Origin of the sequence: Streptomyces sp. NBC_00663 (assembly GCF_036226885.1) — a bacterium.
Lineage (GTDB): Bacteria > Actinomycetota > Actinomycetes > Streptomycetales > Streptomycetaceae > Streptomyces.
On sequence record NZ_CP109027.1, the window covers coordinates 7,704,254 to 7,934,939 of the forward strand.

Genomic DNA, 230,686 nt, shown 5'->3' on the forward strand with positions numbered 1-230,686 from the left:
AGCGAGAGCACTCCCTGTGGCGCCACTGACCCGGACGGTGTCTCTCCCTGTGGCGCCACCGGCTCGCTCGGAGTCGCGGTCACATCGGGCGCTACGACGGTGAAGGCGCCCTCCGCCCGCACCTCGACGCCGCCGAACTGAACGGCCACGTCGACCTTCCTCGGCAGTCCGCCCGGGTCGAGCGTCGGCACCACCACGTCCAGCACCACCCGGTCACCCGCCTCAGAGCCGAGCACCGGCGGCCCGTCCGGCAGCCGCCCGTCGATCAGTACCCGCCCGTTCCGCGGCAGTTCGGCGGGGTCGAAGTAGACGCCGGTCAGCTCGACGGCGACGGTCTCGCCGGACCGCGCCTCGCCGTCACCGCCCGGGTCGACACCGGCCAGTCGATAGGCGCAGGCGGGTGTGGCGCCGGAGGAGGCCCCGAGCCGCACGGTCGCGGCGGGGTGCCGCCGGTGGAAGTCCAGCAGCCCGCCGAGGACGGCGTACGCGGCACGCCCCTTGCAGGTGTCCGCCCGCCCGGCGAGGGCGGTGTACTCCTCGGCCGCCGTCTCCCAGCCGCCGCCGCTCTTGCCCTGCACGGAAAGACAGGCGGAGGCCAGCCCGCGCAGCAGCCGCCACTCGGGATCCGTCGACGCGGCCGGGATGCCGTCGAGGACGGTCCCGCACTCGGCGGGGGCGCGGAGCCGGTCGTAGGCGCTGGACGGGTCCGAAGTGCCGTCGGTGTCGGGCGAGTTGGGGCCGGGTGGTAGCCACGGAGGGCTCTGGAGAAGCCGGTCGCCCGGCGAAGGCGAAGGCGAAGGAGTGGGGGAGGGGCTGGTACTTCCGACCCCGCGTGGGCTGTCGGTGACGTGCGGGGTGTCCGCGTGGCCGTCGGGTGACGGGCGGGCCGGCGGGGGAGAGGGCGGGGGTGCGACCCCGCGTCCCGCGGGGGCGTCGCTCGACGGACCGGCGGTGACGACCCTGCCGCCTCCGTTTCCCTTGTCCGGCGTGTCCCTCCCGTCCCCGGTGAAGGCCGCGGCGGCCACCGCCACCGCTCCCGCGACGAGCAGCCCCGAGACACGCACCCCCAGGGAAACCGCCATGACGCCCCCCGACGACGGTAGGCCCCTGGGGTCAGAACCCAGGGGCCTCCCATCATCGGGCCACCGGCGGCCGCTACGGAAGCCGGTGACGGGGACCTCGTACCGCTAGATGATCAGCGAGAGCAGCAGGACCAGACCGCCCGCGACCACCGAGATGATCGTCTCCATGACGGACCAGGTCTTGAGGGTCTGCCCGACGCTCAGGCCGAAGTACTCCTTCACCAGCCAGAAGCCGGCGTCGTTGACATGGCTGAAGAAGAGCGAGCCGGCACCGATGGCGAGGACGAGCAGGGCCGTGTGGGTCGTCGACATGTCGGCGGCCAGCGGGGCGACCAGACCGGCCGCGGAGACCGTGGCCACCGTCGCCGAACCGGTCGCGAGACGGATCGCGACGGCGATGAGCCAGGCCAGCAGCAGGGCCGGGATCGACCAGTCCTTGGAGATGTCGAGGATCATCGCGCCCACGCCGGTGTCGATCAGCGTCTGCTTGAAGCCGCCGCCCGCGCCGACGATGAGGAGGATGCCCGCGATGGGCGCGAGCCCCTTCTCCACCAGCGGCGTAAGGCGGTCCCGGCCGAACCCGGCGGGGCGCAGCAGCGTGAAGATGCCGAGGATGACCGAGGCGAGCAAGGCGATCAGCGGGGAACCGATGACGTCGAAGACCCGCTGCGTGGTGTTCTCGGGGTCGTCGATGACGATGTCGACGAGCGCCTTGGAGAGCATCAGCACGACCGGCAGAAGGATCGTCGTCAGCGTGGCGCCGAAGCCGGGACGCTTCTCCAGGTCCTCCGAGGGGCGCTGCGGAATCATCTTGTCCGGGGCCGGGACGTCCACCCAGCGGGCCGCGTACCGGGAGAACAGCGGTCCGGCGATGATCACCGTGGGGATCGCGACGAGGACGCCGAGCGCCAGCGTGACACCCAGGTTCGCCTGGACCGCGTCGATCGCGACCAGCGGGCCGGGGTGCGGCGGGACCAGGCCGTGCATCACGGACAGACCGGCGAGGGCCGGGATGCCGATGCGCATGAGCGAGTAGTTGCCGCGCTTGGCGACCATCAGCACGACCGGGATCAGCAGGACGACGCCGACCTCGAAGAACAGCGGCAGACCGATCACCGAGGCGATGAGCACCATGGCCCAGGGCATCGACCGGCCGCCCGCCTTGGCGAGGATCGTGTCGACGATCTGGTCGGCGCCCCCGGAGTCGGCGAGCATCTTGCCGAGGATCGCGCCCAGCGCGATCAGCACGCCCACGCCGGCCACGGTGGTGCCGAGACCGGTGGTGAAACTGGCGATGGCCTTGTCGAGGGGCGCTCCGGCGAACGCGCCGAGCGCCAGCGACCCGATGGTCAGCGACAGGAACGCGTGGAGCTTGAACTGGGTGATGAGCAGGACGATGACGGCGATGCCCGCCAGGACGGCGATGCCCAGCTGAGCGTGACCGGCCGAGGTGATGGGCTCGACGGGGTCCGCTGCCAGCAACTCGACGCTGAGTCTGGTCACGGGGGTTTCCCTTGCAGGTACGGAGACGGGGGAGAGGGCTGCGGGGGGTTACGGGAGTTCGGTCAGGGCCTTCGCGGCCCGTGCGGTGATCTCCTCGGGGCTGCCGGTGACGTCCACCGCGACACCCGTCTCGTCGCCCTCCAGCGGCTGGAGGGTGGCGAACTGGGAGTCGAGCAGCGCGGTCGGCATGAAGTGCCCCTGCCGATGCGACATCCGGTCCTCGATGAGGGCGCGGTCGCCCGCGAGGTGCACGAAGACGAGCCCGGGAGCGGCGACGCGGAGCCGGTCGCGGTACGACCGCTTCAGCGCCGAGCAGCTGACCACCCCGCCGAGCCCCGCCCGCCCGTGCGCCCAGTTGCCGATGGCGTCCAGCCATGGCCACCGGTCGTCGTCGGTGAGCGGGGTGCCGGCCGTCATCTTGGCGATGTTGGCCGGCGGGTGGAAGTCGTCGCCCTCGGCGTACGGGACGCCGAGCCGGGCGGCGAGCAGGGGACCGATGGTGGTCTTGCCGGTGCCCGCGACGCCCATGACCACGACGACATGGGGGGTGTTCATCGCTGCCTACCTGTCTTCGTTGACGTGATGTCGACGCAACTGAAACTCATTAGGTACGACGAATCAAGAGTCTGTGACGAATAAGTCTGACTTTTTGAGTCCGTGATCCGCCGCGTACGCTGAGTGCATGAGCACACCGGGCCGGGGTCTGCACGGCCAAGTACTGGACACCCTCGGCCCCGCGATCACCGCGGGTGAGTACCCGCCGGGCAGCGTTCTGCGCACGGACGAACTGGCCAAGGAGTTCGAGGTCTCCCGCTCGGTGATGCGGGAAGCGGTCCGCGTCCTGGAGTCCATGCACCTGGTCGAGTCCCGCCGCCGGGTGGGCGTGACGGTCCGCGCCAAGTGCGAGTGGAACGTGTACGACCCGCAGGTCATCCGCTGGCGCCTGGCCGGCACCGACCGCCCCCAGCAGCTGCGCTCGCTGACGGTCCTGCGCTCGGCGATCGAACCGGTCGCGGCGGGCCTGGCGGCGAAACACGCCACGGCGGAACAGTGCGCGGAACTCACCGAGTCCGCCCTGGGCATGGTCGCCCACTCACGCGGCCACCAGCTGGAGGGCTATCTGCTCCACGACATGGTCTTCCACCGGGTGATCCTCGCGGCCTCGGGCAACGAGATGTTCGCCCGCCTCGGCGATGTCGTCGCGGAGGTCCTGGCCGGCCGCACCCACCACGAGGTCATGTTCGAGGACCCCGACCCGGCCGCGGTCACCCTGCACGTCCAGGTCGCGGAGGCGGTCCGGGAGGGCGACGCGGTCCGCGCGGAGACCCTGACCCGCGAGATCACGGTGGGCGCGCTCCAGGAACTGGACATCCTGGCGCCGTAGCAGGCGTTACGCGGGGAACTCCCCGTCGACGTACACCCAGGCCCCGTCCACCCGCTCGAACCGACTGCGCTCGTGCAGCGAGCCCCCGGCGTACGAGGCCCGGAACTCCACGGTCCCGGTGCGGTGGAACGCGGACCCGTCGCCCGTGCCCAGAATCTCCAGCCCCGTCCACCGCGTCCCGGGATCGAGATCGAGCCGCGCGGGCCGCGTCCGCGGATGCCAGGTCCGCAGCAGATACCCCGCGTCCAGCCGCACGAAGGCGCAGTACCGGGACCGCATGAGCGCCTCGGCGGTCGGCGCGGCGGCGGCACCGGAGTGATAGCGCCCGCAGCACTCGTCGTAGGACCGGGGCAGGCCACAGGGGCAGGTGCGCGCGTTCATGGCACCCATTCTCTAGCCGGCCGCCCGGGTCTCCGGCATCGGCAGCGGAGGCAGCTCCGCCCCGAACACCCACGCGTCGAACACGTCGTCCAGCGGCTCGGGCGCGAACCGGGCCGCATGCGCGGTGAACGCCGTGGTCGTCACCGCACCACCCCGGTGCAGCCCCGCCCAGCCCCGCAGCATCCGGAAGAAGGGCTCGTCGCCCATCGCGCAGCGCACCGCGTGCAGGGTCAGCCCGCCGCGCTCGTAGAGCCGGTCGTCGAACATCGACTTACGGCCCGGGTCGGCCAGCCGCAGATCCTGCGGCAGCCCCGACAGCAACCGGTGCGCGGCGGCGGCGAGTTGCTGGGCGGAACGGCCGCCCGAGCGCTCCGACCACAGCCACTCCGCGTACTTCGCGAACCCCTCGTTGAGCCAGATGTGCCGCCAGTCGGCGATCGAGACACTGTTCCCGAACCACTGGTGCGCCAGCTCATGGGCGACCAGCCGCTCCGAACCCCGCGCCCCGTCCACATGGTTGGCGCCGAAGAGCGACAACCCCTGTGCCTCCACGGGCACATCGAGCTCCTCCTCCGTCACCACCACCGCGTACTCGTCGAACGGGTACGGGCCGAACAGCTCCTGGAAGAGGTCCATCATCTGCGGCTGGCGCGCGAAGTCCCGGGAGAACTCGGGAAGCAGCTGCGCCGGGATGTGCCCGTGCTGCGGCACCCCGCCGGGCCCCGGATCACCCAGCAGCACCGTCTGGTACTTGCCGATCGCCAGCCCTACCAGATAACTCGACGTCGGCGCCGACTGCTCGTACACCCAGGTCGTCGTGGAGGCACGGGTCGTCCGGGTCAGCAGTCTGCCGCCCGCGACCACCGCGTACGCCGACGGCGACGTGATCGAGATCTGGTACGACGCCTTGTCCGCCGGGCGGTCGTTGCACGGATACCAGGACGGCGCCCCGATCGGCTGGCTCGCCACCAGCGCCCCGTCCTCCAGCTCCTCCCAACCCAGGCCGCCCCACGGGCTGTTGACCGGCTTGGGATTGCCCGACCAGTGCACCTCGACGGTGAAGGCGGCCCCCGGGCGGACAGGCTTCGCGGGGCGGACCCGCAGCTTGCCGCCGCGGTGCGAGTAGTGCGGCTGCCGCCCGTCCACCCGCACCCGCCCGATCCTGAAGTCGGCAAGATTGAGCACGAACTCGGTGAGCGGCGAGCGGCCCGCTATGGCGTTGATCCGGGCCGTGCCGGACAGCCGGTTCGGGCCCGGACGGTAGTCCAGCGCGAGCTCGTACCGGTGCACCCGGTAGCGCGCGTCACCGTTGTCCGGGAAGTACGGGTCGGACCCCGCCGCCTGCTGAACCGCCACTGCCTCTTCTGCTCCCTGCGCCGTACTGCCACTCAGAGTGTCGCCCACGGGCTCTGAGCGGCCCGCGCTCAGGGACGCCATGCCTCGATCGGATTGCCGAGCCAACGGGTGTCGTCCGGCACGGACTCCGCGGCCATGACGAGCGACGCGGGACCCAGGGTCGTACGGGCCCCGATCGTGCTGCCGGGCAGCACGATCCCGCCAGGACCCAGCGTCGCGCCCTCACGGAGGACCACAGTATCCGTCCGCAAGATCCGGTCGTGGAAGAGGTGCGTCTGGAGCACACAGCCCCGGTTCACCGTCACCGCGTCCTCCAGCGTCACCAGATCCGTCTCCGGCAGCCAGTAGCTCTCCAACCAGACACCTTTGCCGACCCGCGCCCCGAGCCCCCGCAGCCACGCCGTCATCAACGGCGTACCCGGCACCGAACCCGCCAGCCACGGCACCGCCACGACCTCGACGAACGTGTCCGCCAGCTCGTTGCGCCACACGAAGGAACTCCACAGCGGATGCTCCCCGCTGCGATGCCGCCCCACGAGCAGCCACTTCGCCGCCATCGACACCAGCCCCGCCGCCGCACCGGCGGCGAGCAGGACGACTCCGGCGAGCAGCCAGGCCCACGGTCCCAGCACGCTCAGCGCGGCGATCGTCAGCACGGCCAGCCCGGCCGAGCAGAACACGGGCACGATCCGGCACAGCTCCACCAGCCCGCGCGCCCACAACAGCCGGGCCGAGGGCTCGTAGGTCCGGCTCTGGTCGCTGTCGGCCGCGCTGCGCGGCAGCTTCACCGGCGGCAGCCCCAGATACGACGTGCCCTTCTTCGCCTTCTTCGGCGTCGCCGACAGCACCCCGACCAGCCCGCCGTCCGGCACGGTCCGCCCCGGCCCGGTCATCCCGGAGTTCCCGAGGAACGCCCGCCGCCCGATCTCCGCCCGCCCGATCCTGACCCAGCCGCCACCCAGCTCGTACGGCGCGGTCAGCGTGTCGTCGGCCAGGAACGCGCCCTCACCGACCGTCGTCAGACTCGGCAGCGCCAGCACGGTCGACACCTCGGCACCCCGCCCGATCCGCATCCCGAGCAGCCGCAGCCACACCGGCGTGACCAGCCCGGCGTACAGCGGGAACAGCATCTCGCGCGAGCGGTCCATCAGCTGCGTGACCGTCCACGCCTGCCATCCGACCCGGCTGTGCGTCGGATACGTCCCCTCCCGCAACCCCAGGCTCAGCAGTCGTACGGCGACCAGGAGCACCAGCGCGTACGCGAGCCCGAAGGCGAGAGTGGCCGGGACGAGGGCGAGGAACGCACCCGACAAAGGAGCGTCCCCGGCGATGAAGGGCCGGGCCGCCAGGAACGCGGCGCCGCCCGCCAGCGCGGGAAGCAGGCTGAGCGCGAGACCGGTGACGCCGTACATCACCCGCCAGTACGTGCCCCGCACCGGCCGTTCCTTCGGCCAGTTGCGCTTGGCCTTGCCGAGCTTGACCGCGGGCGCGCCCGCCCAGCGCTGACCGGTCGGGATCTGCCCGCTGACCGCGGACCCCGGCGCCACCTCGGCCCGCTTACCGACCCGGGAGCCCGGGAACAGGATGCTGCGCGTGCCGATGACGGCGTGCCCGCCCACCCTGACCGGGCCGATCTCCAGCCGGTCGCCGTCCAGCCACCAGCCGGACAGGTCCACCTCGGACTCCACCGCGGCGCCGCGGCCCAGCTTGAGCATGCCGGTGACCGGCGGCAGCGAGTGCAGGTCCACGTCCGGGCCGATCCTGGCGCCCAGCGCCCGCGCGTACCGCTCCAGCCACGAGCCGGTCAGCGAGGTCGCCCCGGTGTACTCGGCGAGCCGCTCGGCGGTCCACAGCCGCAGGTGGACGCTTCCTCCGCGCTTGTAGCGGCCGGGCCGGACGCCTCGCAGCAGCAGCCGGGCCCCGCCCGCGGCGATCGCGAGCCGTCCGGGCGGGCTGTACAGCAGCAGGGCACCGGCCCCGACCAGCCACCAGGAGGCGGACGGCAGCCAGCCGTAGGCAGGCAGGAGGTTCCCGAGGGCAGCCAGCGGCACCATCCAGCGCAGACCCAGCAGGGTGAACAGGGGGAGCAGAACGAGGAGTTGGATCACCTGGGCGCCGAGCGGCACCGGCGCGATCACCCGCGCGGCCCCGTCGTCCTGCGCGGACTCCTCCAGGTGGCGGGCCAGCTTCCGCAGGGTGGGCTGCTGGTAGATGTCGAGGACGGCCGCGCTCGGGTAGCGGGTGCGCAGCCGGGTGGTCAGCTGGGCGGCGGCCAGGCTGGAGCCGCCTATGGCGAAGAAGTCGTCGCGGGCAGTGGCGACCGGCATCCCGAGGACCTCGGCCCACTGCTCGGCGAGCCAGGCCTCGGTGCCGTACAACTGCTCCTTGGGACCGCCTGTTTCGAGCCCTTCCAGGGGCCAGGGCAGCGCGTCGCGGTCCACCTTGCCGGAGGTCCGCGTCGGCAGCTCGTCGACCGGCGCGAGCAACGGCACCAGCGCGGCGGGCAGTTCGGCACGCAGCTTCTTCACGGCCGCCGCCTGGTCCCAGCCGTCCTGCGTGACGACATAGCCGACCAGCAGCTGATTGCCGCCGCGTGCGGTCCGTACGGCGGCCGCGGCTCCGGCGACACCCGGCAACGCCTGGAGCGCGGCGTCGACTTCACCGAGCTCGATCCGTCGCCCGCCGAGCTTGATCTGCTCGTCGGCCCGCCCGAGGAAGACGAGCCCCTCGGGCTCCGCCTGCACCAGGTCCCCGCTGCGGTACGCGCGTTCCCAGCCCAGCGACTCCAGCGGAGCGTACTTCTCCGCGTCCTTCTCGGCGTCCAGATAGCGCGCCAGCCCGACCCCGCCGATCACCAACTGCCCACTGGCGCCCATGGGTACGGGCTCGCCGGCCTCGTCGACGACCGCCAACTCCCAGCCGCGCAACGGCAGTCCGATCCGGATCGGCTCCTCGCCGGTCATCAGCGCGGCGCAGGCCACGACGGTCGCCTCGGTCGGCCCGTAGGTGTTCCACACCTCGCGCCCCTCGGTCACCAGCCGCTGCGCCAGCTCGGGCGGGCAGGCCTCACCGCCGAAGATCAGCAGCCGTACGTCGTTGAGCGTCTCCGGCTCCCAGAGCGCGGCGAGCGTCGGCACCGTCGACACGACGCTGATCTCCTGCTCGACCAGCCAGGGCCCGAGATCGGCCCCGCTCCTGACCTGCGCCCGCGGCACCGGCACCAGACAGGCCCCGTACCGCCACGCCAGCCACATCTCCTCGCAGGACGCGTCGAAGGCGACCGACAGGCCCGCCATGACCCTGTCACCCGGAGCGATGGGCTCGTCGGTGAGGAACAGTGCCGCCTCGGCGTCCACGAACGCGGCGGCGCTGCGATGACTGACGGCGACGCCCTTCGGCTTCCCGGTGGACCCGGAGGTGAAGATGATCCACGCGTCGTGCTCGACCCCGGGCCGCGCGGCGGGTGTCTCACCGCGCCCGGTGACGGTCAGCTCGTGCCGGGCCCCGATGACGGCCCGTACCTGCGCCTCCCCGAACACCAGCTCGGCCCGCTCGTCCGGATCCTCGGCGTCCACCGGCACATAGGCGGCACCGGCGGCCAGTACGGCGAGAACGGCGACGTAGAGATCATTGGTCCCGGACGGAACCCGCACCCCCACCCGGTCCCCGAGCCCGACCCCGGCCGCCGCGAGGCTGCGCCGCAGCCGCTCCACCTCGACGGCCAGCGCGCGGTAGGTGAGGCAGGTCGTGCCGTCGTCCAGGGCGGGCTCGTCGGGGTAGGCGCGCACCGACGCGTCGAAGATGTCGACGAGCGTGCGCGGAGAGGCCGCAGGCCCCCCGGAGAGACGTGCCGTGTCCCCGAACCGCTCGCGGATCTCCTCGTCGAGCAGGCCGAGAGCACTGCTCTCGTGAATGGCTGCCATCGGTCCTCGCGTCTCGATCCGGAGAGCCCCCGGGCGCTGGCGGGCCCGCAGGTCTGCCTGGGGTTGTCCGGGTCCAGCTCGTAACAAGCCGGAAATTTTAGTACGACGCTAGGTCCGGACCCCTTGGGCAGCCACTGGAGAGGCCCGTCCGGGTGGGTACCCGAACGGGCCGCACACCGTCTGACCTGCGGAACCCGGCGGTGGACGAGACATGCCCCACATCACCCAAGAGCTCCGAGAACAGGCGGAGTTGGTGCTTTTGTTTACTTGGCGTACGTCTCGAATTCAGCGACCTGTGGGGTGCCGTTCGCGCTGCTGATCACGAAGGTGAGCTTCTTCAGCGAGGTCGAGGCGAAGGAGATCGTGCCCGCGCCGGTGCCGGAGGTCACAACCGTGCCGGTGTCGCCGTTGAGGACCTGCCAGGAGCCGATGCGGCCCGCGGCGGCGGAGGTCTCCTTGATGACGGCCTTCGAGACGGTGGTGGCCGAGCCCCACTTGATGGAGACGCTGCCGGTCGAGCCGCTCGGGGACCAGTAGGTGCTCGTATCACCGTCACGGACGTTGCCGTAGCTGGTGCCGTCGGCCTTGCTGGAGCCGTCGGAACCCGCGCCGATGCTGAGGTTGGTGCCGGTGGGCGTGGTGGCGGTCGCGGTGGGCGTCGCCGTGGGCGTGGCCGTGGCGGTCGGCGTCGCGGTGGCCGTGGGGGTCGTCGCCGTGCAGCTGCCGTCCGACACCGCGAGGCCCTTGCCCGCGCCCGCCGTCTTGGCCACGATCGCCGGGACGCAGGACGCCTGGTCCAGGGTGTAGGCGTACGGGATGCTCACCGAGGTGTTGGACACCGGGTTCGGGCCCGCCGGGTTGTTCTCGTCCCCGGGGGAGGACCAGGTCACGTTGTCGAAGACGTTGCCGCTGACCTGCCAGTACCCGGCGAGGTCGGTGTAGAAGGTGCCGAGGACGTCCTTGGAGTCCTCGAAGTAGTTGTTGTCCACCTTCGCCTTCGCGCCGGCCCGCGAGTTGATGCCGGACTCGTTCAGGCTCACGTAGTGGTTGTTGTACATGTGCGCCGTGCCGCCGCGCAGCAGGGGCGCACGGGAGTCGATGTTCTCGTACAGGTTGTGGTGGAACGTGACATAGCTGCTGGAGAGGTCGCTGTCGCTGGAGTTGATGAGCCCGCCGCGGCCCGAGTTGCGCAGCGTGCTGTACGACAGCGTGACGTACTGGGTGTTGGCCTTCAGGTCGAACAGGCCGTCGTAGCCCTCCGATTCGCCGCCGGAGGCGAGGAGCGAGACGTGGTCGACCCAGACGTTGTGGACATCGCTCTCCATGCCGATGGCATCACCGCCGTTGGAGGTGGGCGAGCCCGACTTCTTGACGTTCTGGACGGTCACGTTCTGGATGATGATGTTGCTGGACTCCCGGACGTGGATGCCCAGTTGGTCGAAGACGGCACCGCTGCCCACGCCGACGAGCGTGACGTTGCTGATCTGCTTCAGCTCGATCACGCCGTCCGCCGTGTTGCAGCTGCCGCCGGAGACCTTGCTGGTGTTGGCGTGGTTGATGGTGCCCTCGACCTGGATGGTGATCGGGGTGCTGCTGCTGGCCCGGCCGCACAGGGCCTGGTGGATCTGGGTGCCGGTGGTGGCCTTGACGGTCGTCCCGCCCGCCCCGCCGGTGGTCCCGCCGTTCTGTGTCGCGTAGCCGGTGGCGCCCGGGGTGGCCGCGGAGGCCTCCGGCATCACCAGGGCCGTGCCGGCCGCGGCCACCAGGCCAAGCCCGGCCATCGCCGCGTACAGCTTCGGGGAACGTGCACGTGCTCGTCTCATCCGCTTCATCCCTGTTCGTCCCTGAAGGGGGGTGCTGGATGGTGCTGTGTGTCAGGGAGTGGTCACCGCGGACGGCGCGGAGGTTGCCGACCTGGCGGCGGAGATTTCACGAATGTTGGGGAAAAGCAAAAAACCCCTGATCAACAGGGGTTTCAGCTGGTGTCCGAGGGGGGACTTGAACCCCCACGCCCGATAAAGGGCACTAGCACCTCAAGCTAGCGCGTCTGCCATTCCGCCACCCGGACAAGGTGTCTGTCGCGCGGGTTTCCCTCGCGGCGACAGAGAAAACATTACCAGGCTTTCGAGGTGCTCCGATCACCCCCTCGCTCCCGCGTGAACGGCGTGTGACGGACCGGGTCCGGTCTTGGGCACAGCCGGTCGGAGAGAGAGGATGAGGGGAACCACCAGCAGGTACAGCGGGAGGAACCAGCGTGAGCGGGACGGACACGACCAGGCACGTCACCGGCGAGGACGAGGTCGTGGACCTCTGCCGCGAGCTGATCCAGATCGACACCAGCAACTACGGCGACCACTCGGGGCCGGGCGAGCGCAAGGCGGCCGAGTACGTCGCCGAGAAGCTCGCCGAGGTGGGCCTCGACCCGCAGATCTTCGAATCGCACCAGGGGCGTGCCTCCACGGTCGCCCGCATCGAGGGTGAGGACCCCTCCAAGCCCGCGCTGCTCATCCACGGCCACACCGACGTCGTACCGGCCAACGCGGCGGACTGGACCCACCACCCGTTCTCCGGTGAGGTCGCGGACGGGTGCGTATGGGGCCGGGGCGCCGTCGACATGAAGGACATGGACGCGATGACCCTCGCGGTCGTCCGCGACCGGCTGCGCAGCGGGCGCAAGCCCCCGCGCGACATCGTCCTCGCCTTCCTCGCCGACGAGGAGGCCGGCGGCACGTACGGCGCCCGGTACCTCGTCGACAAGCACCCCGACCTTTTCGAGGGCGTCACCGAGGCGATCGGCGAGGTCGGCGGGTTCTCCTTCACCGTCAACGAGAACCTGCGGCTCTATCTGGTCGAGACCGCCCAGAAGGGCATGCACTGGATGCGGCTCACCGTGGACGGCACCGCCGGCCACGGCTCGATGACCAACACCGACAACGCCATCACCGAGCTGTGCGAGGCCGTCGGCCGGCTCGGGCGGCACAAGTGGCCGGTGCGGGTCACCAAGACCGTGCGCTCCTTCCTCGACGAGCTCTCCGACGCCCTCGGCACCGAGCTGGACCCCGAGAACATGGACGAGACCCTCGCCAAGCTCGGCGGCATCGCCAAGATGGTCGGCGCGACGCTCCAGAACTCGGCGGCGCCGACCATGCTCGGCGCCGGCTACAAGGTCAACGTCATCCCCGGCCAGGCCACCGCCCACGTCGACGGCCGCTTCCTGCCCGGCTACGAGGAGGAGTTCCTCGCCGACCTCGACCGCATCCTCGGCCCGCGCGTGCGCCGCGAGGACGTGCACGGCGACAAGGCGCTGGAGACCGACTTCGACGGCCGGCTCGTCGACGCCATGCAGACCGCGCTGAGCGCCGAGGACCCGATCGCGAAGGCCGTGCCCTACATGCTCTCGGGCGGCACCGACGCCAAGTCCTTCGACGACCTCGGCATCCGCTGCTTCGGCTTCGCGCCGCTCCAGCTGCCGCCCGAGCTCGACTTCGCGGGCATGTTCCACGGCATCGACGAGCGGGTGCCCGTGGAGGGGCTGAAGTTCGGCGTGCGGGTGCTGGACCGTTTCATCGACGCGTCCTGACGTTGACGTTGCTTATCGGGCGCGCGTACGACTGCGACTGAGAAGGGTGAATGCGCTCATAAGCTCGTAGCTCCATTACTCCCTCCTCGTTACAGGTGATGCGATCGGCAACACCAGATCGCTTTTGCCAACAAGGAGGAATAATGATCAAGAAGGTCGTCGCCGCTGCGGCTGCCACTGGTGGCCTCGTTCTCGCCGGCGCGGGCCTCGCTGTCGCCGACGCGGGTGCTCAGGGTGCCGCCGTGCACTCCCCGGGTGTCCTGTCCGGCAACGTCGTCCAGGTGCCCGTCCACGTCCCGGTGAACGTGTGCGGCAACACGATCTCCGTGATCGGCGTGCTGAACCCCGCCTTCGGCAACACCTGCATCAACAAGTGACGCCGATCCACTGAGGGTCAATTCCACGTCCGTCGGCCTCGGAGCGCGCGCCATGCGCTCCGGGGCCGACCGGTCTTTTCACGAGGATCGCAGGTCGGAAACGAAGGCAGGGGGAATTCAGGAAATGCGACAGGTCACCCGCAAAGGCCTGATGACGGTGGCGGCGGCCACGGGCGTGATCGCCGCGGCCGGGGGCGCCGCCCACGCCGACTCGGGGGCGAGCGGCTCCGCGTCCCACTCACCCGGCGTGCTGTCGGGCAACACGGTGCAGGCACCGGTGCACGCGCCGGTGAACGTGTGCGGCAACACGGTCGACGTCGTCGGGGTGCTCAACCCGGCGGCCGGCAACAAGTGCGCCAACCAGAGCGGCTCGTCCGGCTCCGGTGGGCACGGTTCCGGCGGACATGGGGGACACGCAGGTTCCGGGGGCGGTTCGTCGTCCGGCGGGCACGCCTCGGACTCGCCGGGCGTCGGCTCCGGCAACCATGTCGAGGCGCCGATCGACGCGCCGGTCAACGTCTGCGGCAACAGCGTCGACGTCATCGGCATCGGCAACTCCACCACGGGCAACGAGTGCGGCAACGGTGGCGGCTACGGCGGTGATCACGGGGGTGGCCACCCGGGCACGCCGCCCGGTGGCGGCGGCGACCACCAGACGCCGCCTCCCGGCAACCCCGGGAACCCCGGTACGCCCGGTAACCCCGGTACGCCCGGGAACCCTGGCACCCCTGGTAACCCAGGCACTCCCGGTAATCCCGGAAACCCGGTGGAGCCAAGCCGGCCCGGCACTCCGGGCGCGCCGCCCTCCTCGGGCGTCGAGACACCCGGTGGCGGGACCTCGGGCGGCAGCCACCCGGGGACCCAGACCGTCACCCAGCCCCGCGGGACCGCCCAGCTCGCCCACACGGGCAGCGACCTCCCGCTGGGTCTCACCCTGCCGGTCGGCGCGGGCGCGCTGCTGGCGGGCGCGGTGCTCTACCGCAAGGCACGCGCCTCGGCGTGATGGATCACACACAGAACGGAGCGGGCCCCGCAGCTGCGGGGCCCGCTCCGTTTCCCTGGCTTCACCTCACCAAGTGGCCCGCACCTGGCGGATGATCCTGCGGCGCAGCCGCACCCTGCGGCTTCCGTCACGCAGCAGGCTCAGGCGGTCCAACTCCCAGTGTCCGTACTCGGCATGGTCCGTCAGCAGACGTGTGGCGTCCTTGCGGGAGACCCCGCGCGGCACGTACACGTCGACAAATTCGTATTCCGGCATCGCATCTATTGTGCGGGCTGGGGCTCGGTACGGATAGCGTCTGCACTATGTCTGATGCTGTGCAGCCCACCGCTGCCGAGGTACGTGCCGCCGCCGAGGCGGTCAAGACCGCGCTCGACCGCCACCTGGCCGCGGTCGAACGCCGGTCGGGGGAGGACGACCAGGCCGTCTACGAGGCGTTCAACGAACTCGCCGCGGCCGCCGAGGCGTACGACGAGCTGCTCTACGACCGCTATGACGAGGTGACGCCTTTCGAGATCCCCGGCGGGGAGGAAGAACTGCCCCCGTACGCGGGCCCCGAGGAACCCAACGCGCTGAGCGTGCTGATCCGCCGTGACTACGCGGTCGCGGAGCCGCAGCGGCTCCTGGCGCAGGCCCAGCGCATCGAGGCGGCGGACTCCGACGCGGAGGCCTCCGGCACGGTGCACGGGGCGCTGGGGCTGCTGTTCGGTGAGTACGAGCCGGACGAGATCGCGTCGCGGCACAAGGAGTTCGGCCTTGAGGAGGGCGACTCCACGCTCTGGGTCACGGCGGCGGACGAACCGGCCGATCCCGGGGAGTGGCTGGAGGAGCCCTTCGAGGGCGTGGATGCGCAGCAGGTGGTGTGCCGGTTCGATGTGAGCGCGGTCTTCGACGAGGAGATCGACGACGAGCTGGACGAGCTCGATACGGATCTGGACGAGGACGGGGATCTGGAGCGGCGCGCTTAGCCGAGTGCCGGGCTTGAGCGGCGGCGGTCACGGAGGTTCGGTTTCCGTGACCGCCGCGGGTTTTTGCACGGGTGCGCCGTGGGGGCTCCCCGCGCCCCTTAGGCGGGCTGGCCTGACTGTGGGCTCAGAAGTACCGGAAGACGGGTTGTGCGGGGCTTCGGCTGGATTTCGGCCACTGCCTTCGGGAGGGCCTGTTCCGCGCCGTGGACGACCGAGAGGTGGCGGGCGGCCCTGCCGAAAGCCGTGTAGACCCAGGGGCGGGTGAGGGACTGGGTGGCGTCGCCCGGGAGGACCACGACCACGGCAGGCCAGCGGCCGGAGGCCGCCTGGTGTGCGGTCAGGGCCCAGCCGTGGCGGACGGTGTGTTCCACCCGGTCTTTCGGGACGACGACGCTCTCGCCCGAGCAGCTCAGGTGCAGGCCCTCGGCGTCCGCCTTCACCACATGGCCCGGCAGGGTGCGGCCCGGTGCGGGGGAGTAGACGACGCGGTCGCCGGGGTCGAAGCCGCCGAAGCGGCCCGGGCCCGGGTTGAGGCGTTCCTTGAGGGCCGTGTTGAGGGCGCGGGTGCCCGCCGCTCCGCCGTGGCCCGGCGTGATCACCTGGGTGTCCTCGGCGGGGACGCCGATCGCCCGGGGCACGGAGTCGGCGACCAGCTGCACGGTCCGGTGCACGGCCTCGCCCGCGTCCCGCACCGGCACGATCACGATCTCCTTGCCGGGGGCCTCGACCTGGTTCAGCTCGCCGATGCCGATGCCGGAGACCAGCTCGCCGAGCGGCCCGGGGTCGGGGAGCCGGGAGGCGACCTGGGGGCAGACCCGCGCGGCCAGCAGATCGGCGAAGACCCGGCCGGGCCCCGCCGACCACAGCACCGCCGGATCCCCGGCCAGCAGCAGCCGCGCCCCGTCCGGCAACGACTCCGTGAGCAGCGCCGCCGTCTCCACGTCCAGCTGGGGTGCGTCCAGGACGACGAGGAGGTCCAGGTCCAAGGCGCCGTCGGTGTCCCGGCCGGGGCCCTCGGTGCCGGAGAGGAGGCCGCCGACCGTGACGACGGTGGCCGCCTCGGCCGGGGTCGCCAGGGCCGCGAAACGGTCCCGCCCCAGGGGGCCGTGGGCCGCCGCCCAGGCGCGCAGGCCGAGGCGCTCCGCGGCTCGCAGCAGTGCCGCCGGTTCCGCCAGGGACGCCTCGCCGCCGGTGTGCAGGACCAGGCCGTGGCCCGCGACCGCGCGGATCAGCTCACCGGCCGAGCCCGGCGCGGAGGCGGCGGCATGCTCCCAGTCCTCGGCCGAACCGTCCTGTTTGGGCGCCGAGTTGATCAGCCGGCCCAGGCCGTCGGCGAGGCTCTCCTCCGCCATCGCGTACCGCTCCAGACCGACCAGGATCCGCACCGGACGCTCCTCGTCCTCCCCTTCGGGCTCCGGGGCCCGGGGGTCGAGGGCGTCCTGGAAGACCAGGGCCTCGCCCTCCGCGAGGGTGTTCTGCACGGCGGCGTCGGCGTCCGGCACGCCCTGCTTGCCCAGCGCGGCGACGAGCGTGGGCAGTTCGAGCGCCGTGTGCCCGGCCAGCGCGGCCTGCTCCAGGAGCCAGACGGTCACGGCACGGCCCCGGCGCTCGTCGTCCGGGCCGCACTCTTCGCCGAGCAGCGCCCGCGCGAACCCGTCGGCCTGCTCCGGCCGTACACCGGTGACGCGCAGCAACAGCCAGGGATCGGCGCGCAACTGCTCGGCCGCACCCTCTCCCAGCCCCGCGGCGACCTGCGGGACGAGTGCTTCAGGGGCGCCGCCCTCGGCCAGTACGCTCCGCACGGACTCGACGGTCTGCGCGGCGGGGGCCGTAGGTGCGTCCGCCGCGACGGGCTGGGGGCGTCGCACGGGTTCCGGGGCGGGCCTGCGTGGTGCCGGGGGCTCGCTGAAGACCGCCGCGACCGGCTTGGCGCCGCTCTCCACCGCCCGCACGGCGGCGAGCAGATCGGCGGCCTTCCCGCTGAGCTTCGCCCCCGCCTCGACGGGCCCCTGCTTCTCGGCCTTGCGCCGCTCGATCCGCTCCCGTTCGAGCTTCTGCGCCGCGAGCTCGGCCTCGGCCTCGGACAACTGCGCGGCGGCAGCGCCCTCCCCGCCTGCCGTGCCCTCACCCTGCTCGCCGTCAGCCGTGGAAGCCTCGTCGGTTGCCTCGTCGGTGGCTTCGTCGGTGGCCTTGTCAGCGTCCGCGTCCGCGTCGGTCTCGGCGGCGGCGCCCGTCGGCTCCGCCCCGTCCGCGTCGGTCACCGCGTCCGTGCCGGCGTCGTCGGCCGCTTCGGCCGCGGTGCCCTCAGCGGGCTCCGGCGTGTTCGGCTCGGTCTCCTCCGTGGGCCCCGGCTCCGTGCTCACAGCGTGCTCCAGTCGTGATCGGGATAGCGGTGCACGGGCGCCGACACGTCGTCGAGCGCCCGGCAGATCTCGTCAGGAAGACTAAGGGCCTCCACTGACAATGCCGCCGTGAGCTGCTGCGCGTTGCGCGCGCCGACGATCGGCGCGGTCACCCCGGGCCGGTCGCGGACCCAGGCGAGGGCCACCTGGAGCGGGGTCACGGCGAGCCCGTCGGCCGCGGTCTGTACGGCGTCCACGATGCGGCTCGCCGTTTCGTCGAGGTACGGCGCGACGAACGGCGCCAGATGGTCGGAGGCGCCCCGCGAGTCGACGGGCGTGGCCTCCCCCCGGTACTTGCCCGTCAACACCCCCCGCCCCAGCGGGGAGGAGGGCAGCAGACCGATGCCCAGGTCCAGCGCGGCGGGCAGCACCTCGCGCTCCACGCCCCGTTGGAGCAGCGAGTACTCCAGCTGCGTGGCGGCCAGCCGGGTCCGGGTGCCCGGTGCCGCCAGTTGCCAGGTCGCGGCCTTGGCGAGCTGCCAGCCGCAGAAGTTGGAGACGGCGGCATAGCGCGCGCGCCCGCTGCCGACCGCCAGGTCGAGCGCCTGGAGGGTCTCCTCCAGCGGGGTGTCGGGGTCGTAGGCGTGGACGTGCCACACGTCGACGTAGTCGGTGCCGAGCCGGGCCAGCGAGGCGTCGAGCGCGGAGAGCAGATGGCCGCGCGAGCCGTCGACGCGGCGGTCCGGGTCCGGGACGCTGCCCGCCTTGGTGGAGATGACCAGGTCCCGGCGCGGGACCAGCCCTTCTATGAGGCGTCCGAGCAGATACTCCGCCTCCCCGTCGCCGTACACGTCCGCCGTGTCGACGAGGCTCCCGCCCGCTTCCCAGAACGTCTTCAAGAGGTCCGCGGCGTCGTGCTCGTCGGTGTCCCTGCCCCACGTGAGGGTGCCGAGTCCGATACGGGACACGCGCAGGCCGGTGCGGCCGAGATGCCTCTGCTCCATGAGCGCCGACATTACTGGCCTGAACCAGAGGTGTGGGGGCCTGTGGACAACCAGTTTCCCTGATCGTTCCGGGGGTTCCTGTGGGCGGAAGAACACGACCGCGAACTGCCCCGATCCATGACCCCGCGCTAAGGTCAGCCCACAAGGGACGTTACTGATCGGTAAGGGGAATCGGCCATGCAGCTCGGCATCAACCTCGGTTACTGGGGCGCCGGAATGGACGCGGACAATCTCGCCGTCGCCCAGGAGGCCGACCGCCTCGGGTACGCCGTGTGCTGGGCCGCCGAGGCCTACGGCTCCGACGCGGCCACCGTGCTCAGCTGGGTCGCGGCGCAGACCGAGCGCATCGATGTCGGCTCGGCCATCTTCCAGATCCCGGCCCGCCAGCCGGCGATGACCGCGATGACCGCCGCCACCCTCGACTCGCTCTCCGGCGGCCGCTTCCGCCTCGGCCTCGGTGTCTCGGGCCCCCAGGTCTCCGAGGGCTGGTACGGCGTCAAGTTCGACAAGCCGCTGGCCCGCACGCGTGAGTACGTGGAGATCGTGCGCAAGGCGATGACCCGCGAGCGGCTGTCGTACGAGGGCACGCACTGGACGCTGCCGCTGCCCGGCGGCCCGGGGAAGCCGCTCAAGCTGACCGTGCACCCGGAGCGCGAGCACATCCCGCTCTACATCGCCGCGATCGGCCCCAAGAACCTGGAGCAGACCGGCGAGATCGCCGACGGCGCCCTGCTGATCTTCCCCTCCGCCGCGCACCTGGAGGAGACCACGATCAAATACCTGCGGGCCGGGCGCGAGAAGGCGGGGAAGAGTCTCGAAGGCTTCGACGTCCACCCGACGGTGCCGCTCGCCCTGGGCGAGGACAAGGACGTGGCGACGCTCGCCGACACCTTCCGCCCCTACACCGCGCTCTACGTCGGCGGCATGGGCAGCGCCAAGCAGAACTTCTACAACCAGCTCGCCCAGCGCATGGGCTTCGAGGCGGCCGCCGCCGAGGTCCAGGAGAAGTACCTCGCGGGCGACAAGCAGGGCGCCGCGGCCGCCATCCCGCACGACCTGATCGACCAGACGACGCTGCTGGGCTCCGTGGACCGCATCGCGGACCGGATGAAGGAGTACGCCGCGGCCGGTGTCACCTCGCTGAGCCTCGCTCCCGCCGGGTTCACGCTCGACGAGCGGATCACCGCGCTGCGCGCCGGGGCCGAGGCCCTGGAGCGGGCCGGGCTCGCGTAACACCGGCTTCAGGAGGTCGGAAGTTTCTGCGGCCGTGGTGGGGGCTCGGGGGTCTTCCCCGCCACGGCCGTCACGCAGAACAACGCGCGCGTGCCCGCCGGGTTACGCCCCCGACGTGACCCCGTGGGTCCTCCTTTTGGCGGAGTTGTCCGACACAGCTGTTGCAGCACCTCTCTCGCCGCATTTGACTCGTTCTTTGCGGAGTGCCGCGGAGCCCCGCAGAGAGGTGCCCACGATGCTTTCGGCCAAGAGTCTGTTCACCGAGATCCTCGACAACGACGATTCCTTCCGGCTGTTCTGTTCCGTCGCCGCCAGCGGCGAGTCGCAGGGCGGCTGGGAGAACGCCCGCATCGCCGCGCTCGTCCCGGAGAGCGAGCGCGAACTCGCCCCCAAGATCACCCGGCACGGCGCCGACGAGGACAAACACGGCCGGATCTTCAACGCCCTGATGAAGAAGCGCGGCCTCGACCCCGCCCCGGTGCCCCCCGAGACCGACTACACGATGCTCCTGGAGCAGCACGGCATCGGTCTCGCCCACGACAAGCTCAAGGCCGACCAGCCGCTGACCGTGCGGGACATCGTCACCTACCTCGCCCACAGCCGCGTCACCGAGCAGCGCGCCTCCGAGCAGATGGAGCTGCTGCGCAAGCACTTCGCCGACCACCCCGAACTCGGCCGCGCGGTGAAGATGATCTCGAGTGACGAGGACAACCACCTCGCCTACTGCCACGAGGAGTTGCTGCGCTTCGCGCGCGCGGGCCACGGCCGGGACATCCAGCGCATCCTCAGGGAGTGCGCCCTCGCCGAGATCCGCGTCTACCGGGACGTCAGCCTCGCCGTCATGGCCCACATGGGCCGCATCCTGGGCTGGCCGAGGGCCAAGGCGGCGGTCCTGGCCGCGGGCATCCACGCCGTGTACGCCTACGAACGGGCCGCCGGCTGGCGCCGGATGGTGTCCCTGAACATGCCCGAACGACGCGACGCGCTCGGCGGCCCGGCCACCGCGGCCCCCGAGTTCGCCTGAACCGACGGTCTAGAGCCAGCCCCGGCGCTTGAACGTCCGGTACAGCAGCACCTCCAGGGCGGCCATCAGCGCGACCACCGCCGGATACGACCACACCCAGTGCAGCTCCGGCATGTGGTCGAAGTTCATGCCGTAGATCCCCGCGATCATCGTGGGGATCGCGGCCATGGCCGCCCACGCGGAGATCTTCCGCATGTCGTCGTTCTGCCGGACGCTCATCTGCGCCAGATGCGCCGACAGGATGTCCGACACCAGCCGGTCCAGGCCCTCCACGGACTCGTTCACGCGCGTGAGGTGGTCGTTGACGTCACGGAAGAAGGGCCGCGCCTTCTCGCTGACGAACGGCACCGAGCCGCCGAACTGGCCGATCCCCGCCAGCCGGGTCAGCGGCAGCGCCAGGGGGCCGGTCGCCCGGCGGAACTCCAGGATCTGCCGCTTGAAGGTGTAGATCCGCGACGCGGTGTGCCGCGAGCCGCCGCCCCCGTCCGGCGAGAAGACCTCCGCCTCCAGCTCCTCCAGGTCCGTCTGGAGCTCGGTCGCGACCTCCACGTAGTGGTCGACGACGGCGTCCGAGACCGCGTAGAGGACCGCTGTGGGGCCCTTGTGGAGCAGGTCCGGCTCCTGCTCCAGACGGCGCCGTACGGCCTTCAGCGGGGCGCCCTCGCCGTGCCGGACGGTCACCACGAAGGAGTCGCCGAGGAACAGCATGACCTCGCCGCTGGACACCCGGTCGCTCTTGGGCTCGTAGACCACCGGCTTCAGGACGAGGAACAGCGAGTCGTCGTAGACCTCCAGTTTGGGCCGCTGATGGGCCTTCAGGGCGTCCTCGACGGCCAGTGGGTGCAGCCCGAACTCCTGGGTGACGAGAGCGAACTCCCGCTCCGACGGCTCGTGCAGCCCGATCCAGACGAACCCGCCCGCGGCCCGGGCCTCGGCGAGGGCGTCGGACAGGTCGTCGGGTCCCTCGGTGCGGTGCCCGTCGCGGTAGACGGCACAGTCCACGATCACGGTGCGTATTCTCCCGTCACTCGCCCGTCGGCGCACACGCGCGTGCGCCTACCCTGGGCCGCATGCCCACGCTGATCCTCGTCCGGCACGGACGATCCACCGCCAACACCGAGGGACTGCTCGCCGGGTGGACACCCGGTGTCGCCCTGGACGAGCGCGGCCGGACGCAGGCCGCCGCGCTGCCCCAGCGGCTCGCCGCCCTGCCCCTCGCCGAGATCGTCAGCAGCCCCCTCCAGCGCTGCCAGGAGACCCTCCAGCCCCTCCTGGACGCCCGGCCCGGACTCACCGCGCACACCGACGAGCGGATCGGGGAGTGCCATTACGGCGACTGGTCCGGCCGCAAGCTCGCCGAACTCGGGGACGAGCCCCTGATGGAGGTCGTCCAGGCCCACCCCTCCGCGGCCGCGTTCCCCGGCGGCGAGTCGATGCGCGCGATGCAGACCCGCGCCGCCGAGGCCGTACGGGAGTGGAACGCGCGCGTGGAGCGCGACCACGGCGCCGACGCCGTCTACCTCATGTGCTCGCACGGCGACATCATCAAGTCGCTCGTCGCGGACGCGCTCGGACTCCATCTCGACCTCTTCCAGAGGATCTCCGTCGAACCGTGTTCCATCACCGCGATCCGTTACACCCGTCTGCGCCCATTTCTCGTACGCCTCGGCGACACCGGTGATTTCGCGTCCCTGGCGCCGCGCGAGGTGCCCCCGGCGGACGACGCCCCGGTCGGGGGTGGTGCGGGCGCACCGTGATCGTCGGGCGCAGTAGGGTGAAGCGGTCGCAAGCGCGGCGCACCCATCCACGATTCCAGGAGACAGGACGTGTCCCGTCAGGTGTTCCTCTACGACCCCCCGGACCGCTTCGTGGCCGGTACGGTCGGGCTGCCCGGACGCCGTACGTTCTTCCTCCAGGCCACCGCCGGCTCCCGGGTGACCAGTGTGGCCCTGGAGAAGACCCAGGTCGCCGCCCTCGCCGAACGCATGGACGAACTGCTCGACGAGGTCGTGCGGCGCAGCGGCGGCAACGCCTCCGTGCCGGCCATGGCGCCCACCGAGATCTCCGACACCGCCCCGCTGGACGCCCCCGTCGAGGAGGAGTTCCGCGTCGGCACCATGGCGCTGGCCTGGGACGGTGAGGAACAGCGCATGATCGTCGAGGCCCAGGCCCTCGTGGAGCTCGACGCCGACTCCGACGAGGACCTCGCCGAGGCCGAGGAACGCCTCCTCCAGGACGAGGAGAACGGCCCCCCGATGCTGCGGGTCCGGCTCACCGGCGTACAGGCCAGGGCCTTCGCCAAGCGGGCCCTGGACGTCGTCAACGCCGGACGGCCGCCCTGCCCGCTGTGCAGTCTCCCGCTCGACCCGGAAGGACACGTATGTCCGCGCCAGAACGGATACCGCCGCGGAGCGTGACCACGGCAGAACTGCTCACCCTCGGTGAGCTGACGGTGCGCGGACAGATCCGGGACGCCTCCAACGCGGTGCTGTACTGCTCCGTCACCCACGACGGCCAGGAGGCCCTCTGCGTCTACAAGCCCGTCCGCGGCGAGCGCCCCCTGTGGGACTTCCCGGACGGCACCCTCGCCCAGCGCGAGGTCGCCGCCTACGAGGTGTCCGAGGCGACCGGCTGGGACCTCGTACCGCCCACCGTGCTGCGCGACGGACCCTACGGCGAGGGCATGGTCCAGCTGTGGATCGAGGGCGCGCCCGGCGCCGAGCTGCTCGCCCTGGTCGACGGCGAGGAACCCGAGCCCGGCTGGAAGGCCATCGCCTTCGCCGAGGTCGGCGAAGGCAGGACCGCGCTCCTGGTGCACGCCGACGACGAACGGCTGCGCCGGCTCGCCGTCCTCGACGCCGTCATCAACAACGCGGACCGCAAGGGCGGCCATCTGCTGCCCGCCGGGGACCGCCTCTACGGCATCGACCACGGCGTCACCTTCAACGTCGACAACAAGCTGCGCACCCTTCTGTGGGGCTGGGCGGGCGAGCCCCTGACGGGGGAGGCGGTCGACGTCCTCAAGGCCCTCAGGGAGGCGCTGGGCGCCGAGGGAGCCCTGGCCGCGCGTCTCGCCGTACTCATCACACCCGCCGAACTCGACGCCACGCGCGCGCGGGTCGACGAACTCCTCGCCACCGGAAAGCATCCTGAGCCGAGCGGTGAGTGGCCGGCCATTCCCTGGCCGCCGGTGTAGCAGCACACCGGACGGCGGTCCACAAGAACGCCTTACCGGCCATCCGGCCCGGTCCGGTTCGTATCCGGAACATCCGTCCGGTTAGGCTCATGGCATGCATGCCTGGCCCGCTTCCGAGGTCCCCGCCCTGCCTGGTCAGGGCCGCGACCTGAGGATCCACGACACCGCGACCGGCGGTCTGGTCCCCCTCGACCCCGGTCCCGTCGCCCGTATCTACGTCTGCGGCATCACGCCGTACGACGCCACCCACATGGGGCACGCGGCGACGTACAACGCGTTCGACCTCGTGCAGCGCGTGTGGCTCGACACCAAGCGGCAGGTTCACTACGTCCAGAACGTCACCGACGTCGACGACCCGCTCCTGGAGCGCGCCGAGCGGGACGCCGTCGACTGGGTCGCCCTCGCCGAGAAGGAGACGGCCCTCTTCCGCGAGGACATGACCGCTCTGAGGATGCTCCCGCCGAAGCACTACATCGGTGCCGTCGAGGCGATACCCGGGATCGTTCCGCTGGTGGAGCGACTGCGGGACGCGGGCGCCGCCTACGAGCTCGAAGGGGACATCTACTTCTCCGTCGAGTCCGACCCGAACTTCGGCAAGGTGTCCAACCTCGACGCTGCGGCCATGCGGCTGCTGTCCGCCGAGCGCGGCGGCGACCCGGACCGGGTGGGCAAGAAGAACCCGCTCGACCCGATGCTGTGGATGGCCGCCCGACCGGGCGAGCCGAGCTGGGACGGCGGCTCGCTCGGCCGTGGACGCCCCGGCTGGCACATCGAGTGCGTCGCCATCGCCCTGGACCACCTCGGCATGACCTTCGACGTCCAGGGCGGCGGCTCCGACCTCGCCTTCCCGCACCACGAGATGGGCGCCTCCCACGCCCAGGTGCTGACCGGCGAGTTCCCCATGGCCAAGGCGTACGTCCACGCCGGCATGGTCGCCCTGCACGGCGAGAAGATGTCCAAGTCCAAGGGCAACCTGGTCTTCGTCTCCGCGCTGCGCCGCGACGGCGTGGACCCCGCCGCCATCCGGCTCGCCCTCCTCGCCCACCACTACCGGGCCGACTGGGAGTGGACCGACCAGGTGCTGGCGGACGCCGTCGCCCGTCTCGGACGCTGGCGTGCCGCCGTCTCCCGGCCCGACGGCCCGTCCGCCGAGGCCCTCGTCGAGGAGATCCGCGAGGCCCTCGCGAACGACCTCGACGCCCCGGCAGCGCTCGCCGCGGTCGACCGCTGGGCCGCCCTCCAGGAGGAGTCGGGCGGCACGGACGAGAGCGCCCCCGGTGTCGTCTCCCGCGCGGTGGACGCGCTGCTGGGCGTCGCGCTGTAGGCAGCCGCAGGCATCGGAAAGGGCGCTTCCTCCGGCAAGGAGGAAGCGCCCTTCGTGTCGTCCGGTGTTCGCCAACCCGGTTCGAAGACAGGCTGGTTGGGCAACCCGCGCAATCCCTTCTGAAAAAGATGTCACGCCACAATCCGGCCGAAGGCTGCGGAGGTGACGGTCATGTGATGGGGTGAGAGCGTCTGTTGACCGTTCGGCCGGCCAACGCCGGCCCCCTGGCAGAAGGACGCACAGTGGCACCCACAGCACGTTCCTTCGCACGTAGAAGACTTCTCACCGGAGCCGCGGCGCTGACCGGAGCAGCGTTCCTCGGCGGCACCGCGGGCGGCACGGCGCACGCGGCCGGAACAGCGAAACCCGCCTGGCCCGACCAGTTCCCGCTGCCCGACGGCTTCCAGCCCGAGGGCATCACCATCGGCGACAAGCCCTTCGCCTACTTCGGCTCCCTGGTGGGCGGCGACATCTACCGCGCGAGCCTCGCCACCGGCCGCGGCTCCGTCGTCAGCAAGGGCCTCGGCGCCGGACACCCCACCGTCGGCCTGAAGATCGGCCACGGCAGGCTGTTCCTCGCCGGCGGCGACAGCGCGGAGATCCGCACGGTGGACCTCCGCTCGGGCGCCATCGAGAAGGTGTACGCCACCGGCGGCACCTTCGTGAACGACGTGATCCTCACCCCGGGCGCGGCCTGGTTCACCGACTCCTTCAAGGCCCAGCTCTACCGCGTGGCCCTCAGCAAGCACGGCGAGCCCGGGGCCCTGACGACCCTGCCCCTGTCCGGCGACTGGGTCCAGGGCGACGACTTCACCGCCAACGGCATCGAGCGCACCCCCGACGGCCGCGCCCTGCTCGTGGTGAACTGCTTCGCCGACGGCGGCACCCTCATGCGGGTCGACCCGCGCACCGGAGCCGCCCGCGCCGTCGACCTCGGCGGCGTCAAACTCCCCAACGGGGACGGCATGTTGCTGCTCGGCCGGACCTTCTACGTCGTCCAGCAGGCGCAGAACGCCATCGACGTCTTCCGGCTCAACGCGGCGGGCACCAAGGGCACGGCGATCACCCGGATCACCGACCCCCGCTTCCGCATCCCGACGACCGCGGCGGCCTGGGGCGACCGGATCTATCTGCCCAACGCCCGCTTCGACGTGGAGCAGCCGACACCGGACACCGACTACGACGCGGTGGCCGTACCGCAGGTGTGACGCCGGCCTTCGGGACATGAAAAAGGGCGGTGCGCGCGAGGCGCACCGCCCTTCGCCGTCCCGCTGCTCACTCCTGCGACGAGTCCCCTGAATCCTCGCCGTCGGTTCCCGTCTCCGTACCCGGCTCAGGGTCCGTGTCCGCGCTCGGCTTCGGCGGTCTCGGCGGTCTGGTACGGCCGCTGGGGTTGTCCCGCAGATACGACGTACCGTCGCCGCTCTCCGTCGCGTGCCCGCCCGGCGCGCCGCCGTCCCGGCGCCGCAGATACCGCTCGAACTCGCGGGCGATCGCCTCGCCCGACGCCTCCGGCAGCTCGGCGGTGTCCCGGGCCTCCTCCAGCGTCTGGACGTACTCGGCGACCTCGCTGTCCTCGGCGGCCAGCTGGTCCACGCCCACCTGCCAGGCGCGCGCGTCCTCGGCCAGCTCGCCCAGCGGGATACGGACGTCGATCAGGTCCTCGAGCCGGTTCAGCAGGGCCAGCGTGGCCTTCGGGTTGGGCGGCTGCGACACGTAGTGCGGTACGGCCGCCCACAGCGACACCGCGGGCACGCCCGCGTGCGTGCACGCCTCCTGGAGGACGCCGACGATGCCCGTGGGGCCCTCGTACTTGGTCTCCTCCAGGTCCATGCGCTGGGCCAGGTCCGCGTCGGACGTGGTCCCGCTGATCGGGACCGGACGCGTGTGCGGGGTGTCACCGAGCAGCGCGCCCAGGATCACCACCAGCTCCACGCCCAACTCGTGGGCGAAGCCGAGGAGCTCGTTGCAGAACGAGCGCCAGCGCATGGACGGTTCGATACCTCGGACCAGGACGAGATCACGCGGCTTGTCACCGCCGACCCGGACCACGGAGAGCCGGGTCGTGGGCCAGGTGATCTTGCGTACTCCGGCATCCATCCACACCGTGGGCCGGTTCACCTGGAAGTCGTAGTAGTCCTCGGCGTCCAGCGCCGCGAACACCTCGCCCTTCCACTCCCTGTCCAGATGCGCGACCGCGGTGGAGGCGGCGTCGCCGGCATCGTTCCAGCCCTCGAACGCGGCCACCATGACCGGGTCGATCAGCTCGGGAACCCCCTCGAGCTCGATCACCCAGTGCCTCCTTCCGACGTGCCCTCACGTACGCCCCAACCTTACGGCGTCCGGCGGGGGCGACCGCAGCCCCCTTGCGCGGGGGATGAACGCATCACTGCCCCGTCAGCCACCCCGGAACACCCCCCGGTGATCCGAGCCCTGCCGAATCACCCGTTTCACAGTGACGCGCGTAGCCACTGCTCCACGCTCGCGATGTGCACCGTCGCCCACGACCGCGCCGCCTCCGCGTCCCGGTCCCGCAGGGCGGCGAGGATCATGCGGTGCTCGTGCAGGGTGCGGCTGACGGCGTCCTCCTGGGTGAGGCCGCGCCAGACGCGGGCCCGCGTCGTCGGCCCCGACAGGCCGTCGAGCAGCGAGCAGAGCACCGAGTTGCCCGAGCTCTGCACGATCCCCCGGTGGAAGTCCAGATCGCAGGCGACCAGCTCCTCCACCGACGGGTCGTCGCCGAGCCTGTCCAACTGGGCCGAGAGCGCCTTCAGTTGCTGCTCACTGATCCGGGAAGCGGCCATCGCGGTCGCGGCTGGCTCCAGGATGCGGCGCACCGCGAGGAACTCCAGGACCGTGTCGTCGCGGTGGAAGTCGACGACGAAACTCAGGGCCTCCAGGAGCAGTTGGGGGTCGAGGCTGGTCACATAGGTGCCGTCGCCCTGTCGCACGTCCAGGATCCGGATCAGCGACAGGGCGCGCACGGCCTCGCGCAGGGAGTTGCGGGACAGTCCGAGGTCGGCGGCGAGCTCGGACTCCTTCGGCAGCCGGTCGCCCGGGCGCAGGGCACCGGAGACGATCATGCCCTTGATCTTCTCGATCGCCTCGTCGGTCACTGCCATAACCGGCCTCCCTGTGGTTCACGCGCATGTCCGTCGAGACATCCGATGTCTCAGGCCATTATGGGGCCCGGCAGGTCGATCAGGAGAGGGAATTCCCCGGTCAGAACGGTCGGCACGGGCGAAGCGGTCAGAACGGTCAGGCCAGTGCTTCCAGGTCGGCGATCACGGCCGCCTCGTCCAGTGTGGTCAGCACCCGGTCCCGCATCAGCACCCGCCCGTCGACCACGGTGTCCCGTACGTCCGCCGAGTGCGCTGCGTAGGCGAGCGTCGACCACGGGTCATGCAGCGGCCGCAGATGCGGGGCGTTCAGGTCGAGGACGACGAGGTCGGCCCGCTTGCCCGCCTCCAGTGAGCCCAGGTGCTCCCCGAGCCCCAGTGCCCGCGCACCCTCGATCGTCGCCATGCGTACGGCCTGTTCGGCGCCGACCGCCGTGGGGTCGCCGCCCGCCTTGTGCACGAGCGCCGCCTGCCGCACCGCCCCCAGCACGTCCAGCGTGTTGGAGCTGACGGCCCCGTCCGTGCCGAGCCCGACGGTCACCCCGGCGCTCAGCAGCCGTGGCACCGGCGCGATCCCGCAGCCCAACTTCAGGTTGGAGACCGGACAGTGGGCGACCGAGGTGCCGGTGCGGGCCAGCGCGGCGATCTCCGGGCCGGTCAGGTCCACGGCGTGCGCGAGCAGCACGTCCTCGCCGAGCAGCCCGAGCGAGTCCAGCAACTCCACAGGCCGCTTGCCGTACTTGACCTCCACGGTGGCGACCTCGGTGGCGTTCTCGGCCGCGTGGATGTGGACGAGGGCGCCGAACTCCCGTGCCAGGGCGAAGATCTCGACCAGCTGGTCGGGGGAGAGGGTGTACGTCGAGTGCGCGAACACCACGGGCCGGTAACCCGGGCGGGCCGGGCCACGCGCCTTGAGGTCCCGCCGCGCCCAGGCCGGCCGGTCCTCGTACGCGATGCCGTCCGGCGGTCCGGGTACGTCCATGAAGGTCGGCCCGGTGTGCAGCCGCCAGCCCGTCTCGCGGGCCGCCCGCTCGGCCGCCTCGTGGAACCAGTACATGTCGAGCGCGGAGGTCACCCCGGCCCGGACGCTCTCGGCGACCGCCAGCCGTACCGCCGCCGCCACGTTCTTCGGCGCCAGCAGCTCGGCCTCGGCGGGCAGCACCCGCTCCAGGAAGCCCTGGAGAGTGACGTCGTCCGCGAGACCGCGCATCAAGGTCATCGCGAGATGGGTGTGGGTGTTAACCAGGCCGGGCAGGACGAGACAGCCGGTGGCGTCAATGGACTGGTCGGCCGTGAACCGCGTACACAGCTCTTCCGCCGGGCCCACCGCGACGATCTCACCCTCGTGGACGGCGACCGCCCCGTCCCGTACGACGGTTCCGGCCTCGTCGACGGTCAGGACGCCACCGCCGTGCACCAGCAGGTCGACGCTCACAGCCCGTACTCCTCGGCAAGCACCCGCAGCGCCTCCAGCGACACCACGGCACCCCGCTCCACACCCGCCGCGACGACCTCGCGGTGCGGGTCGTAGGAGCTCTCGCCGCCCTCGTCCACCAGCTCGTCCGCGTTCGCCCCGTCGATCACCAGCACACCGCCCGCGACCAGCCCGCGCAGCGACGCCGTGACCAGCAGGGCGGAGAGCTCCATCTCGATGGCGGCGAGGCCGGCACCGTCGTAGGAGAAGAGCGGCAGCAGGCCGGGCTGGAAGGCCGCGCGGGTCCAGACGACGCCTCGGTGGTGCGGGGCGTCGGCCGCGCGGGCCGCGCGCTGGAGCGCGAAGACGGCCTCGGGGGAGGAGACCGCCGGGTACTCCGGCGGCAGCAGTTGCTGGGTGACACCGTCGTCACGGACGGCCGCCTCCGCGATCACGAGGTCGCCGTCGCCGATCCCCGGCCTCATCCCACCCGCCGTGCCGAACCGCAGGAGCACCCGCACCCCGGCGTCCGCGAGTTCCTGGAACAGCAGGATCGCGCCCGGACCGCCCACCCCGTGGGAGGCGACAACGACCGGCAGACCCTTCCAACTGCCGCTGAACACACGGTATTCGCGGTGGTACGACACCTCCTCGGCGTCGTCGAGCAGGGCGGCGACGGCCGCGGCGCGCGCCGGGTCGCCGACGACGACCGCGTGGGCCGGCAGGCCGGTGCGGGGTATACGGGTGATGGGCAGCGGGTCCTGCGTCATGAGGCGGCTCCGGTGGACGACGGACGGATACGGCGACGACGGCGTGCCGTGGTGAGGAAGAGGGCGCCGAGCGTGACGACGTACGGCGCCGCGTCGGTGGCCTGTTGGGGCAGGCCGAGACCCTGGAGGCGGAAGCCGGCCGCCTCGGCGAGGCCGAAGAGCAGCGCGGCGAGCAGTACGCCGAGCGGCAGGGCACGGCCGAGCATGACGGCGACGACGGCGATCCAGCCGCGGCCCGCGGTCATGTTCTCGGTGAACAACGTGACGTTGCCGAGCGCGAGTTGGGCCCCGGCCAGTCCGCACAGGACGCCGGAGACCAGCACGGCCGCGTACTTGTACTTGGCCGGGCTCACCCCGAGCGTGGCCGCCGCGTCCGGCGCCTCGCCGACCCCGCGCAGCCGCAGCCCCCACACATGCCGGGACAGCATCACCGCGGCCACCGCGACCGCCGCCCACGACAGATAGGCGAGCGGGCTCAGCCCGCCGATCAGCGGCAGCCCGGCGAGTGACGGATCGTCGAAAGTGCCCTGCACACCGAAGACCGTACGCAGCAGGAAGCTGGTGAGGCCCACGGCGAGGAGGTTCATGGCGACGCCGAGAACGACCGCGTCCCCGCGCAGAGTCACCGTCCCCACCGCCAGGATCAGTGAGTACGCCGCCGCGGCGAGCGCCGCCGCGAGCACGCCCAGCCAGGGGCTGCCGGTGAACCAGCTCGTGGCCACCGCCGTGAAGCAGCCCATCAGCATCATGCCTTCGAGGCCGATGTTGAAGACGCCCGCCCGCTCGCAGATCGCGCCGCCCAGCGCGGCCAGCAGGATCGGGGTCAGCGCGCGCAGCGCCGACAGCAGGAGATCGGAGTCGAAGAACATCACACCGCCTCCTTACGACGGTTGAACCACCGGCTGGGGAAACGGAGTCGGGCCGCGAGGAACACGATCACGATCGCCTGGAGCACCTGTGTCAGCTCGCGCGGCACCTCCGTCGTCCGCTCCATCGCCAGGCCGCCGACCTGGAGGACGGCGAAGAAGAACGAGGCGACGAGAGTGCCGAGGGGTGCTGCCGTCGCCAGCAGCGCGGCGGTAAGTCCCGTCCAGGTGTAGCCCGGTGCGGTCAGCGAGCCGTCCACGAAGCGGTACGGGAAGCTCAACACGCCGATGGCGCCCACGAGCCCGGCGGTCGCGCCCGAGACGGACATCAACTTCAGGGTCAGGCCCCGGCGTTCGACGCCCGCGTAGGCGGCGAAGCGCGCGTTGAGACCGGTCATCCGGATCTCGTACCCGAACGCGGTCCGCTTGTCGGTGAACCAGTAGGCGGCCGCCGCGAGGACGACCAGAACCAGCCCCCAGGTGACCGTGGAGTCACCGAACGCGGGCAGCGCCACCCCGTCGGGCAGGGACCGGGTCTGCGGCAGGCTGGAGCCGGGCTCCTTCAGCGGGTAGCGCGCCAGATAGGAGGCGAGCGACACCGCCGGATAGCTCAGCAGCAGGCTGCTGACCAGCAGCGGGACACCGAAGTGGTTCTCGCACAGGGCGGCCAGGGCGGCGTAGAGGGCACCGGCCGCCATGCCCGCGAGCAGTGCGAGTACGACGGTGAGGGGCGCCGGCAGCGGCGAATACAGGCCGGTCACGGCCGCCGTGATGCCGCCGAGGACCATCTGCCCGTCGCCGCCGAGGTTGATGAGTCCGGCCCGCAGCGGGATCGCCAGCGCGAGCGCCATGCCGAGCACACTGGTGCCGGTGGTCAGCGTGGAGCCGATGCCGTCGGCGCCCAGGGAGCCAGTGAGGACCGCCTCGTAGGCCGCGATCGGGTCCGCGCCGGTGCCGACGAGGAACAGCGCGCCGATGAGGACGCCCGCGAGGACGGAGAAGGTGATGGGGGAGCGCAGGGCTCCGAAGATCCGGGTCGTGGTCAGGTTGTTCATGTCAGTCGACGGCCTCCACCGTGACCTGGCCGCCCGCCATCGCGAGACCCAGCGCCCGTTCGTCCGCCTCGTTCTTGTCGTACGACGCCGTGATCCGGCCCTCGTACATGACCAGCACCCGGTCCGCCAGCCCCCGGATCTCGCTCAGCTCGGCCGAGACGAGGAGGACGGCGTGACCGGCGTCGCGGTAGGCGATCAGCTGGTCGTGGATGTTCTGGATGGCGCCGATGTCGACCCCGCGGGTCGGCTGCTCGACGAGCAACAGCGGTGCCTCGTGGGCGAGTTCACGGCCGATGAGCAGCTTCTGGAGATTGCCGCCGGACAGCGCGGACGCCGGTACCTCGGGGGACGGGGCCTTGATGCCGAACCGCTCGGTCAACTGCCGTGCGTGGGACCGGACTCCGGTCGGGGGCAGCAGGCCGCGGGACGACAGGGTCGTACGGTGGTGTCCCATCGCGAGGTTCTCGGCGACGGACGCGGCAGGGGCCGTACCGACCGCGTGACGGTCCTCGGGGACGTACGCCAGCCCCTTGAGGCGGCGTTCGGTGGCCGAAGCGTGGGTGATGTCCTGAGCGAGGAGCGTCACCCTCCCCGCAGTGGTCGGCCGCAGTCCGGCCAGCGCCTCGATCAGCTCGCTCTGGCCGTTGCCCGCGACGCCCGCGATGCCGACGATCTCGCCCGCCCGCACCGTGAGCGAGGCCTCGCGCACCCCGTCGGTGGTGAGGCCGGACACGGCCAGGACCACGTCGGCCGGGGTGCCCGGGGCGTGGACGCGGTCGAGTTCGACCGCGCGGCCGGTCATCGCGGCGGCGATCTCGTCGGCGGAGGTCTCCGCGGTGACCAGCCGGGCGACCACCCGGCCGTCCCGCAGGACGGTCACACGGTCGCTGCCCTCTAGGACCTCGCGCAGCTTGTGCGTGACGAGGATCACCGTACGGCCCTGCGCGGCCAGCGACTTGAGGACCGCGAACAGCGCGTCCGCCTCGGATGGTGTGAGGACCGCCGTCGGCTCGTCGAGGATCAGCGTGCGGGCGCCGCGGTGCAGCAGCTTGAGGATCTCGACGCGCTGGCGCAGGCCGACCGGCAGGTCGCCGACGCGCGCGTCCGGGTCCACGGCCAGGCCGTGCTCCTCGGCGAGTTCACGCACCCGGCGGCGGGCCGCGGCCCGGTCCACCAGGCCGAAGCGGCGCGGCTCGGCGGCGTAGACGACGTTCTCGGCCACGCTCAGCGAGTCGAACAGCTTGAAGCTCTGGTGGACCATGCCGAGTCCGGCGGCCATCGCGTCACCCGGGCTGGCGAAGTCCGCCTCGCGTCCGTCGACGAGGACCGAACCGGCATCCGCGCGTGTCATGCCGTACAGGATCGACATGAGCGTGGACTTGCCCGCGCCGTTCTCGCCCATGAGGGCGTGGATCTCGCCGTGGCGGACGGTCAGGTCGACGGCGTCGTTGGCGAGCGTGCCGGGGAACCGCTTGGTGATTCCCCGGAGCTCGACGGCGACGTCCTGGGCGTCAGCTCGCGGCGGGGTCATCGACCGTCAGCTTCCCGGACACGATCTGGTCGCGCAGTTCCTTGACCTTCGCGAGGACGTCCGTGTGGTCGGCGATCACGCACTTCGACGTCGCGACGCCGTCCTCCAGGCCGGTCAGGCTGATGCCGCCCTCCTTGAGGCCGTAGGAGACGGTCGTGCCCGTCTTGCCGCCGAGCACCGACTCGATGCCCTTCTCGACAGCGATGTCCGTGCGCTTGATCACGTTGTCGACGACCGTGCCGGGCGCCGCGGTGCACTGGTTGACGTCGACGCCGTACGCGTAGGCGCCCTTGGCCTTCGCGGCCTCGAAGACGCCGTAGTTGCCGGCCGCCGCGGCCGCCATGAGCTGGTCGTAGCCCTTGGCGAGCAGGGTGCCCGCCTGCTCCTTGGCGCGGGCCGAGTCGTCGAAGGGGGACTGTCCGCCGACGAAGCGGGTGTCCGTGGTGGTCTTCGGCGCGACCTTCTTGGCGCCGGCCGCGAACGGGTCGCTGTAGCGGCGGAACTGGGGCGTGTCGAGGACGTCGACCGCGCCGACCTTGCCGGACTTGCTGAGCAGGCCCGCCTCGGCACCGGCGAGGTAGACGCCCTCGTGCTCACGGAAGACCGCGCAACTGACGTTCTTGAAGGTCTTGGTGGTGCAGGCGTCGATGATCAGGAACTGCTGCTTCGGATTCTTCTCGGCCTGCTGGGCGACGATGTCCGCGAACTCGAAGCCCACCAGCACGATGACGTCCGGCTTGGCGTCAACCGCCGCCTGCACGTTCTGCTGCTGGGAGGCGGTGTCGGTGGACTCGTAGACCTTCTGCGTGCCGTCGTGCTTCTTCGCCGCGGACTTGATGCCGCTGACGGCGAGCTTCAGGAACTCGTTCTGGCCGACGGCGTCCGGGGTGACGAGCGTGAACGACGTGTCGCTGCCCGCGCTCGCGCCGCCGGAGTCCTTCTTCGCGGCGGCGTTGCAGGCGGTGGCCGCGGTGACCATCAGCGCGGTGGCGGCGGCGACCTGGAGGGTACGGCGGGATCTACGGAGCATCGGGGGAGACCTTCCGGATACGGCGATGCGCGCTCCGTCGGGAGCGCGTGAGGGTGGACGGGGACGCTACGGGGACGGGTCAGCGTCGACAGCCGTCGCCGGCACACCGGCCGAAGTCGAGGAAACGGCGCTTGGTCAGCAGCACGGTCTTTCCTCCTTCGTCTCGATCTGCGGACTGATTGGCGGACAGTAGCATCCGTTTCCGGACACCCGCCCGACTGTCTCGAACTATGGTTCGTGCAGGTCATGTACGGTGGCGGAGACCACCGGAACATCAGGAGTGTCCCGATATGCCCCAGGAATTGCGCGCGGTCGAGTGGACCGGGGAGAGCCTCGCCCTCATCGACCAGACGTTGCTGCCGCAGCGCACCGAGACAAGGGATGTCCGCGATGTGGACACCTTGGTCGATGCGATCCAGCGTCTCGTGGTCCGTGGCGCGCCCGCCATCGGGGCGGCCGGCGCGTACGGCGTCGCGCTCGCGCTCATCGAGGGGCGGCGCGAGGGCTGGTCGGTGGACGAGGTGCGCGCGGCCGTCGCCCGGGTCCGTGCGGCCCGCCCCACGGCCGTCAACCTCATGGTGTGCGTGGACCGCGTCATGGCCCGCTTCGAGGAGGGCCTCGACGCGGTACTGGCGGAGGCCGCCGCCGTCCAGCGCGAGGACGTCGAGGCGAACCGCGCGATGGGCGCGCACGGCGCCGACTGGCTGCTCGAACTGGTCGGCGAGGACCGGCCGTTGCGCATCCTGACCCACTGCAACACCGGCGCCCTCGCGACCGCGGGCTGGGGCACGGCACTCGGCGTCATCCGCGAACTCCACGCCCGCGGACGCCTGGAGGTCGTGTACGCCGACGAGACGCGCCCGCTGCTCCAGGGATCCCGGCTCACCGCCTGGGAGTTGGTCCAGGAAGGCATACCGCACTACGTCCAGGCCGACGGGGCCGCCGCCGGGACCATTCTGCGCGGCGAGGTCGACGCGGCCATAGTCGGCGCGGACCGCATAGCGGCCAATGGCGACACCGCCAACAAGGTCGGCACGGTCGGCGTCGCGCTCGCCTGCGCCGACGCCGGCATCCCGTTCCTGGTGGCCGCGCCGACGACGACGGTCGACCTCGCCACCAAGACCGGCGACGACATCCACATCGAACTCCGTGGTGAGGCCGAGGTGTTGGAGTGGGGCGGGGTGCGGACGGCACCCGCCGAGTCACGCGGCCACAACCCCGCCTTCGACGTGACGCCGGGGCGGTTGGTGACGGGGCTGGTGACCGAGCGGGGTGTCCTGGAGGTCTCCGCCGGTCAACTGCCCGGCGATCACCTGAAGTAGAGCCTGCGGCAACACGAAAGGGGACCCCCGGGATCGGGGGTCCCCTTTCGTGTCGGTCCGCGCCGCGACAGCCGGTTCAGCGCTGCGACAGCTCCAACTCCAGCAGCCACTCCACCACTTCGGTGTGGTGGCGGGCCTGACGGGGGTCGGCACCCCAGACGTACAGCCCGTGCCCCGCGACCACGACGGCCGGCATCCGCGGGTTCCGCGCCTTTTCCAGCCGGTCCCCGAGCACCTTCATGTCCTGGCTGTTGGCGATGACCGGCAGCGTCACCTCGACGTCGTGCGCGGGCTGGCCGACGCCCTTGAGCATCTCCACGTCCCGGAAGACGATCCCGCCGGGATCACGCCGCCCCATGGCCACGGACGCCACCGTGTGGACGTGCACGACCGCCCCGGCGCCCGTCAGCGCGGCGACCCGCGCGTGCAGCTCGGCCTCGGCGGACGGCTTCCCGCCCCGCACGGCCGCGCCCTGCCCGTCCACCAACACCACGTCGGCGGGCGTCAGTTCGCCCTTGTCGTGGCCGCTGGCGGTGACCGCGAGCCGCAGCGGGTCGCGGGTGAGCACCACGGAGAGGTTGCCGGAGGTGCCCCGCATCCAGCCGAAGGAGGCGAAGCGGGCGGACTCGGCGGCGAGGACCGCCCCCGCCTCCTCCAGGTCGAGTGCGCTGATCTCGGCGGTCATGCGGTGCTCCTAGAAACGGTGATCTCGTCGAACGTCCCCGCCTGCGCGTGGTCGCCGACGCCTTGCTCGTAGTACGGCTCCCCGGGCCGCCGGATGCCGACCGCGTGCCAGCCGGCCGCGCGGGCCGCGTCCAGCTCGCCGGGGCGGTCGGAGAGGAAGAGAAGCCGCGACGGCTCGACGCCGCTCGCCCGCGCGATACGGCGGTACGACTCCGGCTCCTGCTTGGGCCCCGCGTTCTCGGTGTCGTACAGCCCCGAGACCAGGGAGGTCAGGTCGCCCTCCGGGCTGTTGGTGAACCACGCCCGCTGCGCGGCCACCGACCCGGACGAATACACGTACAACGTGAGGCCCGCCGCGTGCCACGCGCGCAGCCGCGGCACGACGTCGTCGTAGAAGTGCGAGACGAGGTCGCCGCGGGCGAAGCCCTCGGACCAGATGATGCCCTGGAGGGTCTTCAGCGGGGTGGCCTTGCGGTCCTCGTCGAGCCAGGAGTTCAGGGCCTTCTCGACGGCCGCCGCGTCCGCGTCCGGGTCGCCGAGTTCCTCGCGGACCTGGGCGACGGCCCGCTGGATGTCCGGATCACCGCTCCGCTCCGAGAGCAGTGCTCCGAAACGAGAGCGGGAGTACGGGTAGAGGACGTCGACGACGAAGCCCGTGGCGCTCGTGGTGCCCTCGATGTCGAGCACCACGGCGTCCACGTCGTACGACACACTCATGCGGAGGCCTTGTCCGCCTCGTAGCCCGCCGCGATCGTGTCGTAGTCCGGGAAGCGGGACGCGATCGTCGAGCCGGTGAAGTTGCCGATCCAGCCGTCCTCCTCGTGGAAGAAGCGGATCGCGGTGAACGACGGGTGGGTGCCCATGTCGAACCAGTGGGTGGTGCCGCGCGGGACGCCCAGCAGGTCGCCCTTCTCGCAGAAGACCGCGTGCACCTCGCCGTTCACGTGGAGGTAGAAGATCCCGGAGCCCGAGACGAAGAAGCGGACCTCGTCATCGTCGTCGTGCGTGTGCTCCTGGAGGAACTTCTCGCGGGCGGCCCTGGCCTTCGCCGGGAACTCCGGGTCGTCACTGGGGTGCAGACCGAGGACGTCGACGGTGGTGAAGCCCTCCTCGGCGTTCAGCTTCTCGATCTCGGGGCCGTACGCGGCGAAGACGGTGTCGCTGTCGGCGTCGAAGGGCACGTCCTCGCGGATCGGCCACTGCTCGTAACGCACACCGAGCGGCTTGAGCGCCTCGGCGATCTCGGCGGGGTCCGAGGTGCGGCGGACCTGCGTCTCGGGGCCGGACTCGGACCAGGTGGTCAGCAGCGTCATGGGAACAACTCCAGGAGTCTGGAAGGAAAGTCCGGATACCGAGACAAGCACCGGACGGGCGGGGGAGGAAGAGGGAGGCGGCGAAACGCGGCGGGACAGTCGGTCAGCCGAGACACAGCACGCGGCAACAGCGGCGCATGCAGGGCATACGCAGCGCTTTTGCGGCTGGTGTCGTCATCGGGGCCTCACTGTGCCGGGTCGGGTGCCGGTCCCGCGATGGTAACCCGCCATGTCAGGTCAATCAGGTGTGACGTAGTCGTTGTCTCACGTGCTGAGAAACCGCTTCCGCTCCTTTGACGTATGGCTGAAATCGTTCTCATGATCTGCATATGAAGACGCTGCTGCTTGTACGGCGGCTGTACGTGGACCTGCTCCGGACGACCACCGCCAGCTGTCGCTGACCCCTCCCGGAGCCCCGCCCCGCCCTTCTCGCGGTGGCGCATTCCTTCCTGCTCGTGCTCCGGGCCCGGCACCCCCTTCATCCGCTCTGCACCACCCCGCACCTGGAGCCCCTCATGTCCCGCACCCGTCTGCCCCTCGCCGCGCTCTCCCTCGCCTCCGTGTCCGCGCTCGTGCTCTCCGGCTGCTCGCAGTCCACCGACGCCTCCAAGGACACCGGCGACACCGCCGCCTCCGCGTCAGCCGCCACCGGGAAGAAGCCCGCCCCCTTCAGCGCGGGCGCGGTCAAGGTCGCCCTGGTCAGGCAGAGCGGCGCCGGCGACTACTTCGAGCAGTGGGGCAACGGAGCCAAGGCGCAGGCCAAGGCCCTCGGCATCGACCTGACCGTGTACGACGCCCAGGCCGACAACGCCAAGCAGGCCACCGACCTCTCCTCGGCCATCAACTCCGGCGCCAAGGCGATCATCATCGACCACGGCTTCCCGGCCACCATCCAGCCGGAGATCGACAAGGCCGTGAAGAAGGGCATCAAGGTCGTCGTCTACGACGTCGAGACGGCCACCAAGGGGGTCGTCTCCACCAAGCAGGACGACGCGAGCATGGCCCAGGCCGTCCTCGACGTGATGGCCAAGGAGGTCGGCAAGGACGCCAAGGTCGGCTACGTCAACGTCGCCGGGTACGCCGCCCTCGACAAGCGGAACACGGTGTGGGCGAAGGAGGCCGCCGCACAGGGCTGGAAGCAGCAGTTCAAGGTCGGCAAGGTCACCGACTCCACGGCCACCGACAACGTTCCCCTCGTCTCCGCCGCGCTCACCCAGCACGGCGATGTCGCCGGTGTCTTCGCCCCCTACGACGAGCTCGCCAAGGGCACCGTCCTCGCCGTGCAGAACAAGAAGCTCCAGGACAAGGTGAAGGTCTTCGGCGCGGACGTCTCCAACGCCGACATCCAGCAGATGACCGCCGCCGACAGCCCCTGGGTCGCCACGGCCGGCACCGACCCGTCCGCGGTCGGCGCCGCCGTCGTCCGCACCACCGCCCTTGAGCTGGCCGGCCAACTGAACAAGACCTCCGTCGAGTTCCCGGCCGTCGCCATCACGCAGGACTTCCTGCGCGAGAAGAAGATCGAGAACATGGACCAGCTGCGCGAGGCGCTGCCCGCGCTGAACCTGGCCCAGGTCTCGACCGCGGACTGGATCTCCAATGTCGCCCACTGAACCGGCCGTCGAACCGGCGGTTGAACCGGCCGTCGCGCTGACCGACGTCAGCATGGCCTTCGGCGGCAGGACGGTCCTGGAGTCCGTCTCGCTGGACATCGCACCGGGCAGCGTCGTCGCGCTGCTCGGCGCGAACGGCGCCGGCAAGTCCACGCTGATCAAGATCCTGTCGGGCGTGCACACGGACCACGGCGGCGAGGTGCGGGTCGCCGGGGAGCCCGCGGCTCTCCAGTCGCCGCTTGCCGCCCGGCAGTTGGGCATCCAGACCGTGCACCAGCGCATCGGCGAGGGCATCGTGCCCGGCCTCACGGTCGCCGAGAACCTCGTCTTCGAGGAGCTGGCCCAGCGCCGCGGCAACCCCTTCCTCAACGGCGCCAAGCTGCTGGCCCGCGCCCGCGAGATCCAGGCCGGCCTCGACCTGGACTGGAGCGACGCCCTGCTCAAGCGGGACGTGACCGAACTCGGCATCTCCGACCGCCAGTTGCTCATCCTCGCCCGCGCCCTGGCCACCCGCCCCCGCCTGCTCGTCCTCGACGAGCCGACCTCCGCGCTGTCGGCGGCCGAGGCGGAACGCCTCTTCACCCTCGTCGAGAGGATGCGCGACGACGGCATCGCCGTGCTCTACGTCTCCCACCGCCTCGGCGAGATCGACGCCCTGGCCGACCGGCTGGTCGTCCTGCGGGACGGCCGTCTCACCGAGGACCAGGCCAGGCCCTTCGACTGGGACGCGGCCCTGCGCGCCATGCTCGCCCAGGCCCAGGAGGCGACCACGGCCCGGCCGGTGCGGGAGGGCGCGGCCGGTGACGTCGTCCTGTCCCTGCGCGGGGTACGGCTCTTCGACGGCCGCACGCCCCTCGACCTCGACCTCCGCACAGGCGAAGTCACCGGCGTCGTCGGCCTGTTGGGCGCGGGCAAGACCGAGCTGGCCCGCGGCCTGTTCGGCGCCGAACCCTTCACCACCGGCGCGGTCGAGCTGGACGGCGAGCCGTACACGCCCCGCCGACCCGCCGACGCCATCCGCGGCGGCATCCACCTGGTCCCCGAGGACCGGCACGCCGACGCCCTCGTGCCCGGCTGGTCGCTCGCCCAGAACATCTCGCTGCCGTTCCTGAAGTCGCTGTCCCGGCTCGGCCTCGTCCACACGGCGAAGGAGGACGCCCTCGGCCGCGACACCATCGACGCCCTCGGTGTCGTCACCCGCGACGAGCACAGCACCGTCGAGGAGCTGTCCGGCGGCAACCAGCAGAAGGTCGTCGTCGGCCGCTGGCTCGCCGAGACACCCCGCGTCCTCATCCTGGACGAGCCGTTCCGAGGTGTGGACATCGGTGCCCGCCGGGACATCGGCCGCCGTGCCCGCACCCTGGCCGCCGAGGGCGCCGCCGTGCTCGTCCTGTCCGCCGACGTCGACGAGGTGCTGGAGGTCGCCGACCGGGTCGTCGTGCTGGCCGCCGGCGAGATCCACCTCGACGCCTACGGCGAGGACGCGGAACGCGACCGCGTGATCCAGACCATCTCGGCGTCGGTGTGACGCCCGCCGCCGCTGAAGGAAGCACTCCATGACCACAGCCCAGAGCACCCCGGTGAAGACGGCGACCCCGTCCACCACGGCCACCCCCGCCGCGCGCCTCCAGAACGCCGTCATCAAGTACGGCTTCATCTTCGTGACGGTCGCGCTGTTCCTCTACTTCGCGCTCAGCGAGGGCTCGTTCCGCGAGTCGGCGACCCTCCTCGACACCCTGCGCTATGTCTCCGTGGCCGCCATCCTCGGCCTCGGCGTCACCCTCACCATGGCCGTCGGCGGAATGGACATGTCCGTCGGCGCGGTCGCGGGCCTCGGAGTCTCCGTCGCCGCCCAGACGATGGTGGTCCACAACCAGATCGGCACCGTCGCCATCATCGCGGTGCTCGCGGCCGGCGCCGTGGTGGGCCTGCTCAACGCCCTGCTGATCGTCGTACTGAAGATCCCCGACATGCTGGCGACCCTGGGCACCCTGTTCATTGTCCAGGGCCTCAAACTCGTCCTGGTCGACGGCCAGTCCATCACCCCCGGCATGACCCTGGACGACGGCACCACCGCCCCCGGCAGGTTCACCGAGGGCTTCCTCAAGATCGACCGCGGCACGGTCCTGGGCATCCCCATCTCGGTCCTCGTCTTCGGCGGACTGACCGTCGCCGCCTGGGTCTTCCTCGCCCGCACCCGCTGGGGCCGGGTGCTGTACGCCATCGGCGCCAACCCCGAGGCGTCCCGGCTGGCCGGCATCCGCGTCGGCGCGTACCGGTCCCTCGCCTACGTCCTCTCCGGCGTCCTCGCCTCCGTCGGCGGCCTGATCCTGGCCTCCCGCATCGGCCAGGGCGATGTGTCCGCCGGCACCTCGCAGCTCCTGGAGGCCGTGGCGGTCGCGCTGGTCGGCACCTCCGTCCTGGGCCGGGGCCGCCCGAACGTCTGGGGCACGGCCCTCGGCGCCGTCCTGATCGGCATCATCACCACCGGCCTGACCATCAAGGGCCTGCCGTACTACACCCAGGACGTCGTCGAGGGCGCGGTCCTCATCCTCGCCCTGGTCTTCAGCTTCACCTTGTCCAAGCGCCGCACGGCTTAAGGAGAGTCATGGGTTACCGCATCCTGGAGACCGAGGACATCCCGGCGTACCTGCGCGAGCGCTGCCACTGGGACGAGACCGCCGACCCGGAGGTCCGCGAGGTCTCCGACGGCAACATGAACCGCGTCTTCCTGGCGACCGCGCCCGACGGCATCCGCAGCCTCGCCGTGAAGCAGGCCCTGCCGTGGGTCCGCGTGGCGGGACCGTCCTGGCCGATGAACCCGGACCGCGCCGACGCCGAGGCCCGCGCCTACGACCAGGTCGCCAAGGTCGCCCCCGACAAGATCCCGGCGATCCACGGCTACGACCCCGAGAACTACGCGCTCGTCATGGAGGACATGTCGGACCTCGAAGTCCTGCGCACGCTCCTGAACGAGGGCGCGGCGTACGGGCCGGGCACCTCGGCCCGCGTGGGTGAGTTCGTGGCGCAACTGGCCTTCGCCACGAGCGACTTCGGCATGGAGTCGGCCGAGCGCAAGGCCCTGATCGCCGCCTCGGTCAGCCCCGAGCTGTGCAAGATCACGGAAGACGTGGTCCTCTCCGAGCCGTACATCGAGCACGAGCACAACCACTGGCACGAGGGCGTGGCCGACCTGGCGGCGGAGTTCCGCGCGGATGCCGGGCTCCGCACGGAGGTGGCCGATCTGCGGCACACCTTCATGACCAGCGCCCAGGCCCTCCTCCACGGCGACCTGCACACCGGCAGCATCATGGTCGGCGACCGCGAAGGCGCCCCGGTCGTCCGGGTCTTCGACCCCGAGTTCTCCTTCGTCGGCCCGATCGGCTACGACCTCGGCCTGTACTGGGCCAACGTGCTGGTGTCGGAGGAACGGGCGCGGGCACTGGGCACGTTGTCCGACCACGCGGACCAACTCCGGCTCTCCTGGGAGGCGTTCGAGACGGAGTTCCGTCGCCTCTGGCCGACCCGCGTCGACACGTTCTTCGACGACGCCTACCTGGACCGCTTCCTACGTCGCCTCTGGACCGAGTCGGTCGGCTACGCCGGCACGGAGATCGTCCGCCGCATCATCGGCTTCGCCCATCTGACCGACCTGACGACCCTCCCGGACCCGGCACCGGCGTCCCGCAGGGCGCTGCTGCTGGGCCGTGAACTGATCGTGCGGCGCGAGGAGTTGCGGGACGTGGACGCCGTACGCGAGGCCGTCGCCTCACTCGCCTCACTCGGCTGACTCGGCTGGCTCGGCGTCGAACCACTCCTTGCCGGCGGCCCAGTGCCGCACCCAGCCGGTGAAGCCGGGCGCGGAGGTCGTGTGACCGAACTCCGCGCCGAACGGCAGGGCACCCACATCGGTGACGAGCCATATGTGCCCGCGCTGCGGACCGGTGACGACCAGATGCCAGTCCATGCCGCAGCCGTCCGTGCCGAGGTTCAGCGAACCCTGGTGGACGACCTGCTCGACGACGGCGTCGGGGTCCTCATGACCCCCGTCGTCGTCCTCCCATACCCAGGGCCCGGTCAGCGGGAAGAGCCGGCCCGGATCCTGCCCCTTGGCGCTCTCGGCCAGCCCCACCAGCCCGTACTCCGGCGGCCCTTGGAACGATCCGTCCGACACCTCCGCCACGAAGCTCCGGTACGGCTCCGGCAACACCACGCCGTGCTCCGCCTCGAACGCCCGCACCGCGTCCCACCCCAGCGCCGAGGCGCCCCCGTCGTCCACTCCGAACGCCTCCCGCAGCGCGGCGAGTTCCGCAGGGGTGGCCCGTTCCATGTCCATGCGCCCCATGAAAACACCCGCCACTGACAACGCGGCATGCGAAAGGGGCGGCTCCATCGGCGTGGAGTCGCCCCTCTCGCGTACCGGCCCCATAGGGGAGGAGGGCCGGGTCTCGGTCAGGTCGGCCCCCGTCAGGAGGAGCCGCGCCCTTCGAGTCGTAGCGCCTACTTCTTGTCGAGCAGGTCCTGCACCTTCGCCCGCACCTCGTCCGTGGCCAGACCCCGGATCGTCAGCGTCGTCCGGCGGCGCAGCACGTCGTCCGGCGTCTCGGCCCACTCGGTGTCACGGGCGTACACGACCTGCGCCCAGATCTCCGGGGCGTCGGGGTGGACGCGCTCGCCCAGCTCCGGGTTCTCGTTCGCCAGCCGGGCGATGTCGAAGGCCAGGGAGCCGTAGTGGGTCGCCAGGTGCCTGGCCGTGTCGGCGGCCATGCGCGGGCCGGGCGCCGGGTTGTCGACCAGCAGCCGGTGCGCGACCGCGCGCGGGTTGGCGACACCCGGCAGCGGCAGCTTCTTCGGGAGCGACGAGATGGGCTCGAAGTCGTCGCCCAGCGGGTGACCCGGCAGCGACTCCAGCTTCTGCATGACCGTACGGCCGATGTGTCGGAACGTCGTCCACTTGCCGCCCGCGACGGACAGCATGCCGCCCCTGCCCTCGGTGACGACGGTCTCGCGCTTGGCCTTGGCGGTGTCGCCGGGTCCGCCCGGCAGCACCCGCAGACCCGCGAAGGAGTACGTGATCAGGTCACGGTCGAGCTGCTGGTCCCGGATGGAGAACGCGGCCTCGTCCAGGATCTGCGCGGTGTCCTGCTCGGTGACCTTGACGTCCGCCGGGTCGCCCTCGAACTCCTCGTCGGTCGTGCCGAGAAGCAGCATGTCCTCCCAGGGGAGGGCGAAGGTGATCCGGTACTTGTCGATCGGCGTGGCCAGCGCGGCCTTCCACGGCGAGGTCCGCTTCAGGACCAGGTGCGCGCCCTTGGAGAGACGGATGGAGGGAGCCGCGTTCGGGTCCTCCATCTTGCGCAGGTGGTCGACCCACGGGCCGGTCGCGTTCAGCACGAGTCGGGCGCTGACGCCGAACTCGTCGCCGGAGGTGCGGTCGCGCAGCTCGGCACCGGTGACCCGGCCCCGGGTGAAGCGCAGGCCGGTCACCTCGGCGTGGTTGAGGACGACCGCGCCCGCCTCGACGGCCGCACGGACCGTCATCAGCGCCATGCGGGCGTCGTTCATCTGGTCGTCGCCGTAGACGGCGACGGCCTTCAGGTTGTCGGTGCGCAGCTCGGGCACGTCCTGCGCCGCCTTGGCGGGGGACAGGAGGTGACCGACACCGTCACCGAACGCGGAGAGCGCGGAGTAGGCGAAGACGCCCGCCCCGAGCTTCGCCGCGCCGTGCGGACCGCCCTTGTACACGGGGAGGTAGAACGTGAGCGGGTTCGCCAGGTGGGGAGCCACCTGGCGGGAGACCGCACGGCGTTCGAAGTGGTTCTCCGCCACCAGCTTCACCGCGCCGGTCTGCAAGTAGCGCAGACCGCCGTGGAGAAGCTTGGAGGAGGCGGAGGAGGTGGCGCCGGCGAAGTCGCCGGCGTCGACCAGAGCCACCCTCAGGCCGGACTGCGCGGCGTGCCAGGCGGTGGAGATGCCCAGGATGCCGCCGCCGATCACGAGAAGGTCGTACGACGCCTTGGCGAGCTGCTCCCGGGTCTCGGCTCGGCTCGGGTTCGAGCCGGAGGCCGGGCGCGTACCGAGGGCAGGCACGGACTGGAGGGTGGTCTGACTGGTCATTTCGGGTTCTTACTCCTCATCAGAGCGTGCTGAGCCTACGAGTGGCTCTCGTCAGCTCTCTTCGTCCTCGAGCCAGCCCATCGTCCGCTCGACGGCCTTGAGCCAGCTCTTGTACTCACGGTCGCGGGCGTCCGCGTCCATGCGGGGGGTCCACTCGGCGGCCCTGCGCCAGTTGGCACGCAGGTCGTCGGTGCTGGTCCAGAAGCCGACGGCGAGACCGGCGGCGTAGGCGGCACCGAGGCAGGTCGTCTCGGCGACCATCGGACGGACCACGGGGGCGTCCAGGAAGTCCGAGAGGGTCTGCATCAGCAGGTTGTTGGAGGTCATGCCGCCGTCGACCTTGAGGGCCGCGAGCTCGACGCCCGAGTCCTTGGTCATGGCGTCCGTGATCTCACGGGTCTGCCAGGCGGTGGCCTCCAGGACGGCGCGGGCCAGGTGCGCCTTGGTGACATAGCGGGTCAGACCGGCGATCACACCGCGGGCGTCGGAGCGCCAGTACGGGGCGAACAGACCGGAGAAGGCCGGCACGAAGTAGGCGCCGCCGTTGTCCTCGACCGAGAGCGCGAGCGTCTCGATCTCTGCGGCGGTGGAGATCAGCCCCATCTGGTCGCGCATCCACTGCACCAGCGAACCGGTGACGGCGATGGACCCTTCGAGGGCGTAGACCGGCTTGTCGTCACCGATTCGGTAGCCGACGGTGGTGAGCAGACCGGAGTACGAGTTGATGATCTTCTCGCCGGTGTTCATGAGCATGAACGTGCCGGTGCCGTACGTCGACTTGGCCTCGCCCTCGGCGAAACAGGTCTGGCCGAACAGGGCCGCCTGCTGGTCACCGAGCGCCGAGGCGACCGGGATGCCGCCGAGCAGCTCGCCCAGCTTGCCGCCGGTGACCTCGCCGTAGACCTCGGCGGAGGAGCGGATCTCCGGGAGCATGTTCATCGGGACGCCGATGGACTCGGCGATCTTCTCGTCCCACTCCAGCGTGTGGAGGTTCATCAGCATGGTGCGGGAGGCGTTGGTGACGTCGGTGTAGTGCTTGCCGCCGTTGACACCACCGGTCAGGTTCCAGATGACCCAGCTGTCCATGGTGCCGAAGAGGATGTCGCCGCGCTCGGCGCGCTCCCGCAGGCCCTCGACGTTGTCGAGCAGCCAGCGGGCCTTCGGGCCGGCGAAGTACGAGGCGAGGGGGAGACCCGTCTCGCGGCGGAAGCGGTCCTGGCCGACGTTGCGCCCGAGCTCCTTGCACAGGGCGTCGGTGCGGGTGTCCTGCCACACGATGGCGTTGTGGACGGGCTCACCGGTGTTCTTGTCCCACAGCAGCGTGGTCTCACGCTGGTTGGTGATACCGATGGCCTTGATGTCGTCCCGGGTGATGCCGGCCTTCTGGATGGCTCCGGCGACGACTTCCTGGACGTTGGTCCAGATCTCGTTGGCGTTGTGCTCGACCCAGCCCGGCTTCGGGAAGATCTGCTCGTGCTCCTTCTGGTCGACGGAGACGATACGGCCGTCGCGGTCGAAGACGATGCAGCGGGAAGAGGTCGTGCCCTGGTCGATCGCGGCGATGAAGGGGCCGGCGGTGTGCGCGTCGGTCACTGTGTGCTCCTGAGTTCCGTGGATAAGCGGTCTGTCTACGGCTGCTTGCTACGAGTGCTTGCTACGCGTGCTTGCCGCTTCTAAGCGAAAGCGACGTTGTAGATGCCCGCAGCGATCGCGCCGCCGATGAGCGGACCGACGACCGGGACCCAGGCGTAGCTCCAGTCGGAGCCGCCCTTGTTGGGCAGGGGCAGGAGGGCGTGCACGATACGCGGACCGAGGTCACGGGCCGGGTTGATCGCGTAACCGGTCGGGCCACCGAGGGACAGACCGATGGAGACGACGACCAGGGCGGTGATCAGGGCGCCCAGGGTGCCCAGGCCGTTGCCGCCGTCGTTGAGGCCCTGCGTGAGGACGGCGAGCACCAGCACGATGGTGCCGATGACCTCGGTGGCGACGTTCTGCCAGGCGACCCGGATCTCCGGACCGGTGGAGAAGATGCCCAGCACCGGGCCTGCGCCCTGCTCCTGGGCCTCGACGGCCTTGGCCTTGGTGGCCTGCGCACCCGGACCGCCGACGATCTCCTTGTCGGTGAGGTGCGCGTGGAACTGGCCGTAGTAGGCGACCCAGACCAGGGCGGCGCCGATCATGGCGCCGAGGAGCTGTCCACCCCAGTAGGTCGGGACCTGGCTCCACTCGATGCCGTTCTTCTTCAGCGCGAGCGCGAGCGTGACGGCCGGGTTCAGGTGCGCGCCGGACAGCGGCGCGGAGGTGTAGACGGCCGTGAGTACGGCGAAACCCCACCCGAAGGTGATGGCGAGCCAACCGGCGTTACGGGCCTTGGAGGCCTTCAGCGTGACGGCCGCACAGACGCCGCCGCCGAGCAGGATGAGTATGGCGGTACCGATGGTCTCGCCGATGAAGATGTCGGAGCTGGACACCCGCGACTCCTTTGTCCTTCGTCCAGGGGAAGCAGAACCCCGGGTCCCACCGGTGGTTCGCGTGCCCTCGGGGATGAGAGCGTTGCCGGCCCTTGGCGTTGTCACACTCTAGCGCGTATTGCCGGTAGGTGTTCGACAATGCCGACCGATGGACGGGAGTCTTGCTCCGGCGTTACGTGTGCGTCAAGGGTTCTGTTATCGAAAGCACGATCGTTATTGATTGCTGTGAGCTATCGATCTTCGGACGGGGTGCCAGCGGCCTCTCGTCCGATATGTCCATCTCAGGGTATGGCGAAGGCCGGGACGCCGTCGCGGCGTACCGGCCCGCTCTTACCAGTTGCAGAAGTGCCCGTGGCGTCCTAGAAGCGCCCGGCACCCAGATCCCGCGACACCGCGCGGGCACAGTCCCGTACCGCCGCGATCAGCTCGGGCCGCAGCTCACCGTCCCGGCACAGCCGCTCCACCGCGCCCGTGATGCCGACCGCGCCCACCGGCATCCGCCGCCGGTCATGAATGGGCGCGGCCACGCCGGCCACGCCCTCCCAGGTCTCCTCCACGTCCGCCGCATAACCACGCGCGCGGGAGATGTCGAGGATGTTCTCGAACGCCTCCAGCTCGCACACCGTGCGATCCGTGAACGGCTTGCGGTCCGCCTCGATGGCCTCGCTGTGCGCCACCGGGTCGTACGCCGACAGCACCTTGCCCAGCGCCGTGGAGTGCAGGGGCTGCATGGCCCCGATCTCCAGTACCTGACGGCTGTCGTCCGGCCGGAAGACGTGGTGCACGATCAGCACGCCCTGCTGGTGCAGGACCCCGAGATAGACGCTCTCGCCGCTGGAACGCGCCAGGTCGTCGGTCCACACCAGGGCCCGCGCCCGCAGCTCGTGCACATCGAGATAGGTCGTGCCCAGGCGCAGCAGCTCGGCGCCCAGCTGATACCGCCCCGAGGCGTCGTCCTGCTCGACGAAGCCCTCCTGCTGCAAGGTGCGCAGAATCCCGTGCGCGGTGCCCTTGGCGAGGCCCAGGGCCGAGGCGATGTCCGACAGGCCGAGCCGCCGCTCGCCGCCCCCGAGCAGCCGCAGCATCGCGGCCGCCCGTTCGAGCGACTGGATGTTCCGTGCCATCGCCGTCCTGCCTCCGTCCCCTTCGCCGTCGACCCGCGACGTCGCTGCCGCCGTTCGGCAATGTCGAACACTACTAGTCCATGCCGACCGACCGCCAATGGTTGGACGACACGTTCGCGCCACTCGACGCGCAGTCTTGCGTCACTCGTATCCCGCTGGTGACCTGCCCGTCATCCTCGTCCGCCCCGTGGACGCCCTGACCATCCGGGTCCGGTCCCGGCTACCCTGACGGCGTGCGCCCGCTGTGGGAAGTCCCGCGGCAGGACGCAAAGCCGACAGCCGTCGCACCCAAAGGGAGCCCTTTCATGGCCTCGTTGCCACCGTCCCCTTCCGCCGACAGCCGGGCCCGTGTGTCCGCGCTCCGCGAGGCGCTCGCCACCCGTGTGGTGGTCGCCGACGGAGCGATGGGCACCATGCTCCAGGCGCAGGACCCGACCCTTGAGGACTTCGAGAACCTCGAAGGCTGTAACGAGATCCTCAACGTCACCCGCCCGGACATCGTCCGCTCCGTCCACGACGCGTACTTCGCGGTGGGCGTCGACTGCGTGGAGACCAACACCTTCGGGTCCAACCACACAGCCGCCTCCGAGTACGACATCGGGGACCGGGTCCACGAGCTGTCCGAGGCGGGCGCCCGCATCGCCCGCGAGGCGGCCGACGAGTACACCGCCCGGGACGGCCGTCAGCGCTGGGTCCTCGGCTCCGTCGGCCCCGGCACCAAGCTGCCCACCCTCGGCCACATCGACTACGCCACCATCCGCGACGGCTACCAGGCCAACGTAGAGGGCCTGCTCGCCGGCGGCGCCGACGCCCTGATCGTCGAGACCACCCAGGACCTCCTCCAGACCAAGGCCTCCGTCCTGGGCGCCCGCCGCGCCATGGAGGCCACCGGCGCCGACGTCCCGCTCGTGGTCTCCATGGCCTTCGAGACGACCGGCACCATGCTCCTCGGCTCCGAGATCGGCGCCGCGCTCACCGCGCTGGAACCGCTCGGCATCGACATGATCGGCCTGAACTGCTCCACCGGCCCCGCCGAGATGAGCGAGCACCTGCGCTACCTCACCCGGCACTCCCGCATCCCGCTGCTGTGCATGCCGAACGCGGGCCTGCCCATCCTCACCAAGGACGGCGCCCACTTCCCCCTCGGCCCCGAGGGCCTGGCGGACGCCCAGGAGAACTTCGTACGCGACTACGGCCTGTCCCTGATCGGCGGCTGCTGCGGCACCACCCCCGAGCACCTGCGCCAGGTCGTCGAACGCGTCCGCGACCTCACCCCCGCCGAACGCCACCCCCGTCCCGAGCCGGGTGCGGCCTCGCTCTATCAGACGGTGGCGTTCCGTCAGGACACGTCGTATCTGGCGATCGGTGAGCGGACGAATGCCAACGGGTCGAAGAAGTTCCGTGAGGCGATGCTGGAGGGCCGCTGGGACGACTGTGTGGAGATGGCCCGGGACCAGATCCGTGAGGGCGCGCACATGCTGGACCTGTGCGTGGACTACGTGGGCCGTGACGGTGTGGCGGACATGGAGGAGCTGGCCGGACGGTTCGCGACCGCGTCGACGCTGCCGATCGTGCTGGACTCGACCGAGGTCGATGTCCTCCAGGCCGGGTTGGAGAAGCTGGGTGGGCGTGCGGTCATCAACTCGGTCAATTACGAGGACGGTGACGGTCCCCAGTCGCGGTTCGCGAAGGTGACGAAGCTGGCGCAGGAGCATGGGGCGGCGCTGATCGCGCTGACCATCGATGAGGAGGGCCAGGCCCGCACCCCCGAGACGAAGGTCGCGATCGCGGAGCGGCTGATCGATGACCTGACCGGGAACTGGGGTATCCACGAGTCGGACATCCTGATCGACACCCTGACCTTCACGATCTGCACGGGTCAGGAGGAGTCCCGCAAGGACGGTATCGCCACGATCGAGGCGATCCGTGACCTCAAGCGGCGCCACCCGGACGTGCAGACGACACTGGGTCTGTCGAACATTTCCTTCGGTCTGAACCCGGCGGCCCGCATCCTGCTGAACTCGGTGTTCCTGGACGAGTGTGTGAAGGCGGGTCTGGACTCGGCGATCGTGCATGCGTCGAAGATCCTGCCGATCGCCCGGTTCAGCGAGGAGGAGGTGCAGACGGCTCTCGATCTGATCTACGACCGTCGTGCCGAGGGTTATGACCCGCTCCAGAAGCTGATGGCCTTGTTCGAGGGCGCGACCGCGAAGTCGTTGAAGGCGGGCAAGGCTGAGGAGCTGGCCGCGCTGCCGCTGGAGGAGCGTCTCAAGCGCCGCATCATCGACGGCGAGAAGAACGGCCTCGAACAGGACCTGGCCGACGCCCTCCAGACCCGCCCGGCCCTGGACATCGTCAACGAGACCCTGCTGGACGGCATGAAGGTCGTCGGCGAGCTGTTCGGCTCGGGTCAGATGCAGCTGCCGTTCGTGTTGCAGTCGGCCGAGGTGATGAAGTCGGCGGTCGCCTATCTCGAACCGCACATGGAGAAGTCGGACGCGGAGGGCAAGGGCACGATCGTGCTGGCCACGGTCCGCGGTGACGTCCACGACATCGGCAAGAACCTCGTCGACATCATCCTGTCCAACAACGGCTACAACGTGGTCAACCTGGGGATCAAGCAGCCGGTCTCGGCGATTCTGGAGGCCGCCGAGGAGCACCGGGCCGACGTGATCGGCATGTCCGGGCTGCTGGTGAAGTCCACGGTGATCATGAAGGAGAACCTGGAGGAGCTCAACTCCCGTGGCATGGCCGCTGATTACCCGGTCATCCTGGGGGGTGCCGCGCTGACGCGGGCGTATGTCGAGCAGGATCTGCACGAGATCTACGAGGGTGAAGTCCGTTACGCCCGCGACGCGTTCGAGGGTCTGCGCCTGATGGACGCGCTGATCGGCGTGAAGCGCGGCGTTCCGGGCGCGGTCCTGCCGGAGCTCAAGCAGCGCCGGGTGCGCGCCAGTTCCGTACAGGTCGAGGAGGAGCGCCCCGAGGAGGGGCACGTCCGCTCCGACGTCTCCGTCGACAACCCGATTCCCGAGCCGCCCTTCTGGGACACCCGTGTCATCAAGGGCATCCAGCTCAAGGAGTACGCCTCCTGGCTGGACGAGGGCGCCCTGTTCAAGGGGCAGTGGGGCCTGAAGCAGGCGCGCACGGGCGACGGGCCGACCTACGAGGAGCTCGTGGAGACCGAGGGCCGGCCGCGACTGCGCGGGCTGCTCGACCAGCTCCAGACGGAGAACCTGCTGGAAGCGGCCGTGGTCTACGGCTACTTCCCGTGCGTCTCCAAGGACGACGACCTGATCATCCTCGACGACCAGGGCAACGAGCGCACCCGCTTCACCTTCCCGCGTCAGCGCCGTGGCCGCCGGCTGTGTCTGGCCGACTTCTTCCGGCCGGAGGAGTCGGGGGAGACGGACGTCGTCGGCCTCCAGGTCGTCACCGTCGGCTCCCGCATCGGTGAGCAGACGGCGAAGCTCTTCGAGGCGAACGCCTACCGCGACTACCTCGAACTGCACGGCCTGTCCGTCCAGTTGGCCGAGGCCCTCGCCGAGTACTGGCACGCACGCGTGCGTTCGGAACTCGGCTTCGCCGGTGAGGACCCCAGCGACATCGAGGACATGTTCGCCCTGAAGTACCGGGGCGCCCGCTTCTCGCTCGGCTACGGCGCCTGCCCCAACCTGGAGGACCGCGCCAAGATCGCCGACCTGCTCCAGCCCGAGCGCATCGGCGTCCATCTGTCCGAGGAGTTCCAGCTGCACCCCGAGCAGTCCACGGACGCGATCGTGATCCACCACCCGGAGGCGAAGTACTTCAACGCCCGCTAGAAAGGTGACCCAGAGGCACATAAGCGCAGCTCAAGAAGGCCCCCCACGGTACTTGAGATGTGCCCCGGAGCGCCTCGATTAAACGAGGCGCATCCTCTGGGACAGACGTACACTGGACGGTCCATCGCAGGCCGGTTCCCTCCATGGGAACCGGCCTGATCGTCCCTCAAGGAGGTGCGCCTAGATGACCAGTACGGTCCCCGCGCTCGGTACCCGTACGGCCGAAGGGTCGGCCCTACAGGCCGTGCTCCTCGACATGGACGGCACTCTGGTGGACACCGAGGGCTTCTGGTGGGACGTCGAGGTCGAGGTCTTCGCCGGACTCGGCCACACCCTCGACGACTCCTGGCGCCATGTCGTGGTCGGCGGGCCCATGACCCGCAGCGCGGGGTTCCTGATCGAGGCCACCGGCGCCGACATCACCCTCCCCGAACTCACGGTGCTGCTCAACGACGGCTTCGAGCACCGCATCGGCCGCACCCTGCCGCTGATGCCGGGCGCCCTGCGGCTGCTGGCCGAACTCGCCCAGTACGAGATCCCCACCGCCCTGGTCTCCGCCTCGCACCGGCGCATCATCGACCGGGTCCTGACCTATCTGGGCCCCCAGCACTTCAGCCTCACCGTCGCCGGCGACGAGGTGGCCCGCACCAAGCCGCACCCCGACCCCTATCTCTTCGCCGCCGCCCGGCTCGGCGTGGATCCGGCCAGATGCGCCGTCGTGGAGGACACCGCCACCGGCGTGGCCGCCGCCGAGGCCGCGGGCTGCCAGGTCGTGGTGGTGCCGTCCGTCGCCCCCATCGCCCCCGCCGCCCGCCGCACCGTCGTCAGCTCGCTCGAAGAGGTCGACCTGACATTTCTGCGCGGTCTGATGACGGAAATGCGCTGAGCGTCACCCAGCGTGCAGCGTCGATAACGAGGAAATTCCCGGGCCCGCACGCAAAGGAATTCGAATCATGGCGGAGGTCTTGACGGTTGGCCGAATTCCGGTACGGCTACACCTTGTTGAGCATGTGACGTTCCCCACTTCACAGGAGGTCGACAGGTAGGGCCGCCTGTGCTTGCGGCCCGCAATGAGGGGATTGTGCTGTGCCCTTGTGTCCCGATTGATGGAAAGCTGCACTAATCCTTCCCCTGTCGGGTTTTCGGTGTGTCCGCACCCGGTTTCGCTCCGTGATGGCACCCCAACTCCGGTGCCTGCGAACCGTCCTTCGGGTGCGGACTAATCTCGTCGCGAGAACATCACCGCACCCCCCGTGGATCCGCCGCACCACCCATGCATGCCGGATACACGGACTCGACAGCTCTGGAGAAACTCGAGCATGAACCGCAAGACTTTGGTGCTGCCGGCCGTGATCGGTCTGCTCGCCCCGGTTCTCGCCGCCTGCGGCGGGTCTGACGGCGGCAGTGGCGGCGGAGACGCGATAGTCGTCGGCACCACGGACGCGGTCACTGCCTCGAAGGACGCCCCCGCCCCGCTCGACCCCGCCTACGCCTACGACGCCGGCATCTGGAACATCCTGCGCCAGACCGTGCAGACCCTGATGATCCAGCCGCGCGGCGAGGGCGAGCCCGTGCCCGAGGCCGCCGAGAGCTGCGGCTTCACCGACACCGGCAACGAGCGCTACGCCTGCAAGCTGCGCGAGGGCCTCGCGTTCGCGAACGGCGACGCCGTCACCGCCGAGGACGTCAAGTACTCCATCGACCGCGCGCGGGACATCAACGCCGAGGGCGGCCCGGTCGGACTGCTGTCCACCATCGACACCGTCGAGACCAAGGGCGACCGCGAGGTGATCTTCCACCTCAAGACGGCCGACGCCACCTTCCCGTACAAGCTGTCGACCCCCGTCGCCGGCATCGTCAACCCCGACGACTACCAGCCCAAGAGCCTGCGCGACGGCTTCGACGTCGACGGCTCCGGCCCGTACACCATGTCGGCCGAGGTCAAGAACGACGAGCTGGTCAGCGCCGTGTTCACCAAGAACCCCAACTACAAGGGGACGCTGAAGGTGAACAACGACAAGGTCGAGCTGCGCTCCTTCGCGGACGCCGACGCCATGGGCACCGCCCTCGACGACGGTGACATCGACGTCATGACCCGCACCATGTCGCCGGAGCAGATCGAGAAGCTCTCCGCGTCCTCCGACGACGATGTCGACCTCGTCGAGATGCCCGGCCTGGAGATCCGCTACCTCGCCTTCAACACCGACGCCGCCACGGTGAAGACCAGGGCCGTGCGACAGGCGATGGCCCAGATCATCAACCGCAGCGAACTCGTCGCCAAGGTCTACGGCTCCGAGGCCGAACCGCTGTTCTCGCTGGTCCCGGCGAGCATCGTCGGCCACTCCAACTCGTTCTTCAACAAGTACGGCGACCCCAGCAAGGCCAAGGCCGCCGCCCTGCTGAACAAGGCGAACATCACCACCCCGGTCAAGCTGACCCTGCACTACACGACCGACCACTACGGCTCGGCCACCAAGCTGGAGTTCCAGCAGCTCCAGAAGCAGCTCAACGCCACCGGCCTGTTCGATGTCAGCATCAAGGGCGAACTCTGGAAGACCTTCCGCCCCGCCGAGCAGAAGGGCGCGTACGACGTCTACGGCATGGGCTGGTTCCCGGACTTCCCCGACGCCGACAACTACCTCGCGCCGTTCCTCGACAAGGGCAACTTCCTCGGCTCGCCCTACGCCAACAGCGAGATCCGCAACACCCTGATTCCGGAGTCCCGCCGCCAGGCCGACCGGCTGTCCGCCTCCACCAGCCTCACCGACATCCAGGACATCGTCGCCGCCGACGTCCCGGTGCTCCCGCTGTGGCAGGGCAAGCAGTACGTCGCCGCCCGCGACGACATCACCGGCACCGCCTACGCCCTCAACTCCTCCTCCACCCTCCAGCTGTGGGAGCTCGGCCGTGGCGTGAGCGGCTGATCCGTCCCTGCCCGGGGCCCGGGACGGCCGGCCCGGGATTCGACCACCGACGACAAGGCACTCGTACGTGAACATGCGCAACCAGTGGCCAGTCCTGCCGATCATGGCCGGGCTGGCCTCCGGCCTGTTGACCGGATGCGGCACGGAGAACGGGGACTCCGGAAGCGGCGGCTCCTCCGTGGTCATGGGGATGTCCGACGACGTCCTGGCCACCGACCCGGCGTCCGGCTACGACCCCGGCTCATGGCTGCTGTTCAACAACGTCTTCCAGTCGCTGCTGAGCTTCCCCAACGGCGGCACCGAGCCGGTGCCCGAACTCGCCGAGAGCTGCGCGTTCAGCGACAGTCAGACCAAGGTCTACAAGTGCAAGCTGAAGGACGGCCTGAAGTTCAGCAACGGTGACTCGCTCACCTCGGAGGACGTCAAGTTCTCCTTCGACCGCATGCTGAAGATCAACGACGACGCCGGCCCCGCGATCATGTTCCCCATGCTCGACAAGGTCGAGACGCCGGACGAGAACACGGTCGTCTTCCAGCTGAACACCCCCGACGCCACCTTCCCGAGCAAGATCGCCTCCGGTGCCGGCTCCATCGTCGACCACCGGCAGTACGACGCCGGCAAGCTGCGCGAGGACGGCGAGGCCGTCGGCTCCGGCCCCTACAAGCTGGACTCCTTCGGCGACAGCGAGGCCGTCTTCTCCGTCAACGAGAACTACGAGGGCAACGCCGAGGTCAAGAACTCCGGCGTCACCCTCAAGTTCTTCCACGGCGACCAGGACGAGCTGAAGCAGGCCCTGACCGACGACAAGATCGACATCGCCTACCGAGGCCTCACCGCGAGCGACATCTCCGACATCGAGAACGCCGGAACCGACGCCGAGGTCGAGGTCGTCGACGGCACCAGCGCCGAGGTCCAGCACCTGGTCTTCAACATGGACGACCCGGTCACCGGCAAGCTCGGCGTCCGCAAGGCCATCGCCTACCTGCTCGACCGCGACGCCCTGATGGCGCAGGTCTACCAGGGCACCGCCACCTCGCTGTACTCGATCATCCCGGCCGGTATCGCGGGCCACAACACGGCCTTCTTCGACACATACGGCGCCCGCCCCTCCAAGGCCAAGGCCGCCGCCGCCCTCAACGCCGAAGGCATCACCGGCAAGGTCAAGCTCACCCTCTGGTCCACCCCGACCCGCTACGGCCCCTCCACCGACCAGGAACTCAAGGCGATCGCCGAACAGCTCAACAAGAGCGGCCTGTTCGACGCCGACGTCGAGTCCGTGGCCTACGACCAGTACGAGAAGGACATAGCCAAGGGCAAGTACGGCGTCTACGTGAAGGGCTGGGTCCCCGACTACCCGGACGCCGACAACTTCACCGCGCCCTTCTTCGGCAAGGGCAACGTGCTGAGCAACAACTACACCAACAGCATGATCACCGGCACCCTCATCCCACGCACCGCCGCCCAGAGCGACCGCTCCGCCACCGACGACGACTACGCCCGCCTCCAGGACACCGTCGCCGCCGAACTCCCCGTCCTGCCCCTGTGGCAGGCCAAGCAGTACGCCGTCGTCCGCGACAACGTCTACGGCCTGGAGTACTGCCTCGACGCCTCGACCGTCTTCCGCTTCTGGGAGATCAGCAAGGGCTGATCCGGCACCGCAGCACGAAGGCCGCCCCCTCCAGAGGGGGCGGCCTTCGTGCTGTCGTACTACTACTGCGCGCCGGGGCGCACCAGCCCGCTCTCGTACGCGTACACCGCCGCCTGCACCCGGTCCCGCAGCCCCAGCTTGGTCAGGACATGGCCCACATGGGTCTTCACGGTGGTCTCGCTGACGAACAGATCGGCGGCGATCTCCGCGTTCGACAGCCCACGCGCCACCAGCTTCAGCACCTCGACCTCACGGTCCGTGAGCGTGTGCAGCGTGTCGGGGACCGGCTCGTCACCCGACGGCAGATGCGTGGCGTACTTGTCGAGCAGCCGGCGCGTGATGCTCGGCGCGAGCATCGCCTCACCCGCGGCCACCACCCGGATCGCCTGCACCAGCTCATTGGCCGGGGCGTCCTTGAGCAGGAAGCCGCTGGCCCCCGCCCGCAGCGCCTCCACCACATACTCGTCGAGATCGAACGTCGTCAGCACCAGTACCTTCGCCGGGCCGTCCCGCCCCGGCCCGGTGATCTGCCGTGTCGCCTCGACGCCGTCCATCCGCGGCATGCGGATGTCCATCAGCACCACGTCGGGCTGCAACGCCCGCACCTGGTCGAGCGCCTGGAGGCCGTCCCCGGCCTCACCGACGACAGCGATGTCCTGCTCCGCTTCCAGAATCATCCGGAAGCCGGTACGCAGCAGCGGCTGGTCGTCGACCAGTAGGACGCGGATGGCCACGTGACACTCCTTCGCTAGCCCGGCCCCATTCTGCCCTGCGATGCCTGGCCCGACTCGGCCGCCCTCACCGGCAGCGGATACGGCGGGGGAGTACCGCCGAACTCCGGGCAGTGAGCCTGGTGGTCGCACCAGCCGCACAGCTTCGTCGGCCTCGGCCGCCACTCGCCCGTCTCCGTCGCCAGCCGGATCGCCTCCCACAGCGCCAGCAGCTTGCGCTCTACCCGCTCCAGATCGGCCGGCACGGGGTCGTACGTCAGAACGTCACCGCTGCCGAGATACACCAGCTGCAACCGCCGCGGCACGACCTGCTTCAGTCGCCACACCACCAGCGCGTAGAACTTCATCTGGAACAGGGCACCCTCGGCGTACTCCGGCCGCGGCGCCTTGCCCGTCTTGTAGTCGACGATGCGCACATCCCCCGTGGGCGCCACATCCACCCGGTCGATGATCCCGCGCAGCTTCAGCCCGGAGTCCAGCTCGGCCTCGACGAACAACTCCCGCTCGGCCGGCTCCAGCCGCGTCGGATCCTCGAGACTGAACCACCGCTCCACGAGCTGCTCGGCCTCCCCGAGCCAGCGCGCCAGCCGCTCGCCCTCCGGATCGTCGGCGAACAGCTCCACGACCTCGGGCCTCGACTCCCGCAACCGGTCCCACTGACCGGGGATGAGCGACTTCGCCCGCGGCGGCGTCCGCTCGCCCGCGGGAGCGTCGAACAGCCGCTCAAGCACCGCATGCACCAAGGTGCCCCGCGTCGCCGCCTCACTGGGCTTCTCCGGCAGCCGGTCGATCACCCGGAACCGGTACAGCAACGGGCACTGCATGAAGTCGCTCGCACGCGACGGCGACAACGACGCGGGCGCTATGGCGACCCGCGCCTCGGCCGTGACCGTCACGTCCTGTGCCGTCGCCGCCTGCTCGCCCACGACCGGTGGGGCCACATCCGCGACCCCGCCGCCGGCGGCCTCGGCCGCGCCCTCGGTGCTCGTCTCCATGACCACAGACCATACGGCCCACCACTGACAGTGACCCACTCGCGGCCGTGCCCGCGCACGACAGCCGGGGAAACACAGGGGGTGCCGGGGCGGAACGCGCCACGACCGCCGCATACCATCGACCACGAGACCCTTCCGCCGGCAGGCGCGGAAGACGCTTCGAACGAGGGGACACCGTGGACGAGAGCGGCGGGAGCGGGCAGCCGCGGTCCGGCAACGACGAGCCGACCCAGCACGCAGGCCCTACGGCCCCGGCCGCCGACCCCGCAACCCCTCCACCGCCCGCACCCGAACAACACCCGGCGGACGCGGCGGACACCGACGCCGACACCGACGCCGGGGCAGCGGACGAGGCCGCGACCGAGGCGCCCTCGGAGACCGAGACGCCGCAGACAGACGGCACGTCCACCGCCCCGAACACCACCGCCTCCCCGGCCCCTCCGACACCGACAGAGGCGCCGCCGGCCGAGGGCACGAAGGCCTCGCCGACCGGTGACACGGACACCTCGCCGACCGGTAACACGGACACCTCGCCGTCCAGCGACACGGACGTCTCGCCGACCAGCGACACGGACGCCTCGCCGACCGGGGGCACGGCAGCCCCGGCTTCCCCGGCCGACACCCCCGCTTCCCCGCCCCGTGCCCCGGCTGAGCACACCTCGGACCGCGCCGCCGCTGAGAGCACCTCCGACGCGGAGGCGCGTCGGCAGGACAAGGCGACGGAAGACGACGCGGCGGCCGACGGCGCGACCGACACCCGCCCGCCCGTGAGCCCCACCGCGTCCGCGCCCTCCTCCACCACCGACGCCCACCCGGCCCCGAACAACTCCACCCCCCAGGACCACCGGACCCTCGCCCACTCCGGCACCACCAAGGGACGCCCCCCGCGGCGCCCGCGTGATCCCGGGGGCGGGCTGCTCATGGGACGCCCCTTCGGCGTACCCGTGTACGTCGCGCCCAGCTGGTTCCTCGTGGCCGCGCTCATCACCTGGGTGTTCGGCGGACAACTCGACCGCGTCCTGCCCGAACTCGGCGCCGCCCGCTACCTCGTCTCCCTCTTCTTCGCCGTCGCCTTCTACGCCTCGGTCCTCATCCACGAACTGGCCCACACGGTCGCCGCCCTCCGCTTCAAGCTGCCCGTGCGCCGCATCCAGCTCCAGTTCTTCGGTGGCGTCTCCGAGATCGAGAAGGAGGCCGAGACCCCTGGCCGGGAGTTCGTGCTGGCCTTCGTCGGCCCCCTGCTCTCCCTCGTCCTCGCCGGCGTCTTCTACGTCGCCCTCCAGCCCGTCGAACCCGGCACGGTCCCCGGCGTCCTGCTCGCCGGCCTGATGATCTCCAACCTCATCGTGGCCGCCTTCAACCTCCTGCCGGGCCTGCCCCTGGACGGCGGCCGCATGCTCCGGGCCGTCGTCTGGAAGATCACCGGCAAGCCCATGAGCGGCACCATCGCCGCCGCCTGGGTCGGCCGCGCCCTCGCCGTCTCCGTCCTCATCGGCCTCCCCCTGCTCACCCAGTCCGGAGCCCTCGGCTCCAACGCCGAGGACAACGTCGGCATGGACACCGTCATGGACGCCCTGCTCGCCGCCATCCTCGCCGCGATCATCTGGACCGGCGCAGGCAACAGCCTCCGCATGGCCCGCCTGCGCGAACACCTCCCCGAACTCCGCGCCCGCAACCTCACCCGCCGCGCCGTCCCCGTCGAGACCGACACCCCCCTCTCCGAGGCCCTGCGCCGCGCCAACGAAGCCGGCGCCCGCGCCCTCGTCGTCGTCGACGCCGACGGCGAACCCCTCTCCCTCGTCCGCGAGGCCGCCATCGTCGGCGTACCCGAACACCGCCGCCCCTGGGTCGCCGTCAGCGGCCTCGCCCAGGACCTCACCGACGGCATGCGGGTCTCCGCGGAACTCGCCGGCGAAGACCTCCTCGACACCCTGCGCGCCACCCCCGCCACCGAGTACCTCGTCATCGAGGACACCGGCGAGATCTACGGCGTCCTGTCCGCGGCCGACGTCGAGCGCGCCTTCGTCAAGGCCATGGCCCGCCCCTCCTAGGACAGGCACCAGTGGTCGGCGGCCCTCGGAAACGCCGGTAGGCTGTTCACATGTCCGAACCGACCGGTGCCGCCCGCAGGCGCGGGCCCTTCAAGGTCGGGGACCAGGTTCAGCTGACCGACCCCAAGGGCCGCCACTACACGTTCACGCTCGAGGCCGGGAAGAACTTCCACACCCACAAGGGTTCCTTCCCGCACGACGAACTGATCGGTGCTCCCGAGGGCAGCGTTGTCCGCACCACCGGGAACGTCGCCTACCTCGCGCTGCGCCCCCTGCTCCCCGACTACGTCCTGTCCATGCCCCGCGGGGCAGCCGTCGTCTACCCGAAGGACGCGGGACAGATCCTCGCCTTCGCCGACATCTTCCCCGGCGCACGCGTCGTCGAAGCCGGCGTGGGCTCAGGCTCGCTCAGCAGCTTCCTGCTGCGCGCCATCGGCGACCAGGGCATGCTGCACTCCTACGAGCGCCGCGAGGACTTCGCCGAGATCGCCCAGCAGAACGTCGAGCGCTACTTCGGCGGCCCGCACCCCGCCTGGCAGCTCACCGTCGGCGACCTCCAGGACAACCTGTCCGACACGGACGTCGACCGCGTCATCCTCGACATGCTCGCCCCCTGGGAATGCCTGGAGGCCGTCTCCAAGGCGCTCGTCCCCGGCGGCATCCTGTGCTGCTACGTCGCCACCACCACCCAGCTCGCCCGGACCGTCGAGTCCATCCGCGAGATCGGCAGCTTCAACGAGCCGACCTCCTGGGAGACGATGATCCGCAACTGGCACGTCGAGGGCCTCGCCGTCCGCCCGGACCACCGGATGATCGGCCACACCGGCTTCCTGCTCACCGCACGCCGCCTCGCGGACGGCGTCGAGCCCCCCATGCGCCGCCGCCGTCCCGCCAAGGGCGCCTACGGCGAGGACTACACCGGCCCCAACGCCGACGGAGGCTCCGGCCGCTGAGGCGGCCCCGTGCCGCGTACAACGCAACCGCGCCGCGGCCGAGTTCCCGACACCGCTCCGGAACTCGGCCCCGGCGCCTTTTCGTTGCCGACGCCGCGGACCTTGGGGCCCCGATCCGACAGGCACCGACCCCGCCGTTCCACTCCCCTGTGACGTGTGGCACCATGCGGTCACCCCCACCGCCACAGCCCTCTCGGGAGTCACCCCTAGTGCAGCAATCCGCGGTTCCGGAACTCGCTCACACGCACACCCGCCCCATCCACTGGGTCGCCACCGCCACGGCCGTCGCAGGCGTAGTGGCCCTCTCCTCGGCCCTCCAGCCGAACCCGGCCACCGCCGCGCAGGCCGCAGGCCCGCAGACGCAGAAAGCCCCCGCGACCGCCCTTGCGCCGAGCCCCGCCCGCGTCGACTTCCCGATCGACTGCGGCCCGGTCAAAGCCCTCGTGGTGAAGAAGGCCACCGGCGACCTCGACGGCGACGGCCGACCGGAGACCGTGGCGGTCGTCCACTGCGACGCCCCCATGGGCACCCCGCCCGACGGCGTCTACGTCCTCACCCAGGCCGCCGACGCCAAGACCCCCCGCGTCGTGGCGACCCTGATCGACCCCAAGGACCGCACCACCGTCAAGACCCTCACCGTCTCCGACGCGATCGTCCTCGCCGACACACTCGGCTACTCCTCGGACTCCGTACCCAGTTGCTGCCCGGACGTGAAGACCAGCGTGAAGTGGCAGTGGAAGAACGGCGCGTTCGTCCGCTCCACACCCGCCGGCGCCCAGAGCGTCTGACGCCCACGCGCGCCGACTCAGGTCACCCCGCGTCGGGTCCGTACACCTCGACCCGGTCCGAGACCCGGCGCACATGGATGCACTCGCCCGGACACTCCTTGGCCGAGTCCACCACATCCGTCAGAAGCGGCAGCGGGACCGGCGTCGTCGCGCCCTCGGCCTGAAGCAGCTCGTCGTCCGAGCCCTTCACATACGCCAGGCCGTCGATGTCCAGCTCGAACACCTCGGGCGCGTACTGGACACAGATGCCGTCGCCGGTACAGAGATCCTGGTCGATCCAGACCTCCAGAGCCTCACCGTCCACCGCGGCCTCCTGCTGCACGCTCACGTCTCCCGCCACCTCCAGTGCTCAACACCCCCGACCCTACCTCCGGCGGCAGATCGGCCGACTTCGAGGAGCGCGGGCGGCCCAGACCGCCTGGAAGACACGTCGAGCACACGTCGCAGGCCCCTCGAACCCCACTCGCAGACCGGTCGGACGAGCCCCCGACCCACACCCGTGCGCCCCCCGTGCCACCGCCCCGACGGCCCACCCCGGCCGCCCGCGGGCCCGCTCCGCGGTGACGCACCCCACCCGCCCGCACACGCTCCGTCAACACCACCCCGCCACCACCCGACCCACCGCACGCCCCCACGGGGCAGCCGCCGAAGGCCCGATCCGCCGGGGCCGCAGCCCCCCGACCGGCGGCGCTGCGAGCAACTCGCGCCCGCCATGGAACATTTCGAGCACTCCCGCCTTGGAACAGTCCGCTTCTGAATGGCGTTGACTGGGTATTCAGACGGCGTGAGGGAGAGCGCAGGGTGACCGACGACACACCTTGACACTGTTTGTGATCTAGGGGTTTCAATCGACACCCACCCAGGTAGGGTCTGGAAGCGTCCAGCTCCCCTTGGAGGAGGTGAGGACCGTGGCAGCCCACGACGACGACATGAACCGCGGCATCCGCCCGGGACGAGGGTCCGACGACCCGGCCGGGCAGATTGCCTACCTTGAGCAGGAGATCGCCGTCCTGCGACGCAAGCTCGCCGACTCTCCGCGGCACACGAGGATTCTCGAAGAGCGGATCGTCGAGTTGCAGACCAATCTGGCCGGCGTGTCCGCCCAGAACGAGCGACTGGCGAACACGCTCCGCGAGGCCCGCGACCAGATCGTGGCCCTCAAGGAAGAAGTCGACCGGCTCGCACAGCCCCCGGCCGGCTTCGGAGTGTTCCTTCAGGCCAACGAGGACGGCACCGCCGACATCTTCACCGGAGGACGCAAACTCCGGGTGAACGTCAGCCCCAGCGTCGACCTCGAAGAGCTCCGGCGCGGCCAGGAACTGATGCTCAACGAAGCGCTCAACGTGGTCGAGGCCATGGAGTTCGAGAGCGTCGGCGACATCGTCACCCTCAAGGAGATCCTCGAGGACGGCGAACGCGCCCTCGTGCAGGGGCACACCGACGAGGAGCGGGTGGTGCGGCTCGCCGAGCCACTGCTGGACATCACCATCCGCCCCGGCGACGCCCTTCTGCTCGAACCCCGTTCCGGCTACGTCTACGAAGTCGTTCCGAAGAGCGAGGTCGAAGAACTCGTCCTCGAAGAAGTCCCCGACATCGGCTACGAACAGATCGGCGGCCTCGGCGGCCAGATCGAAGCCATCCGCGACGCGGTCGAACTGCCGTACCTCTACCCGGACCTGTTCAAGGAGCACGAACTCCGCCCGCCCAAGGGCGTCCTGCTCTACGGACCCCCCGGATGCGGCAAGACGCTCATCGCCAAGGCCGTCGCCAACTCGCTGGCCAAGAAGGTCGCCGAGGTCACCGGCCAGGCCCAGGGCAAGAGCTTCTTCCTCAACATCAAGGGCCCCGAACTCCTCAACAAGTACGTCGGCGAGACCGAGCGACAGATCCGCCTCGTCTTCCAGCGTGCACGCGAGAAGGCCTCCGAGGGCACCCCCGTCATCGTCTTCTTCGACGAGATGGAATCCCTCTTCCGCACCCGCGGATCCGGTGTCAGCTCGGACGTGGAGAACACCATCGTCCCCCAGCTCCTCGCCGAGATCGACGGTGTCGAAGGCCTGCAAAACGTGGTCGTCATCGGCGCCTCCAACCGCGAGGACATGATCGACCCCGCCATCCTGCGCCCCGGCCGCCTGGACGTGAAGATCAAGATCGAGCGTCCCGACGCCGAGGCCGCGAAGGACATCTTCGGCAAGTACCTCACCGAGCGCCTCCCGCTGCACGCCGACGACGTCGGCGAGCACGGCGGCAGCAAGACGACCACCGTCGAAAGCATGATCCAGACGGCCGTCGAGCACATGTACGCGGAATCCGAGGAGAACCGCTTCCTGGAGGTCACCTACGCCAACGGTGACAAGGAAGTCCTCTACTTCAAGGACTTCAACTCCGGCGCCATGATCGAGAACATCGTGGGCCGTGCCAAGAAGATGGCGATCAAGGACTTCCTCGACCACAACGCCAAGGGTCTCCGCGTCTCCCACCTCCTCCAGGCATGCGTGGACGAGTTCAAGGAGAACGAGGACCTGCCCAACACCACCAACCCCGACGACTGGGCCCGGATCTCCGGAAAGAAGGGCGAACGGATCGTCTACATCCGTACCCTCATCACCGGAAAGCAGGGCGCCGACACCGGACGCTCCATCGACACGGTGGCGAACACCGGTCAGTACCTGTAAGAAACAGGGCGGCTGCGGGTGCCCTCACCGGGTACCCGCAGCCGACTGTTTTTCAGGACACCGTCCCACCAAGAGCATGCAAGGCAATGACGCAAATGATCTCCCCACCAGCGCAAAGCCGTTCTAGGCTCTTCGGTACCGCCGAGTCGCGCAGTGCGGGGACGGGCACCGCACACGCACCGGAGCGCCAGCGGTACTTGAGCGCCGCCCCCGACCGAGGGCGCCGCCGGGCAAGGAGGGCCGCATGACCGTACGGCGAGTAATGGGCATCGAGACGGAGTACGGGATCTCCGTCCCCGGCCACCCCAACGCCAATGCCATGCTCACCTCGTCCCAGATCGTCAACGCCTACGCGGCGGCGATGCACCGGGCCCGCCGGGCCCGCTGGGACTTCGAGGAGGAGAACCCGCTCCGGGACGCGCGAGGCTTCGACCTCGCCCGCGAGGCCGCCGACAACAGCCAGCTCACCGACGAGGACATCGGCCTCGCCAACGTCATCCTCACCAACGGCGCGCGCCTCTACGTCGACCACGCACACCCCGAATACAGCGCCCCCGAAGTCACCAACCCCCGCGACGCCGTCCTGTGGGACAAGGCCGGCGAACGCATCATGGCCGAGGCCGCCGAACGCGCCGCCCAGCTCCCCGGCGCCCAGCCGATCCACCTCTACAAGAACAACACCGACAACAAGGGCGCCAGCTACGGCACGCACGAGAACTACTTGATGAAGCGGGAAACCCCCTTCTCCGACATCGTGCGCCACCTCACCCCCTTCTTCGTCTCCCGCCAGGTCGTCACCGGCGCGGGCCGCGTCGGCATCGGCCAGGACGGCCACGAACACGGCTTCCAGATCAGCCAGCGCGCCGACTACTTCGAGGTCGAGGTAGGCCTGGAGACCACCCTCAAGCGCCCGATCATCAACACCCGCGACGAGCCGCACGCCGACGCCGAGAAGTACCGCCGCCTCCACGTGATCATCGGCGACGCGAACCTCTCGGAAATCTCGACGTACCTCAAGCTCGGCACCACCGCCCTGGTGCTGTCGATGATCGAAGACGGCTTCATCGCCGTCGACCTGGCCGTGGACCAGCCCGTCCGCACCCTCCACCAGGTCTCCCACGACCCGACCCTGCAACATCTGGTCACCCTCCGCAGCGGCCGGACACTCACCGCGGTCCAACTCCAGATGGAGTACTTCGAGCTCTCCCGCAAATACGTGGAGGAGCGCTTCGGCGCCGACGCCGACGAACAGACCAAGGACGTCCTCGCCCGCTGGGAAGACACTCTCAACCGGCTCGAGAACGACCCCATGAGCCTCGCAGGCGAACTCGACTGGGTCGCCAAGCGCGAACTCATGGAGGGCTACCGGCGCCGCGACGGCCTCGACTGGGACGCCGCGAAGCTCCACCTCCTCGACCTCCAGTACGCCGACGTACGCGCCGAGAAGGGCCTCTACAACCGCCTCGCGGCCCGCGGCCGTATGAAGCGCCTGCTGGACGAGGCGGACGTCGAGCGGGCCCGCACCAAGCCCCCGGAGGACACCCGCGCCTACTTCCGCGGCCGCTGCCTCGAGCAGTACGCCGACGACGTCGCCGCGGCCTCCTGGGACTCGGTCATCTTCGACCTCCCGGGACGGGACTCCCTCCAGCGGGTCCCAACCCTCGAACCACTACGCGGAACGCGAAATCACGTCAAGGAGCTCCTGGACCGCTGTCGCACGGCGGAAGACCTGGTCAGGGTCCTCTCGGGCGGCTGAGCGGGTACACGGGCAGTGTCGGCCGGACAGGGTGGAAATCCCCCCGTCCGGGAATCATCGAGGTGGCCCCCGCACGTTGTGGAAACTGCGGGGCCGATGTCAGACCCGGCTTGTAGGGTCTGATCATCACCGATCGGCGGATAGCCGACCTGGCGACCATGTCGGGCGAAACGAGCGGGGTGAGGGTTATGGCAACCAAGGACACCGGCGGCGGCCAGCAGAAGGCGACGCGCTCCACGGAAGAGGCCGAGGAGCAGACTGCGGAAGCGCAGGGTTCGGAGGACCTCAAGGAGCGCCACGAGAAGCTGAGCGATGACGTGGACTCGGTTCTGGACGAGATCGATGATGTCCTCGAGGAGAACGCCGAGGATTTCGTTCGATCATTCGTTCAGAAGGGTGGAGAGTGATTTCCCCTTCGAATCGAAGGTTGCGGGGGAGCCTGGATTGGAAGCCGAGGAAGGTGTGAGGCGCTGCTCGCGGTGTAAGCAGTACAAGCCGCGAGCGGCGTTCGCTCGAAACAAGTCGATGCGTGATGGGCTGCAGGGCTATTGCCGTGAGTGCGCGGCTGCCTATCACCAGCAGCGGCAGGTGGCTAAGGGGCGCAACGTCCGACCGAGGGTGGATGTCCCGGCCGGACACAAGCTTTGCCGGTCTTGCGGCGAGATCAAGCCTCACAGCGAATGGCATCGCAACGCGACTGCTTCAGACGGTCTGGTGACGCGCTGCAAAGCGTGCCGTGCCGAGCGTGGGCCGGAAGAGCACTTAAGGCGTAAGTACGGCCTCACCGAAGCCGAGCGTGACGAGTTGATCGCCTCTCAAGGGGGCGTCTGCTGCATATGTTTGGCGGCTGCGCCCGAACATGTGGATCACTGCCACAAGACGGGTAGGGTCCGAGGCGTACTGTGCTTCAGCTGCAACGCTGCACTGGGGCAGTTCAAAGATCGGCCCGATGCCATAAGGCGGGCTGCAGCATACGTGGAAGGAATCGCGTGGAAGCCAACACTCGTATCACCGGGCGTCTACCAGCTGCCTTCCTGACGCCCGGGTCCTCGTCCTTCATGGACTTTCTCTCCGACCATCAGCCGGAGCTGCTGCCCGGTAAGCGTCAACTCCCGCCTGTGCAGGGTGTGATCGAGGCGCCGCACGGGACGACCATCGTGGCGGTCACGTTCCCCGGGGGCGTCGTGCTCGCGGGTGACCGTCGGGCGACGATGGGCAATGTCATCGCGCAGCGGGACATCGAGAAGGTGTTCCCGGCGGATGAGTACTCGGCCGTCGGTATCGCCGGTACCGCCGGCCTTGCTGTCGAGATGGTCAAGCTCTTCCAGCTGGAGTTGGAGCACTTCGAGAAGGTGGAAGGCGCTCAGCTCTCGCTCGAGGGCAAGGCCAATCGGTTGTCGACGATGATCCGGTCCAACCTCGGCATGGCCATGCAGGGCCTGGCCGTCGTGCCGCTGTTCGCTGGTTACGACGTCGACCGTGAGCGCGGGCGGATCTTCTCCTACGACGTCACGGGTGGTCGTTCCGAGGAGCACAACTACGCTGCCACCGGTTCGGGCTCGATCTTCGCGCGCGGTGCGATGAAGAAGTTGTTCCGTGACGATCTGCGCGAGGAAGAAGCGACCACGCTCGTGGTGCAGGCTCTGTACGACGCGGCTGACGACGACTCGGCGACCGGTGGTCCCGATGTCGCCCGCCGGATCTATCCGATCGTCACCGTGATCACCGAGGACGGTTTCCGTCGGCTCACCGACGAGGAGTCGTCCGACATCGCCCGTTCGATCCTGGAGCGGCGTCTGGAGCAGCCGGACGGTCCGCGGGCCGCGCTGCTGTAGGCGCGGGGCGTCCTGTTCTTGTCCGGGTGATCGCAGTGACTTCTACAGAAAGGGACGGATAACCGGTGTCGACGCCGTTCTATGTCTCCCCCCAGCAGGCGATGGCCGACCGGGCGGAGTACGCCCGCAAGGGCATCGCGCGTGGTCGCAGCCTGGTTGTGCTGCAATATGCCGACGGCATTGTGTTCGTCGGTGAGAACCCGTCCCGTGCGCTGCACAAGTTCAGCGAGATCTACGACCGGATCGGTTTCGCGGCCGCCGGTAAGTACAACGAGTACGAGAACCTGCGGATCGGCGGCGTGCGGTATGCCGATCTTCGTGGGTACACCTATGACCGTGATGACGTGACCGCGCGTGGTCTCGCCAACGTGTACGCGCAGACGCTGGGCACGATCTTCTCTTCGGCGGCCGAGAAGCCGTACGAGGTGGAGTTGGTCGTGGCGGAGGTCGGTGACACGCCTGAGGGTGACCAGATCTATCGGCTGCCGCATGACGGTTCGATCGTGGACGAGCATGGTTCGGTCGCGGTCGGTGGCAATGCGGAGCAGATCAGCAGCTATCTGGATCAGCGTCATCAGGACGGCATGAGTCTGGCCGAGGCGTTGAAGCTCGCGGTGCAGGCGCTGTCGCGGGACACGAACGGCACGGAGCGGGAGATTCCGGCGGAGCGGCTGGAGGTCGCGGTCCTGGACCGTACGCGTCCGCAGCAGCGGAAGTTCAAGCGGATCGTGGGTCGTCAGTTGGCGCGGTTGCTGGAGACCGACGGCGCGGAGACCGAGGCGGAGAGCTCCGAGGAGGAGTAGTCCGGCCGGAGGAGACCGACTTCGAGCGCTCCTGATGTTCATCCTTATGTGCCCCGGCCCGGGTCTCCCGGCCGGGGCACAGGGCGTTCAGGGGGTGCTGGGTGGGGCTGTGGAGGCTCGGACGACCAGTTCGACCGGGATGTCCCCGGCGTCCGGTGTGCGGCCGTCCAGGACGGCCAGGAGGGCTTGCATGCCGCGTTCCCCGAAGAGTTCGGCGTCCAGTCGTACGGTCGTCAGTTCGGGGTCGAGGGCGGCGGCGAGGGCGATGTCGTCGACGCCGGTGACGGAGACGTCCTCGGGGATGCGCAGGCCGTGGCGGCGCAGGGCTTTGTAGGCGCCGGCGGCGAGTTTGTCGTCGTCGCAGACGAGGGCGGTGGGGCGGGGGCCGGATGTGGTGAGGGCTGCTTCCGTGGCCGCCAGGGCGCCCTCGATGGACATCGGGGTGTGGGCCGTCCGCAGGGATGTCCCGGGTACCGCGTCCAGTCGTTCGGCGAGGGCACGCGCGCGTACCTCGAAGGTCCAGGACGGGATGTCCGCGGCGAGGTGCAGGAAGTGGCGGTGGCCGAGGCCGAGGAGGTGGTCGGCGACCTGGCGGGTGCCGTCGGTGATGTCGAGGTTCACGGTGGCGGCGCCGAGGCTGCCTTCGGGGTCGCTGTCGAGCATCACGAGGGGGAGTTGGTCGCCGCGGATGGCGGTGAGGGCGTCGGCGGCCATGGAGGAGGCGAGGACGCCGTCGAGGGCGGCCTGGGCGGAGGCGAAGGGGTTCTTGGCGGGGCCGACGCCTTCGGGGGAGGGGTAGAGGACGACGCCGAAGCCGTGGGTGGCGGCGACGCGGGCGGCGCCGGTGTAGACGCCGGCGAAGAACTCGGTGGTGAGGGCGGGGACGACCAGGAGGACGGTGCGGGTGCGGCCGAGGCGGAGGTTGCGGGCGGCGAGGTTGGGGCGGTAGCCGAGGTCGCGGGCGGCTTCGCGGACGCGTTCCGCGGTGGTCTCCGAGACCCGGCCGCGCCATTTGTCGCCGAGGACGAGGGAGACCGCGGCCTGGGAGACTCCGGCGGCCTGGGCCACGTCACGGCTGGTGGGGCGGGTGCTGCCTCCTCGTGCCACCGTGTGCCTGCTCTTTCGTCTGGACTGGGGAACAGCGCACATGGTACGTATGACGACGGACGTTATACGTAACACTTCGGTGCTGTCGCCGACGGGAAGGGTGGATCATGGCCGCGGGCTACGTGGAGATCCTCAGGGCGAGGCATGCGACGCGGCTGCTCGTCGGCACGCTCGTGGGGCGGCTGCCCAACGCCATCGCGGCGATCGCGATCGTGCTGTTCATCCGCGCGGAGGGGGGCACCTACAGCCTCGCGGGCGCGCTGGCGGCGGTGTACGGCGTCGCGAACGCCGTGGGCCAGCCGCTGCTGGGGCGGCTGGTCGACCTGTACGGCCAGCCGCGGGTGCAACTGCCGGCCGCCGTCCTGTCGGCACTGGCGATGACCGCGTTCGCGTTCACCGGGACCGAGACACTCGTGCTCTCCTACGTCGCCGTGGCCGCCGCCGGTCTGTTCACCCCTCCACTGGAGGGCGGTCTGCGGGCGCTGTGGTCGTCGGTCCTCCCCAAGGAGGAGCAGGTGCACACCGCTTACGCCATGGACGCGGTGGCCCAGGAAGTCATGTTCACCGTGGGGCCGTTGCTGCTGACGGTGTGCGCGTCGCTGTGGTCGGCGCAGGCGGCGTTGTTGCTGCTGAACGTCCTCGGAGTGCTGGGCGCGCTCTCCGTGGTCGTCTCGCCGCCCTCGCGCGCGTGGCGGTCGGCGCCGCGGGAGGCGCACTGGCTCGGCGCGTTGCGCTCGCCTGGCCTGCTGGCGCTGCTGGCGGCGTTCCTGTTCGTCGGCGCCGCGCTCGGTTCGGTCGCGGTCACCTCCGTGTCGTACGCGGACGGGCACGGCGGTGACGCGGTGTACGGCTGGATGATGGCGGGCCTGGGCTTGGGCGCCCTCGTCGGCGGCACGGTGTACGGCGCGCGGCAGTGGACCGGCGAGCCGGCGCGTCGACTCCGGGTGCTGGTCGCTCTTCTGGCGGCGTGTCAGTTGCCGTTGATGCTGCTGCCCGGCCCGGTTCCCATGGTGTTGCTGACGGTGCTCGCCGGGCTGTTCCTGGCACCTGCCATCGCGTGTGCGTTCGTGCTCGTCGACCGGCACGCTCCGCGCGGTACGGTCACCGAGGCGTTCTCCTGGCTCGTGACGACGTTCACGGTGGGTTCGTCGGTCGGAACGGGCCTTGCCGGGGCGGTCGTGGAGCGGGGCGGGGCCTTGTGGGGTTTCGCCGTACCGGGGGTCGCCGGGGGTGTGTCGCTGCTGGTTCTGCTGGCCACCGGACGGGTCCTCGCAGCTCCCGGCAGGGGGGCGGTGGTTGCGGCTTCATCGGAAAATGATCCAAACCGTGCTGCCGAACCCCGTTTCAGCACAGGGGATCGGGCGTAATGTTCACTCATGGACCGCCGCATTTTCGGGCTGGAGAACGAGTACGGCGTCACATGTACGTTCAGGGGACAGCGCCGCCTGTCTCCCGACGAGGTGGCGCGGTACCTCTTCCGCCGTGTCGTGTCATGGGGCCGCAGCAGCAACGTCTTTCTGCGAAACGGCGCCCGCCTCTATCTCGATGTCGGGTCACATCCGGAATACGCGACTCCCGAATGTGACAACGTGACGGAACTGGTCACGCACGACAAAGCAGGCGAGCGCATTCTCGAAGGACTCCTGGTGGACGCCGAACGACGCCTGCATGAGGAAGGAATCGCGGGCGACGTCTACCTCTTCAAGAACAACACCGACTCGGCTGGTAACTCCTACGGCTGCCACGAGAACTATCTCGTCGCACGTCACGGGGAGTTCTCCCGGCTCGCGGACATCCTCATTCCGTTCCTCGTCACGCGGCAGCTTCTGTGTGGTGCCGGCAAGGTGCTACAGACGCCACGGGGCGCGGTCTACTGCGTGAGTCAGCGGGCGGAGCACATCTGGGAGGGCGTCTCCTCGGCGACGACCCGCTCGCGCCCGATCATCAACACGCGTGACGAACCGCACGCGGACGCCGAGCGCTACCGTCGTCTCCACGTCATCGTGGGCGACTCGAACATGTCCGAGACGACCATGCTGCTGAAGGTCGGCGCGACCGACCTGGTGCTGCGCATGATCGAGGCGGGCACCGTGATGCGCGACCTGACCCTGGAGAACCCGATCCGGGCGATCCGCGAGGTCAGCCATGACATCACCGGCCGGCGCAAGGTGCGTCTGGCCAGCGGCCGGGAGGCCTCCGCGCTGGAGGTGCAGCGCGAGTACTACGAGAAGGCCGTGGACTTCTGTGAGCGCCGGGGCATCCGCACCGGCACCGTGGAGCAGGTCCTGGAGCTGTGGGGCCGCACGCTGGACGCGATCGAGGCCGAGGACCTCGACCGGATCGGCACCGAGATCGACTGGGTGATGAAGTACCAGCTCATCGAGCGGTACCGGGCCAAGCACAACATGACCATGTCGCATCCGCGGGTCGCGCAGATAGACCTCGCGTATCACGACATCCACCGCCGTCGTGGGCTGTACTACCTTCTGGAGCGGAAGGGGCAAGCGGCCCGTATCTGCAACGACTTGAAGATCTTCGAGGGCAAGTCCGTGCCCCCGCAGACCACTCGGGCCCGTCTTCGCGGTGACTTCATCCGCCGGGCCCAGGAGCAGCGGCGGGACTTCACGGTCGACTGGGTCCATCTCAAGCTGAACGACCAGGCGCAGCGCACGGTGTTGTGCAAGGACCCGTTCCGTTCGGTGGACGATCGGGTGGAGAAGCTGATCGCCGGTATGTGAGTCAGGTGTTCCGGCCGGATTGCCGGAACGCAACACGGGCGCCGTACGTTTTCCGTACGGCGCCCTTCTCACGCCGTAGAGTTGCGCGCACGCCATCAACAAGATCGATCGATTACGAGGCCTCCACCGTGCGCCGACGCTCACTTCTCATTGCCGTACCCGCAGGAATGGCCACGCTCGCGGCGTGCAACGACGACGAGGGGGCGAGCGAGTCCAAGGCGAGCGACAGCCCTTCCCCCTCGCCGTCGGCGTCGGCGACGTCCGCCGCGCCGGCGCCGAAGATCGTCGACGGTCCGCTGCCGGCGATCACGGCGGGGACCAAGTTCGGCGAGAAGCCCACGGTCGCCAAGGGCAGCGGTGACCCGTCCGACCAGGTCGCGGTGAAGACGGTGATCGCGGGCAACGGTCAGACGGTCGCGGAGAACGACTTCATCCAGGCGAACTACCTGGGTCAGATCTGGGACACGGCGAAGGTCTTCGACAATTCCTACGACCGTAAGACGCCGCTGGTGATCCAGCTCGCGCAGAGCGCGATCATCGACAGCTGGCGTTACGCCCTGGCGGGCAAGAAGGCGGGCAGCCGGGTGCTGCTGTCCACCGCGCCCACGTGGGGGTACGGCAAGCAGGGCAACTCGTCGGCGGGGATCAAGGGCACCGACACGCTGGTCTTCGTGGTCGACATCGAGGGCACGTTCAACGCCAAGAGCTCGGCCAAGGGCAAGACGGTCGCCCAGGACGACGCCGACCTGCCGAAGGTGGGCGACAACACCGACGGCAAGGCGCCGACCATCGACGTCCCCAAGGCGGACGCGCCGAAGAAGCTGGTCGCGGAGTACGTGATCGAGGGTGACGGTGACGAGGTCAAGGCGGAGAACACCGTGCTCGTCCAGTACAAGGGCGTGCTGTGGGACACCGGCAAGGAGTTCGACTCGACGTACAGCCGCAAGGCGCTGACGTCGTTCTCGCTCCAGCAGGTCGTCAAGGGCTGGGCGCAGGGTCTGACCGGCAAGAAGGTCGGCAGCCGCGTCCTCATCGTGATCCCGCCGGACCTGGGCTACGGCGACAACCCGCCGAGCGGCAGCGGCATCTCGAAGGACTCGACGCTGGTCTTCACCGTGGACATCCTCGCGAAGATGTGACGCCTGCCAGGATGTAAGACTGTCCCTGTTGCCTTTCCGTGAACAAGCAGGAGCTAGTGACGTGAGCATCGACAAGCCCGAGATCGACTTCCCGGACGGCGCGCCTCCGGCGGACCTCGAGATCAAGGACATCTGGGAGGGCGACGGCGAGGTCGCGCAGGCCGGTCAGAACGTGACCGTGCACTACGTGGGTGTCGCCTTCAGCACCGGCGAGGAGTTCGACGCCAGCTGGAACCGCGGTACGCCGTTCAAGTTCCCGCTCGGTGGCGGCCGGGTCATCAAGGGCTGGGACCAGGGCGTGCAGGGCATGAAGGTCGGCGGCCGTCGTCAGCTGACCATCCCCGCGCACCTCGCCTACGGCAACCAGAGCCCGACCCCGGCGATCAAGCCGGGCGAGACGCTGATCTTCGTGGTCGACCTGATCGCCGTCTGATCGTCCTGTCTGACGTGTGATCGTCACACGATCGGTCTCGATCAGCTGGGGCCCATGCCTGTCCGGGCATGGGCCCTCGGCTTTTGCCACGCCACCGCGGGGCGGTACGGTCATCGTCGTTAGCACCATAGGGAGGCGAAGGGCGTCGATGGCCATTGCCAAGGCCGAGCGGCTGATGAACCTGGCGCTGTGTCTGCTGGGCACGCGCAGGCCGCTCAGCAAGCGTGAGCTGCGTGAGTCCATCGAGGCCTACCTCGAAGCCAGTTCCGATGACTCCTTCAACCGGATGTTCGAGCGCGACAAGGACGATCTGCGCGAACTCGGGCTCGTCATCGAGACCGTGGAGAACCTCGACGGCGAGGTCGGCTATCTCGCCCGCCGGGACAGCAACCGGCTGCCGCCCATCACCCTCGACGCCGAGGAGGCCGCGGCCCTGGGCCTGGCCGCCAAGGTGTGGCAGCAGGCGCGCCTCGCGGGCGCGGCCAGCGGCGCCCTTCAGAAGCTGCGCGCGGCCGGACTGCCGGAGGACGTCGACCCGTACGAGGCGCACGGCGCCCTGGAGCCCCGTATCCCGGTGCACGAGGCGGCGTTCGAGCCGCTGATGCTGGCCTGCCGCGACCGTCGCCCGGTCGTCTTCGACTACCGCAAGGCCACCGCCGCCCACCCCGAGACCCGGCATGTGGAGCCGTGGGCCCTGGAGTGCTGGCGCGGGCACTGGTATCTGGCGGGCTGGGACCGCGACCGGGGTGCCGAGCGGGTCTTCCGGCTGTCGCGGATCACCGGCAAGGTGCGCTCGCGCGGCAGCAGCTTCACCGCGTCGGTGCCCGATGTCGTCACCGTCCGGGAGACCGTCGCGAGCTGGGCCGGGGAGACCGCCGACCGCAGCGCGCTGATCCGGCTGCGCACGGACGCCGGCTATCCGCTGCGGGCCAAGGCCACCGCGGTGCGGGAACTCGGGGACGGCTGGGACGAGTTGGAGATTCCGTACGGCCACGGGCTGGACGCCTGGCTGGTGGAGTTCGGTCCTGACGTGGTCGTTCTGGAGCCGGCCGAGCTGCGGGCCGACGTGGTGGACCGGCTGCGTGCCGTGGCCAAGGGCTGAGGGGGAGCGGGAAACAACTGTGGCAGGCAAACCGGTCAGGCCCGTCAACGCCATCGACCAGACCCGGCGGATGCTGTCCCTGGTGACCTATCTCAAGGAGCGGCCCGGTGCGCGCGTCGAGGACGTGGCCCGTGCCTTCGGGATCACCGAGGACGAGCTGGTCTCCGACCTCGATGTGCTGCCCATGTGCGGCACCAGCTTCCGGGGCGGTGACCTCCTCGACATCGACACCGACGGTGAGCGCATCTGGTGGCACAACCCGGCCGCGCTCGGTGAGGAGACCGCCGAGCCGCTGAGGCTCGCCGCCGACGAGGCCACCGCGCTGCTCGTCGCCGCCCGCGCGGTGTCCACGCTGCCCGGTCTGCGCGAGAGCGACCGGCAGGCTCTGCTGCGGGCCACCGCCAAGGTGGAGGCCGCCGCCGGTGAGCAGGCGGGGGCGAGTTCCCGGCTGTCGGTGACCTTCGAGTCGGAGGGCGGTGTCTTCGCCGACGTCGACCGTGCGATCTCCGAGCGGCGCCGACTGTGGATCCGCTACTACTCGCCCGCCCGCGACGAGCTCAGCGAGCGTGAGATCGACCCGATCCGCCTGGTCAGCGTCGGTCACACCTATGTCGAGGCCTGGTGCCGCCGCTCCGAGGCGCGCCGCACCTTCCGGCTCGACCGGGTCGCCGAGATCAGGATCCTGGACGAGCCGTCCGCGCCGCCCGAGATCGAGCTGCGGGACCTCTCCGAGGCGCTGGTGCAGCCGGCCGCCGAGGACCCGGAGGTCGTGGTCGAGGTGGGCCCGGGCGGGCGCTGGGTCGCCGAGTACTACCCGCACGACAGCGCGGATGAGCTTTCGGACGGCGGGCTGCGTATCACCCTGCGCACCCCCGATCCGGCCTCCCTGCGCCGGCTGGCGCTGCGGCTCGGCCGGGACGGCCGCATCGTCTCGCCGAGCGGGCTGGCCGACAGCGCCCGGCAGGCGGCCCGTGAGGCGCTGGCGGCGTACGACGGGGTCGAGGTGCGGGACGACGGGCAGTACGACAGGCAGGAGCAGGGGCTTTGAGTGAGTCGGCTACCTCCGGTGCGGCTACCTCCGGGACAGCGATCTCCCGGACGACAACCTCTGGCACGACGACTTCTGGCACGTCGGCCTCCGGCACGGCTGTTTCCGGTGCGGCGGGGATGTCCGTGGCGGCCGCCTTCTCGGGGATGAGAAGCGTCTCCCCGATGGTGTTCCGGGCCGGCTGCCCGGACTGCCGGGGGCGCTTCGAGCTGGCGGCGAGTGCCCTGCGGCTGGCGATCGGGGCCACCAGCAAGACCACGTTCTACTCGTTCACCTGCCCGGACTGCGGGGTCCTGGTGCGCAAGCCGGCGGGGGAGCGGATCGTGGAGCTGCTCACCGGCGGCGGGGTCAGGACACTGCGCCTTCACTCCACCCTCTAGGGTCGACTCCATGTTCTGGTCGATGTTCGCCGTCGCTGTGGGCTTTCTGGGGATCGCCGTGCTCGGCGTGCTCGCCGTCCGTGTCTTCCTGGAGGCGCAGCGTCTTGGACGGCAGGTGACGGAGTCCGCCCAGCGCATCAGCAGGGCCGCGGCGGACCTTGAGCAGGCCGCCGAGAGCACCGCCCGCTCTGTGGACGCGCTGTGAGTCCTGCTGTGCAGCGCATGTGAGTCCTGCGCCGCAAGCGTTTTGGGTCACTTCGCCCTGTCACCCGGATGGCATGGGCAGGTACGCTGCTGGTCGCGGACCGGAGAACGAGGCCCGGATCGCGGACCGGGAGTACGCACGGGGATTGCCTCACGTTTACCCCTGAGCGTTACGATCGCTGTCAACACGATCGTTCGGACACCTGTCCGACCGGTCGGACAGCACCCCACTCCAGCCGCCTCGGTGAGAAGGTAAAGACTTATGTTCGGAAGGCTCGGCGCCCCCGAGATCATTCTCATCCTCGTCGTCATCATCCTGCTGTTCGGCGCGAAGAAGCTTCCCGACATGGCGCGCTCGCTCGGCAAGTCCGCCCGCATCCTCAAGAGCGAGGCGAAGGCGATGAAGGACGAGGGCAAGACCACCCCCGCCCCGGCCGACCCGCCCCACACGGACGACCAGCAGGCTTCGGCGCAGCGCATCATCCAGGCGTCTCCCGGTGACGTGACCAGCTCCCGCCCGGTCACCGAGCCGACGGACACGACCAAGCGCTGACGCAGGGCCGGTGACCTCCGGCCCGCTGCACGAGATGGGAACGTGGGTTGCTGAAGTCTGCCCGCAAAGAGGAGAAGGATCCCGAGGGGCGGATGCCCCTTGCGGATCATCTTCGTGAGCTCCGCAACCGGCTTGCGAAGGCACTGCTGGCCATCGTCCTCGTCACGATCGTCGCCGCCTTCTTCTACAACGACATCATCAACTTCCTGACGAAGCCGATCCTGGATTCGATCGGCTGCAAGCAGAGCTTTGCGGAGCTCGCCAGGTCGGGGTCCTCCGACGACTCCACCGTGAAGTGCGCCCGGATCACCATCAACGGTCTGCTCGCGCCCTTCAACCTGGCCCTTCAGGTCTCGTTGATGGCCGGTATCGTGATCGCCTCGCCGATCTGGCTGTACCAGCTCTGGGCGTTCGTCGCCCCGGGTCTGCACCGGCACGAGAAGAAGTACGCCTACGCCTTCGTCTTCACCGGTGCCCCGCTGTTCGTCGGCGGCGCCTACTTCGCGTACTCGGTGCTCCCCACCACCGCGAAGGTGCTGATCGACTTCACCCCCAACGGCAGCATCGACAACCAGCTGCCGCTCGACGATCTGCTCCAGCTCGTCACCCGCATGGTGATCGTCTTCGGTCTCTCCTTCGAGCTGCCCCTGCTGCTGGTCTTCCTGAACCTCACCGGGATGATCACCGGCAAGCGGATGCTCGGCTGGTGGCGCGGGATGATCATGGGTATCACCGTGTTCGCCGCCGTCGCGACGCCGAGCACGGACCCGCTGAGCATGCTCGCGCTGGCCGGGCCGATCTGGGTGCTGTACTTCGGTGCGACGCTGTTCTCCCTGGTCAACGACAAGCGTCGGCGTCGCCGCGACGCCCTGGGCCCCGACGACGACGAGGCCTCCGACCTGGATCTCACCCCCGAGGACATCGGCGAGGTCGAGACGGTCTCCGCGAGCCGGGGGGTGCCTGAGCAGTCGTCGGGTCCGGACCGGGTCAACGGTTATGACGACGTGACCTGAAGATCGCGAAGCGGCTCGTAGGGTCAGCGATGTGACCAGCGAGATCACCCTCTTCGTCAACCCCACCGCGGGCCGCGGCCGGGGCGCCCACGCGGCGCAGCCGGCCGCTTCCGCGTTGCGGGCGGCCGGCTTCTCCGTGCGTACGGTCCTCGGGGAGAACGCCGAGGACGCCCTCACGCGCGCGCGTGCCGCCGTCGCCGACGGCACCGGCGCCCTCATCGCCGTAGGCGGCGACGGCATGGCGAACCTCGCCCTCCAGGCCGTCGCCGGCACCGGCACCCCGCTCGGCCTGGTCGCCGTCGGCACCGGCAACGACCTCGCCCGCGCCCTGGGCCTGCCGGTGCGCGACCCCACCGCGGCGGGCCTGCGGATCGCCGAGGCACTCAAGAGCGGTCACCCGCGCGACATCGACCTCGGCCAGGTGGACGGCCGCTGGTTCGGTACCGTCCTCGCCTCCGGCTTCGACTCCCGCGTCAACGACCGCGGCAACCGCATGAGATGGCCCACCGGCCGCTTCAAGTACGACCTCGCGATGCTCGCCGAACTGGCCGCGTTCCGCCCCTTCCCCTACCGCCTCCGCCTCGACGACGGCGAGGTCCGGGAGATCGACGCCACCCTCGTCGCGATCGGCAACGGATCGTCGTACGGCGGCGGCATGCGCATCTGCCCCGGCGCCGACCTGACCGACGGGCTGTTCGACGTCACCGTCGTCGGGGACTGCACGCGCGCGACGCTGTTGCGGGTCTTCCCGCGCGTGTACAAGGGCACCCATGTCGATCACCCCAAGGTCAGCGTGTACCGGGCGGCGAAAGTCGAGATCAGTGCGCCCGGCATCTCCGGGTACGCGGACGGCGAGCCGCTCGGGGCGCTTCCGCTTCTCGTGCGCTGCATCCGCGGTGCGGTGCGCGTCGTAGGGCTGTGAGCTGCGTAAAGACAAGGTTTCAGCGGACCCGATCCGGATAATGATCGTCCTGTTGTCAGTGGGGCCCGGTACGCTCGAAAGCACGATGACAGAGGACCTCTCACCGGCCGAGCGGTACGCGGCTGCCCGTCTGCGGGCTGCCGAGCAGGCCACCGCGCTCGCGGGCTTCCGCGAGATGTACGACTTCGGCCTCGACCCCTTCCAGATCGAGGCCTGCCAGGCGCTCGAAGCGGGGAAGGGCGTGCTGGTGGCCGCCCCCACCGGCTCCGGCAAGACGATCGTCGGCGAGTTCGCCGTCCACCTCGCCCTGCAACAGGGCAAGAAGTGCTTCTACACGACACCCATCAAGGCGCTGTCGAACCAGAAGTACGCCGACCTGTGCCGCCGTTACGGCGCCGACAAGGTCGGTCTGCTCACTGGTGACAACAGCGTCAACTCCGAGGCGCCGGTGGTCGTGATGACCACCGAGGTGCTGCGGAACATGCTGTACGCGGGCTCGCAGACCCTCCTCGGACTCGGGTACGTGGTCATGGACGAGGTGCACTACCTCTCCGACCGCTTCCGTGGTGCCGTATGGGAAGAGGTGATCATCCACCTGCCCGAGTCGGTCACGCTCGTCTCACTGTCGGCGACCGTGTCCAACGCCGAGGAGTTCGGCGACTGGCTCGACACCGTTCGCGGTGACACCGAGGTGATCGTCTCCGAGCACCGGCCCGTGCCGCTGTTCCAGCACGTGCTCGCCGGGCGGCGGATGTACGACCTGTTCGAGGAGGGCGAGGGCAGCAAGAAGGCCGTCAACCCCGACCTCACGCGGCTGGCCAGGATGGAGGCCCAGCGGCCCTCTTACCAGGACCGCAGACGCGGCAGGGCGATGCGTGAGGCCGACCGGGAGCGGGAGCGTAGACAGCGTTCTCGGGTGTGGACTCCGAGTCGCCCCGAGGTCATCGAGCGGCTCGACGCCGAAGGCCTGCTGCCGGCCATCACGTTCATCTTCAGCCGAGCCGCCTGCGAGGCGGCCGTACAGCAGTGTCTGTACGCCGGACTGCGGCTCAACGACGACGAGGCGCGGGCGAAGGTCCGTGATCTGGTCGAGGAGCGCACCGCCTCCATCCCGACCGAGGATCTGCACGTCCTCGGGTACTACGAGTGGCTGGAAGGCCTCGAACGCGGCATCGCGGCCCACCACGCGGGCATGCTGCCGACGTTCAAGGAGGTCGTCGAGGAGCTGTTCGTACGCGGTCTGGTCAAGGCCGTGTTCGCGACGGAGACCCTCGCGCTCGGCATCAACATGCCCGCCCGCTCCGTGGTGCTGGAGAAGCTCGTCAAGTGGAACGGCGAGCAGCACGCCGACATCACGCCCGGCGAGTACACCCAGCTGACGGGGCGTGCGGGGCGGCGCGGCATCGACGTCGAGGGCCATGCCGTGGTGCTGTGGCAGCGCGGGAGCAGCCCCGAGCATCTGGCCGGGCTGGCGGGCACGCGCACCTATCCGCTGCGGTCCAGCTTCAAGCCGTCGTACAACATGGCGGTCAACCTGGTCGAGCAGTTCGGGCGGCACCGGTCGCGTGAGCTGCTGGAGACGTCGTTCGCGCAGTTCCAGGCCGACAAGTCCGTGGTGGGCATCTCGCGGCAGGTGCAGCGCAACGAGGAGGGTCTTGAGGGCTACAAGGAGTCCATGACCTGCCACCTCGGCGACTTCGACGAGTACGCGCGGCTGCGCCGGGAACTGAAGGACCGCGAGACCGAGTTGGCCCGGCAGGGCGCCAACCAGCGGCGCGCGGAGGCCGCGACGGCGCTGGAGAAGCTCAAGCCGGGCGATGTCATCCATGTGCCGACGGGCAAGTACGCCGGGCTGGCGCTGGTGTTGGATCCGGGGCTGCCCGCCGGTCGGTCCAACGGGCATCGCGGGTTCGAGCAGCATGACGGGCCGCGGCCCTTGGTGCTGACCGCCGAGCGGCAGGTCAAGCGGCTGGCGTCGATGGACTTCCCGGTGCCCGTCGAGGCGTTGGACCGGATGCGGATCCCGAAGTCCTTCAACCCGCGCTCACCGCAGTCCCGTCGGGATCTGGCCTCCGCGCTGCGGACCAAGGCCGGGCACATTCCGCCGGAGCGGGCCCGCAAGAAGCGGTCGCAGGCCGCCGACGACCGGGAGATCGCGCGACTGCGGACCGAGATTCGGGCGCACCCCTGCCATGGGTGCGACGAGCGGGAGGACCACGCGCGCTGGGCCGAGCGGTACCACCGACTGCTGCGCGACACCTCGCAGTTGGAGCGGCGCATCGAGGGCCGTACGAACACCATCGCGCGCACCTTCGACCGGATCGTCGCGCTGCTGACCGAGCTGGACTATCTGCGGGCCGACGAGGTCACCGAGCACGGCAAGCGACTTGCGCGGCTCTACGGCGAGCTCGATCTGCTGGCCAGTGAGTGTCTGCGCGCCGGGGTCTGGGAGGGGCTCGCTCCCGCGGAGCTGGCCGCGTGCGTCTCGGCGTTGGTGTACGAGGCGCGGGTCGGTGACGACGCGATGGCGCCGAAGGTGCCGACCGGCGCGGCGAAGGCCGCGCTCGGGGAGATGGTGCGGATCTGGGGGCGCCTCGATGCCCTTGAGGAGGACTTCCGGATCACCCAGTCCGAAGGGGTCGGGCAGCGTGAGCCGGATCTCGGCTTCGCCTGGGCCGCGTACATGTGGGCCAGTGGGAAGGGGCTGGACGAGGTGCTGCGGGAGGCTGAGATGCCTGCCGGGGACTTTGTGCGGTGGTGCAAGCAGGTGATTGATGTGCTGGGGCAGATTTCTGCTGCGGCGCCTTCCAGGGAAGGGTCGAGTGTGGCGAAGGCTGCGCGTAAGGCCGTTGATCAGTTGTTGCGGGGAGTTGTGGCCTACTCGTCGGTGGGGTGACGGTTCCGGGTGCGGGGGGTCTGTGGCTGGTCGCGCAGTTCCCCGCGCCCCTTGGGTGCGTCAGCCTTTCCGGCGTTCCACATAGTGGCGCCAGCTGCCGTACTGCGTGATGTCCTCGGCGGCCGTGAGTGCGGTGGGTTCGCACAGGAATCCCGGTACGCGGGTGCCGTCCATCAGTTCCACGCTGCCCAGCGTCATGGGGTGGGGGAGTGCCGTCAGCAGGCGGCCCAGGCCTTCTGCCGGGAGGCGCCAGATCTCCGTCTCTATCGCCGCTCCCTCCTCGCCCACATGCACCAGGCCCGGCTTGGGTGGGGTCGTCTGGAGGGCGTGCAGGCGGTAGTGCGGGGCCGTTGTGGTCGTGCGGTCCAAGCGGGCGCCCAAGGAGAGGAGTTGGGGGTTCAGAGGTTGGCCCGTCAGGTGGGCGCCCACTACCGCCAGCCTCGTCTCCGGCTGGAGCAACGCTGCGATACGCGTCAGACGTTCGTCCGTGAACGCCGGGCCTATCAGCATCACTCCGAACGGGAGGCCGTTCACCTCGCCCGCCGGTGCCGCCACCGCGGCCAGGTCGAAGAGGTTCGTCGAGTTGGTGAAGCGGCCCAGGCGGGCGTTGGTGGCGAGCGGGTCCGCGGCCACCTCCGCGAGGGTGGGGTGACCCGGGGCGGTGGGGAGCAACAGGGCGTCCGCGTCCGAGAGTTCCGCCAGGGCTCGGGTGCGCAGGGCTGACAGGCGGTCCAGGTCGGCGTAGAGCTGGTGGGCCGGGATGTCCCGGGCTCGGGTGATGATGCCGGCGACGGTCGGGTCCAGCCCCTCGCCTCCCTCTGCGAGCAACTTGTCGACAAAGCTCCCCACCGCCGTGTAGCGCTCGGCCACGAACGCGCCCTCGTAGAGCATCGCGGCCGCCTCGGTGAACGGGGTCAGGTCCAGGGTGCGGATCTCCGCGCCCGCGGCCGACAGCTGCGCGACCGCCGCCTCGTACGCCGCTGCCCAGCCCTCGTCCAGTGCGCCGAGCTGGTCGAGGGGCGGGACCGCTATCCGCCAGGGGCCGGCCGGCCGGCCGGGGACAGGGGGTGGGGTGGCCGTCGTCATGTGGGACAGGGCCTGCTCCGCCTCCGGGAGGGTGCGCGCGAAGACCGTCACGCAGTCCAGGGAGGCGCAGGCCGGGACCACTCCCGTCGTCGGGACCAGACCTCGGGTGGGTTTGAGGCCGACGATGCCGTTGAAGGCGGCCGGTACCCGGCCCGAGCCCGCGGTGTCGGTGCCCAGGGCGAAGTCGACCAGGCCGAGGGCCACCGCTACCGCTGAGCCGGAGCTGGAGCCGCCGCTGATGCGGGACGGATCGTGGGCGCCTCGGACGGCACCGTGCGGGGAGCGGGTGCCCACCAGGCCGGTCGCGAACTGGTCCAGGTTGGTGGTGCCCAGCACGATCGCGCCGGCCGCGCGCAGACGGGCGACCACGGGGGCGTCCGCCTCCGGGTCGTAGGCGTACGCCGGGCAGCCCGCGGTGGTCGGCAGGCCCGCCACATCGATGTTTCCCTTGGCGGCGAACAGGCGTCCGGCCAGCGGGAGGCCCACGCCGGCGTCGACGGCACGGGCCTCGGCCTCGACCTCCTCCTGTGGGCGCAGGTCGATCCAGATCTCCGGTCGGTCCACGGCCTCGATGCGGGCGTAGGCGGCGCGGACGCGGGTGAGAGCGTCGGTCATGGGGTTCCTCTCAGTTCGTGGGCCCGAGGACCAGCAGCGCCGTCCCCGCCTCCACCTGATCGCCCGGCCGGGCCAGGATCTCCGCCACCACGCCGTCGACCGGCGCGTGCACCCGGGACTCCATCTTCATCGCCTCCAGCGCGAGCAGCGGCTGTCCGGCCGTCACCTCGTCACCGGGCGAGACGTTCAACTGCCATACGGAGGCCGCGAATTCGGCCTCGATCAGACTTCCGCCCTCGGGGACCGTCACCTCGGCCGGGGGAGCCGGTACGGCCGCCGTCTCCGCCCTGGTGAACTCACCCGCGGCCTCCCACGCGTCGCGCTCCGCGGTGAACGCCGACTGCTGGCGTGCCTTGAACTCGCGTATGGAATCGGCGTTCTCGGCGAGGAAGGCATGGTACTCGGCGAGCGAGAAGGTGCCCTCCTCGATGCGGGGTACATAGCGGCCCGAGGTGATGTCGGCCCGCAGGTCGAGGAGTTCGTCCGGGTCGACCGGATACCACTTGATCCGGTCGAAGAAGCGGAGCAGCCAGGGGGATCCCGGCTCGAACGCGCCGCGCTGCTGCCATCCCGACCACACCTGGGTCGTGCGGCCCACGAACTGGTAGCCGCCGGGGCCCTCCATGCCGTAGACGCAGAGGTAGGCGCCGCCGATGCCGACGGAGTTCTCGGCCGTCCAGGTGCGGGCCGGGTTGTACTTGGTGGTCACCAGGCGGTGGCGGGGGTCTAGAGGGGTGGCGACGGGGGCACCCAAGTACACGTCCCCCAGGCCCAGTACGAGGTACTCGGCGGCGAAGACCGTGTCGTACACGTCGTTCACCGACGCCAGGCCGTTGACCCGGCGGATGAACTCGATGTTCCAGGGGCACCAGGGCGCGTCGTCGCGGACGCCCGCCATGTAGCGGGCGATCGCCTCGCGGGTCGCCGGGTCGTCCCAGGACAGGGGGAGGTGGACGGTACGGGAGGGGACGACGAGTTCGTCCGTGGGCGGGAGTCCTGCGGTGATCTCGCGTACGGCGGTGAGGAGTTGGTGCTGGGGGAGGCGGGTCGGGTCCGTCTGGATCTGGAGGGAACGGATGCCCGGGGTGAGGTCGGTGATGCCCTCGGGGCCCTCCGAGGCCACCGCCTCCATCAGGGCGTGCACGCGCATGCGCAGGGCCAGGTCGAGCTGCATGGGGCCGAATTCGACGAGCAGGTTGTCGTCGCCGCTGCGGCGGTACGTCACGTCGCCGTCGCGGGCGAGGATGCCGCCGTCCACGATCTCCGGGCGGGCCGAGCCGTCCACGTTCACCGGGACGAAGCGCACGGTGTCGCCCGGGCGCAGCTGGCCCAGCTTCCAGCGCTCGGTGCTCAGGACCGTCGCCGGGCACACGAAGCCGCCGAGGGACGGCCCGTCGGGGCCCAGCAGCACGGGCATGTCGCCGGTGTAGTCGACGGCGCCGACCGAGTACGGGGTGTCGTGGATGTTGGACGGGTGCAGGCCCGCCTCACCGCCGTCGGTGCGGGCCCAGCGGGGCCTCGGGCCGACGAGGCGGACGCCGGTGCGCGCCGAGTTGAAATGCACCTTCCAGTCGGCGGCGTAGAAGTCGCGGATGTCGTCCTCGGTGAAGAACTCCGGTGCCGCGTGCGGGCCTTCGACGGCGCCGATGTGCCAGGTCGATCCGTAGGAGGGGCGGCCGGTGACCGGGGTGCCAGTGACCGGGGTGCCGATGATCGGGGTGTCGGTGACCGGGGTGTCGGTCGTCCGGGTTCCGCCGTGCAGGACGTCACCGGTGCGCAGGGCCCTGCCGCCGTGGCCGCCGAAGCGGCCCAGCGTGAAGGTGCTCGCGCTGCCGAGGAAGGCGGGGACGTCGAGGCCGCCGGCGACGAGGACGTAGGTCCGCAGGCCGTGCTCGGTGGGTGCGCCCACCGTGAGCAGCGACCCGGCGGGTACCGTCACCGGTTCCCACTGCGGTACCGGTGTGCCGTCCACGGTGACCTCGGCCGGGGCGCCGGTGACGCAGACGGTGGTGGGGTGGGTGAACCTCAACGAGGGGCCCTGGAGGGTGCATTCGAGGCCGGGGGCGCCTTCGTGGTTGCCGAGCGCCTGGTTGCCGAGCCGGAAGGCGCGGTCGTCCATCGGGCCGCACGGAGGCACGCCGACCTGCCAGTAGCCGGTGCGGCCGGGCCAGTCCTGCACGGTGGTGAGGGTGCCGCCGGAGACCACCTCGATGCGGGGGGTGGGGTCGGCGATGCTCGCCAGGGTCGCGGTGGAGTGCGTCGCCTGGGTGAAGCGCGCGTCCGCGAGGGCGGCGCGGACCAGGCCGAGGTTCGTCTCGATGCCGTCGACCCGGGTGCGGGCCAGCGCCTCGTCGAGCCGGCGCAGCGCGTGCGCGCGGTCCGAGCCGTACGCGATGACCTTCGCGAGCATCGGGTCGTACGACGTCGTCACCTCGGTGCCCGTCTCCACCCAGCCGTCGACACGGACGCCGGGCGGGAACTCGACCCGTGTCAACAGGCCGGCGCTCGGCCGGTGTTCGCGTGCGGGGTCCTCGGCGTAGAGGCGAGCCTCGACGGCGTGGCCGCGCGGCGGGCCGGGGGCGCGGACGACGTCCCTCTCACCGCCGGCCAGGCGCAGCATCCAGGCGACGAGGTCGACGCCGTAGATCTCCTCGGTGACCGGATGCTCCACCTGGAGGCGGGTGTTGACCTCCAGGAAGTAGGCCTCCTCGCGGGGGGCGTCGTAGACGAACTCGACCGTCCCGGCGGAGCGGTAGCCGACGGAGGCGCACAAGTCGCGGGCGGACTCGGTGAGTTGCTCGCGGACGTGGTCCGGAAGTCCTGGGGCCGGTGCTTCCTCCAGGACCTTCTGGTTGCGGCGTTGCAGGGAGCAGTCGCGGTCGCCGAAGGTGACGACCCGGCCCGCGCCGTCGCCGAAGACCTGTACCTCGACATGGCGGGCGTGCTCGACGAGGCGCTCCAGGAAGACGCCCGCGGAGGAGAAGGAGGCGGCGGCGACGCGCTGCACCCGCTCCCAGGTGTCGGTGAGTTCGGCGGCGGAGCGGCACGCCGACATGCCGATGCCGCCGCCACCGCCGGTCGCCTTGAGCATGACGGGGTAGCCGATCGCGGACGCCTGTGTGTGCGCCTCCTCCAGTGAGGCCAGCAGTCCCGTGCCCGGCGCCAGCGGCACCCCCGCGGCCTCGGCCGCCGCCCGTGCGGTGTGCTTGGCGCCGAACAGCTCCAGCTGCTCCGGCGTGGGTCCGACGAAGACGATGCCGGCCTCTTCGCAGCGGCGTGCGAACGCGGCGTCCTCGGACAGGAAGCCGTACCCGGGGTGGATGGCCCCGGCGCCGGTGTCCTTGGCCGCCTTCAGGACCAGGTCGGTGTCGAGGTAGGACTCCTTCGCGGGCGCCGGGCCGAGTCGTACCGCCTCGTCGGCGAGGCGGACGTGGGGGGCCGAGCGGTCCGGATCGGAGTACACGGCGACCGTGCGCAGGCCCAGCTCCCGTGCCGTACGGATGATCCGTACCGCGATCTCGCCCCGGTTCGCGACCAGCAGCGTGTCGAAGTTCATCCGGCGGCCCCGATCGTCATCTCCACCGCGGTCGGCTCGAAGCCGTTGCAGGGGTTGTTGATCTGGGGGCAGTTGGAGACGAGCACGAGGACGTCGCGGTCGGCGCGCAGGGTGAGGGAGAGTCCCGGCGCCGAGATGCCGTCCACGATGCCGAGGGTGCCGTCCTTCTCGACCGGCACGTTCATGTACCAGTTGATGTTGGAGACCAGGTCCCGCTTGCCCAGGCCGTAACGGGCGCCCTCGGCGAGGAAGTTGTCCACGCACGCGTGCTGCGACCAGGTGTGGTGGCCGTAGCGGAGGGTGTTCGACTCCTTGGAGCAGGCGCCGCCGACCGTGTCGTGGCGGCCGACGTCGTCGGCGACGACCGTCATCAGCGGTGTGTGCTCGTTGGACATGAGCACGCTGCCGGTGGTGAGGAAGATGCCGCCCTGGGCGTGGATGGTGTCGGGCGCGCTGTAGCGGACGGACGTGTCGTGGGCGTCGTAGACGAGGAAGTCGACGGCCTGGTTGCCGTGCAGATCGGTGAGAGTGAGTGTCTGGCCGGTCCGCAGGACGGCGGACCAGGCGGCGCGAGCGGGGACGACGGCTTTCACCGGATCGACGGCCTTCGCGGGAACCACGGACGTCATGCGAGCCCCCTGGCGGTGAGGAATTCGGTGGTGTTGAGGAAGGCGCGGCGGCCCTCGGGCGTGGCGTCCCACAGCGGGTCGCCGGGTGCGGTGGGTCCGGCGCGCCAGGCGAGGACCTCCAGCGGGGTGCTGACGTAGTCGGGGCGCGGGTCGGCCGGGTGCGGGACGTTGGCGATCAGCACGGTGACGTCCTGCTCGGTGCGCAGGGTCACGCTGCCACCCGCTCCGGCCGAGCCGGTGAAGTCCAGGGAGCCGTCCTGGCGGACCTCCACGCCCTGGAAGAAGGAGAGCGACGGCGGCAGATCGCGGGGTTCGAGCCCGTTCTTGGCCGCCGCCAGCTTGAACAGCTCGCGTCCGGCGGGGGTGGGCGACTGCGGGGTGCCGTCGCCGTACCGCTCGGTGTTGCGTACGAGGCTGGAGGTGCCGCACAGCGTGTCGTGCCGGCCGGAGGTGTCGGCGACGACGGTCGCGAGGACGCGGCCCTGGTCGGACAGGAGCAGCCGGCCCTCGCCGAGGTAGGCGTTCCACTGCACCTTCACCGTGTCGGCGACGTTCAGCCGCTCCCAGGGGCGGTCCGCCGCGTACAGCAGGAGGTGGGCGCAGGCGTCGCCGCGCGGGTCGGTCAGGCGCAGTTCGGTGCCGCGGGCGAGGACGCGGTGGGTGTAGTTGCCGCCCGCGACCGTCTCGGCCCACACCAGATGGCCCGCCTCGCAGGGGGGATCCGGCCAGTCGGCGGCCGGTACCACCGGCATGGCCTCGGTGCGCGTGCCCTGCTGGGCGCGGGCGTGATCGCGCGCTCCGTATGTGGTCGCTGTGGCCATCGCGGGACCTCCGGCTCCGGTCTATTTCTGTCGTGCGACAGAAATTAGGGGCGGGCCGGGTCGCCCGGGTTGCCCGGGTGTTGCGAGGCGGTTACCGAGGGCTCACCCCGCAGGGCCGCTTCGGCGTGTGGATCACCGGATGGCACCCTGTGCGAGGATCGAACCCATGGGAACGACAGGTGGGCGACGGGTCGGCAGGCCGCGCGCCGCGCAGCGGCCGGACAGCGGCCTCGAGCCGCGCGACGAACTCCTCGCCGCCGCCGCCGAGTTGTTCACCACCCGTGGCTACGCGGCCACCACCACCCGCGCCGTCGCCGAGCGCGCGGGCATGCGCCAGGCCTCCATGTACCACTACGTCTCCGGCAAGGAGGAGCTGCTCGCCCGGCTCCTGGAGTCCACGGTCACCCCGTCCCTGGCGTACGCGCGCGAGCTCCTCGCCGACGACGCGACACCGGCCGCGGACCGGCTGTGGGAGCTGTGTCGTGCGGACGTCGAGGTGCTGTGCGGCGGCCCGCACAACCTGGGCGGTCTCTATCTGCTGCCCGAGGTGCGCGCCGAGCGGTTCGCCGGGTTCCATGCCGTACGCGCCGAACTCAAGGACGCCTACCGCCAGTTGCTCGCCGCGACCACGGCCGGGGGCGCCCTCGTCAAGAGTGAGCTCGATCTGCGCACCGACCTGGTCTTCGGACTGATCGAGGGCGTCATCCTCGTCCACCGCTCCGACCCCGAGCGCCCGGTGTCGGTGTTCGCGGAGGCGACGGCCGACGCGGCGCTGCGCATCGCCGGGGTCTGAACCGCCGTACGGGAAGCGGCTCTTCACTCGTCACGGTGAGTGGTTTTCGCCTGCCTGTTCGCCGTGACGCACCGTGTGCGAATGGCGGCTCAGCGTGTAAATGGGGCCGAGAGTACTCCTGTCGCGCGGTGCGTTTCAGGCGCTTGCTGAATATGACACGGCGATGATCCGGTCGGACTAAGCTCGCCCGCAGCGCACCGAGTTGAGATGTATTCGGGCGCTTGTTCCCCAAATATGCGCCTCCCAGCCGATATGTTTCAGAGGGCCTACATGGTGAGTGTTCAATCCCCACCCGGACGCCGTGAACTTCCCTACGCGCGCGTGCTGTTGCTACCGGCGATACTGATGGCCGCGGCGACCGGAGCCGCAGCCGCCGCGGTGTCGGAGCCCGCCCGCACGGCCGTCGGCTGGTGCGGCGGCGTCGCCATGCTCCTGGTGCTCGCGGTGGCGGCCGAAGCGGTACGTCGCGGCCGAGCCCTGCGTGACCTGCGAGCCGAGCACGCCCGTCACACCGCGTATCTGGAACGCCGGGTCGCCGCCCACGAGGGCGAGATGCTCCGCTTCGCCAAGGAGATCGCGCCCGCCGCGATCTACCGGTTGCGATCCGGAAATTCGCCCGGTGAGGTGATTCGCCGCATCGGCGACATCGACTCCTCCTACCGCGAACTCCCCGAGTCGCAGCTGATGGTGCTCAAGACGGTCCTGGAGATCATCGACCGCGAGGAAGCCCTGCGTGACTCCGCCCAGCGGTCCTTCGTCAGCATCGCCCGCCGCGTCCAGGCCATCGTCCACCAGCAGAACAAGGAACTGCGGGAGATGGAGGAGGACCACGGCCGCAACCCCGAGGTCTTCGACGACCTCCTGCGCATCGACCACGGCACCGCGCTGATCGGCCGTCTCGCCGACTCCATCTCCGTGCTCGGCGGCGGTCGCCCCGGCCGTCAGTGGCCCGACCCCGTCCCGCTCTACAGCGTCCTGCGCGGCGGCATGTCCCGCATCCTCGAGTACCGCCGCATCAAGCTGGACTCCATCGCCCAGGTCAACATCCGCGGCATCTCCGTCGAACCGGTCATCCACGCGGTCGCGGAACTCCTGGACAACGCCACCCGCTACTCGCCGCCGCAGACCAAGGTCCACGTCACCGCGACCGAGGTGCAGACCGGCGTCGCCGTCGAGATCGAGGACGCCGGCGTCAGCTTCAGCGAGGAGGCCCGCAACAAGGCCGAGGGCATGCTGGAGCGGGCCAAGGCCGGCGTCGACCTCCAGGACCTCGGCGACTCCCCGCGCCTGGGCCTGGCCGTCGTAGGACGCCTGTGCTCGCAGTACGACATGCAGGTCTCGCTGCGCAGTTCGGCGTACGGCGGAGTCCGCGCCGTCCTCGTCGTGCCGCGCGAGATGATGACCAGCGAGCGCGCCCCCGGACTCGCCCACGGCATCGGCGCCGGCGCCGTGCCGAAGACCGAAGGTGCGCTCGAAGGTCCCAAGCGCGCACCCAAGAGGCGCCGCCCCACCAGCCCCCGCATCCCGGCCACCGTGTCCATGGAGGACGAGGTCCCCGAGGTGACCGAATGGACCGCGGGCGGGCTGCCGCAGCGCCGCAGTCGGGTCAAGATCCCGCTCAGCCAGCGGCTCGCCGAACAGGCCGCCGCCGAGAAGGCCGAGCGGGAGGGCAAGCCGTCCATCTGGTCGACGCCCGCCCCCGCCCCCGTGCCGGAGCAGAAGGAACCCGAACCCGGCCTGTGGGTCGAGGCGTTCTGGAACGGACTCAAGGGCGACCCGGACCCGACCGCACGCACCCAGCAGACCACCGAGCCGGCCCGCATCGAGGCCGACGACGAGAGGGACCACAAGTGATCCAGCAGCGCGCCAACTTCGACTGGATGCTCAAGGATCTCGCCGATGGCGTACCGGGCATCGAGATGATCGTGGTGCTCTCCGCCGACGGACTGCGCATCGCCCGCCACGGCGGCGACCCGGACGCCGCCGACCGTGTCGCCGCGGCCTGCGCGGGGCTCCAGAGCCTGGCCGGCGCCGTCGCCCACGAGATCCCGGGCAGCGACGGACGGATGAAGATGGTCCTCATCGAGATCAACGGCGGCTACTTCTATCTGATGGCCGCGGGCCCCAACGCCTACCTCGCGGTCCTGTCCGACGTGGTCGCCGAACCAGGACTGATGAGCAACAGAATGCGCGACCTGGTCGTCCGGATCGGGGCCCATCTGACCAGTCCGCCCAGGCGCAACGGCCAGACCGTATGACTCCTCCGCAACGCCAGCGGCGATACCCCAGTCCCGAAGTCGTCGAACCGGTCCCCGAACCCGAGGGGAAGGGCGGCGGAAAGCGCCCTCCTGAACGCCTGTACGTGGTCGCGGGACCGGACGGCGAGCGCGCCGACCTCGACCTCGTCACGTTAATCGTGGCGCGCGCCGACCCACCGCCCTCCGCGACGCCCGAGCAGACGGCGATGCTCCGGCTCACCACGGCTCCCCTCTCGGTGGCCGAGCTCTCGGCCTATCTCAACCTTCCGTTCAGCGTGGTGACCGTGCTGCTCACCGAGATGCTGACGGCCGAACTGGTGCAGGCGCGCTCCCCGATCGTCCGGCAGGCGCTCCCCGACCGTTCCCTTCTCGAAGCGGTGATGCATGGACTTCAAAGGCTCTGACACCATCCCCGGACCACGCACAGAGGATCATCTGCCGCACACGGCCCAGGCCGCGGTGAAGATCGTGATCGTGGGCGGCTTCGGAGTCGGCAAGACGACGATGGTCGGCTCGGTCAGCGAGATCCGGCCGCTGACCACCGAGGAGACCATGACCCAGGCCGGGGTCGGGGTCGACGACAACTACGGCTCCGAGACCAAGACCGCCACCACCGTGGCCATGGACTTCGGCCGCATCAGCATCACCGACCAGCTCGTCCTGTACCTGTTCGGCACCCCCGGCCAGGAACGCTTCTGGTTCCTGTGGAACGGGCTGTTCGAGGGCGCGCTCGGCGCGGTGGTCCTCGTCGACACCCGCCGCCTGGAGGTGAGCTTCGACGTCATAGGACGGCTGGAGGAGCGCGGAGTGCCCTTCGTCGTCGCCGTCAACAGCTTCCCGGACGGCCCGCGCTACCCCGTCGCGGACCTGCGCAGCGCGCTCGACCTGGCCCCGGAGATCCCCATCGTGGAGTGCGACGCGCGCCGCCGGGCGTCCAGCCGCGATGTGCTGATGACCCTGATGCGTTTCCTGCACTCGCTCGCGATGACGGGCGCGCTCACCTGACGTCCCGAGCCCTGGCGGGCGCCGCCCCCGACCCAACTCCCCTGCAACCGGATCCACTTCGGAGCGATCACTGTGACGCCTGAATCCCACTCCCTGACCGGTGTCGACCCCATGGCCGGCCCGCCCCCCGGCTGCCCCGCCCACGGCCGCGGTCCCGGGGGACTGCACCGGCTGTACGGCCCCGAGGCGGAGGACCTCGAAGGGCTCTACGAGCAACTCCGCCAGGAGCACGGCCCGGTGGCGCCCGTGCTGCTCCACGACGACGTACCGATGTGGATCGTCCTCGGCCACGCCGAGAACCTCCATCTGGTGGGCACGCCCTCGCACTTCTGCCGGGACAGCCGTATCTGGAGCCCGCAGATCGAGGGCATGGTCAAGCCCGACCACCCGATGATGCCGCACATCGCCTGGGCGCCCATCTGCTCCTACGCCGAGGGCGACGAGCATCTGCGGCTGCGCGGCGCGGTCACCGGCGCCATGTCGACCATCGACTACCGGGCCATCCGCCGCCACATCAACCGCTACACCCAGCGCCTGGTCAACGAGTTCTGCGAGACCGGCGAGGCCGATCTCATGAGCCAGTTCGCCGAGCATCTGCCGATGGCCATCCTCTGCGAGATCCTCGGCATGCCGGACGAGTACAACGACCGGCTCGTGCAGGCCACCCGCGACCTCCTCAAGGGCACCGAGACCGCCAACGCCAGCCAGGGGTACGTCATGGGCGTCCTCCAGCGGCTCGCCGAACGCCGCCGCAGGCAGCCGCAGGAGGACTTCGCCAGCCACCTCGTGCTGCACCCGGCGAAGCTCACCGACGACGAGGTCACCACCCACCTCTGGCTCGTCCTCATGGCCGCCTACGAGGCCACCGTCAACCTCATCGGCAACGTCATCCGCATGGTCCTCACCGACCCGGGCTTCCGCGCCCAGCTGAACGGCGGCCAGATGACCGTGCAGGAAGCGGTCGAGCAGTCCCTGTGGGACGAGCCGCCGTTCAGCACCGTCTTCGCCTACTACGCCAAGCAGGACACCGAGTTGGGCGGCCAGCGCATCCGCAAGGGCGACGGCCTGCTGTTCGGCATCGCGCCGGGCAACGTCGACCCCCGGGTCCGCCCCGACCTCAACGCCGGTATGCAGGGCAACCGTTCCCACCTCGCCTTCGGCGGCGGCCCGCACGAGTGCCCCGGACAGGACATCGCCCGTGGCATCGCGGACACCGGTGTCGACGCGCTGCTGATGCGGTTGCCGGACGTCCAGCTCGACTGCGACGAGGACGAGCTGGAGTGGCGTCAGTCGATCTCCTCGCGGCACCTGGTGGAACTGCCGGTCCGGTTCGCGCCCAAGCCGCAGCAGGACATCATGCAGAAGCCGGGCCACGCTCCGGTGCCCCAGCAACGGCCCGCCTGGCAGCTCGGCACGGAGCCGACGGAGCCGACGCAGCCGGTGGTGCCGGAGCCGCCGGTCGGGGCCCCGGTGGCGGAGCCCCAGCCGGCCGCGTCCGCCGTGCCGCAGCCGCCCGCACCGACGCCCGCGCCCGCCCGGCCGATGGGCGCCTGGCGGCGGTTCCTGCGCTGGTGGCGGGGTTACTGACCGGCCCAGGTGGCGTAGGAGGACCAGGCCTCCAGCACCCCGGTGCTGCGGAACCGGTGCTCCGTCCCCGTGACCGGGTCGGTGAACTCCAGTGACCGTGCGAGCAGTTGCAGCGGTCGCCGGAAGTCACCGGCCGGCACGGCGTCGGCCACCACGGGATACAGCGGATCACCGAGCAGGGGCAGACCCAGCGCGTTCATGTGGACCCGCAGCTGATGGGTCTGCCCGGTGGTCGGCAGCAGCCGGTACCGGCCGAGCCCGTCGCGGTGACCGATCAGTTCGACGCCGCTGACGGCATTGGGCTCGCCCTCCACCTCATAGGCGGCCAGCACCCCGCGTTCCTTCACGATCCGGCTGCGCACGGTCCGGGGCAGGGCGAGTGCCGGATCGTACGACGCGACCGCCTCGTACTCCTTGCGTACGAGCCGCTTGGCGAACAGCGTCTGGTACGCGCCCCGTTCCTCGGGGCGCACCGTGAACAGCACGAGTCCGGCGGTGAGCCGGTCGAGGCGGTGGGCGGCGCCGAGCGTCGGGATGTCCAGATCCCGGCGCAGCCGGGCGAGCGCGGTCTCGGTGACATGGCTGCCGCGCGGAGTGGTGGCCAGGAAGTGCGGCTTGTCGGCGACGACGATGTGCTCGTCCTGATACACGACCCCGAGCGGGAACGGCACCGGTGCCTCGGGGGGCAGCTCCCGGTGGAACCACACGTACCTGCCGGGGACGTACTCCGCGTCGGGCGCCACCGCCCGTCCGTCCGCGGCGACGACCTGCCCCGCCGTGAACATCCCGTCGACGACCCCGGGCTCGGCCCCGCTGAGCCGCTCCACGAGGTACTCCCGGACCGTGCCCCACGGTCCGTCGGGGGGCAGCCGGACCCGCACCGGGTCCACCCCCTCGCGCTGGGGGAGGGGAGAGGGCGGGATCCGGTTCTTGCGTCTCATCACCGGCCAGGGTAGATCGTCAGGCCGGGGCGACGGCCTCCGCGGGCAGCGTCGCACGGGCCTTGCGGGCCCGGTAGGCCACGCCCGCCGCGACGGTGACGCCGAGGAACAGCACCGTGAACCACTGGAAGTACCAGTGGCCGCCCGCCGGGTCGTACACCGCGGCCCGGGGCCAGGCCAGGTTGACGGCCATGAGGAGGCCGTAGACGAGGGCGAGGGCGTTGACCGGGACGCCCCAGCGGCCGAGGGAGAAGAGCGGCGCGCCCGCCTCGTCGGTGCCGTCGGTGGTGAAGCGGCCGCGCATCCGGGCGACGAGGAGCGGGCCGGTGACCATCGCGTAGGCCAGGTACAGCATCACGATGCAGGTCGTGCCGATGGCCAGGAACGCCTCCGGGGAGGCGAAGTTCAGCAGGAGCAGGGCCGCGGCGAGGACGCCGACGACCAGGGCGGGGGCGGTCGGCATGCCGGTGCGGGGGTTGACCCGGGCGAGCCGTGCCGAGTAGGGCAGTTGGCCGTCGCGGGCCATGGAGAACAGCATCCGGCAGGCCGCCGTCTGGATCGCGAGCGTCGCCACCGCGATCGCCACCACCACGTCGGCCAGCAGCACCTTGCCCACGCCGTCGCCGAGGCTGCTCGTGAGGACGTAGCTCAGCCCGTCGACCGCGAGGCGCCCGTCCGTGAGGCTGGGCGCCGCCAGCAGGCCGCCCAGCACGATCAGCCCGCCGAGCAGCCCCGCCGCGCCCAGCGCGGTGAGGATCGTCCGGGGCGCGGTACGCCGGGGATGGTGTGTCTCCTCGCTCATCTCGCCCGCGCTGTCGAAGCCGATCATCACGTACGCGGCCGTGAACGAACCGACGAGCAGCGCCCCGAACAGCCCGCTCTGCGCGGCGCCCTCGGTGTGGAAGGTGATGCCCGGAGTGCGCTCGGAGTGGGTGAGCAGCAGGACGACGATGAGCACCGCGCCGATGATCTCGGCCGTCACGCCGACCCGGTTGACCACGGACATCACACGGTTGTCCAGGACGTTCACCAGCGTCGTCAGCGCCAGCAGGACCACCCCGAGCAGCGCCGCGTTGGCCGCGCCGTCCGCCGAGGTCGGTGCGGGGTCGGTGCCGACCAGCTGGAAGCCGGACCAGATGGCGGGCAGCACCATCTGGAGCGCCAGTGCCGCCGCCGCGACCACCACGATCTGTCCGATCACCATGATCCAGCCGGCGAACCAGCCGAAGGTGAGGTTCGAGAGGCGGGACGACCACTGGTAGATCGCGCCCGAGATCGGATAGCGCGCCGCCAGCTCGGCGAAGCAGGCGGCGACCATCAGCTGTCCGAGCAGGACCGCGGGCCAGGCCCAGAAGAAGACGGGGCCGCCGAACGCGTACCCGAAGGCGAAGAACTGGAAGACCGTCGTCAGGACGGAGATGAAGGAGAACCCGGCCGCGAACGAGGCGTACCGGCCCAGGCTGCGGTGCAGTTCCTGGCGGTAGCCGAACGCGGTGAGGGAGCGGTCGTCGGGGGAGTGCGGTGGATCGGGGCGGACGTCGGACGGGGTGGTGGTCGTCACGGAGGCACCTGCCTTCGACGTGGAATTCCTGTCAGGCGACAGAAATTAAGGAGGGGCTGTTTCGCCCCGATGACGCGGTCATGTCGAAGGCGGTCCCAAGTCCTCACGCCCTTGCGCGGCCCGCTCAAACGCGATACATCGTGTCTATTGACGGGTCTTCGTGACTCGCGATATGTTCGGCTACGGATATTCGGTCACGGGTGAGGATGCGAGGTGAACCGGGCCCATGCGGCGACGTAAGCTCCGCAATCCCCTGGCGCTCGCCGTGCTGGCGACGCTGTGGCAGAAGCCCATGCATCCCTACGAGATCGCCCAGACCCTGCGCCGCCAGGGCAAGGACTCCAGCACGAAGATCAACTACGGCTCGCTCTACACCGTCGTGCAGAGCCTCGAGAAGCACGGCTTCGTCGAGGTCACGGACGTGGAGCGGCAGGGCAACCGACCCGAGCGCACGGTCTACGGCATCACCGCGGCCGGCCGCCAGGAGACCACCGAGTGGATGTCGGACCTGGTCGCCTCTCCGGCCAAGGAGTACCCGATCTTCGAGACCGCGCTCTCGCTGCTCGGCGTACTGCACCCGGACGACGTGGTGACGCTGCTGGAGGAGCGGCTCGACGCCCTGCTGGTCCAGGCGGCGAGCAGCCGCGGCGCGCTGGAGAAGCTGTACGAGACGCTGCCCCGGCTCTTCCTCGTGGAGAACGAGTACCAGCTCCACATGGTGGAGGCGGAGGCGGCGTGGGTCCGCGGCTTCCTCGACGAGATCAAGGCGGGCGCACTGCCCGGGATCGAGGAGTGGAAGGCCCTGCACGAGATCTGACGAACGGCACGAGACCTGATGAAGAACAGGCCCCGGCACGGCTGTTGCAGCAGCGGTGCCAGGGCCTCGAACCCCGAGCTGAATCCGCCGTGAGGCACATCCAGGCGATCGAGGTGCGGCACACCCAGGATAGCCCGGTGCCCCTCCAGCGGATCAGCTGTCATCCGCTCACCCAGGAGAGCACCTGCCATGAACACCCGTGCGCCCGCAGTCGAGGCGCGTCAGCTGATCAAGACCTATCCCGGTGACGTCACCGCCCTCAACGGCCTGGATATCACCGTCGAACCCGGCACCGTCTTCGGGCTCCTCGGCCCCAATGGCGCCGGCAAATCCACCACCGTCAAGATCCTCACCACCCTGGCCCGTCCCGACTCCGGCGCGGCCACCGTCGCCGGCCACGACGTGCTGCGCCACCCGGACCGGGTCCGCCGCGCGATCGGCGTGGTCGCCCAGAACTCCGGCGCCGACCCCGCCGCCACCGGCCGCGAGAACCTCCTGCTCCAAGGCAGGCTCTACGGTGTGAAGGGCGCCGACCTCGACCGCCGGGTGACCGGGCTGCTCGACCGCTTCAGCCTCTCCGACGCCGCGAACCGCCAGGTCAAGGGCTACTCCGGTGGCATGCGGCGCCGCCTCGACGTCGCCCTCGGTCTGGTGCACCGCCCCGAGGTCCTCTTCCTGGACGAGCCCACCACCGGTCTCGATCCGCAGGCCCGCAGCGCCATGTGGGACGAGATCGGCCGGCTCGCCGGTGAGGAGGGGCTGACCATCCTGCTCACCACGCACTACCTCGAAGAGGCCGACCGGCTCGCCGACCGCGTCGCGATCGTCGACCGCGGCCGGGTCGTCGTCGAAGGCACCCCCGACGCCCTCAAGGGCGAACTCCGCGGCGACGCCGTCCACCTGGAGCTGCGCGCCACGGTCGGCGAAGCCGGTCGTACGCTGCTCAAGGGTGCCCTCGGCGGACTGCCCGGGGTGCACGAGGTGCTGATGGACGGCCGGCGCGCCAGCGTCCGCGCCGACGACGGGGCGGACGCGATGCCCGCCCTGCTCGGCGCCCTGGAGCGGGCCGGTGTCGGCGTCGCCGCCGCGACCGTCGCCCGCCCCTCACTGGACGACGTGTATCTGCGCTACACGGGGCGGCGCTACGCGCAGGTCACGGAGACCGTGGACACCGAGGAGCCGGTTGCCGCGGGAGGTGCCCGATGAGCACCGTCGTCTCCCAGACCTGGTACATGACGCAGCGTCAACTCATGGTGTTCGTACGGCAGCCCGCCTACGCGATCATCACCCTGATTCAGCCCGTGATCTGGCTGTTCCTCTTCGGCAGCCTGTTCCGTGACGTCGTCGAGCTCGGCGGCTTCGGCACCACCTCCTACCTCGACTACCTCGTCCCCGGCGTGGTCGTGATGAGCGCGCTCAGCTCCAACATGTGGGCGGGGATGACCACGCTCGACGAGATCCAGCGCGGCACCCTCGACCGCTTCCTGACCACCCCGGTCAGCCGGGCCGCCCTGATGAACGGCAACGTCGTCATCAACGGCCTGGTCACCGCCCTGCAATCGGTCGTCATCGTGCTGCTCGGGCTGCTGGGCGGCGCGGACTACCCCGGCGGGATCGCGGGCGTCGCCGTGCTGGTCCTCGCCTCGGTCCTGCTCGGCACCGTCTTCGGGGCGCTGTCCAACGCGCTCGGGATGCTGGTGCGGGAGCGGGAGTCGATCATCGGCGTCAACACCTTTCTGCTGCTGCCGCTGACCTTCCTGTCCAGCGCCTTCATGGCACCGAGCCAGATGCCGTCCTGGATGCGGCACATCGCCGACTTCAACCCGCTCGACTGGGCGATGGTGGCCGGTCGTTCGGCACTGTCGGAGAACCCGGACTGGGCTGCGGTGCTGGGGCGCGGCGGGGCGCTGCTGGCGCTCGCGGTGGCGGCGGTGTGGCTGTCGATACGGACGTTCAGGTCGTACCAGCGGTCGGTGTGAGGCCGTCGGGACAGCGGAAAGCGGAAAGCGGCCCGTGCGTGCTGCACGGGCCGCTGTCCCAGGGCTCACGCCGTCGGCGTGCCCTCCTGCTCGTTCTCGATCCGGGCGTTCCACTCCTGCTTCGAGGCCTGCCAGCCGTCCTCGTTGTGGCCGAGCCGCCAGTAGCCGGAGATCGACAGGTCCTCGCGGGGGATCTCGCGCTCGACGCGCAGCAGCTGCCGCAGCTCCTTCACGAAGTGCGCCTCGCCGTGGACGAAGGCGTGCACCCGCCCCTCGGGGAACTCCAGCGCCCGCACGGCCTCGGTCAGCGCGTCGCCGACCGGCCGGTCCCCGCGATGCAGCCAGACGACCTCCACATCGGAGTCGATCTTCTGCTCCTCCTCGGGGCCGGCCACCTCGACGAAGGCGTACGCCGTGACTCCGTCGGGCAGCGCCTCCAGGGAGCGGGCGATGGCGGGCAGCGCGCTCTCGTCACCGACGAGCAGATGCCAGTCGGCGGCGGTGTCGGGGGCGTAGGCGCCGCCGGGGCCCATGAACCAGACGGTCTCGCCCGGCCGCACCTGCGCCGCCCAGGGCCCGGCGAGACCCTCGTCGCCGTGGATCACGAAGTCCAGGGTCATCTCGCGGTGTTCGGCGTCCCAGTGGCGGACCGTGTAGGTCCGGGTCACCGGCCACTGCTCGCGCGGGAACTCCTCGCGGATCCGTTCCATGTCAAAGGGCTCGGGATAGACGGCACCCCCCGCCGGGAACAGCAGCTTCACATAATGGTCGGTGCAGGTGTCCGCCGCGAAATCGGCGAGCCCCTCGCCTCCGAGCACGACCCGCTGCATGTGCGGGGTCAGTCGCTCGGTGCGGACGACCTCCGCGGAATGCGGCTTCCGCGGCTTGCGTCCCGGTCGTTCTGCCATGGCGGCCTCCCTGCTTCCCTGCTTAGGCTTACCTAAGTTAACATCTCCCCTTACTTAACACCCCTTGTCTGAGGGCAAGATTAAGTCAAACGAGAATGCGGTTCCCCTCCGATGAGAAGGTGATTCGCCCAGCGGAGAAGATGATTTACGGAGCCAGGGTCGTCAGCAGCCGCTGAAGCGACCCGCCCAGGCCCCAGCGCGCCCCCAGCTCCTCCATTGCGGCCGGGTCCCGCGGGCCGCGCGGCAGCGTCGGGTCGACGTCCGGCAGCGGGACGTCGTCCGCGACATGCACGACCTTCGGCGCCACCGCGACATACGGCCGCGACTCGTCCAGGCGCTTGCGCTGCGACGGCGTGAGCTTCGCCTTCGGGTCGTCGACCGCCGCCATGATCCCGGCCAGGTCGCCGAACTCGGCCAGCAGCTTGGCCGCCGTCTTCTCCCCGATGCCGGGCACCCCCGGCAGACCGTCGCTCGGGTCGCCGCGCAGCAGCGCCAGATCCGCGTACCCGCGTCCGTCGACGCCATACTTCTCGCGCAGCCACGCCTCGTCGGTGAGCTGGAGCGTGCCCACGCCCTTGAGCGGGTACAGCACGCGGATGCCGCGAGCGTCGTCCACCAGCTGGTACAGGTCGCGGTCGCCGGTGACGATGTCGACCGGGCCCTTCGCCCGCGCGGTGAACGTGCCGATCACATCGTCCGCCTCGTAGCCCGCGACGCCCACGCGCGCGATGCCGAGCGCGTCCAGGACGGCCTCGATGACCGGCACCTGCGGTGACAGCGTGTCCGGCACCTCCTCCTCGTCCGGCCCGACCTCATGCTCCTCGGCGACCCGGTGGGCCTTGTAGGAGGGGATCAGATCGACCCGCCACTGGGGACGCCAGTCGGCGTCCATGCAGGCCACCAGCTCATCGGGGCGGTGGTCCTTGACCAGGCGGTCGATGAACTCCAGCAGCCCGCGCACGGCGTTCACCGGCGTGCCGTCCGGGGCCTTCACGGACTCCGGTACACCGAAGTAGGCGCGGAAGTAGAGCGAGGCGGTGTCGAGAAGCATGAGTCGTCCGGTCACGCCTCGCATCATGCCGTACGGCACCGACAGTCACCCGCCGACGCGGGTCACCAGCCAGCGCCAGCGCGGTTGTTCGGTGACGAGGGTCGCCGCGGCCAGCACCGACACGACGACCGCCGCCCACACCGGCCAGGCCCACCACGCCGCGACCACCGCCACGACGAGCTGGAGCAGCACCAGCAGGATCGTCACCGCGCCGGGCACCGGGACGATCACCTGCGCCTTGTCGCCCGGTGTGGAGAACACGGTCGGCAGACCGATGAGGACCACCACCGCGAGGACGGCGAGCACCCAGGAGTACGCGGCCAGGGCCCAGGGCGCGGCGACCCATGCCACCAGCTCCGTCGCGAAGCGCAGTACCGACGCGCGTCTGTCGTCCGGTCGTTCCACAGCCGTCCCCCTCAGCAGCGATGTGAAGCGTCGGCGGTGATCCTACGGACTCGTTGTGAACTGAACCACTTTCCGGTTTGTCCTGGTCGGCCAGGGGCAGGCGCCGCCACTGACCCCCGCCCCCGACGCAAGAGGTACGCGTGTCAGCCAGGCTAGAGGCCGAACATCTCTACAAGGTGTTCGGCAGACGACCGAGTGAGGCAGTCGAGAGACTGCGCGATGGAGCCGACCGGGAGGAGCTGCGCACCGACGGGACGACCGCCGCCGTCATCGACGCCTCCTTCACCGTGGACCCCGGCCAGATCTTCGTCGTCATGGGCCTGTCCGGATCCGGCAAGTCGACGCTGCTGCGCATGCTCAACGGGCTGCTGGAACCGACCGAGGGCAACGTCCGCTTCGACGGCCAGGACCTGACCGCCCTCGGCGACCGGGAACTGCGCGAGGTCCGCGCACGCAAGATCAGCATGGTCTTCCAGCACTTCGCGCTGTTCCCGCACCGCAGCGTCCTGGAGAACGCCGCCTACGGCCTCGCCGTGCAGGGCGTCCCCAAGGCCGAGCGCATGAAGCGCGCCACCGAGGCCCTGGAGCTGTGCGGCCTCGCCGGCTGGGAGAAGTCCTGGCCCGACGAGCTGTCCGGCGGTATGCAGCAGCGCGTGGGCCTGGCCCGCGCCCTGGCCACCGACGCCGACCTGCTGCTGATGGACGAGTCGTTCAGCGCCCTCGACCCGCTGATCCGCCGGGACATGCAGGACCAGCTGCTCCAGCTCCAGCAGACCCTGAAGAAGACGATCGTCTTCATCACCCACGACCTCAACGAGGCCATGCGGCTCGGCGACCGGATCGCCGTCATGCGCGACGGCCGGATCGTCCAGAACGGCACCGCCGAGGACATCCTCGTCCGGCCCGCGAACGACTACGTCGCCTCCTTCATCCAGGACGTCGACCGCTCCCGCGTCCTGACCGCGTCCGCCGTCATGGACACCGACGTGCGCGGCGACGAGGCCGACTGCGGCTGCACGAGCGCCTGCGAGACCGCGACGCCCGACACCCCGTTCACCGAACTCTGCGCGATGAGCGCCCGCTCGACGCACCCCGTCGCGGTGCTGGACGACAGCCGCCGGCTCGTCGGCGTGGTCCCCAGCAGACGGCTGATCGGCTTCCTCGCCGACGGACAGGCCATCCCCGCGCCCCGGGCGGGCGACGACAAGGCGGAGGCGGTGGCCCGTGCCTAGGATTCCGCTCGGCGACTGGGTCAACGACGCCGTCGACTGGCTGCTCGGCCACATGGCCTGGCTCTTCGACTTCCTCAAGACCGTCTTCACCGGCGCCTACGACGGCATCGACGCCGTCCTCCAGGCGCCCCAGCCCCTGATCCTCGCGGGCATCTTCGCCGTGATCGCCTTCTGGCTGCGCGGCACCACGGCCGGCCTGCTCACCTTCGTGGGCTTCGCCTTCATCGACTCCCTCGAACTGTGGGACGACGCGATGGTGACCCTCTCCCTGGTCCTCGTCGCCACGCTCATCGCCCTGGTGATCGCCGTACCGGTGGGCATCTGGGCGGCCCGCTCCGACCGGGTCAGCGGACTGGTCCGGCCGGTCCTGGACTTCATGCAGACGCTGCCCGCGATGATCTACCTCATCCCGGCGATCCTCTTCTTCGGCACCGGCGCCTCCGCGGGCATGGTCGCCACCCTGATCTTCGCGCTCGCCCCCGGTGTGCGCATGACCGAGCTGGGCATCCGCCAGGTCGACAAGGAACTGGTCGAGGCGGCCGAGGCGTTCGGCACGACTCCCAGGGACACCCTGCTGCGCGTCCAGCTGCCGCTCGCCCTGCCGACCGTCATGGCCGGCGTCAACCAGGTCATCATGCTCGGCCTGTCCATGGCCGCGATCGCCGGCATGGTCGGCACCGGCGGCCTCGGCGGCCGGGTCAACGAGGCCATCGGCCAGCTCGACGTCGGTCTCGGCTCCGAGGCGGGCGTGGCCATCGTGATCCTCGCGATCTACCTCGACCGTATGACCGGCGCCCTCGGCACCCAGGTCTCCCCGCTGGGCCGCCGTGCCGCCGCCCGGGCCCGCGCGGCACAGGGGCTGAAGATCTGGTCGTACCGCCCCCGTCCCCAGGTCGCCGTGATCGGCGTCGTGATCCTCGGCCTTGTCGCCGGCGGCATGGGCATGTTCGGCGGCAGCGGCGACAGCACGGCCCCGGTCGCCGACGGCAAGGACGTCGGCCAGGGCAAGAAGGTCAGCATCGGCTACGTCCCCTGGGACGACGGCGTCGCCTCCACCTTCCTCTGGAAGGAGATCCTGGAGCAGCGCGGCTTCCAGGTGGACGCCAAGCAGTTGGACGCGGGCCCCCTCTACACCTCCGTCGCCTCCGGCAGCGCCGACTTCATGACGGGCGCCTGGCTGCCGACGACCCATGAGCAGTACTGGAAGAAGTACGGCGACAAGCTCGACGACCTCGGCGCCTGGTACGACAAGACGTCGCTGGAGCTGAGCGTGCCGTCCTACATGAAGGACGTCGACTCGCTCGACGACCTCAAGGGCAAGGGCTCCGAGTTCGGCGGGAAGATCACCGGCATCGAATCGAGCGCCGGTGAGATGGCCCTGCTGAAGAGCAAGGTCCTCAAGGCGTACGGCCTAGACAAGGAGTACAAGGTCGTCGACAGCTCCACGCCCGCCATGCTGGCCGAGCTGAAGCGGGCGTACGCCCAGCAGGACCCGATCGTCGTCACGCTCTGGTCGCCGCACTGGGCGTACAACGACTACGACCTGAAGAAGCTCAAGGATCCCAAGGGGGCGTGGGGCTCCGGCGACGGTATCCACACCGTGGCCCGCAAGGGCTTCGCCGCCGAGAACCCGGTCGTCGGCAAGTGGCTGAAGGACTTCAAGCTCGACGAGAAGCAGCTCACCAGCCTTGAGGCCGAGATCAACAAGGCCGGCAAGGGCAAGCAGCAGGACGCGGTCCGCGCCTGGCTGAAGGACAACCCCGGCGTGGTCGACAAGCTGGCGCCGGTCGCGAAGTCCGCGGCGACCCCGGCCGAGGCCAAGAACCCGGTCGACGTGGCCTGGTTCCCCTGGGACGAGGACATCGCCGTCACCCATCTGTGGAAGAACGTCCTGGAGCGGCGCGGCTACAAGCTGAACCTGAAGCAGATGGACGTCGGCCCGGTCTACACCGGCCTCGCCTCCGGGGACCTCGACCTCAACTTCGACGCCTGGCTGCCGTACGCGCAGGCGAGCTACTGGGACAAGAACAAGGACAGACTCGCCGACCTCGGCACCTGGTACCAGCCGACCTCGCTGGAGGTCGCGGTCCCCTCGTACGTCAAGGGGATCACGTCCTACGAGGACCTCAAGGGCAAGGCCGACCTCTTCGACGGGAAGATCATCGGCATCGAGCCGGGCACCGGCGAGATGAACCTCCTGAAGAACAAGGTCCTGCCCGGCTACGGCCTGGACAAGGAGTACGACGTCGTCGACGGCTCCACGCCCGCGATGCTCGCCGAGCTCAAGCGGGCGTACGCCAAGAAGCAGCCCGTCGCCGTCGTGCTCTGGTCCCCGCACTGGGCGTACAGCCAGTACGACCTGACCAAGCTGAAGGACGACAAGAAGCTCTTCGGCGAGGGGAACACGATCCGCACCATCGCCAACGAGAAGTTCCCGGAGCAGTACCCGCAGCTCACCAAGTGGATCAAGGGCTTCCATATGAGCGAGGACGAGCTCGGCACCCTGGAGGCGGCGATCAACGCGCACGGCCAGGGGCACGAGGACGAGGCGGTCGAGGACTGGCTGAAGAAGCACCCGGACATGGTGGAGCGGATGACCCCGCAGTAGCCGCGACCAAAAGAAACCGGACAACCACATACAGCTACGTCGTCACCTGAGCCTCATCCGGCCGTCGTGGTCAGGCCGTTCGTCCTGACGGAGGAATCCCCTCACACGGCGGCCGGAGAGCTGATCTACTGGCCGGAGTTGGCGAGAATGCCCGCGCCGGGTTCACGGCAATGTGACGGGCGCGTGAAACGGTTTGCCGAACATGCGTAGGGTGCAGACAACTCGACAGAGACATGTTCAGCGACAGGTGCCGAGCGACGAGCGAAGGAGGGAGCCGGAGCGATGGGCGACCACAAAGAACAGCCCCTACGGGTGGGCGCGGCCGTACGGCGGCGGCGTCGCGCGCTGGAACTCACCCTCGCCGTCGTGGCCGAACGCAGCGGCCTGTCGGTCCCCTTCCTGAGCCAGATCGAGAACGAACGGGCGCGCCCCAGCCGCAGCTCCCTGGAGAAGGTCGCCGACGCTCTGCGCACCACCGCCGTCGAACTCCTCGCCGCCGCCGACCCGGCGTGCAGTGTCGATGTCGTGCGCGCCGACTGCGTGGAGGCCGAATCCCAGCCCCGGGTGCGTTCCCTGGTGCGGGGTCACCATCAGATGCACGCCCAGGAGTTCACCGGCGACCATGACGCACGGCGTGAATTCCAGTACCGCAACGACCAGTTGATGTACGTCGCCGACGGCGCCGTGGAGATCGAGGCCGAGGGCCGGGCCTACCGGCTCGGCCGGGGCGACACCCTCTACCTCACCGGCGGGGTGCGGCACCGGTGGCGGGCGACCGTGTCCGACACCCGGGTGGTCGTCGTCGCGGTGGCCGAACACATCGAGGCGGTCCAGGACCGGCCACGTCCGTGAGGGTCGTGTCCCTGGTCCCGTCCCTCACGGAGGCGGTGGCCGAGCCCGTCCCCGGCGCGCTGGCCGGCGCCACCGACTGGTGCACGCACCCGGCGGGCCTGGACGTGACGCGGATCGGCGGCACGAAGAACCCGAAGCTCGACCGCATCCTCGCCCTCGCCCCCGACCTGGTGATCGCCAACGAGGAGGAGAACCGCGCCCCCGACCTGGCGGCCCTGCGCGCGGCGGGCGTCGAGGTCCTGGTGACCGAGGTGCGGGATGTGGCGCAGGCCTTCCGGGAGCTGGCACGCGTGCTGACGGCGTGCGGGGCGCGGGGACGGCCGCGCTGGCTGGACGAGGCGGAGGAGGCCTGGTCGGGAGAGCCGCCGGCGGTTCGCAGGACGGCGGTGGTGCCGATCTGGCGCCGCCCCTGGATGGTGCTGGGCCGGGACACGTTCGCGGGCGACGTGCTGGCCCGCCTGGGCGTGGACCATGTGTACGCCACGCACCCCGACCGCTATCCCCGCATCCCTCTCGACGCGCTGCGGGCGACGCGACCGGACCTCGTGGTCCTCCCGGACGAGCCGTATCGCTTCACGGCGGACGACGGCCCGGAGGCGTTCGAGGGAATCCCGGCCGCGCTGGTCAGCGGCCGTCACCTCACCTGGTACGGCCCCTCCCTCAGGGAAGCGCCACGGGTGCTGGCCGCGGCCCTGCGAGCAGCTCACCCCTGAGGAGCCCCCGTACGGTGTGCAGCGCGGCGACACCCCAGGCGGCGACGAGGACGACGTACAGCCCGATCGCCAGCCCGTCGAAGACGACCAGCCCGGTGTGGCGGGCCAGCCCCTCCGCCCCGGTGACACAGGTCCCGACCGGGAACGTGAACGCCCACCAGGTCATCGCGAACCCCATCCCCGCCCGGCGGGCCCGCACGACGTGCGCGACGGCGAGCGCGAACCAGAGCAGGGCGAACCCCATGACGGGGACGCCGTAGAGCACGGCGAGAACCGAGAAGCCGCCGCTGTACGGGGCCGGTACGACACCGGGGGCGACGTCCGCGAACTGGTTGACCGCGGTGGTGGACTGCCCGAGCGGGCCCAGGACGAGGAACAGGGTCGGGGTGAGGGCGAGCGGCAGCGGCCCGCCCGTGATCAGCCGGCCGAAGACGAGGGGCAGCATGAGCAGCGTCGCCAGCAACGAGACCCCGAACAGGGCGACGCAGGCGAGCAGCAGGGTCTCCCGCGCCTGACCGGCCGGGAGACGGTGCACCAGGAGCGGCCCGAGCGCCGCGGACACCATGGGCGCGACGAGGGGCAGCAGCCACACGGGGGTCGCCTGTCCCGGCTCGACGCGATGGCGCACGGCCATCAGGTAGGGGACGGCGACGGCGGCCGCGAGCCCGACGGCCGTTCCGGCGGTGAACAGCACGGCGTCCAGCGCCACCGCCGCCCGCGTGCCGATCCAGTCGACGCCGACGGTGAGGGCACCGCCGCCGACGGCGAGCTGAGCCATGGCCAGGCAGCCGTAGAAGGGGGCCATCGCCGGGTCGAGGAGATGGGCGCGGGCCTGGTCGCGGTGGTGGGTCCAGTGCAGGGCGCGGGCGCCGAGGAGGGCCAGGAGCAGGACGAGGGAGAACGCCCAGACGCCGGTGAGGGCGGTGCGCAGACCGGGCACGGAGACCGGCAGCGCCGATCCGGCGGTGGCGACGACGGCGGTGCCCATGACGGTGGCGTACCAGTTCGGTCCGAGGTGACGGACGGCTGTGGCGCGCGGGGGACGTGCGGTGGCACGCGTGGGGAGGAGCGGCTGGGCTGCGGTGACCATGCTTCGAGCCTCGCGCGGCTCGGCGCTCCCCACCAGGGACGATGTCTCTATGAGGGCATAAACTGGGTTTATGAGCAGTGCGCAGCATGATCCCCCGCTGTCCCCGGCCGTCTCGCTGTCACACCGGGTGCCCGACCTCGGCGCGCTGGAACTGCTCCTCGCGGTGGCGCGGCTCGGCAGTCTCGGGGCGGCGGCCCGCGAGGTCGGTATCACCCAGCCCGCCGCCAGCAGCCGTATCCGCTCCATGGAACGGCAGCTGGGCGTGGCGCTGGTGGACCGCTCGCCCCGCGGTTCGCGGCTGACGGACGCCGGCGCGCTGGTCACGGACTGGGCGCGGCGGATCGTGGAGGCGGCGGAGGCGTTCGACGCGGGGGCGCAGGCGCTGCGCGACCGGCGGGACTCCCGGCTGCGGGTGGCGGCCAGCATGACGATCGCGGAGTATCTGCTGCCGGGCTGGCTGCTCGCCCTGCGCGCCCAACGCCCCGACACGGCGGTGTCGTTGCTGGCGGGCAACTCCGCGGCGGTGGCGGAACGCCTGCTGTCCGCCGAGGCGGACCTCGGCTTCGTGGAGGGGCTGACGGTGCCGACGGGCCTGGACTCGGTCGTCATCGCCCACGACCGCCTCATCGTCGTCACCGCCCCGGCCCACCCCTGGGCCCGCCGCCGACGCCCGCTCGCCGCCGAGGAGTTGGCGTCGACGCCGCTGATCCTCCGCGAGAAGGGGTCGGGGACCCGCCAGGTCCTGGACGCCGCGCTGGGCGGCCTGGCCCGCCCGCTGATCGAGCTGTCCTCGACCACGGCGGTGAAGGCGGGGGCGGTGAGCGGAGCGGGACCGGCGGTACTCAGCGAACTGGCGGTGGGGGAGGAGTTGGCGATGCGCAGACTGGTGGCGGTACCGGTGGAGGGCGTGTCCCTGGCCCGCGATCTGCGCGCGGTGTGGCCGAAGGGGCATCGGCCGGTGGGACCGGCACGGGAGTTGTTGTCGCTGACGCGCGGGTAGGGGCGGCCGGGGCGAAAACCGTTGGTGCTGCGACGTCTGCGACCCGCACCATTTCCCCATGTCAGCCACCGCCCCGCCCGCCGCAGGCGTCCGTACCCCCTGGGAAGATCTCCCGTCGTACGTCCACGCCGCCGTCGCCGACATCCTCGGCGCCCCCGTCGTCCACGCCGCCACCCAACCCGGCGGATTCTCCCCGGGCACGGCCGCCCGGCTCCGTACCGCACACGGCCACCGCGCCTTCGTGAAGGCGGTCAGTGCGCGGGTCAACGAGCGGAGCCCGGTGTTCCATCGCCGGGAAGCCCGCAACACCGCCGCGCTCCCGGCCGCGGTCCCCGCACCCCGCCTCCTCGGCACCTACGACGACGGCACCTGGACCGTGCTGGTCCTTGAGGACATCGAGGGACGTCAGCCCCATGTCCCCTGGCGGCAACCGGAGTTGAGACGTGTCCTGGAGGCTGTCGGCGACCTCGCGGGCGCCCTCACCCCGGCCCCCGTACCCGACGCACCCCTCGCCGCCGAGTCCCTCGCCGACCAGTTCGACGGCTGGCAACGGCTCCTGGAGGAGACAGCCTCCGAGAAGCCCGCCCCCGAGGGGCTCGACCCCTGGGTCGCGGCCCGTCTCCCGTACCTCGCCGAACTCGCCGCCCCCTGGCGCGAAGCCGTCGCCGGGGACACCCTCGCCCACGGCGATCTCCGCGCGGACAACATGCTGCTCACCGACGACGACCGCGTCGTCTTCGTCGACTGGCCGCACGTCGTCCGCGGCGCCCCCTGGCTCGACCTGCTGCTGATGCTCCCGTGCGTCAGGGCCCAGGGCGGCCCGGATCCCGAGGAACTGTTCTCCACGCACCCGCTGGGCCGCGCCGCCGACCCGGACGCGGTCACCGTCGCCCTCGCGGGCCTCACCGGCTACTTCGTCCACCGCGGCCTGCAACCCCCGCCGCCCGGCATCCCCACCGTCCGCGCCTTCCAACGCGCCCAGGGCGAGGCGGCGTCGGCCTGGCTCAGGAAGCGGCTGTGACCAAGGCCCGCACCACCCGCAGATCCTCACCCATCTCCGGATGCCACTGCACCCCCAGCACCCACCCGGCGGCGGACGGCAGTTCCACCGCCTCCACCGTTCCGTCCGCCGCGTGCGCCGACGCCACCAGACCGGCGCCGAGGCGGTCCACAGCCTGGTGGTGATAGGTCGGTACCGACGTCTCCTCGGGGACCGCGTCGGCGTACAGCGTCCCCGGCACCGGCTTCACCGTGTGCCGTCCGAAGACGCCGACCACCTCCGCGTGGCCGTCGATGTGCTGGACGAGCGTGCCGCCGACGGCGACGTTCAGCAGCTGCATGCCGCGGCAGATCCCCAGGAGCGGTGTCCCCGCCGCCAGGGCCGCGTCGATCAACGCCAGCTCCCACGCGTCCCGTTCCCGCGCGGGCGGGCCGGTGCGGGGCTCGCGCTCGGCGCCGTAGTGCACCGGCTCGACGTCCGGACCGCCCGCGATCACCAGGCCGTCGAGGCGGGCGACGGTCGCGGCGGCGTACTCCGGCGCGTCCGGCGGCAGCATCGCCACCAGCCCGCCCGCCCGCTGCACCAGTCGCGGGTACCCGGCGGGCAGCAGCGCCGCCTCCAGCTCCCACACGCCCCAGCGCGCCCCGGCCTCCAGATACGTGCTGACGCCGATCAGTGGCCTGCCCGCCATACGCCCTCCAGCTCCCGCAATGGATTACGCCCATACCTTTGCCGAGCCGGGCCTGGCGTGGCAAGAGCATGCCGGGCGCGGCCCTATGCCAGGAACCCCCTCAGCAGCGCCGCCGTCCCCGCGCAGTGCTCCCGCATCATCTCCCGCGCCCCGTCCGCGTCCCCGTCGAGGACCGCCTCCACCAGCGCGCTGTGCTGGCGCTGCGAGTGCTCCAGGTTCCGCACCAGGAGCGGGATGCAGTCCAGCAGCTCGTTCACCGTGGCCCGTACCGCCGCATACTGCGCCGTCAGCGTCGGCGAGCCGCACAGCTCGGCCAGCGTGAGGTGCAGCAGGGTGTCCAGGCGGCGGTAGTCCGGCAGCGGCGCGTCCTGTGTGCGGGACAGCGCCTCGCGCAGCCTCGTCGCCTGCTCGTCCGTCAGGCCGTGCGCCGCGCACAGGCCGGCCGCCCCGACCTCCAGCACCTCCCGGAAGCGGAGCACGTCCTCGATGTCGACCTCGGCGATCCGCCGCCGCAGCTCGCCCTCGCCGAGGTCGCCCGCGTCCGCCCGCGGCAGCACGAACGTGCCGCCGTACCGCCCGCGCCGCGACTCGACCAGCCCCTGGTCCTGAAGCACCTTCAGCACCTCGCGCAGCGTCACCCGGCTGATCCCGAGCCGCTCCGCCAGCTCCCGCTCGGCCGGCAGCCGCTCGCCCCCCGGCACCAGGCCGAGCCGTACGACCTGGAGGATCTGCTCCAGCGCCTCCTCGAACCCGTTGCCCGCCCGCACCGGCCGCAGCACCGGCGTCAGACGGTCCTCCAGCCGGCCCTCCAGACCACCCTCCGGATCCAGCGACATCCCGCCGTACCCCCTTCCCAAGCAATGGTTCTCCGCAATACCTTATGGCTTCCGGCCCGGCCGAAAAAGCGCGAAGAAGCCGAAGGAGCGTTCCCGTGGCAGACCGCACAGCCCCGCTGAGCGTCGAGGAGCTGCACGCCCTCGTCGCGAGCGGTGAGATCGACACCGTCGTCCTGGCCTTCCCCGACATGCAGGGAAGACTCCAGGGCAAGCGGTTCGCCGCCCGCTTCTTCCTCGACGAGGTACTCCACCACGGCACCGAGGGCTGCAACTACCTCCTGGCCGTCGACACCGAGATGAACACCGTCGACGGCTACGCCATGTCCTCCTGGGACCGGGGGTACGGCGACTTCGCCATGCACCCCGACCTGTCCACCCTCCGCCGCGTCCCCTGGAACGCCGGGACCGCCATGCTCATCGCCGACCTCGCCTGGGAGGACGGCTCCCCGGTCGTCGCCGCGCCCCGCCAGATCCTCCGGCGCCAGCTGGAGCGGCTCGCCGAGCACGGGTACACCGCCCAGGTCGGCACCGAGCTGGAGTTCATCGTCTTCAAGGACACCTACGAACAGGCCTGGGACAGCAACTACCGGGGGCTCACACCGGCCAACCAGTACAACATCGACTACTCGGTGCTGGGGACCGGCCGGATCGAACCGCTGCTCCGCCGGATCCGCAACGAGATGGCGGCCGCCGGACTCACCGTCGAGTCCGCCAAGGGCGAGTGCAACCCCGGACAGCACGAGATCGCCTTCCGCTACGACGACGCCCTGGTCACCTGCGACCAGCACGCCGTCTACAAGACCGGCGCCAAGGAGATCGCCGCCCAGGAGGGCGTCTCGCTCACCTTCATGGCCAAGTACAACGAACGCGAGGGCAACTCCTGCCACATCCACCTCTCCCTCGCGGACGCCGCCGGCAACAACGCCATGGCCGGGAACGGCGGCATGTCGGAGGTCATGCGGCACTTCCTCGCCGGGCAGCTGGCCGCCCTCAGGGACTTCTCCCTCCTCTACGCGCCCAACATCAACTCGTACAAGCGCTTCCAGCCCGGCTCCTTCGCCCCGACCGCCGTCGCCTGGGGCCACGACAACCGCACCTGCGCGCTGCGCGTCGTCGGCCACGGCCGCTCCATGCGCTTCGAGAACCGGCTCCCGGGCGGTGACGTCAACCCGCACCTGGCGGTCGCGGGCCTGGTCGCCGCCGGGCTGTACGGCATCGAGCAGAAGCTGGAGCTGCCCGATGCCTGTCCGGGCAACGCCTACACCGCCGAGTACGCACACGTCCCCACCACCCTGCGCGAGGCCGCCGACCTGTGGGAGAACAGCCCCATCGCCAAGGCCGCCTTCGGCGACGAGGTCGTGGCCCACTACCGCAACATGGCACGCGTCGAGCTGGAGGCCTTCGACGCCGCGGTGACCGACTGGGAGCTGCGCCGCTCCTTCGAACGTCTGTGAAAGGTCCTTCGTTGTCGCACGAGCACGAGTACGAGCACGAGTACGAGCACGAGCTCACGATCCTCAACCCGGCCACCGAGGAGATCGTCGCCACCGTTCCCGCCGCCGGCGCGGCCGACGTGGACGCCGCCGTCTCCCGCGCCGCGCGGGCGCAGGAGCGGTGGGCCGCCGTGGCACCCGCCGACCGGGCCCGGCTGCTGCGCCGGTTCGCCGACGTCGTCGACCGGCATGTCGAGGAACTCGCCGCGCTGGAGGTGCGGGAGGCCGGTCATCTGCTCGGCAACGCCCGCTGGGAGGCGGGCAACGTCCGGGACCTGCTGGAGTACTCCGCCGGGGGAGTGGAACGGCTGAACGGCCGTCAGATCCCCGTCCCCGGCGGCCTCGACGTCACGATCCTCGAACCGCTCGGCGTCATCGGGGTCATCGCCCCCTGGAACTTCCCGATGCCCATCGCGGCCTGGGGCACGGCCCCCGCGCTCGCCGCGGGCAACGCGGTGATCCTCAAGCCCGCCGAGACCACCCCGCTGACCGCACTGCGGCTCGCCGAACTCGGCCTGGAGGCAGGGCTGCCGGAGGGGCTGTTCCAGGTGCTGCCCGGCCATGGACCGGTCACGGGCAACGCCCTGGTCGAGCATCCGGGCGTCGCGAAGATCGTGTTCACCGGGTCCAGCCGCACCGGCCGCGCGGTCATGGAGCAGTGCGCCCGCCAGGTCAAGCCGGTCACCCTCGAACTCGGCGGCAAGAGCCCCAACATCGTCTTCGCCGACGCGGACCTCTCCGCCGCCCTCGATCCCTTCTCCTTCCTCGACAACTCCGGCCAGGACTGCTGTGCCCGCACCCGCATCCTCGTCCAGGAGTCCGTCTACGACGAGGCCCGCGAACTGCTCGACGGCGCGCTGAAAGCCGTCGTGGTCGGCGACCCGGCGGACGAGAAGACGCAGATGGGACCGCTGATCTCGCGCCGGCAACTGGACCGCGTAAGAGCGTTGGCGTCGGACGACATCCCGGGCCTGCGCGGGAGCGCACCCGAGGGCCCCGGTTTCTGGTTCGCGCCCACCGTGCTCACCGGCGCCGCGCACGACTCCGAGGCCGCCCGCGAGGAGATCTTCGGCCCGGTCGCCGTCCTGCTGCCCTTCACCGACGAGGCCGACGCGATCCGCCTCGCCAACGACACCCCGTACGGCCTCTCCGGCTCCATCTGGACCCGGGACGTCGGCCGCGCCCTGCGGATGTCGAGCGCCGTCCGGGCCGGCAACCTGTCCGTCAACTCCCACTCCAGCGTCCGCTACTGGACCCCCTTCGGCGGCTACAAGCAGTCCGGACTCGGCCGGGAACTCGGCCCGGACGCCCTGACCGCCTTCACCGAAACCAAGAACGTCTTCATCAGCACGGAGGGCCCCGCACAGTGACCTCATCCACCGAGGAAATCGTCTGCCGCCGCCTGGTCGGCCGCACCGCCGTCATCACCGGCGCCGGCAGCGGCATCGGCCTCGCCACCGCCCGCCGCCTCGCCTCCGAAGGCGCCCACGTCGTCTGCGCCGACGTCGACGAGGCCCGCGGCAAGGCCGCCGCGGACGAGGTCGGCGGCCTCTTCGTGAAGGTCGACGTCACCGACGCCGAGCAGGTCGAGGCGCTGTTCAAGACGGCGTACGACACCTACGGCAGCGTCGACATCGCCTTCAACAACGCGGGCATCTCCCCGCCCGACGACGACTCCATCCTGGAGACCGGCCTGGAAGCCTGGAAGCGCGTCCAGGAGGTCAACCTCACCTCCGTCTACCTGTGCTGCAAGGCGGCCATCCCCTATATGCGGCAGCAGGGCAAGGGCTCCATCATCAACACGGCGTCCTTCGTGGCGAGGATGGGCGCGGCCACCTCGCAGATCTCGTACACCGCCTCCAAGGGCGGCGTCCTGGCCATGTCCCGTGAGCTGGGCGTGCAGTTCGCACGGGAGGGCATCCGCGTGAACGCCCTGTGCCCGGGCCCGGTCAACACCCCCCTGCTCCAGGAGCTGTTCGCCAAGGACCCCGAGCGGGCCGCCCGCCGCCTCGTCCACATCCCCGTCGGCCGGTTCGCCGAGGCCGAGGAGATCGCCGCCGCCGTCGCCTTCCTGGCCAGCGACGACTCCTCCTTCGTCAACGCCAGCGACTTCCTGGTGGACGGCGGAATCTCCGGGGCTTACGTCACGCCGCTGTAGGCCCCGGGCCTACAGTGCCGGGATGAGCATGACGCCCCCGCCCGGCTGGTACCGCGACCCCCACGCCCCGCACCTGGAGCGCTGGTGGGACGGCACCGCGTGGACCGAGCACCGGCGCGAGCCCGCACTCCCGGGCCCGCCGGTGCCAGGCCCCGCCGACGGCGCCTCGGGCCGGGCCAAGGCGATCGCCCTCACCACCGCCGGGGTGGTCCTGGTCGCCGCGATCGTCACGGGCGCGTTCGTCCTGCGCGAGGACGACGACGCGGACACCGGGGCCGATGTGACCGTCACCGAGTCCATCACCCCCACCTACGCACCCACCACCCAGACGCCCTCGGAGTCCGCCGGCGACCCCTCCGCCGACGACCCGGCCGTGGTCGAGGACCAGCTCAACGGCATCACCGTGCCGCTCCTCGACGGCTGGGTACGGCCCCAGTACGTGGTCGACGACGACATCCTCATGACCACCGACGGCACCTACGACTGCCCCGGCGACCCCGGCACCTGCCGGCACGGCCTCGTCATCTCCCGCACGGTCACCGACAACGACGAGACGTCCCCCGAGGCCCTCGCCAAGGCGGACATCTCCGAAGCCGCGGACGCCGCTTACGACCACGACCTCGTCGGCAAACGGCCCTTCGGCGGTGTCGAGTCCCACCAGCTGGTGACGTCGGGGCCGGTCGCGGTGGCGGGCCGCGCGGGGTATTACGTGCGCTGGCGCGTCAAGACAGCCGAGGGGCCCGGCGGTTACGTGCAGTCCCTCGCCTTCCAGTCCAGCGTCGGCACCGAGTCGCCCGTCGTCATGCGCTATGTCTTCGACGCGGGCGAGGACGGGCCGCCGCTCGCTGACATGGACCGGATCACCAAGGGCATCCGGTCCACGGCCGACACGGCGGGCGGCGGGGTGGGCAGCAGCATCGGCCCCACCGACTGAAGACCCTGCGGTGGCCTACAGGAACGTGTGGCCCTCGCCGCGATACGTCGGCACGGCCGCCGTCACGGCGTCCCCCTCGACGAGATGCAGCGTGTCGAACCGCTCGCACAGCTCACCGGCCTTGGCGTGCCGGAACCACACCTTGTCGCCGATGAGCAGATCGTCGGCGGGGGAGCCCAGCAGCGGGGTCTGCACCTCGCCGGGACCCTCCTGAGGGTCGTACTTCAGCCCCTCGGGGAGGTAGGGCACGGGGAGCCGGTCGGGCCCGGGCGCACCGGAGGCGGGATAGCCGCCGCCGAGGACCGTCACGACCCCCACACCCGGCCGCCGTACGACGGGCTGTGCGAAGAGCGCGGCCGGACGCCCGGCGAAGGACGTGTAGTTGTCGAACAGACGCGGGACGTACAGCCCGGACCCGGCACCGATCTCGGTGACCGCGTCCTCGGCCGCGGTGGTCTGCACACTGCCCGTGCCACCGCCGTTGACGAACTCCAGGTCCGGCACCACGGCCCGCACGGCCCGCACCACCGCGGCCCGCCGCTCGGCGAGCTCCCGGCGCGCGGTGGCCTGCATCAACCGCACGGCCCGCGACCGGAACGGCCGCCCGGCGACGGAGTCGCCCACACCGGCGATATGACCCTCGTACGCCATGACCCCGACGACCTTGAACCCGGGCCGCCGGGCCACCGCCCGTGCCAGGTCGGCGACTTGGGCGGGCGAGTGCAGCGGGGAGCGGAGCGCGCCGACGCGCACCCGGCCGCCGAGGAGCTTGAGCGAGGTGTCCAACTCCAGGCAGACCCTGACGACTTCACGTCCGCCGTCCCGTGAACGGTCGATGAGATCGAGCTGGGCGACGTCGTCGACCATGACGGAGACGGCGGAGGCGAGCTTGGGGTCGGAGGTCAGTTCGGCGTACCCGGCGCTGTCCGCGGACGGGTAGGCGAGCAGGACGTCGTCGAACCCGGACCGGGCCAGCCACAGCGACTCGGCGAGGGTGAACGACATGATCCCGGCGAAGCCGTCCCTGGCGAGAACGCGTTCGAGCAGCGTCCGGCACCGCACGGACTTGCTGGCGACCCGGATCGGCTTCCCGCCCGCCCGGCGGACGAGATCGTCCGCGTTGGCGTCGAAGGCGTCCAGATCCACGATCGCGAGTGGGGCGGCGAGATGGGCGGTGGCCCGGTCGTAACGGGCCCTGTCGGCGGCGCGCGCAGTCATGAACGAAGCCTGCCAGACAGGATTACCGCAGGGTAGGGGGACGTTCCGGGCAGATGCCCCGGGCTCGTGGACTGGTTCCCGTTCGCCCAGGGACAAGCCGTAGAGTGACGCGCACGTACGAAGGGTGCGCGGGATGCCGGGCCGTCCGCGCGGGTATGCGTGCCCGGGGGCGGGGAACCACGGCACACTCCGCACGGTCCGGGCGACCGACGCCCACGTACGACGACAGGCCCGGGCACGAGGGAAACGGGGGGCGCATGAGCACCGAAGCGCGGCACGCCTCCATCCCCCCACGCCCCACGGCCCCGCCCCACCCCACGGAGCCCCCGACGGCATCCGAGCCCCTCGGCGACGACACCGTCCCACCCCGCCCCACCACGCCCCCGCGCGGCCCCGCCCGCCAGGAAGAGGCTCAGGAAAGGGCTGCGGAGCAGCGGGCCGGGCGCTCCGAGCAGCCCTCCGCCGGGCAGGACAGGGGAGCAGCGGAAACCACCGGCACGGCCGGAGACGGTCGCCCGAGTGCACACGCGTCCGCCCCGGAACACCCCTCGCCCGCCACCGCCCCGGACACCCCGCCCCACTTCCCGAGCCTGCGCGCCCCCTCCACCGAGGGCACATCTCCGCCGCGCACGACCCGGCCACCGTCTTTCGCCGAGGGCGCCTCGACAACCCATACGCCCTCGTCCTCCGCCGAAGGCAGCTCGACCAGCCGAACCACCCCGGCCCCGCCCCCGCCCCGCGCCTCGGCCCGGTTCCCGGATGCCCCGCCGCAGGCCGGGCACGGGCCGCGGACCGGGGACGCGGGGGCCGATGCACCGGCCCCGGAGGACACCGGCACGGCAGTGCCGCCTCGCCCCGCGCAGCGGCCCCCGGTGCCCCGGCCCGCGACGCCGCCACGACGTACCGGCGCACCCCCGGAGTCCGCCTCCGAGACGACGTTCCGCCTGCGCCCGGTCCCCGCGGAGCGGGCACCCGAACGCGAGCGGGAGTCCGAGCGGGACACGCGGTGGAGCCCGCTCGCCCCCGCACCGTCCGCGTCCGGCACCTCGTCGTCCGTCCGCCCCGACCCCGCCCTCTCCTGGAGCGCCCCCCTGACCTCAGGTACGGCACCCGGTGGCACCCCGGGATCCGGGCGGCCCGTCGTGTCGTTCGGGGAGCCCGAGGGGTACGACGAGAACGCCCGGCCGCGATCGCTGGCGGTGCGGGCCGGAGTGCGTACCGCGGCCGTGGCCGTGTGTCTCGTGCTCGGCCTCGGGCTCATCGGCGGTGCGGTGACCGGGAGTTGGCTCGTCGGGGACTCGGCCGCGGCCGGTGAGAAGGACTCCTTCGCCGCTGCCGCCGAGCTGTGGCACAGCGTCCCCGTGGACCAGCTGTTCCCGCCCACCATGCAGGGCCAGGGTGCCGGCCCCGGCGGCGCCGACCGAACCTGGACGCGGATCGCCGTCGCCCCGGACAGCGGCTGCAAGGAGGCCTTCGACCCGCTGCTGAAGAAGGCCCTCGCCCCCGTCGGGTGCGGCCGTCTCCTGCGCGCGACCTACACCGACGCCACCCAGAGCTACGTCACCACCGTCGGCCTCGTCTTCACCAAGGCCGACGTCGCCGGCATGACCGCCCTCGACACCCGCTTCACCAAGGAGGGCCTCGGCACCCGGGCCGACCTGATGCCCCGGCCGTACGCCGCCAAGGACACGGTCGCCGCCGACTTCGGCGCCGCACAGCGCGCATCCTGGGCGATCTCCGTCCTCACCGACGCCCCCGTGGTCGTCTACGCCGTCTCCGGCTGGGCCGACGGCCGTACCGTCGACGAGCCGGAGCCCGCCGCGGCGGCCATGCAGTCCGGCGCCACCACCGCCGTCGCCCAGGCCGGCCTCGGCCACGAGGCCCAGGGCCTCGCCGACCGCGTCGAACGCGGCCTGCGCAGAACCGTCGGCACCCCGGCCACGGAGGGGACGGGAACGACCTCATGAGCGCCGCCACCCGCGCCCGCCGGGCCGGCGTCGTCAGCGCCCTCCTCGCCGCCTCCCTCGCCCTGGTCCCGTCCACCGTCGCGCACGCCGACGGCATACGCGCCAAGCAGTGGGCCCTGGAGGCCATGCACACCCAGGAGGCCTGGCAGACCACCAAGGGCAAGGGCGTCACCGTGGCCGTCCTCGACACCGGCGTCGAGGACGACCACCCCGACCTCGTCGGCAACGTCCTCGAAGGCAAGGACATGGTCGGCTTCGGAGCCGACCGAGGCGACCGGGCCTGGGCCCGCCACGGCACCGCGATGGCCGGCATCATCGCCGGTCACGGACACGGCTACGCCGACGGCGACGGCGTCATGGGCATCGCCCCGGAGGCCAGGATCCTCCCGGTCCGCGTGATCCTTGAGGACGGCGACTCCTCCCGCGGCAAGGCCCGCAACACCCGCGGCAACGCCCTCGCCGAGGGCATCCGCTGGGCCGCCGACCACGGCGCCGACGTCATCAACCTCTCCCTGGGCGACGACTCCAAGTCCGCCCACCCCGAACCCGCCGAGGACGAGGCCGTCCAGTACGCCCTGAAGAAGGGCGTCACCGTCGTCGCCTCGGCCGGCAACGGCGGCGAGAAGGGCGACCACATCTCCTACCCGGCCGCCTACCCGGGCGTCATCGCCGCGACCGCCGTCGACCGCTACGGCACCCGCGCCTCCTTCTCCACCCGCCGCTGGTACGCCACGGTCGCCGCCCCGGGCGACGACGTCGTCATCGCCGACCCGGACCACAAGTACTACGAGGGCTGGGGTACGAGCGCGGCGGCGGCCTTCGTCTCCGGCGCCGTCGCCCTCGTCAAGGCGGCCCACCCCGGACTGACCCCGGCGCAGATCAAGAAGCTTCTGGAGGACACGGCCCGGGACGCCCCCGTCGGCGGCCGCGACGACTCCCGCGGCTACGGCTTCGTCGACCCCGCCGCCGCCCTCAAGGCCGCCGACCGGCTCGACCCGCAGGGCCTGAAGTCGGCCGCGTACGGGGACCGGTACTTCGGCTCGGGCCCCGACGCCCCCGAGACGGCCGACGACACGGCCGGCTGGGCGGCCCCACTGGCGGGCGGCGTCGGAGGCGTCCTGCTGGTCGCGGCGGTGGTGCTGTGGCGTGGCCGCAGGGAACAGTACGGCGATCAATGACGGTGCGGGCGACGTCCTAGGGGCGCGGGGAACTGCGCGACCAGCCACAACGGCGCCGCACCCGCCGACTGCCTGACGAGGCGGTCTCAGTCCGCGAACACCGACACCGCAGCGCGCGCCGCCGACTCCACGAGCGAGATCCCCTTCTCCTTCGTCGCGTTGCCGTGCGACAGCGCGACGACGAGATAGTCGTTCCCGTCCGAGGCGGTCACCTGCCCGATGCTGTTGATGTCCCACAACCCGGTCGTGCTGCGCGGCAGCCAGCCGTTCTTCAGCGCCCACGAGGAACCGTCGGCCGCGGCCGACACCCCCCAGTGCTGGTCCGTGGCTATCTGCCCCATCAGGCCCTGGAGATACTCCCGCGAGGCCTCGCTCAGCTCCGAGTCGTCCCCGAACACCTGCTGGAGCAGGGTGAGCTGATCGGCCGCGGTGGTCTGGGTCAGCCCCCAGAGCATGCCGTCGCCGCCCTCGGTGCCCGTCAGTCCGAAGCGCTCGTTGGCCGCGTCGAGCCCCTCCGCCTTGCCGATGGCCCGCCACAGCGCCGACGCGGAGGTGTTGTCGCTGTTCTCGATCATCGCGGTGGCGTACGTCTTCTCCGCCGCCGTCAGCGACCGGTCCTCGTCCTGCGCCTGGAGCAGCAGCGTCGCCAGGATGTCGACCTTGACGATGCTCGCCGTGTCGAAGGCGGTGTCCCCGTACGTGGCGCTGTCCCCGGAGTCCAGGTCGAGCACGGCCACCGACACGTCCGCGTCGTCCGGCACGGTCAGCGCGTCCATCGCGTCGGCGAGCAGCGCGTCGTAGTCCACCGCCGGTACCGCCACGGGTTCCACGGACGCCTCCTCGCTCGGCGTGTTCGCCGCCGGGCTCGACGACGCGGCCGACGATACGGGCGCGGCACCGGAGTGCGCCTGCGCCTTCACGTACACGGTCCCGCCGGCCGTGGCGCCGACGACGGCCACCGAGGCGAGGGCGGTGTAGAGGAAGGGGCGGCGTCGGGACGGGCGGGCGCGGCGGCTCCGGCGGGCGGCTCTGGAGGACTCCATGTCCGTGATGGTCGGGCCACCGACTGTGTGCGCCGTTAGACGCACGTTAGATGTGTGTCAGGGAAATCTGAGATTCCGGTGAGGACGGTCACGCGCGCGTTTCCGGGCCCGCACAAGCCCAGCATCATCCCCCCTATAGGGTCGGTGACCGTGGCGAACAAGAACATTCCCGACCCCGGCTTCTCCGACGACGACGGTTCCGCCGACCCCCGGCTGAGCGCGGCGCTCGCCGACTGGGCCGAGGACCGCACCGCCGTGGGACCCGTCCTGGAGGCGCTCAAGGGCGCCCGGCTGCTCGTCCCCGTCGTGGCCGTGCTCGGCGAGGTCGAGGAGGACGAGAACGGGCTGCGCCGCGAGAAGACCAGCGACATGGCCGTGCCGACGCTGAAGGCCGGACCCCGGACCGCGCTGCCGGCCTTCACCTCGACGGACTCGCTGGCCCGCTGGGACCCGGCGGCCCGCCCCGTCGCCGTACCCCTGCACCAGGCGCTTCAGGCCGCCGCGCACGAGCAGGCGGACACCGTACTGCTGGACCTGGCCGGACCGGTGCCGTTCGAACTGACGGGCCCCGCGCTGCTCGCCCTCGCCGAGGGGCGTACGACGGCCGACCCGCTCGCCGATCCGGCGGTCGTCGCGGCGGTACGGGAGGCGGTGGCCGCAGAGCCCGCCGTGCTCCGCGCCCATCTCGGCCCCGGACAGGCCGACGGCACCCTGGCCCTCGTACTCGACCCGTCGGCGCCCCCGGCCGAGGCCGCCCGTGCCGTCGCCGAGCGGATCGCCGCCGACGCAACACTGAGGGCCCGCCTGGTGCGCGGCCTCGACCTGGCACTGCTGCCGGCCACGGCCACGCCTTTGGGCGAGCCCTTCTACGTACGCGGGTGAACTAGCTGTAGACCGGGCCGGTGTACTTCTCGCCCGGTCCCTGGCCCGGCTCGTCCGGGACGATCGAGGCCTCGCGGAACGCCAGCTGGAGCGACTTCAGGCCGTCGCGCAGCGGGGCCGCGTGGAAGGAGCTGATCTCGGTCGCGCTGCCATCGAGGAGGCCGGCGAGGGCGTGGATCAGCTTGCGGGCCTCGTCCAGGTCCTTGTACTTGTCGCCCTCTTCGGTCAGACCGAGCTTCACCGCGGCGGCGCTCATCAGGTTCACGGCGACCGTCACGATCACCTCGACGGCGGGGACCTCGGCGATGTCGCGGGTCAGCTCGTCGAAGTCGGGGGAGTCAGCGGGAGGGGTGTCACTCATGCCCCACACGATAGGCCCCGGTGCACATCGGTTCGCACCACCCCCGGGATGCTGCTAACCTTGTGTGACGACCGGCTGGATACTCACGTGTCCGGCCCACAAGTGGAGGCTCCGATCTCCCACCTGACCGTCCCCTGGACGGCGGGTCACCCGGTCAGGCGGCCGCCATCGTTCCGTACGGACGATGGAGTCGCCCGAGTTTGCGCCCCGCGGTCATCGTGGTGGTGCTCCGGTAGTGCTTTGGAGCCCCCTCATGTGATCGTCCGGGGCATTTTTTGTGCTTCGGTGCGGTTAGGTCCTACGTAAAGAGACGTACGCGGCTGTCCGCCAGACCGCCGTATGGTGCTACCAAGGAGGATCCATCAGCACCGAGCCCCGCATCAACGACCGGATTCGCGTTCCCGAGGTGCGACTTGTCGGTCCCAGCGGCGAGCAGGTCGGGATTGTCCCGCTTGCCAAGGCCCTGGAGCTTGCGCAGGAGTACGACCTCGACCTGGTCGAGGTGGCGGCGACCGCCCGACCGCCGGTCTGCAAGCTCATGGACTACGGGAAGTTCAAGTACGAGTCGGCCATGAAGGCTCGTGAGGCGCGCAAGAACCAGGCGCACACGGTCATCAAGGAGATGAAGCTCCGGCCGAAGATCGACCCGCACGACTATGACACCAAGAAGGGTCACGTCGTCCGGTTCCTCAAGCAGGGCGACAAGGTCAAGATCACGATCATGTTCCGTGGTCGCGAGCAGTCCCGGCCGGAACTCGGCTACCGACTGCTCCAGCGTCTCGCGGAGGACGTCCAGGACCTCGGCTTCGTGGAGTCGAACCCGAAGCAGGACGGCCGAAACATGATCATGGTTCTCGGTCCGCACAAGAAGAAGACCGAGGCGATGGCCGAGGCCCGGCAGGCGCAGGAAGCCCGAAAGGCTGACGCGAAGGCCAACCCTGGCAAGTCGCAGAACGCCGCGGAGACGCACCTCGACGAGGACTCCGAGGCTGAGGCCGAGGCTCCTGAGGCCGCCGAGGCGCAGGCCGAGGCTCCGGCCGAGGCGTGATCCCAGGGACGCGAGTCCCCAGGACATAACCGATACAAGAGCGACGCTCCACCGTGCCCGGTTTCACGACCGGGCACCGGGGCGCCACCCAGAGGAGAGAACGGCGCTATGCCGAAGAACAAGTCGCACAGCGGTGCCAGCAAGCGCTTCAAGATCACCGGCTCCGGCAAGGTGCTCCGTGAGCGTGCCGGCAAGCGCCACTACCTCGAGCACAAGTCGTCCCGCTTGACGCGTCGCCTCACCGGCAACGCCGAGATGGCCCCGGGCGACGCCGCGAAGATCAAGAAGCTTCTCGGCAAGTGAGGTCGGGCGCACAGCGCCTGACCCCCCTCCAGACCGGGACCCAATCGATTTCCGGGTCGTGTGAGTCCAACCACGGCCCCGCTACAAGGAGTTAACAAGTGGCACGCGTCAAGCGGGCAGTCAACGCCCACAAGAAGCGCCGGGCGATCCTCGAAGCCGCCTCCGGCTACCGCGGTCAGCGTTCGCGCCTGTACCGCAAGGCCAAGGAGCAGGTCACCCACTCGCTGGTCTACAACTACAACGACCGCAAGAAGCGCAAGGGCGACTTCCGTCAGCTGTGGATCCAGCGCATCAACGCCGCTGCCCGCGCCAACGGCATCACGTACAACCGCTTCATCCAGGGTCTGAAGGCCGCGAACATCGAGGTCGACCGCAAGATCCTGGCCGAGCTGGCCGTCAACGACGCCACCGCGTTCGCCGCGCTCGTCGAGGTCGCGCAGAAGGCCCTGCCGGCCGACGTCAACGCCCCCAAGGCGGCCTGACGCCTGGCTTCGAGCCGACGTGACATGAGGGACCCGCAGGCTTTCGGGCTTGCGGGTCCTGTTGTGTAGTTCTCCGAAAGTGAGCCCCATGCCCGCCGATGCCGGCCCCGAGCTGATCTCCCCCCGTTCCCCCCGCGTCTCCGCCGCCCGGCGGCTCGCCAAGCGGAACTTCCGGGGCAAGGAGCGGCTGTTCCTGGCCGAGGGGCCGCAGGCCGTGCGGGAGGCCGCCGGACACGGTCTGGTGGAGCTGTTCGCCACCGTCGAGGCCGCCGAGCGGTACGGCGACATCATCGGCGAGGCCCGTGCCGTCGGAGCGCGGGTCCACCTCGCCTCCGAGGACGTCATCGCCGACATCTCCACCACCGTCACCCCCCAGGGGCTCGTCGGGGTGTGCGGGTTCCTGGACACGCCCTTCACGGAGATCCTCGCCGCCCGCCCCAAGCTCGTCGCGGTGCTCGCGAACGTGCGCGACCCCGGGAACGCCGGCACCGTACTGCGGTGCGCGGACGCCGCCGGCGCCGAGGCCGTCGTACTGACCGACGCCTCCGTGGACCTCTACAACCCCAAGGCCGTACGGGCCTCCGTGGGATCCCTCTTCCATCTGCCGGTCGCCGTCGGGGTGCCCGTCGAGGAAGCGGTGGCCGGGCTCAAGGACGCCGGGGTGCGGATCCTCGCCGCCGACGGGGCCGGGACCGACGACCTCGACGACGAGCTCGACCAGGGCACCATGGGCGGGCCGACCGCGTGGGTGTTCGGCAACGAGGCGTGGGGGCTCCCGGAGGAGACCCGCGCCCTCGCGGACGCCGTGGTGCGCGTCCCGATCCACGGGAAGGCCGAAAGCCTGAACCTCGCGACCGCCGCCGCCGTATGTCTCTACGCGTCGGCCCGTGCACAGCGCGCCTCCGGAGGGTGCCGCTCCGTCACCGACAGCTAGTAGGGTGACCAGCTCGGGGCCCCTCAGCGTCATGAGAGGTGGGGTACGGGGATGAGTGTCGGCACGAGCAGTGCACCGGGTGACCGGGACGTGCGGCAGGGTTCCGCGTCCGGCCCCGGTGATCTCGCCGGACTCGGCATCGACCCCGACATGCTGCCCGACGGACTGGTCGTCGCCGACGAACAGGGCCGGGTCGTCTGCTTCAACGCCGCCGCCGAACGCATCACCGCCGTCCCCGCCGCCGAGGCCCTCGGCCGGCGCCTCGACAAGGCGCTGCCGTTGGAGGACCTGGAGGGGCGGCGCTGGTGGCAGCTGACCGACCCGTACGGCGGTCTCGCCATCCGGCGCGGGCAGCCCGAGCGGAACCTGCTGCTGCCGGGCGGACACGAGGTGCTGGTCACCGTCCAGTACGTCCGCGCCGAGCCCACCGGACCCGTCTCCCGCGTCGTCGTGTGTCTGCGCGACACCGAGGCCCGGCGCCGCACCGAGCGCAGCCACGCCGAGCTCATCGCCACCGTCGCCCACGAGCTGCGCTCCCCGCTCACCTCCGTGAAGGGCTTCACCGCCACGCTGCTCGCCAAGTGGGAACGGTTCACCGACGACCAGAAACGGCTGATGCTGGAGACCGTGGACGCGGACGCCGACCGGGTCACCCGGCTCATCGCCGAGCTGCTCGACATCTCCAGGATCGACTCGGGGCGGCTGGAGGTACGCCGCCAGCCAGTCGACATCGGGGCGGCCGTCGGGCGCCACATCCAGGCGTACGTCGCCGCGGGCCAGACCGCCGACCGGTTCCTGCTCCGCATCGAGCAGCCGCTGCCCCAGCTCTGGGCGGACCCCGACAAGATCGACCAGGTGCTCAGCAACCTGCTGGAAAATGCGGTGCGCCACGGCGAGGGAACCGTCACGATTGACGTCACGCCCGCCGCGTCCCCCCGGGAAGGGGAGGACCGCGGCACATCGGTCACCGTGAGCGACGAGGGGCCCGGCATCCCGGAGGAATCCATGAACCGCGTCTTCACCCGCTTCTGGCGGGGCAGCAAGCGCGGTGGCACGGGCCTCGGGCTCTACATCGTCAAGGGCATCGTCGAGGCCCACGGCGGTGCCATCACGGTCGGCCGCGGCCCCGGCGGGGGCGCCGAGTTCCGATTTACGTTGCCCGTGAGCACTCCGGCCTATCTGACCTGAGTGCCCGCGGGCGCATTCGTATACCTCCACCCCGTTAGACTCGGCCTTTGGCACCTTTGTGTCCTGCACACGGCACTGAGCGCCGGTCTAGGGGACCTTCAGCCAGCCAATCGGAAGCACGGGAAGAGATGTCGGCACCGAATAAGTCGTACGACCCTGTAGAGGTCGAGGCGTTGAAACCGGAAGAGATCGAGCGCATGCGGGACGAGGCGCTCGCCGCCTTCGCCGCCGCGGACTCCCTCGACGCGCTCCAGGAGGCCAAGGTCGCCCACACCGGCGGCACCTCGCCGCTGGCCCTCGCCAACCGCGAGATCGGCGCGCTGCCCCCGCAGGCCAAGGCCGCCGCGGGGAAGCTCGTCGGACAGGCCCGCGGCGCCGTGAACAAGGCGCTCGCCGGCCGCCAGGCCGAGCTGGAGGAAGAGCGCGACGCCCGCGTGCTGGTCGAGGAGGCGGTGGACGTCACCCTGCCCTACGACCGCGTACCGGCCGGCGCCCGCCACCCGCTGACCACGCTGTCCGAGCGCATCGAGGACGTCTTCGTGGCCATGGGCTACGAGGTCGCCGAGGGCCCGCAGGTCGAGGCGGAGTGGTTCAACTTCGACGCCCTCAACATCGGCCCGGACCACCCGGCCCGTGGCGAGGCCGACACCTTCTTCGTGCAGGGCCCGCAGGGCGGCACCGAGTCCGGCGTCGTGCTGCGCACCCACACCTCGCCGGTCCAGATCCGCTCGCTGCTCAGCCGTGAGCTGCCGGTGTACGTGATCTGCCCCGGCGTCGTGTACCGCACCGACGAGCTGGACGCCACGCACACCCCGGTCTTCCGCCAGGTCGAGCTGCTCGCCGTGGACGAGGGCCTCACCATGGCCGACCTCAAGGGCACCATGGACCACATGGTCCAGGCCCTGTTCGGCGAGGGCATGAAGACCCGGCTGCGGCCGAACTTCTTCCCCTTCACCGAGCCGTCCGCCGAGATGGACATGGTCTGCTACGTGTGCCGCGGCGAGTCCGTCGGCAACCCGGACCGCCCCTGCCGCACCTGCTCCTCCGAGGGCTGGATCGAGCTCGGCGGCTGCGGCATGGTCAACCCGAAGGTCCTCAAGGCCTGCGGCGTGGACCCCGAGAAGTACAGCGGATTCGCCTTCGGGTTCGGCATCGAGCGGATGCTGATGTTCCGCCACAACGTCGAAGACATGCGAGACATGGTCGAGGGTGACGTCCGGTTCACCCGGCCGTTCGGGATGGAGATCTGATGCGGGTCCCGCTTTCTTGGCTGCGGGAGTACGTCGACCTGCCGGCGACGGAGACCGGGCGTGACGTCCAGGCCAAGCTCATTTCGGCAGGCCTCGAGGTGGAGACCGTCGAGCAGCTCGGCGACGGCCTCAAGGGCCCCCTGGTCGTCGGCCAGGTGCTGACCATCGAGGAGCTGGAGGGCTTCAAGAAGCCGATCCGCTTCTGCACGGTGAACGTCGGTACCGCCAACGGCACCGGCGAGCCCCAGGAGATCGTCTGCGGCGCCCGCAACTTCGCCGTCGGCGACAAGGTCGTCGTCGTGCTCCCGGGCGCCGAACTGCCCGGCGGGTTCGCGATCGCCGCCCGCAAGACCTACGGCAAGACGTCCCACGGCATGATCTGCTCCAGCGACGAGCTGGGCATGGGCGACGACGGCACCAAGGGCATCATCGTGCTGCCGCCGGAGACCGAGGTCGGCAAGGACGCCATCGAGCTGCTCGAACTGGTCGACGAGGTCCTGGACATCGCCGTCACCGCCAACCGCGGCGACTGCCTCTCCATCCGCGGCGTCGCCCGCGAGACCGCCATCGCCTACGGCCTGCCGCTGCGCGACCCGGCCCTGCTCGACGTCCCGGGCCCCAACGCCTACGGCTACCCGGTCCAGGTCTCCGAGCCGCTCGGCTGCGACCGCTTCACGGCCCGTACGGTGAGCGGCCTCAGCCCCGAGGCGCGCTCCCCGATCTGGCTGAAGCGCCGGCTGCAGAAGGTCGGCATGCGCCCGATCTCGCTCGCCGTCGACATCACCAACTACGTGATGATGGAGCTCGGCCAGCCGCTGCACGCCTACGACCGCACGCTGGTCCAGGGCACCATCGGCGTCCGCCGAGCCACCGAGGGCGAGGAGATCGTCACCCTCGACGGAGCCAAGCGGAAGCTGCACGCCGAGGACCTCGTCATCACCGACGACCGCGGCCCCATCGGCCTCGCCGGGGTCATGGGCGGCGCCAACACGGAGATCGCGGACCACGAGGAGGGCGAGGGCACCACCGACGTCGTCATCGAGGCCGCGCACTTCGACGCGGTGTCGATCGCGCGCACGGCCCGCCGCCACAAGCTCTCCTCCGAGGCGTCCCGCCGCTTCGAGCGCGGTGTCGACCCGGCTGCCGCCGCCGCTGCGGCCCAGCGCACGGTCGACCTCCTCGTGCTCCTCGCGGGCGGTACCGCCGACGCCGGGGTCACCGAGGTCGCCGCTCCGAACGCGCCGCACACGATCGCCGTGCCGGCCGACCACCCGGACAAGGTCGCGGGTGTGGAGTACGGCCGCGAGACCGTCGTACGCCGTCTCCAGCAGGTCGGCTGTGACGTGTACGGGCAGGACGAGCTGATCGTCACCGTGCCGTCCTGGCGTCCCGACCTCACCGAGGTCAACGACCTGGCCGAAGAGGTCATCCGGCTGGAGGGCTACGAGAACCTGCCCTCCACGCTGCCCAAGCCCCCGTCGGGCCGCGGCCTGACCCACCGCCAGCGGCTGCACCGCCGCGTCGGCCGCGCGCTGGCCGGTGCCGGGTTCGTCGAGGCGCCGAACTACCCCTTCATCGGCAAGCAGGTCTTCGATCAGCTGTTGCTGGAGGCGGACGATCCGGCCCGCCGGGTCGTCACACTGACGAACCCGCTCAACGACGAGGAGCCCGCGCTCCGTACGTCGCTGCTGCCGGGCCTGCTGGGCGCGCTGCGGCGCAATGACGGCCGGGGCTCGCACGACCTGGCCCTCTTCGAGACGGGTCTGGTGTTCCTGCCGCGTGCCGAGCAGAAGGCCGCCGTCTCCCTGCCGGTGGACCGGCGTCCCACCGACGAGGAGATCGCCGAGCTGAACGCCGCGCTGCCCGAGCAGCCGCGCCATGTCGCCGCGGTCCTCGCCGGAGCGCGCGAGCAGGCCGGCTGGTGGGGCAAGGGCCGTCCGGTGGACTGGGCCGACGCGATCGAGGCGGCGCGGGCGGTCGCCCGTGAGGCCGGGGTCGAACTGGTCGTCCGGGGCGGTCAGTACGGACCGTGGCATCCGGGGCGGTGCGCCGAGCTGGTGGTCGTCGCCGAGGGTGCGGAGACGGTCGTCGGCCATGCCGGTGAGCTGCACCCGCGCGTGGTGAAGGCGTTCGGGCTGCCCGCGCGTACGTCCGCGATGGAGCTGGACCTGGACGCGCTGGAGGCCGTCGGCGACGACACGCCTCAGGCGCCGAGCATCTCCACGTTCCCTGTCGCCACGCAGGATGTGGCGCTGGTGGTCGACAAGTTCGTACCGCATGCCGACGTCGAGGCCGCGCTGCGGGACGGTGCGGGTTCCCTGCTGGAGGCGATCCGGCTGTTCGATGTGTATGAGAACGCCGAGCAGTTGGGCGACGGGAAGAAGTCGCTGGCGTATGCGCTGCGGTTCCGCTCGGCGGATCGGACGCTGACCGTGGATGAGGCTTCGGCTGCGCGGGATGCGGCGGTGGCTCTCGCGGGTGAGCGTACGGGAGCCGTTCTGCGCGGTTGATGTCGTGTGCCGGGTGCGGGTGAGTTGTGGCTGGTCGCGCAGTTCCCCGCGCCCCTTAGGGGGTTGCAGTCACGTCACTCGATGGAGTGACTTCTCCCAGTGATCTGGTCCATCCGGGCCATGTGTCGACAGAATCGGACCGGCCTTTCGGGGTCGGTCCGATACTGCTGTCTGGGCCTATATGGGGGGCCATCGGCATGATCCGTATCAGGGGTCGGGTTCCCCGCAGGGTGCTGGCGTTGGGGTTGCCCACCGCCTGGGGCGCCGTGGCGATCACGTACAAGATGACCTGCCCGCTCGCCCAGCAGACCGGGTTCGAGGCGCGGCTCGCCACCAGTGCCGTCTTCTTCGCCGTCGGCACCGGGTTGATACTGCACGTCCGCAAGGCGCTGCTGCGTGAGCTGCGGCAGCTCCGGCAGGTCGCCGGGGTCGCGCAGAGCGCGCTGCTGCGGCCGTTGCCTCCGCGGATCGACGGGTTGGACATCGCCGCGGCCCAGCTGTCCGCGGACCGGGGCGCGTCCGTGGGCGGCGATCTCTACGAGGTCGTCGCCACCGAGCACGGCGTCCGCGCGGTCATGGGTGATGTGCGGGGCCATGGGCTCGCGGCCATCAGCACGGCCGCCGCCGTCCTCGGCAGCTTCCGCGAGGCCGTGCACGACGAGGCCGAACTCGACAGTGTCCTACGGCGGCTGGAGCGGGCGCATGCCCGGCATCTGCGCGAGCGGGCCCGCACCGAGCCGTCCGTCGCCGAGGAGTTCGTCACCGTACTCCTGCTGGAGATCCGTGAAGACGGAGCGCTGTACGCGCTCAACTGCGGTCACCCCTGGCCGTATCTCCTCAGTGGCCCCCGGGTGGACCCCCTCACCCGAGCGGATCCCCTCCCTCCGCTCGGGCCGTTCCCGCTGCCGCCCCACCTGCCCCCGATGCCCTGCGGCCACCTCCTCCCCGGCGAGACCCTCGTCCTCCACACGGACGGGGCCGAGGACGCGAGGGACGCTCATGGCCGGTTCTTCTCCCTGTCGACCGCGCTGGCGAAGGCCGCGGACCAGCCCCCTCAGTCACTGCTGGGCTCGGTCTTCACAGCCCTGCTGCGCCACGTGCCCGGAGCCCCGAAGGACGACATCGCCTTACTGGTCCTTCGCAACGGCCGCTCACAACGACGCCCCCCAGGGGCGCGGGGCGATGACATCAGCGGCTCCGCCGCGCGGGCGCGACCAGCCACAACGCACCCGCAGCCGACAACGCACCTTTGACCCCGGCGGCGTTGAGTCGCTCGGCCAAGCCGGCGGCGGCCGTCCGCCCCGCCACGGAGTGTCGGGCAGGCAGCTGGGCGGACGGCGCGGAATCGGGCCGCCGCACTGTACGAGGGGGAGCCGGCGGCCCGGCCGGCCTCTTGCGAGGCATTTCAGTCAACCGGCTGGAAACTCTCCGCGACAGTGCGCGCACGCTACGGATTCGAGCACTCCGTTCACACCCCGTGTGAAGACACACCCACTACTCTGACGGCACCGAGCCACCCGGGGGGCATATATGCAGCCCAATACTCTGCTCGACGCGATCCTGGACGAGGCGGGCATCTCGCACGCGGGATTGGCCGCACACGTGAACCAGGCGGGACGGGCGCGCGGGCTCGCGCTCCGGTACGAACACACCGCCGTGGCACGCTGGTTGAAGGGACAGCGGCCCCGCGGCCAGGTACCCGACCTGATGTGCGAGGTGCTCGCCGCCAGGCTGCACCGCACGGTCACCCTCGACGACATCGGCCTCGGTGTCCCCGGTGAGCCCGCCACCCCGCACACCACCTCGCTGTCCGGCTTCGTGGAGCGGGCCACCGCCCTGTGGCGCTCCGACGAGCAGCAGCGCCCGCACATACTGGGCGCTCCCGCGGTCACCGGCACGCCCGCCGTCATGCCGGTGTGGGAGTGGGAGAACCCGCCCGAGGACGTCGATGTGTCGCGTGGCGGGCGGCATCGGGTGACCCTCGGGGACCTGGAGATGCTGCGGGCCGCCCGGACGCACTACGAGCAGATGTACCGCAAGGCCGGCGGCATCGCGACCCGTACCCGCATCGTCGGGTTCCTCAACGCCGAGGCGGCGCCGTTACTGCGCGGCAGCTACACCGACGAGACCGGCCGTCAACTGCACCGGGCCACCGGCGGGTTGGTGGCCGTCGCCGGGATCTGCGCCTACGACTCCGACGCGCACGGACTCGCCCAGCGCTACTTCCATCAGGCGCTGCGGCTGGCGAAGGCCAGTGGGGACCGGGGACTTGGCGCCTATGTGATCGCGCTGCTCGTCAACCAGGCGTTGTTCATGCGGGAGCACCGGCAGGCCGTGGCCTTCGCGGAGGCCGCGCTGCGTGCCGCCGGCAAGCACATCACCCCGGCCCTCGCCTCCGATCTGTACGCGATGCAGGCGAAGGCGTACGCGCACCTCGGCGACGGTACGAGCGCGTTGTCCTGCATCCGGCGTGCCGAGCAGGCCGCCGAACGCATCCGGCGCGGATACGAACCTGACGAAACGGGCTATGTCCAGCCGGGGTTGGTCAACGTCCAGGTGGCGGAGGCGCTGCTCAGTCTCGGCGAACTGGTGGCGGCCGGGGAGCATGCCGCGGCGGCCGTGGACAATCCCGCGCACGACCGGGGCCGGGTGCACCGGCTCGCGATGCTCAGCACGATCGAACTGCGCCGGGGCAACGCCGACAAGGCGGTGGCCACCGCGGTGCAGATGGCCGAACAGGCCCGCGGAATGGAGTCGCAGCGACTGCGCGACAGACTCCGGGCGGTGCGCGAACACCTGGTCCGTAGCGGCTGCGCGGGCACGGCCGAGGCAGCCGAACTCATCGACGGAGCACTGCGCGTACCGCTGTAGGCAGGTTCCTCAGCGCCGACAACCACAGTCCCTGCTGCGATATTGCCACTTACTCGACGGAAGGTGGCAGAACCGTGCAGTGGACGAAACAGAACGAACAAACTGTGTATGCGAACCGCTGGTTCACCGTCAACCTGGCAGATGTGGAACTGCCGGACGGGCGGCACCTGGACCACTTTCTGATACGGCTGCGGCCCGTCGCCGTGGCCACGGTGGTGAACGAGGCCAACGAGGTCCTCCTCCTGTGGCGCCACCGCTTCATCACCGACAGCTGGGGGTGGGAACTGGCCGCGGGTGTCGTCGAGGACGGCGAGGACATCGCGAGCGCGGCCGCCAGGGAACTCGAGGAAGAGACCGGCTGGCGGCCGGGCCCGTTGCACCACCTCATGAGCGTGGAACCGTCCAACGGACTCACCGACGCCCGGCACCACATCTACTGGGCCGAGGAGGGCGAGTACGTCGGGCACCCCGTGGACGACTTCGAGTCGGACCGTCGGGAATGGGTCCCCCTCAAGCTCGTCCCCGACATGGTCGCCCGCGGGGAGGTCCCGGCCGCCAACATGGCGGCCGCGTTACTCCTGCTGCACCACCTCAGGCTCGGGCAGGACGCCTTGCCCTGATCCCCCCACCACGTCCTGGTCGCTCAGGGCCTGTCCGGGCCCTAGTGCCCGAGGGCCTGCCAGACCGCGACGATGAGTGCGCCCACGGCCGTGACGGCCGCGACCGCGGGAAGCGGCCAACGGGCGTGCTCCAGCGCGACGATCCGTGAACTGAGGTCGTCGACTTCCTTGTCCGTCTCCTCCGTGCGATGGCTGAGCAGCGCGAGCCCTCCCTCGACACGCGCGTACGCGACATCGAGGCGGCGGCGTAACTCTGCGAGTTCCCCATGGACCACGGGATGCTCCGGGTCGGCGGTCACTTGTCCGCTCCTTTCCGTAGTCGTCACATCCCTTGCATGCGCATGAGGAGTCAACTCCCCTGGTGGACGCGTGGGGAGCGTGTGCGACGGGCATATGCGTGCCCGGCGCGCACACGGTGTGTGAATACGGCGGGCCCGGCGCTCCGAAGAGTGCCGGGCCCGTGTCCGTCGCACTGTGTGACCAGCACCCTGGAACGGGCACTGTGCATCAGACCGAGACGTGTCAGCCGTAGGTGTAGAAGCCGGATCCGGTCTTGCGGCCGAGGCGGCCGGCGTCCACCATGCGCTGGAGCAGCGGGGGAGCGGCGTACAGGGGCTCCTTGTACTCGTCGTACATCGAGTTGGCGATGGAGACGATGGTGTCCAGGCCGATGAGGTCGGACAGCTTCAGCGGGCCCATCGGGTGGGCGCAGCCCATCTCCATGCCGTTGTCGATGTCCTCGCGGCCGGCGATGCCCGACTCGAACATCCGGACGGCGGACAGGAGGTACGGCACGAGCAGGGCGTTCACCACGAAGCCGGAGCGGTCCTGGGCCCGGATCGCGTGCTTGCCGAGCAGCTTCTCGGCGAAGCCCTGGGCGCGGCTGATCGTGCCCTCGGAGGTGGTGAGGGCCGGGATCAGCTCGACGAGCTTCTGCACCGGGGCGGGGTTGAAGAAGTGGATGCCGATGACCTGGTCGGGCCGCGAGGTGGCGACCGCCAGCTTCACCAGGGGGATGGAGGAGGTGTTGGAGGCGAGGATCGCGTCCGGGCGGGTCACGACCTGGTCGAGCACCTGGAAGATCTCGGTCTTCACCTGCTCGTTCTCCACGACGGCCTCGATCACCAGGTCGCGGTCGGCGAACTCGCCGAGGTTGGTGGTGAAGGAGAGCCGCGCCAGGGCGGAGTCCCGCTCCTCCTCGCTGATCTTGCCGCGCTCGGCGGCCTTGGCCAGGGAGTTCAGCAGCCGGGTCCGACCGATCTCCAGGGCCTCACCCGTGGTCTCGGCGACCTTCACGTCCAGCCCGGAGCGCGCGCACACCTCGGCGATGCCCGCTCCCATCTGGCCGCAGCCCACCACTCCGACGCGCTCGATGTCGGTCACATCGTCCCCTTCGCAGATCTACGAATCCGGCAGGACCCGCGTGGTTCGCAGCCTGCTCCGTTCGTGCACGTTACTGGAAAGTATCGATGATCGATCGCGCGGGTCGGGCATGCTCGACGGCGGATCCGCCGGAGGTCGAGCGGATCCGTGGTCCGTGGGGCGGGCGGGGCGGCTCACCGCCGGACCGCGTGACGACTCGACGCCTGCCCCAAACCTGCACGTTCCCTTCGGCGATCGTTGATCGAATGCCCGGGGGCCGGATGGCAGGCTGACCGCGAGCAGACGGCGCACGGAGGTTGGGTTGAGGATGCATCGGAAGTCACGGCTGTCGCGGCGCGCGTTCGCGGTGACGGCCCTGTCGGCTGTGGCGGCGGGCGGCGGCGCGCTGGCGGCGAACGCGGCGATGGCGGGCGGATCCGAGTCCCCCCGGCGCCGGGGGCCGGGGGAGATGCGGGGCGTGTGGGTGGCGAGCGTGGCCAACCGCGACTGGCCCTCGACGGCGGGGCTGACCGCCGCACAGCAGCGGGCCGAGCTGATCACGCTGCTCGACCGGGCCGTGGAGCGCCGGCTCAACACGGTGATCCTCCAGGTGCGGCCGACGGCGGACGCGCTGTGGCCCTCGCCGTACGAGCCCTGGTCGCAGGTGCTCACCGGCACCCAGGGCAAGGCCCCCGGCTGGGACCCGCTCGGCACGGCGGTCGAGGAGGCCCACGCCCGCGGTCTGGAGCTGCACGCCTGGTTCAACCCGTACCGGATCGCCAACCACGCCGACCCGACGAAGCTCGTGGCCTCCCACCCCGCCCGGCTGCACCCGGACTGGGTGGTGACGTATGGCGGCAAGCTGTACTACAACCCCGGGCTGCCGGAGGTCCGCGCCTTCGTCGAGAAGGCGATCCTGCACGCGGTGCACACGTACCCGGTGGACGCGGTCCACTTCGACGACTACTTCTACCCGTATCCGGTCGCGGGCCAGACCTTCGACGACGACGCGGCCTTCGACAAGTACGGCGGCGGCTTCGACACCCGCGGGGACTGGCGGCGCGCCAACATCGACAAGCTGGTCCTGGAGACGGCCGCGCGGATCCAGCAGATCCGGCCCACCACCCAGTTCGGGATCAGCCCCTTCGGCGTGTGGCGCAACGCCTCGACGGACCCGCTCGGCTCGCAGACCAAGGCGATGCAGGCGTACGACGACGTCTTCGCCGACACCCGTAAATGGGTCCGGGAGGGCTGGATCGACTACATCGTCCCGCAGATCTACTGGAACATCGGCTTCACCGTCGCCGACTACGCCGAGCTCGTGCCCTGGTGGGCGAAGCAGGCGCGGGGGAGCAGGACGAAGCTGTACGTGGGCGAGGCCCTCTACAAGGCCGGAGACCCGGCACAGCCCGCCGCCTGGCAGGACCCCGCCGAACTGTCGAGGCACCTCGCGCTCGCGTCCGACCAGGTCCAGGTGCGCGGGCATGTCTTCTTCGCCGCCCGCGAGGTCGCGACGGACCCGGCCGGGGCCATGGCGCGGGTGGTCGCCGACCACTACCAGGAGCCCTCGGAGCCCCCGCGCTGAACCGCCGGCCGCTCGCGCCGGGCTACTGGCCGGTCTGCTGCCGGTGCCGGATCTCGGTGTCGGGGCCGGGTGAGCACACGCCCTCGTGCCCGTCCTCGAAACGGACGCGGTACGGGGGGTCGCCGCCCTGTCCCATGACCTCGACGATCTCGCCGACCTTGTCGTGCTGTCCGACCACCCTGCCGTGCTGGACAAGCTGGTCGCCCACGGTTGCACGCATCTGGAGGGCCTCCTCACCACGTACGGGAGCAGCGGTCCGTGGCCTTGAGTTTACGGCGCCCGGCCGGGGTTGGGACCGGCGCGTGCGCGGAACTCAGCCTCGCGCCCGCTGCGTGACGGCGATGCAGACCAGCACCGCCGCGGCCGTCAGCGGGGCGGCCACCGTCAGGTGCTCGCCGAGCAGCAGCACCGACCACACCAGTGTGAGCAGCGGCTGGGCCAACTGCAACTGGCTGGCCTTGGGGATGCCGATCGCCGCCATGCCCCGGTACCAGACGACCAGACCGAGGAACTGCGAGCCCGCCGAGACCCAGAGCAGACCGCTCACGCTGTGGAACGTCAGCTGGACGGGCTCGTACGCCAACGCCGTGACCGCGGCGGGCACGCTGAACGGCAGGCACAGGACCAGCGCCCAGCCGATGACCTGCCAGCCCGGCATGACCCTGGCCAGCCGGCCGCCCTCGGTGTAGCCGGCCGCGCACACCAGCAGGGCGCCGAAGAGGTAGAGGTCGGCGGCGGTGAGGGCGCCGCCGCTCTGCTGCACGGTGAAGGCGACCACCGCGGCGGCACCGGCACCGGCGGCCGCCCAGAAGGTGCGGGACGGGCGGGTGCCCATGCGCAGCGCGGAGAAGAGGGCGGTGGTGAGGGGGAGCAGGCCGACCACGACGGCGGCGTGCGCGGTGGTGGAGGTCCGTAGCGCGAGCGTGGTGAGCAGCGGGAAGCCGACGACGACCCCGGCGGCGACGACCGCGAGCCCGGCCCAGTGCCGCCGGTCCGGCACGGGGACGCGCAGGACGAGCAGACAGACCACGGCGATCAGCGCGGCGAGGACGGACCGCACGGCGACCAGCGACCACGGTCCGAAGCCCTGAAGGCCCCACGCGGTCGAGGGGAAGGTGAGGGAGAAGGCGACGACACCGAGCGCGGCGAGGAGGGTCCCGGTCGCCCGGGACGGCTGGGCGTCGACCGCTATCGTGATCGGGGCAGTAGCGCTACTCTGTACTCTCATGCAAGAGCGTAGCAGCGTCGGTGAACTGGCGGAACGGCTGCGGCAGGAACTGAACCGCTACTCACCTGGTGGAAAGCTCCCGTCGAGCCGGGCCCTCGTCGAGCAGTACCGGGTGAGCCCGGTGACCGTCTCCCGCGCCCTGGCCCAGCTGGCCGCCGAGGGCCTCGTGGTGACCCGTCCCGGCGCCGGGGCGTTCCGGGCCCACCCGCGGACGACCGCGCCCGCCCCGGTCGGCGACACCTCCTGGCAGGAGGTGGCCCTGAGCGCCGACGCGTCCACCGACCTCGTACCGCGCTCGGTGGACGCCTCCGGAGTCGTGGTCTCGCTGGCCGCGCCGCCGCCCGGCGTCATCGAGTTCACCGGCGGCTATCTGCACCCCTCGCTCCAGCCCGAGCAGGCCCTCGCCGCCGCGCTGTCCCGGGCCGCGCGCCGCCCCGGCGCCTGGGGACGGCCGCCCCTGGAAGGGCTGGTGGAGCTGCGCGAGTGGTTCGCGCGGGGCATCGGCGGGGCCGTGAGCGCGGCCGAGGTGCTGATCGCCGCGGGCGGCCAGTCGGCGCTGACGATCGCCTTGCGCGCCCTGGCGACCCCCGGGGCGCCGGTACTCGTCGAATCGCCCACGTATCCGGGCATGCTGGCGATCGCGAGGGCGGCGGGACTGCGTCCGGTGCCGGTCCCGGTGGACGCGGACGGAGTGCGCCCCGAGCTGCTCGCCGACGCCTTCCGCGCCACCGGCGCGCGCGTGTTCATCTGCCAGCCTCTCTTCCAGAACCCGACCGGCGCCGTCCTCGCCCCCGAACGCCGGGGCGAGGTGCTGCGGATCGCGCGCGAGGCCGGCGCGTTCGTCGTCGAGGACGACTTCGTACGACGGCTCGTGCACGAGGACGCGGGTGAACTCCCGCGCCCGCTCGCCGCGGAGGACGGGGACGGAGTGGTCGTGCACGTCGGCTCGCTGACGAAGGCGACCTCGCCGAGCTTTCGCGTGTGCGCTCTCGCCGCCCGGGGGCCGGTCCTGGAACGGCTGCGCGCCATCCAGGTCGTCGACACCTTCTTCGTGCCGAGACCCCTCCAGGAGGCGGCGCTGGAACTGGTCGGCTCCCCGGCCTGGCCCCGCCACCTCCGCTCGATCTCCGCGGCCCTGCGGACCCGCCGCGACACCATGACCTCGGCCCTGCGGCTGAACCTCCCCGAACTCGCCCTGCCCCACATCCCGTCCGGCGGATACCACCTCTGGCTGCGCCTGCCCGAGGGTGCGTCCGAGCCCGCCCTCACGGCCGCCGCCCTGCGCGCGGGCGTCGCCATCACCCCGGGCCGCCCGTACTTCAGCGCCGAACCCCCCGCCGGACACCTCCGGTTGAGCTTCGCGGCGGTCGCCGGGGCGGGGGAGATCGCGGAAGGGGTACGACGGCTTCGTACCGCGTACGACGAGGTGCTCCAGGGGACCGGGGCGGAAACCGTTCGCCCCTGACCGCCGCCCCCTGCGAGGATCCCGCCATGAGCGACCTCGCCACCGGCTACGAGATCTCCACCGACCCCGACCGCATCGACGCCGGGCGGGTGCATCGCTGGCTGTCCACCGACGCGTACTGGGCGCTCGGGCGCACGCGGGAGAAGCAGGACCGGGCGATCGCCGGGTCGCTCAACTTCGGGGTGTACGACTCGGCTTCGGGGGAGCAGGTGGCGTACGCCCGGGTGATCACCGACCGGGCGACCTTCGGGTGGCTGTGCGATGTGTACGTCGATCCGGCCGTACGGGGCAAGGGGATCGGAACCTCGCTGGTCGAGGCGGTACGCGAGCACCTGCGGCCCTACGGGCTGCGGCGCATCCTGCTCGCCACGCAGGACGCGCACGGAGTGTACGAGAAGGCCGGCTTCGCGCCCCTCGCCCAGCCGGACATGTGGATGGCCCACCTCTACTAGGGCCCCTCGTTTCAGACGACTTGTCCGGCCCGTCCCGACCTCGGCGTGAGGTTTCGCCGACCCTGCGTAACTCCCGGGTAACGCCCCTTGACCTGCGCACTTTCTCCGCCCACCATCACCGCATGGCACTCCGGGTCACATTCGTCGCCGCCGCCCGCAGCTCCCCGCTGCTCGCGGAACGCTTCGAGGACGACCGGCCCCTCGATCAGGCCGGCTGGGACGAGGTGCAGCGCTCCGCACAGGAGCTGCTGCCCCTGTCCGCCGCCGAGCTGCGCTACTGCTCGCCGACCCCGCGCAGCCGCGCCACCGGCGACGCCCTCGGTTACGCCCCGCTCGTGCAACTCGCCCTGCGGGACTGTGACATGGGCCGCTGGCGCGGGCTGACGCTGGGGGAGGCGATGGCCCGCGAGCCGGAAGCGGTGGACGCCTGGCTCGCCGACCCGCGCGGCATCCCGCACGGCGGCGAGTCGCTGCTGGCGTTCATCACCCGCGTCGGCGGCTGGCTCGACACCCGGCCCGTGGACGACGGCGGCCGGATCGTCGCCGTGGCCGAACCCTCGGTGGTCCGGGCGGCGTTGGTGTACGCCCTGAAGGCACCCCCGTCGACGTACTGGAACATCGACGTACGCCCCCTGTCGACGACCACCCTCACCGGCCACGCGGGCCGCTGGAACCTGCGCTTCGACGGGGCGTCGACCCAGTCCTCACGGGCGTAGTCGGTTCAGTCCTCACGGACGTAGTCGGTCGCCAGGACCAGATCCTTGGCGGGGCCGCCCACCCGCCATACCGTCCGCCAGCGGTCGGCGCCCAGGACGCTGAACTCGCCGCGGTAGAGGTCCGCCGAGCAGGGGTGGTCGGCGATGTGCCGGCCGGTCGTCAGGTCCAGGTCGTGGAAGGGGCGGCCGTCGGCGAAGCGGACGTCCGCCGTGCCCGGCCGAGGGCCCGGCAGGAAGTGCAGCGTCCGTTCGGCGGGCCGCGGGACGCCCTGCCAGGTGAAGGTGCCCGACTCGTGATGCAGCAGGCCGTCCCCCTCCGACGGGCCGAAAACCGTCGTACCGGTGAACGCCCCCGTCTCCCCGCTCGCCAGGTCCCGCACGGTCCGCTCCACCCGCCAGTTCCCGGCCAGATACATCAGTACGTCCGGTACCGGCCAGAACTCGCCCATTGATTCCTTCCTTCCGACACTTTCGGTACCGCGCGACCCGTTGACGCTCTTCGATCCCTCTCCCTATCTTGCCGTTCGAAGTCCTGATCAGCGTCTGATATCTCGAACATATCTTGAACAACTCCCCTTACCGAGCCGCGGAGTATTCATGTCACGCACCCGCTGGAGATACGGCATAGCCGCCACCGCCCTCCTGGCGGCGGCCGGCCTCATCCCCGCCCCCGCCCACGCCGAGGACGTCACCGACTACGCCATCACCGTCGACCCCGCCGCCAAGGGCGCGAAGATCGACGACACGATGTACGGCGTCTTCTTCGAGGACATCAACCGGGCCGCCGACGGCGGTCTGTACGCCGAGCTCGTGCAGAACCGGTCCTTCGAGTACTCCACCGACGACAACAAGTCGTACACGCCCCTCACCTCCTGGACGGTCGACGGCACCGGCCAGGTCGTCAACGACGACGGGCGCCTCAACGCCCGCAACCGCAACTACCTCTCCCTGGACGCCGGTTCGTCCGTCACGAACGCGGGCTACAACACCGGCATCAGCGTCGAGGAGGGCAAGCGGTACGACTTCTCGGTGTGGGCCCGCGCCGCGGCCGGCACGACCCTCACGGTCACCCTCCAGGACGCCGACGGCAGCCTCGCCACCGCCCGCCGCGTGGCCGTGACGAAGAGCGGCTGGGCCAAGTACAAGGCGGCCTTCACCGCGATCCGCACCAGCAGCGACGGCCGCCTCACCGTGGGCTCCGCCGCCGCGACCGCGCTCGACATGGTGTCCCTCTTCCCGCACGACACCTACAAGAACGAGTCCAACGGCCTGCGCAAGGACCTCGCCGAGAAGATCGAGGCCCTGCACCCCGGCTTCGTCCGCTTCCCCGGCGGCTGCCTGGTCAACACCGGCTCCATGGAGGACTACAGCGAGGCCTCCGGCTACCAGCGCAAGCGGTCCTACCAGTGGAAGGACACGATCGGCCCGGTCGAGGAGCGCGCCACCAACTCCAACTTCTGGGGATACAACCAGAGTTACGGCCTCGGCTACTACGAATACTTCCGCCTCTCCGAGGACATCGGCGCCATGCCGCTGCCCGTGGTGCCGGCCCTGGTGACCGGCTGCGGCCAGAACAAGGCCGTCGACGACGAGGCGCTCCTCAAGCGGCACATCCAGGACACCCTGGACCTCATCGAGTTCGCCAACGGCCCGGTGACCAGTGAATGGGGCGGCAAGCGCGCCCGGATGGGCCACCCCAAGCCCTTCCACCTCACCCACATCGAGGTCGGCAACGAGGAGAACCTGCCCGAGGCGTTCTTCGCCCGGTTCAAGGAGTTCCGCGCCGCCATCGAGGCGAAGTACCCCGGCATCACCGTCATCTCCAACTCCGGCCCGGACGACGCCGGTACGACCTTCGACACGGCGTGGAAGCTCAACAAGGACGCCGGCGTCGACATGGTCGACGAGCACTACTACAACAGCACCCAGTGGTTCCTCCAGAACAACGACCGCTACGACTCCTACGACCGGAACGGCCCGAAGGTCTTCCTCGGCGAGTACGCCTCCTTGGGCAACGCCTTCAAGAACGGTCTCGCCGAGGCGGCGTACATGACCGGCCTGGAGCGCAACGCGGACGTCGTCAAACTCGCCTCGTACGCCCCGCTGTTCGCCAACGAGGATTACGTCCAGTGGCAGCCGGACCTGATCTGGTTCAACAACCACGCCGCCTGGAACTCGGCCAACTACGAGGTCCAGAAGCTGTTCATGAACAACGTCGGTGACCGTGTCGTCCCCTCGACCGCCACCGGCACCCCCTCGCTCACCGGCCCCATATCCGGCGCCGTCGGCCTGTCCACCTGGGCGACCACCGCCGCCTACGACGACGTCCAGGTCACGGACGCCGACGGCAACTCCCTGCTGAGCGACGACTTCTCCGGTGACGCCTCGCAGTGGACGCACACCGGCGGCGGCAGCTGGAGCGTCCAGGACGGGCAGTACGTGCAGACCGACGTCGCCGCCGAGAACACCATGGTGTCGGCCGGTGACCCGAACTGGCACGACTACGACCTGAAGGTGAAGGCCACCAAGAAGTCCGGCAAGGAGGGCTTCCTCGTCGCCTTCGGCGTCAAGGACACCGGCAACTACTACTGGTGGAACCTGGGCGGCTGGAACAACACCCAGTCCGCCGTCGAACAGGCCGTGGACGGCGGAAAGTCCACGCTGATCTCCAAAGCCGGCACGATCGAGACGGGCCGTACCTACGACGTCGACGTCAAGGTGCGCGGCCGCCAGGTCACCCTGTACCTCGACGGCCAGGAGTGGGGCAGCTTCACCGACGACAAGCCGGCCGAGCCGTTCCGGCAGGTCGTCACCAAGGACAAGGGGACCGGCGACCTGATCGTCAAGGTCGTCAACGCCCAGGCCACCGCGGCCCGTACGGCGATCGACCTCGGCGGCGCGAAGGTCGCGTCCAAGGCACGGGTCACCACGCTGACGGCCGACGCGAACGCGGTGAACACCGAGACGGAGACGCCGGTCGCACCGGTGACGTCCACGTTCGACGGCGTCGCCGACCGGTTCACGTACACCTTCCCGGCGAACTCCGTCACCTTCCTGCGGATCAGGCAGAAGTAGGCGGCTCGCTCCGGGGTGTGGGCTGCTGCCGGACCGGCAGCAGCCCACGCTCGTCGAAGACCTTCTTCGCGACGAACGTGGCGTTCAGGGCCCGCGGGAAGCCGCAGTAGCCGGCGGAGTGCAGCAGCGCCTCGACGATCTGCTGGGGCGTCAGGCCCACGTTCAGCGCCGCATTGATGTGCACCTCCAGCTGGGGCTCACAGCCGCCGAGTGCGGTGAGCATGCCCAGCGTCACCAACTGGCGGTCCCTCGGCGCGAGTTCGGGCCGGGAGTAGATCTCGCCGAAACCCCAGGCGACGATCTGATGGCCCATCTCGGGGCTGATGTCGGCGAGCGAGTCGATGACCCGCTGCCCGACCTCGCCGTCGACGCTCCGCAACACCTCAAGGCCCTGGGCGAAACGCTCCTCACGGGTGGTGCCGTCCGTCATGTCGTACCCTCCATTAACCTTTGAATAAGCTGGAATTCATTCCACCACTTTCGGCGACGGCACAACCGGTCGTATTCCCCCTCTGTCTAAAAGGGCGCAGTGAATTGCTGCGAATGGACGCACGGGGATGAACCCCCGGACGGGGGGCCCGAATTGCACAGCGGTATGCCCAGACCTCGCCAGGCTGCGGCCGGGTTCGCGGCGCTGATCACCGTCGTCGTCTTCTGCGCCGCCGACGCCGTCGCCCGCAGCTTTCCCTTCGGGCCCCGCACCCGCACCGTCAACGACCTGGGCAACCAGTACGTGCCCTTCCACGCCCACCTGTGGGACCTGCTGCACGGCCGGGCCGACGGCGGGCTCCTGGTCAACTGGCAGTCCGGGTACGGCAGCAGCTTCCTGCCCGACCTCGGCACCTACCTCACCAGCCCCTTCGCCCCCCTCGTGGCGCTGTTCCCGCGGGACGAGATCGACCTCGCGGTGTACGTGATCACCGTGCTGAAGGTCGCGTGCGCCGCCGCAGCCATGGCCTGGCTGCTGCTCGCGCTGCGTCCCGGCCGCTGGTGGGCCGCGGGGCTCCTGGGGGCGTCGTACGCCCTGTGCGGGTGGACCGTGGCCGCGGCCGTCTACAACCTCATGTGGCTCGACGGCCTCATCGCCCTGCCGCTGCTGTGCCTGGTCGGCGAATGGATTCTGCAACGGCGTCGACCACTCCTCGGGGTGCTGGTCGTGACGGCTGCCTGGCTCGCCAACTTCTACACCGCGTACATGGCCACCCTCGCCGCCGCTCTCGTCCTGCTGCTGCGCCTCGCCCTCTCCGGCCTCCCGCCGCGTCGCAAGGCCGCGGTGGCGGGCCGCGCCGGACTGACCGTGGCGCTCGGGGTGGGCCTGGCCGCACCGGTCGTCTCGGTGATCTACTTCGGCACCACCCACGCCTCCCCGGGCAGGTTCACCGCGTTCAAGCCGGTGGGGACCGAGGACCTGCTGGCCAGGCTGCTGCCGACGACGTACAGCTTCGGCTCGCCGGCGCTCTACGTCGGCACCACCGCCCTGCTCCTCGCCCTCGCCCTGCCCTTCCACCGGGCGGCTCCCCGGCAGGTGCGCGCCGGGTGGACCCTGCTGGTGGCCGCGGTGACGCTGTCGATGCAGTGGGGCCCGACCCATCTGCTCTGGCACGCCTTCGCCGCCCCGCAGGGCAGCCCGTACCGGCAGGCCTTCGTGGTGTGCGCGCTGCTGGTGATGGCGGCCTGGCACTCGCTCTCGTACGGTGTGCCCGCCCCGCGCGCGCTGGGAGCGGCAGCCGGCCTGCTCGCCCTGCTCGTGGCCGTCGCGAGCCGGAGCGGGCTGGTGCACCAGATCGCCTGGCCGGTGCTGCTGCTCGCCGTCGCGGGCGCGGTGACCGGACTGGCGCTGCTGGGGCGGGCGACCGGGCAGGGCGAGTGGCGGCCCCTCCGCAAGGACGGGTGGCGGTCGCTCGGCGACCTCGGTACGGGCGCGCGCCGACGCCCCGCGCTGGTCGCGCTCGCCGCCGTACTGCTCCTCGCTACCCAGTTCGGCGAGACCGTCGCCACGTCGGCCGTGGCGTCCCGGCTGCGGCTCGCGCATCTGGACGACTACGCGCCCTGGGGCGAGCGGCAGCAGCGCCAGGCGGAGGCGGTCGCGGGGGCCGACGGCTGGCCGCACTACCGCACCGACCCCGGCCGTGAGCAGACCGTCGCCAACGACCCGATGCTCGTGGGCGGCCAGGGTGCCCAGTACTACAGCAGCCACACCTCCGACGTGCTCCTGCGCACCCTCACCGCGCTCGGCGGCGGCTGGACCTCGGGCGGGCGCAGTCTGCAAAGCCTGGACAACGCCGTCACGGACGCGATCTTCTCCGTCGGCGCCCGGGTGCACTCCCCGCCGGACCCGCACCAGAGCCGATACCCGGAGACGGGCGACCGGGTGACCGTCTCCCGGCAGGACGTACCGCCCCTGGTGACCGTACGACCCACGACCACTGCCCAGCCCGCCTTCGGGCCCTCGCCCTACCGCAACCAGGAACTGCTGCTGGGCGCCCGCGTCTACACCGTGCCCCGCGTCACCGTGAGCGCGGACACCGTCTCGGCCCGCTGCCCGGCGGGCAGTGAGGTGTATCTCTGGGCCCCGCGCTTCTGGGGCACGGCCACACTCACCGGTGCTCCGGGCCCGACCGGCCGCTTCCGGGCGGACGCGAACAGGCGCGCCGCCATGCAGCGCCTCGGTACGGTCCCGCCGTCCGGCCGGCTGACGATCGCACTGTCCGCGCACCGCCCCGGAGTGATCCCGGACGGCGCGGTCGGCTGCCTGGACACCGGCGCGCTGCGCGGCGTCGTCCAGCGGCTCAAGGCCACCGGCGCCACGAAGGTGACGGTCTCCGACGGCACGATCCGGGCGGAGCTCCCCGCCGGGAGCACCGGGACCGCGGTCCTGGCGGCCCCCAGGATCGCCGGCTGGCGCTGTGCGGCCGGCGACGCGGCGGCGGAACCCGCCGGCGACTACCACGGGCTGGTGTCCGTGCCCCTGGACGGCACGTCGGCCGACGTCACCTGTACGTTCCGTCCACCCGGTCTGCGGCTGGGGCTGACGGTCGGGGGAGCCGCGCTCTTGTCCCTGCTGCTGCTCGCCGCCCTCGGCGCCGTCCGGCGATCCCGTCCGACGATCACCGTCCGGGAACCGTCCGACGACCGCCGTCCGACGATCGCCAAGATTGCATAAACGTGCATCGCTGCGTATAGTCATGCCATCCAAGAGGAGGGTGACATGGCGGTACGTGCGGCAGTGGCCGGAGCGAGTGGTTATGCGGGCGGCGAGGTCCTGCGGCTGCTCCTGGCCCACCCCGAGGTCGAGATCGGTGCCCTGACCGGCAACTCCAACGCGGGCCAGAAGCTGGGCGCTTTGCAGCCGCACCTGCTGCCGCTGGCCGACCGAGTGCTCCAGGAGACCACCCCCGAGGTGCTCGCCGGGCATGACGTCGTGTTCCTCGCGCTGCCCCACGGCCAGTCCGCCGCGGTCGCCGAGCAGCTCGGCCCGGACGTCCTGGTCGTCGACATGGGCGCCGACTTCCGGCTCAAGGACGCCGCCGACTGGGAGAGGTTCTACGGCTCCCCGCACGCCGGGACCTGGCCCTACGGCCTGCCCGAACTTCCGGGTGCCCGTGCCGCGCTGGAGGGGTCCAAGCGCATCGCGGTGCCCGGTTGCTACCCGACCGCCGCCACGCTGGCCCTCTTCCCGGCGTACGCCGCCGGGATCGCCGAGGCCGAGGCCGTGATCGTCGCCGCCTCCGGCACCTCCGGCGCGGGCAAGGCACCCAAGGCGCATCTGCTGGGCAGTGAGGTCATGGGGTCCATGACGCCGTACGGCGTCGGCGGCGGCCACCGGCACACGCCCGAGATGATCCAGAACTTCAGCGGGGTCGCGGGGGAGCGGATCACCGTCTCCTTCACCCCGACCCTCGCGCCGATGCCCCGCGGCATCCTCGCCACGTGCAGCGCCAAGGCCCGTGACGGGGTCACCGCCGAGTCCGTCCGCGCCGCCTACGAGAAGGCCTACGCCGACGAGCCCTTCGTCCACCTGCTTCCCGAGGGACAGTGGCCCGCCACCGCGTCCGTCTACGGTTCCAACGCCGTTCAGGTGCAGGTCGCGTACGACGAGACCGCCGGCCGCATCATCGCGATCAGCGCCATCGACAACCTCACCAAGGGCACCGCGGGCGGTGCCGTACAGAGCATGAACATCGCCCTCGGTCTCGACGAGACCACCGGGCTTTCCACGATCGGAGTCGCACCGTGAGTGTCACGGCAGCCAAGGGATTCCGGGCTGCGGGCATCGCCGCCGGAATCAAGGAGAACGGCAACCCCGACCTGGCCCTCGTGGTCAACGACGGGCCCCGCCGCGCCGCCGCCGGTGTCTTCACCTCCAACCGTGTGAAGGCCGCCCCCGTCGTGTGGTCCGAACAGGTCCTCAAGGACGGGCAGTTGACGGCCGTCGTCCTCAACTCCGGAGGCGCCAACGCCTGTACCGGCCCCAAGGGCTTCCAGGACACCCACGCCACCGCCGAGAAGGCCGCCGACGCCCTCGGTATCGGCGCCATCGAGGTGGCCGTCGCCTCCACCGGCCTCATCGGCGTCCTGCTCCCGATGGACAAGCTGCTGCCGGGAGTCGAGACGGCCGCGGCCCAGCTCTCCGAGCACGGCGGCGAGAAGGCCGCCATCGCCATCAAGACCACCGACAGCGTCCACAAGACGTCCGTCGTGACGCGGGACGGCTGGACGGTCGGCGGCATGGCGAAGGGCGCGGGCATGCTCGCCCCCGGCCTCGCCACCATGCTGGTCGTCCTGACCACGGACGCGGACCTCCCGAGCGACGTGCTGGACAAGGCGCTTCGGGCCGCCACCCGCACCACCTTCGACCGCGTCGACTCCGACGGCTGCATGTCCACCAACGACACGGTCCTGCTGCTCGCGTCGGGTGCCGCCGAAGTCGCCCCGGCCCACGACGAGTTCGCCGAGGCCGTACGCCAGGTCTGCGACGACCTCGGTCAGCAGCTCATCCGGGACGCAGAGGGCGCCAGCAAGGACATCAAGGTCGAGGTGGTGGGCGCCGCGACCGAGGAGGACGCCGTCGAGGTGGGCCGCTCCATCGCCCGCAACAACCTCCTCAAGTGCGCCATCCACGGCGAGGACCCCAACTGGGGCCGCGTGCTCTCCGCGATCGGCACCACCAGGGCCGCCTTCGAGCCGGACCAGCTCAACGTCGCCATCAACGGCGTCTGGGTCTGCAAGAACGGCGGCGTCGGCGAGGACCGCGACAACGTCGACATGCGCTACCGCGAGGTGCACATCGTCGCCGACCTCGCCGCCGGCGCCGAGACCGCCACGATCTGGACCAACGACCTCACCGCCGACTACGTCCACGAGAACAGCGCGTACTCCTCATGAGCAACCCACCCGCGCGGAAGCACACCGCCCTCCCCAAGGCCCAGATCCTCATCGAGGCGCTGCCCTGGCTGGTCCGCCACAACGGCAGGACCGTCGTCATCAAGTTCGGCGGCAACGCCATGATCGACGAGGACCTCAAGGCCGCGTTCGCCCAGGACGTCGTCTTCCTGCACCACGCGGGCCTCAAGCCGGTCGTCGTGCACGGCGGCGGCCCGCAGATCAGCGCTGCCCTCGACCGGCACGGCATCGTCAGCGAGTTCAAGGCCGGCCTCCGCGTCACCACCGAGGACGCCATGGACGTCGTACGGATGGTGCTGGCCGGACAGGTCCAGCGCGAGCTGGTCGGGCTCCTCAATCAGCACGGGCCGCTGGCCGTGGGATTGACCGGCGAGGACGCGCACACCATCACCGCCACCAAGCACCAGCCCGAGATCGACGGCGAGTTGGTCGACATCGGGCGGGTGGGCGAGATCACCGCGATCGACACGGGCGCGATCGAGGCACTCCTCGCCGACGGCCGCATCCCGGTCGTCTCGTCGATCGCCCGTAGCCAGGACGACGGACATGTCTACAACGTCAATGCTGATACGGCGGCTGCGGCACTCGCTGCTGCGCTGGGCGCCGAAACCCTCATGGTCCTCACGGACGTCGAGGGCCTTTACGAGGACTGGCCGCACAGCGACGAGGTGATCAGCCGCCTCACCGCCTCCCAACTGGAGAAGCTGCTGCCGGAGTTGAGCTCCGGCATGGTTCCCAAGATGGAGGGCTGTCTGCACGCCGTGCGCAACGGCGTCACCACCGCCCGGGTCATCGACGGGCGGGTCCAGCACTCGATCCTGCTGGAGATCTTCACCGACGAAGGCATCGGCACGATGGTCGTGCCGGACGCGCAAGAGGGGGATGGGGAATGACCGACAATCAGGAGCTCACCCAGCGGTGGCAGGGCTCGCTCATGAACAACTACGGCACCCCGCGCCTCCCCCTCGTCCGCGGTGAGGGCCTCAAGGTCTGGGACAGCGCGGGCAAGCAGTACCAGGACTGGGTCGGCGGCATCGCCACCAACGCGCTCGGCCACGCCCACCCGGCGATCGTCGACGCCGTGAGCCGGCAGATCTCGTCCCTCGGCCACATCTCCAACTTCTTCATGGCCGAGCCGACGATTGCCCTCGCCGAACGCCTGCTCCAGCTCTTCGGCCGGGACGGCAGGGTCTTCTTCTGCAACTCCGGCGCCGAGGCCAACGAGGCCGCCTTCAAGATCGGCCGGCTGACCGGGCGCAGCCACATGGTCGCCACGCAGGGCGGCTTCCACGGCCGCACCATGGGCTCCCTCGCCCTCACCGGCCAGCCCGCCAAGCAGACCCCGTTCCTGCCGCTGCCGGGTGACGTCACGCATGTGCCCTACGGCGACGCGCAGGCGCTGGCCGCCGCGGTCACCGAGGACACCGCGTTCGTCGTCATCGAGCCCGTCCAGGGCGAGAACGGCGTCGTGGTCCCGCCCACCGGCTACCTCAAGGCGGCCAGGGCGATCACCGCGGCCAAGGGCGCGCTGCTCGTCCTCGACGAGGTGCAGACCGGCATCGGCCGGACCGGGAACTGGTTCGAGTACCAGGCCCACGAGGGCGTCCTGCCGGACGTCGTGACCCTCGCCAAGCAACTCGGCGGTGGACTGCCGCTCGGCGCGACCGTCGCCTTCGGGCGGGCCGCGGAGCTGCTCCAGCCGGGCCACCACGGCACGACCTTCGGCGGCAACCCGGTCGCCTGCGCCGCGGGACTCGCCGTGCTCGACACCATCGCCGGTGAGGGCCTGCTGGAGAACGTGAAGCGGCAGAGCGCGGCGCTCAGTGAGGGAATCGAGTCGCTGGGGCACCCGCTGGTCGACCACGTCCGGGGCTCCGGGCTGCTCCTGGGTATCGTGCTCACCGAGCCGCTCGCGCCCCAGGTGCAGCAGGCGGCTCAGGACGCCGGCTTCCTGGTGAACGCGCCCGCCCCCGATGTCGTACGGCTGATGCCGCCGCTGAACCTCGGCGACGACGAGGTGGCGGCGCTGCTCCAGGAGCTGCCCGGCATTCTTGACGCGGCCCACGGGGACGGATGATCCGGAGAAATGAGACGTCGATGAGCCAGGCGCAGGAGCATGAGCAGAACGGGGCGGGCGGGCCTGCGGTGCCGCAGACCCGCACGGCGCGGCACCGCCGGATCGTGGACATCCTCAACCGGCAACCGGTGCGGTCGCAGAGCCAGTTGGCGAAGCTGCTGTCCGACGACGGGCTGAGCGTCACACAGGCGACGCTCTCCCGGGACCTCGACGAGCTCAACGCGGTGAAGATCCGCAACAACGACGGTGACCTGATCTATGCGGTGCCCAGTGAGGGCGGGTTCCGTACGCCTCGGGCGCCGCTCGGGGAGTCCGCGAAGGAAGAGCGGATGCGGCGGTTGTCGCAGGAACTGCTGATCTCCGCGGAGGCTTCGGCGAACCTTGTCGTGTTGCGGACGCCGCCGGGTGCTGCGCAGTTCCTTGCCTCGGCCATTGATCAGGCTGAGCTGCATGACATTTTGGGGACCATTGCCGGTGACGACACGTTGTTGTTGATCAGTCGGGATCCGGTGGGTGGGCAGGCCCTGGCCGAGCATTTGTTGCGGTTGGCTCAGAACGGGCATTGAGCGTTGTCGGCTGCGGGGCGTGGGGGCTGGTCGCGCCCACGCCCCGCAGCCGCAAATCGATACAGCCCCGCGCCCCCTAGGGACGTCCACTTAGCCGAGTCTTGAAGCCAGGCCTCCCGTACATCTCACCTCGTCGCCCGCCGTGATCAGCAGTGCCTCCACGTCAGGTAGCGACTCCAGCCAGCGCAAGCCCTCCCGCGAACCCATCGCGAAGGCTGCGGTCGCCCAGCAGTCCGCCCAGGTCACGCTCGGGGTCACCACCGTCACCGCCACCAGGTCGGTGACCGCCGAGCGGCCCGTGCGCGGGTCGACTATGTGGGCGCCGCGTTCCGCCGTACCCGATGTCGCCACGGCCAGCTCGCTCGTGCCCGCCGCCGACACCACCGCCGCCAAGCCCCCCGGCCGCAACGGGTCCGCGACCCCCACCCGCCACGGCCGCTGCGGCCCCGGCGTTCCCAGCAGCTGGACATCCCCGCCGCCGTTGAGGCTGACCCCGGTCGCGCCCGCCCTGAGCAGGCGTCGGGCCGCGCGCTCCACCGCCCAGCCCTTGACGATGCCCGTCGGGTCGAGCCGGCCCTCGTAGTGGAGGCTGAACCAGCCGTCGCTCAACCGTTCGGCCTCCGCGCCCAGTTCCAGGACCTCAGCGACCTCGGGGTCGCACTCCGCCACCGTCAGTTCGTCGCGGGCCAGCCGGGAGATCTGGCTGTCCTCGCGGTACGTGCTGAAGACGGCGTCGACGCGGTGCAGGCCGGCGACCGCCTCCGCGAGTGCCGCCCTGACGGTGTCGGGGTCCCCGCCGCGGACGTCGAAGGAGAAGACGGTCCCCATGACCTCCTCCGCATGACGTACCGCGGCGGGAGCTTCTGCCGGCCCGGCCACGGTGTCAGCCACCGGCCTGGTCCAGCGCCGACTGGAGGGACTTCTTGTAGCCCGCGCTGGTGTAGGTGGCTCCGGACACCGAGTCGATGTCCGCGCTGCCGGCCGCGACCGCCGCCGCGTTGAGCTTCGGCACGGACAGCTCGGTCTTCTGGGTGCTCTGGCCCCCGCTCGGCGCCTGCACCGCCTCCGCCTTGGTGATCTTCCCGTTGCTGACGGTGATCCGGACCTGGACGGGGCCGTACTGCGTCTGCGCGACCGTGCCGGTGACGGTCTTGGAGGCGGCCCCCTGGGCGGGGGCGGACGCGCTCTGGGACGGCTGGGAGGGCTGGGACGGCTGCGCGGACTGCGGCGGCGCCGCGGCGTTCGCCTTGTCGATCGCCGACTGGAGGGACTTCTTGTAGCCCTCGCTCGTGTACGTCGCCCCCGACACCGTGTCGATGTCGGGGCTCTGCTGGGCGACCACCGCCGCGTTGAGCTTGGGCACCGCGAGGTTGGTCTTCTCGGTGCTGGTGCCGCCCTGCGGTGCCTTCACCGCCTCCGACTTGGTGATCTTGGTGCCGTCGACGGTGATACGGACCTGGACGGCGCCGTACTGGGTCTGCGTGGCGTCCCCGGTGAACGAGGTGGTCCCCGCCGCCTGCGCGCCGCCCTGCGCCGACTCCTGGGCGGCGGCGGGCGGGGCCGCGCCGGCCGCCGAGGCCGGGTCGGACGCCGGTTTCAACGACAGCAGCAGCACGATCCCGGAGACGGTGGCGGCGCCGGCCAGGACGACACGCCGGATCGGATGACTCTTCCTCATGGCTGAATGAACTCCTGAAGTCTGTTGCGGCCGGGCAGAGTTGGGGGCCGTGACGTCCGTGCGGGACCGTCGCTCGCGGTTCGAGCGCTCACATCTCGAACGACTCGTGGTGGATGCGGCGGGCGGGCACACCCGCGCCGCGCAGGGAGTCGTACACCGACTGCGCGAAGCCGGGCGGCCCGCACAGGAACACGTCGTGGTCGTCGATGTCCGGCAGCTTCTGCCGCAGCCGATCCGCCGAGATGTCGGGCCGCTCGCCGTCCGGACTGTTGACCGCGTACATCAGCCGGGCGCCCCGCTCGTCGGCGATGGCGGCCAGCTCGTCCCACAGCGCCAGGTCCTGGGTGCTGTTGGCCCGGTAGAGCAGGGTGATGTCGCCGGCCGCGCCGGGCAGCGTCTCGAACAGCGCCCGCATCGGCGTGATGCCGACGCCGCCCGCGACCAGCAGCACCTTGCCGCGGGTGCGGCGCTGGGCGGTCAGGGCGCCGTAAGGGCCCTCGGCCCACACGCGCGTGCCGGGGCGCAGCTCACGCAGCCGGGCGGTGTGGTCGCCGATCGCCTTGACGGTGATGCGCAGCATGTCCGGGCGGGGCGCCGCCGACAGCGAGTACGGGTGGGAGCTGAACCGCATGCCGGGTGCCATGAACCGCCAGCGGAAGAACTGCCCGGCCTCCGCGCCCATCCGGTGCAGCTTCTTCCCGCCGATCAGCACCGACACGATGCCCGGCGTCTCCTCGATGACCGCCTCGACGTACATCCGGTGGCGCAGGTTGAGGCGGAGCGGGGTGAGGATCCGGTACCAGACCACCAGCGCGGTGACGATGCCGTACAGCCCGTACCAGAAGGTCTTCGCGGTCGGCTGGACGGCGAACTCGTTGCCGGTGGTGATCTGGTGCCAGAACGTCAGGAACACCACGGCGTAGGTGAGCAGATGCACGTGGTACCAGGTGTCGTACGGCAGCCTGCGCCGGACGCCGCCGACCGACAGGAGGGCGATGACCACCAGCAGTCCGGTGCCGATGGCCGCCTTGCCCATGTCCGGCAGGGTCGTGACGATGTCCATGAACTGCTGCACGACATCGCCGAGCGTCTTGCCGGCCTGGAGCGCGTACGCCCAGGTGATCAGGAAGACGTGCGCGACGACCAGGCTCACCGTGTACCGGCCGCTCATCGCGTGCCAGCGGGCGACCCGGTCCGAGCCCACCCGCCGCTCCAGCGCCGGCACCCGGGCCATCTGGAGGACGACCAGCGCCATCAGATAGCCGGCGAGCAGACCGGTGATCCGGCCCGCGGCCAGGATCCTGGCGGTGTTGTCCGCGAGGGACGGGGTGTTGTCCCACCACAGCCACAGCACCGCCGCCGCGCCCGCCCACAGGGCGAGCAGCAGCGGGACGGCCGGGGAGCGGCGCGGGCGGATGCGGCGCATCGTCTGGCGGCGGGCGGCGCGGCCGCCTGCGAGCGTCGTGGTCACGGTTCCTCCGGGGACGGATCAAGGGGGGTGGCGTGGTCCCTTGGCCCTCAGGTACGTGTGGCGACGCCCGTGTGTTCAGCCGCTCATCGAGTCCAGTGCGGACTGAAGTGACTGGCGGTAACCGTCACTTGTGTACGTGGCCCCCGACACCGTGTCGATGTCCGCACTCTGCGCCTGGAGGGCCTCGGTGCGCAGGGTCGGTATGGCGTAGCTGTTGATCTGCTGGTCCCGTGGATTCTCCTGGGGGTAGACGACCGCGGTCACCTCGGTGAGCTTGCCGTTCGTGACGGTGATACGCACCTGGACCGGGCCCCAGCGGGTGTCCACGGAGTCGCCGGTCACGGTCTTCGTGCCGGTGACCTGGGCGCTGCCCGACGGCGCGGGGACGGCCAGCGCGGTCGCCGGAGCGGTGTGCGGCTTGAACGACAGCAGCAGCACCACCCCGGAGACCGTAGCGGCACTCGCCAGCACGATCCGGCGCAGGGGGCGGTTCTTCTTCAACGCGTGCATGGCAGCGGCCTTACAACTCTCAGAGTTCGAACGACTCGTGGTGGATACGGCGGTCCGGCACACCGGCGGTGCGCAGCGCCTCGTACAGCTCGCGGGCGAAGCCCTCCGGACCGCAGATGTAGACGTCCCGCTCGGCGATGTCCGGGAAGGCCGCGCGCAGGGCGGCGGCGGAGAGGTCCGGGCGCCTCCCGTCCGGCCCGTTGAGGGCGTAGCGCACCGCGGTGCCGCGGCGGCGGGCGATGGCCTCCAGTTCGCCGCCGAGGGCCAGGTCCTCGACCGTGCGGGCCCGGTAGAGGAAGGCGACATCGCCGGGCAGCGTCTCGAAGAGGGCGCGCAGCGGGGTGACGCCCACCCCGGCCCCGATCAGCAGCGAGCGGGACACGGTCCGCCGGTCCCCGGTCAGCGAGCCGTACGGCCCCTCCGCCCACACCCGGGTGCCGGGCCGCAGCAGCGCCACGGCCGCGCTGTGGCCGCCGAGCGCCTTGACGGTGATCCGCATGAGGTCCGGGCGCGGCGGCGCCGACAGCGAGTACGGCGTCGACGTCCAGCCCAGACCCTGGCCCAGGAACCGCCAGCGGAAGAACTGCCCGGCCCGCGCACCGAGCTCGTCCAGCCGCCGTCCGCGGACGACGACGGAGAACACGCCCGGCGCCTCCCGGTGCACCGACTCCACCCGCAGCCGGTGCCGCCGGTTCAGCCGCACCGGTGCGAGGACCCGGAACCACAGCACCAGGGCCGCCACCCCGAGGTACAGCACGTACCAGGCGGCCGTGGCCGCGGTGTGGCCGCTGAAGTCCTCGCCCAGCGTCAGCTGGTGGAAGAAGGCCAGGAACACGGCCGCGTACGTGAGCAGATGGACGTAGTACCAGAACTCGTAACTGAGGCGGCGGCGGGCGGCACGCGCCGAGGTGACGCCGACCGCGAAGAGGATCAGCGTGCCGAAGGCCGCCTTCAGCATGTCCGGGTAGTCCAGGACCACCGTCACCGTCTCGTGCCAGACCGAGGCCCGGTCCTGGGCGGCGTAGCCGAGCAGGATCAGCACGATGTGCGCGACCAGCAGGCAGACCGTGTAACGCCCGGCCATGGCATGCCAGCGCGCCACCCGGTCGGAGCCGATCCGCCGCTCCAGCAGCGGCACCCGGGCCATCAGCCCGACCAGCACCGCGCAGAGGTACCCGCACAGCAGCCCGGCGATCCGCCCGGCACCCGTCAGCCAGCCCGCAGCGCCGACCACCGTGCCGGTGTCCGCCCACCACAGGCCGACCACGGCCGCCGCCCCCGCCCACAGCACGGCGAGCACCGCGCCCGCGGGGGAGCGTGGAGCGGGTGGCGCCACGGCCGGTGCCGCCCGCCGTTCGTACACGGTGGTCATGTGTGCGCCCTTCTCCTGTCCGTCTCCTGCCAGGGACGTCACTGTGCCGCCGTAACTTCTCAGGACCCTCTGAAACGGCACCCCGCTCAGCCCACTCAGAGCAAACTCAGAGCATCCGACGGCGCCCGCGGCCCCCGCGAGGGGTGATCCTGGGAGGGCGATGAACACCACCCGCTCCGGCCGCCCGGCCCTCGCCCGACCCGACGGCACATCCCTGCGTGTCCTCGTCGTCGACGACGATCCCGATCTCGCCGAGGTGCTCTCCGGCGCCCTGCGCTACGAGGGCTGGGAGGTCCGCACGGCCGGCGACGGCGCCACGGCGGTGACCGCGGCCCGGGAACTGATGCCGGACGCGGTCGTGCTCGACGTGATGCTCCCGGACACCGACGGCTTCACCGTGCTGCGCTCCCTGCACACCGTGAAGCCCGATGTGTGCGTGCTGTTCCTGACCGCGCGGGACGCGGTCGAGGACCGCATCACCGGGATCACCGCGGGCGGCGACGACTACGTCACCAAGCCCTTCAGCCTGGAGGAGGTCGTCGCCCGGATCCGCGGCCTGCTGCGCCGCGCCGGCATGGCCCGCCAGATGGAGGAGGGACCGCGGCTGACCGTCGGCGACCTGGTCATGGACGAGGAGGCCCGCGAGGTGACCCGGGCGGGCGAGCTGATCGAGCTGTCCCCTACCGAGTTCGAGCTGCTGCGCTTCCTCATGCGCAACCCGCGCCGGGTGCTCAGCAAGACGCAGATCCTCGACCGGGTCTGGTCGTACGACTTCGGCGGCCGGGCCCATGTCGTCGAGCTGTACATCTCCTATCTGCGCAAGAAGGTGGACGCGGGGCGCGAGCCGATGATCCACACCGTGCGCGGGGCCGGGTATGTGCTCAAGCCGGTGGCCTCATGAAGGTGCCCCGGCCGCACACGATGCGCGCCCGGCTCACCCTCGGCCTGGTGGTGCTGCTGGCGGTGAGCTGCGCCGCGGTCGGCGTGGCCGCCGTCGTCGGACTGCGCGGCTTTCTCACCGGCCGCCTCGACGAGCAGCTGGCCGAGGCGGGGAACCGGTTCGCGGTGAGCCTGGAGCACAAGGGAGACCTTCCCGGCGCCTCCGGCGACCACGACAGTGACGATCGCGGCGACACCCGTCGCCAGGCCACCGGCACCTTCGGCGCCCGGCTGGTCGACGGCACGGTCACCCACGCCGCGGTCGTCCGTCCGAGCGGCACCAAGGACGTCACCCTGACCGAGCGCGACGAGAAACGGCTCGCGGCGCTCCCGGCCGACGGCAAGGGCCGCACCGTGGAGCTCTCCGCGCTGGACGACTACCGCGTGCTGGTGTCGAGCGGCCTCGACGGCGACACCCTGATCACCGGGCTGCCGATGGAGCCCGTGGAGGCCACGGTCCACCGCCTCGAACTGCTCGCCGGGATCGTCTTCGGCCTCGCCCTCACCGTCACCGGTGTGGCCGGCGCCCTCTGGGTGCGCTGGTCGCTGCGCCCGCTCAGCCGGGTCGCGGCGACCGCCACCCGGGTCAGCGAACTCCCACTGGCCAGCGGCGAGGTGGCGCTGCCGCCCCGGGCCCCGGTATCGGACCCCCGCAGTGAGATCGGCCGGGTCGCCGGCGCCTTCAACCGCATGCTGGGCCATGTCGAGGACGCCCTCACCAAACGGCACGCCAGCGAGGAGCGGCTGCGCAGCTTCGCGGCCGACGCCAGCCATGAACTGCGCACCCCGGTCGCGTCGGTGCGCGGCCACGCGGAACTGGCGTTGCTGCACCCCGGCCCGGTTCCGCCGGAGATCACCCGGGCCCTGGAACGCATCGCCGCCGAGTCGTCCCGCATGGGCGAGATGGTCGACGAGATGCTGCTGCTGGCCCGGCTGGACGCGGGCCGCCCCCTGGAGCGCCGCCCCGTCGACCTCACGATGCTGGTCCTCGACGCGGTCACCGACGCCCGGGCCGCGGGTCCTGGCCACCGCTGGACCCTGGAACTCCCCGAGGAGCCGGTGACGGTCACCGGCGACGCCCACCGCCTGCAACAGGTGGTGGCCAACCTGTTGGCCAACGCGCGTGGGCACACACCCGTCGGCACCGAGGTGACGGTCTCCCTGGAGACCGAGGACACGTCGGCCGTCCTCACGGTCCACGACGACGGCCCAGGTGTCCCTGAGGACATCCAGCCCGGCGTCTTCGAACGCTTCACCCGAGCCGACCGCCGCCGCACCGACGCCCCGGGTGGCGGCGCGGGCCTGGGCCTGTCGATCGTGGCCGCGGTGGCGGAGGCGCACGGCGGAGAAGTGAGCCTGCGGAGCACACCGGGCTCGACCACCTTCACCGTCCGGCTCAGTACCGGGTGATCGCCGTACTCCCGGCCGTCGTACCGATCGCGATGTGCGGCTCCCGGCCCGGGTCGGCCCACCGCAGGATCCGCCGCATCGCCTCACCGGACACCGACACACAACCCGCCGTCGCCCCGGCGCCGTTGACATGAAGGAAGATGCCGGCCCCCCGCCCGCGCACCGGCTTCGTGTAGTTGAACCCGATCACCATGGCGTACGCGTACTGCTTCTCGTAGGCGATCAGATGCTCGGACTCGGTGGCCCGGCAGTCCTTGGCGCGCGGCTCGCTCCAACGGTTGTAGACGCGCGAGTCGTTGTCCTGACACCACCAGGAACTCGCGCGCACCGGACGGTACTTGTACGAGGTCCCGCTCGGCGCGCCCTTGATGCCGAAGGCGTACGGCAGCTCGTACAGCCCCGCCGGTGTCGTGTTCGTCCCCTGCTTCCGCGAGGTGCCCTCCACGAGGCCGTTCGCCCCGAACCGCGCCGTCGCCGAACCGGCCTTCACCCACCGCCCGTTGCTGAGGTCCCACCAGGTGACCATGCCGGAGGTGGCGCTGCTCTTCGGGGCGACCGCGGTGATCAGCTGGCTGCCGCCCCCGGTGTCGGCCATGCGCGCGGGAAGCGGGAGTTGCCCGCCGTCGGGAGCGGCGCCGAGCACGAGGAGGGACGCGGACACGAGAGCCGTGGCGACGGCGGGGGAGCCCATGGCTCAGACGGTAGAGGGCGGCAGCGGCAACGGCAGCCCGGGTAGGCCATCCAGGCTCGTCGCGATGTGCTCCTTCTTGGCGAAGTAGGCGCTCAGGGAGTCGTCGTCCTCGCGCGCGAAGCGCCGGGCGTGCAGATCGCGGTCCTCGTCGTACGTCATGAAGGGCACCGCGTAGCCGCAGGAGTCGCGGATCTGCCGGGCCGTCACGACGATGATCGCCCGCAGACCGTGCAGGCTCGGGTCGATGTCCGGGAAGTGCGTGAGCAGTTCCTTGAAGCGGGGGTCGTCGCGCAGCACCGCCTCGCCCTCGCCGTGCACCCGGACGATGTTGGGCGGGCCCTGGAAGGCACACCACATGAGCGTGATCCGGCCGTTCTCCCGCAGATGGGCGACCGTCTCCGCGGTGGAGCCGGCGAAGTCCAGGTAGGCGACGGTGAGTTCGTCGAGGACCGCGAAGGATCCCTTGAGCCCCTTGGGGGAGAGGTTGACCGTGCCGTCGCCGGAGAGGGGGGCGGTCGCGGTGAAGAAGAGGGGCTGCGCCTCGATGAAAGTGCGCAGCCGGCCGTCTATACGCTCGTAAGTCTTTCCCATGTCTAACGATTATGGGTGCAGGTATTTCGCCTGTCTAATGAATTGGCCCGCCGCTTCCCAGGCCCCCGCCGTGGCCGCCCCGGCCGGCGCATCACTCGGGGCGGCCACAGCACCTGTCACGTCACTGGGTGAGCGTGCAGGTGGCCAGGGAACCGAGGCCCTGGGGCTTCTCGGCGGTGCGGCCGATGGAGATGGCGATGCGGTCGATCGTGGACGTCCGCTTGTCCGCCAGCGGGCCGAGGATGGCGTTCTGGACGAAGTTGGGTCCGCCCTGGCCGACCGTGTTGACCAGGCGCGTGTTCGCCTCGTCGATCTGGGTCTGGAGCAGCGCGAGGTTGCGGTCGACCTCGGCCTGCGCGGAGGCCGGGACGGCGGGGAGCTGGGAGGCGACGTCCGGGCAGGTGATGGTGCCGACGCCGGCGTTGTCCGCGTCGCCCGTGTCCTCGCCCGCGTTGCCGGTGTCCTGTCCGGCGTCCTGGCCCGTGTCCCCGGCGGCCTCCGAGGCGGGGGCGCTCGGCGTGGCCTCGGCCTCCTCGCCGGTGTCCGCGGCGCCGTCGGCGTTGAGGGTGCAGGGCGCGAGCGCGTCGAGACCCTGGGGCTTCTCCGCCGTACGGCCGATCGCGGTGGCCATGCGGTTGACGGTCGCGATCCGCTTGTCCTCCAGCGGGCCCAGAATGGCGTTCTGGACGAAGTTGGGTCCGCCCTGGCCGACGGTGTCGGCGAGACGCTTGTTGGCCTCGTCGATCTGGGTCTGGAGGAGGGTGAGGTTGCGGTCGATCTCGGCCTGCGCGCTCGCCGGGATGTCCGGGAGCTGGGAGGCGACGTCCGGGCAGGTGATGGTGCCGGGGCTCGCGAGGGTGCGGGCGGTGTCGTTGCCGCTGCTCTTGGAGCTCTCCCCGGCGAGGGCGGAACCGGCGATCACCGCACCGGTCAGCACCAGTGCGGTAGCGCTGCCGATGAGGGCGACGCGGCGCTTGTTGTACTTCGGAAGGGCCCTGGACATGCGGATGCCTCACAAGGGTCGGGAGTGTCGTGGTGTTCGTCGTGTGTACAAACGCGGCGCCTGCGTTCGGGGGGAGGTACGAGCAAGCGGTTTCCCATGTTCAAAGGGAACCTCAAAAACACGTCAGATTGACGAATCATGCAGAGGTCTGCATACTCATGCATAACCTTGAATGCGGCGATGAGGAGCAACGCAAGTGAGCAGCAACAGCGGTGACGTCCGGCTCTGGGGCGGCCGTTTCGCCGACGGTCCCGCCGAGGCCCTGGCCAAGCTGTCCGCGTCCGTGCACTTCGACTGGCGGCTGGCTCCCTACGACATCGCCGGTTCGCGTGCCCACGCGCGCGTGCTGCACAAGGCGGGGCTCCTCACCGAGGACGAGCTTCAGCGCATGATCGCCGGGCTCGACCAGCTGGAGGCCGACGTCGTCGCCGGCTCCTTCGTCGGCACCATCGCCGACGAGGACGTCCACACCGCCCTGGAGCGCGGCCTCCTGGAGCGCCTCGGCCCCGACCTCGGCGGCAAGCTCCGCGCCGGCCGCTCCCGCAACGACCAGGTGGCGACCCTCTTCCGGATGTACCTGCGGGACCACGCCCGGATCATCGGCGGCCTCATCGCCGACCTCCAGGACGCCCTGATCGGCCTCGCCGAGGCCCACGCGGACGTGGCGATGCCCGGCCGCACCCACCTCCAGCACGCCCAGCCGGTGCTCTTCGCCCACCACGTCCTGGCCCATGCCCAGGCCCTCTCCCGGGACGCGGAGCGGCTGCGCCAGTGGGACGCCCGCACGGCCGTGTCGCCCTACGGTGCCGGCGCCCTGGCCGGCTCCTCCCTCGGCCTGGACCCGGAGGCGGTGGCGAGGGACCTCGGCTTCGAGCACGGCAGCGTCGGCAACTCCATCGACGGCACGGCCTCGCGTGACTTCGTCGCGGAGTTCGCCTTCATCACCGCGATGATCGGTGTGAACCTCTCCCGGATCGCCGAGGAGATCATCATCTGGAACACGAAGGAGTTCTCCTTCGTGACCCTGCACGACGCGTTCTCCACTGGCTCGTCGATCATGCCGCAGAAGAAGAACCCCGACATCGCGGAGCTGGCGCGCGGCAAGTCGGGCCGCCTGATCGGCAACCTGACGGGTCTGATGGCGACGCTGAAGGCGCTCCCCCTCGCCTACAACCGCGACCTCCAGGAGGACAAGGAGCCGGTCTTCGACTCCTGCGACCAGCTGGAGGTCCTCCTCCCCGCCTTCACCGGCATGATGGCCACCCTCACCGTCAACCGCGAGCGCATGGAGGAGCTGGCCCCGGCCGGCTTCTCCCTCGCCACCGACATCGCCGAGTGGCTGGTCAAGCAGGGCGTCCCCTTCCGTGTCGCCCACGAGGTCGCCGGCGAGTGCGTCAAGGCCGCCGAGGCCGAGGGCAAGGAGCTCGACGAACTGACGGATGACCAGTTCGCGAAGATCTCCACCCACCTCACCCCGGAGGTCCGCAAGGTCCTCAACGTCAAGGGCGCGTTGGCGTCCCGCAACGGCCGCGGCGGCACGGCCCCGAGCGCGGTGGCGATCCAGCTGGCGGAGGTGAAGGAGAACGTGGAGGTCCAGCACGCCTGGGCCACTGCGAAGAAGCGTTAGGGGCAGCGCCGCCAGGGGCGCGGGGAACGGCGCGAGCAACCACGAATCACCCGCACCCGCACAACGCACCGCACCACCCGAGCTCTGAAGCGAAGGTCATCGCGGGTTAAGTTGGTGAACAGCCTTGAGCCGACCCAACGGAGCCCGCGATGCCCTTCGCCCGCCTGGCCACAGCGACCACCCCCACCTGCCACATCGGACTGGGCCTCGCAGCCGTCGGCCGCCCCGGCTACATCAACCTCGGTCGCGGCGAAGACCTCGGCGACGATCGCAGCGTCGAATCGCTGCGCACCCGCACCCACGAACTCCTCGACGCCGCCTACGCCCAGGGCGTCCGCTACTTCGACGCGGCCCGCTCCTACGGCCGTTCCGAGGAGTTCCTCGCGGACTGGCTCAACGCCGACCCCGGCCGGAACGACGTGGTCATCGGCAGCAAGTGGGGCTACACCTACACCGCCGCCTGGACCACCGACGCCGAGAAGCACGAGGTCAAGGACCACGGCCTCGACACCTACGAACGCCAGCGCCGCGAAACCGCCGAGCTCCTCGGCGACCACCTGGACCTCTATCAAATCCACTCGGTGACCCCGGACAGCCCGGCCCTCACCGACAAGGAACTGCACGGCAAGCTCGCCGAGGCCGCCGCCGACGGCATCAGCATCGGCTTCTCCACCAGCGGCCCCGCCCAGGCGGACGCCATCCGCGCCGCCCTGGAGGTGACGGTCGACGGCGAGCCCCTCTTCCGCACCGTCCAGTCGACGTACAACGCCCTGGAGACCTCCGCCGCGCCCGCCCTCGCCGAGGCCCACGACGCCGGTCTCACGGTGATCGTCAAGGAGGGCATGGCCAACGGCAGGCTCGCGGCCCCGCACGCGCCGGACACCCTGAAGGCCGTGGCCGAGGAGACGTCTCTCGGCTGTGACGCGGTCGCCCTCGCCCTGGTCCTGCGCCAGCCGTGGGCCGGTGTCGTCCTGTCCGGAGCGGCGACCACCACCCAGCTGGCCTCCAACCTGCACGCGGCCGTCGTGGACCTGGACGAGGACCAGCTCGCGCGGCTCGCCGCGCTGGCGGAGGAGCCGCGGGCGTACTGGGAGAAGCGCGGCAGCCTGCCCTGGCACTGAGCCGGCAGAACCCCTGCTCAGCACCTCACGCATGAGACGTCCATGCCTTTAATGAGACGCTGATGTCTCATATGGGCTATGGTTGTCTCATGGCTGTCGACCGAGCTCATGTGCTGCGCAGTGCCGCGGCCCTGCTGACCCGCAAATCCACCGCGACCATGGACGAGGTCGCCAAGGGTGCGGGGATCAGCAGGGCCACCCTGCACCGGCACTTCGCCGGGCGCGACGCGCTCGTCCGCGCTCTGGAGGCACTCGGCATCGAGGAGTGCGAGGCCGCGCTGGACGCGGCCCGGCTCGACGAGGGCCCGGCGCGGGACGCCGTACACCGCCTCGTCCGAGAGATCGAACCGGCCGCCGCCCTGCTCGCCTTCCTCTACACCGAGAACCAGCTGTTCGAGGGGGAGGAGCAGAACCCCGGCTGGACCCGCATCGACGAGCGCATCGCGGCCCTGTTCCGACGCGGTCAGGACGTCGGAGAGTTCCGCATCGACCTGACCCCGGCCTGGCTCACCGAGGCGCTGTACGGCCTGCTGGCCTCCGGCGCCTGGGCGGTGATGGAGGGCCGCGTGGCGGCGAAGGACTTCACGTACATGATCGCCGAGCTGCTGCTCGGCGGCGCACTGAGGCATCACGCGGAACCGCACCCCACAGAACCGCTCCCCACAGAACCGCGTCGCGCAGAACCGCTCCCCACAGAACCGCATCGCGCAGAACCGAGAGAGGAATCATGACCAGCACCTTGCGGCCGGCGACCACGATCGAGGCGGTGACCAAGCGTCCGGGCCGTTGGCTCGCGCTGTCCGTCCTCGTGCTCGCCGTGCTGCTGGTGGCCGTCGACGCGACCGTCCTCGGTCTCGCGACCCCCTACATCAGCGAGGACCTGAATCCCACCGGCTCCCAGCTCCTCTGGATCGGCGACGTCTACTCCTTCGTCATCGCCGGTCTGCTCGTCACCATGGGCAGCCTCGGTGACCGTATCGGCCGCAAGAGGATCCTGCTCGTCGGAGCCACGGCGTTCGGGGCGATATCGGTCCTCAACGCCTATGCCACGACACCGGAGTTGATGATCCTGGCCCGCGCCCTTCTGGGCGTCGCGGGCGCGACCCTCATGCCGGCGACCCTCGCCCTGATCCGCAACCTCTTCCATGACCCGCGGGAACGCAGTCTCGCCGTGGGCATCTGGGGCGCGACGGCCTCCGCGGGCACCGCGATCGGCCCCATCGCCGGTGGCTTCCTGCTCGAACACTTCTGGTGGGGCTCGGTCTTCCTGATCAACCTGCCCGTGATGGCGGTCCTGGTCCTCGTCGGCATCAAGCTGCTGCCGGAGTCCAAGAACCCGAACCCGGGCCCGTGGGACCTGACCAGTGTCACCCTGTCCCTGGTGGGCGTGATCGCGGTGGTGTACGCCGTCAAGGAGACGGCCTCACACGGTTTCGGCTGGGAGATCCTCGGCATCGGCGCCCTCGGCGCGGGGGCCCTGTACTGGTTCGTCCACCGCCAACTGACCCTGCCGACACCCCTGTTGGACATGCGGCTGTTCCGCAACCGTGGCTTCAGCGCGGCGGTCCTCGCCGACCTGCTGACCATCCTCGGCCTGTCCGGCCTGGTCTTCTTCCTCTCCCAGTACTTGCAACTCGTCCAGGGGCGACGCCCGTTGGAGGCGGGCCTCGCCGAACTCCCCGCGGCTGTGGGCGCGGTGGCGGCCGGCCTGATCGCGGGCTGGGCGGCCCGCCGCTGGTCGGTCCGCGCGGTGGTCTCCGGCGGCCTGGCTGCGGTCGGCGTGGCACTGGCCTCGCTGACCGTCATCGACCAGTCCACCGGCTACCCGTTGCTGGGCGCGGCCCTCCTGGTCGTGGGCATAGGCGCCGGCTTCTCCTTCACCGTCACCGCCGACGTCATCCTGTCCGGCGTCCCCAAGGAACAGGCGGGCTCGGCGTCCGCGGTCTCGGAAACGGCGTACGAGCTGGGCGCGGCCCTGGGTATCGCCGTACTGGGCTCGATCGTGACGGGCGTGTACCGGGGCTTCACGGCCCCGGCGGGGACACCCGAGGGCGCCCACGAGTCGCTGGGGGCAGCCGTGGAGTCAGCGGCAGGAATGCCGACGCGGCAGGCGCAGGCGCTGCTCACGTCGGCGAGGGAATCCTTCGTGGACGGCCTGACGATCGCGGCGGGAGCAGGAGCAGCGGTCCTGCTCGCTACGGCATGCGCAGCATGGTTCCTGCTGAGAAACCAACGGTTGGACGGCCGACCTTAAGGGGCGCGGGGCTGTGTCGATGTGCGGCTCCGCCGCGTGGGCGCGACCAGCCCCCACCGGCCGTCGGCCGAAAACTACGCCGCTTCCTTGGCCTTCGTCGCATACATGTCCACGTACTCCTGCCCCGACAACCGCATGACCTCGGTCATCACGGAATCCGTCACGGCCCGCAGCACATACCGATCCCGGTCCATCCCGTCGTACCGCGAGAACTCCATGGCCTCACCGAACCGAACGGTCACCTTGGCCGGCCGCGGCATCCCCGCCCCGCCCGGCTGGATCCGATCCGTGCCGATCATGGCGAAGGGAACCACCGGCGCCCCCGTCATCAGGGTCAGCCGCGCGATGCCGGTGCGCCCCCGGTACAGCCGCCCGTCGGGGGAGCGGGTGCCCTCGGGGTAGATGCCGAAGACCTTGCCCTCCTCCAGCACCCGGCGTCCGGTCATCAGTGCCGCGACCCCGCCCCGGCCGCCGTCCCGGTCGACCGGGATCATGCCGGTGCCGGTGAAGAACCAGGCCATCAGCCGGCCCTTCAGCCCCTTGCCGGTGACGTACTCGTCCTTGCCGATGAAGAACACCTGCCGGTCGCAGACGAGCGGAAGGATCATCGAGTCGATGAAGGTGACGTGGTTGCCGGCCAGGATGACCGGGCCGTCCCCCGGGATGTGCTCGGCGCCTTCCACCCGTGGGCGGAACATCAGGCGCATGATCGGTCCGAGCACTGCCTTGATGAGCGCGAAGCGGGACAACGGGCCCTCCGGTGTCAAGGGAATCGGTCTAAGTCTGTGCAGGTGAGGACGATACTCGCGGCCCGGGGGGTCTTGCACATCGGGTTCACCGAGGTCTTACGCAGTGTTGACGCGGGTTTACCTGCGGCGGCGTGCCGAATACCGGTCGTAACCTGGCGGCCATGATGTGACGGACATCGCGCCCGAGGCCTGATGGCCCGTCAACTCCTGCCTCACGGACGACATCCCGCGTCACCCGCGTGTTCCGCCGCAGGTCTCCCCGCGGTCATGTACACGCACCTACGATCGGCCCGCAGTGACGAGCCGACGCAAGGAGGGCGCTCATGGGATCGCAGGATTCTCAGGCCGTGGACGGGCAGACGGGTGTAACCGGACGGCGGGCGCTGCTCGGCGCGGCCGTGCTCGGTGCCGGGGGAGCGGTCCTCGGCCTGTCCGGCACGGCGAGAGCCGCCGAGGCCGCCGGAGCCACCGAGGCGCGGCACGGCGGCGGGCTGAGAAGCCTGCCCGTGCCGACGATCATCGGCCACCGGGGCGCCAGCGGCTACCGGCCGGAGCACACGTTCGGGTCGTACCAGCTCGCCCTCGACCTGGGCGCGCATGTCGTCGAGGCCGGCGACCTGGTGCCCACCAAGGACGGTCATCTGGTCTGCCGCCATGAGCCGGAGATCGGCGGGACGACGGACGTCGCGGACCACAAGGAGTTCGCCGACCGCAGGACGACCAAGGTCCTGGACGGTGTCTCCGTCACCGGCTGGTTCACCGAGGACTTCACGCTCGCCGAGCTGAAGACCCTTCGCGCGATCGAGCGCATCCCGGCCAACCGTCCGCACAACACCCTCTACAACGGCCGCTGGGAGATCCCCACCTTCGAAGAGGTCCTGAAGTGGCAGGACGAGCAGACCCGCAAGCGCGGCCGGCAGGTGTGGATCTACCCGGAGACCAAGCACCCCACCTACTTCCGCAAGCTGGGCCTGGGCCTTGAGGAGCGGGTCGCGAAGCTGCTGCGCAAGCACGGCAAGGACGGCCGCAACGCGCCGGTCATCCTCCAGTCCTTCGAGCCGACCAGCATCCAGCGCCTGAACCGCCTGGTCGACAACCCGCTGGTCGTCCTGCTCTCCTCCGCCACCAGCCGCCCCTGGGACTTCGTCGAGGCGGGCGACCCGCGCACGGTCGCCGACCTGATCACGCCGGCCGGGCTGCGGGAGATCGCCGGGTACGCCCAGGGCATCGGCCCCACCCTCGACCTGGTCATCCCGAAGGACGCGAACGGCGACCTCACCACGCCGACCACCCTGGTCGCCGACGCACACAAGGTGGGCCTGATCCTCCACCCCTACACCATGCGCAACGAGAACCCGTTCCTGCCGACCAGCTTCCGCGAGGGCACCGACGCCGACGCCTACGGCGATGTCTTCGGCGCCTACAAGACGTACTTCGCCACCGGTATCGACGGTGTCTTCACCGACAACCCGGACACCGGCCTGCTGGCCCGCGAGGACTTCGTCAACCAGTGATCGCCCGGCCCCGATTGGGGTGACAACCGGCCGTCCGGGCAACCCGCCGCCCGGACGGCCGCGTCGTGAGCCATATGACGCCCGACCTGCTCACCACTCTGCGCCCGCTGCTCGCCGCCGAGGCCTCCGCGGAGGCGCACGCCTCCGGCGCCGAACCCGGCGATCTGGAACAGGCGGTCTGGCTCCGCCTCCTGGAGCGCCTCGACACCGACGGACCGCCCGTGGACCCGCCGGGCTGGCTCCGCCGGGCGGTCCGCTCCGAGGCACGCCGCTCCCGTCGTACGACGCGACTCGAACGGCCGTATGAGACGGAACCCGCGGACGAGGCCGGCCGCAGCCCCGAGGACCATGCCCTGGCCGCCGCCCGCGGCCGGGCCCTGCGGGACGCCGTCCGCCGATTGCCGGGCCGCTGCCCCCGGCTGCTGGAGGCGCTGCTGTCCCCGATGGACCTCACCTACCGGGAAATCGCGGGGGAGTTGGGTATCTCACAGGGCAGTCTCGGTCCGGAACGTTCCAGATGCCTGGGATGTCTGCGTCGTTTGCTCACACCGGAGGTTGCGGCCCGCGGAGCGCGGGGATAGGAGTGAGGGACGACAGGCGATCAGGTGAGCGGGAGGCGTGCGCACATGGGCATGAGCGTGACCATCTCTGCGGCGACCGTGCAGGACGCGGAGCAGATCTTCAGGTTGCAGTACCTGTGCTTCCAGAGCGAGGCGGCGCTGTACGGCAACTACCGCATCGATCCGCTCGTCCAGAGCCTGGACTCGGTCCGTGAGGAGGTCGCCTCGGACTGCGTCTTCGTGGCCCGGCTCGGCGAGGAGGTCGTCGGCTCGGTCCGCGGCCATGTCACCGAGGACGGCTCGGCCGCCATCGGCAAGCTCTGCGTCCACCCCCGCCTCCAGGGCCACGGCATCGGCGCCCGGCTGCTGCGGGCGGCGGAGTCGGCCCTGGCCGAGGAGCGCGGCGCCACCCGGTTCCGCCTGTTCACCGGCCACCGCAGCGAGGGCAACCTGCGCCTGTACCGCAAGGTGGGCTACGAGGCGGTGGGCACGTCCAAGGGTGCCGACGGAGTCCCCATGATCGTCCTGGAGAAGCCGGCGGGGACGTACGCAGCAACGGCATAGCGAGGGCCTTCAGGGGCGCGGGGCTGTATCGATGTGCGCTCCGCCGCGTGGGCGCGACCAGCCACGGACGCAGCCGCAGCCGCCTGACGACCTCAGGCGGCATCCCCCTGCCGCGTGGTCCTCCGCAGCCAGTACAGAGCGGAAATCGGCAGCAGCACGGGAATGAAGACGTACCCCATGCCGAAGTCCGACCACACGGTGGCGTCCGGGAAGGCGGACGGCTCCACCAGCGTCCACGTACCGACGATCAGTACGCCCGCCAGTTCCGCCGCGCAGCAGACACGCGCCGCCTTGCGGGCCGTCTCGCCGCCGCGCACCAGCGAGTACGTGATGAACCCGTAGACCAGCCCCGCCACGGCGGACAGTGAGTAGGCCAGTGGCGCGCGGTCGAACTCGGTGGCGATCTGGTACGCCGAGCGCGACACCGCGCCGACCACCATCACCCCGTACAGCCAGACCAGCAGCATCCCCGGCCCACTGATCAGCCGCGCCGGCTTCTCCTCGGTCGCCGTCACGTCAGCCTCCCCAGATGTCATAGAGCCGCACCTCCAGGACGGCCAGCACCACACCGCCCGCGGCCGCCGTCACCGAGCCCCACTTCGAGCGCTCGGTCAGCGACATGAGCCCCGCCGCCGGCACGCACGCGAACGCGCCCACCAGATACGCCACGAAGATCGTCGTCCCCTGCTCCGGCTTCTCGCCCCGGGCCAGCTGCACGATCCCCACGACCAGCTGGATCAGCGCCAGCAGCGACACCACGGCCATCCCGATGAAGTGCCAGTCCTTCGTCGGCTGATCACGGTAGGCGGCCCAGCCGCACCAGGCGGCGAGCAGCAGCGCGGCGACGCCGGTCACGAGCGTCAGGGCATCAAGCATGGGGCGACCTTATTACGGAGCGGAAGACCGGCCGGGGTCGGCCCCGGCCTCGCCCCGAGGCGCCGTGCAGAGAGATTCGAGCAACCGGCGCGACCCCGTAGGGTCGAGGGCATGAAGATCCGTGCACAGGCCATGCTTTTCGACAACGACGGCACCCTCGTCTCCTCCCTCGCCTCCGTGGACCGCTGCTGGCGGCAGTGGGCCGAGGAGTACGGCATCACGGCCGAGGACTTCGCGCGCGTGGAGCTGCACGGGCGGCCGGCCGTCGAGATAGCCGCTGATCTGCTGCCCGCCGAGATCGTGCCCAAGGCCGTCGCGCGGATCGAGAGGCTGGAGGTGGAGGACGTGCCCAACGACGGTGTCCAGCTGCTGCCCGGCACCCGCGACTTCCTCGCCTCGCTGCCCGCCGACCGCTGGGCCGTGGTGACCTCCGCCACCCGCCGGCTCGCCGAGGCCCGCCTCGACGCCGTCGGCATCCTGCCCAAGACCCTCGTCTGCGCCGACGACATCACCCGCGGCAAGCCCGACCCCGAGCCCTACCTCCTCGCCGCCCGCGAGCTCGGTGTGGACCCCGCCGACTGCGTCGTCTTCGAGGACGCCCCCGCGGGCCTCGCGGCCGGACGCGCCGCCGGGATGATCACCGTGGCATTGACCACAACCCACCAGGCCCACGAGCTGGAGGCCGACCTGGTGATCGAGAACCTCTCGGCCTTGTCCGCCCTGGTCACGGCGGCCGGCGTGGAGATCTCCACCCGACCGTGAGACCTGTCCGCCGCTGTCCACGATGCGGACAGCGGCGGTTGGTAAGGACCATACGTCTGCTTTACTGATTCCATGACCACGACGAGCAGCCGCACCCTTGCGACCGAGGCGACCATGACGCCCGGTGCTCGCTGTATGTGTCGAATGTGCGCCTTCTAGAGGGCCCCCGCACCACCCCCTGAGCCTCGCGCCCCGAAGCGAGCAGCTGTGGCATGTCCGTACGTGTTTCGCCGTACGTGACCGTGCTGCCCCGCGCACACCCGTTCCTCTCGTACCAGGGCACACCCACGCCCGCGTACGAACTCGACAGTGATGGAATCCCAGTGATCACCACAACGGGCCTCACCAAGGTCTACCGCTCACGCGGCCGAGAGGTCACCGCCCTCGACGGCGTCGATCTCCACGTCCGCGAAGGCGAGGTCTACGGCGTCATCGGCCAGTCCGGCGCCGGCAAGTCCTCCCTCATCCGCTGCGTCAACCTGCTGGAGCGCCCCACCGCCGGCACGGTCACCGTCGCCGGCCGGGACCTCACCGCCCTCGCCGGGCGCGGCCCGCGGGCCGGCAAGGAACTCCGCGAGGCGCGCAGCCGTATCGGCATGGTCTTCCAGCACTTCAACCTGCTGTCCTCCCGGACCGTCCAGGACAACATCGAGCTGCCCCTCGAGATCCTCGGCAAGTCCGGCAAGGAGCGCTCGCGCAAGGCACTGGAACTGCTCGACCTCGTCGGGCTGGCCGACAAGGCGAAGGCCTACCCGGCCCAGCTCTCCGGCGGCCAGAAGCAGCGCGTCGGCATCGCCCGCGCCCTGGCCGGCGACCCCAAGGTCCTGCTCTCCGACGAGGCCACCAGCGCCCTCGACCCGGAGACCACCCGCTCCATCCTCCAGCTGCTGCGCGACCTCAACCGCCAACTGGGCCTGACCGTCCTGCTCATCACCCACGAGATGGACGTCGTGAAGTCGATCTGCGACTCCGCCGCCCTCATGGAGAACGGCCGCATCGTCGAGTCCGGGACGGTGAGCGAACTGCTCGCGACCCCCGGCTCCGAGCTCGCCACCGCGCTCTTCCCGGTCGGTGGCGAGGCCACCGGCGCCGACCGCACCGTCGTCGACGTCACCTTCCACGGCGAGGCCGCGACCCAGCCGGTCATCTCCCAGCTGTCGCGCACCTACAACATCGACATCTCCATCCTCGGCGCCGCCATCGACACCGTCGGCGGCCTCCAGGTCGGCCGGATGCGCATCGAACTGCCCGGCCGCTACGAGGACAACGTCGTGCCGATCGGGTTCCTGCGCGAGCAGGGCCTCCAGATCGACGTCGTCGACGAGCCGGTGCTCGTGAAGGAAGGTGCCAAGTGACCTGGTCCGAGATGCAGCCCCTGCTGTCCCAGGCGTGTTGGGACACCCTCTACATGGTCGGCTGGTCCACCGTCATCGCCGTCGTCGGCGGCCTTCCGCTCGGTGTCCTCCTCGTCCTCACCGACCGGGGCGGGCTCCTCCAGAACGTCGTCGCCAACAAGGTCATCGGTCAGGTCGTGAACGTCGCCCGGTCGATGCCGTTCATCATCCTGATGGTCGCGCTGATGGGCTTCACCCGCTCCATCACCGGCACCACCATCGGCCGTGAGGCCGCGATCGTGCCGCTCGCCATCGGGGCGATCCCGTTCTTCGCGCGCCTCGTCGAGACGGCGGTTCGCGAAGTGGACGGCGGACTCGTCGAGGCCGTGCAGTCGATGGGCGGCAACACCTGGACCATCGTCCGCAAGGTCCTCGTACCGGAGTCGCTGCCCTCCCTGATCGCCAGCACCACGACCACGATCGTGGCGCTGATCGGCTACTCCGCGATGGCCGGCACCGTCGGCGCCGGCGGCCTCGGCGACATCGCCATCCGCTACGGCTACCAGCGCTTCGAGACCCAGCTCATGTGGATCACCGTCGCGATCCTCGCGGTCGTCATCTCGCTGATCCAGTTCGCCGGCGACATCGCGGCCCGCTCGCTGCACAGCCGCGGCGGCAAGACGGGTCCGGCGCCGAAGCTGCGGCTGCTGAAGGCCGCGACGGCCGACACCAAGACCGTCTGACCCACCCCCTCGAAAGCTTCCGAAAGCTTCCGAAAACTTCCCCGCACACCCATCGCGGGGTCGCTCTGCCCAAAAGGAAAGGCACTTTTCGTGCGTAACACCGCAAAGCTCACGACCGCAGTCCTCGCCGCCGGCGCCCTCACCTTCGGGCTCGCCGCATGCGGCTCGGAGAACGGCTCCGCGGGTTCCACCGACACCAGCGGCCCGCTGGTCGTCGCCGCGAGCCCCACCCCGCACGCCGAGATCCTCAACTACGTCAAGGACAACCTGGCGAAGAAGGCGGGCCTCGACCTGGAGGTCAAGGAGTTCACCGACTACGTCACGCCGAACACGGCGACGGAGGACGGCTCGGTCGACGCCAACTACTTCCAGAACCAGCCGTACCTCGACGACTTCAACAAGAAGAACGGCACCCACATCGTGCCCGTCGTGACGGTCCACCTGGAGCCGCTCGGCCTCTACTCCCACACGGTGAAGAGCGCCGACGCGCTGAAGAGCGGCGCCACCGTCGCGGTCCCGAACGACAGCGTCAACGAGGCCCGTGCGCTCAAGCTCCTCGCCGCCAACGGGATCATCACGCTCAAGGACGGCGTGGGCAACGAGGCGACCCCCGCCGACATCACCAAGAACCCCAAGAACCTCAAGTTCAAGGAGCTGGAGGCGGCCCAGACCCCGCGCTCCCTGGACGACGTCGACGCGGCCGTCATCAACGGCAACTACGCCATCGAGGCCGACCTCTCGCCCGCCGAGGACGCCCTCGTCCTGGAGTCCGCGACGGACAACCCGTACGGCAACTTCCTCGCGGTGAAGGACGGCAACGAGGACGACCCGCGCGTGAAGAAGCTCGCCAAGCTCCTCACCTCCGACGAGGTCAAGAAGTTCATCGAGGACAAGTACGACGGTTCCGTCATCCCGTCCTTCTGATACGTACCGATACGTACAGGGTCCACTCGATCACCCCGAGTGGACCCTGTCGTGCGGTTGAGTGCTTTCATGCTGCATGCTGGGCAGTTCAGCAGGCCCTGAAGGTTCCCGAAGGTTACGGAGCGGCGCATGACTAGCACCTTCCCCAACATCTCCATCAGCACGGAGCGGTTGGTGCTGCGTCCCCTCGACGAGGACGATGTGCCCGCGTTGACCGAGATGATGAACGACGAGCAGGTCGCGGCCTGGACCGACGTTCCCCAGCCCTTCACCGAGGAGAACGCGCGCGGCTGGATCAGCGAGTACGCGCCCACCGAACGCGCGGCGGGCCGCGGACTGGACCTCGCCGTCACCGAGTTCCTCACCCAGCGCCTGGTCGGCGTCGTCCAGCTGACGAAGACCAACTGGCACATCCGCGCCACGGAACTGTCGTACATCATCGCCCCCTGGGCCCGCGGCGAGGGCTACGCCTCCGAGGCCGCGCTCGCCACCGCCCAATGGCTGTTCACCGACCAGAAGTTCGAGCGCATAGAGCTCCGCACGGCCGCCGACAACACCGCCTCCCAGCAGGTCGCCCAGAAGATCGGCTGCATCAGCGAGGGCGTCCTGCGCAACGCCTGCATAGCGCGGGTCCGCACCGAGGACGACACCTGGGCCGACGTCCGCACCGACTTCATCGTCTGGAGCCTGCTGCCGGAGGACATCGAGGGCGCGGGGGAGCAGTTGGCCGACTCGGGCGGTTTCACGTCGTACGGCGACTGGAACTGAACCAGGAGGGGCGGACGGTACCGCTTTCCGCGTTCGCCGGGTCGACCAGGTACCCTCACGGAGCCCGCCCCTGACGACCTGCGCAAACCTGGAGACTGACGAAGATGGCCGACCGGGTCACGGTGATCGGCTGGGACGGCTCGCCGCTGACGGCCGCGGCCCGCGCCGCGCTCGGTGCCGCGACCCTGGTGGCGGGCGCCGCCCACCATCTGGAACTGCCCGAGGTACCGCCCGGCGCCGAACGCACCCGCCTCGGCAGTGTCTCGCTGGCCGCCCGCCGGATCGCCGGCCACCGCGGCACCGCGGTCGTCCTCGCGGACGGCGATCCCGGCTTCTTCGGAGTCGTACGAACCCTGCGCGCACCCGAGTTCGGCCTGGAGGTCGAGGTCGTCCCCGCCGTCTCCTCGGTCGCCGCCGCCTTCGCCCGCGCCGGCATGCCCTGGGACGACGCCCAGGTGGTCGTCGCACACCGCCGCACCCTGCGCCGCGCGGTGAACGTGTGCCGCGCCCACACCAAGGTCGCCGTCCTCACCTCACCGGGCGCCGGCCCCGCCGAACTCGGCCTCCTGATGGAGGGCGTCCACCGCACCTTCGTCATCTGCGAGGAACTCGGCACCGCACGCGAACAGGTCACGGTCCTCACCTCCGACAAGGCCGCCGATCACACCTGGCGCGACCCCAACGTGGTCATCGTCATGGGCGGCCCGGTCGCCGCGGCCGACGGCGGCGGCTGGATCGCCGGCCGGGACCCCGGCACCGGACCGCGCGGCTGGGTCCAGCCCGCCGACGCCTACGACGGCCCGCTCGGCGAGGGCGAGACCGAGGTGCTGCGCGCGGCCCAACTCGCCCGTCTCGGCCCGCGCGTCGGTGACCTCGTCTGGGACATCGGCTGCGGCAGCGGTGCCTTCGCCACCGAGGCCGCCCGGGCCGGCGCCGCCGTCATCGCCGTCGACCGGGACCTCACCGCCTGCGGCCGCACCGACGCCGCCGCCCGGCGGTTCGGCGTCCAGCTCCAGATCGTCCGCGGCACCGCCCCGCACGTCCTGGAGAACCTGCCCGAACCGGACGTCGTCCGCGTCGGCGGCGGGGGAGCCGCGGTCGTCTCCGCGGTCGCCGACCGCCGCCCCCAGCGCATCGTCGCCCACGCCTCGACCCGCGACGAGGCCGAACTCCTCGGCCGCGACCTGACCGAACACGGCTACCGCGTCGAGTGCGCCCTCCTCCAGTCCGTCGAACTCGACACCAGGGCCTGGACGGAGACGGAACGGAGCGTCGCGTTCCTGCTCAGCGGGGTATTGCCCGACCGCACCGGGTGACCCTGTTTGTCCTCCCCGTGATCCTGTTGTCGTACTGCGCGCGGTAGGCTGGCCGACTGTTGTACCGCACCCCGTGGCCCGGCCTTTCGTTCGTCAATGTCCGGAAAACGCGCCCGTTTTGGGGTGGGTGTGGTACGGCAGAACCGGAGGACGCGCAACGTGGCGCAGTCCACAGCGGGCTGTCGCGGATCAACCTGTCGCGACGGGGGAACGGCCGGGACAATGCCAGTTAATGGCTTTGTCGTCTTTCTCGGCGGGCCGTTCGTGCCGCTGGGCACGCACGCTCGTTCTTCACTGCGGGGGCGGTCGGTGCGCCGTTCCCGGTGAGCTGGTCGTAGAAGCACTAACCGATGGGCGAGGGGTACGCATGACCGACACCGGCCAGGTCCCGGGCGAGGGACTGCCGGAGAACGTAGGCATGGTGGAACAGCCGGGCGTCCCTGCGCACGGTGCGTACACCTACCTCTCCGAGACCACCGCCGAGGACGAAGACCTGTTGCTGCTGCCGGGCGCCCAGGGCGCATGGGGCAACGAGGTCGCCCCGCCCGCGCCGGAGCCCGTCGTCGAGACCGTGCAGGCGCCGTTCGCGGACGCGGTGCAGGAGCCGTTCGCCGACGCCGCGCAGGAGCCCTTCGGGCAGCCCGCGCAGGAGCCCTTCGGGCAGCCCGCGCAGGAGCCCTTCGGGGAGTTCGCACAGGGTGCCCCTGCGGAGCCTGTGCACGAGCCCGGTCCGCATGAGACGGCCGGCCGCGACAGCGGCTCCGTCGACCTCGGCGGCGTCCGTTTCCCCAACCCGCAGCCCGTCCCGTCAGCTCCTACGACGCCGATCCCGCCGATTACCCCTCGTCGGCCCCTGCACCTCGGCCCGCCCATCCCGGACGCCTCCGCGAGCCCGGTCCGCTCCCTCGCGGACCGCGGCCCCGCAGGCGCGCCGCCCCGCCACGCGGGCCCGCCGACCACGGGCCCCGAGTACCTCGACGTCCCGCAGTCGCTGCGTGAGATGGCCCCGCAGGGCGCCGCACCCTGGGGCGCCCAGGCCCCCGCGGGCGCGGTGGCCCAGGCTGCCGAAACGGTTGTCCCGGCGATGGACCACGCGGTCCAGCAGACCCCGGAGCCGGTGGGCGCGGCCCAGGCCACGGTCGCCCGCCTGACGGGTGAGGCGGGGGTTGCCACGGCTGTGGGGCAGGCGGGGGGTGCGCCGTCGGAGGGCGTGTATCCGGAGGGTGCGCTTCTGGAAGGTGCGCCGTCGGAAGGTGTGTATCCCGAGGCCGCGTATCAGGAGGGCGTGCAGTTCGAAGGTGCGCAGTCGGAAGGCGTGCAGTTGGAGGGTGCGTATCCGGCGGCGCAGGCTCCGGTCGGCGGTGAGGATGCTCCCGTCGCCGGTGCGGTGTCCGACACGGACGGTGGGGAGCCGCCGGTGGCCGGGGAGGTTCCGGCCGAGGCTTCCGAGACCGGCGGTGCGGACCTGGCCGGTGCCGGTGCCGGTGCCGGTGTCGATGCCGAGCAGACCGCTGCCGTGGTGAACGGTGGTGAAGTCGGTCAGGCGGTCGCCGCCGAAGCCGCCCAGGCTGCCGGAGTTGAGGCCGCCGATACTGCGGGGCAAGCCGTCGACGCGACCCCCGTTGCGGACGCCGGGCAGGCCGCGGCCACCGGGGTCCTGCCCGAGGCCGTCGCCGGTCAGGTTGCCGAGGCTCCGGTTGTACCGCCGGGTGTCGAGCCGACGGTTCCGCAGGCCGCCGAAGTCACCGAGGCGCACGTGCCGCAGGCCCAGGGCGCCCCGGAGTCGCAGGTGCCGCTGCCTCCGGAAGCCGTTGCGCCCGAGACCGGGCAGGTCGCGGATGCTGTGGCGGCCGATGAGGCCGGGGAGGCTGCCGTGGCTGAGGCCACCGGCCAGCCCGCCGTGACTCAGGCTGCCGACTCCACCGCCGAAGCCGTTGCTCTCGCTCCCGTTGCCGAAGCCACCGACCCGGCTGCCACGCCGGAAGAGGTCACCCCCGCAGTCACCGAGCCGGAGGCCACCGTTCCCACGGCCCCCGCCCCTGACGCCGCCGCCCCGACCGTCATCGCGCCCGCGCCTGAAGCCACCGACGCCGCTGCCGTAGCCGAGACGAGCACCCCCGTAGAGGCGGCTCCCGGCGAAGCCCCCGCCGCCACGCCCGAGCCCGCCCAGGTCGCCGAAGCCCCCGCCGCCCCGTCCGAGGCCCCCGTCGCCGAGACCGTGACCGTCTCCGAGCCCCCCGCCCCGGCTCAGGCTCCGGCGCTGGCCCCGGACGCCCCCGAAGCCGTACCGACCCCGCAGGCCGCCGAAGGCGTGACGCAGCCGTCGCAGCCCGAGGCGACCTCACCGGCGACCGCCCCCGCGGCTCCTGCCACGGACACCCCCGAGGCGACCTCACCGGCAACCGCCCCAGCGACTCCCGCCACCGACACCCCCGCGACGGCCGTCGCCGTACAGATCGCGCAGCCGGAGGACACCGCCACGGCCGCCGACCCCGTCGCCGCCGCGGAGGTCATCGCCGTGGAACCGTCGCCCGAAGCCGCCCCCGGCGCCGAGCCGTTGCCCCACCCCACGGACCTCGCACCGGGCACCCCCGATCAGCAGACCGCGGCCGAGGCGGGAGCCACCCCTCAGCCGGTCGCCGCCCCCGACCCCGCGCTCCAGGTCGTGGACGCACCTCAGCCCGAGGTTCCGGCGACGGACGCGGCCCAGCCGGGATACCTCCAGGCCGTTCCCGTTCCCGTCCCCGCTGCCGCATCCGCGCAAGCCGACGCCCCGCAGCTCTCGGCCCCCCACGGGCTCATCGCCGAACCCGCGGGCCCCCAGGTGCTGTTCATGGACCAGGCCACGCCCGCGCAGACCCCCGGCGCCTCCGCCACTCCCCATCCCGACCAACCCCTGGGCCAGTTCGTCCAGGTGGAGGGTTCCGTGCCGACGACTCCGCACCTCGCCCCCACTCCACCGCAGCCGCTGGTCCTCCCCGCGGAGGCCGCGGGGGACGCCGGGGCTCCGCAGGACCAGGCCGCGGTCCCCGCCCCCCGCGAGGGCGACGACCCGGAACTCGTGGAACTCGTACAGAACGCCGACGACCTGGACACCCGGGCCGCCGATCAGGAAGAAAGCACGGCCACCGTGGAAGAAGTACGTCAGTCCACCGGCCCGGCCGCGCCCGCCTACGACGACGCCGAGCGCGAGGCCGTCCTCAAGGTCATGCGCGAGCGCCGCGACATCCGCAACGGCTTCCGCAGCGACCCCATCCCGCACGAGGTGCTGCTCCGCGTCCTGGAGGCGGCCCACACGGCCCCGTCCGTGGGCCACTCGCAGCCGTGGGACTTCGTCGTCATCCGCTCCGCCGACACCCGCCGCAGCATGCACGAGTTGGCGATGCGCCAGCGTGACGCGTACGCCAAGTCCCTCCCCAAGGGCCGGGCGAAGCAGTTCAAGGAACTGAAGATCGAGGCCATCCTCGACACCCCGGTGAACATCGTCGTCACCGCCGACCCGACCCGCGGCGGCCGTCACACCCTCGGCCGGCACACCCAGCCGCAGATGGCGCCGTACTCCGCCGCCCTCGCCGTCGAGAACCTGTGGCTCGCCGCCCGCGCCGAGGGCCTCGGCGTCGGCTGGGTCAGCTTCTTCGACGAGCGCGAGATGGTGCGGGCGCTGGGCCTGCCCGAGCACCTCGAAGTCATCGCCTACCTGTGCGTCGGGTACGTAGACGAGTTCCCGGACGAGCCCGAGCTGATGCAGGCCGGCTGGTCCAAGCGCCGCCCGCTGTCATGGGTCGTCCACGAGGAGACGTACGGCCGCCGCGCCCTGCCCGGCGAGGAGCCGCACGACCTGCTCGCCGAGACCGTCTCCCAGATCCGCCCGCTGGACGCGAAGGCGCTCGGCGAGGCCTGGGAGCGGCAGAAGCGGATGACCAAGCCGCCGGGCTCGCTCGGCATGCTGGAGATCATCTCCGCCCAGCTGTCCGGCCTGTCCCGCCAGTGCCCGCCGCCGATCCCGGAGCCCGCGGCGGTCGCGATCTTCGCCGGTGACCACGGCGTGCACGCCCAGGGCGTCACCCCCTGGCCGCAGGAGGTGACGGCCCAGATGGTCGCCAACTTCCTCGGCGGCGGCGCGGTCTGCAACGCCTTCGCGAGCCAGGTGGGCGCCGAGGTCTGTGTGGTGGACGTCGGCGTCGCGGCCGACCTCCCCGCAACCCCCGGCCTGCTGCCCCGCAAGGTCCGCGCGGGCACGTCCGACATGACCACCGGCCCCGCGATGACCCGCGAGGAGGCCAAGCAGGCCATCGAGGTCGGCATCGAGACGGCCCGTGACCTGGTCGCGGCCGGCAACAAGGCGCTCCTGACGGGCGAGATGGGCATCGCGAACACCACCGCGTCCGCCGCCCTGATCTCGGTCTTCACGGACACCGACCCGGCCGAGGTGACCGGCCGCGGCACCGGCATCAACGACGAGACCCTCGCCCGCAAGACCGAGGTCGTCCGCCGTGCCCTCGAACTCCACCAGCCCGACCCCGCCGACCCGATCGGCGTCCTGGCCGCGATCGGCGGCTTCGAACACGCGGCGATCGTCGGCCTTCTCCTGGGCGGCGCCTCCCTGCGCACCCCGGTGATCCTGGACGGCGTCAGCGCCGGTGCCGCCGCCCTGGTGGCCCGCGCCATCGCCCCCGAGGTCCTCGCGGCCTGCATCGCGGGCCACCGCAGCGCGGAGCCGGGCCACGTGGCCGCCCTGAACAAGCTGGGCCTGCGCCCCCTGGTCGACCTCGACCTCCGCCTCGGCGAGGGCACCGGCGCACTGCTCGCCCTGCCGCTGGTCCAGAGCACGGCAAGGGCGATGCACGAGGTGGCGACGTTCGACTCGGCAGGGGTGACCGAGAAGTAGGGCACAGAGAGGTGCCCGGCGCGGCGGGTTCTGTCGTCCGGGTACCTCTGGCGCCCGGACGGCGCGGTGCCTGGCGGTCACTTGTCACTTCTCGGTGTGCCGCGGTGATGGGCGGGCGCTCCGCACGGCGGAACGGATCGGCATGACCGCCCCGCCGGGTGAGTGCTCCGCACGGCGGAACGGATCGGCACGACCGCCCCGCCGGGTGAGTGCTCCGCACGGCGGAACGGATCGGCATGACCGCCCCGCCGGGTGAGTGCTCCGCACGACGGAACGGATCGGCACGACTGCCCCGCCGGGTGAGTGCTCCGCACGGCGGAACGGGTGGGCACGACCGCCCCGCACCCGGCAGTGACGCCCAGCCACCGGACACCCGACCCGCCGAACCCGCCCACCCCTTAAAATCTGCACGTCAGGGCCACCGCCAAGCCCCCGGAGGAGCCGCCCCTCATGGCCGAAAACCCCGCCTACCCCGTAGGCCTCCGCCTCACCGGCCGCAAGGTCGTCGTCCTCGGCGGCGGCCAGGTCGCCCAGCGCCGCCTCCCGGCGTTGATCGCGGCGGGCGCGGACGTCCTCCTCGTGTCCCCCGAGGCGACCCCCTCCGTCGAAGCCATGGCGGACGCGGGTGAGATCGCCTGGGAGAAGCGCCCCTATGCGACCGGTGACCTCGCCGACGCCTGGTACGCCCTGATCGCCACCAGCGACACCGCGGCGAACACCGCGGCCTCCGCCGAAGCCGAAGCGCATCGCGTCTGGTGCGTCCGCTCCGACGACGCGGACCGGGCGACAGCCTGGACCCCGGCCACCGGCCACAGCGAGGGCGTCACGGTCGCCGTGCTCACGACCGACGCCAAGGGCCGCGACCCCCGCCACACCGCCGCCATCCGCGACGCGGTCGTCGAGGGCCTGCGCGACGGCACCCTCGTCGCGCCCCACCACCGCACCCGCACCCCCGGTGTCGCCCTCGTCGGCGGCGGCCCCGGTGACCCGGACCTGATCACGGTCCGCGGCCGCCGTCTCCTCGCCGAGGCCGATGTCGTCATCGCCGACCGCCTCGGCCCGCGCGACCTTCTCGCCGAACTCCCGCCGCATGTCGAGGTGATCGACGCGGCGAAGATCCCCTACGGCCGTTTCATGGCCCAGGAGGCCATCAACAACGCCCTGATCGAGCACGCCGTGCAGGGCAAGTCGGTCGTACGTCTGAAGGGCGGCGACCCCTACGTCTTCGGCCGTGGCATGGAGGAGCTGCACGCCCTCGCCGAGGCCGGCATCCCGTGCACCGTGGTCCCCGGCATCTCCAGCTCGATCTCGGTCCCGGGCGCGGCCGGCATCCCGGTCACCCACCGCGGTGTCGCACACGAGTTCACGGTGGTCAGCGGCCATGTCGCCCCTGACGACGAGCGCTCGCTCGTCGACTGGCCCTCGCTCGCCAAGCTCACCGGCACTCTCGTGATCCTCATGGGCGTCGACAAGATCGGCAGGATCGCCGAGACGCTGGTGGCGCACGGGAAGTCCCCGGACACCCCGGTCGCCCTCGTCCAGGAGGGCACCACCGCCGCCCAGCGCCGGGTGGACGCCACCCTCGCGACGGTCGGCGAGACGGTCGTGCGCGAGGACGTGAAGCCCCCGGCGGTGATCGTCGTCGGCGCGGTCGTCGGCGTGGGCCCGCAGGCATCCGCGTAACCCCGGGTAACCCAACTCGTACCCAGCCGTTGGCACCGCACCCAGAGCAAGGCAGTATCACCCTGTGGCCGATCTCATCACCGTCGAGGATCCCGACGACCCGCGCCTGCGCGACTACACAGGCCTGACCGACGTGGAGCTGCGCCGCAAGCGCGAACCGGCCGAGGGCCTGTTCATCGCCGAGGGCGAGAAGGTCATCAGACGGGCCAAGGACGCCGGCTACGAGATGCGGTCGATGCTGCTGTCGGCCAAGTGGGTCGACGTCATGCGCGATGTCATCGACGAGCTCCCGGCGCCGGTGTACGCGGTCAGCCCGGAGCTCGCCGAGCGGGTCACCGGCTACCACGTGCACCGCGGCGCGCTCGCCTCCATGCAGCGCAAGCCGCTCCCGACGGCGACCGACCTCCTCCAGACCGCCCACCGGGTCGTGGTCATGGAGTCGGTCAACGACCACACCAACATCGGCGCGATCTTCCGCTCGGCGGCGGCCCTCGGCATGGACGCGGTGCTGCTGTCGCCCGACTGCGCCGACCCGCTCTACCGCCGCAGCGTGAAGGTCTCGATGGGCGCGGTCTTCTCCGTCCCCTACGCCCGCCTCGACAGCTGGCCCAAGAGCCTGGAGTCGGTCCGCGAGGCGGGCTTCAGCCTCCTCGCCCTCACCCCGGACGAGAAGGCCAAGACCCTCGACGAGGCCGCCCCGCACAAGATGGACCGGGTCGCCCTGATGCTCGGCGCCGAGGGCGACGGCCTCTCCACCCAGGCCCTGGTCGCCGCCGACGAATGGGTCCGCATCCCGATGGCCCACGGCGTCGACTCCCTCAACGTCGGCGCGGCGGCGGCGGTCGCCTTCTACGCGGTGGCCACGGGCCGCCCCGAGCTGTGAGCCCCGGGTCCCAACGCCAGGCGATCGTCGCGGTCCTCCTCCGGGGGGACCGCGTCCTGGTCGTCCGCCGTGCCCCGGGCGTGGCCCGCCCCGGCTACTGGCAGCCCCTCAGCGGCAAGCTCGAACCGGGGGAGACCCAGCGGGAAGCGGTGATCAGGGAGGTTCGTGAGGAGGTCGGCCTGACGGTCGTCCCGCTCGCCAAGGTCTGGGAGTCGCAGACCGACGACGGCGTCTTCCGCCTGCACTGGTGGACCGCCCGCGCCGACGACGGCGAGGTGGTCCCCGACCCTGCGGAAGTGGCTGACACCCGCTGGATCACCCCTGCGGAATTCCCGGCCCTGGACCCGGTCTTCGAGGGCGACCTCGAGTTCTTCGACCGCGTCCTCCCGGGCCTCTGAGCCTCAGTCGGCCGTCTCCAGCGTCGACTCGAACCGCTCGGACATCAACTTCCCCTTGTCCAGCGGCGGATAGTGCACCTGCTGCTGCCGTACGCCGTCACGGTCGTCGCCGATGCCGCGCGCGGGCCCCTGACACCCCTGGGCCGCGGCGATGCCGAGGGCCACCAGCAGGGTCACGACCACGAACACGAACAGCCGCTGCCGCAGCAGCCTCGGATTGGCGGGCCGCCGGCCCGTCCCCGTGGTCCTGGGTGCCGGGCGCCCCGTACCACTGCGCGGCGCCGGACGGCTCCCGCCGCCCGACCGGGTCGTGTTCCGCGAGGCCGGCGTGGGCCGGGCACCGGACCGGGACGCGGGGCCACCACCCCGCGACGGCGTCCCGTTCCGCGACGGAGCGGGCCCGCGCGAGGACGACGGCGTACCGCCGCGCGGCGCCGGAGTGCGCTGCGTGGGACCCGGCTGCGAACCTTGAGCCCCCTGAGGCCGCCGCTGCTGCACCCGCTGCTGGTCGGGATAGCTCTCGGTGACCCGCCCGGCCGGCCGGTCCATGTCGGCACCGCGTGGCGCGGGAGGCCGTACGTCCGCGAGTCCCTGCGCCTCCCGTGCGGCGATCTCCTTGAGCCGCAACGACAGTTGGAGCGTGCTGGGCCGCTCCTCCGGATCCTTGGCGAGACAGGCGCGCACGAGCGGAGCGAGGGCATCCGGTACGCCGTGCAGCTGGGCCTCCTCGTGCACCACCCGGTACAGCATCACCTCGGAACTGCCGTGCCCGAAGGGCGAGTCGCCCATCGAGGCGTACGCCAGCGTCGCGCCGAGCGAGAACACGTCGGTGGCCGGGGTGACGGCCGCGCCGCGCACCTGCTCCGGCGCGAGGAAGCCGGGCGAGCCGACGGCGGTGCCGACGTGCGTGAGCGTCGAGGCCCCCGTCGCCCAGGCGATGCCGAAGTCGATGATCCGCGGACCCTTGGGGGAGAGCAGGATGTTGGACGGCTTCAGATCCCGGTGCACGACACCGGCCTCGTGCACGGCGACCAGCCCCTCCGACAGGGCCGCACCGATCGCGGCGACCTCCGCCGCGACCAGGGATCCCTCGTCGGCGACCTTGTCGTGCAGGGAGGGGCCGGGGACGTACTGGGTGGCGAACCACGGCCGCTCGGCGTCCAGATCGGCGGCCACGAGCCGCGCCGTACAACCGCCCCTGATCCGCCGGGCCGCCGACACCTCACGCGCGAACCGCGAACGGAACTCCTGGTCCTCCGCCAGATCGGGCCGGATCACCTTCAGCGCTACCCGCTGCCCCTTCTTGTCGGAGCCCAGGTAGACGACGCCCATACCGCCCGCGCCGAGCCGTCTGTGAAGCCTGAACGAGCCGACGACGCGCGGGTCCTCGCGCCTCAGGCGCATCATCGCCATGTTCATCCCCGCTGCCCGGTCCGTGTGACGTGCCACAGCTTACGTTTATGCGGCCGCCCGCGCGCAGAGGCCGCGCCCTCTCGTCCCGACGGATTGTCAGTGCCCGGTGGGAGAATTGAGGGGTGGTCAGGGAGCGTGCGCTCGGACGGGCTTTGATCTGCGCGCCTTCCCAACCATCCATCGCAGAAGGGGGATTGAACCCGTGAAGGGTGATCGCGTGGAGATAGTCGTGGACGCAGGGGACACGACGCGTACATACGAGGTGGTGGCGAGCAGGGCGGGCCGCCGCGTGGAGACGGCGGTCCGCCGAGGGGTCGTAGAAGTGAGCGAAGTCACCCGCAGCGGGTCCGTCGTCCGGACGGCCCGCTTCATGGCGACCCGCGTCCTGGCGCTGGTCGAGCAGCCGGTGCCGCGCGAGGACGGCTCGGAGAAAGCACGCTAAAGCGGGCGCCCCCTCGGGGAAGACCCGGAGACCTAGGTCCTCGTCTCCACCCAGGGGAGTACTCCGCAGGTCATGGCTCATCCTCCGGGAGGCCCGGCAATCGGTACGAAGGCATGACGTGCGGCGCTCGCCGTCCGCCTAGATTTGAGGTCAAGCGGCGGGTGCAGCACTCGTCCCCCGAGGTCAGACACCCGCCGCTGCCAACGACAACAGAACGGTCAGGAGAGGGACCATGGCCCACACGGCACCGCGGACGATCGTCCGCACACAGGGACGCACCACGTTCCGCCCCCGCCGCACGGGCCGTCGCCACCCGCTGGTGGCGACGCTGATGGCCCTTCCTCCTGCGGTCCTGCTCTTCCTCCTCTTCGGAGGCTGGGAGACCGTGGCCACACAGGCGTCGTCCGTGGGAGTGATGCTGGGGCGCTGAGCGGCGACCCCAGGCCCGGAAGAGCGGTCCGGGCGGGGACATCCACCCATGAAACCCCGTGGGGACGGGGGTGCGGCGGACGGCACAAATGCCGGCGCAGCTGGGGAGCTGCGCCGGCATTGCTTTTCCCGCGGCGCGGTCGCTTCGAGCGACCGGGCCGCGGGCGACGCGGGACCTCCCCGTACGCTCCCATCAGACCCATCGCGTCGAGGGAGCCCCGTGACCGCCACCGCCCTGCTCTCCGAGCTCACCACCCGAGCCGAGGCCACGGCCCACTCCCGCACCTCGACCTGTGTCTGCGGCACCAGCACCCTCGCCGACCGCCCCGACGCCACGGTGGTCCGTCATGCCGACACGGTCGCGAAGGCCCACGCCCCCGCCACACCCCCGGCCGCACTGACCGCCCGCCTCACCGCCGCCGTCCACCTTCCCGACGTCCTCCTTCCGCCGCTCAGCCCCACACCGGCGGACCTCCACGGCCGCCTCGTCACGTTCTGGCCGTACGGCACCCCCGTGGACCCGGAGAACCCGGACGCGGCCCCCTGGGAGGAGGTGGCGGCTCTCCTCGCCCGTCTCCACCGCACCCCCGCTGCCCCGGACCTGCCCCCGATGCGTGGCCCGGCCAAGGCGGCCCAGGCGGTCGACCGCCTCCGCGCGGTCCCTCCCCACCCGGCTACGGATCCCGTCCTGCGCGCCTGGGCCGCCCTCCCCGCCTGGGCCCGGGCCGAGGCGCCCATGCCGGACACCCGGACCCTCTGTCATGGCGACCTCCACCTCGGCCAACTCGTCCGCCACCCCGCACCCGACGGTCCCTGGCTCCTCATCGACGTCGACGACCTCGGCACCGGCGTCCCCGCCTGGGACCTCGCCCGCCCGGCTGCCTGGTACGCCTGCGGTCTGCTCCCGCCCGACGAGTGGACCCGCTTCCTCGACGCCTACCGAGCCGCGGACGGACCCGCCGTACCGCCCCACGGCGACCCCTGGCCCGCCCTGGACGTCCCGGCCCGCGCCCTCACCGTCCAGACCGCGGCACGCGCGCTGACGAAGGCCCTGACCGCAGGCCGCCCGCTCGACGAGGTCGAACTGTCCCTGATCGACGCCTGTGCCCGAATGGGTTCCGCCCCACCCGAGTTGACCGGGACTTTCGCGAAGTAGGGTGCAACCGACCGCAGCCGGACAGTGTCTGTCCTGGCGATACATGAAGCAGGACCGACCGGCGAGGAGTTGAGCCGACCATGCAGTGTCCCAAGTGCCATGCACCCATGCACACGTACAACCGCAACGGCGTTCAGATCGAGCAGTGCAGTGGCTGCCGCGGGATATTCCTCGACTACGGCGAGCTTGAGGCGCTGACCCGCCTGGAGTCCCAGTGGAGCCAGCCCGCCCCGCCGCCACCGGCCGCCCCGCAGGCGTACCCCACGGCTCCCGCGGCGCCCGCCTGGGGTGCCCCGCAGCACGGCGGTCACCACGGCGGCCACTACGGTCACCACCAGCGGCACAAGAGCTTCGGCCACATGCTGTTCTCCAGCTGAGCGGTCCGAGGGCCGAGCGCCCACGAAGAAGCCCCCGGCACAAGGCCGGGGGCTTCGGTGTGTGGACGATACTGGGATTGAACCAGTGACCTCTTCCGTGTCAGGGAAGCGCTCTCCCGCTGAGCTAATCGTCCTCGGGGTCACAGTCGAGACTGTGGATCTTGCGTGCGCGATACTGGGATTGAACCAATGACCTCTTCCGTGTCAGGGAAGCGCTCTCCCGCTGAGCTAATCGCGCGGGTCAGGCCTTCGATGATCTCGAAGATCCAGTGGACGATACTGGGATTGAACCAGTGACCTCTTCCGTGTCAGGGAAGCGCTCTCCCGCTGAGCTAATCGTCCTTGGAGGTGGAGACGGGATTTGAACCCGTGTAGACGGCTTTGCAGGCCGTTGCCTCGCCTCTCGGCCACTCCACCAGGAGTGTCGGGGGTTCGGGATGATCCCCCTTGCTCTTCCGAGCGAACGACGAGGTTCGAACTCGCGACCTCAACCTTGGCAAGGTTGCGCTCTACCAACTGAGCTACGTTCGCCTGTCTTTCCGTTCCGCTTGCGCGTCCCGGCGACGTGTTGAACTCTAGCGGATTCCTGGGCCAGCACAAAAACGCGTTTGCGCAGCGTGCTGCGCTGCGCCTGGCCACACACCTGGTCAGGGGCTCCGAAGGGACATGACCAGGTCACCCGCAGGTCACCCGCCATAGACTCGACGCGTGCTCGACCTCGCTCCCCTCGCCCGTTTCGGTGACCGTGTGGCCACCGGTCTCCTCGACGTCACCAGCGACCCGGCCGCCCTGGACTCCAGCGGCTTCTGGGCGGTCTGCGCCGACTTCGAGGGCCGTCTGACCTGCGCCCGCTTCCGGGACGTACGCCGGGAGCCGGTGCCCGCCCCGGTACCGGGGGCGTGGCAGGGCCCGGCGGTCGGCGACTGGACGTCGTCCCTCGACCGCGCCGGGTACACGGCCGGGGTGCGGCGCATCCGCGAGCACATCGCGGCCGGCGAGGTCTATCAGGCGAACCTCTGCCGCGTCCTGAGCGCGCCCGTGGCCCCCGACGCCGACGTGGACGCGCTGACCGCGCTGCTGGCCCGCGGCAACCCGGCACCGTACGCAGGAACGATCCGGCTGCCCGAGCACGGCGTGGAGATATCCACCGCCTCCCCCGAGCTGTTCCTGCGCCGCGACGACCGGGTCGTCGAGTCCGGGCCGATCAAAGGCACCGGGCGCACCGAGGCGGACCTCCTGGAGAAGGACTACGCCGAGAACGTCATGATCGTGGACCTGGTCCGCAACGACATCGGCCAGGTCTGCGCCACCGGCAGCGTGAGCGTCCCCGACCTGTGCGTCGTGGAGAAGCACCCCGGCCTCGTGCACCTCGTCTCGACGGTCCGCGGCGAGCTGCGCGACGGCGCGGGCTGGCCGGAGCTGCTGGCCGCCGCCTTCCCACCCGGCTCCGTCACCGGGGCGCCCAAGTCCAGCGCCCTGCGCATCATCGACGCCCTGGAGACCGCACCCCGCGGCCCGTACTGCGGGGGCGTCGGCTGGGTCGACGCCGACCGGGGTACCGGAGAGCTGGCCGTCGGCATCCGCACCTTCTGGATCGACCGCGCCCAGGGCGCGCTGCGCTTCGGCACCGGCGCGGGCATCACCTGGGGTTCCGACCCCGAGGGGGAGTGGCGGGAGACCGAGCTGAAGGCCGCCCGGCTGCTCGCGGTAGCGTCGGGAACGTACGAGGTGAGCGGAGAGGGACCAGCAACGTGAAGATATGGCTCGACGGCGTGCTACAGGACAGCGAGTCCGCCCGCGTCTCCGTCTTCGACCACGGGCTGACCGTGGGCGACGGCGTCTTCGAGACCGTGAAGGCGGTGGACGGCCGTCCCTTCGCCCTGACCCGGCACCTGGACCGGCTGACCCTCTCGGCGCGCGGCCTCGGTCTGCCCGACCCGGACCTGGACGAGGTGCGCCGCGCCTGCGCCGCCGTTCTCGACGCCAACCCCATGCCGCTCGGCCGGCTGCGCATCACCTACACCGGCGGCCACGGCCCGCTCGGCTCCGACCGCGGCGAACACGGCCCGACCCTGGTCGTCGCCCTCGGTGAGACGACCCGCCGCCCCGACTCCACGGCCGTGATCACGGTCCCCTGGACCCGCAACGAGCGCAGCGCGCTGACCGGCCTGAAGACCACCTCGTACGCCGAGAACGTCGTCGCGCTCTCCCGCGCGCACGGCCAGGGTGCTTCCGAGGCGCTGTTCGCGAACACCGTCGGGCAGCTGTGCGAGGGCACCGGGTCGAACGTCTTCGTCGTCCTGGACGGTGAGATCCACACCCCGCCGCTCGCCTCCGGCTGCCTCGCGGGCATCACGCGCGCGTTGACCGTCGAATGGACCGGCGCCCAGGAGACCGACCTGCCGCTGGACGTCCTGGAGCGGGCAGAGGAGGTCTTCCTCACCTCCACCCTGCGCGACGTACAGGCCGTGCACCGCGTCGACGGACGCGAACTGCCCGCCACCCCGGGTCCGGTGACCGCCAAGGCCATGCGCGTCTTCGGCGAGCGGGCCGGGAACGACCTCGACCCGTAGAGGCTCGGCTCCCGGAGGGTGCGCGAATATTCGGCTGCTCCGGGGCGCGGCAGCGGGTAGAACACCCGTGATGACCACGACCCTGCGGCCGACCGAGCCGCTCCAGCAGAACGCCGACGGCACGCGTTCGCGCCACTACCAGGTGTGCGTGAACAGCCGCCCCGTCGGCACCGTCCACCTCGGCACCTCGCCCGCCTTCGGGGCCTCGGTGGCGCGCATCCACGAGCTGCGCATCGAGGAACCCGACCGGCGACGGGGCCGCGGGACGGTGGCCGCGCTGGCCGCCGAGGAGGTCGCGCGCGGCTGGGGCTGCCGGGAGATCGAGATCAGCGTCCCCGGGACCGCCGAGGCGGCCCTGCGGCTCGTCACGGCGCTCGGCTACGTCCTGCGCAACCGCGGCATGGAGAAGCAGCTCGACGACACCCCGCCCACCCTGCCGGACGGCTACCGGGCGCGCCCCATGACCGAGGCCGACTTCGAGACCTGGCAGGCGCACGAGATGGAGGACTACGCGCGCACCTGGATCGATCGGGGCGTGCCCGAGGCCGAGGCCCGCGCCAAGTCCGAGCGCGACCACGAGACGCTCCTGCCCCAGGGCCTCGGTACCAAGGACATGTGGTTCAACATCCTCGAACACGAGGGCACCCGCGTGGGCGTCCTGTGGCTCGCCCTGCGCGACGGGAAGCCCTTCGTCTACGACGTCGAGGTCGACGCGGACCAGCGCGGCCACGGCCACGGCCGCGCCCTGATGCTCCTCGCGGAGACCCAGGCCCACGCCCTCGGCAAACGCACGATCGGCCTCAATGTGTTCGCGGACAACACCCCGGCCGAGCGGTTGTACGAGTCACTCGGGTACGAGACGACGAGGTACGCCTACTACAAGCGGCTGCTGTAGCTTCCGGGGGCTTGGGGGCTTGGGGGCTTGGGGGACCGGTGAGCCTCAGGCGCCTTCGCCGGCGGCCAGCAGCCGGTCCACGATCTCCTCGATGCGCTCGCGCAGGCCCTCCTGGCTCTTGCCGCCGTCGAGACGCTCGCCGTCCACGACGTACGTCGGGGTGCCGGTCACGCCGATCGCCTTGCCCTCGGCCTGGTCGGCGTCCACGATCAGGATGTGCCGGCCGTCGATCAGCGCGGTGTCGAACTCCTCGGCGTCGAGGCCCAGTTCACCGGCCACCTCGACCAGGAAGGGCTCTCCCTTACGGTCCAGCTCCTCGACCCGCCCCAGCACAGCCTCGACGTACTCCCACGCCTTGCCCTGCTCCGCGGCCTCCTCGGCGGCCTGCGCGGCCGCGAACGCGTGCTTGTGCTTCTCCAGCGGGAAGTGCCGCAGCCGCAACTCCAGCCGGTCGCCGTAGCGGGCGCGCAGGGCCCGGACGTCGTCCAGGGCGCCACGGCAGTCCGGGCACTGAAGCTCGCACCAGACATCAACCACGGGAACGACGGAACGCACGGGGGAGGAGTCACTCATGCCCCCAGTCTCCCAGCCCACCCCCGCACAACCGAATCGGCCTGCCTCCGACGGGAACGGGCGGGGCTTGGGCGACGGAATCGGTCTGACCGCGGCGCGGCTGCCCGGCCCTGGCCGACCGAGCCGGACTCTGTCGGGCTCGGCGCGCGGGGCGGGGCTCAGGAATTCGAGCCGGTCTGGGGCGCGGCCCGCCTCGACCGGCCCTTGACACCAGCCGTCCGGTCCGCCCCTCGGTGTGCTCCCGACCGGCACCTGCGGACGACCTGACCCGGAGATGTCCCTGATGTCCCGCCGGGGCATGGCCCCGTGGGGTGCGGGCGGTGCAGGATGGAAGGGACGAAGTGCCTGACCGACCCCTGCCTGGAGGACCGGATGATTGCCGAGACCGTCTGTTCCGCCGTCTCCGTGGCCGGCCTGGGCATCGCGGCGGTCACGGCGTACCGCAAGCGCTTCCTGGCCGCCGCCCGGCTCGCCGCGTACTCGCTCGTGCCGATCGGCCTGGTGATGACCGGTGTCGTCGAGTGGCTGGCCGACACCGCGTTCAGCGTCACGGCCTGGGCCGGCTTCGGGGTGCTCGGCGCCGCCTGGCTGCTTCTCTCCGCCACGCGCGCGGTGGAGCGCCGGCGTGGTGGCACCCGCAAGGAGCGCAAGGCGGCCGCCCGCTCCGCCCAGCGGGAGGCGGTCGCCCCGGCGGCCTCGGCGCCCTCCCTCGGCCCGGCCGCGCGTCCGGCGTCCCGTCCGGCCGCCGCACCGCGCTCGGACTCCGCGGAGGACTTCAGCGACATCGAGGCCATCCTCAAGAAGCACGGCATATGACGGATGCGGACGGACTGAAACGACACAGGTCCGTACGCATCCGAACGCGGACGTGAACGTTTCGGACCGAAGATCACGGGATCCGGCGAACTCCCCTTGTCTTTCGGGCGTGTTGGTGACAGCAGGGGTCCTGTCTGCGTCATCATCGCCCGCGAGATGCTGGACACGACACAGAGCGACACCGCGCCGCCGCAGGACGAGCCGCGTGGATGCCTTTTCGCCCTTTCCCAGCCACCGCTGATGATCTTTCTTGCGGTGATCGGGTGTCTGCTGCTCATGGCTGCGCTGCACGATCTGCTGCTGCTCTGAGCCGTACCCGCGGTACCCGGCGTCACCCGCCGGGTACCGCGTCGACACACCTGTCCCTGTGCGCAACAGCTCTGCGCAGCCCTGAGGCTCAGCCCGCCGCTTCCTTGCGGCGCGCCCGGTACGCGGCCACGTGCAGACGGTTCCCGCAGGTGCGGCTGTCGCAGTAGCGGCGCGAGCGATTGCGGGAGAGGTCGACGAAGGCGCGCCGGCAGTCGGGTGCCTCGCAGCGCCGCAGCCGCTCCTGCTCCCCGGCGACCACGAAGAAGGCCAGCGCCATCCCGCAGTCGGCCGCCAGGTGGTCGGCGACGGAGGCGCCCGGCGCGAAGTAGTGCACATGCCAGTCGTAGCCGTCGTGGTCCGTGAGCCGGGGCGTGGTGCCCGCGGCGGCCACCAGCTCGTTGATCATCCCGGCCGCGACCCGGGCGTCCGGGGCCGAGAAGATCGCGGCGAACCGTCCGCGGATCTTGCGCACCGCGGAGAGGTCGAACTCCGAGAGAACCCCGACATCGCTGATTTCGTTCTTTCGTACGAAATCCTCGAGAGCGGCGACGTCCGGCAGCGCGTCCGGGGTCGTGGTGTCCTCCGGTGCGGTGTTCACCAGATCCACCACGGCATCGAGGGCACACCGGGTGTCATGGGTGATGAGCACGTTTCGCTCCCTGGCCTGGGGGGTCGGGCGGGCGCCCGCCCGTGCTGGCCGATGGTAGTGGCTCCACGCGCGCCCGTAACGGCCCCGACCGTGGTGAACCCCACACCGGCGGGCGGACGCACACCGGCGCCGCCCCGCGGGAATCCGCGGCGACGGCGCCGGTGTGCGTACCTATGGAGTTGTCTTGGCCCGAGCCGTCACCCCGAGTCGACGGCGCCGGGCGGCTTGGTGAGGTCTCGCCCTAGCTTTCCGCCAGGATGTGCGAGAGCTCCTGATCGAGGTCGAAGTGCCGGTGCTCCGTGCCGGGCGGCACAGCAGCGTCCGTGCGCTTCAGGAACGACTCCAGGGCCCGTGCCGGGGCCTCGAGCAGTGCTTCGCCCTCCGGGGAGCTCAGGGCGATGCACACGACGCCCTGACCGTGACTGCGCGACGGCCAGACTCGGACGTCGCCGGTGCCGGTGGGCCGGTGGAGGCCCTCCGCGAGGAGGTCGCGGGCGAACACCCACTCGACGGTCTCCTCGGCTCCGGTGTGGAAGGTGGCGTGCACGGCGTAGGGGTCGGCCGTGTCGTACCGCAGGCCTGCGGGGACAGGCAGGGAGGACTCGCTCGACACAACGAGGCGCAGGTGCAGCTCGCAGCTGACCGTGGTGTTCATAAGCGCCAGGGCCTTTCGCTCAGTGTGCGCTCGGGGATTCGCACGTCGGCGAAATCGACATGCCACCTACGGTGCCGTTGTAAACCCCTCTGAGTGTTTTGCGTGCCTTTACGTAACTCTTCCGGCCGAGGTCCTGTTCGCGAGGTACGACCATTCCGGTGACTGGTTTCTCTCCGGTAGGGTTTGGCTGTATGAACACGGGGAGTGACGACCGGGCCGAGGCGGCCGTGGCGTCGGACGAGACGCAGACCAGCGTGGCGGAGAGCGGGCACGGGCTCGGCTCGAAAGCGCCGGAATTCATCAAGGCGCGCCGCATGCTGCACCTGAGCTGGCAGGTCGGGATCTTCATCATCGGCCTGGCGGTCGTGGTCCTGGGGATCATCATGCTTCCGCTGCCGGGGCCCGGCTGGGTCGTGATCTTCGGCGGCATGGCGATCTGGGCGACCGAGTTCGTCTGGGCCCAGCTGGTGCTGCGCTGGACGAAGCGCAAGGTGACCGAGGCGGCCCAGAAGGCGCTCGATCCCAAGGTCCGCCGACGCAACATCATCCTGACGTCGATCGGCCTGGTGATCGTGGCCGCGCTCGTCGGGGTCTATCTCTACAAGTTCGGCTTCGAGATGCCCTGGAACATCAAGGACCAGTGAGCCGCGACCGGGGGTGCCGGTACCGGTTCGCGCTGGTCACAGGCACCCTCTGACATGGGGTAATGTTCTTCCTGCGTCCGGGCGATTAGCTCAGTGGGAGAGCGCTTCGTTCACACCGAAGAGGTCACTGGTTCGAACCCAGTATCGCCCACCGGACACGACGGCCCGTCTGCGAGAGCAGGCGGGCCGTCGTCGTTCCCACCCCCTGCCGCGCGGACCCCTCGTCGGCCGCGGAACCTCCGGCGAATTTCAGCCGGACAACCTCCGGGCCTGGCGGGTCAGTTCATGTTCGGCCGGCCGAACCCCGGCTCCTCACCTGCGACTTCGTCGTGTGTGCCGCGGCACAGTCCGGCGATGGGCCGTCAACTCGCCGATCCGGCCCGCAAGAAATTCCTGTCCGAATCATTGACGCCCTCCGAGGGGCTTCGTACCTTGTGCCAGCAAGCGCTTACTTGAAACGATTCATGCAGGCGGCAACGAAGCTGCGCGGGGAGGGCCCGACTGTGGGAACCAGCAGGAATGTTGAGAGGCGTACGATCCTGAAGGTGGCCGGTGGAGCGGCGGCCACGCTCGGGCTGGCCACGACGACGGCATGCGGAGGCGACAGCGGCTCCGGCGACGGGAATGTGACGCTCCGTTATGCGTGGTGGGGCGGCGAACCGCGCACCATTGCCATGAAGAAGGCGATCGCGGTCTTCGAGAAGAAGTACCCGAAGATCAAGATCAAGCCCGAATTCACCGACTACGCGGCGTTCTGGGAGAAGTTCCAGACGCAGGCCTCCGGTGGAAATCCGCCGGACGTTTTCCAGAATGCCGTCGGATTTCTGCGCAAGTACGACAAGCGCGGAGTTCTGATGGACCTCAAGTCCCAGGCGGACTCCGGGAACCTGGACCTGAAGAACTTCCGCAACGGCGTTCTGGCGAACGGTCAGGTCGACGGCAAGCAGCTCGGCATCCCCGTCGGCGCCAACACCATGGCGCTCGTCATCGACCTCAACGCCTTCAAGAAGGCGGGCGTAGAGGCGAAGATGGGCTGGACCTGGGACGAGTACTTCGACGCGCTCCAGACGATCCAGGACAAGCTGAAGATCGCCGGTGACACCGGCTACTTCAGCATCATGTACCTGTACGACCTGTACCTGCGTCAGAACGGCAAGGCGTTCTTCACCGACTCCGATCTCGGCTTCACCGAGGACGATCTGACGCAGTGGTGGTCGGACGGCTACAAGCGCGTGAAGGCCGGGCTCGTCGCCGACCCCAAGAAGATCGAGCAGGTCCAGCCCAAGTCGGGTCTGTCGGCCGGGCTCGCCGCGGGCGAGTTCACCTGGGACAACTTCTCCATCCGTTACGAGGGCGAGGGCGAGTCGGACTACGGGCTCGCGCCGATCCCCACCACCAACGGCAAGGACACCGGCCAGTACCTCGGCTCGCTGATGCTCAGCGCCTTCTCCGGGAGCAAGCACCCCAAGGAGGCCGCCCAGTTCATCAGCTTCATGGTCCACGACCCCGAGGTCGGCAAGATCATGGGCTACGACCGCGGCATCCTCTCCACGACCGAGCAGTACGACGCGTTCGTGCCCACCGACGACCAGAACAAGGGCGTCAAGGCGTACGAGGAAGAGGTCGCCAAGGCCGGTGTGCTGGGGAAGATCACCCCGCACCCGTCCGGCGCCGATGTCGTCGAGACGGCGTTCCTGCGCATCGGCGGTGAGGTCGCCCAGGGCAAGACCAAGCCGGCCGACGCCGCCAAGGCGCTGTTCAGCGAGGCCAAGGCCGCGTTCGCGGGCTGAGGGGACGTACCACCATGACGCTCGTCAAGGAAGCGCCCGCGCGCCCGGCGAAGAAGCGGTCCGCCGCTCCTGCCGCCGGGCGGCGCGGGCGGCGCCGCGAGAACATCGCCGGCTATCTTTTCATGTCGCCGTGGATCGCCGGGTTCCTGGTGCTCACGGCGGGGCCGATGATCGCGTCGCTGTACTACGCGTTCACCCGGTACAACCTGTTCACGCCACCCGAGTGGGTGGGGCTGGACAACTTCCAGACGATGTTCCAGGACCCGCGCTGGCAGAAGTCGGTCGAGGTCACACTGAAGTACGTCGTCGTGGCCACACCGCTGAAGCTGCTGCTCGCGCTCGGTGTCGCGCTGCTGCTCGCACAGAAGCGGAGCGGACAGGGGCTGTACCGGGCCGCGTTCTACATGCCCTCGCTCATCGGCGCCAGCGTCTCCGTCGGCTTCGTGTGGCGGGCGCTGTTCTCGGACGACGCGATCGTGGACCGTACGCAGAAGATCTTCGGGGTCGACGTCGGCGGCTGGATCGGCAACCCCGACTACGTCATCTATGCCTTGGTCGCCCTGAGCATCTGGCAGTTCGGCGCACCGATGGTCATCTTCCTGGCCGGTCTCAAGCAGGTCCCGCAGGAGCTGTACGAGGCCGCCGAGATGGACGGAGCCGGGCCCCTGCGCCGGTTCTGGAACATCACGCTGCCGATGATCTCCCCCGTGCTGTTCTTCAACGTGCTGTTGGAGTCGATCCACGCGTTCCAGGTGTTCGGGTCCGCGTACGTCGTCTCCAACACCCAGTGCGGGCCCGCCGACGCCACCCTCGTCTACACCTGTTACCTCTACCAGAAGGGCTTCAAGGAGGCCCAGATGGGCTTCGCCTCCGCGATGGCCTGGACGCTGGTGGTCGCGGTGGCGCTCGTCACGGCGGTCCTGTTCTGGTCGCAGAAGAAGTGGGTGCACTACGAGGAGGCCGCCAAGTGACCAGCGCCACCAGCAGTCCCGTCGTCCACACCGCGAGCGAGCGGCGGCGCTTCGGGTCGATCGCCTGGCATGTGGGCTCGCTCGCCGTCCTCGCGGTCGTCCTCTACCCGGTGATCTGGGTGCTCGGTGCCTCGTTCAAGCCGAGCAAGGACATCATCGCCAGCATCGACCTGCTGCCGACCAAGCCGGTCTGGGAGAACTTCTCGGGGCTGGCCGACGGTATCTCCGGCATCTCCATCGGCACCTTCTTCACCAACTCCCTGCTGTACGCCGGACTTGCCGTGGCCGGGGTCGTGCTGTCCAGCTCGCTGACCGCCTACGCCTTCGCCAAGATCCGGTTCGCGGGGCGGAACCTGCTGTTCACGCTGATGATCGGCACACTGCTGCTGCCGTATCACGTGCTGCTCATCCCGCAGTACGTGATGTTCCGCAAGCTGGAACTCACCGACACCCTGGTGCCGCTCGTCGCGGGCAAGTTCCTGGCCACGGAGGCGTTCTTCGTCTTCCTGATGGTGCAGTTCATGCGCGGGCTGCCCAAGGAGCTGGACGAGGCCGCCAAGCTCGACGGCTGCGGGCACTTCAGGACCTACTGGTCCATCGTGCTGCCGCTGACCCGCCCGGCCCTCATCACCAGCGCCATCTTCACGTTCATCAACGCCTGGAACGACTTCATGGGGCCGTTGATCTACCTCAACACCCCGGACAAGTACACCGTCTCGCTCGGCCTGATGATGTTCCGCGACCAGGAGGGCATCTCCAACTACGGCAGCATGATCGCGATGTCGCTGGTGGCCCTCGTGCCGGTCATCGCCTTCTTCATGGCCTTCCAGCGGTATCTCATCGACGGCATGGCGACGTCCGGACTGAAGTGAGGCGGTTCCACCCATGGCCCAAGCGCGTGTGAAGGCCCGCAGGCTGTCCTTCCTCGGGGGCGAGCGGTTCGCCGTGTTCGCCGAGTGTCTGCTCACCGGGGTGTGGATCGCGGTGGCCTCGCTCGGAGTCGTCACCTACCCCGCGGCCTTCGCCGCCGGCGCCCGGCACCTCCGGCGCCGTACCGGCCACGAGGGCGGCGGATGGGGGGAGTTCCTCGCGGACTTCCGTACGGCCCTGCGCGGCGGCTGGGTCGTCGGGGTCGCCGGGTGGGCCGTCGCCGCCGTGGTCTGGGTGGACGTCCTGGCCGCGCGGGCCGGGCTGCCCGGTGGGCCGCTCGTCGGGGCCGTCGGCATCTTCGCGCTGATCGGAGTCGTCGTGGCCCTGCTGCGGGCGGCGGCCGTCTGGGCGCCCGGTGACAGCTGGCGGGCGCTGCTCGCCGCTGCCGGGCGGCGGACCGTGCTCGATCCCGCCGGGTCCTTCCTGGTCGTCTGCGGTCTTGGCGTGGTCGCCCTGTCCGCCATGTTCGTCGCGCCGCTGGCGGTTCCCGTCCTGGGAGCCGTCGCGGCGGCCGCCGTCGCCGTCGAGGAGCGGTACCGGAACCGCTGACGGGCGGTGTCCTCGCACCACAAGGTCGGCGCCCCGGGCGCCGCGCCTCTCACTGTCATGCCCCTGACCAGCCGCACAGCCGTACATGGAAAGGAATGACCATGTCTCCCATCCCCCGCAGGTCCCTCCTCAAGGCAGCCGCCGTCGCCGGCGCCGCCGCGCAGTTCAGCTGGGCGCTAGGAGCGAAGGACGCGCAGGCCGCGCCCAGAGCCGCCGAGGCCGACGCCGATCCCGTGACCCTGGACTGGCTGGAGGACGGCGGACTCGGCGCCGCCCCCGGCTCCACCCTCGGTGTGCCCTGGCCGAAGGGCGTCTACCAGGAGGACCAGACCTTCGCGCTGACGGACGCCGACGGCAAATCCGTACCCGTGCAGTCCTGGCCGCTCGCCTACTGGCCGGACGGCTCCCTCAAGTGGACGGCCCACGCGGTGAGTTCGGGCAACGGCAAGCTCACGCTGGCCGCCGGCGAGGCCGCCGTGCCCGACAAGAAGGTCACCGTCGACAAGAGCGGCGGCACGATCACCGTCTCCACCGGTGTCATCACCGCGAAGATCGGCAAGTCCGGTGCCACGCTGATCAAGTCCGTCACCCGCGGTTCCACCGAGATCGCCAAGAACGGCAAGCTCGTGCTGATCCGCCAGCCCGAGATCGAGGACGAGGACCAGGGCGCGGTCAAGACCGAGCGCTTCGACGGGGCCATCTCCGAGGTCACCGTCGAGCAGGACGGGCCGGTCCGCGCGGTCGTCCGCATCGACGGCAAACACCGCAAGGGCGACCGGAGTTGGCTGCCGTTCTCCATCCGCCTGTACTTCTACGCGGGCGCCGACTCCTTCCGCATGGTGCACACCATCACCTTCGACGGCACCCAGGAGCCGGGCAAGGCCAGCGGTGACTTCATCCGCGGCATCGGCGTCCGCTTCACCGTGCCGATGCGCGACCAGTCCTACGACCGCCACATCCGCATCGGCGGCGAGGGCACCGGTCTGCTGCGCGAGGCCGTCAAGGGCATCACGGGCCTGCGCCGCGACCCGGGAGCCGCCGTCCAGGCCGCCCAGTACGCGGGCGAGAAGCTGCCGGATCCCGCTACCTGGGACCAGCGCGTCACGACCCGCCTCCAGTACATCCCCGAGTGGGGCGACTACACCCTCTCCCAGCTCTCCGCCGACGGCTTCACCCTGCGCAAGCGCACCAAGAAGGGGCACGGCTGGATCGGCGCCGGCGGCGGCAAGCGGGCCTCCGGGTTCGGTTACGTCGGCGGCGTCAGCGGCGGACTCTCCTTCGGCCTCAGGGACTTCTGGGAGAAGTTCCCCGCCCAGCTCGACATCCGTGATGCCCAGACCGACGAGGCCGAGGTCACCCTCTGGCTCTGGTCGCCCGAGGCGCAGCCCATGGACCTGCGCTTCTACCACGACGGCATGGGCCAGGACACCTTCGCCGAGCAGCTCGAGGGCCTCAACATCACCTACGAGGACTACGAGCCCGAGTTCGGCACGCCGTACGGCATCGCCCGCACCTCGGAACTGCTGTTCTGGGCCAACGAGTCGACGCCGACCCCGGCCAAGCTCGCCGAACAGGTCGAGGCCGTACGGGTGTTGCCGCAGCTGGCCGCGCCGCCCAAGCAGCTCATCAAGGCGAAGGTCTTCGGACCCGGCCTGTACTCCGAGCCCGACCGTTCCACCGCCGCCAAGTCGAAGATCGAGGACCACCTCGACTTCCTCTTCACCTACTACAAGGACCAGGTGGAGCAGCGCCGTTGGTACGGCTTCTGGGACTACGGCGACATCATGCACACCTATGACACCGTCAGGCACCAGTGGCGGTACGACATCGGCGGCTACGCCTGGGACAACTCCGAGCTCTCGCCCGACCTCTGGCTGTGGTTCGCGTACATCCGCTCAGGCCGCGCGGACATCTTCCGGTTCGCCGAGTCGATGACCCGGCACACCGGTGAGGTCGACGTCTACCACCTCGGCAAGTGGGCCGGCCTCGGCACCCGGCACGGTGTGCAGCACTACGCCGACAGCGCCAAGCAGCAGCGCATCGCCAACACCACCTACCGGCGCTACTACTACTTCCTCACCGCGGACGAGCGGGTCGGCGACCTCATGCACGCCAACGTTGACTCCGATGAGACGTTCCTCGTCCTCGACCCGCTGCGCAAGGTACGCACCGACGTCTACACGCCCGACCGGCACGCCCTGTCGGTCGGGTTCGGCACGGACTGGAGCGGGCTCGTGTCGGCGTGGCTGACGGAGTGGGAGCGCAAGGGCCCCAAGTGGGAGAAGGCCAAGGCCCGCGTGCTGTCCACGATGGAGGGCATCGCCGCACAGCCCAACGGGTTCGTCCAGGGCAGTGGGTTGTACGACCTCGACACGGGCAAGTTCGCGGTCGCGTCGGCGCCGGTGGTCGGGGTCTCGCACCTCTCCGCCGTCTTCGGCCTCAACGAGCTGTGCGCCGAACTCATCGACCTCGTCGACATGCCCAAGTTCAACGAGGCGTACTTCGACTACTGCCGCTACTTCAACGCCACCAAGGCCGAGCAGGCGGCACGGTACGGGTCCAACTTCGGGACGCTGCTGCTGTTCCAGGGGCACTCGCGGCTCGACGCGTACGCCGCGGTGCAGACCGGGGACGAGAAGCTGGCCAAGCGGGCCTGGGACAAGTTCTACAACTCCGACGGGTACAAGGAGTCGGCGCCCTGGAAGACGGAGGAGTTGAGTGGGCCGGTGACGTTGGTCGCGGGTAGTGAGGCGGCCTGGATCTCGACCAACGACACGGCTCTGTACGGGCTTGCCGCGATCGAGAACCTGGCGCTGCTCGGGGACAAGATGCCGTAACGGTTCGTGGGGAACTGCGGGACCGTTGTGGCTGGTCGCGCAGTTCCCCGCTCCCCTTGGGGCGTCAGCTCATCCTTCCCAGGATGTTGCGCATTCTTTGGACGTCCCTGATGCGGCGCTCGTACGTCGCGCCGAGCGCGAGGAGCAGGAGGCCCGCCAGCGCCGGTGGTACCCAGCGGGGGAGCGCGTCCGTCACCTGGACTATGTACGGGGCCAGTTCGTGCAGGGCGTCCAGGGCCAGGACCGCGCCGCCCAGGACCAGGGGTGCCTGAAGGCTGTAGCCCCCGCCCAGCAGGGTGAGGGACAGGGCCGCCAGACCCAGGAGCAGGGGACGGGTCCAGTGCGGGTCGCCCCAGGCCGCGGCCAGGCTCGGCAGGAGCGTGGTGGCCAGGGCGGGGCCGTAGGCCGTCCAGGACGACGTCTGTGGGTCGCGCCGCCTGCGGAGGAAGCCGACGAGCAGCGCCGGGGCCGTGACCGGGAGGGTGTAGGCCTCGGGGGTACCGACGTCCCAGGCCGCCAGGCGCACCCAGCTGGCCAGGACGAAGAGGACGGCGGCCGCGTAGCCGACGGCGCGGCGGTCGGGGCGGAGCGCGGTGCCCGCCGCGATCACTCCGCACAGGGCCAGGACCAGGGCGAGCATCGGCGGGTCGGTCGCGGCGAGAGCGAGGGCCGGCAGAGCGGCGACGGCTCCGGTGACCTCCACCGCCACGGTCGCCCGGGCGTCCTTGAGCCGTGCCGCCAGCAGGGCCGCGGCCACCGGGACCGCCAGCACGAGCAGGGCCGTGTACTGCGGCTGCCAGTCGGCCGCCGCTCCGGTCGCGCAGGCCAGCGCGGTGGCGTACGTGAGCGCGGTCGGGGCCGTGACGGCGGTGCACCGCCAGGAGACCACGGCGAAGAACGCCGTCAGGGCGCCGAGCGCGGTGAGGGTCGCCGACTGGGAGGCGAGGGCGGCGAAAGCCAGGTCGGCCGAGGTGGCGAGGGCCAGGACGGTAGCGGTCGGCTGGCCGTAGGGAGAGGCCAGGACCACGCCCGTCACCGACCCCAGGACCAACAGACCGAGCGTGTACGGCAGTTCCAGCACCGCGGGGAGCGTCAGCGCCGCGGCCCACGTCAGCACCAGCGCGCCGGTGAGGGCGCGTGGACGCCAGTCCGTGTGCCGTACGGCCAGGGCCAGTACCGCCGCCACGGCCACCAGGACCAGCGGAGCCGTCGCCGCGTCCGGCGGCCAGGGGGCGTCCACCGTGACCGCCTCGCGAAGGTCGGCCGGCGCCCCGGACCAGGCATGGGCCACCCAGGCGACCGGGCCCAGCAAGGACACCGCCACGACAGGCAGGGCCCACGTCACGGCCAGGGCCTGTACGGCACCGGAGGCCGCCGCGAACCCGCGCCGCACCTGCTCCGGCAGCCTGTCCGGTCGTACGGCCGCCAACAGGGCGACACCGCAGGCGAGATGGACCGGAACCGTCCAGGTGCCGGGCAGCGCGGAGCGCGCGACGCCGCCGAGCGCGGCGACCGTCAGGAGGGCGGAGGCGACCGAGAGGCCGAGGGCGTGAGCGGTGCCCTGTGACGCCGGGGCGTTCGTCGCGGGCTGTGCGTCGCTCGCGCCTCGCCATGCCGCGGCCAGCGTGATCGCCGCGGCCAGGAGGAGGAGCGCCGCCGCACGGGCGGCGGCGCTCGGGCCGGTTGCCGTCCAGGACAGCGAACCGGCCGCCCACACGCCCGAGCCGCCCAGACCGTACGCGCCGACGACGGCGAGAAGACGTACGGGACCGGCGGTCGCTCGGAGCGCCACACCTGTGTCGAACGCGGCCGTCACCAGCAGGGCCGCCGTGACGCCGTACGAGTCGGCATCCAGCGCCAGCGCGCCGAAGAAGAGCGGCAGTTGGGCCGCCAGGAGGGCCGAGGGGAGCGGCAGACGCAGGTCCCGCAAGGGCGGCAGCAGGCCGTACGCCAGCCACAGGGCCGCCAGCAGAGTCGACGCGACCGCCGTGTAGGGCGCGCCCTCCGCCGCTGTGAACACCGCCCCGTGCAGCGCGTACGCGTCCAGGACCGTCAGCGCCAGAGCCAGGCCCGCCACCGACTCGGCGGTGGAGCGCAGGCCCCGCTTCAGCAGCGCCGGCGGTGCGGCCAGCGTGGCCGCGGTGACCGCGCCGAGCACCAGGGCCCGCCCGGCGATCCCCAGCTCACCCCAGCTGACCAGGGTGAACGCCGTCGCCGCGATGACCAGCAGCACACCGCCGAGCACCAGCAGTACGTTCTGCACCCGCGGCGCGGCGGCCTCGGGGCGGGGCGGGGTGGACGGGCGCGGCGGAGCGGACGGTGTCTGCACCGCGGTGACCAGCCAGGCGCGGCGCCTGAGCAACTGGGTCCGGCGGGCGTCGAGATGGAACAGCTCCGCGTCCAGGAGCCGCAACTCCTCGGCCGGGGGCGGAAAATGCGTCATGCCTTCGAGTGTGGTCCGGGTCACGTCGTACGACATGAGTGCGCGTACTCAGAACGTACTCAGTTCCCTACGGGCAGACTCTGTGCATGGACTGGAGCCATTACCGCTTCCACACCCGGTGGACCTTGCCCGCGCCGCCCGCCACCGTCTACGACGCGCTCGAACAGGCCGAGGAGTACCCCCGCTGGTGGCCCCAGGTCCGTGCCGTCGAGCGCCTCGACGACACCACCGGCGTCATCAGGATCCGGGCCACACTGCCGTACGACCTCGTCTTCACCGCACGCGAGGTGCGGCGCGACCGGGCGGGCGGGGTGCTGGAGATCGCCATGACCGGGGACCTGGAGGGCTGGGCACGCTGGACGATCACGGGGGACGGGGCGGGCACCCTCGCGCTGTACGACCAGGTCGTCGACGTGAACAAGCCGCTGCTGCGGCGGCTCGCCGTACCGGGGCGGCCGGTGTTCCGGGCCAACCACCGGCTGATGATGCGGGCCGGACGGCGGGGCCTTGCCGCGTACTTGGAAGCGGTTTGAAGGAAGCCCGTCGGGACCTGTATTGTTCAGTGCGTTCCCGGGCGATTAGCTCAGTGGGAGAGCGCTTCGTTCACACCGAAGAGGTCACTGGTTCGAACCCAGTATCGCCCACCGGGAGAAAGCCGGTCCGCGTCACGCGGACCGGCTTCTTTTTGTTCCCAGGGGGTTCAGGCGGCCGCGGCCGGCAGCTCGGGACGCAGCGGCCACGACGGGTCCACCGCCTCCGGGGTGCCGCTGCGCGCGAACCACGCCTGGAGGCCCCGGGCCTGTGCCGCGTGCCAATCCGTCTGAAGCGTGTGCAGCTCGTTGGGGGACAGCCGCTCCAGACGGGTCGCGAAACGCCGGCCCACCGCGCGCACGACCTCCAGTGCGGCCAGGGCGTCCGCCCCCGCGTCATGCGCGCCGTCCAGCGTGACGCCGTAGTGCGCGCACAGGTCGGTCAGGGTGCGGCGGCCCTTGCGGTAGCGGTCCAGATGCTTGTCCAGGACCCGTGGATCGAGGACCAGCAGCGGCGCCGACTCGAACCAGCGGTCCAGGGACGAGGCCCGATGGCGGCGCAACTCCCGGTCCAGGAGCGTCAGATCGAACGGCGCGTTCATCACCACCAACGGCCGCCCCGCGGACGCCTGTTCGCCCAGGTGCTCCGCTATCTCGTACATCACCGGCGCCGGCCAGCGGCCGTTGCGCTGGAGATGTTCGTCCGTCAGCCCGTGCACCGCCGTCGCGCCCTCGGGCACCGGCACACCCGGGTTCACCAGCCATCGGGCCACCCGCGGCCGGGTACCCGGGGCGTCCTGGACGACGACGGCGGCCGACACGATCCGGTCGGTCTCCACGTCGACGCCCGTCGTCTCCGTGTCGAAGGCGGCCAGGGGCCCCTCGTACCAGCACGTCATACCAACACAACCCCTCGTTCACCCACGGCAGCTGACGCACCGTCTTCTGCCTGTTTGGTGATACCCGGGCTGTTTGCGCCGTACGCCGGAAGGACACAACAGGAATACGGGTCTTTGCAGTTCAGAGACCCGCGGTTCGGATTCACCGAGCGTGGAAGGCTGTTGGTCATGGCGATAGCGCGGCCCGAGCGGGGCGGGCTGCTGCCCGAACGTACGGGCTCCCTGCGCGGCACACTCGCCACCACCGCCTGCATGGAGACCTTGCAGGTGGGCTATCTGCACGCCGTCGCCGCGGCGGCCGGCTGCTCGCTGTCGCAGCCCTTCCCCGACAACGGCATCGACTGGCACGTCAGTCACGGCTCGCCGGGGCACACGGTCGACGACGAGGTCACCATCAAGGTGCAGCTCAAGTGCACCTACCAGGTCGCCCCGAACCCGCCCGGCCGCTTCTTCTCCTTCACGCTCGACAACGACCATCTGCGCAAGCTCGCGCGCACCCCCGTCTCGGTGCACAAGATCCTCGTGGTCATGCTGGTGCCGCGATCCCAGGACGACTGGCTGCGCGCCAGCCACGACCGCCTCGACCTGCGGCACTGCTGCTACTGGGTCAATCTCGCCGGGCACCCGATCACGGGCCGGACCCGGACCACCGTGCGGATACCGACCTCACGCATCTTCGACGACCGGGCGCTGTGCGAGATCATGACGCGGGTCGGGACGGGAGGCAGACCATGACCCACCGCCCCGTGGAGGAACCGCTGCGGCCGGTGCGACCGCACCCGGTGGACGCGGCCTGGCACCGCGCCCCGGAACCGGACGAGGTCGATCCCGCCGTCCTCAGCGCCCTGCTGCACCGGCACGGCTGGCAGCGCCGCGGCGGCGCCCCCGGACGCTACGGCCGCTGGACCCCGCCCGGACCCGGTGGCGGCGGCACGAGTCTGCTCGTCCCCGAGAGCCGCGCCTTCCCCGACAGCGACGACCTGCTCGGCGAGGCGCTCGACGCCCTCGCCCGCAGCGGCACGCCCTCCGCGCGCGAGGTCCTCGTCGGCCTCGCCGTGCCGAGCGACGAGATCCGCTGGTGGCGCGACGTACCGCCCGGTCCGGCCGGAGCCGCGTCCTGGGCGGTGGAGGAGCAGTTGCGCGCCGGCGCCCGGCAGACCCTCCTCGCGGCCGCGCTCGCCACACGCGCGCGTGCCGGCTACTACGGTGCCCGGCATCGCCGTGCCGCTCTTTCGCTGCTGGAGAACGTCCTCGTCGGCGCCGCCACCGACGGCCGCCTGACCGCCTTCGTCCCCGTCGGCACCGGCCGCCCCCTCGCCGTACGTCTCCACCAGGCCCTGTACGCCGCCCGCGAGGCCATCGACTACCAGCGGGCCGCCGGCGGCATGGACGCCTTCGACGGGGCCGTCGAGGCGGGCGTCAGCCGTGAGCTCACCGAGGCCCTGATCGCGCTCGTACGCGGTACGGAAGGGGCGCGCATCGCCGTGGACTGGGCACCGGCCGCCGGGGTGCCCGAGGGGTGCGCCGCGTCCGGGGAGCCCGTCGAGTTCTCGCCCGGCGACCTGCCCGTGCTGCGCGAGGCCGGCGCCCGCTATCTGCGCGAGGAGCCGTCCGTGCCGGTGCGGGTCACCGGGACGGTGGTGCGCTTGCGCAGGTCGGGGCCGCGCGGGGAGGGCAGCGTACGGCTGCGGGTGATCGCCGGGGTGGAGGTGCCGCACATCCGGCTGACCCTGGACGAGGAGGCGTACCGGATCGCCGGGCACGCCCACCTCGTCGGGCTGCCGGTGCGGGTGCACGGGCGGCTGGAGAGCCGGGGCGGGTTCCGGCGGCTGACCGGCGCCTCCGGGGTCGTGCCGGTACAGGTGGACGAGGCGGAGCGGGACCGGCTGATGAAGTCCCTCCAGGAGAACCTCGACTTCTTCGAGGAGGCCTGCGGAGGGGACTGATTTCGCGGTCGGTGGGTGCGGGTCGGTACGATCCCCTATTGCGCGCGCTCACGGTATGGCGCCCGCATCCCCTTCAGTCAGGAGAGACCGGTGTCAGACGTCCGTGTGATCATCCAACGCGATTCCGAGCGGGAAGAGCGCACGGTGACGACGGGCACCACGGCCGCCGAGCTGTTCGCCGGCGAGCGCTCGATCGTCGCCGCGCGCGTGGCCGGTGAGCTGAAGGACCTGGCGTACGTGGTCGCCGAGGGCGACGAGGTCGAGGGTGTCGAGATCTCCTCCGAGGACGGTCTCAACATCCTGCGCCACTCCACCGCGCACGTCATGGCGCAGGCCGTGCAGGAGCTCTTCCCCGAGGCCAAGCTGGGCATCGGCCCGCCGGTCAAGGACGGCTTCTACTACGACTTCGACGTCGAGAAGCCGTTCACGCCCGAGGATCTCAAGGCCATCGAGAAGAAGATGCAGGAGATCCAGAAGCGGGGGCAGAGGTTCTCCCGCCGTGTGGTGACCGACGAGGCGGCCCGCGCGGAGCTGTCGGACGAGCCGTACAAGCTGGAGCTGATCGGCCTCAAGGGCTCGGCGTCCTCGGACGACGGCGCGGACGTCGAGGTCGGCGCCGGTGAGCTGACGATCTACGACAACCTCGACGCCAAGACCGGCGACCTGTGCTGGAAGGACCTCTGCCGCGGTCCCCACCTGCCCACGACCCGGAACATCCCGGCGTTCAAGCTGATGCGCAACGCGGCCGCCTACTGGCGCGGCAGCGAGAAGAACCCCATGCTCCAGCGCATCTACGGCACCGCCTGGCCCTCCAAGGACGAGCTGAAGGCGCACCTCGACTTCCTCGCCGAGGCCGAGAAGCGCGACCACCGCAAGCTCGGTTCCGAGCTCGACCTGTTCTCCATCCCGGAGCAGATCGGCTCCGGCCTCGCCGTCTTCCACCCCAAGGGCGGCATCATCCGCCGGGTCATGGAGGACTACTCGCGCCGCCGTCACGAGGAGGAGGGCTACGAGTTCGTCTACACCCCGCACGCGACGAAGGGGAAGCTCTTCGAGCAGTCCGGGCACCTGGACTGGTACGCCGACGGCATGTACCCGCCCATGCAGCTCGACGAGGGCGTGGACTACTACCTCAAGCCCATGAACTGCCCGATGCACAACCTGATCTTCGACGCGCGCGGCCGTTCCTACCGTGAGCTGCCGCTGCGCCTCTTCGAGTTCGGGACCGTGTACCGGTACGAGAAGTCAGGAGTCGTGCACGGCCTCACCCGCGCGCGCGGCTTCACGCAGGACGACGCGCACATCTACTGCACGCGTGAGCAGATGTCGGAGGAGCTCGACAAGACGCTCACCTTCGTCCTCGGCCTGCTGCGGGACTACGGCCTGACCGACTTCTACCTGGAGCTGTCCACCAAGGACCCGGAGAAGTTCGTCGGCACCGACGAGGTCTGGGAAGAGGCGACCGAGACGCTCCGCCAGGTCGCCGAGAAGCAGGGCCTCCCGCTGGTCCCGGACCCGGGCGGTGCCGCCTTCTACGGCCCGAAGATCTCCGTCCAGACCAAGGACGCCATCGGCCGTACCTGGCAGATGTCGACGATCCAGCTCGACTTCAACCTGCCCGAGCGGTTCGACCTGGAGTACACCGGCCCCGACGGCTCCAAGCAGCGCCCGGTCATGATCCACCGCGCCCTGTTCGGCTCCATCGAGCGGTTCTTCGCGGTGCTGCTGGAGCACTACGCGGGCGCGTTCCCGGCGTGGCTGGCGCCGGTGCAGGCGGTCGGCATCCCGATCGGGGACGCGCACGTCGAGTACCTGGAGAAGTTCGCCGTCGCGGCGAGGAAGCAGGGGCTGCGCGTCGACGTGGACTCCTCCTCGGACCGGATGCAGAAGAAGATCCGCAACGCCCAGAAGCAGAAGGTGCCCTTCATGGTCATCGCGGGCGACGAGGACATGTCGGCGGGCTCGGTGTCCTTCCGCTACCGCGACGGCTCGCAGGAGAACGGCATCCCGTTCGACGAGGCCATCGCGAAGATCGCCAAGGTGGTCGAGGAGCGGGCGCAGGTCTGATCGCACTGTGGTCGACGGGGCCTTGGCAGGCTCGGGTCGCCAGTAGCACGAGGAGGCCCTCGGGAGGCTCAGCTTCCCGGGGGCCTCTCGTCGTCCTCCCGCGAGAAGACCTGGAGCAGCCAGGAGGCGAACGTGCCGGTCACGGCGGCCAGCAGGGCCAGCCCCACGGCCATGACCCCGACCGCGATCAGCCGCCCGCGCGGGGTGACGGGGGAGACGTCGCCGTACCCCACGGTCGCGAGCGTGGCGCAGGTCCACCACAGAGCGTCCCCGAAGGTGCGCATGGTCGACCCCGTCGCCCCGCGCTCCTGCTGGTAGACGGCGAGGGAACCGGCGAAGCCCAGCAGCACGGTCGAGAGTCCCGCGTAGAAGATCACGCGCGCGTGCAGTGCGAGCCGGGGGCGCCCGTGCCGGCGCTGCACGGCCTCGTACACCTTGACCACGCGCAGAGGGCGCAGCAGCGGCAGCACCAGCACCACCGTGTCCAGCCAGTGCTTCCGCACGAACCGCAGCCGCAGCCCGCTGAGCCGCCAGCGGACCGCGTAGTCGACCGCGAACAGCGCCCAGGCGGCCAGCGTCACCGCGAGACACAGGTCCCGCCAGCCGTCCGTCAGGCCCTGCGCCAGAACGCGGATCGCGTACGCGGCGAGAAACAGCAGCGACGCCACGGCGAGTGGCACCTCGGTACGCCGCTCCCAGCGGTCCTCGGCGCGCGGCTCCCGGTCGTCCTCGGTGCTGTCAGCGTCCACCCGGTCAGCTTCGCTCGGGACGTCTTCGGCGCAACCCCGGCGACACGCCGCGAACGGGCGAAGCAATATGCTTCCCTGCATGACGAGTGAGCCGGAGCAGCAGTGGGGAGTGGGGACCCAGGACGCGTTCCAGCGTCTGTGGACGCCCCATCGGATGGCCTACATCCAGGGTGAGAACAAGCCGACCGGCCCGGGTGCCGACGACGGCTGCCCCTTCTGCTCCATCCCGGCCAAGTCCGACGAGGACGGTCTGGTCGTCCGGCGCGGCGAGCAGGTGTACGCGGTGCTGAATCTGTACCCGTACAACGGCGGCCACCTGATGGTCGTGCCGTACCGGCATGTGGCCGACTACACGGATCTGACCGACGCGGAGACGGGCGAGCTGGCCGCCCTGACCAAGCAGGCGATGACGGCCCTGCGCACCGCGTCCGGCGCGCACGGCTTCAACATCGGCATGAACCAGGGCACGGTGGCCGGCGCCGGCATCGCCGCCCACCTCCACCAGCACATCGTCCCGCGCTGGGGTGGCGACACGAACTTCATGCCGGTCGTCGGCCACACCAAGGTGCTGCCGCAGCTGCTCGCCGACACCCGGAAGATGCTGGCGGACGCCTGGCCCGTATAGGGGCTGCCTACGCGTCGTAGAGGTCGGCCTTCCTGGGCGACGGGTCCTGGATCGCGGTGCTGAGGAACGCCGACCTGCTGCCGAACTTCTCCGTGTCGACGCCGTTGTCCTCCAGGACCTTGATCGCCGCCGCGTGCACCACGCGCAGCACCGGCGTGGCCGCGCGCATGGCGTCGTCGGCCATGAAGCGGTGCCGCCAGGGCTTGTCGGCCCACACGTGCCGCAGGCCGAAGGGCTCGGGGAGGGCGATGGTCCCGCCGAGCCAGTTCAGCAGCGGCGGGTACCAGGTCAGCGGGGCGCGCACGGTCAGTCGTACGACCTCGTCGGTGGGGACCAGCGGGAGGCTCACCTTGCGGGTCTCCCACGGCTTGAACGACTTCGCGACGTCCTTCGACGGGGCCTCGGAGGCGCCCGTGAACAAGGAGTTCACGGGACCCAGCGCATGGCCGGTCACCTCGATGCGCAGCGTCTCGTGCAGCACGGTGACGGTGATCATCATGGTGAGGATCAGCTGGCCGTCCCAGAGCGTCCACTGCACGCCGAGGTAGTGCCGGTTGCCGCTGCCGAACTGCTGCTTGTTGCAGATGTCCTGTATCGAGTGCTGGCGGTGCTGGAACGCCTCGATGTCCGCCGACTGCTCGGTGCGGGCCACCGCCTTGGCGTTCTCGCCGATCGGGGTGACGATCCAGTGGCGTATGGACGCCTTCGGGAAGCCGCCCGTGTTGATCGTGTTCCGCTCCAGCATGCGCAGCCGGGACTCGATGTTGCGGATCACGTCCCAGCTGCGGAACGGGTGGATCTCGCGGGTCGGGTCCGCCGGAGTGAGGTCCTCGGCGAGCTGCCAGCTGCCCCAGCGCGTGCCCATGCCCAGGATGCCCTTGGGGCCGGCGTAGAAGACCGAGTTCGACTGCTGCTCGGCGCTCAGCTTGGCCAGGGACTGGCGCATCTGCTCGGCCTGGGTCTCGCCGGGGCTGCTCGGCACCGCCTCGGGGACCTGCGCGCCGACGCTGCTGCCGGCGATCAGCCCGTCCCAGCGGGCCCGCAGGTCCTTCGCGGCGCCGTCGCAGATCTGCTTGGCCCAGAACCAGCCGATGACGGGCGCGACCACGCACGCGCGTGCGTACAAGCCCCAGAAGCCCGTGAACGGCATCTTGATCAGGAAGATGACGGCGAGCGCGCCGACGCCGAGGAGCAGGGTCGTGGCCAGGGCGGAGGCTCGTTTGTTGGGGTTCTTGTCGATGGTGGTGCGGATCGCGAAGACCAGCAGCCACACAATCAGGCCGGGCAGGAACAGCACCCCGCACAGCAGCATCACGGTCGACAGCCGCAGGTCCCGCGCCCGGCGCAGCCGGTAGGCGGCCAGACAGTGGTCGACCACGACCTGGGGCTCGGTGCCGAAGGACTGGATGAGCGGCTTGCGGCCCGGACCGATCATGCGGTCGATCACGGCCCGGGAGAACGCCTCACCGAGGTTCGGCTTGAACAGGCCGCCGGTCCAGGACTGGCCCTCCTTGACCGTCGTCTCGTGCCACTCGCTGTTGGCCTTCTTGATGTCGGCGACCGGATTGTCGCGGTACGCCGCCGAGGCCAGGGCGAAGGTCGCCGTCTGGCTCTCGTCCCCCGTGCGGGGAACCTGTGGTCCGAAGACGCTCTCGTAACCGGCATCAACGGTCATTCCCGCCCCCGATCGCCGCCATGGTCGCTCCTGCGGCCTTCCCGACTTGCTTGCTTCGCACACCTGTTGATCAGGTCATCAGCGTATCCGCAGCCACCGACATTCGTCGGCGGACGGCCGAAGCCGCCCGCCGACTCGGAGGGGAGCGTTCCACAAAGGCTGGTTGTCCGGGCACTTGTAGGGTGCCCCGCGCGGACGGCCGGTCAACTCCTAGGCGTCGCGCGTCTCTTCACGGATCCTCTCGGCGACTTGCGCCGGCATCGGTTCGTGCCGTGCGTAGGAGCGGTTGAAGCGGGCCGTGCCGTGCGACAGGGAGCGCAGATCGACGGCGTACCGGCCGATCTCGATCTCCGGCACCTCGGCCTTGACGACGGTGCGGTTGCCGCTGGTCTGCTCGGTGCCCAGCACCCGGCCGCGCCGCCCGGACAGGTCGCTCATCACGGCGCCCACGTAGTCGTCGCCGACCAGGATGCTCACCTCGGCGACCGGTTCCAGCAGATGGATCTTCGCGTCGGCCGCCGCCTCCCGCAGCGCCAGCGCCCCGGCCGTCTGGAAGGCGGCGTCGGAGGAGTCCACCGAGTGCGCCTTGCCGTCGAGCAAGGTGATCCGCACGTCGATGAGCGGATAGCCGGCCGCAACTCCCTTGCCGGCCTGGGCCCTCACGCCCTTCTCGACCGACGGGATGAACTGCCGCGGCACCGCCCCGCCGACGACCTTGTCCACGAACTCGATGCCCGAGCCGCCCGGCAGCGGTTCCACCTCGATCTCGCAGATCGCGTACTGCCCGTGCCCGCCGGACTGCTTCACATGCCGCCCGCGCCCGCCCGACTTGCCGGCGAACGTCTCCCGCAGGGAGACCTTGTGGGGTACGACGTCGACCTGGACGCCGTAGCGGCTGCGCAGCCTCTCCAGCGCGACGTCGGCGTGCGCCTCGCCGAGGCACCACAGCACGACCTGGTGGGTGTCCTGGTTCTGCTCAAGACGCATCGTCGGATCCTCGGCGACCAGCCGGGACAGGCCCTGCGAGAGCTTGTCCTCGTCCGCCTTGCTGTGCGCCTGGATGGCGAGCGGCAGCAGCGGGTCGGGCATCACCCAGGGTTCCATCAGGAGCGGGTCGTCCTTGGCCGAGAGGGTGTCGCCGGTCTCCGCGCGGTTGAGCTTCGCCACGCACACCAGGTCGCCGGCGATGGCATGCGTCACCGGGCGCTGCTGCTTGCCGAAGGGCGTGGACAGGGCGCCGACGCGTTCGTCGACGTCGTGGTCCTCGTGCCCGCGGTCGGACAGCCCGTGCCCGGAGACATGGACCGTCTCGTCGGGACGCAGGGTGCCGGAGAAGACGCGGACCAGGGAGACGCGTCCCACGTAGGGGTCGGAGGACGTCTTGACGACCTCCGCGACCAACGGGCCCTCGGTGTCGCAGGCCTTGATCTCGCGCGGCTTGCCGTCGATGGTCGTGACACCCGGCGTCGGGTGCTCGAACGGCGTCGGGAAGCCCCGGGTGATCAGCTCCAGCACCTCGACCGTGCCGAGTCCCTGCCTGCCGCCGTCGGACGCGGGGGCGGCGGCCAGGACGGGATGGAACACCCCGCGCGCGACGGCCCGTTCGAGGTCCTCGATCAGGGTCTTGACGTCGACCGGCTCACCGCCGAGATAGCGGTCCATGAGGGTCTCGTCCTCGCTCTCCGAGATGATCCCCTCGATCAGCCGGTTGCGGGCGTCCTCCAGCTCGGGGAGCTGCTCCTCGCCCGGTTCGGACTCCTTGCGCTCGCCGGTGGAGTAGTCGAACAGCTTCTGCGACAGCAGCCCGGTCAGACCGGTCACGGGCGCGTGCCCGTCGGGCCCCTGCGGGCCGCGCAGCGGCAGATAGAGCGGGAGCACGGCGTCGGGGTCGTCGCCGCCGAAGGCCTCAGCGCAGGTGCGCGTCATCTCCTCGAAGTCCGCGCGGGCGGCCTCCAGGTGCGTGATCACGATCGCGCGGGGCATGCCGACGGCCGCGCACTCCTCCCACACCATGCGGGTCGAGCCGTCCACGCCGTCCGAGGCGGAGACGACGAAAAGGGCCGCGTCCGCGGCTCGCAGACCGGCCCTGAGTTCCCCGACGAAGTCGGCGTATCCGGGGGTGTCCAGCAGATTGACCTTGATGCCGTCCCATTCGACGGGCACCAGGGAGAGCTGCACCGAACGATTCTGCCGGTGTTCGATGTCGTCGTAGTCGGAGACGGTGCCGCCGTCCTCCACGCGGCCCGCCCGGTTCACCGCCCCCGCGGTCAGCGCGAGAGCTTCCACCAATGTCGTCTTGCCCGATCCGGAGTGGCCGACCAGCACCACATTCCGTACGGACGCGGGGTGGTCGGCCGCTGTTGCCCTTCCGGCGGCTCCGGGGTGTGCGTTCGCCTTGTCGCCCATGGCCTTGCCTCCCGTGCACGGTGAGGTCACTGTGGGCGCGGACATGCGGATCCGCGTGCGATGGCGGCTCCGGTGACGCCCGCGGTTCTTCGAGCTTTCCACTCTCGTCACGGTGCGTCCATACGGCGGACGCGATCGCCCCGTTACCCGTATGCCATCGGGCCGTGACACGGGGCTCGGGTGCCCGGCGGTCGCACACGCGCGCGCGTGACTACGATGGGCCAGCCGGTGGCCAGCAGGGGCCGCGCGGCGAAACCGACCCTCGGGAAGGCCATGCTGAACAAGTACGCGCGTGCATTCTTCACGCGTGTCCTCACACCGTTCGCCGCGTTTCTGATCCGCAGGGGCGTCAGCCCCGACACGGTCACACTCCTCGGTACCGCCGGGGTGGTCGCGGGCGCGCTGGTCTTCTACCCCATGGGCGAGTTCTTCTGGGGCACGGTCGTGATCACGCTCTTCGTGTTCTCCGACCTCGTCGACGGCAACATGGCCCGTCAGCTCGGCCGCTCCAGCCGCTGGGGCGCCTTCCTGGACTCCACCCTGGACCGGGTCGCCGACGGCGCGATCTTCGGCGGCTTCGCCCTCTGGTACGCCGGTGGCGGCGACGACATCGCGCTGTGCGCCGTCTCGATCTTCTGCCTGGCGAGCGGCCAGGTGGTGTCGTACACCAAGGCCCGGGGCGAGGCGATCGGGCTGCCGGTCGCGGTGAACGGCCTGGTCGAGCGGGCCGAGCGGCTGGTGATCTCCCTGGTCGCGGCCGGTCTCGCGGGCCTGCACAAGTTCGGTGTGCCGGGCATCCAGTACCTGCTGCCCGTCGCCCTGTGGATCGTCGCCGTCGGCAGCCTGGTGACCCTGATCCAGCGCGTGGTCACGGTCCGCCGCGAGTCGGCGGAGGCGGACGCGGCGGCGGGCGCGCAGGAGGCGGCGAAGTGAGCGCTCGCGACCGGCTGACCGACGGCGTGTACGGCCTGGGGTGGGGAGCGGTCAAGAAGCTTCCCGAGCCGGTCGCCGTACGCCTCGGACAGACCATCGCCGACCTCGCCTGGAAGAAGCGCGGCAAGGGCGTCCAGCGCCTGGAGAGCAACTACGCGCGCGTGGTGCCCGACGCGAGCCCGGAGCGGCTGGCCGAGCTGTCCCGCGCGGGCATGCGCTCGTACCTGCGCTACTGGATGGAGTCCTTCCGGCTGCCCGCGTGGAGCGCCGAGCGCGTGAAGACCGGCTTCGACCCCAAGGACGTCCACTACCTGACCGACGGCATCGCCTCCGACCGGGGCGTCATCCTGGCGCTGCCCCACATGGGCAACTGGGACCTCGCCGGCGCCTGGGTCACCACCAAGCTGGAGACGCCCTTCACGACCGTCGCCGAGCGCCTCAAGCCCGAGAGCCTGTACGACCGTTTCGTCGCTTATCGCGAGGGCCTCGGCATGGAGGTGCTGCCGCACAGCGGGGGCACCGCCTTCGGCACCCTGGCGCGGCGGCTGCGCGACGGTGGTCTGGTCTGCCTGGTCGCCGAGCGCGACCTGTCGTCCTCCGGTGTCGAGGTCCAGTTCTTCGGCGAGGCGACCCGGATCCCGGCCGGGCCCGCGCTGCTCGCCCAGCAGACCGGGGCGCTGCTGCTCCCCGTGACGCTCTGGTACGACGACTCACCGGTCATGCGGGGCAGGGTGCATCCCCCGATCGAGGTGCCCGAGACAGGTACGCGGGCGGAAAAGACGTCTGTCATGGCACAGGCGCTGGCCGATGCCTTCGCCTCGGGGATCGCCGACCATCCGGAGGACTGGCACATGCTGCAACGGCTGTGGCTCAAGGATCTCGACCCCAGTAAGGCGCCCTCGTGAGGATCGGCATCGTCTGCCCGTACTCCTGGGACGTGCCGGGCGGCGTCCAGTTCCACATCCGCGACCTCGCCGAGTACTTCATCCGGCTCGGCCACGACGTCTCCGTCCTCGCCCCCGCCGACGACGACACCCCGCTGCCGCCGTACGTCGTCTCGGCCGGCCGCGCGGTGCCGGTGCCGTACAACGGCTCGGTGGCCCGGCTGAACTTCGGGTTCCTGTCGGCGGCACGCGTGCGTAGATGGCTGCACGACGGCGAGTTCGACGTGGTCCACATCCACGAGCCGTCCTCACCCTCCCTCGGCCTGCTGACCTGCTGGGCGGCTCAGGGCCCGCTGGTCGCCACCTTCCACACCTCCAACCCGCGCTCCAAGGCGATGATCGCCGCGTACTCGATCCTCCAGGCGGCCCTGGAGAAGATCAGCGCGCGGATCGCGGTGAGCGAGTACGCCCGCCGCACGCTGGTGGAGCACCTCGGCGGCGACGCGGTCGTGATCCCCAACGGCGTCGACGTCGACTTCTTCGCCAAGGCCGAGCCCAAGCCGGAGTGGCAGGGCGAGACCATCGGCTTCATCGGCCGCATCGACGAGCCCCGCAAGGGCCTGCCGGTGCTGATGAGGGCCCTGCCGAAGATCCTTGCCGAGCGCCCGCGGACCCGGCTTCTGGTGGCGGGCCGCGGCGACGAGGAGGAGGCGGTGGAGTCGCTCCCCGCGGAACTCCGCTCCCGTGTCGAGTTCCTCGGCATGATCAGCGACGAGGACAAGGCCCGCTTCCTGCGCAGCGTCGACCTGTACATCGCCCCCAACACCGGCGGCGAGAGCTTCGGCATCATCCTGGTCGAGGCCATGTCGGCGGGTGCCCCGGTGCTCGCCTCCGACCTGGACGCCTTCGCCCAGGTCCTCGACCAGGGCGCCGCGGGCGAGCTCTTCACCAACGAGGACGCGGACGCGCTCGCCGAGGCGGCGGTACGCCTCCTGGCAGACCCCGGCCGGCTCGCGGAACTCCGGGAGCGGGGAAGCGCACATGTACGCCGCTTCGACTGGTCGACGGTCGGCGCGGACATCCTCTCGGTCTACGAGACGGTGACGGCCGGCGCGGCGGCCGTGGCCGCGACGGACGACGACAGGTCCACGGGGCTACGGGCACGGTTGGGGTTGGCGCGGGACTGAGCGCCGGGGCCCGCCCGGCCACGGTCCCGGTGAGTCCGAACCGAGGGGCGCGTAGGGCGGTGGCCCGGCGTCGGTAGTGTTTGGGCCCGTGACCGCAACCCTCATCTGGACCCTCGTCGCCCTCGTGGCGGTCGGCCTGTACTTGAGCTGGACCGCAGGTCGGCTGGACCGCCTGCATGCCCGGATCGACGCCGCCCGCGCGGCGCTCGACGCGCAGTTGCTGCGCCGTGCCTCGGTGGCCCAGGAACTCGCCACGTCCGGCGTCCTCGACCCGGCCGCGTCGATCGTCCTCTACGAGGCCGCCCACGCCGCCCGGCAGGCCGAGGAGGAGCAGCGGGAGGTCGCCGAGAGCGAGCTGAGCCAGGCGCTGAGGGCGGTCTTCGCGGAGACCCCGCAGGTGGAGGCGGTGAAGGAGGCTCCCGGGGGAGAGGCCGCGATCCATGAGCTGACCGAGGCGGTACGCCGGGTGCCGATGGCCCGGCGCTTCCACAACGACGCCGTCGGCGCGGCCCGCCGGCTGCGCGAGCACCGCAAGGTCCGCTGGTTCCGGCTGGCCGGTCACGCCCCGTTCCCGCTGGCGTTCGAGATGGACGACGAGCCCCCGGTGGCCCTGGTGGACCGTGCCGGCTGAGGCCACGGGTCCGGTGATCCACTCGTAAAACGATCCACCGCCTCACCATTGGCCCTTGCTGTGGCCTGGTCTCTTCACGTTTCCTCGGTGCCGTAGAAATCCTCTTTTCACATCAGTGAGGTCAACCCGTGTCCAGCACCGAGAACCAGACCCCCGAGACCGGCACCGCGCGCGTGAAGCGTGGCATGGCCGAGCAGCTCAAGGGTGGCGTGATCATGGACGTCGTGACCCCGGAGCAGGCGAAGATCGCCGAGGACGCGGGTGCCGTCGCCGTCATGGCCCTGGAGCGGGTCCCGGCCGACATCCGCAAGGACGGCGGCGTGGCCCGGATGTCCGACCCGGACATGATCGAGGGCATCATCAACGCGGTCTCCATCCCCGTGATGGCCAAGTCCCGCATCGGCCACTTCGTCGAGGCCCAGGTCCTCCAGTCCCTCGGCGTCGACTACATCGACGAGTCCGAGGTCCTCACTCCGGCCGACGAGGTCAACCACTCCGACAAGTGGGCCTTCACGACCCCCTTCGTCTGTGGTGCCACCAACCTCGGTGAGGCCCTGCGCCGCATCGCCGAGGGCGCGGCCATGATCCGCTCCAAGGGCGAGGCCGGCACCGGCAACGTCGTCGAGGCCGTCCGTCACCTGCGCCAGATCAAGAACGAGATCGCCAGGCTGCGCGGCTTCGACAACAACGAGCTGTACGCCGCCGCCAAGGAGCTGCGCGCCCCGTACGAGCTCGTCAAGGAAGTCTCCGAGCTCGGCAAGCTCCCGGTCGTGCTGTTCTCCGCCGGTGGCGTCGCCACCCCGGCCGACGCCGCGCTCATGCGCCAGCTCGGCGCCGAGGGCGTCTTCGTCGGTTCCGGCATCTTCAAGTCCGGCGACCCGGCCAAGCGTGCCGCCGCCATCGTGAAGGCCACCACCTTCTACGACGACCCGAAGATCATCGCCGACGCCTCCCGTGACCTCGGCGAGGCCATGGTCGGCATCAACTGCGACACCCTCCCCGAGGCCGAGCGTTACGCGAACCGGGGCTGGTGATGACCGACCCCGTCATCGGAGTGCTCGCACTCCAGGGCGATGTACGGGAGCACCTGATCGCCCTGGCCGCGGCTGACGTCGTGGCCAGGCCGGTCAGGCGCCCCGAGGAACTCGCCGAGGTGGACGGTCTGGTCATCCCCGGCGGCGAGTCCACGACCATCTCCAAGCTGGCCGTCCTGTTCGGCGTGATGGAGCCCCTCCGCGCGCGCGTGCGCGCCGGTATGCCGGTCTACGGCACCTGCGCGGGCATGATCATGCTCGCCGACAAGATCCTCGACCCGCGCTCGGGCCAGGAGACGATCGGCGGCATCGACATGATCGTGCGCCGCAACGCCTTCGGACGGCAGAACGAGTCCTTCGAGGCCGAGGTCGACGTGAAGGGCGTTCCGGGCGATCCTGTCGAAGGCGTCTTCATCCGAGCCCCCTGGGTCGAGTCCGTCGGCGCCCAGGCCGAGGTGCTCGCCGAGCACGACGGCCACATCGTCGCGGTCCGCCAGGGCAACGCGCTCGCCACGTCGTTCCATCCGGAGCTGACCGGCGACCACCGCGTGCACGCCCTGTTCGTCGACATGGTGCGCGCGAACCGGGCGGCGGAGTCCTTGTAGGATCTCTGGCGTTCGTTGTTTGGATGGGTTACGCGAAGGAGACAGGCAGATGTCCGGCCACTCTAAATGGGCTACGACTAAGCACAAGAAGGCCGTGATCGACGCCAAGCGCGGCAAGCTCTTCGCGAAGATGATCAAGAACATCGAGGTCGCGGCCCGCACCGGTGGCGCCGACGTGTCCGGCAACCCGACGCTGTTCGACGCCATTCAGAAGGCCAAGAAGAGCTCGGTCCCCAACAAGAACATCGACTCCGCGGTCAAGCGCGGCGCCGGTCTCGAGGCGGGTGGCGCCGACTACGAGACGATCATGTACGAGGGCTACGGCCCGAACGGTGTCGCGGTGCTCATCGAGTGCCTCACCGACAACCGCAACCGTGCCGCCTCGGACGTGCGCGTCGCCATGACCCGCAACGGCGGTTCGATGGCCGACCCGGGTTCTGTCTCGTACCTCTTCAACCGCAAGGGCGTCGTGATCGTCCCCAAGGGCGAGCTGACCGAGGACGACGTCCTGGGAGCCGTCCTGGACGCGGGTGCCGAGGAAGTCAACGACCTCGGTGAGTCCTTCGAGATCCTCTCCGAGGCCACCGACCTGGTCGCGGTCCGCACCGCACTCCAGGACGCGGGGATCGACTACGACTCGGCCGACGCCAACTTCGTCCCGACCATGCAGGTCGAGCTCGACGAGGACGGCGCCCGGAAGATCTTCAAGCTGATCGACGCGCTCGAGGACAGCGACGACGTGCAGAACGTCTTCGCCAACTTCGACGTGAGCGACGAGGTCATGGAGAAGGTCGACGCCTGAGCAGACGCTCCGGATTCGAACGGGCCGACGGGACACACCCCGTCGGCCCGTCGCATTGTCGGTGGCACCCGATAGCCTGCACAAACAGGCGATCGAGTGGGAGGGGGCGTGGTGCGCGTACTCGGGGTCGACCCCGGACTGACGCGGTGCGGTGTGGGCGTGGTCGAGGGAGTGGCGGGCCGCCCGCTGACCATGCTCGGCGTCGGTGTCGTACGGACGCCCGCCGACGCCGAGTTGGGCCACCGCCTCGTCGCCATCGAGCAGGGCATCGAACAGTGGCTGGACGAGCACCGGCCCGAATTCGTCGCCGTGGAGCGGGTGTTCAGCCAGCACAACGTCCGTACGGTCATGGGCACCGCCCAGGCCAGCGCCGTCGCCATGCTCTGCGCCGCCCGCCGCGGCATCCCCGTCGCCCTGCACACCCCCAGCGAGGTCAAGGCCGCCGTCACCGGCAGCGGTCGCGCCGACAAGGCCCAGGTCGGTGCCATGGTCACCCGGCTGCTGCGGCTCGACGCCCCGCCCAAGCCGGCCGACGCCGCCGACGCCCTCGCGCTCGCCATCTGCCACATCTGGCGCGCCCCCGCGCAGAACCGACTCCAGCAGGCCGTGGCCCTGCACGCATCGAAAGGCCGTAGGGCATGATCGCCTTCGTGAGCGGCACGGTCGCCGCGCTCGCCCCCGACACCGCAGTCGTCGAGGTCGGCGGTGTCGGCATGGCGGTGCAGTGCACGCCGAACACGCTGTCCACGCTCCGCCTGGGCAAGCCGGCCAAGCTCGCCACCTCCCTCGTCGTACGAGAGGACTCGCTGACCCTCTACGGCTTCGTGGACGACGACGAACGCCAGACGTTCGAGCTGCTCCAGACCGCCAGCGGCGTCGGCCCGCGCCTGGCCCAGGCGATGCTCGCGGTGCACACCCCGGACGCGCTGCGCCGCGCGATCTCGACCGGCGACGAGAAGGCCCTCACCGCCGTCCCCGGCATCGGCAAGAAGGGCGCCCAGAAGCTGCTCCTCGAACTCAAGGACCGGCTCGGCGAGCCGATCGGCGCCCCCGTTATCGGCGCCCCGGTCACCCAGGGCTGGCGCGACCAGCTGCACGCGGCGCTCATCGGGCTGGGCTACGCGACCCGCGAGGCCGACGAGGCGGTGTCCGCGGTGGCCCCGCAGGCCGAGGCCGCCGAGGGCACGCCCCAGGTGGGCCAGCTGCTGAAGGCCGCCCTGCAAACCCTGAACCGCGCCCGCTAGGAGAACGTCAGTGAACCGGGACGACACGACCGACGAGACGGCCTCCGCCGCCGAGCGGCTGGTGGACTCTGTCGCCGACCGTGAGGACCAGGCCGTCGAGGCCGCGCTGCGCCCCAAGGACCTGGGCGAGTTCATCGGCCAGGAGAAGGTCCGCGAACAGCTCGACCTCGTCCTGCGGGCCGCACGCGCGCGGGGCGCCACCGCGGACCATGTGCTGCTCTCCGGCGCCCCCGGCCTCGGCAAGACCACCCTGTCGATGATCATCGCGGCCGAGATGGGCGCCCCCATCCGCATCACCTCCGGCCCCGCCATCCAGCACGCCGGCGACCTCGCCGCGATCCTCTCCTCCCTCCAGGAGGGCGAGGTCCTCTTCCTCGACGAGATCCACCGCATGTCCCGGCCCGCCGAGGAGATGCTCTACATGGCGATGGAGGACTTCCGGGTCGACGTCATCGTCGGCAAGGGCCCCGGCGCCACCGCGATCCCGCTCGAACTCCCCCCGTTCACCCTGGTCGGCGCCACCACGCGCGCGGGCCTGCTGCCGCCCCCGCTGCGCGACCGCTTCGGCTTCACCGCGCACATGGAGTTCTACGAGCCCGCCGAACTCCAGCGCGTCATCCACCGCTCCGCCAACCTCCTCGACGTCGAGATCGACACCGACGGCGCCGCCGAGATCGCCGGCCGCTCCCGCGGCACACCGCGTATCGCCAACCGCCTGCTGCGCCGCGTTCGGGACTACGCGCAGGTCAAGGCCGACGGTGTGATCACGCGCGAGATCGCGGGCGCCGCGCTGCGGGTCTATGAGGTGGACGCGCGCGGCCTCGACCGGCTGGACCGCGGTGTCCTCGAAGCCCTGCTCAAGCTGTTCGGCGGTGGCCCGGTCGGCCTGTCCACGCTCGCGGTCGCGGTGGGGGAGGAGCGCGAGACCGTCGAAGAGGTCGCCGAACCCTTCCTCGTCCGCGAGGGACTGCTCGCCCGGACCCCGCGCGGCCGGGTCGCCACTCCCGCCGCATGGGCTCATCTCGGCCTCACCCCGCCGCGCTCGGCGGGCACAGGAAACGGACAACAGGACCTGTTCGGGGCGTGACGACCGGTGTGACGGCCGACGTGATGGGTTTGTGACGGCGGTGCATTGGCCGGGCCAGGAACCCGGGTGCCATGCTGAGCGTTGTTCCATGCGCGCGGACTCGCTTAGACTCCGCCGATGCCGCCTTTGTCGGCGGCGCACACACCCCCAACCATCAGGCCGCTCAGCATCGCGGTCGCGTGAAGGAAGTACCGACCCGTGAGTCTCGTGACCCTCCTCCCGTTCATCGTGCTCATCGGGGCCATGTTCCTGATGACCCGGTCGGCGAAGAAGAAGCAGCAGCAGGCCGCCAGCATGCGCAATGACATGCAGCCCGGCAGCGGCGTCCGCACCATCGGGGGGATGTACGCCACGGTCAAGGAGGTCAACGAGGACACGGTCCTCCTCGACGCCGGCCCGGGTGTCGACCTTCTCTTCGCGAAGAACGCGATCGGCGCCGTCCTGACGGACGACGAGTACAACCGCATCGTGCACGGCATCGAGCACGACCTGAAGACCGACGTCGTCCCCGACGACGCCTCCCCTCTTGCCGGCCCCACCGATCCCGACGAGTCCGACGACGAAGCTGCCGCCGCCTCCGACGAGAAGTCCGTCGACCTCGGCAAGAAGGACGAGCCCGCCGACGAGGCCGTGAAGGCCGACGAGGCCGCCGAGGCGAAGACGGACGACGAGCCGAAGAAGACCGACGGCGACTCCGACGCGAAGTAGCCGTGCCCGGGGCGCGCGGGCCACGCCTGCGCGTCCTCGGATGTACGCAGCTCGCACGGGATCGACACCATGTCATGGCCGCCCGCCCGCAGACCCGGCGCGCAGCGGCCCGAGAGGGAGTACGAGAAGGTGGCAGCACCTAAGAGGGGCCGGAGCGCGAGCGCCCAGAGCAAGCCAGGGCGCTCGCTGGTCCTGATCCTGATCGCCATCGTGGCGCTCACCGGGGGAATGTTCCTCTCCGGGCACACGACCCCGCGCCTCGGCATCGACCTGGCCGGCGGCACGAGCATCACGCTCGAGGCGAAGGCCGATCAAGGGTCCGCGATCAACAAGGCCAACATGGACACCGCGGTCGAGATCATGAACCGCCGTGTCAATGGTCTGGGCGTCTCCGAGGCGGAGGTGCAGACCCAGGGCGACAAGAACATCATCGTCAACATCCCCAAGGGCACCAACTCCAAGGAAGCCCGGGACCAGGTCGGCACCACCGCCAAGCTGTACTTCCGTCCGGTCCTGGCCCAGGACGCCACCGGCGCCGCCGCGGCCGCCTCGCCGAGCCCCTCCGCGAGCGGCTCGTCCAGCGCCTCGCCGAGCCCCTCCGCGAGCAAGTCGGGTTCCACGGGTGAGACGGCGACCTCGTCGTCCTCCCCGTCGGCCTCCGCCACCACCCAGGGCCGCCCCGTCACCGACGCGCTGAAGGCCGACGCCTCCCCGTCGGCGTCCGCCACCGCGTCCTCCTCCGCGAGCCCCTCCGCCTCGGCGAGCGGCGACACCGGCACCTCCGCCGACGCCAAGCTCCAGGCCCAGTACACGGCCCTCGACTGCTCCAAGCCGGCCCAGCGCGCCAAGGCGGGCGAGGGCGCCAAGCCCGGCGAGTCCACCGTGGGCTGCGGTGAGATCTCCGGCGTCTGGTACAAGTACCTGCTCGGCCCGGCCAGCCTGGCCGGCACCGAGGTCAAGAAGGCCGACGCCATCTACAACACGCAGACGGCGGCCGGCTGGCAGGTCAACATGACCTTCACCGGCAGCGGCGCCAAGAAGTTCGGTGAGGTCACCGGCCAGCTCGCGCAGAACGCCACGCCCCCGCTGAACGAGTTCGGCATCGTCCTCGACGGCGAGGTCGTCTCCAGCCCGACCGTCAGCCAGGCCATCACCGGCGGCGAGGCCCAGATCTCCGGCAGCTTCACGCAGGAGGAGGCCCAGAGCCTCGCCAACATGCTGTCGTACGGCGCGCTCCCGCTCTCCTTCCAGGAGCAGAGCGTCACGACCGTGACCGCCGCGCTCGGCGGTGACCAGCTGCACGCCGGTCTGCTCGCCGGCGCGATCGGCCTCGCCCTGGTCGTGCTCTACCTGGTGTTCTACTACCGCGGACTGTCCGTGGTGGCCATGGCCTCGCTGCTCGTCTCCGGCATCCTCACCTACGTGATCATGGCGCTGCTCGGCCCGGCCATCGGCTTCGCGCTGAACCTGCCGGCCGTCTGCGGTGCGATCGTCGCCATCGGTATCACCGCGGACTCGTTCATCGTGTACTTCGAACGCATAAGGGACGAGATCCGCGAGGGCCGCTCGCTGCGCCCCGCCGTCGAGCGGGCCTGGCCGCGTGCCCGGCGCACCATCCTGGTCTCCGACTTCGTGTCGTTCCTCGCCGCCGCGGTGCTGTTCATCGTGACGGTCGGCAAGGTCCAGGGCTTCGCGTTCACGCTGGGTCTGACCACCGTCCTCGACGTCGTCGTGGTGTTCTTCTTCACCAAGCCGCTGATGACGCTGCTGGCCCGCCGCAAGTTCTTCGCGAGCGGCAACAAGTGGTCCGGCCTCGACCCGAAGAGCCTGGGCGCCCAGCCGCCGCTGCGCCGCACCCGCCGCCCCGCCGCCCCCGTTGAGACGAAGGAGGCGTGAGCATGTCGAAACTCGGCAATCTCGGCGCCCGACTGCACCGTGGCGAGATCAGCTACGACTTCATCGGTCACCGCAAGCTCTGGTACGGCATCTCGATCCTGATCACCATCACGGCGATCGTGGGCCTCGCGGTACGCGGCCTCAACATGGGCATCGACTTCCAGGGCGGCGCGGTCTTCACCACCGAGAAGATCAGCGTCTCCGTCTCCCAGGCCGAGGACTTCGCGAAGGAAGCCTCCGGCCACGACGCGGTCGTGCAGAAGCTCGGCAACGGCACGATGCGCATCCAGATCGCCGGCATGGACACCCAGCAGTCCGACGAGATCAAGAACAAGCTCGCCGAGGACTTCAAGGTCGACCCGGAGAAGATCGCCGCCGACCTCGTCGGCCCCAGCTGGGGTGACCAGATCGCCAACAAGGCCTGGCAGGGCCTGGCGATCTTCATGGTCCTCGTCGTGATCTATCTGGCGATCGCCTTCGAGTGGCGCATGGCCATCGCGGCGCTCGTCGCGCTGATCCACGACATCACCATCACCGTCGGCATCTACGCCCTCGTCGGCTTCGAGGTCACGCCCGGCACGGTGATCGGTCTGCTGACGATCCTCGGTTACTCGCTCTACGACACGGTGGTCGTCTTCGACTCCCTCAAGGAGCAGACGAAGGACATCACC

At 70.8% G+C, this 230,686-nt stretch carries 209 protein-coding genes and 8 tRNA genes (2 of these 217 cut by a window edge); 140 read left to right on the forward strand and 77 right to left on the reverse strand.

Annotated features, from left to right (window positions below):
* On the forward strand, positions 1–29 hold the final stretch of the coding sequence (locus tag OG866_RS34930) for a cytochrome b/b6 domain-containing protein (protein ID WP_329341010.1). Its footprint begins 592 nt before the window's first position; only the last 29 of its 621 coding nucleotides appear in the window; its start codon lies beyond the left edge, outside the window; the stop codon is at positions 27–29.
* Between the two features lie 1,158 nt (positions 30–1,187).
* Here OG866_RS34930 and OG866_RS34935 read toward each other — a convergent pair.
* Complete coding sequence (locus OG866_RS34935; protein ID WP_329341012.1) at positions 1,188–2,585, reverse strand: GntP family permease; 1,398 nt, start codon at positions 2,583–2,585, stop codon at positions 1,188–1,190.
* A 48-nt stretch (positions 2,586–2,633) separates the two neighbouring features.
* On the reverse strand, positions 2,634–3,140 hold the full coding sequence (locus OG866_RS34940) for a gluconokinase (RefSeq protein WP_329341014.1): 507 nt from the start codon (positions 3,138–3,140) through the stop codon (positions 2,634–2,636).
* A 127-nt stretch (positions 3,141–3,267) separates the two neighbouring features.
* On the opposite strand from OG866_RS34940, the gene OG866_RS34945 reads away from it, so the two are divergent.
* The gene (locus OG866_RS34945; RefSeq protein WP_329341016.1) at positions 3,268–3,969 is read left to right on the forward strand and encodes a FadR/GntR family transcriptional regulator; all 702 of its coding nucleotides are present in this window, start codon (positions 3,268–3,270) and stop codon (positions 3,967–3,969) included.
* A gap of 6 nt (positions 3,970–3,975) precedes the next feature.
* Here OG866_RS34945 and OG866_RS34950 read toward each other — a convergent pair whose 3' ends face one another.
* The 5 genes from OG866_RS34950 to OG866_RS34970 form a co-directional block, all read right to left on the reverse strand.
* On the reverse strand, positions 3,976–4,350 hold the full coding sequence (locus OG866_RS34950; protein ID WP_329341017.1) for a YchJ family protein: 375 nt from the start codon (positions 4,348–4,350) through the stop codon (positions 3,976–3,978).
* A 12-nt stretch (positions 4,351–4,362) separates the two neighbouring features.
* Positions 4,363–5,706: a M1 family metallopeptidase gene (locus OG866_RS34955; protein ID WP_329341018.1), complete on the reverse strand. Its 1,344-nt coding sequence runs from the start codon at positions 5,704–5,706 to the stop codon at positions 4,363–4,365.
* A 68-nt stretch (positions 5,707–5,774) separates the two neighbouring features.
* Positions 5,775–9,629 (reverse strand): Pls/PosA family non-ribosomal peptide synthetase, encoded by a 3,855-nt coding sequence (locus tag OG866_RS34960; RefSeq protein WP_329341019.1) that lies wholly within the window; start codon positions 9,627–9,629, stop codon positions 5,775–5,777.
* Positions 9,630–9,892: 263 nt separating this feature from the next.
* Positions 9,893–11,452 (reverse strand): pectate lyase family protein, encoded by a 1,560-nt coding sequence (locus OG866_RS34965; protein ID WP_329341020.1) that lies wholly within the window; start codon positions 11,450–11,452, stop codon positions 9,893–9,895.
* A 157-nt stretch (positions 11,453–11,609) separates the two neighbouring features.
* A tRNA-Leu gene (locus tag OG866_RS34970) sits at positions 11,610–11,697 on the reverse strand.
* 186 nt (positions 11,698–11,883) lie between these two features.
* On the opposite strand from OG866_RS34970, the gene OG866_RS34975 reads away from it, so the two are divergent.
* From OG866_RS34975 to OG866_RS34985, 3 genes are all read left to right on the forward strand, one after another.
* Positions 11,884–13,209: a M20/M25/M40 family metallo-hydrolase gene (locus OG866_RS34975; RefSeq protein WP_059196582.1), complete on the forward strand. Its 1,326-nt coding sequence runs from the start codon at positions 11,884–11,886 to the stop codon at positions 13,207–13,209.
* A 143-nt stretch (positions 13,210–13,352) separates the two neighbouring features.
* Entirely contained in the window at positions 13,353–13,586 is a 234-nt protein-coding gene (gene chpH / locus OG866_RS34980; RefSeq protein ID WP_329341023.1) for a chaplin ChpH, read from the forward strand.
* Between the two features lie 124 nt (positions 13,587–13,710).
* Positions 13,711–14,589, forward strand: coding sequence for a chaplin (locus OG866_RS34985; protein WP_329341024.1), 879 nt, complete (start codon positions 13,711–13,713; stop codon positions 14,587–14,589).
* Positions 14,590–14,655: 66 nt separating this feature from the next.
* Here the strand turns inward: OG866_RS34985 and OG866_RS34990 are convergent, their stop codons facing one another.
* Entirely contained in the window at positions 14,656–14,844 is a 189-nt protein-coding gene (locus tag OG866_RS34990; RefSeq protein ID WP_005485166.1) for a DUF5703 family protein, read from the reverse strand.
* Between the two features lie 47 nt (positions 14,845–14,891).
* On the opposite strand from OG866_RS34990, the gene OG866_RS34995 reads away from it, so the two are divergent.
* Entirely contained in the window at positions 14,892–15,554 is a 663-nt protein-coding gene (locus OG866_RS34995) for a hypothetical protein (RefSeq protein ID WP_329341027.1), read from the forward strand.
* Positions 15,555–15,652: 98 nt separating this feature from the next.
* Here the strand turns inward: OG866_RS34995 and OG866_RS35000 are convergent, their stop codons facing one another.
* Together OG866_RS35000 and OG866_RS35005 are read right to left on the reverse strand one after the other, a co-directional pair.
* Positions 15,653–17,917: a helix-hairpin-helix domain-containing protein gene (locus OG866_RS35000; RefSeq protein WP_329341028.1), complete on the reverse strand. Its 2,265-nt coding sequence runs from the start codon at positions 17,915–17,917 to the stop codon at positions 15,653–15,655.
* Positions 17,914–18,900 carry an aldo/keto reductase gene (locus OG866_RS35005; RefSeq protein WP_329341030.1) on the reverse strand — a complete coding sequence of 329 codons (987 nt, stop codon included), beginning with the start codon at positions 18,898–18,900 and terminating at the stop codon, positions 17,914–17,916. The genes OG866_RS35000 and OG866_RS35005 overlap by 4 nt, the downstream gene beginning before the upstream one ends.
* Positions 18,901–19,077: 177 nt before the next feature.
* On the opposite strand from OG866_RS35005, the gene OG866_RS35010 reads away from it, so the two are divergent.
* Positions 19,078–20,133, forward strand: a complete 1,056-nt coding sequence (locus tag OG866_RS35010) for an LLM class F420-dependent oxidoreductase (protein WP_329341032.1) — start codon at positions 19,078–19,080, stop codon at positions 20,131–20,133.
* A 235-nt stretch (positions 20,134–20,368) separates the two neighbouring features.
* A complete protein-coding gene (locus tag OG866_RS35015; protein ID WP_329341034.1) occupies positions 20,369–21,157 on the forward strand; it encodes a ferritin-like domain-containing protein in 789 nt (262 codons plus the stop codon).
* A gap of 9 nt (positions 21,158–21,166) precedes the next feature.
* Here the strand turns inward: OG866_RS35015 and corA are convergent, their stop codons facing one another.
* Entirely contained in the window at positions 21,167–22,165 is a 999-nt protein-coding gene (gene corA / locus OG866_RS35020) for a magnesium/cobalt transporter CorA (RefSeq protein ID WP_329341035.1), read from the reverse strand.
* A 62-nt stretch (positions 22,166–22,227) separates the two neighbouring features.
* Between corA and OG866_RS35025 the strand changes: the two genes are divergently transcribed.
* The 5 genes from OG866_RS35025 to OG866_RS35045 all read left to right on the forward strand — a co-directional run bounded on the left by OG866_RS35025 (position 22,228) and on the right by OG866_RS35045 (position 26,885).
* Positions 22,228–22,914 carry a histidine phosphatase family protein gene (locus tag OG866_RS35025; RefSeq protein WP_329341037.1) on the forward strand — a complete coding sequence of 229 codons (687 nt, stop codon included), beginning with the start codon at positions 22,228–22,230 and terminating at the stop codon, positions 22,912–22,914.
* Between the two features lie 69 nt (positions 22,915–22,983).
* On the forward strand, positions 22,984–23,574 hold the full coding sequence (locus OG866_RS35030; RefSeq protein WP_329341039.1) for a DUF3090 domain-containing protein: 591 nt from the start codon (positions 22,984–22,986) through the stop codon (positions 23,572–23,574).
* On the forward strand, positions 23,538–24,353 hold the full coding sequence (locus OG866_RS35035) for an SCO1664 family protein (RefSeq protein WP_329341041.1): 816 nt from the start codon (positions 23,538–23,540) through the stop codon (positions 24,351–24,353). Before OG866_RS35030 ends, OG866_RS35035 begins: the two co-directional genes overlap by 37 nt.
* Before the next feature lie 94 nt (positions 24,354–24,447).
* On the forward strand, positions 24,448–25,677 hold the full coding sequence (gene mshC, locus OG866_RS35040; protein ID WP_329341043.1) for a cysteine--1-D-myo-inosityl 2-amino-2-deoxy-alpha-D-glucopyranoside ligase: 1,230 nt from the start codon (positions 24,448–24,450) through the stop codon (positions 25,675–25,677).
* Positions 25,678–25,919: 242 nt separating this feature from the next.
* Complete coding sequence (locus tag OG866_RS35045) at positions 25,920–26,885, forward strand: SMP-30/gluconolactonase/LRE family protein (protein WP_329341045.1); 966 nt, start codon at positions 25,920–25,922, stop codon at positions 26,883–26,885.
* A gap of 67 nt (positions 26,886–26,952) precedes the next feature.
* Here the strand turns inward: OG866_RS35045 and OG866_RS35050 are convergent, their stop codons facing one another.
* From OG866_RS35050 to OG866_RS35085, 8 genes are all read right to left on the reverse strand, one after another.
* Positions 26,953–27,969, reverse strand: coding sequence for a PAC2 family protein (locus tag OG866_RS35050; protein ID WP_329341047.1), 1,017 nt, complete (start codon positions 27,967–27,969; stop codon positions 26,953–26,955).
* A 158-nt stretch (positions 27,970–28,127) separates the two neighbouring features.
* Entirely contained in the window at positions 28,128–28,799 is a 672-nt protein-coding gene (locus tag OG866_RS35055; protein ID WP_329341049.1) for a FadR/GntR family transcriptional regulator, read from the reverse strand.
* A 136-nt stretch (positions 28,800–28,935) separates the two neighbouring features.
* The gene (locus OG866_RS35060) at positions 28,936–30,231 is read right to left on the reverse strand and encodes an amidohydrolase (RefSeq protein ID WP_329341050.1); all 1,296 of its coding nucleotides are present in this window, start codon (positions 30,229–30,231) and stop codon (positions 28,936–28,938) included.
* The gene (locus OG866_RS35065) at positions 30,228–30,980 is read right to left on the reverse strand and encodes a phosphorylase family protein (protein ID WP_329341051.1); all 753 of its coding nucleotides are present in this window, start codon (positions 30,978–30,980) and stop codon (positions 30,228–30,230) included. The genes OG866_RS35060 and OG866_RS35065 overlap by 4 nt, the downstream gene beginning before the upstream one ends.
* Entirely contained in the window at positions 30,977–31,849 is an 873-nt protein-coding gene (locus OG866_RS35070; RefSeq protein WP_329341053.1) for an ABC transporter permease, read from the reverse strand. The genes OG866_RS35065 and OG866_RS35070 overlap by 4 nt, the downstream gene beginning before the upstream one ends.
* Positions 31,849–32,901, reverse strand: coding sequence for an ABC transporter permease (locus tag OG866_RS35075; protein WP_329341055.1), 1,053 nt, complete (start codon positions 32,899–32,901; stop codon positions 31,849–31,851). Before OG866_RS35075 ends, OG866_RS35070 begins: the two co-directional genes overlap by 1 nt.
* Position 32,902: 1 nt before the next feature.
* Complete coding sequence (locus tag OG866_RS35080; protein ID WP_329341056.1) at positions 32,903–34,432, reverse strand: ABC transporter ATP-binding protein; 1,530 nt, start codon at positions 34,430–34,432, stop codon at positions 32,903–32,905.
* A complete protein-coding gene (locus tag OG866_RS35085) occupies positions 34,413–35,462 on the reverse strand; it encodes a BMP family ABC transporter substrate-binding protein (protein WP_329341057.1) in 1,050 nt (349 codons plus the stop codon). The genes OG866_RS35080 and OG866_RS35085 overlap by 20 nt, the downstream gene beginning before the upstream one ends.
* Positions 35,463–35,752: 290 nt before the next feature.
* On the opposite strand from OG866_RS35085, the gene mtnA reads away from it, so the two are divergent.
* The gene (gene mtnA, locus OG866_RS35090) at positions 35,753–36,784 is read left to right on the forward strand and encodes an S-methyl-5-thioribose-1-phosphate isomerase (protein ID WP_329341059.1); all 1,032 of its coding nucleotides are present in this window, start codon (positions 35,753–35,755) and stop codon (positions 36,782–36,784) included.
* 76 nt (positions 36,785–36,860) lie between these two features.
* On the opposite strand, the gene mtnB is transcribed toward mtnA, so the two are convergent.
* Genes mtnB through OG866_RS35105 form a run of 3 tightly spaced genes read right to left on the reverse strand, consistent with a single transcriptional unit; the run spans position 36,861 to position 38,781 of the window.
* Positions 36,861–37,469, reverse strand: coding sequence for a methylthioribulose 1-phosphate dehydratase (mtnB, locus tag OG866_RS35095; RefSeq protein WP_329341061.1), 609 nt, complete (start codon positions 37,467–37,469; stop codon positions 36,861–36,863).
* The gene (gene mtnC, locus OG866_RS35100) at positions 37,466–38,185 is read right to left on the reverse strand and encodes an acireductone synthase (RefSeq protein ID WP_329341063.1); all 720 of its coding nucleotides are present in this window, start codon (positions 38,183–38,185) and stop codon (positions 37,466–37,468) included. Before mtnC ends, mtnB begins: the two co-directional genes overlap by 4 nt.
* Complete coding sequence (locus OG866_RS35105; protein ID WP_329341064.1) at positions 38,182–38,781, reverse strand: 1,2-dihydroxy-3-keto-5-methylthiopentene dioxygenase; 600 nt, start codon at positions 38,779–38,781, stop codon at positions 38,182–38,184. Before OG866_RS35105 ends, mtnC begins: the two co-directional genes overlap by 4 nt.
* Before the next feature lie 515 nt (positions 38,782–39,296).
* Between OG866_RS35105 and OG866_RS35110 the strand changes: the two genes are divergently transcribed.
* The 4 genes from OG866_RS35110 to mtnK are packed head-to-tail and all read left to right on the forward strand — an operon-like array spanning position 39,297 to position 44,184.
* The gene (locus tag OG866_RS35110; protein ID WP_329341066.1) at positions 39,297–40,394 is read left to right on the forward strand and encodes a substrate-binding domain-containing protein; all 1,098 of its coding nucleotides are present in this window, start codon (positions 39,297–39,299) and stop codon (positions 40,392–40,394) included.
* The gene (locus tag OG866_RS35115; protein ID WP_329341068.1) at positions 40,381–41,922 is read left to right on the forward strand and encodes a sugar ABC transporter ATP-binding protein; all 1,542 of its coding nucleotides are present in this window, start codon (positions 40,381–40,383) and stop codon (positions 41,920–41,922) included. Before OG866_RS35110 ends, OG866_RS35115 begins: the two co-directional genes overlap by 14 nt.
* Positions 41,923–41,950: 28 nt before the next feature.
* Positions 41,951–42,994 carry an ABC transporter permease gene (locus OG866_RS35120; protein WP_329341070.1) on the forward strand — a complete coding sequence of 348 codons (1,044 nt, stop codon included), beginning with the start codon at positions 41,951–41,953 and terminating at the stop codon, positions 42,992–42,994.
* 8 nt (positions 42,995–43,002) lie between these two features.
* On the forward strand, positions 43,003–44,184 hold the full coding sequence (mtnK, locus tag OG866_RS35125; RefSeq protein ID WP_329341071.1) for an S-methyl-5-thioribose kinase: 1,182 nt from the start codon (positions 43,003–43,005) through the stop codon (positions 44,182–44,184).
* Here mtnK and OG866_RS35130 read toward each other — a convergent pair.
* The 5 genes from OG866_RS35130 to OG866_RS35150 form a co-directional block, all read right to left on the reverse strand.
* A complete protein-coding gene (locus OG866_RS35130) occupies positions 44,173–44,730 on the reverse strand; it encodes an SMI1/KNR4 family protein (RefSeq protein WP_329341072.1) in 558 nt (185 codons plus the stop codon). The genes mtnK and OG866_RS35130 overlap by 12 nt on opposite strands.
* Positions 44,731–44,894: 164 nt before the next feature.
* A complete protein-coding gene (locus OG866_RS35135; RefSeq protein ID WP_329341073.1) occupies positions 44,895–46,511 on the reverse strand; it encodes a glycerol-3-phosphate dehydrogenase/oxidase in 1,617 nt (538 codons plus the stop codon).
* Positions 46,512–46,562: 51 nt separating this feature from the next.
* Positions 46,563–48,104: a glycerol kinase GlpK gene (gene glpK / locus OG866_RS35140; protein WP_329341074.1), complete on the reverse strand. Its 1,542-nt coding sequence runs from the start codon at positions 48,102–48,104 to the stop codon at positions 46,563–46,565.
* Between the two features lie 80 nt (positions 48,105–48,184).
* Positions 48,185–48,985, reverse strand: a complete 801-nt coding sequence (locus OG866_RS35145) for an MIP/aquaporin family protein (protein WP_329341075.1) — start codon at positions 48,983–48,985, stop codon at positions 48,185–48,187.
* Positions 48,986–49,344: 359 nt separating this feature from the next.
* A complete protein-coding gene (locus tag OG866_RS35150) occupies positions 49,345–50,109 on the reverse strand; it encodes an IclR family transcriptional regulator (protein ID WP_329341076.1) in 765 nt (254 codons plus the stop codon).
* A 305-nt stretch (positions 50,110–50,414) separates the two neighbouring features.
* Here OG866_RS35150 and metH point away from each other — a divergent pair, with 305 nt between their 5' ends.
* The 4 genes from metH to OG866_RS35170 all read left to right on the forward strand — a co-directional run bounded on the left by metH (position 50,415) and on the right by OG866_RS35170 (position 58,502).
* Entirely contained in the window at positions 50,415–53,930 is a 3,516-nt protein-coding gene (gene metH, locus OG866_RS35155; protein WP_329341077.1) for a methionine synthase, read from the forward strand.
* Between the two features lie 184 nt (positions 53,931–54,114).
* A complete protein-coding gene (locus OG866_RS35160) occupies positions 54,115–54,816 on the forward strand; it encodes an HAD family hydrolase (protein ID WP_329341078.1) in 702 nt (233 codons plus the stop codon).
* 433 nt (positions 54,817–55,249) lie between these two features.
* Positions 55,250–56,854: an ABC transporter substrate-binding protein gene (locus OG866_RS35165; protein ID WP_329341079.1), complete on the forward strand. Its 1,605-nt coding sequence runs from the start codon at positions 55,250–55,252 to the stop codon at positions 56,852–56,854.
* Between the two features lie 67 nt (positions 56,855–56,921).
* Positions 56,922–58,502 carry an ABC transporter substrate-binding protein gene (locus tag OG866_RS35170; protein WP_329341080.1) on the forward strand — a complete coding sequence of 527 codons (1,581 nt, stop codon included), beginning with the start codon at positions 56,922–56,924 and terminating at the stop codon, positions 58,500–58,502.
* A 62-nt stretch (positions 58,503–58,564) separates the two neighbouring features.
* On the opposite strand, the gene OG866_RS35175 is transcribed toward OG866_RS35170, so the two are convergent.
* Together OG866_RS35175 and OG866_RS35180 are read right to left on the reverse strand one after the other, a co-directional pair.
* Positions 58,565–59,236: a response regulator gene (locus tag OG866_RS35175; protein WP_020141342.1), complete on the reverse strand. Its 672-nt coding sequence runs from the start codon at positions 59,234–59,236 to the stop codon at positions 58,565–58,567.
* 14 nt (positions 59,237–59,250) lie between these two features.
* Positions 59,251–60,228, reverse strand: coding sequence for a RecB family exonuclease (locus tag OG866_RS35180; protein WP_329341081.1), 978 nt, complete (start codon positions 60,226–60,228; stop codon positions 59,251–59,253).
* A 176-nt stretch (positions 60,229–60,404) separates the two neighbouring features.
* Here OG866_RS35180 and OG866_RS35185 point away from each other — a divergent pair, with 176 nt between their 5' ends.
* The 3 genes from OG866_RS35185 to OG866_RS35195 all read left to right on the forward strand — a co-directional run bounded on the left by OG866_RS35185 (position 60,405) and on the right by OG866_RS35195 (position 64,020).
* On the forward strand, positions 60,405–62,279 hold the full coding sequence (locus tag OG866_RS35185) for a site-2 protease family protein (RefSeq protein WP_329341082.1): 1,875 nt from the start codon (positions 60,405–60,407) through the stop codon (positions 62,277–62,279).
* A gap of 50 nt (positions 62,280–62,329) precedes the next feature.
* Entirely contained in the window at positions 62,330–63,232 is a 903-nt protein-coding gene (locus OG866_RS35190; RefSeq protein ID WP_266833473.1) for a tRNA (adenine-N1)-methyltransferase, read from the forward strand.
* A 209-nt stretch (positions 63,233–63,441) separates the two neighbouring features.
* On the forward strand, positions 63,442–64,020 hold the full coding sequence (locus OG866_RS35195) for a hypothetical protein (RefSeq protein ID WP_329341083.1): 579 nt from the start codon (positions 63,442–63,444) through the stop codon (positions 64,018–64,020).
* 22 nt (positions 64,021–64,042) lie between these two features.
* On the opposite strand, the gene OG866_RS35200 is transcribed toward OG866_RS35195, so the two are convergent.
* Positions 64,043–64,348 (reverse strand): ferredoxin, encoded by a 306-nt coding sequence (locus OG866_RS35200; protein WP_329341085.1) that lies wholly within the window; start codon positions 64,346–64,348, stop codon positions 64,043–64,045.
* Between the two features lie 580 nt (positions 64,349–64,928).
* Between OG866_RS35200 and arc the strand changes: the two genes are divergently transcribed.
* The 6 genes from arc to prcA all read left to right on the forward strand — a co-directional run bounded on the left by arc (position 64,929) and on the right by prcA (position 71,089).
* On the forward strand, positions 64,929–66,695 hold the full coding sequence (gene arc / locus OG866_RS35205) for a proteasome ATPase (protein WP_329341086.1): 1,767 nt from the start codon (positions 64,929–64,931) through the stop codon (positions 66,693–66,695).
* Positions 66,696–66,939: 244 nt separating this feature from the next.
* A complete protein-coding gene (gene dop, locus OG866_RS35210; RefSeq protein WP_443063599.1) occupies positions 66,940–68,451 on the forward strand; it encodes a depupylase/deamidase Dop in 1,512 nt (503 codons plus the stop codon).
* 188 nt (positions 68,452–68,639) lie between these two features.
* Positions 68,640–68,858, forward strand: a complete 219-nt coding sequence (locus tag OG866_RS35215; protein WP_329341088.1) for a ubiquitin-like protein Pup — start codon at positions 68,640–68,642, stop codon at positions 68,856–68,858.
* 37 nt (positions 68,859–68,895) lie between these two features.
* Complete coding sequence (locus OG866_RS35220; RefSeq protein ID WP_443063600.1) at positions 68,896–69,489, forward strand: endonuclease VII domain-containing protein; 594 nt, start codon at positions 68,896–68,898, stop codon at positions 69,487–69,489.
* Positions 69,441–70,286 (forward strand): proteasome subunit beta, encoded by an 846-nt coding sequence (gene prcB / locus OG866_RS35225; RefSeq protein WP_329341089.1) that lies wholly within the window; start codon positions 69,441–69,443, stop codon positions 70,284–70,286. The genes OG866_RS35220 and prcB overlap by 49 nt, the downstream gene beginning before the upstream one ends.
* Before the next feature lie 65 nt (positions 70,287–70,351).
* Entirely contained in the window at positions 70,352–71,089 is a 738-nt protein-coding gene (prcA, locus tag OG866_RS35230; protein ID WP_329341091.1) for a proteasome subunit alpha, read from the forward strand.
* Positions 71,090–71,176: 87 nt separating this feature from the next.
* Here prcA and OG866_RS35235 read toward each other — a convergent pair whose 3' ends face one another.
* Positions 71,177–72,238: a LacI family DNA-binding transcriptional regulator gene (locus tag OG866_RS35235; protein ID WP_329341092.1), complete on the reverse strand. Its 1,062-nt coding sequence runs from the start codon at positions 72,236–72,238 to the stop codon at positions 71,177–71,179.
* 65 nt (positions 72,239–72,303) lie between these two features.
* On the opposite strand from OG866_RS35235, the gene OG866_RS35240 reads away from it, so the two are divergent.
* The 12 genes from OG866_RS35240 to OG866_RS35295 all read left to right on the forward strand — a co-directional run bounded on the left by OG866_RS35240 (position 72,304) and on the right by OG866_RS35295 (position 84,624).
* Complete coding sequence (locus tag OG866_RS35240; RefSeq protein WP_329341093.1) at positions 72,304–73,563, forward strand: MFS transporter; 1,260 nt, start codon at positions 72,304–72,306, stop codon at positions 73,561–73,563.
* 9 nt (positions 73,564–73,572) lie between these two features.
* Entirely contained in the window at positions 73,573–74,934 is a 1,362-nt protein-coding gene (gene pafA, locus OG866_RS35245; RefSeq protein WP_007499792.1) for a Pup--protein ligase, read from the forward strand.
* 128 nt (positions 74,935–75,062) lie between these two features.
* A complete protein-coding gene (locus OG866_RS35250; RefSeq protein ID WP_329341095.1) occupies positions 75,063–76,073 on the forward strand; it encodes an FKBP-type peptidyl-prolyl cis-trans isomerase in 1,011 nt (336 codons plus the stop codon).
* Between the two features lie 61 nt (positions 76,074–76,134).
* Positions 76,135–76,506, forward strand: a complete 372-nt coding sequence (locus OG866_RS35255; RefSeq protein WP_329341097.1) for an FKBP-type peptidyl-prolyl cis-trans isomerase — start codon at positions 76,135–76,137, stop codon at positions 76,504–76,506.
* Positions 76,507–76,654: 148 nt separating this feature from the next.
* Positions 76,655–77,608 carry a helix-turn-helix transcriptional regulator gene (locus OG866_RS35260; protein ID WP_329341098.1) on the forward strand — a complete coding sequence of 318 codons (954 nt, stop codon included), beginning with the start codon at positions 76,655–76,657 and terminating at the stop codon, positions 77,606–77,608.
* Positions 77,609–77,627: 19 nt separating this feature from the next.
* A complete protein-coding gene (locus OG866_RS35265; protein ID WP_329341100.1) occupies positions 77,628–78,656 on the forward strand; it encodes a helix-turn-helix transcriptional regulator in 1,029 nt (342 codons plus the stop codon).
* A gap of 119 nt (positions 78,657–78,775) precedes the next feature.
* A complete protein-coding gene (locus OG866_RS35270) occupies positions 78,776–79,036 on the forward strand; it encodes a hypothetical protein (protein WP_329341102.1) in 261 nt (86 codons plus the stop codon).
* A 10-nt stretch (positions 79,037–79,046) separates the two neighbouring features.
* Complete coding sequence (locus OG866_RS35275) at positions 79,047–79,241, forward strand: hypothetical protein (RefSeq protein ID WP_329341104.1); 195 nt, start codon at positions 79,047–79,049, stop codon at positions 79,239–79,241.
* A gap of 261 nt (positions 79,242–79,502) precedes the next feature.
* Positions 79,503–79,793 carry a Sec-independent protein translocase subunit TatA gene (gene tatA / locus OG866_RS35280; protein ID WP_329341106.1) on the forward strand — a complete coding sequence of 97 codons (291 nt, stop codon included), beginning with the start codon at positions 79,503–79,505 and terminating at the stop codon, positions 79,791–79,793.
* A gap of 47 nt (positions 79,794–79,840) precedes the next feature.
* Complete coding sequence (gene tatC, locus OG866_RS35285) at positions 79,841–80,806, forward strand: twin-arginine translocase subunit TatC (RefSeq protein ID WP_329341108.1); 966 nt, start codon at positions 79,841–79,843, stop codon at positions 80,804–80,806.
* 31 nt (positions 80,807–80,837) lie between these two features.
* A complete protein-coding gene (locus OG866_RS35290) occupies positions 80,838–81,728 on the forward strand; it encodes a diacylglycerol kinase (protein WP_329341110.1) in 891 nt (296 codons plus the stop codon).
* A 40-nt stretch (positions 81,729–81,768) separates the two neighbouring features.
* Positions 81,769–84,624: a DEAD/DEAH box helicase gene (locus OG866_RS35295; protein WP_329341111.1), complete on the forward strand. Its 2,856-nt coding sequence runs from the start codon at positions 81,769–81,771 to the stop codon at positions 84,622–84,624.
* Positions 84,625–84,684: 60 nt separating this feature from the next.
* Here the strand turns inward: OG866_RS35295 and atzF are convergent, their stop codons facing one another.
* From atzF to OG866_RS35315, 4 genes are read right to left on the reverse strand one after another with little or no spacing between them, the layout of a single operon-like run.
* A complete protein-coding gene (atzF, locus tag OG866_RS35300) occupies positions 84,685–86,325 on the reverse strand; it encodes an allophanate hydrolase (protein WP_329341113.1) in 1,641 nt (546 codons plus the stop codon).
* Between the two features lie 10 nt (positions 86,326–86,335).
* Positions 86,336–89,881, reverse strand: a complete 3,546-nt coding sequence (locus OG866_RS35305) for a 5-oxoprolinase/urea amidolyase family protein (RefSeq protein WP_329341115.1) — start codon at positions 89,879–89,881, stop codon at positions 86,336–86,338.
* Positions 89,878–90,510 (reverse strand): urea amidolyase associated protein UAAP2, encoded by a 633-nt coding sequence (locus OG866_RS35310; RefSeq protein WP_329341116.1) that lies wholly within the window; start codon positions 90,508–90,510, stop codon positions 89,878–89,880. Before OG866_RS35310 ends, OG866_RS35305 begins: the two co-directional genes overlap by 4 nt.
* The gene (locus OG866_RS35315) at positions 90,507–91,331 is read right to left on the reverse strand and encodes an urea amidolyase associated protein UAAP1 (RefSeq protein ID WP_329341117.1); all 825 of its coding nucleotides are present in this window, start codon (positions 91,329–91,331) and stop codon (positions 90,507–90,509) included. The genes OG866_RS35310 and OG866_RS35315 overlap by 4 nt, the downstream gene beginning before the upstream one ends.
* A 166-nt stretch (positions 91,332–91,497) precedes the next feature.
* Between OG866_RS35315 and OG866_RS35320 the strand changes: the two genes are divergently transcribed.
* From OG866_RS35320 to OG866_RS35345, 6 genes are all read left to right on the forward strand, one after another.
* Complete coding sequence (locus tag OG866_RS35320; protein WP_329341119.1) at positions 91,498–92,124, forward strand: TetR/AcrR family transcriptional regulator; 627 nt, start codon at positions 91,498–91,500, stop codon at positions 92,122–92,124.
* Positions 92,125–92,394: 270 nt separating this feature from the next.
* Positions 92,395–93,978, forward strand: coding sequence for a sensor histidine kinase (locus OG866_RS35325; RefSeq protein ID WP_329341120.1), 1,584 nt, complete (start codon positions 92,395–92,397; stop codon positions 93,976–93,978).
* Positions 93,975–94,382: a roadblock/LC7 domain-containing protein gene (locus OG866_RS35330; RefSeq protein WP_059196512.1), complete on the forward strand. Its 408-nt coding sequence runs from the start codon at positions 93,975–93,977 to the stop codon at positions 94,380–94,382. The genes OG866_RS35325 and OG866_RS35330 overlap by 4 nt, the downstream gene beginning before the upstream one ends.
* Positions 94,379–94,786: a DUF742 domain-containing protein gene (locus OG866_RS35335; RefSeq protein WP_329341123.1), complete on the forward strand. Its 408-nt coding sequence runs from the start codon at positions 94,379–94,381 to the stop codon at positions 94,784–94,786. Before OG866_RS35330 ends, OG866_RS35335 begins: the two co-directional genes overlap by 4 nt.
* Positions 94,767–95,387 (forward strand): GTP-binding protein, encoded by a 621-nt coding sequence (locus OG866_RS35340; RefSeq protein WP_329341125.1) that lies wholly within the window; start codon positions 94,767–94,769, stop codon positions 95,385–95,387. Before OG866_RS35335 ends, OG866_RS35340 begins: the two co-directional genes overlap by 20 nt.
* A gap of 72 nt (positions 95,388–95,459) precedes the next feature.
* The gene (locus OG866_RS35345) at positions 95,460–96,974 is read left to right on the forward strand and encodes a cytochrome P450 (RefSeq protein WP_329341126.1); all 1,515 of its coding nucleotides are present in this window, start codon (positions 95,460–95,462) and stop codon (positions 96,972–96,974) included.
* Here OG866_RS35345 and OG866_RS35350 read toward each other — a convergent pair.
* Both OG866_RS35350 and OG866_RS35355 read right to left on the reverse strand, forming a co-directional pair.
* A complete protein-coding gene (locus OG866_RS35350) occupies positions 96,968–97,915 on the reverse strand; it encodes a pseudouridine synthase (protein ID WP_329341127.1) in 948 nt (315 codons plus the stop codon). The two genes, OG866_RS35345 and OG866_RS35350, sit on opposite strands and share 7 nt — an antisense overlap.
* A 19-nt stretch (positions 97,916–97,934) precedes the next feature.
* Positions 97,935–99,476 carry an amino acid permease gene (locus OG866_RS35355; protein WP_329341128.1) on the reverse strand — a complete coding sequence of 514 codons (1,542 nt, stop codon included), beginning with the start codon at positions 99,474–99,476 and terminating at the stop codon, positions 97,935–97,937.
* 226 nt (positions 99,477–99,702) lie between these two features.
* Between OG866_RS35355 and OG866_RS35360 the strand changes: the two genes are divergently transcribed.
* The 3 genes from OG866_RS35360 (at position 99,703) to OG866_RS35370 (ending at position 102,272) form a co-directional block, all read left to right on the forward strand.
* Positions 99,703–100,293, forward strand: a complete 591-nt coding sequence (locus tag OG866_RS35360) for a PadR family transcriptional regulator (protein ID WP_329341129.1) — start codon at positions 99,703–99,705, stop codon at positions 100,291–100,293.
* Positions 100,294–100,482: 189 nt separating this feature from the next.
* Entirely contained in the window at positions 100,483–101,499 is a 1,017-nt protein-coding gene (locus OG866_RS35365; RefSeq protein ID WP_329341130.1) for an ATP-binding cassette domain-containing protein, read from the forward strand.
* The gene (locus OG866_RS35370) at positions 101,496–102,272 is read left to right on the forward strand and encodes an ABC transporter permease (RefSeq protein WP_329341131.1); all 777 of its coding nucleotides are present in this window, start codon (positions 101,496–101,498) and stop codon (positions 102,270–102,272) included. Before OG866_RS35365 ends, OG866_RS35370 begins: the two co-directional genes overlap by 4 nt.
* 65 nt (positions 102,273–102,337) lie before the next feature.
* On the opposite strand, the gene OG866_RS35375 is transcribed toward OG866_RS35370, so the two are convergent.
* The 3 genes from OG866_RS35375 to OG866_RS35385 all read right to left on the reverse strand — a co-directional run bounded on the left by OG866_RS35375 (position 102,338) and on the right by OG866_RS35385 (position 104,636).
* Positions 102,338–103,180: a siderophore-interacting protein gene (locus OG866_RS35375; protein ID WP_329341132.1), complete on the reverse strand. Its 843-nt coding sequence runs from the start codon at positions 103,178–103,180 to the stop codon at positions 102,338–102,340.
* Positions 103,181–103,325: 145 nt separating this feature from the next.
* Positions 103,326–104,255, reverse strand: coding sequence for a 5'-3' exonuclease (locus tag OG866_RS35380; protein WP_329344436.1), 930 nt, complete (start codon positions 104,253–104,255; stop codon positions 103,326–103,328).
* A gap of 21 nt (positions 104,256–104,276) precedes the next feature.
* Entirely contained in the window at positions 104,277–104,636 is a 360-nt protein-coding gene (locus tag OG866_RS35385) for a hypothetical protein (protein ID WP_329341134.1), read from the reverse strand.
* A gap of 140 nt (positions 104,637–104,776) precedes the next feature.
* Here OG866_RS35385 and OG866_RS35390 point away from each other — a divergent pair, with 140 nt between their 5' ends.
* The 4 genes from OG866_RS35390 (at position 104,777) to OG866_RS35405 (ending at position 110,041) form a co-directional block, all read left to right on the forward strand.
* Positions 104,777–105,868, forward strand: coding sequence for a quaternary amine ABC transporter ATP-binding protein (locus OG866_RS35390; RefSeq protein ID WP_329341136.1), 1,092 nt, complete (start codon positions 104,777–104,779; stop codon positions 105,866–105,868).
* Entirely contained in the window at positions 105,861–108,476 is a 2,616-nt protein-coding gene (locus tag OG866_RS35395; protein WP_329341138.1) for an ABC transporter permease/substrate binding protein, read from the forward strand. Before OG866_RS35390 ends, OG866_RS35395 begins: the two co-directional genes overlap by 8 nt.
* Positions 108,477–108,758: 282 nt before the next feature.
* A complete protein-coding gene (locus OG866_RS35400; RefSeq protein WP_329341140.1) occupies positions 108,759–109,328 on the forward strand; it encodes a helix-turn-helix domain-containing protein in 570 nt (189 codons plus the stop codon).
* A complete protein-coding gene (locus OG866_RS35405) occupies positions 109,325–110,041 on the forward strand; it encodes a helical backbone metal receptor (protein WP_329341141.1) in 717 nt (238 codons plus the stop codon). Before OG866_RS35400 ends, OG866_RS35405 begins: the two co-directional genes overlap by 4 nt.
* On the opposite strand, the gene OG866_RS35410 is transcribed toward OG866_RS35405, so the two are convergent.
* On the reverse strand, positions 109,989–111,131 hold the full coding sequence (locus tag OG866_RS35410; protein ID WP_329341143.1) for a TDT family transporter: 1,143 nt from the start codon (positions 111,129–111,131) through the stop codon (positions 109,989–109,991). The genes OG866_RS35405 and OG866_RS35410 overlap by 53 nt on opposite strands.
* Before the next feature lie 70 nt (positions 111,132–111,201).
* Here OG866_RS35410 and OG866_RS35415 point away from each other — a divergent pair, with 70 nt between their 5' ends.
* A complete protein-coding gene (locus OG866_RS35415; RefSeq protein WP_329341144.1) occupies positions 111,202–112,131 on the forward strand; it encodes a LysR family transcriptional regulator in 930 nt (309 codons plus the stop codon).
* A 58-nt stretch (positions 112,132–112,189) separates the two neighbouring features.
* A complete protein-coding gene (locus tag OG866_RS35420; protein WP_329341146.1) occupies positions 112,190–113,152 on the forward strand; it encodes a phosphotransferase family protein in 963 nt (320 codons plus the stop codon).
* Here OG866_RS35420 and OG866_RS35425 read toward each other — a convergent pair.
* Complete coding sequence (locus OG866_RS35425) at positions 113,136–113,822, reverse strand: gamma-glutamyl-gamma-aminobutyrate hydrolase family protein (protein WP_329341148.1); 687 nt, start codon at positions 113,820–113,822, stop codon at positions 113,136–113,138. The two genes, OG866_RS35420 and OG866_RS35425, sit on opposite strands and share 17 nt — an antisense overlap.
* An 83-nt stretch (positions 113,823–113,905) precedes the next feature.
* The gene (locus tag OG866_RS35430) at positions 113,906–114,658 is read right to left on the reverse strand and encodes a FadR/GntR family transcriptional regulator (protein WP_329341150.1); all 753 of its coding nucleotides are present in this window, start codon (positions 114,656–114,658) and stop codon (positions 113,906–113,908) included.
* Positions 114,659–114,753: 95 nt separating this feature from the next.
* Here OG866_RS35430 and OG866_RS35435 point away from each other — a divergent pair, with 95 nt between their 5' ends.
* From OG866_RS35435 to OG866_RS35450, 4 genes are read left to right on the forward strand one after another with little or no spacing between them, the layout of a single operon-like run.
* On the forward strand, positions 114,754–116,112 hold the full coding sequence (locus tag OG866_RS35435) for a glutamine synthetase family protein (protein ID WP_329341152.1): 1,359 nt from the start codon (positions 114,754–114,756) through the stop codon (positions 116,110–116,112).
* An 11-nt stretch (positions 116,113–116,123) separates the two neighbouring features.
* Entirely contained in the window at positions 116,124–117,521 is a 1,398-nt protein-coding gene (locus tag OG866_RS35440) for an aldehyde dehydrogenase family protein (RefSeq protein WP_329341154.1), read from the forward strand.
* Positions 117,518–118,309 carry a 3-oxoacyl-ACP reductase gene (locus OG866_RS35445; RefSeq protein ID WP_329341155.1) on the forward strand — a complete coding sequence of 264 codons (792 nt, stop codon included), beginning with the start codon at positions 117,518–117,520 and terminating at the stop codon, positions 118,307–118,309. Before OG866_RS35440 ends, OG866_RS35445 begins: the two co-directional genes overlap by 4 nt.
* A gap of 28 nt (positions 118,310–118,337) precedes the next feature.
* A complete protein-coding gene (locus OG866_RS35450) occupies positions 118,338–119,243 on the forward strand; it encodes a DUF2510 domain-containing protein (RefSeq protein ID WP_329344438.1) in 906 nt (301 codons plus the stop codon).
* 15 nt (positions 119,244–119,258) lie between these two features.
* Here OG866_RS35450 and OG866_RS35455 read toward each other — a convergent pair whose 3' ends face one another.
* On the reverse strand, positions 119,259–120,461 hold the full coding sequence (locus tag OG866_RS35455; RefSeq protein WP_329341156.1) for an amino acid deaminase/aldolase: 1,203 nt from the start codon (positions 120,459–120,461) through the stop codon (positions 119,259–119,261).
* Positions 120,462–120,718: 257 nt separating this feature from the next.
* Between OG866_RS35455 and OG866_RS35460 the strand changes: the two genes are divergently transcribed.
* Both OG866_RS35460 and mycP read left to right on the forward strand, forming a co-directional pair.
* Positions 120,719–122,428, forward strand: a complete 1,710-nt coding sequence (locus tag OG866_RS35460) for a hypothetical protein (protein ID WP_329341158.1) — start codon at positions 120,719–120,721, stop codon at positions 122,426–122,428.
* Positions 122,425–123,606: a type VII secretion-associated serine protease mycosin gene (mycP, locus tag OG866_RS35465; protein ID WP_329341160.1), complete on the forward strand. Its 1,182-nt coding sequence runs from the start codon at positions 122,425–122,427 to the stop codon at positions 123,604–123,606. The genes OG866_RS35460 and mycP overlap by 4 nt, the downstream gene beginning before the upstream one ends.
* Before the next feature lie 86 nt (positions 123,607–123,692).
* Here the strand turns inward: mycP and OG866_RS35470 are convergent, their stop codons facing one another.
* On the reverse strand, positions 123,693–124,649 hold the full coding sequence (locus OG866_RS35470; RefSeq protein WP_329341162.1) for a serine hydrolase: 957 nt from the start codon (positions 124,647–124,649) through the stop codon (positions 123,693–123,695).
* Between the two features lie 150 nt (positions 124,650–124,799).
* On the opposite strand from OG866_RS35470, the gene OG866_RS35475 reads away from it, so the two are divergent.
* Entirely contained in the window at positions 124,800–125,531 is a 732-nt protein-coding gene (locus OG866_RS35475; RefSeq protein ID WP_329341164.1) for an SseB family protein, read from the forward strand.
* A 1-nt stretch (position 125,532) separates the two neighbouring features.
* Here the strand turns inward: OG866_RS35475 and OG866_RS35480 are convergent, their stop codons facing one another.
* Entirely contained in the window at positions 125,533–125,892 is a 360-nt protein-coding gene (locus OG866_RS35480; protein ID WP_329341166.1) for a DUF1844 domain-containing protein, read from the reverse strand.
* 361 nt (positions 125,893–126,253) lie between these two features.
* On the opposite strand from OG866_RS35480, the gene infC reads away from it, so the two are divergent.
* The 10 genes from infC (at position 126,254) to OG866_RS35530 (ending at position 137,098) form a co-directional block, all read left to right on the forward strand.
* Positions 126,254–126,940 (forward strand): translation initiation factor IF-3, encoded by a 687-nt coding sequence (gene infC, locus OG866_RS35485; RefSeq protein WP_329344439.1) that lies wholly within the window; start codon positions 126,254–126,256, stop codon positions 126,938–126,940.
* Between the two features lie 108 nt (positions 126,941–127,048).
* On the forward strand, positions 127,049–127,243 hold the full coding sequence (gene rpmI / locus OG866_RS35490; RefSeq protein ID WP_329341167.1) for a 50S ribosomal protein L35: 195 nt from the start codon (positions 127,049–127,051) through the stop codon (positions 127,241–127,243).
* A gap of 98 nt (positions 127,244–127,341) precedes the next feature.
* Entirely contained in the window at positions 127,342–127,725 is a 384-nt protein-coding gene (gene rplT / locus OG866_RS35495; protein WP_007380809.1) for a 50S ribosomal protein L20, read from the forward strand.
* Positions 127,726–127,813: 88 nt separating this feature from the next.
* Entirely contained in the window at positions 127,814–128,659 is an 846-nt protein-coding gene (locus tag OG866_RS35500) for a TrmH family RNA methyltransferase (RefSeq protein ID WP_329341169.1), read from the forward strand.
* A 51-nt stretch (positions 128,660–128,710) separates the two neighbouring features.
* Entirely contained in the window at positions 128,711–129,847 is a 1,137-nt protein-coding gene (locus tag OG866_RS35505; protein WP_329341170.1) for a sensor histidine kinase, read from the forward strand.
* Positions 129,848–129,975: 128 nt separating this feature from the next.
* On the forward strand, positions 129,976–131,097 hold the full coding sequence (gene pheS, locus OG866_RS35510) for a phenylalanine--tRNA ligase subunit alpha (RefSeq protein ID WP_329341172.1): 1,122 nt from the start codon (positions 129,976–129,978) through the stop codon (positions 131,095–131,097).
* Complete coding sequence (gene pheT, locus OG866_RS35515) at positions 131,097–133,607, forward strand: phenylalanine--tRNA ligase subunit beta (protein WP_329341174.1); 2,511 nt, start codon at positions 131,097–131,099, stop codon at positions 133,605–133,607. Before pheS ends, pheT begins: the two co-directional genes overlap by 1 nt.
* Positions 133,608–133,804: 197 nt before the next feature.
* Positions 133,805–134,860: a PP2C family protein-serine/threonine phosphatase gene (locus OG866_RS35520; protein ID WP_329341176.1), complete on the forward strand. Its 1,056-nt coding sequence runs from the start codon at positions 133,805–133,807 to the stop codon at positions 134,858–134,860.
* 277 nt (positions 134,861–135,137) lie between these two features.
* Complete coding sequence (locus OG866_RS35525; RefSeq protein ID WP_329341178.1) at positions 135,138–136,478, forward strand: transcriptional regulator; 1,341 nt, start codon at positions 135,138–135,140, stop codon at positions 136,476–136,478.
* Between the two features lie 74 nt (positions 136,479–136,552).
* Positions 136,553–137,098 carry an NUDIX hydrolase gene (locus OG866_RS35530; RefSeq protein ID WP_329341181.1) on the forward strand — a complete coding sequence of 182 codons (546 nt, stop codon included), beginning with the start codon at positions 136,553–136,555 and terminating at the stop codon, positions 137,096–137,098.
* A gap of 41 nt (positions 137,099–137,139) precedes the next feature.
* Here the strand turns inward: OG866_RS35530 and OG866_RS35535 are convergent, their stop codons facing one another.
* Both OG866_RS35535 and OG866_RS35540 read right to left on the reverse strand, forming a co-directional pair.
* Entirely contained in the window at positions 137,140–137,397 is a 258-nt protein-coding gene (locus OG866_RS35535; protein WP_194082411.1) for a hypothetical protein, read from the reverse strand.
* A gap of 223 nt (positions 137,398–137,620) precedes the next feature.
* Positions 137,621–138,481: a 3-hydroxybutyryl-CoA dehydrogenase gene (locus OG866_RS35540; RefSeq protein ID WP_329341185.1), complete on the reverse strand. Its 861-nt coding sequence runs from the start codon at positions 138,479–138,481 to the stop codon at positions 137,621–137,623.
* Between the two features lie 307 nt (positions 138,482–138,788).
* Here OG866_RS35540 and OG866_RS35545 point away from each other — a divergent pair, with 307 nt between their 5' ends.
* Positions 138,789–140,045 (forward strand): glycoside hydrolase family 10 protein, encoded by a 1,257-nt coding sequence (locus OG866_RS35545; RefSeq protein WP_329341187.1) that lies wholly within the window; start codon positions 138,789–138,791, stop codon positions 140,043–140,045.
* Between the two features lie 22 nt (positions 140,046–140,067).
* Here the strand turns inward: OG866_RS35545 and OG866_RS35550 are convergent, their stop codons facing one another.
* Entirely contained in the window at positions 140,068–140,265 is a 198-nt protein-coding gene (locus OG866_RS35550) for a DUF1918 domain-containing protein (protein ID WP_329341189.1), read from the reverse strand.
* Positions 140,266–140,358: 93 nt separating this feature from the next.
* Positions 140,359–141,273, reverse strand: a complete 915-nt coding sequence (locus tag OG866_RS35555; RefSeq protein ID WP_329341191.1) for a DMT family transporter — start codon at positions 141,271–141,273, stop codon at positions 140,359–140,361.
* Here OG866_RS35555 and OG866_RS35560 point away from each other — a divergent pair.
* The 3 genes from OG866_RS35560 (at position 141,272) to OG866_RS35570 (ending at position 143,906) form a co-directional block, all read left to right on the forward strand.
* Positions 141,272–142,738: an aminotransferase-like domain-containing protein gene (locus OG866_RS35560; RefSeq protein WP_329341192.1), complete on the forward strand. Its 1,467-nt coding sequence runs from the start codon at positions 141,272–141,274 to the stop codon at positions 142,736–142,738. The two genes, OG866_RS35555 and OG866_RS35560, sit on opposite strands and share 2 nt — an antisense overlap.
* A 26-nt stretch (positions 142,739–142,764) precedes the next feature.
* Complete coding sequence (locus tag OG866_RS35565) at positions 142,765–143,190, forward strand: GNAT family N-acetyltransferase (protein ID WP_329341194.1); 426 nt, start codon at positions 142,765–142,767, stop codon at positions 143,188–143,190.
* Positions 143,191–143,312: 122 nt separating this feature from the next.
* On the forward strand, positions 143,313–143,906 hold the full coding sequence (locus OG866_RS35570) for a histidine phosphatase family protein (RefSeq protein ID WP_329341196.1): 594 nt from the start codon (positions 143,313–143,315) through the stop codon (positions 143,904–143,906).
* Positions 143,907–143,911: 5 nt separating this feature from the next.
* On the opposite strand, the gene OG866_RS35575 is transcribed toward OG866_RS35570, so the two are convergent.
* Positions 143,912–144,355 carry a DUF6314 family protein gene (locus OG866_RS35575; protein ID WP_329341198.1) on the reverse strand — a complete coding sequence of 148 codons (444 nt, stop codon included), beginning with the start codon at positions 144,353–144,355 and terminating at the stop codon, positions 143,912–143,914.
* Between the two features lie 148 nt (positions 144,356–144,503).
* Here OG866_RS35575 and OG866_RS35580 point away from each other — a divergent pair, with 148 nt between their 5' ends.
* Positions 144,504–146,981 carry an alpha-L-arabinofuranosidase C-terminal domain-containing protein gene (locus tag OG866_RS35580; RefSeq protein WP_329341200.1) on the forward strand — a complete coding sequence of 826 codons (2,478 nt, stop codon included), beginning with the start codon at positions 144,504–144,506 and terminating at the stop codon, positions 146,979–146,981.
* Here OG866_RS35580 and OG866_RS35585 read toward each other — a convergent pair.
* Positions 146,968–147,411: a carboxymuconolactone decarboxylase family protein gene (locus OG866_RS35585; RefSeq protein WP_329341203.1), complete on the reverse strand. Its 444-nt coding sequence runs from the start codon at positions 147,409–147,411 to the stop codon at positions 146,968–146,970. The genes OG866_RS35580 and OG866_RS35585 overlap by 14 nt on opposite strands.
* Positions 147,412–147,576: 165 nt before the next feature.
* Between OG866_RS35585 and OG866_RS35590 the strand changes: the two genes are divergently transcribed.
* Genes OG866_RS35590 through OG866_RS35615 form a run of 6 tightly spaced genes read left to right on the forward strand, consistent with a single transcriptional unit; the run spans position 147,577 to position 155,027 of the window.
* Entirely contained in the window at positions 147,577–150,144 is a 2,568-nt protein-coding gene (locus OG866_RS35590; protein WP_329341205.1) for a YfhO family protein, read from the forward strand.
* A 45-nt stretch (positions 150,145–150,189) separates the two neighbouring features.
* Positions 150,190–151,218 carry an N-acetyl-gamma-glutamyl-phosphate reductase gene (gene argC / locus OG866_RS35595; protein WP_329341207.1) on the forward strand — a complete coding sequence of 343 codons (1,029 nt, stop codon included), beginning with the start codon at positions 150,190–150,192 and terminating at the stop codon, positions 151,216–151,218.
* Positions 151,215–152,366 carry a bifunctional glutamate N-acetyltransferase/amino-acid acetyltransferase ArgJ gene (gene argJ / locus OG866_RS35600; protein ID WP_329341208.1) on the forward strand — a complete coding sequence of 384 codons (1,152 nt, stop codon included), beginning with the start codon at positions 151,215–151,217 and terminating at the stop codon, positions 152,364–152,366. Before argC ends, argJ begins: the two co-directional genes overlap by 4 nt.
* Positions 152,363–153,277 (forward strand): acetylglutamate kinase, encoded by a 915-nt coding sequence (gene argB, locus OG866_RS35605; RefSeq protein WP_329341210.1) that lies wholly within the window; start codon positions 152,363–152,365, stop codon positions 153,275–153,277. Before argJ ends, argB begins: the two co-directional genes overlap by 4 nt.
* A complete protein-coding gene (locus tag OG866_RS35610; RefSeq protein ID WP_329341212.1) occupies positions 153,274–154,461 on the forward strand; it encodes an acetylornithine transaminase in 1,188 nt (395 codons plus the stop codon). Before argB ends, OG866_RS35610 begins: the two co-directional genes overlap by 4 nt.
* A gap of 20 nt (positions 154,462–154,481) precedes the next feature.
* Positions 154,482–155,027 carry an arginine repressor gene (locus tag OG866_RS35615; protein WP_329341213.1) on the forward strand — a complete coding sequence of 182 codons (546 nt, stop codon included), beginning with the start codon at positions 154,482–154,484 and terminating at the stop codon, positions 155,025–155,027.
* Between the two features lie 90 nt (positions 155,028–155,117).
* Here the strand turns inward: OG866_RS35615 and OG866_RS35620 are convergent, their stop codons facing one another.
* The 5 genes from OG866_RS35620 to OG866_RS35640 all read right to left on the reverse strand — a co-directional run bounded on the left by OG866_RS35620 (position 155,118) and on the right by OG866_RS35640 (position 160,058).
* On the reverse strand, positions 155,118–155,906 hold the full coding sequence (locus tag OG866_RS35620) for an FAD:protein FMN transferase (RefSeq protein ID WP_329344440.1): 789 nt from the start codon (positions 155,904–155,906) through the stop codon (positions 155,118–155,120).
* Between the two features lie 4 nt (positions 155,907–155,910).
* On the reverse strand, positions 155,911–156,705 hold the full coding sequence (locus tag OG866_RS35625; protein ID WP_329341214.1) for an FMN-binding protein: 795 nt from the start codon (positions 156,703–156,705) through the stop codon (positions 155,911–155,913).
* 88 nt (positions 156,706–156,793) lie between these two features.
* Positions 156,794–158,176, reverse strand: a complete 1,383-nt coding sequence (locus OG866_RS35630) for a ferredoxin reductase family protein (RefSeq protein ID WP_329341216.1) — start codon at positions 158,174–158,176, stop codon at positions 156,794–156,796.
* A 75-nt stretch (positions 158,177–158,251) separates the two neighbouring features.
* Positions 158,252–158,686: an FMN-binding protein gene (locus OG866_RS35635; RefSeq protein WP_329341219.1), complete on the reverse strand. Its 435-nt coding sequence runs from the start codon at positions 158,684–158,686 to the stop codon at positions 158,252–158,254.
* A gap of 19 nt (positions 158,687–158,705) precedes the next feature.
* Positions 158,706–160,058: a ferredoxin reductase family protein gene (locus OG866_RS35640; protein ID WP_329341220.1), complete on the reverse strand. Its 1,353-nt coding sequence runs from the start codon at positions 160,056–160,058 to the stop codon at positions 158,706–158,708.
* Positions 160,059–160,218: 160 nt separating this feature from the next.
* On the opposite strand from OG866_RS35640, the gene OG866_RS35645 reads away from it, so the two are divergent.
* On the forward strand, positions 160,219–160,959 hold the full coding sequence (locus OG866_RS35645) for a response regulator transcription factor (RefSeq protein WP_329341222.1): 741 nt from the start codon (positions 160,219–160,221) through the stop codon (positions 160,957–160,959).
* Positions 160,956–162,407: a sensor histidine kinase gene (locus OG866_RS35650; RefSeq protein ID WP_329341223.1), complete on the forward strand. Its 1,452-nt coding sequence runs from the start codon at positions 160,956–160,958 to the stop codon at positions 162,405–162,407. Before OG866_RS35645 ends, OG866_RS35650 begins: the two co-directional genes overlap by 4 nt.
* Here OG866_RS35650 and OG866_RS35655 read toward each other — a convergent pair.
* The 3 genes from OG866_RS35655 to OG866_RS35665 form a co-directional block, all read right to left on the reverse strand.
* Positions 162,394–163,098, reverse strand: coding sequence for a L,D-transpeptidase family protein (locus OG866_RS35655; protein WP_329341224.1), 705 nt, complete (start codon positions 163,096–163,098; stop codon positions 162,394–162,396). The genes OG866_RS35650 and OG866_RS35655 overlap by 14 nt on opposite strands.
* 3 nt (positions 163,099–163,101) lie before the next feature.
* Positions 163,102–163,689 (reverse strand): pyridoxamine 5'-phosphate oxidase family protein, encoded by a 588-nt coding sequence (locus OG866_RS35660; protein WP_329341225.1) that lies wholly within the window; start codon positions 163,687–163,689, stop codon positions 163,102–163,104.
* 121 nt (positions 163,690–163,810) lie between these two features.
* Positions 163,811–164,692, reverse strand: a complete 882-nt coding sequence (locus OG866_RS35665) for a hypothetical protein (protein WP_329341226.1) — start codon at positions 164,690–164,692, stop codon at positions 163,811–163,813.
* Positions 164,693–164,888: 196 nt separating this feature from the next.
* On the opposite strand from OG866_RS35665, the gene argH reads away from it, so the two are divergent.
* The 4 genes from argH (at position 164,889) to OG866_RS35685 (ending at position 169,694) form a co-directional block, all read left to right on the forward strand.
* The gene (argH, locus tag OG866_RS35670; RefSeq protein ID WP_329341227.1) at positions 164,889–166,319 is read left to right on the forward strand and encodes an argininosuccinate lyase; all 1,431 of its coding nucleotides are present in this window, start codon (positions 164,889–164,891) and stop codon (positions 166,317–166,319) included.
* A gap of 149 nt (positions 166,320–166,468) precedes the next feature.
* Entirely contained in the window at positions 166,469–167,440 is a 972-nt protein-coding gene (locus OG866_RS35675) for an aldo/keto reductase (protein ID WP_329341228.1), read from the forward strand.
* A gap of 89 nt (positions 167,441–167,529) precedes the next feature.
* Positions 167,530–168,171 (forward strand): TetR/AcrR family transcriptional regulator, encoded by a 642-nt coding sequence (locus OG866_RS35680; RefSeq protein WP_329341229.1) that lies wholly within the window; start codon positions 167,530–167,532, stop codon positions 168,169–168,171.
* Complete coding sequence (locus tag OG866_RS35685; protein ID WP_329341231.1) at positions 168,168–169,694, forward strand: MFS transporter; 1,527 nt, start codon at positions 168,168–168,170, stop codon at positions 169,692–169,694. Before OG866_RS35680 ends, OG866_RS35685 begins: the two co-directional genes overlap by 4 nt.
* A gap of 74 nt (positions 169,695–169,768) precedes the next feature.
* Here OG866_RS35685 and OG866_RS35690 read toward each other — a convergent pair whose 3' ends face one another.
* Complete coding sequence (locus OG866_RS35690) at positions 169,769–170,443, reverse strand: lysophospholipid acyltransferase family protein (protein WP_329344442.1); 675 nt, start codon at positions 170,441–170,443, stop codon at positions 169,769–169,771.
* 323 nt (positions 170,444–170,766) lie between these two features.
* Between OG866_RS35690 and OG866_RS35695 the strand changes: the two genes are divergently transcribed.
* The 3 genes from OG866_RS35695 to OG866_RS35705 all read left to right on the forward strand — a co-directional run bounded on the left by OG866_RS35695 (position 170,767) and on the right by OG866_RS35705 (position 173,081).
* The gene (locus tag OG866_RS35695) at positions 170,767–171,957 is read left to right on the forward strand and encodes a glycerophosphodiester phosphodiesterase (RefSeq protein ID WP_329341233.1); all 1,191 of its coding nucleotides are present in this window, start codon (positions 170,767–170,769) and stop codon (positions 171,955–171,957) included.
* A gap of 74 nt (positions 171,958–172,031) precedes the next feature.
* Entirely contained in the window at positions 172,032–172,538 is a 507-nt protein-coding gene (locus tag OG866_RS35700; protein ID WP_329344443.1) for an RNA polymerase sigma factor, read from the forward strand.
* A 45-nt stretch (positions 172,539–172,583) separates the two neighbouring features.
* On the forward strand, positions 172,584–173,081 hold the full coding sequence (locus tag OG866_RS35705; protein WP_329341235.1) for a GNAT family N-acetyltransferase: 498 nt from the start codon (positions 172,584–172,586) through the stop codon (positions 173,079–173,081).
* 92 nt (positions 173,082–173,173) lie between these two features.
* Here OG866_RS35705 and OG866_RS35710 read toward each other — a convergent pair whose 3' ends face one another.
* A complete protein-coding gene (locus OG866_RS35710; RefSeq protein WP_329341237.1) occupies positions 173,174–173,617 on the reverse strand; it encodes a hypothetical protein in 444 nt (147 codons plus the stop codon).
* The gene (locus tag OG866_RS35715) at positions 173,598–173,957 is read right to left on the reverse strand and encodes a hypothetical protein (RefSeq protein WP_329341238.1); all 360 of its coding nucleotides are present in this window, start codon (positions 173,955–173,957) and stop codon (positions 173,598–173,600) included. The genes OG866_RS35710 and OG866_RS35715 overlap by 20 nt, the downstream gene beginning before the upstream one ends.
* Positions 173,958–174,068: 111 nt before the next feature.
* Here OG866_RS35715 and OG866_RS35720 point away from each other — a divergent pair, with 111 nt between their 5' ends.
* The 10 genes from OG866_RS35720 to OG866_RS35765 all read left to right on the forward strand — a co-directional run bounded on the left by OG866_RS35720 (position 174,069) and on the right by OG866_RS35765 (position 187,656).
* A complete protein-coding gene (locus OG866_RS35720; protein ID WP_329341239.1) occupies positions 174,069–174,719 on the forward strand; it encodes an HAD-IA family hydrolase in 651 nt (216 codons plus the stop codon).
* 323 nt (positions 174,720–175,042) lie between these two features.
* Complete coding sequence (locus OG866_RS35725; RefSeq protein ID WP_329344445.1) at positions 175,043–176,074, forward strand: methionine ABC transporter ATP-binding protein; 1,032 nt, start codon at positions 175,043–175,045, stop codon at positions 176,072–176,074.
* Complete coding sequence (locus OG866_RS35730) at positions 176,071–176,796, forward strand: methionine ABC transporter permease (RefSeq protein ID WP_329341240.1); 726 nt, start codon at positions 176,071–176,073, stop codon at positions 176,794–176,796. The genes OG866_RS35725 and OG866_RS35730 overlap by 4 nt, the downstream gene beginning before the upstream one ends.
* Positions 176,797–176,886: 90 nt before the next feature.
* Positions 176,887–177,720: a MetQ/NlpA family ABC transporter substrate-binding protein gene (locus tag OG866_RS35735; RefSeq protein WP_329341242.1), complete on the forward strand. Its 834-nt coding sequence runs from the start codon at positions 176,887–176,889 to the stop codon at positions 177,718–177,720.
* A 129-nt stretch (positions 177,721–177,849) separates the two neighbouring features.
* Complete coding sequence (locus OG866_RS35740; protein WP_329341243.1) at positions 177,850–178,488, forward strand: GNAT family N-acetyltransferase; 639 nt, start codon at positions 177,850–177,852, stop codon at positions 178,486–178,488.
* A gap of 104 nt (positions 178,489–178,592) precedes the next feature.
* Positions 178,593–179,804 carry a precorrin-6y C5,15-methyltransferase (decarboxylating) subunit CbiE gene (gene cbiE / locus OG866_RS35745; RefSeq protein WP_329341245.1) on the forward strand — a complete coding sequence of 404 codons (1,212 nt, stop codon included), beginning with the start codon at positions 178,593–178,595 and terminating at the stop codon, positions 179,802–179,804.
* A gap of 367 nt (positions 179,805–180,171) precedes the next feature.
* Positions 180,172–184,692 (forward strand): nicotinate-nucleotide--dimethylbenzimidazole phosphoribosyltransferase, encoded by a 4,521-nt coding sequence (cobT, locus tag OG866_RS35750; RefSeq protein ID WP_329341247.1) that lies wholly within the window; start codon positions 180,172–180,174, stop codon positions 184,690–184,692.
* A gap of 450 nt (positions 184,693–185,142) precedes the next feature.
* Positions 185,143–186,375 (forward strand): uroporphyrinogen-III C-methyltransferase, encoded by a 1,233-nt coding sequence (gene cobA / locus OG866_RS35755; protein WP_329341248.1) that lies wholly within the window; start codon positions 185,143–185,145, stop codon positions 186,373–186,375.
* A 64-nt stretch (positions 186,376–186,439) separates the two neighbouring features.
* Positions 186,440–187,258, forward strand: a complete 819-nt coding sequence (locus tag OG866_RS35760) for a TrmH family RNA methyltransferase (protein WP_329341250.1) — start codon at positions 186,440–186,442, stop codon at positions 187,256–187,258.
* Positions 187,255–187,656, forward strand: coding sequence for an NUDIX domain-containing protein (locus tag OG866_RS35765; RefSeq protein ID WP_329341252.1), 402 nt, complete (start codon positions 187,255–187,257; stop codon positions 187,654–187,656). The genes OG866_RS35760 and OG866_RS35765 overlap by 4 nt, the downstream gene beginning before the upstream one ends.
* Positions 187,657–187,659: 3 nt before the next feature.
* On the opposite strand, the gene OG866_RS35770 is transcribed toward OG866_RS35765, so the two are convergent.
* Positions 187,660–189,075, reverse strand: a complete 1,416-nt coding sequence (locus OG866_RS35770) for a serine/threonine-protein kinase (RefSeq protein WP_329344447.1) — start codon at positions 189,073–189,075, stop codon at positions 187,660–187,662.
* A gap of 196 nt (positions 189,076–189,271) precedes the next feature.
* On the opposite strand from OG866_RS35770, the gene OG866_RS35775 reads away from it, so the two are divergent.
* The 4 genes from OG866_RS35775 (at position 189,272) to OG866_RS35790 (ending at position 191,473) form a co-directional block, all read left to right on the forward strand.
* The gene (locus tag OG866_RS35775; protein WP_329341253.1) at positions 189,272–189,511 is read left to right on the forward strand and encodes a hypothetical protein; all 240 of its coding nucleotides are present in this window, start codon (positions 189,272–189,274) and stop codon (positions 189,509–189,511) included.
* Positions 189,512–189,743: 232 nt separating this feature from the next.
* Complete coding sequence (locus tag OG866_RS35780) at positions 189,744–189,941, forward strand: hypothetical protein (protein WP_059196429.1); 198 nt, start codon at positions 189,744–189,746, stop codon at positions 189,939–189,941.
* Between the two features lie 219 nt (positions 189,942–190,160).
* On the forward strand, positions 190,161–191,096 hold the full coding sequence (locus OG866_RS35785) for a phosphotransferase family protein (RefSeq protein WP_329341255.1): 936 nt from the start codon (positions 190,161–190,163) through the stop codon (positions 191,094–191,096).
* An 80-nt stretch (positions 191,097–191,176) separates the two neighbouring features.
* On the forward strand, positions 191,177–191,473 hold the full coding sequence (locus tag OG866_RS35790) for a TFIIB-type zinc ribbon-containing protein (RefSeq protein WP_329341257.1): 297 nt from the start codon (positions 191,177–191,179) through the stop codon (positions 191,471–191,473).
* A 62-nt stretch (positions 191,474–191,535) separates the two neighbouring features.
* Here OG866_RS35790 and OG866_RS35795 read toward each other — a convergent pair.
* The 5 genes from OG866_RS35795 to OG866_RS35815 form a co-directional block, all read right to left on the reverse strand.
* A tRNA-Val gene (locus OG866_RS35795) sits at positions 191,536–191,607 on the reverse strand.
* Between the two features lie 32 nt (positions 191,608–191,639).
* Positions 191,640–191,711: transfer RNA gene (locus OG866_RS35800), tRNA-Val, on the reverse strand.
* Positions 191,712–191,743: 32 nt separating this feature from the next.
* Positions 191,744–191,815 (reverse strand) — tRNA-Val (locus OG866_RS35805).
* A 1-nt stretch (position 191,816) separates the two neighbouring features.
* Positions 191,817–191,890 (reverse strand) — tRNA-Cys (locus OG866_RS35810).
* Between the two features lie 41 nt (positions 191,891–191,931).
* Positions 191,932–192,004: transfer RNA gene (locus tag OG866_RS35815), tRNA-Gly, on the reverse strand.
* Positions 192,005–192,181: 177 nt separating this feature from the next.
* Between OG866_RS35815 and OG866_RS35820 the strand changes: the two genes are divergently transcribed.
* The 3 genes from OG866_RS35820 (at position 192,182) to OG866_RS35830 (ending at position 194,941) form a co-directional block, all read left to right on the forward strand.
* A complete protein-coding gene (locus tag OG866_RS35820; RefSeq protein ID WP_329341259.1) occupies positions 192,182–193,228 on the forward strand; it encodes a chorismate-binding protein in 1,047 nt (348 codons plus the stop codon).
* Positions 193,225–194,046, forward strand: a complete 822-nt coding sequence (locus OG866_RS35825; RefSeq protein ID WP_329341261.1) for an aminotransferase class IV — start codon at positions 193,225–193,227, stop codon at positions 194,044–194,046. Before OG866_RS35820 ends, OG866_RS35825 begins: the two co-directional genes overlap by 4 nt.
* Positions 194,047–194,116: 70 nt before the next feature.
* Positions 194,117–194,941: a GNAT family N-acetyltransferase gene (locus tag OG866_RS35830; RefSeq protein ID WP_329341263.1), complete on the forward strand. Its 825-nt coding sequence runs from the start codon at positions 194,117–194,119 to the stop codon at positions 194,939–194,941.
* 45 nt (positions 194,942–194,986) lie between these two features.
* Here OG866_RS35830 and OG866_RS35835 read toward each other — a convergent pair whose 3' ends face one another.
* Positions 194,987–195,514 carry a DsbA family protein gene (locus OG866_RS35835; protein ID WP_329341265.1) on the reverse strand — a complete coding sequence of 176 codons (528 nt, stop codon included), beginning with the start codon at positions 195,512–195,514 and terminating at the stop codon, positions 194,987–194,989.
* A gap of 372 nt (positions 195,515–195,886) precedes the next feature.
* Between OG866_RS35835 and OG866_RS35840 the strand changes: the two genes are divergently transcribed.
* On the forward strand, positions 195,887–196,330 hold the full coding sequence (locus tag OG866_RS35840; protein ID WP_329341266.1) for a hypothetical protein: 444 nt from the start codon (positions 195,887–195,889) through the stop codon (positions 196,328–196,330).
* A 156-nt stretch (positions 196,331–196,486) separates the two neighbouring features.
* Positions 196,487–196,639: a hypothetical protein gene (locus tag OG866_RS35845; protein WP_170068264.1), complete on the forward strand. Its 153-nt coding sequence runs from the start codon at positions 196,487–196,489 to the stop codon at positions 196,637–196,639.
* A gap of 88 nt (positions 196,640–196,727) precedes the next feature.
* On the opposite strand, the gene OG866_RS35850 is transcribed toward OG866_RS35845, so the two are convergent.
* Both OG866_RS35850 and OG866_RS35855 read right to left on the reverse strand, forming a co-directional pair.
* Positions 196,728–197,288, reverse strand: a complete 561-nt coding sequence (locus OG866_RS35850; RefSeq protein ID WP_329341269.1) for a CGNR zinc finger domain-containing protein — start codon at positions 197,286–197,288, stop codon at positions 196,728–196,730.
* Positions 197,289–197,529: 241 nt separating this feature from the next.
* Entirely contained in the window at positions 197,530–197,943 is a 414-nt protein-coding gene (locus OG866_RS35855) for an SsgA family sporulation/cell division regulator (RefSeq protein ID WP_004002642.1), read from the reverse strand.
* A 191-nt stretch (positions 197,944–198,134) separates the two neighbouring features.
* Between OG866_RS35855 and OG866_RS35860 the strand changes: the two genes are divergently transcribed.
* The 7 genes from OG866_RS35860 (at position 198,135) to OG866_RS35890 (ending at position 205,664) form a co-directional block, all read left to right on the forward strand.
* Positions 198,135–198,587 (forward strand): TIGR02611 family protein, encoded by a 453-nt coding sequence (locus OG866_RS35860; RefSeq protein ID WP_329341271.1) that lies wholly within the window; start codon positions 198,135–198,137, stop codon positions 198,585–198,587.
* Between the two features lie 79 nt (positions 198,588–198,666).
* Positions 198,667–198,738 (forward strand) — tRNA-Val (locus OG866_RS35865).
* 352 nt (positions 198,739–199,090) lie between these two features.
* Positions 199,091–200,377: an extracellular solute-binding protein gene (locus OG866_RS35870; RefSeq protein ID WP_329341273.1), complete on the forward strand. Its 1,287-nt coding sequence runs from the start codon at positions 199,091–199,093 to the stop codon at positions 200,375–200,377.
* A 14-nt stretch (positions 200,378–200,391) separates the two neighbouring features.
* A complete protein-coding gene (locus tag OG866_RS35875; RefSeq protein ID WP_329341275.1) occupies positions 200,392–201,348 on the forward strand; it encodes a carbohydrate ABC transporter permease in 957 nt (318 codons plus the stop codon).
* Positions 201,345–202,220 (forward strand): carbohydrate ABC transporter permease, encoded by an 876-nt coding sequence (locus tag OG866_RS35880; protein WP_329341277.1) that lies wholly within the window; start codon positions 201,345–201,347, stop codon positions 202,218–202,220. Before OG866_RS35875 ends, OG866_RS35880 begins: the two co-directional genes overlap by 4 nt.
* A gap of 13 nt (positions 202,221–202,233) precedes the next feature.
* Positions 202,234–202,827 (forward strand): hypothetical protein, encoded by a 594-nt coding sequence (locus OG866_RS35885; protein ID WP_329341279.1) that lies wholly within the window; start codon positions 202,234–202,236, stop codon positions 202,825–202,827.
* A gap of 101 nt (positions 202,828–202,928) precedes the next feature.
* Positions 202,929–205,664, forward strand: a complete 2,736-nt coding sequence (locus OG866_RS35890; protein ID WP_329341281.1) for an exo-rhamnogalacturonan lyase family protein — start codon at positions 202,929–202,931, stop codon at positions 205,662–205,664.
* 64 nt (positions 205,665–205,728) lie between these two features.
* On the opposite strand, the gene OG866_RS35895 is transcribed toward OG866_RS35890, so the two are convergent.
* Entirely contained in the window at positions 205,729–208,107 is a 2,379-nt protein-coding gene (locus OG866_RS35895) for an SCO7613 C-terminal domain-containing membrane protein (RefSeq protein WP_329341284.1), read from the reverse strand.
* An 86-nt stretch (positions 208,108–208,193) separates the two neighbouring features.
* Here OG866_RS35895 and OG866_RS35900 point away from each other — a divergent pair, with 86 nt between their 5' ends.
* Together OG866_RS35900 and OG866_RS35905 are read left to right on the forward strand one after the other, a co-directional pair.
* Positions 208,194–208,640, forward strand: coding sequence for an SRPBCC family protein (locus OG866_RS35900; RefSeq protein ID WP_329341285.1), 447 nt, complete (start codon positions 208,194–208,196; stop codon positions 208,638–208,640).
* A 39-nt stretch (positions 208,641–208,679) separates the two neighbouring features.
* Positions 208,680–208,751, forward strand: a tRNA-Val gene (locus OG866_RS35905).
* 56 nt (positions 208,752–208,807) lie between these two features.
* Here OG866_RS35905 and OG866_RS35910 read toward each other — a convergent pair.
* Positions 208,808–209,536, reverse strand: a complete 729-nt coding sequence (locus tag OG866_RS35910) for a 3'-5' exonuclease (protein ID WP_329341286.1) — start codon at positions 209,534–209,536, stop codon at positions 208,808–208,810.
* A 168-nt stretch (positions 209,537–209,704) separates the two neighbouring features.
* On the opposite strand from OG866_RS35910, the gene OG866_RS35915 reads away from it, so the two are divergent.
* The 3 genes from OG866_RS35915 (at position 209,705) to thrS (ending at position 213,549) form a co-directional block, all read left to right on the forward strand.
* Positions 209,705–210,271, forward strand: coding sequence for a DUF4365 domain-containing protein (locus OG866_RS35915; RefSeq protein ID WP_329341288.1), 567 nt, complete (start codon positions 209,705–209,707; stop codon positions 210,269–210,271).
* The gene (locus tag OG866_RS35920) at positions 210,268–211,482 is read left to right on the forward strand and encodes a hypothetical protein (protein ID WP_329341290.1); all 1,215 of its coding nucleotides are present in this window, start codon (positions 210,268–210,270) and stop codon (positions 211,480–211,482) included. The genes OG866_RS35915 and OG866_RS35920 overlap by 4 nt, the downstream gene beginning before the upstream one ends.
* A 90-nt stretch (positions 211,483–211,572) precedes the next feature.
* The gene (gene thrS / locus OG866_RS35925; protein WP_329341291.1) at positions 211,573–213,549 is read left to right on the forward strand and encodes a threonine--tRNA ligase; all 1,977 of its coding nucleotides are present in this window, start codon (positions 211,573–211,575) and stop codon (positions 213,547–213,549) included.
* Positions 213,550–213,617: 68 nt separating this feature from the next.
* Here the strand turns inward: thrS and OG866_RS35930 are convergent, their stop codons facing one another.
* Positions 213,618–214,298, reverse strand: coding sequence for a potassium channel family protein (locus OG866_RS35930; protein WP_329341293.1), 681 nt, complete (start codon positions 214,296–214,298; stop codon positions 213,618–213,620).
* Positions 214,299–214,365: 67 nt separating this feature from the next.
* Here OG866_RS35930 and OG866_RS35935 point away from each other — a divergent pair, with 67 nt between their 5' ends.
* On the forward strand, positions 214,366–214,923 hold the full coding sequence (locus OG866_RS35935; protein WP_329341295.1) for an HIT family protein: 558 nt from the start codon (positions 214,366–214,368) through the stop codon (positions 214,921–214,923).
* 7 nt (positions 214,924–214,930) lie between these two features.
* Here the strand turns inward: OG866_RS35935 and OG866_RS35940 are convergent, their stop codons facing one another.
* Together OG866_RS35940 and OG866_RS35945 are read right to left on the reverse strand one after the other, a co-directional pair.
* The gene (locus OG866_RS35940; protein WP_329341297.1) at positions 214,931–216,598 is read right to left on the reverse strand and encodes a hypothetical protein; all 1,668 of its coding nucleotides are present in this window, start codon (positions 216,596–216,598) and stop codon (positions 214,931–214,933) included.
* Between the two features lie 210 nt (positions 216,599–216,808).
* Complete coding sequence (locus OG866_RS35945; RefSeq protein ID WP_329341299.1) at positions 216,809–219,004, reverse strand: elongation factor G-like protein EF-G2; 2,196 nt, start codon at positions 219,002–219,004, stop codon at positions 216,809–216,811.
* A 216-nt stretch (positions 219,005–219,220) separates the two neighbouring features.
* On the opposite strand from OG866_RS35945, the gene pgsA reads away from it, so the two are divergent.
* From pgsA to secF, 13 genes are all read left to right on the forward strand, one after another.
* Entirely contained in the window at positions 219,221–219,937 is a 717-nt protein-coding gene (gene pgsA / locus OG866_RS35950; RefSeq protein WP_329344449.1) for a phosphatidylinositol phosphate synthase, read from the forward strand.
* Positions 219,934–220,842, forward strand: a complete 909-nt coding sequence (locus OG866_RS35955; RefSeq protein ID WP_329341301.1) for a phosphatidylinositol mannoside acyltransferase — start codon at positions 219,934–219,936, stop codon at positions 220,840–220,842. The genes pgsA and OG866_RS35955 overlap by 4 nt, the downstream gene beginning before the upstream one ends.
* Complete coding sequence (locus tag OG866_RS35960; protein WP_329341303.1) at positions 220,839–222,008, forward strand: glycosyltransferase family 4 protein; 1,170 nt, start codon at positions 220,839–220,841, stop codon at positions 222,006–222,008. The genes OG866_RS35955 and OG866_RS35960 overlap by 4 nt, the downstream gene beginning before the upstream one ends.
* 88 nt (positions 222,009–222,096) lie before the next feature.
* Positions 222,097–222,639: a hypothetical protein gene (locus OG866_RS35965; protein WP_329341305.1), complete on the forward strand. Its 543-nt coding sequence runs from the start codon at positions 222,097–222,099 to the stop codon at positions 222,637–222,639.
* 128 nt (positions 222,640–222,767) lie between these two features.
* Complete coding sequence (gene pdxS, locus OG866_RS35970; protein WP_329341306.1) at positions 222,768–223,673, forward strand: pyridoxal 5'-phosphate synthase lyase subunit PdxS; 906 nt, start codon at positions 222,768–222,770, stop codon at positions 223,671–223,673.
* Positions 223,673–224,278 carry a pyridoxal 5'-phosphate synthase glutaminase subunit PdxT gene (gene pdxT / locus OG866_RS35975; protein ID WP_329341308.1) on the forward strand — a complete coding sequence of 202 codons (606 nt, stop codon included), beginning with the start codon at positions 223,673–223,675 and terminating at the stop codon, positions 224,276–224,278. The genes pdxS and pdxT overlap by 1 nt, the downstream gene beginning before the upstream one ends.
* 49 nt (positions 224,279–224,327) lie before the next feature.
* Positions 224,328–225,080 carry a YebC/PmpR family DNA-binding transcriptional regulator gene (locus OG866_RS35980; RefSeq protein WP_329341310.1) on the forward strand — a complete coding sequence of 251 codons (753 nt, stop codon included), beginning with the start codon at positions 224,328–224,330 and terminating at the stop codon, positions 225,078–225,080.
* 111 nt (positions 225,081–225,191) lie between these two features.
* Positions 225,192–225,722, forward strand: a complete 531-nt coding sequence (gene ruvC / locus OG866_RS35985) for a crossover junction endodeoxyribonuclease RuvC (protein WP_329344451.1) — start codon at positions 225,192–225,194, stop codon at positions 225,720–225,722.
* Positions 225,719–226,324 (forward strand): Holliday junction branch migration protein RuvA, encoded by a 606-nt coding sequence (gene ruvA / locus OG866_RS35990; protein ID WP_329341311.1) that lies wholly within the window; start codon positions 225,719–225,721, stop codon positions 226,322–226,324. The genes ruvC and ruvA overlap by 4 nt, the downstream gene beginning before the upstream one ends.
* A 10-nt stretch (positions 226,325–226,334) precedes the next feature.
* A complete protein-coding gene (gene ruvB, locus OG866_RS35995) occupies positions 226,335–227,411 on the forward strand; it encodes a Holliday junction branch migration DNA helicase RuvB (RefSeq protein WP_329341312.1) in 1,077 nt (358 codons plus the stop codon).
* A gap of 198 nt (positions 227,412–227,609) precedes the next feature.
* Positions 227,610–228,119: a preprotein translocase subunit YajC gene (gene yajC / locus OG866_RS36000; protein ID WP_329341314.1), complete on the forward strand. Its 510-nt coding sequence runs from the start codon at positions 227,610–227,612 to the stop codon at positions 228,117–228,119.
* Positions 228,120–228,248: 129 nt separating this feature from the next.
* A complete protein-coding gene (gene secD / locus OG866_RS36005; protein WP_329341316.1) occupies positions 228,249–230,015 on the forward strand; it encodes a protein translocase subunit SecD in 1,767 nt (588 codons plus the stop codon).
* Positions 230,016–230,017: 2 nt separating this feature from the next.
* On the forward strand, positions 230,018–230,686 hold the 5' portion of the coding sequence (gene secF, locus OG866_RS36010) for a protein translocase subunit SecF (protein ID WP_329344453.1). Its footprint extends 417 nt past the window's final position; the window shows 669 of its 1,086 coding nt (coding positions 1–669); it begins with the start codon at positions 230,018–230,020; its stop codon lies beyond the right edge, outside the window.

Coding starts and splice junctions, on each gene's coding strand:
- mycP (WP_329341160.1), top strand. CDS start 122,425: ATGAGCGCCGCCACCCGCGCCCGCCGGGCCGGCGTCGTCAGCGCCCTC.
- OG866_RS35835 (WP_329341265.1), bottom strand. CDS start 195,514: ATGAGTGACTCCTCCCCCGTGCGTTCCGTCGTTCCCGTGGTTGATGTC.
- OG866_RS35430 (WP_329341150.1), bottom strand. CDS start 114,658: ATGTCGCTGGATCCGGAGGGTGGTCTGGAGGGCCGGCTGGAGGACCGT.
- OG866_RS35845 (WP_170068264.1), top strand. CDS start 196,487: ATGCTGGACACGACACAGAGCGACACCGCGCCGCCGCAGGACGAGCCG.
- OG866_RS35555 (WP_329341191.1), bottom strand. CDS start 141,273: ATGAGAGTACAGAGTAGCGCTACTGCCCCGATCACGATAGCGGTCGAC.
- OG866_RS35305 (WP_329341115.1), bottom strand. CDS start 89,881: ATGAACTTCGACACGCTGCTGGTCGCGAACCGGGGCGAGATCGCGGTA.
- OG866_RS35915 (WP_329341288.1), top strand. CDS start 209,705: ATGGCGATAGCGCGGCCCGAGCGGGGCGGGCTGCTGCCCGAACGTACG.
- OG866_RS35085 (WP_329341057.1), bottom strand. CDS start 35,462: ATGCTCCGTAGATCCCGCCGTACCCTCCAGGTCGCCGCCGCCACCGCG.
- OG866_RS35875 (WP_329341275.1), top strand. CDS start 200,392: ATGACGCTCGTCAAGGAAGCGCCCGCGCGCCCGGCGAAGAAGCGGTCC.
- OG866_RS35840 (WP_329341266.1), top strand. CDS start 195,887: ATGATTGCCGAGACCGTCTGTTCCGCCGTCTCCGTGGCCGGCCTGGGC.
- OG866_RS35770 (WP_329344447.1), bottom strand. CDS start 189,075: ATGAACATGGCGATGATGCGCCTGAGGCGCGAGGACCCGCGCGTCGTC.
- OG866_RS35105 (WP_329341064.1), bottom strand. CDS start 38,781: ATGACGCTGCTGACCACCTGGTCCGAGTCCGGCCCCGAGACGCAGGTC.
- OG866_RS35150 (WP_329341076.1), bottom strand. CDS start 50,109: ATGGCACGGAACATCCAGTCGCTCGAACGGGCGGCCGCGATGCTGCGG.
- OG866_RS34995 (WP_329341027.1), top strand. CDS start 14,892: ATGTCTGATGCTGTGCAGCCCACCGCTGCCGAGGTACGTGCCGCCGCC.
- OG866_RS35120 (WP_329341070.1), top strand. CDS start 41,951: ATGACCACAGCCCAGAGCACCCCGGTGAAGACGGCGACCCCGTCCACC.
- OG866_RS35180 (WP_329341081.1), bottom strand. CDS start 60,228: ATGGAGACGAGCACCGAGGGCGCGGCCGAGGCCGCCGGCGGCGGGGTC.
- OG866_RS34940 (WP_329341014.1), bottom strand. CDS start 3,140: ATGAACACCCCCCATGTCGTCGTGGTCATGGGCGTCGCGGGCACCGGC.
- OG866_RS35400 (WP_329341140.1), top strand. CDS start 108,759: ATGGGCGACCACAAAGAACAGCCCCTACGGGTGGGCGCGGCCGTACGG.
- OG866_RS35660 (WP_329341225.1), bottom strand. CDS start 163,689: ATGGGAAAGACTTACGAGCGTATAGACGGCCGGCTGCGCACTTTCATC.
- OG866_RS35610 (WP_329341212.1), top strand. CDS start 153,274: ATGACCGACAATCAGGAGCTCACCCAGCGGTGGCAGGGCTCGCTCATG.
- OG866_RS35480 (WP_329341166.1), bottom strand. CDS start 125,892: ATGAGTGACACCCCTCCCGCTGACTCCCCCGACTTCGACGAGCTGACC.
- OG866_RS35360 (WP_329341129.1), top strand. CDS start 99,703: ATGCGGCGACGTAAGCTCCGCAATCCCCTGGCGCTCGCCGTGCTGGCG.
- OG866_RS34985 (WP_329341024.1), top strand. CDS start 13,711: ATGCGACAGGTCACCCGCAAAGGCCTGATGACGGTGGCGGCGGCCACG.
- OG866_RS35320 (WP_329341119.1), top strand. CDS start 91,498: ATGGGAACGACAGGTGGGCGACGGGTCGGCAGGCCGCGCGCCGCGCAG.
- OG866_RS35425 (WP_329341148.1), bottom strand. CDS start 113,822: ATGGCGGGCAGGCCACTGATCGGCGTCAGCACGTATCTGGAGGCCGGG.
- chpH (WP_329341023.1), top strand. CDS start 13,353: ATGATCAAGAAGGTCGTCGCCGCTGCGGCTGCCACTGGTGGCCTCGTT.
- OG866_RS35520 (WP_329341176.1), top strand. CDS start 133,805: ATGATCCGTATCAGGGGTCGGGTTCCCCGCAGGGTGCTGGCGTTGGGG.
- OG866_RS35015 (WP_329341034.1), top strand. CDS start 20,369: ATGCTTTCGGCCAAGAGTCTGTTCACCGAGATCCTCGACAACGACGAT.
- OG866_RS35585 (WP_329341203.1), bottom strand. CDS start 147,411: ATGACGGACGGCACCACCCGTGAGGAGCGTTTCGCCCAGGGCCTTGAG.
- OG866_RS35615 (WP_329341213.1), top strand. CDS start 154,482: ATGAGCCAGGCGCAGGAGCATGAGCAGAACGGGGCGGGCGGGCCTGCG.
- pheS (WP_329341172.1), top strand. CDS start 129,976: ATGTCGGCACCGAATAAGTCGTACGACCCTGTAGAGGTCGAGGCGTTG.
- OG866_RS35650 (WP_329341223.1), top strand. CDS start 160,956: ATGAAGGTGCCCCGGCCGCACACGATGCGCGCCCGGCTCACCCTCGGC.
- cobT (WP_329341247.1), top strand. CDS start 180,172: ATGACCGACACCGGCCAGGTCCCGGGCGAGGGACTGCCGGAGAACGTA.
- OG866_RS35720 (WP_329341239.1), top strand. CDS start 174,069: ATGAAGATCCGTGCACAGGCCATGCTTTTCGACAACGACGGCACCCTC.
- OG866_RS35860 (WP_329341271.1), top strand. CDS start 198,135: ATGAACACGGGGAGTGACGACCGGGCCGAGGCGGCCGTGGCGTCGGAC.
- OG866_RS35055 (WP_329341049.1), bottom strand. CDS start 28,799: ATGGCAGTGACCGACGAGGCGATCGAGAAGATCAAGGGCATGATCGTC.
- pheT (WP_329341174.1), top strand. CDS start 131,097: ATGCGGGTCCCGCTTTCTTGGCTGCGGGAGTACGTCGACCTGCCGGCG.
- OG866_RS35005 (WP_329341030.1), bottom strand. CDS start 18,900: ATGGAGCAGAGGCATCTCGGCCGCACCGGCCTGCGCGTGTCCCGTATC.
- OG866_RS35665 (WP_329341226.1), bottom strand. CDS start 164,692: ATGTCCAGGGCCCTTCCGAAGTACAACAAGCGCCGCGTCGCCCTCATC.
- OG866_RS35165 (WP_329341079.1), top strand. CDS start 55,250: ATGAACCGCAAGACTTTGGTGCTGCCGGCCGTGATCGGTCTGCTCGCC.
- argC (WP_329341207.1), top strand. CDS start 150,190: ATGGCGGTACGTGCGGCAGTGGCCGGAGCGAGTGGTTATGCGGGCGGC.
- OG866_RS35685 (WP_329341231.1), top strand. CDS start 168,168: ATGACCAGCACCTTGCGGCCGGCGACCACGATCGAGGCGGTGACCAAG.
- OG866_RS35625 (WP_329341214.1), bottom strand. CDS start 156,705: ATGAGGAAGAGTCATCCGATCCGGCGTGTCGTCCTGGCCGGCGCCGCC.
- rpmI (WP_329341167.1), top strand. CDS start 127,049: ATGCCGAAGAACAAGTCGCACAGCGGTGCCAGCAAGCGCTTCAAGATC.
- OG866_RS35505 (WP_329341170.1), top strand. CDS start 128,711: ATGAGTGTCGGCACGAGCAGTGCACCGGGTGACCGGGACGTGCGGCAG.
- OG866_RS35110 (WP_329341066.1), top strand. CDS start 39,297: ATGTCCCGCACCCGTCTGCCCCTCGCCGCGCTCTCCCTCGCCTCCGTG.
- metH (WP_329341077.1), top strand. CDS start 50,415: ATGGCCTCGTTGCCACCGTCCCCTTCCGCCGACAGCCGGGCCCGTGTG.
- OG866_RS35335 (WP_329341123.1), top strand. CDS start 94,379: ATGACTCCTCCGCAACGCCAGCGGCGATACCCCAGTCCCGAAGTCGTC.
- OG866_RS35275 (WP_329341104.1), top strand. CDS start 79,047: ATGTTCTGGTCGATGTTCGCCGTCGCTGTGGGCTTTCTGGGGATCGCC.
- OG866_RS35830 (WP_329341263.1), top strand. CDS start 194,117: ATGACCACGACCCTGCGGCCGACCGAGCCGCTCCAGCAGAACGCCGAC.
- OG866_RS35525 (WP_329341178.1), top strand. CDS start 135,138: ATGCAGCCCAATACTCTGCTCGACGCGATCCTGGACGAGGCGGGCATC.
- OG866_RS35135 (WP_329341073.1), bottom strand. CDS start 46,511: ATGACCAGTCAGACCACCCTCCAGTCCGTGCCTGCCCTCGGTACGCGC.
- OG866_RS35575 (WP_329341198.1), bottom strand. CDS start 144,355: ATGGGCGAGTTCTGGCCGGTACCGGACGTACTGATGTATCTGGCCGGG.
- OG866_RS35025 (WP_329341037.1), top strand. CDS start 22,228: ATGCCCACGCTGATCCTCGTCCGGCACGGACGATCCACCGCCAACACC.
- pdxT (WP_329341308.1), top strand. CDS start 223,673: ATGACCGACCCCGTCATCGGAGTGCTCGCACTCCAGGGCGATGTACGG.
- OG866_RS35935 (WP_329341295.1), top strand. CDS start 214,366: ATGCTTCCCTGCATGACGAGTGAGCCGGAGCAGCAGTGGGGAGTGGGG.
- OG866_RS35710 (WP_329341237.1), bottom strand. CDS start 173,617: ATGACATCTGGGGAGGCTGACGTGACGGCGACCGAGGAGAAGCCGGCG.
- OG866_RS35035 (WP_329341041.1), top strand. CDS start 23,538: ATGTCCGCGCCAGAACGGATACCGCCGCGGAGCGTGACCACGGCAGAA.
- OG866_RS35945 (WP_329341299.1), bottom strand. CDS start 219,004: ATGGGCGACAAGGCGAACGCACACCCCGGAGCCGCCGGAAGGGCAACA.
- OG866_RS34945 (WP_329341016.1), top strand. CDS start 3,268: ATGAGCACACCGGGCCGGGGTCTGCACGGCCAAGTACTGGACACCCTC.
- OG866_RS35890 (WP_329341281.1), top strand. CDS start 202,929: ATGTCTCCCATCCCCCGCAGGTCCCTCCTCAAGGCAGCCGCCGTCGCC.
- OG866_RS35370 (WP_329341131.1), top strand. CDS start 101,496: ATGAGCACCGTCGTCTCCCAGACCTGGTACATGACGCAGCGTCAACTC.
- argB (WP_329341210.1), top strand. CDS start 152,363: ATGAGCAACCCACCCGCGCGGAAGCACACCGCCCTCCCCAAGGCCCAG.
- OG866_RS35455 (WP_329341156.1), bottom strand. CDS start 120,461: ATGACTGCGCGCGCCGCCGACAGGGCCCGTTACGACCGGGCCACCGCC.
- OG866_RS35565 (WP_329341194.1), top strand. CDS start 142,765: ATGAGCGACCTCGCCACCGGCTACGAGATCTCCACCGACCCCGACCGC.
- OG866_RS35375 (WP_329341132.1), bottom strand. CDS start 103,180: ATGGCAGAACGACCGGGACGCAAGCCGCGGAAGCCGCATTCCGCGGAG.
- cbiE (WP_329341245.1), top strand. CDS start 178,593: ATGGCCGACCGGGTCACGGTGATCGGCTGGGACGGCTCGCCGCTGACG.
- OG866_RS35900 (WP_329341285.1), top strand. CDS start 208,194: ATGGACTGGAGCCATTACCGCTTCCACACCCGGTGGACCTTGCCCGCG.
- atzF (WP_329341113.1), bottom strand. CDS start 86,325: ATGACCGACGCTCTCACCCGCGTCCGCGCCGCCTACGCCCGCATCGAG.
- OG866_RS35065 (WP_329341051.1), bottom strand. CDS start 30,980: ATGACGCAGGACCCGCTGCCCATCACCCGTATACCCCGCACCGGCCTG.
- mtnB (WP_329341061.1), bottom strand. CDS start 37,469: ATGACCGCCGAGATCAGCGCACTCGACCTGGAGGAGGCGGGGGCGGTC.
- OG866_RS35215 (WP_329341088.1), top strand. CDS start 68,640: ATGGCAACCAAGGACACCGGCGGCGGCCAGCAGAAGGCGACGCGCTCC.
- OG866_RS35910 (WP_329341286.1), bottom strand. CDS start 209,536: ATGACGTGCTGGTACGAGGGGCCCCTGGCCGCCTTCGACACGGAGACG.
- cobA (WP_329341248.1), top strand. CDS start 185,143: ATGGCCGAAAACCCCGCCTACCCCGTAGGCCTCCGCCTCACCGGCCGC.
- OG866_RS35700 (WP_329344443.1), top strand. CDS start 172,032: ATGACGCCCGACCTGCTCACCACTCTGCGCCCGCTGCTCGCCGCCGAG.
- OG866_RS35310 (WP_329341116.1), bottom strand. CDS start 90,510: ATGACGTCCGTGGTTCCCGCGAAGGCCGTCGATCCGGTGAAAGCCGTC.
- OG866_RS35070 (WP_329341053.1), bottom strand. CDS start 31,849: ATGTTCTTCGACTCCGATCTCCTGCTGTCGGCGCTGCGCGCGCTGACC.
- OG866_RS35010 (WP_329341032.1), top strand. CDS start 19,078: ATGCAGCTCGGCATCAACCTCGGTTACTGGGGCGCCGGAATGGACGCG.
- OG866_RS35190 (WP_266833473.1), top strand. CDS start 62,330: ATGTCCGAACCGACCGGTGCCGCCCGCAGGCGCGGGCCCTTCAAGGTC.
- OG866_RS34990 (WP_005485166.1), bottom strand. CDS start 14,844: ATGCCGGAATACGAATTTGTCGACGTGTACGTGCCGCGCGGGGTCTCC.
- OG866_RS35260 (WP_329341098.1), top strand. CDS start 76,655: ATGGCCATTGCCAAGGCCGAGCGGCTGATGAACCTGGCGCTGTGTCTG.
- OG866_RS35545 (WP_329341187.1), top strand. CDS start 138,789: ATGCATCGGAAGTCACGGCTGTCGCGGCGCGCGTTCGCGGTGACGGCC.
- OG866_RS35380 (WP_329344436.1), bottom strand. CDS start 104,255: ATGCGAGGCGTGACCGGACGACTCATGCTTCTCGACACCGCCTCGCTC.
- dop (WP_443063599.1), top strand. CDS start 66,940: ATGACCGTACGGCGAGTAATGGGCATCGAGACGGAGTACGGGATCTCC.
- OG866_RS35130 (WP_329341072.1), bottom strand. CDS start 44,730: ATGGACATGGAACGGGCCACCCCTGCGGAACTCGCCGCGCTGCGGGAG.
- OG866_RS35885 (WP_329341279.1), top strand. CDS start 202,234: ATGGCCCAAGCGCGTGTGAAGGCCCGCAGGCTGTCCTTCCTCGGGGGC.
- OG866_RS35080 (WP_329341056.1), bottom strand. CDS start 34,432: ATGACCCCGCCGCGAGCTGACGCCCAGGACGTCGCCGTCGAGCTCCGG.
- OG866_RS35640 (WP_329341220.1), bottom strand. CDS start 160,058: ATGACCACCGTGTACGAACGGCGGGCGGCACCGGCCGTGGCGCCACCC.
- OG866_RS35590 (WP_329341205.1), top strand. CDS start 147,577: ATGCCCAGACCTCGCCAGGCTGCGGCCGGGTTCGCGGCGCTGATCACC.
- OG866_RS35365 (WP_329341130.1), top strand. CDS start 100,483: ATGAACACCCGTGCGCCCGCAGTCGAGGCGCGTCAGCTGATCAAGACC.
- OG866_RS34960 (WP_329341019.1), bottom strand. CDS start 9,629: ATGGCAGCCATTCACGAGAGCAGTGCTCTCGGCCTGCTCGACGAGGAG.
- OG866_RS35340 (WP_329341125.1), top strand. CDS start 94,767: ATGGACTTCAAAGGCTCTGACACCATCCCCGGACCACGCACAGAGGAT.
- mtnA (WP_329341059.1), top strand. CDS start 35,753: ATGCCCCAGGAATTGCGCGCGGTCGAGTGGACCGGGGAGAGCCTCGCC.
- pgsA (WP_329344449.1), top strand. CDS start 219,221: ATGGGCCAGCCGGTGGCCAGCAGGGGCCGCGCGGCGAAACCGACCCTC.
- OG866_RS35315 (WP_329341117.1), bottom strand. CDS start 91,331: ATGGCCACAGCGACCACATACGGAGCGCGCGATCACGCCCGCGCCCAG.
- OG866_RS34965 (WP_329341020.1), bottom strand. CDS start 11,452: ATGAGACGAGCACGTGCACGTTCCCCGAAGCTGTACGCGGCGATGGCC.
- OG866_RS34950 (WP_329341017.1), bottom strand. CDS start 4,350: ATGAACGCGCGCACCTGCCCCTGTGGCCTGCCCCGGTCCTACGACGAG.
- OG866_RS35920 (WP_329341290.1), top strand. CDS start 210,268: ATGACCCACCGCCCCGTGGAGGAACCGCTGCGGCCGGTGCGACCGCAC.
- OG866_RS35350 (WP_329341127.1), bottom strand. CDS start 97,915: ATGAGACGCAAGAACCGGATCCCGCCCTCTCCCCTCCCCCAGCGCGAG.
- OG866_RS35980 (WP_329341310.1), top strand. CDS start 224,328: ATGTCCGGCCACTCTAAATGGGCTACGACTAAGCACAAGAAGGCCGTG.
- OG866_RS35450 (WP_329344438.1), top strand. CDS start 118,338: ATGACGCCCCCGCCCGGCTGGTACCGCGACCCCCACGCCCCGCACCTG.
- ruvA (WP_329341311.1), top strand. CDS start 225,719: ATGATCGCCTTCGTGAGCGGCACGGTCGCCGCGCTCGCCCCCGACACC.
- OG866_RS35790 (WP_329341257.1), top strand. CDS start 191,177: ATGCAGTGTCCCAAGTGCCATGCACCCATGCACACGTACAACCGCAAC.
- OG866_RS35500 (WP_329341169.1), top strand. CDS start 127,814: ATGCCCGCCGATGCCGGCCCCGAGCTGATCTCCCCCCGTTCCCCCCGC.
- pafA (WP_007499792.1), top strand. CDS start 73,573: ATGGACCGCCGCATTTTCGGGCTGGAGAACGAGTACGGCGTCACATGT.
- tatA (WP_329341106.1), top strand. CDS start 79,503: ATGTTCGGAAGGCTCGGCGCCCCCGAGATCATTCTCATCCTCGTCGTC.
- mtnK (WP_329341071.1), top strand. CDS start 43,003: ATGGGTTACCGCATCCTGGAGACCGAGGACATCCCGGCGTACCTGCGC.
- OG866_RS35160 (WP_329341078.1), top strand. CDS start 54,115: ATGACCAGTACGGTCCCCGCGCTCGGTACCCGTACGGCCGAAGGGTCG.
- OG866_RS35235 (WP_329341092.1), bottom strand. CDS start 72,238: ATGTGCGCTGTTCCCCAGTCCAGACGAAAGAGCAGGCACACGGTGGCA.
- OG866_RS35550 (WP_329341189.1), bottom strand. CDS start 140,265: ATGCGTGCAACCGTGGGCGACCAGCTTGTCCAGCACGGCAGGGTGGTC.
- OG866_RS35715 (WP_329341238.1), bottom strand. CDS start 173,957: ATGCTTGATGCCCTGACGCTCGTGACCGGCGTCGCCGCGCTGCTGCTC.
- OG866_RS35460 (WP_329341158.1), top strand. CDS start 120,719: ATGAGCACCGAAGCGCGGCACGCCTCCATCCCCCCACGCCCCACGGCC.
- OG866_RS35695 (WP_329341233.1), top strand. CDS start 170,767: ATGGGATCGCAGGATTCTCAGGCCGTGGACGGGCAGACGGGTGTAACC.
- OG866_RS35705 (WP_329341235.1), top strand. CDS start 172,584: ATGGGCATGAGCGTGACCATCTCTGCGGCGACCGTGCAGGACGCGGAG.
- OG866_RS35895 (WP_329341284.1), bottom strand. CDS start 208,107: ATGACGCATTTTCCGCCCCCGGCCGAGGAGTTGCGGCTCCTGGACGCG.
- OG866_RS35560 (WP_329341192.1), top strand. CDS start 141,272: ATGCAAGAGCGTAGCAGCGTCGGTGAACTGGCGGAACGGCTGCGGCAG.
- OG866_RS35940 (WP_329341297.1), bottom strand. CDS start 216,598: ATGACCGTTGATGCCGGTTACGAGAGCGTCTTCGGACCACAGGTTCCC.
- OG866_RS35415 (WP_329341144.1), top strand. CDS start 111,202: ATGAGCAGTGCGCAGCATGATCCCCCGCTGTCCCCGGCCGTCTCGCTG.
- OG866_RS35655 (WP_329341224.1), bottom strand. CDS start 163,098: ATGGGCTCCCCCGCCGTCGCCACGGCTCTCGTGTCCGCGTCCCTCCTC.
- mtnC (WP_329341063.1), bottom strand. CDS start 38,185: ATGAGTGTGTCGTACGACGTGGACGCCGTGGTGCTCGACATCGAGGGC.
- mshC (WP_329341043.1), top strand. CDS start 24,448: ATGCATGCCTGGCCCGCTTCCGAGGTCCCCGCCCTGCCTGGTCAGGGC.
- OG866_RS35680 (WP_329341229.1), top strand. CDS start 167,530: ATGGCTGTCGACCGAGCTCATGTGCTGCGCAGTGCCGCGGCCCTGCTG.
- OG866_RS35420 (WP_329341146.1), top strand. CDS start 112,190: ATGTCAGCCACCGCCCCGCCCGCCGCAGGCGTCCGTACCCCCTGGGAA.
- OG866_RS35270 (WP_329341102.1), top strand. CDS start 78,776: ATGTCCGTGGCGGCCGCCTTCTCGGGGATGAGAAGCGTCTCCCCGATG.
- OG866_RS35295 (WP_329341111.1), top strand. CDS start 81,769: ATGATCGTCCTGTTGTCAGTGGGGCCCGGTACGCTCGAAAGCACGATG.
- OG866_RS35240 (WP_329341093.1), top strand. CDS start 72,304: ATGGCCGCGGGCTACGTGGAGATCCTCAGGGCGAGGCATGCGACGCGG.
- OG866_RS35325 (WP_329341120.1), top strand. CDS start 92,395: ATGGTGAGTGTTCAATCCCCACCCGGACGCCGTGAACTTCCCTACGCG.
- OG866_RS35675 (WP_329341228.1), top strand. CDS start 166,469: ATGCCCTTCGCCCGCCTGGCCACAGCGACCACCCCCACCTGCCACATC.
- OG866_RS35740 (WP_329341243.1), top strand. CDS start 177,850: ATGACTAGCACCTTCCCCAACATCTCCATCAGCACGGAGCGGTTGGTG.
- OG866_RS35780 (WP_059196429.1), top strand. CDS start 189,744: ATGGCCCACACGGCACCGCGGACGATCGTCCGCACACAGGGACGCACC.
- OG866_RS35580 (WP_329341200.1), top strand. CDS start 144,504: ATGTCACGCACCCGCTGGAGATACGGCATAGCCGCCACCGCCCTCCTG.
- OG866_RS35570 (WP_329341196.1), top strand. CDS start 143,313: ATGGCACTCCGGGTCACATTCGTCGCCGCCGCCCGCAGCTCCCCGCTG.
- OG866_RS35635 (WP_329341219.1), bottom strand. CDS start 158,686: ATGCACGCGTTGAAGAAGAACCGCCCCCTGCGCCGGATCGTGCTGGCG.
- OG866_RS35855 (WP_004002642.1), bottom strand. CDS start 197,943: ATGAACACCACGGTCAGCTGCGAGCTGCACCTGCGCCTCGTTGTGTCG.
- OG866_RS35470 (WP_329341162.1), bottom strand. CDS start 124,649: ATGGAGTCCTCCAGAGCCGCCCGCCGGAGCCGCCGCGCCCGCCCGTCC.
- OG866_RS35075 (WP_329341055.1), bottom strand. CDS start 32,901: ATGAACAACCTGACCACGACCCGGATCTTCGGAGCCCTGCGCTCCCCC.
- OG866_RS35410 (WP_329341143.1), bottom strand. CDS start 111,131: ATGGTCACCGCAGCCCAGCCGCTCCTCCCCACGCGTGCCACCGCACGT.
- OG866_RS35645 (WP_329341222.1), top strand. CDS start 160,219: ATGAACACCACCCGCTCCGGCCGCCCGGCCCTCGCCCGACCCGACGGC.
- OG866_RS35115 (WP_329341068.1), top strand. CDS start 40,381: ATGTCGCCCACTGAACCGGCCGTCGAACCGGCGGTTGAACCGGCCGTC.